General features: G+C 64.4%; 193 protein-coding genes and 5 tRNA genes (1 of these 198 cut by a window edge). 125 read left to right on the top strand and 73 right to left on the bottom strand.

Going from position 1 to position 173355, the window contains the following annotated elements; genetic code table 11:
• From H6935_08210 to xrtA, 20 genes are all read right to left on the bottom strand, one after another.
• On the bottom strand, nt 1–1109 hold a 1109-nt coding region (locus H6935_08210; protein MCP5278331.1), incomplete at its 3' end, for a putative O-glycosylation ligase, exosortase A system-associated.
• A 7-nt stretch (nt 1110–1116) separates the two neighbouring features.
• Nucleotides 1117–1962, bottom strand: coding sequence for a formyl transferase (locus tag H6935_08205; protein MCP5278330.1), 846 nt, complete (start codon nt 1960–1962; stop codon nt 1117–1119).
• Complete coding sequence (locus tag H6935_08200) at nt 1959–2321, bottom strand: DUF86 domain-containing protein (GenBank protein ID MCP5278329.1); 363 nt, start codon at nt 2319–2321, stop codon at nt 1959–1961. The genes H6935_08205 and H6935_08200 overlap by 4 nt, the downstream gene beginning before the upstream one ends.
• Complete coding sequence (locus tag H6935_08195) at nt 2311–2610, bottom strand: nucleotidyltransferase family protein (protein MCP5278328.1); 300 nt, start codon at nt 2608–2610, stop codon at nt 2311–2313. The genes H6935_08200 and H6935_08195 overlap by 11 nt, the downstream gene beginning before the upstream one ends.
• An 8-nt stretch (nt 2611–2618) precedes the next feature.
• Nucleotides 2619–3839, bottom strand: coding sequence for a terpene cyclase/mutase family protein (locus H6935_08190; protein MCP5278327.1), 1221 nt, complete (start codon nt 3837–3839; stop codon nt 2619–2621).
• Nucleotides 3840–3916: 77 nt separating this feature from the next.
• Nucleotides 3917–4240 (bottom strand): type II toxin-antitoxin system HicB family antitoxin, encoded by a 324-nt coding sequence (locus H6935_08185; GenBank protein MCP5278326.1) that lies wholly within the window; start codon nt 4238–4240, stop codon nt 3917–3919.
• Complete coding sequence (locus H6935_08180) at nt 4230–4457, bottom strand: toxin HicA (GenBank protein MCP5278325.1); 228 nt, start codon at nt 4455–4457, stop codon at nt 4230–4232. The genes H6935_08185 and H6935_08180 overlap by 11 nt, the downstream gene beginning before the upstream one ends.
• Before the next feature lie 26 nt (nt 4458–4483).
• Nucleotides 4484–5914 carry a phenylacetate--CoA ligase family protein gene (locus tag H6935_08175; protein ID MCP5278324.1) on the bottom strand — a complete coding sequence of 477 codons (1431 nt, stop codon included), beginning with the start codon at nt 5912–5914 and terminating at the stop codon, nt 4484–4486.
• A 148-nt stretch (nt 5915–6062) separates the two neighbouring features.
• Nucleotides 6063–6470, bottom strand: a complete 408-nt coding sequence (locus H6935_08170; GenBank protein MCP5278323.1) for a DUF86 domain-containing protein — start codon at nt 6468–6470, stop codon at nt 6063–6065.
• A complete protein-coding gene (locus H6935_08165; GenBank protein ID MCP5278322.1) occupies nt 6460–6873 on the bottom strand; it encodes a nucleotidyltransferase domain-containing protein in 414 nt (137 codons plus the stop codon). The genes H6935_08170 and H6935_08165 overlap by 11 nt, the downstream gene beginning before the upstream one ends.
• Complete coding sequence (locus H6935_08160) at nt 6866–8131, bottom strand: glycosyltransferase (GenBank protein ID MCP5278321.1); 1266 nt, start codon at nt 8129–8131, stop codon at nt 6866–6868. Before H6935_08160 ends, H6935_08165 begins: the two co-directional genes overlap by 8 nt.
• A 96-nt stretch (nt 8132–8227) precedes the next feature.
• Complete coding sequence (locus H6935_08155) at nt 8228–8686, bottom strand: nucleotidyltransferase domain-containing protein (GenBank protein ID MCP5278320.1); 459 nt, start codon at nt 8684–8686, stop codon at nt 8228–8230.
• Nucleotides 8673–9110 carry a nucleotidyltransferase substrate binding protein gene (locus tag H6935_08150; protein MCP5278319.1) on the bottom strand — a complete coding sequence of 146 codons (438 nt, stop codon included), beginning with the start codon at nt 9108–9110 and terminating at the stop codon, nt 8673–8675. Before H6935_08150 ends, H6935_08155 begins: the two co-directional genes overlap by 14 nt.
• Nucleotides 9107–10318 (bottom strand): glycosyltransferase, exosortase A system-associated, encoded by a 1212-nt coding sequence (locus H6935_08145; protein ID MCP5278318.1) that lies wholly within the window; start codon nt 10316–10318, stop codon nt 9107–9109. The genes H6935_08150 and H6935_08145 overlap by 4 nt, the downstream gene beginning before the upstream one ends.
• Nucleotides 10319–10340: 22 nt before the next feature.
• On the bottom strand, nt 10341–10547 hold the full coding sequence (locus H6935_08140; protein ID MCP5278317.1) for a DUF4926 domain-containing protein: 207 nt from the start codon (nt 10545–10547) through the stop codon (nt 10341–10343).
• Entirely contained in the window at nt 10534–10881 is a 348-nt protein-coding gene (locus H6935_08135) for a hypothetical protein (protein ID MCP5278316.1), read from the bottom strand. Before H6935_08135 ends, H6935_08140 begins: the two co-directional genes overlap by 14 nt.
• Nucleotides 10882–10893: 12 nt before the next feature.
• The gene (locus H6935_08130; GenBank protein ID MCP5278315.1) at nt 10894–12807 is read right to left on the bottom strand and encodes an amidotransferase 1, exosortase A system-associated; all 1914 of its coding nucleotides are present in this window, start codon (nt 12805–12807) and stop codon (nt 10894–10896) included.
• Between the two features lie 28 nt (nt 12808–12835).
• The gene (gene wecB / locus H6935_08125) at nt 12836–13933 is read right to left on the bottom strand and encodes a UDP-N-acetylglucosamine 2-epimerase (non-hydrolyzing) (protein MCP5278314.1); all 1098 of its coding nucleotides are present in this window, start codon (nt 13931–13933) and stop codon (nt 12836–12838) included.
• On the bottom strand, nt 13930–15078 hold the full coding sequence (locus H6935_08120; protein ID MCP5278313.1) for a TIGR03088 family PEP-CTERM/XrtA system glycosyltransferase: 1149 nt from the start codon (nt 15076–15078) through the stop codon (nt 13930–13932). The genes wecB and H6935_08120 overlap by 4 nt, the downstream gene beginning before the upstream one ends.
• Entirely contained in the window at nt 15075–16580 is a 1506-nt protein-coding gene (gene xrtA, locus H6935_08115; GenBank protein MCP5278312.1) for an exosortase A, read from the bottom strand. The genes H6935_08120 and xrtA overlap by 4 nt, the downstream gene beginning before the upstream one ends.
• A gap of 214 nt (nt 16581–16794) precedes the next feature.
• On the opposite strand from xrtA, the gene aroB reads away from it, so the two are divergent.
• Nucleotides 16795–17883 (top strand): 3-dehydroquinate synthase, encoded by a 1089-nt coding sequence (aroB, locus tag H6935_08110; protein MCP5278311.1) that lies wholly within the window; start codon nt 16795–16797, stop codon nt 17881–17883.
• Nucleotides 17876–19000, top strand: a complete 1125-nt coding sequence (locus H6935_08105) for a deoxyguanosinetriphosphate triphosphohydrolase (GenBank protein MCP5278310.1) — start codon at nt 17876–17878, stop codon at nt 18998–19000. The genes aroB and H6935_08105 overlap by 8 nt, the downstream gene beginning before the upstream one ends.
• Here H6935_08105 and H6935_08100 read toward each other — a convergent pair.
• Entirely contained in the window at nt 18992–22090 is a 3099-nt protein-coding gene (locus tag H6935_08100; protein ID MCP5278309.1) for an efflux RND transporter permease subunit, read from the bottom strand. The genes H6935_08105 and H6935_08100 overlap by 9 nt on opposite strands.
• A 117-nt stretch (nt 22091–22207) precedes the next feature.
• On the opposite strand from H6935_08100, the gene H6935_08095 reads away from it, so the two are divergent.
• Genes H6935_08095 through clsB form a run of 5 tightly spaced genes read left to right on the top strand, consistent with a single transcriptional unit; the run spans nt 22208 to nt 25683 of the window.
• Nucleotides 22208–22684 carry a hypothetical protein gene (locus H6935_08095; GenBank protein MCP5278308.1) on the top strand — a complete coding sequence of 159 codons (477 nt, stop codon included), beginning with the start codon at nt 22208–22210 and terminating at the stop codon, nt 22682–22684.
• 8 nt (nt 22685–22692) lie between these two features.
• Nucleotides 22693–23268 carry an SRPBCC family protein gene (locus tag H6935_08090; GenBank protein ID MCP5278307.1) on the top strand — a complete coding sequence of 192 codons (576 nt, stop codon included), beginning with the start codon at nt 22693–22695 and terminating at the stop codon, nt 23266–23268.
• A 40-nt stretch (nt 23269–23308) separates the two neighbouring features.
• Complete coding sequence (locus tag H6935_08085; protein MCP5278306.1) at nt 23309–23704, top strand: hypothetical protein; 396 nt, start codon at nt 23309–23311, stop codon at nt 23702–23704.
• 19 nt (nt 23705–23723) lie between these two features.
• Nucleotides 23724–24488: an endonuclease/exonuclease/phosphatase family protein gene (locus H6935_08080; protein ID MCP5278305.1), complete on the top strand. Its 765-nt coding sequence runs from the start codon at nt 23724–23726 to the stop codon at nt 24486–24488.
• A gap of 13 nt (nt 24489–24501) precedes the next feature.
• Nucleotides 24502–25683 (top strand): cardiolipin synthase ClsB, encoded by a 1182-nt coding sequence (clsB, locus tag H6935_08075; GenBank protein ID MCP5278304.1) that lies wholly within the window; start codon nt 24502–24504, stop codon nt 25681–25683.
• A 45-nt stretch (nt 25684–25728) separates the two neighbouring features.
• Here the strand turns inward: clsB and H6935_08070 are convergent, their stop codons facing one another.
• The 14 genes from H6935_08070 to H6935_08005 all read right to left on the bottom strand — a co-directional run bounded on the left by H6935_08070 (nt 25729) and on the right by H6935_08005 (nt 35154).
• Entirely contained in the window at nt 25729–25995 is a 267-nt protein-coding gene (locus tag H6935_08070) for a PilZ domain-containing protein (GenBank protein ID MCP5278303.1), read from the bottom strand.
• 80 nt (nt 25996–26075) lie between these two features.
• Nucleotides 26076–26669, bottom strand: coding sequence for a UbiX family flavin prenyltransferase (locus tag H6935_08065; protein ID MCP5278302.1), 594 nt, complete (start codon nt 26667–26669; stop codon nt 26076–26078).
• The gene (locus H6935_08060) at nt 26666–27211 is read right to left on the bottom strand and encodes a Gx transporter family protein (protein ID MCP5278301.1); all 546 of its coding nucleotides are present in this window, start codon (nt 27209–27211) and stop codon (nt 26666–26668) included. The genes H6935_08065 and H6935_08060 overlap by 4 nt, the downstream gene beginning before the upstream one ends.
• On the bottom strand, nt 27192–27605 hold the full coding sequence (locus H6935_08055; protein ID MCP5278300.1) for a NusG domain II-containing protein: 414 nt from the start codon (nt 27603–27605) through the stop codon (nt 27192–27194). Before H6935_08055 ends, H6935_08060 begins: the two co-directional genes overlap by 20 nt.
• Nucleotides 27606–27625: 20 nt before the next feature.
• Nucleotides 27626–28459 (bottom strand): RNase adapter RapZ, encoded by an 834-nt coding sequence (rapZ, locus tag H6935_08050; protein MCP5278299.1) that lies wholly within the window; start codon nt 28457–28459, stop codon nt 27626–27628.
• A complete protein-coding gene (locus tag H6935_08045; GenBank protein ID MCP5278298.1) occupies nt 28456–29400 on the bottom strand; it encodes an HPr kinase/phosphorylase in 945 nt (314 codons plus the stop codon). Before H6935_08045 ends, rapZ begins: the two co-directional genes overlap by 4 nt.
• A 69-nt stretch (nt 29401–29469) precedes the next feature.
• The gene (ptsN, locus tag H6935_08040) at nt 29470–29925 is read right to left on the bottom strand and encodes a PTS IIA-like nitrogen regulatory protein PtsN (GenBank protein ID MCP5278297.1); all 456 of its coding nucleotides are present in this window, start codon (nt 29923–29925) and stop codon (nt 29470–29472) included.
• Between the two features lie 69 nt (nt 29926–29994).
• Nucleotides 29995–30327 (bottom strand): ribosome-associated translation inhibitor RaiA, encoded by a 333-nt coding sequence (gene raiA, locus H6935_08035; GenBank protein ID MCP5278296.1) that lies wholly within the window; start codon nt 30325–30327, stop codon nt 29995–29997.
• A gap of 23 nt (nt 30328–30350) precedes the next feature.
• On the bottom strand, nt 30351–31772 hold the full coding sequence (locus tag H6935_08030) for an RNA polymerase factor sigma-54 (protein ID MCP5278295.1): 1422 nt from the start codon (nt 31770–31772) through the stop codon (nt 30351–30353).
• Nucleotides 31773–31793: 21 nt separating this feature from the next.
• Entirely contained in the window at nt 31794–32528 is a 735-nt protein-coding gene (gene lptB, locus H6935_08025) for an LPS export ABC transporter ATP-binding protein (GenBank protein MCP5278294.1), read from the bottom strand.
• The gene (lptA, locus tag H6935_08020) at nt 32525–33067 is read right to left on the bottom strand and encodes a lipopolysaccharide transport periplasmic protein LptA (protein MCP5278293.1); all 543 of its coding nucleotides are present in this window, start codon (nt 33065–33067) and stop codon (nt 32525–32527) included. The genes lptB and lptA overlap by 4 nt, the downstream gene beginning before the upstream one ends.
• Entirely contained in the window at nt 33042–33617 is a 576-nt protein-coding gene (gene lptC, locus H6935_08015) for an LPS export ABC transporter periplasmic protein LptC (protein ID MCP5278292.1), read from the bottom strand. Before lptC ends, lptA begins: the two co-directional genes overlap by 26 nt.
• Nucleotides 33618–33620: 3 nt before the next feature.
• Complete coding sequence (locus H6935_08010) at nt 33621–34160, bottom strand: HAD-IIIA family hydrolase (GenBank protein ID MCP5278291.1); 540 nt, start codon at nt 34158–34160, stop codon at nt 33621–33623.
• Nucleotides 34161–34167: 7 nt separating this feature from the next.
• Entirely contained in the window at nt 34168–35154 is a 987-nt protein-coding gene (locus H6935_08005; GenBank protein ID MCP5278290.1) for a KpsF/GutQ family sugar-phosphate isomerase, read from the bottom strand.
• Between the two features lie 110 nt (nt 35155–35264).
• Here H6935_08005 and H6935_08000 point away from each other — a divergent pair, with 110 nt between their 5' ends.
• Complete coding sequence (locus H6935_08000; protein MCP5278289.1) at nt 35265–37220, top strand: cation:proton antiporter; 1956 nt, start codon at nt 35265–35267, stop codon at nt 37218–37220.
• 11 nt (nt 37221–37231) lie between these two features.
• On the opposite strand, the gene H6935_07995 is transcribed toward H6935_08000, so the two are convergent.
• The gene (locus H6935_07995) at nt 37232–37369 is read right to left on the bottom strand and encodes a prepilin-type N-terminal cleavage/methylation domain-containing protein (GenBank protein ID MCP5278288.1); all 138 of its coding nucleotides are present in this window, start codon (nt 37367–37369) and stop codon (nt 37232–37234) included.
• Between the two features lie 174 nt (nt 37370–37543).
• Between H6935_07995 and H6935_07990 the strand changes: the two genes are divergently transcribed.
• The gene (locus H6935_07990) at nt 37544–39244 is read left to right on the top strand and encodes a HAMP domain-containing histidine kinase (protein ID MCP5278287.1); all 1701 of its coding nucleotides are present in this window, start codon (nt 37544–37546) and stop codon (nt 39242–39244) included.
• 36 nt (nt 39245–39280) lie between these two features.
• Here the strand turns inward: H6935_07990 and pdxJ are convergent, their stop codons facing one another.
• The 12 genes from pdxJ to rpoE all read right to left on the bottom strand — a co-directional run bounded on the left by pdxJ (nt 39281) and on the right by rpoE (nt 49336).
• Entirely contained in the window at nt 39281–40018 is a 738-nt protein-coding gene (gene pdxJ, locus H6935_07985) for a pyridoxine 5'-phosphate synthase (protein MCP5278286.1), read from the bottom strand.
• The gene (gene recO, locus H6935_07980) at nt 40015–40719 is read right to left on the bottom strand and encodes a DNA repair protein RecO (GenBank protein ID MCP5278285.1); all 705 of its coding nucleotides are present in this window, start codon (nt 40717–40719) and stop codon (nt 40015–40017) included. The genes pdxJ and recO overlap by 4 nt, the downstream gene beginning before the upstream one ends.
• Nucleotides 40712–41728: a GTPase Era gene (gene era / locus H6935_07975; protein ID MCP5278284.1), complete on the bottom strand. Its 1017-nt coding sequence runs from the start codon at nt 41726–41728 to the stop codon at nt 40712–40714. Before era ends, recO begins: the two co-directional genes overlap by 8 nt.
• The gene (gene rnc, locus H6935_07970) at nt 41620–42297 is read right to left on the bottom strand and encodes a ribonuclease III (GenBank protein ID MCP5278283.1); all 678 of its coding nucleotides are present in this window, start codon (nt 42295–42297) and stop codon (nt 41620–41622) included. Before rnc ends, era begins: the two co-directional genes overlap by 109 nt.
• A 4-nt stretch (nt 42298–42301) precedes the next feature.
• Nucleotides 42302–42661 carry a DUF4845 domain-containing protein gene (locus tag H6935_07965; GenBank protein MCP5278282.1) on the bottom strand — a complete coding sequence of 120 codons (360 nt, stop codon included), beginning with the start codon at nt 42659–42661 and terminating at the stop codon, nt 42302–42304.
• A 17-nt stretch (nt 42662–42678) separates the two neighbouring features.
• Nucleotides 42679–43515 carry a signal peptidase I gene (gene lepB / locus H6935_07960; GenBank protein MCP5278281.1) on the bottom strand — a complete coding sequence of 279 codons (837 nt, stop codon included), beginning with the start codon at nt 43513–43515 and terminating at the stop codon, nt 42679–42681.
• Nucleotides 43516–45309, bottom strand: coding sequence for an elongation factor 4 (gene lepA / locus H6935_07955; protein ID MCP5278280.1), 1794 nt, complete (start codon nt 45307–45309; stop codon nt 43516–43518).
• Nucleotides 45310–45425: 116 nt separating this feature from the next.
• A complete protein-coding gene (locus tag H6935_07950) occupies nt 45426–46808 on the bottom strand; it encodes a DegQ family serine endoprotease (GenBank protein MCP5278279.1) in 1383 nt (460 codons plus the stop codon).
• A gap of 35 nt (nt 46809–46843) precedes the next feature.
• A complete protein-coding gene (locus H6935_07945; protein MCP5278278.1) occupies nt 46844–47281 on the bottom strand; it encodes a SoxR reducing system RseC family protein in 438 nt (145 codons plus the stop codon).
• Nucleotides 47278–48228, bottom strand: coding sequence for a MucB/RseB C-terminal domain-containing protein (locus tag H6935_07940; protein MCP5278277.1), 951 nt, complete (start codon nt 48226–48228; stop codon nt 47278–47280). The genes H6935_07945 and H6935_07940 overlap by 4 nt, the downstream gene beginning before the upstream one ends.
• Nucleotides 48225–48734 (bottom strand): sigma-E factor negative regulatory protein, encoded by a 510-nt coding sequence (locus tag H6935_07935; GenBank protein ID MCP5278276.1) that lies wholly within the window; start codon nt 48732–48734, stop codon nt 48225–48227. Before H6935_07935 ends, H6935_07940 begins: the two co-directional genes overlap by 4 nt.
• 2 nt (nt 48735–48736) lie before the next feature.
• Nucleotides 48737–49336: an RNA polymerase sigma factor RpoE gene (gene rpoE / locus H6935_07930; protein ID MCP5278275.1), complete on the bottom strand. Its 600-nt coding sequence runs from the start codon at nt 49334–49336 to the stop codon at nt 48737–48739.
• 168 nt (nt 49337–49504) lie between these two features.
• On the opposite strand from rpoE, the gene nadB reads away from it, so the two are divergent.
• On the top strand, nt 49505–51085 hold the full coding sequence (gene nadB / locus H6935_07925) for an L-aspartate oxidase (protein ID MCP5278274.1): 1581 nt from the start codon (nt 49505–49507) through the stop codon (nt 51083–51085).
• 29 nt (nt 51086–51114) lie between these two features.
• Here nadB and H6935_07920 read toward each other — a convergent pair whose 3' ends face one another.
• A complete protein-coding gene (locus H6935_07920) occupies nt 51115–52608 on the bottom strand; it encodes a leucyl aminopeptidase (protein ID MCP5278273.1) in 1494 nt (497 codons plus the stop codon).
• Nucleotides 52609–52698: 90 nt separating this feature from the next.
• Between H6935_07920 and lptF the strand changes: the two genes are divergently transcribed.
• Both lptF and lptG read left to right on the top strand, forming a co-directional pair.
• Complete coding sequence (lptF, locus tag H6935_07915; protein MCP5278272.1) at nt 52699–53769, top strand: LPS export ABC transporter permease LptF; 1071 nt, start codon at nt 52699–52701, stop codon at nt 53767–53769.
• Nucleotides 53766–54836 carry an LPS export ABC transporter permease LptG gene (lptG, locus tag H6935_07910; protein ID MCP5278271.1) on the top strand — a complete coding sequence of 357 codons (1071 nt, stop codon included), beginning with the start codon at nt 53766–53768 and terminating at the stop codon, nt 54834–54836. The genes lptF and lptG overlap by 4 nt, the downstream gene beginning before the upstream one ends.
• Nucleotides 54837–54844: 8 nt before the next feature.
• On the opposite strand, the gene H6935_07905 is transcribed toward lptG, so the two are convergent.
• Genes H6935_07905 through H6935_07890 form a run of 4 tightly spaced genes read right to left on the bottom strand, consistent with a single transcriptional unit; the run spans nt 54845 to nt 56590 of the window.
• Entirely contained in the window at nt 54845–55258 is a 414-nt protein-coding gene (locus H6935_07905) for an RDD family protein (GenBank protein MCP5278270.1), read from the bottom strand.
• Nucleotides 55255–55617 carry a DUF3106 domain-containing protein gene (locus tag H6935_07900; GenBank protein ID MCP5278269.1) on the bottom strand — a complete coding sequence of 121 codons (363 nt, stop codon included), beginning with the start codon at nt 55615–55617 and terminating at the stop codon, nt 55255–55257. The genes H6935_07905 and H6935_07900 overlap by 4 nt, the downstream gene beginning before the upstream one ends.
• 20 nt (nt 55618–55637) lie before the next feature.
• Nucleotides 55638–56030: a DUF3619 family protein gene (locus H6935_07895; GenBank protein MCP5278268.1), complete on the bottom strand. Its 393-nt coding sequence runs from the start codon at nt 56028–56030 to the stop codon at nt 55638–55640.
• The gene (locus tag H6935_07890; GenBank protein ID MCP5278267.1) at nt 56027–56590 is read right to left on the bottom strand and encodes an RNA polymerase sigma factor; all 564 of its coding nucleotides are present in this window, start codon (nt 56588–56590) and stop codon (nt 56027–56029) included. Before H6935_07890 ends, H6935_07895 begins: the two co-directional genes overlap by 4 nt.
• Nucleotides 56591–56721: 131 nt before the next feature.
• Between H6935_07890 and rplU the strand changes: the two genes are divergently transcribed.
• From rplU to H6935_07870, 4 genes are all read left to right on the top strand, one after another.
• Nucleotides 56722–57033, top strand: a complete 312-nt coding sequence (gene rplU / locus H6935_07885) for a 50S ribosomal protein L21 (GenBank protein MCP5278266.1) — start codon at nt 56722–56724, stop codon at nt 57031–57033.
• A 17-nt stretch (nt 57034–57050) separates the two neighbouring features.
• A complete protein-coding gene (gene rpmA, locus H6935_07880) occupies nt 57051–57314 on the top strand; it encodes a 50S ribosomal protein L27 (GenBank protein ID MCP5278265.1) in 264 nt (87 codons plus the stop codon).
• A gap of 72 nt (nt 57315–57386) precedes the next feature.
• Nucleotides 57387–58511, top strand: a complete 1125-nt coding sequence (gene obgE, locus H6935_07875; GenBank protein MCP5278264.1) for a GTPase ObgE — start codon at nt 57387–57389, stop codon at nt 58509–58511.
• On the top strand, nt 58508–59629 hold the full coding sequence (locus tag H6935_07870; protein ID MCP5278263.1) for a glutamate 5-kinase: 1122 nt from the start codon (nt 58508–58510) through the stop codon (nt 59627–59629). Before obgE ends, H6935_07870 begins: the two co-directional genes overlap by 4 nt.
• Nucleotides 59630–59671: 42 nt before the next feature.
• On the opposite strand, the gene ispH is transcribed toward H6935_07870, so the two are convergent.
• The 6 genes from ispH to murJ form a co-directional block, all read right to left on the bottom strand.
• Nucleotides 59672–60601 (bottom strand): 4-hydroxy-3-methylbut-2-enyl diphosphate reductase, encoded by a 930-nt coding sequence (gene ispH / locus H6935_07865; GenBank protein MCP5278262.1) that lies wholly within the window; start codon nt 60599–60601, stop codon nt 59672–59674.
• Entirely contained in the window at nt 60598–61032 is a 435-nt protein-coding gene (locus H6935_07860; GenBank protein ID MCP5278261.1) for an FKBP-type peptidyl-prolyl cis-trans isomerase, read from the bottom strand. Before H6935_07860 ends, ispH begins: the two co-directional genes overlap by 4 nt.
• 43 nt (nt 61033–61075) lie before the next feature.
• Entirely contained in the window at nt 61076–61573 is a 498-nt protein-coding gene (locus tag H6935_07855; protein MCP5278260.1) for a lipoprotein signal peptidase, read from the bottom strand.
• Nucleotides 61566–64352, bottom strand: a complete 2787-nt coding sequence (gene ileS / locus H6935_07850) for an isoleucine--tRNA ligase (protein ID MCP5278259.1) — start codon at nt 64350–64352, stop codon at nt 61566–61568. Before ileS ends, H6935_07855 begins: the two co-directional genes overlap by 8 nt.
• Before the next feature lie 540 nt (nt 64353–64892).
• Nucleotides 64893–65828, bottom strand: coding sequence for a bifunctional riboflavin kinase/FAD synthetase (locus H6935_07845; protein ID MCP5278258.1), 936 nt, complete (start codon nt 65826–65828; stop codon nt 64893–64895).
• A gap of 57 nt (nt 65829–65885) precedes the next feature.
• Nucleotides 65886–67424 carry a murein biosynthesis integral membrane protein MurJ gene (murJ, locus tag H6935_07840; GenBank protein MCP5278257.1) on the bottom strand — a complete coding sequence of 513 codons (1539 nt, stop codon included), beginning with the start codon at nt 67422–67424 and terminating at the stop codon, nt 65886–65888.
• Between the two features lie 100 nt (nt 67425–67524).
• On the opposite strand from murJ, the gene rpsT reads away from it, so the two are divergent.
• Nucleotides 67525–67788: a 30S ribosomal protein S20 gene (gene rpsT / locus H6935_07835; protein ID MCP5278256.1), complete on the top strand. Its 264-nt coding sequence runs from the start codon at nt 67525–67527 to the stop codon at nt 67786–67788.
• Between the two features lie 71 nt (nt 67789–67859).
• On the opposite strand, the gene H6935_07830 is transcribed toward rpsT, so the two are convergent.
• On the bottom strand, nt 67860–68177 hold the full coding sequence (locus H6935_07830; GenBank protein MCP5278255.1) for a DUF3579 domain-containing protein: 318 nt from the start codon (nt 68175–68177) through the stop codon (nt 67860–67862).
• 90 nt (nt 68178–68267) lie between these two features.
• On the opposite strand from H6935_07830, the gene ppa reads away from it, so the two are divergent.
• On the top strand, nt 68268–68816 hold the full coding sequence (gene ppa, locus H6935_07825) for an inorganic diphosphatase (protein ID MCP5278254.1): 549 nt from the start codon (nt 68268–68270) through the stop codon (nt 68814–68816).
• 16 nt (nt 68817–68832) lie between these two features.
• The gene (locus tag H6935_07820; GenBank protein ID MCP5278253.1) at nt 68833–69390 is read left to right on the top strand and encodes a metallophosphoesterase family protein; all 558 of its coding nucleotides are present in this window, start codon (nt 68833–68835) and stop codon (nt 69388–69390) included.
• Here the strand turns inward: H6935_07820 and H6935_07815 are convergent.
• From H6935_07815 to H6935_07805, 3 genes are read right to left on the bottom strand one after another with little or no spacing between them, the layout of a single operon-like run.
• Nucleotides 69387–70154, bottom strand: a complete 768-nt coding sequence (locus H6935_07815) for a DUF3025 domain-containing protein (GenBank protein ID MCP5278252.1) — start codon at nt 70152–70154, stop codon at nt 69387–69389. The genes H6935_07820 and H6935_07815 overlap by 4 nt on opposite strands.
• 4 nt (nt 70155–70158) lie before the next feature.
• The gene (locus tag H6935_07810; GenBank protein MCP5278251.1) at nt 70159–71025 is read right to left on the bottom strand and encodes a tetratricopeptide repeat protein; all 867 of its coding nucleotides are present in this window, start codon (nt 71023–71025) and stop codon (nt 70159–70161) included.
• Entirely contained in the window at nt 71022–72065 is a 1044-nt protein-coding gene (locus tag H6935_07805; protein ID MCP5278250.1) for a hypothetical protein, read from the bottom strand. The genes H6935_07810 and H6935_07805 overlap by 4 nt, the downstream gene beginning before the upstream one ends.
• A 153-nt stretch (nt 72066–72218) precedes the next feature.
• On the opposite strand from H6935_07805, the gene H6935_07800 reads away from it, so the two are divergent.
• Nucleotides 72219–72509 carry a hypothetical protein gene (locus H6935_07800; protein MCP5278249.1) on the top strand — a complete coding sequence of 97 codons (291 nt, stop codon included), beginning with the start codon at nt 72219–72221 and terminating at the stop codon, nt 72507–72509.
• A 248-nt stretch (nt 72510–72757) separates the two neighbouring features.
• Here H6935_07800 and H6935_07795 read toward each other — a convergent pair whose 3' ends face one another.
• Nucleotides 72758–72988 (bottom strand): HypC/HybG/HupF family hydrogenase formation chaperone, encoded by a 231-nt coding sequence (locus H6935_07795; protein MCP5278248.1) that lies wholly within the window; start codon nt 72986–72988, stop codon nt 72758–72760.
• Between the two features lie 125 nt (nt 72989–73113).
• Here H6935_07795 and H6935_07790 point away from each other — a divergent pair, with 125 nt between their 5' ends.
• From H6935_07790 to H6935_07700, 19 genes are all read left to right on the top strand, one after another.
• Nucleotides 73114–73584, top strand: a complete 471-nt coding sequence (locus H6935_07790) for a HyaD/HybD family hydrogenase maturation endopeptidase (protein ID MCP5278247.1) — start codon at nt 73114–73116, stop codon at nt 73582–73584.
• Nucleotides 73574–73984 carry a hydrogenase expression/formation protein gene (locus tag H6935_07785; protein MCP5278246.1) on the top strand — a complete coding sequence of 137 codons (411 nt, stop codon included), beginning with the start codon at nt 73574–73576 and terminating at the stop codon, nt 73982–73984. Before H6935_07790 ends, H6935_07785 begins: the two co-directional genes overlap by 11 nt.
• Nucleotides 73985–74080: 96 nt before the next feature.
• Nucleotides 74081–75184, top strand: coding sequence for a hydrogenase small subunit (locus H6935_07780; protein MCP5278245.1), 1104 nt, complete (start codon nt 74081–74083; stop codon nt 75182–75184).
• A 2-nt stretch (nt 75185–75186) separates the two neighbouring features.
• Nucleotides 75187–75846, top strand: a complete 660-nt coding sequence (locus H6935_07775; GenBank protein MCP5278244.1) for a hypothetical protein — start codon at nt 75187–75189, stop codon at nt 75844–75846.
• Nucleotides 75843–77132, top strand: coding sequence for a (Fe-S)-binding protein (locus H6935_07770; GenBank protein MCP5278243.1), 1290 nt, complete (start codon nt 75843–75845; stop codon nt 77130–77132). The genes H6935_07775 and H6935_07770 overlap by 4 nt, the downstream gene beginning before the upstream one ends.
• Before the next feature lie 4 nt (nt 77133–77136).
• A complete protein-coding gene (locus tag H6935_07765) occupies nt 77137–77583 on the top strand; it encodes a hypothetical protein (protein ID MCP5278242.1) in 447 nt (148 codons plus the stop codon).
• A 7-nt stretch (nt 77584–77590) separates the two neighbouring features.
• Nucleotides 77591–79384, top strand: coding sequence for a nickel-dependent hydrogenase large subunit (locus tag H6935_07760; GenBank protein MCP5278241.1), 1794 nt, complete (start codon nt 77591–77593; stop codon nt 79382–79384).
• Between the two features lie 33 nt (nt 79385–79417).
• On the top strand, nt 79418–79654 hold the full coding sequence (locus H6935_07755; GenBank protein MCP5278240.1) for a hypothetical protein: 237 nt from the start codon (nt 79418–79420) through the stop codon (nt 79652–79654).
• A 159-nt stretch (nt 79655–79813) separates the two neighbouring features.
• Nucleotides 79814–80131, top strand: a complete 318-nt coding sequence (locus H6935_07750; protein ID MCP5278239.1) for an ATPase — start codon at nt 79814–79816, stop codon at nt 80129–80131.
• Nucleotides 80132–80167: 36 nt separating this feature from the next.
• Nucleotides 80168–81193 (top strand): V-type ATPase subunit, encoded by a 1026-nt coding sequence (locus tag H6935_07745; protein ID MCP5278238.1) that lies wholly within the window; start codon nt 80168–80170, stop codon nt 81191–81193.
• The gene (locus tag H6935_07740; protein MCP5278237.1) at nt 81193–83091 is read left to right on the top strand and encodes an ATPase; all 1899 of its coding nucleotides are present in this window, start codon (nt 81193–81195) and stop codon (nt 83089–83091) included. The genes H6935_07745 and H6935_07740 overlap by 1 nt, the downstream gene beginning before the upstream one ends.
• Before the next feature lie 105 nt (nt 83092–83196).
• Entirely contained in the window at nt 83197–83640 is a 444-nt protein-coding gene (locus H6935_07735) for an ATPase (GenBank protein ID MCP5278236.1), read from the top strand.
• A 74-nt stretch (nt 83641–83714) separates the two neighbouring features.
• Nucleotides 83715–84056 carry a hypothetical protein gene (locus H6935_07730; protein ID MCP5278235.1) on the top strand — a complete coding sequence of 114 codons (342 nt, stop codon included), beginning with the start codon at nt 83715–83717 and terminating at the stop codon, nt 84054–84056.
• 78 nt (nt 84057–84134) lie between these two features.
• Nucleotides 84135–84782, top strand: a complete 648-nt coding sequence (locus tag H6935_07725) for a V-type ATP synthase subunit E (GenBank protein ID MCP5278234.1) — start codon at nt 84135–84137, stop codon at nt 84780–84782.
• A gap of 23 nt (nt 84783–84805) precedes the next feature.
• Nucleotides 84806–86584, top strand: a complete 1779-nt coding sequence (locus tag H6935_07720; GenBank protein ID MCP5278233.1) for a V-type ATP synthase subunit A — start codon at nt 84806–84808, stop codon at nt 86582–86584.
• Between the two features lie 24 nt (nt 86585–86608).
• Nucleotides 86609–88006, top strand: a complete 1398-nt coding sequence (locus tag H6935_07715) for a V-type ATP synthase subunit B (GenBank protein MCP5278232.1) — start codon at nt 86609–86611, stop codon at nt 88004–88006.
• Nucleotides 88007–88118: 112 nt separating this feature from the next.
• Nucleotides 88119–88754, top strand: a complete 636-nt coding sequence (locus H6935_07710) for a V-type ATP synthase subunit D (protein MCP5278231.1) — start codon at nt 88119–88121, stop codon at nt 88752–88754.
• Nucleotides 88755–88862: 108 nt separating this feature from the next.
• A complete protein-coding gene (locus H6935_07705) occupies nt 88863–89357 on the top strand; it encodes a heme-binding protein (GenBank protein ID MCP5278230.1) in 495 nt (164 codons plus the stop codon).
• A 108-nt stretch (nt 89358–89465) separates the two neighbouring features.
• The gene (locus H6935_07700; GenBank protein ID MCP5278229.1) at nt 89466–89912 is read left to right on the top strand and encodes a cytochrome C; all 447 of its coding nucleotides are present in this window, start codon (nt 89466–89468) and stop codon (nt 89910–89912) included.
• A 219-nt stretch (nt 89913–90131) separates the two neighbouring features.
• Here H6935_07700 and H6935_07695 read toward each other — a convergent pair whose 3' ends face one another.
• The gene (locus tag H6935_07695; protein ID MCP5278228.1) at nt 90132–90734 is read right to left on the bottom strand and encodes a methyltransferase domain-containing protein; all 603 of its coding nucleotides are present in this window, start codon (nt 90732–90734) and stop codon (nt 90132–90134) included.
• A 238-nt stretch (nt 90735–90972) separates the two neighbouring features.
• On the opposite strand from H6935_07695, the gene H6935_07690 reads away from it, so the two are divergent.
• Genes H6935_07690 through miaA form a run of 3 tightly spaced genes read left to right on the top strand, consistent with a single transcriptional unit; the run spans nt 90973 to nt 95533 of the window.
• The gene (locus H6935_07690; GenBank protein MCP5278227.1) at nt 90973–91974 is read left to right on the top strand and encodes a cytochrome-c peroxidase; all 1002 of its coding nucleotides are present in this window, start codon (nt 90973–90975) and stop codon (nt 91972–91974) included.
• Entirely contained in the window at nt 91971–94511 is a 2541-nt protein-coding gene (locus H6935_07685; GenBank protein ID MCP5278226.1) for an EAL domain-containing protein, read from the top strand. The genes H6935_07690 and H6935_07685 overlap by 4 nt, the downstream gene beginning before the upstream one ends.
• 53 nt (nt 94512–94564) lie before the next feature.
• Entirely contained in the window at nt 94565–95533 is a 969-nt protein-coding gene (miaA, locus tag H6935_07680; protein MCP5278225.1) for a tRNA (adenosine(37)-N6)-dimethylallyltransferase MiaA, read from the top strand.
• Nucleotides 95534–95633: 100 nt separating this feature from the next.
• Here the strand turns inward: miaA and H6935_07675 are convergent, their stop codons facing one another.
• Nucleotides 95634–96482 carry a patatin-like phospholipase family protein gene (locus H6935_07675; GenBank protein ID MCP5278224.1) on the bottom strand — a complete coding sequence of 283 codons (849 nt, stop codon included), beginning with the start codon at nt 96480–96482 and terminating at the stop codon, nt 95634–95636.
• 105 nt (nt 96483–96587) lie between these two features.
• Here H6935_07675 and H6935_07670 point away from each other — a divergent pair, with 105 nt between their 5' ends.
• The 8 genes from H6935_07670 (at nt 96588) to H6935_07635 (ending at nt 104242) form a co-directional block, all read left to right on the top strand.
• Nucleotides 96588–98933, top strand: coding sequence for an EAL domain-containing protein (locus H6935_07670; protein ID MCP5278223.1), 2346 nt, complete (start codon nt 96588–96590; stop codon nt 98931–98933).
• Nucleotides 98934–99069: 136 nt separating this feature from the next.
• A complete protein-coding gene (locus H6935_07665; GenBank protein MCP5278222.1) occupies nt 99070–99852 on the top strand; it encodes a spermidine synthase in 783 nt (260 codons plus the stop codon).
• A gap of 87 nt (nt 99853–99939) precedes the next feature.
• Nucleotides 99940–100482 carry an RNA pyrophosphohydrolase gene (locus H6935_07660; protein MCP5278221.1) on the top strand — a complete coding sequence of 181 codons (543 nt, stop codon included), beginning with the start codon at nt 99940–99942 and terminating at the stop codon, nt 100480–100482.
• Between the two features lie 28 nt (nt 100483–100510).
• Nucleotides 100511–101104 carry a CBS domain-containing protein gene (locus H6935_07655; protein MCP5278220.1) on the top strand — a complete coding sequence of 198 codons (594 nt, stop codon included), beginning with the start codon at nt 100511–100513 and terminating at the stop codon, nt 101102–101104.
• A 9-nt stretch (nt 101105–101113) separates the two neighbouring features.
• Nucleotides 101114–101479: a hypothetical protein gene (locus tag H6935_07650; GenBank protein MCP5278219.1), complete on the top strand. Its 366-nt coding sequence runs from the start codon at nt 101114–101116 to the stop codon at nt 101477–101479.
• Between the two features lie 4 nt (nt 101480–101483).
• Complete coding sequence (locus H6935_07645) at nt 101484–102218, top strand: hypothetical protein (GenBank protein ID MCP5278218.1); 735 nt, start codon at nt 101484–101486, stop codon at nt 102216–102218.
• Between the two features lie 164 nt (nt 102219–102382).
• Nucleotides 102383–103468 carry an iron-sulfur cluster carrier protein ApbC gene (apbC, locus tag H6935_07640; protein ID MCP5278217.1) on the top strand — a complete coding sequence of 362 codons (1086 nt, stop codon included), beginning with the start codon at nt 102383–102385 and terminating at the stop codon, nt 103466–103468.
• Nucleotides 103469–103606: 138 nt separating this feature from the next.
• Nucleotides 103607–104242, top strand: a complete 636-nt coding sequence (locus H6935_07635; protein ID MCP5278216.1) for a response regulator transcription factor — start codon at nt 103607–103609, stop codon at nt 104240–104242.
• Nucleotides 104243–104244: 2 nt separating this feature from the next.
• On the opposite strand, the gene H6935_07630 is transcribed toward H6935_07635, so the two are convergent.
• Nucleotides 104245–106101: a PAS domain S-box protein gene (locus tag H6935_07630; protein ID MCP5278215.1), complete on the bottom strand. Its 1857-nt coding sequence runs from the start codon at nt 106099–106101 to the stop codon at nt 104245–104247.
• 308 nt (nt 106102–106409) lie between these two features.
• Here H6935_07630 and H6935_07625 point away from each other — a divergent pair, with 308 nt between their 5' ends.
• From H6935_07625 to H6935_07545, 17 genes are all read left to right on the top strand, one after another.
• Nucleotides 106410–107546 (top strand): two-component system response regulator, encoded by a 1137-nt coding sequence (locus H6935_07625; GenBank protein MCP5278214.1) that lies wholly within the window; start codon nt 106410–106412, stop codon nt 107544–107546.
• A complete protein-coding gene (locus tag H6935_07620) occupies nt 107543–111577 on the top strand; it encodes a PAS domain S-box protein (protein ID MCP5278213.1) in 4035 nt (1344 codons plus the stop codon). Before H6935_07625 ends, H6935_07620 begins: the two co-directional genes overlap by 4 nt.
• A gap of 565 nt (nt 111578–112142) precedes the next feature.
• On the top strand, nt 112143–112709 hold the full coding sequence (locus tag H6935_07615; protein ID MCP5278212.1) for a dCTP deaminase: 567 nt from the start codon (nt 112143–112145) through the stop codon (nt 112707–112709).
• Nucleotides 112710–112775: 66 nt separating this feature from the next.
• Nucleotides 112776–115028: an arginine/lysine/ornithine decarboxylase gene (locus H6935_07610; GenBank protein ID MCP5278211.1), complete on the top strand. Its 2253-nt coding sequence runs from the start codon at nt 112776–112778 to the stop codon at nt 115026–115028.
• Nucleotides 115029–115257: 229 nt separating this feature from the next.
• A complete protein-coding gene (gene rpsF / locus H6935_07605) occupies nt 115258–115644 on the top strand; it encodes a 30S ribosomal protein S6 (protein MCP5278210.1) in 387 nt (128 codons plus the stop codon).
• A gap of 35 nt (nt 115645–115679) precedes the next feature.
• Nucleotides 115680–115952, top strand: a complete 273-nt coding sequence (locus H6935_07600) for a primosomal replication protein N (GenBank protein MCP5278209.1) — start codon at nt 115680–115682, stop codon at nt 115950–115952.
• 82 nt (nt 115953–116034) lie between these two features.
• The gene (locus H6935_07595; protein ID MCP5278208.1) at nt 116035–116307 is read left to right on the top strand and encodes a 30S ribosomal protein S18; all 273 of its coding nucleotides are present in this window, start codon (nt 116035–116037) and stop codon (nt 116305–116307) included.
• A gap of 13 nt (nt 116308–116320) precedes the next feature.
• A complete protein-coding gene (locus tag H6935_07590; GenBank protein MCP5278207.1) occupies nt 116321–116770 on the top strand; it encodes a 50S ribosomal protein L9 in 450 nt (149 codons plus the stop codon).
• A gap of 117 nt (nt 116771–116887) precedes the next feature.
• Nucleotides 116888–118276 carry a replicative DNA helicase gene (gene dnaB, locus H6935_07585; GenBank protein MCP5278206.1) on the top strand — a complete coding sequence of 463 codons (1389 nt, stop codon included), beginning with the start codon at nt 116888–116890 and terminating at the stop codon, nt 118274–118276.
• Nucleotides 118277–118351: 75 nt separating this feature from the next.
• Complete coding sequence (gene alr, locus H6935_07580) at nt 118352–119437, top strand: alanine racemase (GenBank protein ID MCP5278205.1); 1086 nt, start codon at nt 118352–118354, stop codon at nt 119435–119437.
• A 54-nt stretch (nt 119438–119491) separates the two neighbouring features.
• On the top strand, nt 119492–120283 hold the full coding sequence (trpC, locus tag H6935_07575) for an indole-3-glycerol phosphate synthase TrpC (GenBank protein MCP5278204.1): 792 nt from the start codon (nt 119492–119494) through the stop codon (nt 120281–120283).
• A gap of 59 nt (nt 120284–120342) precedes the next feature.
• A complete protein-coding gene (locus H6935_07570) occupies nt 120343–120576 on the top strand; it encodes an AbrB/MazE/SpoVT family DNA-binding domain-containing protein (GenBank protein ID MCP5278203.1) in 234 nt (77 codons plus the stop codon).
• A complete protein-coding gene (locus H6935_07565; GenBank protein ID MCP5278202.1) occupies nt 120573–120980 on the top strand; it encodes a type II toxin-antitoxin system VapC family toxin in 408 nt (135 codons plus the stop codon). Before H6935_07570 ends, H6935_07565 begins: the two co-directional genes overlap by 4 nt.
• Nucleotides 120981–121063: 83 nt before the next feature.
• The gene (locus H6935_07560; GenBank protein MCP5278201.1) at nt 121064–121291 is read left to right on the top strand and encodes an AbrB/MazE/SpoVT family DNA-binding domain-containing protein; all 228 of its coding nucleotides are present in this window, start codon (nt 121064–121066) and stop codon (nt 121289–121291) included.
• Complete coding sequence (locus H6935_07555) at nt 121288–121674, top strand: type II toxin-antitoxin system death-on-curing family toxin (protein MCP5278200.1); 387 nt, start codon at nt 121288–121290, stop codon at nt 121672–121674. The genes H6935_07560 and H6935_07555 overlap by 4 nt, the downstream gene beginning before the upstream one ends.
• A gap of 238 nt (nt 121675–121912) precedes the next feature.
• The gene (locus H6935_07550) at nt 121913–122974 is read left to right on the top strand and encodes a porin (protein ID MCP5278199.1); all 1062 of its coding nucleotides are present in this window, start codon (nt 121913–121915) and stop codon (nt 122972–122974) included.
• 498 nt (nt 122975–123472) lie between these two features.
• Nucleotides 123473–123748 (top strand): helix-hairpin-helix domain-containing protein, encoded by a 276-nt coding sequence (locus tag H6935_07545; GenBank protein ID MCP5278198.1) that lies wholly within the window; start codon nt 123473–123475, stop codon nt 123746–123748.
• 253 nt (nt 123749–124001) lie between these two features.
• Here H6935_07545 and rpoH read toward each other — a convergent pair whose 3' ends face one another.
• The 4 genes from rpoH to ftsY all read right to left on the bottom strand — a co-directional run bounded on the left by rpoH (nt 124002) and on the right by ftsY (nt 127572).
• Nucleotides 124002–124853 (bottom strand): RNA polymerase sigma factor RpoH, encoded by an 852-nt coding sequence (rpoH, locus tag H6935_07540; GenBank protein MCP5278197.1) that lies wholly within the window; start codon nt 124851–124853, stop codon nt 124002–124004.
• Between the two features lie 153 nt (nt 124854–125006).
• Entirely contained in the window at nt 125007–125912 is a 906-nt protein-coding gene (locus H6935_07535) for an ABC transporter permease (GenBank protein MCP5278196.1), read from the bottom strand.
• Complete coding sequence (ftsE, locus tag H6935_07530) at nt 125909–126562, bottom strand: cell division ATP-binding protein FtsE (GenBank protein ID MCP5278195.1); 654 nt, start codon at nt 126560–126562, stop codon at nt 125909–125911. Before ftsE ends, H6935_07535 begins: the two co-directional genes overlap by 4 nt.
• Nucleotides 126559–127572 (bottom strand): signal recognition particle-docking protein FtsY, encoded by a 1014-nt coding sequence (ftsY, locus tag H6935_07525; GenBank protein MCP5278194.1) that lies wholly within the window; start codon nt 127570–127572, stop codon nt 126559–126561. Before ftsY ends, ftsE begins: the two co-directional genes overlap by 4 nt.
• Nucleotides 127573–127771: 199 nt before the next feature.
• Here ftsY and H6935_07520 point away from each other — a divergent pair, with 199 nt between their 5' ends.
• From H6935_07520 to H6935_07500, 5 genes are all read left to right on the top strand, one after another.
• Nucleotides 127772–129145, top strand: coding sequence for an insulinase family protein (locus H6935_07520; protein MCP5278193.1), 1374 nt, complete (start codon nt 127772–127774; stop codon nt 129143–129145).
• A complete protein-coding gene (locus tag H6935_07515) occupies nt 129135–130463 on the top strand; it encodes an insulinase family protein (GenBank protein MCP5278192.1) in 1329 nt (442 codons plus the stop codon). Before H6935_07520 ends, H6935_07515 begins: the two co-directional genes overlap by 11 nt.
• Nucleotides 130444–131004 carry a 16S rRNA (guanine(966)-N(2))-methyltransferase RsmD gene (gene rsmD / locus H6935_07510; protein ID MCP5278191.1) on the top strand — a complete coding sequence of 187 codons (561 nt, stop codon included), beginning with the start codon at nt 130444–130446 and terminating at the stop codon, nt 131002–131004. Before H6935_07515 ends, rsmD begins: the two co-directional genes overlap by 20 nt.
• Nucleotides 131001–131483 (top strand): pantetheine-phosphate adenylyltransferase, encoded by a 483-nt coding sequence (gene coaD, locus H6935_07505; protein ID MCP5278190.1) that lies wholly within the window; start codon nt 131001–131003, stop codon nt 131481–131483. Before rsmD ends, coaD begins: the two co-directional genes overlap by 4 nt.
• A gap of 64 nt (nt 131484–131547) precedes the next feature.
• Nucleotides 131548–131796: a YfhL family 4Fe-4S dicluster ferredoxin gene (locus tag H6935_07500; GenBank protein MCP5278189.1), complete on the top strand. Its 249-nt coding sequence runs from the start codon at nt 131548–131550 to the stop codon at nt 131794–131796.
• Between the two features lie 64 nt (nt 131797–131860).
• Here H6935_07500 and H6935_07495 read toward each other — a convergent pair whose 3' ends face one another.
• The gene (locus H6935_07495; GenBank protein ID MCP5278188.1) at nt 131861–133822 is read right to left on the bottom strand and encodes a dynamin family protein; all 1962 of its coding nucleotides are present in this window, start codon (nt 133820–133822) and stop codon (nt 131861–131863) included.
• A 100-nt stretch (nt 133823–133922) separates the two neighbouring features.
• Nucleotides 133923–134750: a bifunctional DNA-formamidopyrimidine glycosylase/DNA-(apurinic or apyrimidinic site) lyase gene (gene mutM, locus H6935_07490; GenBank protein MCP5278187.1), complete on the bottom strand. Its 828-nt coding sequence runs from the start codon at nt 134748–134750 to the stop codon at nt 133923–133925.
• 104 nt (nt 134751–134854) lie between these two features.
• On the opposite strand from mutM, the gene H6935_07485 reads away from it, so the two are divergent.
• The 53 genes from H6935_07485 to rpoA form a co-directional block, all read left to right on the top strand.
• Nucleotides 134855–136564 carry a tetratricopeptide repeat protein gene (locus tag H6935_07485; protein MCP5278186.1) on the top strand — a complete coding sequence of 570 codons (1710 nt, stop codon included), beginning with the start codon at nt 134855–134857 and terminating at the stop codon, nt 136562–136564.
• Nucleotides 136561–137193 (top strand): outer membrane lipoprotein LolB, encoded by a 633-nt coding sequence (lolB, locus tag H6935_07480; protein ID MCP5278185.1) that lies wholly within the window; start codon nt 136561–136563, stop codon nt 137191–137193. Before H6935_07485 ends, lolB begins: the two co-directional genes overlap by 4 nt.
• Complete coding sequence (ispE, locus tag H6935_07475; GenBank protein MCP5278184.1) at nt 137190–138050, top strand: 4-(cytidine 5'-diphospho)-2-C-methyl-D-erythritol kinase; 861 nt, start codon at nt 137190–137192, stop codon at nt 138048–138050. The genes lolB and ispE overlap by 4 nt, the downstream gene beginning before the upstream one ends.
• A gap of 15 nt (nt 138051–138065) precedes the next feature.
• Nucleotides 138066–138140: transfer RNA gene (locus H6935_07470), tRNA-Gln, on the top strand.
• 140 nt (nt 138141–138280) lie between these two features.
• Nucleotides 138281–139231 (top strand): ribose-phosphate pyrophosphokinase, encoded by a 951-nt coding sequence (locus H6935_07465; GenBank protein MCP5278183.1) that lies wholly within the window; start codon nt 138281–138283, stop codon nt 139229–139231.
• A gap of 63 nt (nt 139232–139294) precedes the next feature.
• Complete coding sequence (locus tag H6935_07460) at nt 139295–139915, top strand: 50S ribosomal protein L25/general stress protein Ctc (protein MCP5278182.1); 621 nt, start codon at nt 139295–139297, stop codon at nt 139913–139915.
• Nucleotides 139916–139940: 25 nt separating this feature from the next.
• Nucleotides 139941–140594: an aminoacyl-tRNA hydrolase gene (gene pth, locus H6935_07455; protein ID MCP5278181.1), complete on the top strand. Its 654-nt coding sequence runs from the start codon at nt 139941–139943 to the stop codon at nt 140592–140594.
• 13 nt (nt 140595–140607) lie between these two features.
• Nucleotides 140608–141699 (top strand): redox-regulated ATPase YchF, encoded by a 1092-nt coding sequence (gene ychF / locus H6935_07450; protein MCP5278180.1) that lies wholly within the window; start codon nt 140608–140610, stop codon nt 141697–141699.
• Between the two features lie 42 nt (nt 141700–141741).
• A tRNA-Tyr gene (locus H6935_07445) sits at nt 141742–141826 on the top strand.
• A gap of 38 nt (nt 141827–141864) precedes the next feature.
• Nucleotides 141865–141938 (top strand) — tRNA-Gly (locus H6935_07440).
• Nucleotides 141939–141974: 36 nt separating this feature from the next.
• Nucleotides 141975–142049: transfer RNA gene (locus H6935_07435), tRNA-Thr, on the top strand.
• A 45-nt stretch (nt 142050–142094) separates the two neighbouring features.
• Complete coding sequence (gene tuf / locus H6935_07430) at nt 142095–143285, top strand: elongation factor Tu (protein MCP5278179.1); 1191 nt, start codon at nt 142095–142097, stop codon at nt 143283–143285.
• Nucleotides 143286–143355: 70 nt separating this feature from the next.
• Nucleotides 143356–143431, top strand: a tRNA-Trp gene (locus H6935_07425).
• Nucleotides 143432–143482: 51 nt separating this feature from the next.
• Nucleotides 143483–143830, top strand: coding sequence for a preprotein translocase subunit SecE (secE, locus tag H6935_07420; GenBank protein ID MCP5278178.1), 348 nt, complete (start codon nt 143483–143485; stop codon nt 143828–143830).
• Nucleotides 143830–144363, top strand: a complete 534-nt coding sequence (gene nusG / locus H6935_07415; GenBank protein MCP5278177.1) for a transcription termination/antitermination protein NusG — start codon at nt 143830–143832, stop codon at nt 144361–144363. The genes secE and nusG overlap by 1 nt, the downstream gene beginning before the upstream one ends.
• 114 nt (nt 144364–144477) lie before the next feature.
• The gene (gene rplK, locus H6935_07410; GenBank protein ID MCP5278176.1) at nt 144478–144909 is read left to right on the top strand and encodes a 50S ribosomal protein L11; all 432 of its coding nucleotides are present in this window, start codon (nt 144478–144480) and stop codon (nt 144907–144909) included.
• Nucleotide 144910: 1 nt separating this feature from the next.
• Nucleotides 144911–145612 (top strand): 50S ribosomal protein L1, encoded by a 702-nt coding sequence (gene rplA / locus H6935_07405; protein MCP5278175.1) that lies wholly within the window; start codon nt 144911–144913, stop codon nt 145610–145612.
• Nucleotides 145613–145894: 282 nt separating this feature from the next.
• On the top strand, nt 145895–146398 hold the full coding sequence (gene rplJ, locus H6935_07400; protein ID MCP5278174.1) for a 50S ribosomal protein L10: 504 nt from the start codon (nt 145895–145897) through the stop codon (nt 146396–146398).
• Nucleotides 146399–146455: 57 nt separating this feature from the next.
• Nucleotides 146456–146833, top strand: a complete 378-nt coding sequence (rplL, locus tag H6935_07395) for a 50S ribosomal protein L7/L12 (GenBank protein MCP5278173.1) — start codon at nt 146456–146458, stop codon at nt 146831–146833.
• Between the two features lie 199 nt (nt 146834–147032).
• Nucleotides 147033–151352, top strand: a complete 4320-nt coding sequence (rpoB, locus tag H6935_07390) for a DNA-directed RNA polymerase subunit beta (GenBank protein MCP5278172.1) — start codon at nt 147033–147035, stop codon at nt 151350–151352.
• Nucleotides 151353–151376: 24 nt separating this feature from the next.
• Nucleotides 151377–155573: a DNA-directed RNA polymerase subunit beta' gene (rpoC, locus tag H6935_07385; protein ID MCP5278171.1), complete on the top strand. Its 4197-nt coding sequence runs from the start codon at nt 151377–151379 to the stop codon at nt 155571–155573.
• Between the two features lie 144 nt (nt 155574–155717).
• A complete protein-coding gene (gene rpsL / locus H6935_07380) occupies nt 155718–156098 on the top strand; it encodes a 30S ribosomal protein S12 (GenBank protein ID MCP5278170.1) in 381 nt (126 codons plus the stop codon).
• 29 nt (nt 156099–156127) lie between these two features.
• Nucleotides 156128–156598: a 30S ribosomal protein S7 gene (gene rpsG, locus H6935_07375; GenBank protein ID MCP5278169.1), complete on the top strand. Its 471-nt coding sequence runs from the start codon at nt 156128–156130 to the stop codon at nt 156596–156598.
• A gap of 21 nt (nt 156599–156619) precedes the next feature.
• Entirely contained in the window at nt 156620–158713 is a 2094-nt protein-coding gene (gene fusA / locus H6935_07370; protein MCP5278168.1) for an elongation factor G, read from the top strand.
• Between the two features lie 24 nt (nt 158714–158737).
• Nucleotides 158738–159928 (top strand): elongation factor Tu, encoded by a 1191-nt coding sequence (tuf, locus tag H6935_07365; GenBank protein MCP5278167.1) that lies wholly within the window; start codon nt 158738–158740, stop codon nt 159926–159928.
• Nucleotides 159929–159992: 64 nt separating this feature from the next.
• Nucleotides 159993–160304: a 30S ribosomal protein S10 gene (gene rpsJ, locus H6935_07360; protein MCP5278166.1), complete on the top strand. Its 312-nt coding sequence runs from the start codon at nt 159993–159995 to the stop codon at nt 160302–160304.
• 96 nt (nt 160305–160400) lie between these two features.
• The gene (gene rplC / locus H6935_07355) at nt 160401–161045 is read left to right on the top strand and encodes a 50S ribosomal protein L3 (protein MCP5278165.1); all 645 of its coding nucleotides are present in this window, start codon (nt 160401–160403) and stop codon (nt 161043–161045) included.
• On the top strand, nt 161045–161668 hold the full coding sequence (gene rplD / locus H6935_07350) for a 50S ribosomal protein L4 (protein ID MCP5278164.1): 624 nt from the start codon (nt 161045–161047) through the stop codon (nt 161666–161668). The genes rplC and rplD overlap by 1 nt, the downstream gene beginning before the upstream one ends.
• Nucleotides 161665–161976: a 50S ribosomal protein L23 gene (gene rplW / locus H6935_07345; GenBank protein ID MCP5278163.1), complete on the top strand. Its 312-nt coding sequence runs from the start codon at nt 161665–161667 to the stop codon at nt 161974–161976. Before rplD ends, rplW begins: the two co-directional genes overlap by 4 nt.
• A 3-nt stretch (nt 161977–161979) precedes the next feature.
• Nucleotides 161980–162804, top strand: coding sequence for a 50S ribosomal protein L2 (gene rplB, locus H6935_07340; GenBank protein ID MCP5278162.1), 825 nt, complete (start codon nt 161980–161982; stop codon nt 162802–162804).
• An 11-nt stretch (nt 162805–162815) separates the two neighbouring features.
• A complete protein-coding gene (rpsS, locus tag H6935_07335) occupies nt 162816–163094 on the top strand; it encodes a 30S ribosomal protein S19 (GenBank protein ID MCP5278161.1) in 279 nt (92 codons plus the stop codon).
• An 11-nt stretch (nt 163095–163105) separates the two neighbouring features.
• The gene (gene rplV, locus H6935_07330) at nt 163106–163435 is read left to right on the top strand and encodes a 50S ribosomal protein L22 (protein ID MCP5278160.1); all 330 of its coding nucleotides are present in this window, start codon (nt 163106–163108) and stop codon (nt 163433–163435) included.
• Nucleotides 163436–163445: 10 nt separating this feature from the next.
• Nucleotides 163446–164150, top strand: coding sequence for a 30S ribosomal protein S3 (gene rpsC, locus H6935_07325; protein MCP5278159.1), 705 nt, complete (start codon nt 163446–163448; stop codon nt 164148–164150).
• Between the two features lie 5 nt (nt 164151–164155).
• Nucleotides 164156–164572 carry a 50S ribosomal protein L16 gene (gene rplP, locus H6935_07320; protein MCP5278158.1) on the top strand — a complete coding sequence of 139 codons (417 nt, stop codon included), beginning with the start codon at nt 164156–164158 and terminating at the stop codon, nt 164570–164572.
• Nucleotide 164573: 1 nt separating this feature from the next.
• Nucleotides 164574–164777 carry a 50S ribosomal protein L29 gene (rpmC, locus tag H6935_07315; protein MCP5278157.1) on the top strand — a complete coding sequence of 68 codons (204 nt, stop codon included), beginning with the start codon at nt 164574–164576 and terminating at the stop codon, nt 164775–164777.
• Between the two features lie 11 nt (nt 164778–164788).
• Nucleotides 164789–165061, top strand: coding sequence for a 30S ribosomal protein S17 (rpsQ, locus tag H6935_07310; GenBank protein ID MCP5278156.1), 273 nt, complete (start codon nt 164789–164791; stop codon nt 165059–165061).
• 158 nt (nt 165062–165219) lie between these two features.
• The gene (rplN, locus tag H6935_07305; protein MCP5278155.1) at nt 165220–165588 is read left to right on the top strand and encodes a 50S ribosomal protein L14; all 369 of its coding nucleotides are present in this window, start codon (nt 165220–165222) and stop codon (nt 165586–165588) included.
• Between the two features lie 10 nt (nt 165589–165598).
• On the top strand, nt 165599–165913 hold the full coding sequence (gene rplX / locus H6935_07300) for a 50S ribosomal protein L24 (protein ID MCP5278154.1): 315 nt from the start codon (nt 165599–165601) through the stop codon (nt 165911–165913).
• A 10-nt stretch (nt 165914–165923) separates the two neighbouring features.
• Entirely contained in the window at nt 165924–166463 is a 540-nt protein-coding gene (gene rplE / locus H6935_07295) for a 50S ribosomal protein L5 (protein MCP5278153.1), read from the top strand.
• Between the two features lie 7 nt (nt 166464–166470).
• Nucleotides 166471–166776: a 30S ribosomal protein S14 gene (gene rpsN, locus H6935_07290; protein MCP5278152.1), complete on the top strand. Its 306-nt coding sequence runs from the start codon at nt 166471–166473 to the stop codon at nt 166774–166776.
• A 12-nt stretch (nt 166777–166788) separates the two neighbouring features.
• The gene (gene rpsH, locus H6935_07285; protein MCP5278151.1) at nt 166789–167184 is read left to right on the top strand and encodes a 30S ribosomal protein S8; all 396 of its coding nucleotides are present in this window, start codon (nt 166789–166791) and stop codon (nt 167182–167184) included.
• Between the two features lie 9 nt (nt 167185–167193).
• Nucleotides 167194–167727 carry a 50S ribosomal protein L6 gene (rplF, locus tag H6935_07280; protein MCP5278150.1) on the top strand — a complete coding sequence of 178 codons (534 nt, stop codon included), beginning with the start codon at nt 167194–167196 and terminating at the stop codon, nt 167725–167727.
• 15 nt (nt 167728–167742) lie between these two features.
• Nucleotides 167743–168096, top strand: a complete 354-nt coding sequence (gene rplR, locus H6935_07275; protein ID MCP5278149.1) for a 50S ribosomal protein L18 — start codon at nt 167743–167745, stop codon at nt 168094–168096.
• Nucleotides 168097–168108: 12 nt separating this feature from the next.
• Entirely contained in the window at nt 168109–168621 is a 513-nt protein-coding gene (rpsE, locus tag H6935_07270; protein MCP5278148.1) for a 30S ribosomal protein S5, read from the top strand.
• 3 nt (nt 168622–168624) lie between these two features.
• Nucleotides 168625–168816 carry a 50S ribosomal protein L30 gene (gene rpmD / locus H6935_07265; protein MCP5278147.1) on the top strand — a complete coding sequence of 64 codons (192 nt, stop codon included), beginning with the start codon at nt 168625–168627 and terminating at the stop codon, nt 168814–168816.
• The gene (rplO, locus tag H6935_07260; GenBank protein ID MCP5278146.1) at nt 168816–169256 is read left to right on the top strand and encodes a 50S ribosomal protein L15; all 441 of its coding nucleotides are present in this window, start codon (nt 168816–168818) and stop codon (nt 169254–169256) included. The genes rpmD and rplO overlap by 1 nt, the downstream gene beginning before the upstream one ends.
• Before the next feature lie 43 nt (nt 169257–169299).
• Nucleotides 169300–170598 (top strand): preprotein translocase subunit SecY, encoded by a 1299-nt coding sequence (gene secY / locus H6935_07255; protein MCP5278145.1) that lies wholly within the window; start codon nt 169300–169302, stop codon nt 170596–170598.
• An 8-nt stretch (nt 170599–170606) separates the two neighbouring features.
• Nucleotides 170607–170825, top strand: coding sequence for a translation initiation factor IF-1 (gene infA / locus H6935_07250; GenBank protein MCP5278144.1), 219 nt, complete (start codon nt 170607–170609; stop codon nt 170823–170825).
• Nucleotides 170826–170847: 22 nt separating this feature from the next.
• Nucleotides 170848–170961, top strand: a complete 114-nt coding sequence (gene rpmJ / locus H6935_07245; protein MCP5278143.1) for a 50S ribosomal protein L36 — start codon at nt 170848–170850, stop codon at nt 170959–170961.
• Nucleotides 170962–171027: 66 nt separating this feature from the next.
• Entirely contained in the window at nt 171028–171390 is a 363-nt protein-coding gene (gene rpsM / locus H6935_07240) for a 30S ribosomal protein S13 (GenBank protein MCP5278142.1), read from the top strand.
• Nucleotides 171391–171402: 12 nt separating this feature from the next.
• The gene (rpsK, locus tag H6935_07235) at nt 171403–171795 is read left to right on the top strand and encodes a 30S ribosomal protein S11 (GenBank protein MCP5278141.1); all 393 of its coding nucleotides are present in this window, start codon (nt 171403–171405) and stop codon (nt 171793–171795) included.
• A gap of 11 nt (nt 171796–171806) precedes the next feature.
• Nucleotides 171807–172433: a 30S ribosomal protein S4 gene (gene rpsD, locus H6935_07230; protein MCP5278140.1), complete on the top strand. Its 627-nt coding sequence runs from the start codon at nt 171807–171809 to the stop codon at nt 172431–172433.
• Between the two features lie 28 nt (nt 172434–172461).
• Nucleotides 172462–173355 carry the 5' portion of a DNA-directed RNA polymerase subunit alpha gene (gene rpoA, locus H6935_07225; protein ID MCP5278139.1) on the top strand. The gene runs 108 nt beyond the window's last position, so the window shows 894 of its 1002 coding nt (coding positions 1–894); it begins with the start codon at nt 172462–172464; its stop codon lies beyond the right edge, outside the window.

Here is a 173355-nt window from a genome sequence, read left to right as displayed (position 1 = left end):
AACATGGCTGCCAGGTCCGCCGCCCACTTCTTGTCTGGATCTTTTCTACAGGCGCGGATGATGCCGCTGGCTTTGATCCAGGTCAGCGCGATCAGACTTACGAACATGAAGAAGCCGATGAAGCCATGTTCGCCCATGACTTCGAAGTAGATGCTGTGCACGTCGTGGACCCGGTTGGGGTCCGGGGCGTATTGACGAAAAGTGGGGTAGCGGAACATCTCGAAGCCCCCGCCGGTGATGTTGCTCTTCGCCACGTTGAAGGCTGTATGCCAGGCGTTGATGCGGCCCAGGGCGGATTCGTCTTGCTGATAGGTCTTGATGGTGTTCATGCGGTCCCACCATTCCTGGGGCATGATGTTGACGGCCGCACCGATGCTGGCCCCCAAAAGCAAGGCGGTCATGAACTTGTTGCGGCTCTTCAGCCAGAGCATGGTGCCCATGGCCGCCAGGGCCACCAGGGCCCCCCGGGACTGGGTGCCGAACGCAGCGATGGTGGTGAGGAACATGGCGCCCGCCAAACCCAGCTTGACCCACTGGCGGGGCTCCACCAGGTGCAGATAGCGCATGAGGGGCACGGTCATGATGAGGGCCAGGCCCATTTCGTTATTGCCCTCGAAGAAGGTGCTGGCAGGGCCCTGCACCCGGTAGGTGCCGCCGTGGGCGATGGTGAAGATGCCGCCCTTGATGCCGTAGTAGCCCAAAGACAGGCAGATGACCCAGATGAAAATACGGATGCGGTCTTTGCTGTTGATGAGCATCAGGGTCATGAAGGTGCCTACCTGGATCTTGAGGACCTTGTTCCATTGTTCCCAGGCCAGACCGGAATAGAACGCCATGAACGTGGTGATGGTCATCCACCCCATGAAAGCGGCTAACAGGATGGTCTCCCGTGTCCAGGGGATGCGCTTGGGCTCCTTGCTCATGAACATGGACGCCACCGTCACCAGGAAAGAGGCGTACACAAACGGCATGTTCATGGCGAACCCCCAGCACTGCTTGTGGGGGTTCATGTAGCTCAGCCAGGCCCAGAGGTAGCCGCCGTAGTGGGCCTTTCGCAGGATCAGGAACAACCAGACCAGGACGATGGCGGTGACCAGGATGTCGCGCATACGGCGATCAGCCTACTCGGCCGTTGGTGGCGGTCGCGGCGGGGAACCAGGTCACCCGGGCGTCCAGACGGAGGTTGCGCAGCAGGCCGTCCTTCAGGCGCTGGTCCACCAGTCGTTCATGGCGAAGTCCCCGCTGCTTGACCTGGTAGAGCCTGCCCTTGTGGGGCTGGACCTGGCCGAATCGCTCGCCGGCGGCCGTGCGGGCCAGGAATTCTGCGTAGACGTCGGCGCTGGTCTGCACGCTGCGCCAGAAAAGGCGCAGTTCGTCGTCGTCGGGCTCGATCTTCGGGCTGATGTGGGCGATGAGGCCGCCGGTATCGATGCCCGTGTCGATCCAGTGCAGGGTGCAGCCCACTTTCTCCGGCTCGCCGTTGAACAGGGCCCAGAAGGTGCAGTCGGCACCCCGATACTCGGGGGAGAGGCCCCCATGCAGGTTGGCGATGCCCAGCCGGCCTTCCTTCAGCAGGTCGCCCCGGATGAGGGAGGTGCCGAACACGCACAGCATGTCGGGCTGGAGCTCCCGCGCCAGTTGCACCACGTCCGGGTGGTTGATGTGCGGGAACTCCCGCACCAGTTCCGGGTGGTCCAGATGGGGTGTTTGCTGGCCGAAGAAGAATTTGGCTTCCGGGTTGCCGGTGTAGCGCCGGCGGTCCCTCAGCCAGCGCCAGGCCTTGCGGAAGAAATTGTCCGGCCGCAGGGTCCTGGCCAGTTTCTTCCAGGAGAACTCGGAGCCGTTCTCCTGCACGATGGCGAGCACGTCCGCCGCCTTGCAAAGCGCGTTGGCCACATGGAGGTGACGGGGGCTGCGTCCGCACAGGACCATGACGCGGAGTTTGTTGACGTGGCTGCTCATGTGGATGTTCTTTGAGACTGCACTGACTTTTCGAGCACGCCTTCCAGCAGCGTGATTAGGGGAGGGATATCGCGGGCAATCGTTTGCCAAACGACCTCTGTATCTATGTCGAAATAGGCGTGCACAAGACGGTGACGCATACCAATGATGTCCGCCCAGGGAATCTCAGCGCAATTTTCCTTCGTTTCGGCGGATATTTTCGCGGCCGCCTCGCCAACGATTTCGAGTTCCTTCACCGTGGCAAGCAGAAGCATGCGGTTTTCGTGGAGTTGGCGTTTTTCAATGCCCTTGAAGAAGCCTGTGGCTTCGCGTGCGGCATCCAGCATGTGCATGAGACGGATTAGATCGTCACTGTTCATACTGGATTTCCGCCTTCTCCAGCACGTCCTGCCGGAAATATCTGCTGAGGTCATCGGCCGTTCTCAAATCAACGGTTCTGCCAATGAGTTGGGCGAGTTCCCTTTCAATGCGGGCCAGGCCGAAAAAACTGGGTGTATGTCCCGGTTCAAATTCGACGAGGATGTCCACATCGCTGTCCGTGCGAAAGTCGGCGCGCAGCACAGATCCGAACAAGGCAAGTTTCCTTACGTGGTATTGCCGGCAGATGGCGGCGATCCGTTCTTGCGGGATAGGAATTCTAGAGGCCATGGAGTTTTCTATCCTTGGCCTTCTTCGTTGGATCCGGCATGAGGCACAGGTGGAATTGCGATGTCCTCCAAATCCATCATCAGGGCATCGGCGAAGAACTTGCAGGCCCAGTTGGGGTATTCGAAGCGGGAATAGTCGCCCCAGATGGGGCTGGAGCCGGCGATGCCGCCCCGGATGGTGGCGTCGGCGTCGTCCAGCCGCTGGGTGGACTTCAGATAGGCCAGGCCTGCCCGGGCATGGGTACGGAAGGAGTCATCGCCGGTGACCTGGGCCATGCGGGTCCAGTTGAGGCTCATCTGGGCAATGCCGGTGAGACAGGCGTAGCCGGCGTCCGCCAGCCAGCCGTCCTTGTAGGTGCCCGCCAGCCAGCCGTCCCGGCGCTGGGCCCGGGCCATGCCCTTGCCGGCCTTGAGGGCGGAGTCGATGTAGCGCTGCTCGCCCTCCAGCACGCCGCATTCCAGGAAGCCCCGGATGGCGTAGGCGATGGTGTGGGTGAAAGGGGAACGCTCCGGCACGAAGGCGTTGGTGGCATACCAGCCGGAGGGGGTCTGTTGGGTGAGGGCCCAGTCCAGGTTGCGGCGGGCGCCGTCCACCAGGGCCTGCTCGCCGGACACCAGGCCGGCGGCCATGAGGGCCCAGGTGGCGCGGGTGTTGTAGACGTGGGGTGTGCCGTTGTGCTCGAACTTGCGGAAGCAGCCGTCCGGGTCCTGCTGCTGGATGAACCAGTGGCCGGCGCGCACCATGGCCTCCAGGCAGTCCTGGCGGCCCAGTTGGGTGTAGCCCGCCACCAGGCCGTGCATGATCTGGCCCTGGTTGAAGATCACGGGGTGGGAGCCGGGCTCGCCGAAATGGCCGGGGAAGGCGCCGTCGGGGGCCTGGAGGGAGAGTTCCCAGTCGATCATGCGGCCGGCCCGGTCCACCAGTTCCGGACGGTCGAGGATCCTGGCGGCGGCCAGGAAGGTTTCGATGATGTAGCCGGTGGTTTCCGGGTAGCTGGGCAGCCAGCCGTCCTCGAAGCTCCAGCCGGCGGCCACGCCACCAGCGTCGGGGCGGCCGTCGCGCACGTCCTGGGCGTGGCACAGCCAGTCTATGGCGGCGGCCAGGTGGGCCTTGTGCTCCCGCTGTTCCTGGGTGGCGGGGTTGGTGGCATCCGCCAGGATCAGGCGCAGGTGGCGGGGCCGCCAAGGTTGATAGCGGAAGGGCAGGCCGATGAGTTTGGCGATGTCCATATCTAGCGAGGATATCTCAATGCGGTTTGAACGAAGGTGCCAGGCAAAGTCCGGACGTTGGCGTGACCGAAGCCATTTCAGGCGGCCAGTTTCGCACTGGCCAGGCGATTCAGGCTAACTCCCTGCTCGGCAGCCTGCATGGCCAGGGCCCGATGGATTTCCGGTGGGATGCGGACGCGGAACTCACCACTGTAGCGCCTTTCCGCCAAGGGTACTGGAATGCTCTCTCCGGCGGCTTCCATGTCGGCGACGACATCGGCCACCAGCTTGCGAATTCCCTGGAGTGCAGCCTCTGGCTCGCTCGTCAGCCATGAGAGCGATGGGAACTCGACGCACAACCCGACATGCTCGCCATCCTCGGGCGACCAGGTGACGCGGTAAGTGTAGTGATCAACGTTCATTTTTTATGCCCTCAAGCTTGTCGATTGCCAGAAGAACCTGTCTTACCTGATAGGGCTTCGCCTTGCCCTTGTCGTCCTGGATGTTGATTCGTGGATCACCGATCCAGGGGGTCTTGAAGATGGCGTGGCTTGTGCCCATCTGGCGTGATTTTCCAAAGTATTCCTCGCATACTTTCATGAGCTCGCGGAACCTGACATTGGCGGGTTCGCGGCGCATTTGGTCCAGTATTTTCTTGGACGGCACTATAAACGCGTGGTTCCAATATTGGAACCGTTTGTGTTATCGAGTCTATGCAGGGCCGTGGCGACTTCCAATCTGCCTTCCAAGCGTACGTGGCTGACCACGTAGCGGTGCTTTCCGGAGGCCTCGGGGGGGATGGTATCCAAAAGCCGGACCTGGATGCGAACCTCATTGCCCAGGCGCTGGCGCAGGCCGGATTCTATCGCCTGGGTCATGTCCGCCCGCCAGCGGCCGTTGGGCACTACCTGCACCTCCAGCTCCAGGCGGTTGTGCTGGATGAGTTTGAATTCGCCCACCCCGTCCACGGCCCGCAATACATAGATGCCCGCCAGGGCGTGCATGATGGTGCCGTCGGCCCGCACCAGGAAGTCCGTCTGCCGGCCCATGACCTCGGCGATGACGTGGAGGCCCCGGCCGTCCTTGTCCGGCTCCGGGCTCATGCGCACCATGTCGCCGGTGCGGTAGCGGATGAAGGGCTGGGCCTCGGAGCACAAACCGGTCATGACCGCCTCGCCCATCTCGCCGGGGGCCACCGGGTTGCCCTGGGGATCCAGCACTTCCAGGAGGATGCTTTCGCTCATGAGCAGCATCTGGCCGTGGGGCGTCTCATGGGCGGTGAAGCCGATGTCGCGGCTGCCGAACTCGTTGGCCACCGGCACGCCGAAGACCTCCGTGAGCAGACTGCGCTGGTGCTCGTACAGGGGTTCCCCCGTGGTGCAGACCACCTTGAGTTTCGGCAGGCGCAGGCGCCGGCCCCGTTCCCGGGCGTGGGCCGCCAGCAGGGCCACGGAGCTGGAGTAGCCATAGATGCTACGGGGCTGGAAGGATTCCAGGGCATCCAGGTAGCCGTCCATGCGCTCCGGCGACATGGCGAAGGCGTTGAGTACCAGCTGGTTCAAGAGGCGGTCCCGGACGGTCTTTACCCAGTCCGTCTTGTTCAGTTCCACCGGGGCGCCCCAGATATAGACCTCGGGCTCGCCCACCTCCACGCCCCACCAGCGGCGGGCACGGATGCGGCCGGCGGCGTCGGAGGCCTGGCGGGTGCGACCGAAGAAGAAGATGAGGGGCTGGCCGCTGGAGCCGCCGGTGTTGTACTGGTAGGCGCCCCCGGGCACGTCCTTCCACACCAGCTGTTCCCGGTTGGCCGCGGCCATGGCCTTGTCCATGGTGGGCAGGCGGCGCAGGTCGGCCAGGGAGCCCAGTTTGTCGGGCGACAGGCCCGCCACCTCCAGGCGCTGCCGGTGCCAGGGGCAGTGTTCCCGGGCCACCGCCAGCAGGGCGCGGAGTTTCTCCAGTTGCAATTGCTCCACGCCTTCACGGGAGAGCCACTGGCTTTTTTCCAGCTGGGCCAGGTAGGGGAAGGTGGGGCGGTGGAAGGCCTTTTCCTGGATGGGATAGACCAGGTGGCGGGAGAGGAGGAAGGGAGTTCTCATGATCAGCGCTCCTCCTCGGAGGCTTCCAGCTTCGCATGCGGCCAGTACTGGCTTTGATCCGTTGCGCTGCGTATGCGCAAGGTGTCATGGTGGATCGGGCGTTCCTGCAGGGGGAGGACGGTTCCGTTAACCATGTGGGTGCATAGATTCATGGTTGGGCAAGCAGAAAATCGGCCACGAACGAGTACCTACCATGGCGGACCAGATCCAGGACCTTGGCCATGTCGATGTTCATGTAGTCATGCACGATACGGTTGCGGAGTCCAACAACCGCGTTCCATGCCGGAAGTTGGCTCTGCTGGATGCTCCCGAGGCGTACCAGGACGGCGAATGCATCATAAGCGGAGAGGGGAACAGGCTCATTCCGGACCTTTATCAACTGCTTGGCCTTGCCGATGGCATTTTCAATCAGGACTTGCAGAGCATGCAGGACACCGCTCTGTTCCAGGGGAGATAAGGAAATGCCTTGCTCCAGAAGCTGTTTGGCAGTTTCCAGCAATGCGGACTGCTCGGTAGCGATGCGCGCTGTTTCGGCTTGGTAGAGGTCAAGCCGCATGGCTACGTTCCCAGTAATGGTCTTCAAGTTCGCGCCAAGTCCTGGTCAGGAAGCGAAACCATGCAAGTCCGGCCCCCCCTGCCAGGAGCCGGCCTTCTTCGGCGACGTTGGCACGCATCGCAAGGCTGGCGCGGGCGAGGTCGATCAAATCAATGTGTTCCGGCGGGACTTGCAGGATGTTCGCAATTTCGTGACGCAAGGTTTCCTGGGCCGCGAGTTGCGCGAACCAATCGGGCCGGGGGTTCCATTGGAGCGCGATATCCCAGTCGCTGCCCGCGTGTGCCGTGCCCTTCGCACGGCTACCCACCAATACGGCAAACGCCAGCTCCGGAAAGGTTTCCAGGCGCTGTCTGACTAGTACTTCCAACTCCGGTGGCGTGGAGGGGGTATTCGGGTCAGTCATGGCATGTATCGACTCGTGCTTCAGAGTTCGCAATGGGCGGTTTCTTGCCGGTTCCCTGGTGGGACAGAAGTGTGCTCGTGAAAATGTGGGCAAGTGTTTCCATCCGATTATCCCAACTATTTTCTTCCGCATAAGCGCGGAGCGCGGATGCATCCCACACCTTCGCCAGCGCCCGGCCCATGGCCTGGGTGAGGGCGGCATGGTCGTCGAAAGGCACGATCTCGCCCAGATCCGGTCGGCTCACCACCTCGGCGTTGCCGCCCACGTCGGTGGCCACCACGGGCAGGCCGCAGGCCATGGCCTCCAGGATGACGTTGGCCCAGCCCTCGTTGCGGGTGGAGAGGACGAAGACGTCGGCGGCGGAGAGGGGCCATTTCAGTTCGGCGGGGGGAATGGAGCCCAGAAAGTGCACCCGATCGGCCAGGCCCAGGTTAGCGGCTTGATCCTTCAGCGCCTGGCTCATGTCGCCCTCGGGGCAGGGGCCGCCTACCACCAGGTAGTGCAGGTCCGGGTGGGCCTTCAGCAACGCCGGCAGGCAGGCGATGACGCGGTGGAAGCCCTTGCGCTCCACCAGGCCGCCCACGGTGATGAGCACCTTGGCGTTTTCGGGCAGGTGGTAGCGGGTACGGGCTTCCTGACGAGGTACGGGGGCGAACTTGTCCGCGTCCACGCCGTTGCCCACCACCTGGCCCCGGTCTTCGGAAAGGCCCAGGGAAAGAGCCAGGCGGCGCAGGGAATCGGAGACGGTGATGACCTTGCCGGCGTCCCGGAACACCTCCCGCAGCCTGGGTACCAGGGCGGGGTTGCGGCTCTGGGGCATTTCCGTGCCCCGCAGGGTGACGGTGACGGGCAGGCCCAGCCAGCGGCCAAGCTTGGTGGCGGCGTGGCCGTCCGGGTAGGCGAAGTGGGCGTCGATGAGGTTGTGGCCCCGGGCCTTGAGGCGGCGCAGGGTGGAATAGCTGGCCAGGGCCATGAACAGGCTGTCCAGGCCCCGGAACAGGCCGGGAATGGCCAGGAAGCGGGGGAAGTGCACTTCAAAGCCGGACTGGACTTCCATCCGGGCGGGCATGGGGCGGTAGTGAGGCCGGAACAGGCGAATGAGTCCCTGGCCGGGAAACCAGGGCTTGGGGGAGACCACCACCAGGGGCAACTGCTTGCCCACGCGGAACATGCGTTCGCGGATGAACAGCCCGGCCGTGGGCTGGACCGCGTTGGGGAACAGGCTGGAGAAGACGATGAGGCGGGGTTCGATGGTCAAGGCAGTTCCCTGATGTGGCTCAACCGTGGCTTCATGGCCCTACGGCAAAGGACTCCACCCGGTGGCCTGAGGGCAGGGGTGCCGGCATGAGGGTTGTTATCGGCGGGGGGCATGCTGCTCCTCGTCCTGCCGATCATCCCCGGTTTCGCGGCGACGGGGAATTTCCTCGGCCCGCGGCTCGCTACCGCCAAGTTCATTCAAGCCCTGTGGTGGCTTGTGCCGGACTTGGTTCTTGGTCTTGCTCGGCGCATAGATGACCACATGAGCCCGTTCGATCTCGCCACGGAATGGCGGGGGGATGTTGGCCCAGTCCAACACGTCCACCAGGATGGGCAGATTGCTTTCGCGGATGGCTTCTCGCAGCCCGATCACCTGCCGCGTCTGTGATTGGCTCAGGTCGGCCGGATTGCGCACCACCAGGTCCAGGTCGCTGGACGCATGGGACTGGCCTCTGACCCGGCTACCATAGGCCCACACTTCCGCCCCCGGCACATGTTGCTCGAACAGCGGGACGAGTTGGAGCCGGCAATGCTCGGGCAGATCAAGCTTCGCCATCCGTGCCCCCGAATCGCTTACGTAGCGTGGTTTCCAGATTGCGCGCATCCGCCATGAAGTCCGGCATGAGCGCTAGCGTCTTCTTCGCGAACCCCTCGCCATAATCATGGGCGGTGCTGTTGCGGTTGTCGCGGTAGGCAAACCAGCGCTGGATGGCCTCCGGTGTAAGCAGGCCATGCTTGCCCGCATGGCGCGGGACGTCCTTGTAGAACAGTTCATCCACGGCCTTGGGACTGCCGCCGTAGGCTTTGAGGGCTTTGCGCAACAATTTGCCGGAGGTTTCCAACACGAGTTCGAACCCTTTGACCACGGCGTTGCGGTATACCTCGTAGTCGATGCTTTCCGGTTCCGCCTTGTCCAGCAGCGCCAGGGACGATTCCAGGGTGCGGATGCAGCGCGCCAGATGGTCGGTGTTGAGGTTCATAAATCCCGCCCCAATGCCCTGCCGTAGATGGCCTTGTAGTTGGCGATGCTGTTGTCCCAGTTGCGCACTTCTTCCACGAAGCGCCGGCCGTTGGCGCGGATGGCCGTACCCCGGTCGGGCAGGTTCAGGGCTTCCAGGGCCTTGCGGGCCAGGTCCACCTGGTCCTCGGCGCGGAACAGGAAGCCGGTGGCGCCATCCTCGATGAGTTCCTTGTGGCCGCCCACGTCGGAGGCGATGAGCAGGTGGCCCTGGGCCATGGCCTCCAGGGGCTTCAAGGGGGTGACCAGGTCGGTGAGGCGCATGGCGTGGCGGGGATAGGCCAGCAGGTCCACCAGGTCGTAGTAGCGGCTCACTTCGGCGTGGGGCACCCGGCCCACGAACACCACCTTGTCGGCCAGGCCCATGCTTTGCGCCTGGGCCTTGAGGTTGGCCTCCTGGGGGCCGCCGCCCACCAGCAGCACGCGCACGTCCGGCGCCTGCTCCAGGATATTCGGCAGGGCGGCCAGCAGCAGGTCCAGGCCCTCGTAGGCGTAGAAGGAGCCCAGGAAGCCGATCACCCGACAGCCCTCCAGGCCCAGTTTGGCCTTCAACTCGGGGTCGGGGCCGGCGCTGAGCTGGAAGTGATCGATGTCCACGGCGTTGGGCACCACGCCGATCATGTCGCTGGGGATGCCCCGGGATATCAGGTCGCCCCGCAGGCCCTGGCAGATGGTGACCACCTGGCTGGCGGCACGCACGGCCCGGGTCTCCATGGTCTTGGTTAGACGGTAGCGCAGGCCACCTTCCTTCTGGGTGCCGTGGTCCACGGCGGCGTCTTCCCAGAAGGCGCGGATTTCATAGACAGCGGGAATGCCCAGGGCACGGCCCACGTGGATGGCGGGCCAGGCATTCAGGACGGGGGAATGGGCGTGAATGATGTCCGGTCGCAGTTGCTTGGCCAGGTCCATGAGGCGGATTTCCGTGGCTTCCATCAGGGCCCACTGGTTCACCACCGGCAGCTTGCTGGCCAGGCCATCGGGTTGGGGCGTGCGATAGAACCGCAGGCCATCGGCCTCTTCTTCCAGGCCCTTGGGGTTCAAATGCTTGGGACTGGTGAGGTGGAAGGTTTCCCAGCCCAGGCGGCGCTGGCCCCGCAGGATATTGGCGCTGCGGAAGGTGTAGCCGGAATGCAGGGGCAGGGAGTGGTCGAAGACGTGGAGGATGCGCAGGGTCATGAACGAATTTGTATGGTTATGCGGCCATGGCCGGGGCGTGTCGAAGTGCCATGAGCTTGTCGCCGGGAATCGGCTCAATGGCGTAGGCGATGCCATTCAGATCGGCGAATTCCACGAGATACATGCCTGATCCCAGGGTCTCGACGATGGTGCCGACCTGCCCCTTCGTGAGGCGCTTGGCTGGCATGTCCTCCAGGGTGGCGACCACATCAAGTGTTTTCATCGCATTCTCCAATGACAAAACAGGTGACCAGTCTAGTTTCCTGGTCAGTGCACAACCAAGCGGTGCGGACTTTGGCGCAACGGTTGCCACGATGCAGCAGGATGTCCGAACGGTAAATGGACCCCCACTCGGACTGGGACTGCAATGCCATCCTGGTTTCGGGCAATGCAAGCTTTATGGCCTGAGCCAGCCAGGGCGCGTCCGAGATGGTCAGCCCCAGGGCCGACCTGAACACGCGTGCCTTGTGCCGGCCTTCGGGGTGGTTGAGGTTGAGGACATAACCGGTCAACTTATTCTCGTCGATTCGTATGTTTGCAAACGTGGGAATGGGCATGGAAACGGCTGATCAGGTGGCCGAACCGGACGATTCCTGGTGTCGCAGAAAGGCCTCGAACATGTACAGGGACCACAGGGAGGCGCTGTAGTCCCGTACCCCCTTGGCATGGTCATCGGCCATGCGCTTGAGGAAGGCCATGTCGAACAGGCCCGTGTCGGCCATGCGCTGGGAGGTTAACGCGGTATACAACTTGTCCTTCAGCGGCCCCCGGAACCACTCCGCCAGGGGAATGGAGAAGCCCATCTTGCGCCGGTACATGATGTCGTGGGGCAGGTGGGGTTCCAGGGCCTTCTTGAGCATGTACTTGCCCTCCGTGCCGTGGAGCTTGTAGTCCACCGGCAGGCCGGAGACCCATTCCATGAGCTTGTGGTCCAGGAAGGGCACCCGTACCTCCAGGGCGTGGGCCATGCTGGCCCGGTCTACCTTGGTGAGGATGTCCCCCACCATGTAGGTTTTCATGTCCAGGTACTGCACCTGGGATACGGCATCGCCGTCCCGCACGGGGGAGTGGGCGTGGTGGCGGCGCAATACCTCCACCGCCCGGTAGCCGTTCAGGCGCTTCCTGAAGGCGGCGCTGTAGACCTTGTCGCGCAGATCGTCCCCCATGACCGAAACGCCGTGGAAATAGCCTTCCACCGTGTCCCGGGCCATGGCCTGGAAGGTTGTCTTGGCGCGTAGCACCTTGGGAGCCCAGTCCGCCTTGGGATAGGTGCTGCCCAGGAAGCCGAACAGGGGCTTGCGCATCCCGTAGGGCAGCAGGTGGCGCATGCGCTCCTCGTAGGAGTGCCAGCGGTAGCGGCGGTAGCCGGCGAAGTTCTCGTCGCCGCCGTCACCGGACAGGGCCACGGTGACGTCCTTGCGCGCCAGCTGGCAGACCCGGTAGGTGGGCATGGCGGAGGAGTCGGCGTAGGGCTCGTCGTAGAGCCGGGCCAGTTCATCGACGAGGCTGATGTCGTCGGACTCCACCATATTGATGTGGTGGTCGGTGCGGTAGCGGTCCGCCACCTGCTTGGCGTAGGCGGATTCGTCGTACTTGGGGTCCGGGAAGGCGATGGAGCAGGTCTTTACGGGCTGGCTGGACAGGCCCGCCATCATGGCCACCACGGCGGAGGAATCCACACCGCCGGAGAGGAAGGCCCCCAGGGGTACCTCGGCCACCATGCGGATCTTCACGGCCTCCCGGAAGCGCTCGATGAATTCGGATTCGGCGGCCTCCAGGCTGAGGGCGCCCACCGATTGGAAGGGCACGTCCCAGTATTCCTCGGGGGCCGTCACGGGCTGGCCCCGGCGGATCAGGAGGCGGTGGCCGGGGGGCATCTTCAGGGCCGACTTGTAGATGGTGCGGGGCTCGGGCACGTAGCCGTAGCCGAAGTAGTCCTCCACCGCCTCGTCGTCGATGTCCCGGCGGAAGCCGGGCCAGGCGGTGAGGGTCTTGAGTTCGGAGCCGAACACCAGGAAGCCTTCGTCCGTGACGGCGTAGTGCAGGGGCTTCACCCCCAGGCGGTCCCGGGCCATGAAGAATACCTGCTGGTTCCTGTCCCACAGGGCGAAGGCGAACATGCCCCTGAAGTGGTGCACGCAGTCCACGCCCCACTGCTCCCAGGCGTGGACGATGGTTTCCGTATCCGAGCGGGTCTTGAAGGTATGGCCCAGGGCGGTGAGTTCGGGGATCAGGTCGACGAAGTTGTAGATCTCGCCGTTGAACACCACGGCCACAGTGCCGTCCTCGTTGAACATGGGCTGCTGGCCGGCGGCGATGTCGATGATGGACAGGCGCCGGTGGCCGAAGCCCAGGCCCGGTTCCAGGTACAGGCCGGACTCGTCCGGTCCCCGGTGCCATTGCATGTCGTTGATGCGCTGCATCACGTCCCGGTCGATGGGGCGCTGGCCGCGCAGGTCGAAGATGCCGGTGATGCCGCACATGTCTTTGCGTCGCCTTCCTGGTCCAGTCTCAGTTTCGTTTATCCAGCCAGCCCCGCAGAAAACCGGCGATGCGCACCGCCGCCTGGCCGTCCCAGAATTCCGGGATGCGTCCCCGCTTGCCGCCGGTGGCCAGCACCTCCTCGAACACGGGCCAGATTTTGTCCGGGTCGGGGCCGGTGAGGGTGTTGGTGCCCTCGGTGAGGGTAATGGGCCGCTCGGTGTTGTCCCGCACGGTGATGCAGGGCACCCCCAGGGCGGTGGTTTCCTCCTGGAGGCCGCCGGAATCGGTGATGACCACGGTGGCGTCCCGGGTCAGGCCCAGCATCTCCAGGTAGCCCTGGGGCGGCAGCAGGCGGATGCCGGGGCGATCCAGCAGCGGGGAAAAACCGAACTTCTCCGCCGTGGCCCGGGTGCGGGGATGGATGGGGAATACCACGTCCATGCGTTCCGCCACCCGGTCCAGGGTGTCCAGCAGGCCCTTGAACACGGCGGGGTCGTCCACGTTGGAGGGTCGGTGCAGGGTCACGGAGGCATACCCCCGGGCCGGCTTGCCACCCAGGGTCGTTTCCGCCGGCACGGCCCGTTCCAGGTGGCCCAGCAGGGTGTCGATCATGACGTTGCCGACGAAATGCACCCGCTCGGCGGCGATGCCCTCCTTCTGCAGGTTGGCCAGGGCCTCCCGCTCCGTGGTGAACAGCAGGTCGGAGATCTGGTCGGTGAGCACCCGGTTGATCTCCTCCGGCATGCCCCGGTCGTAGCTGCGCAGGCCTGCCTCCACGTGGATGACCTTGACGCCCTTCTTGGCCGCCACCAGGGCGCAGGCGATGGTGGAGTTCACGTCCCCCACCACCAGCACGGCCTTGGGCTTTTCCAGGTCCAGCACCGGCTCGAAGGCGCGCATGATCTCGGCGGTCTGCACCGCGTGGCTGGCGGAACCCACCTCCAGGTTCACGTCCGGGCGGGGAATGCCCAGTTGCTCGAAGAAGCTGTCGCTCATGGCCGGGTCGTAGTGCTGGCCGGTGTGCACCAGCTTGGCCCGGATGCCTTGGTCCGCGAAGGCCGCCATGATGGGGGCGATTTTCATGAAATTCGGTCGGGCGCCGACGATGCAGAGGATTTCAGTCATGGCTTTTTGCTGAGTAGATTTTCATAAACCGCCTGGTAGGACGCCGCGGCCCGGTACCAGGAGAATGTCTGCTCGACCCGCTGTCGGGCGGCCCGGCCTTCTTCCTTACGCCGGGCCGGATCGGCCACGTAGCCAGCCAGCAGGTTTGCGAGGCCAGTTACGTCTCCGGGGGACCACATGCTGCCGTTTTCCCCTTGCCGCACCAGTTCCGGCGTGCCGCCCACCCGTGTGGCCACGATGGGCAGGCCCGTGGCCATGGCCTCCAGGATGGTATTGGAAATCCCTTCCCCCAGGGAGGGCAGGACGAACACGTCCATGGCCCGCAGCCAGTCCGGCGTGTCGGTGCGATCGCCGGGAAAGCAGGCCTGGCCGCCCAGGCCCGCGGCGTGCAACAGGGCCTGGCACTCGGCCATGGCCGGACCATTCCCCACGATGACCAGGCGCAGGCCGTGCGGGTCGGCGGCGCGCTGGCAAAGCTGGATGAAGGCTTTCGTCAGGGTGGGGTAGTCCTTCACCGCCACCATGCGGCCCAGGCTGCCGATGACGCAGGTGGCGCCGTCGAAAAAGCCGTCCGGGCCCACTTCGGGACGGGACTCGTCGCCCCGGGGATGGAAGCGCTTCTGGTCCACGCCGTTGTATATCTGGGTGATGCGTGGGGCAGGTACGTGCACGGTATTTTTCAGCCAGCCTTCCAGGTCCCGGCTGACCGCGATGTAGCGGTGCACGACCCGGCGGCCGGCGCGGCGCAGCAGGTTGTATTTCCAGTTGCGGCCGTCGATGTCGCTCATGTCCCGGCCGTGCTCGCCGTGGACCCGGCCAGGCACACGGCAGGCCGCGCCCACGAACTGGGCTTCCAGGGCGTTGAGGTTGCGGGTGTGGAGGATGGCGGGGCGGTGCTGGCGAAGCTGGCGGTACAGCCGGGCCATCCAGCTGTAGTCGTGGCCAGGGCGCTTGCCCAGGTCGTGGAAGGCCACCTCCTGGGCGGTGATGCGGTGGCGGAAGTCGCCGTAGCCGGCCAGGCTGATCACCATGTGTCGGAAACGCTCCGGCGGCAGGTGGTTGAACAGATTGACCATGCCGTTTTCCATGCCGCCGGTGCCGAAGTGATAGACCACATGGGCGATGAGGGGACGCGTATCGGTCATGGTCCCCGGTGGTCCAGTACCGGGTTGATGGACGGTTGCAGGTCGGCGACAAAACGGCGCAGGACAGCTTCCGCAGTTTCCGGCCTTTCCTGGTAAGGCGCCGCGATGATGACCACGGCACCGGCATCGTCGGTTCCGCCCAGCGTGCGCAGACCCAGGGCCACCTTGATGCGGGCGGCGCTGGTGGTGGACTCGCCCGCCATGCGGTTCCAGTACCACACCATCATTTTCTGGTTCTGCACCAGGGAATCCACCTTGGCCTGGCGCAGGTCCAGGGACTGGCCACCTATCTCGACGACGCGCCCGGTCTCGGTGGGCTTGCGCCAGATGGGGTGCTTCTGGGGCACCAGCTGGTTGTCGAAGTTGACCAGTTCCGACCCCTGGCGCTGGGCGCCATACCAGCCCAGGAACAGCATCACCCGGTCATCGCCCTGTTGCAGATGCAGGATCCGCTGGTCATCCAGTCCGGCCCAGTTGGGTGTCCATTCCGTGACCGGGGTGGAGGTTTCGGTCCAGTCGGCGGGAGGGGTGACCCGGGCCAGGGGGGAAGGCAGAGGTTCCCGGTTGCTGAGATGGCTTTCATACATGGGGAAGAGGGCCACAACGGCCAGCAGCACCCCGGCGGGCACGATGGCCCGTTTGGGAGAAATGGCGGGCGGGGCATGGTGTTCCTCGTCCAGGGTGTCTTCGCGCCAGATGTTGCCCACGGCAAACATGATGAGCATGACGATGCCGAACCACACCCAGCCATAGATGAAGTGATCCACCCCCAGGGCCATGGTCATGTCGGAGTAGTGGGCGATGAGCACGATGAGAGTGGCCCGCATACCGTTGGCGATGATGGGCACCACGAAGGAGGCGACGGCAAAGGCGAAGCGTTTCCAGGGGGTGCGGTAGGTCAGATAGGCATACAGCAGGCCCAGGGTCACGGAGGAGATGATGTAGCGGATGCCCGAACAGCCTTCCACCACGCTCCAGTCGCCGCTGGGCAGGGAAAAGAAAGTGCCGTCCCGATACACCGGCAGGCCTATCAGTCGCACCATGAATACCGTGAAGTCGGCGGTGAAATCCATCAAAGCGGGCATGAAGTTGTCGCCGTTGGGCACCATCAGCAGCAGGTAGGCCAGGGGGAACAGCATGGCCCGGGAAGTCTTGGTGCCCACCAGCATCCAGGTGGCCACGATGAGCAGGCCCACGAAGGCATACTGCTCCACCACGTTCACGCTCATGAGCCGGGCCGCCAGCCAGAGCCCGGCGGCGCCGATGGCCAGCACCAGCAGGCGCAGGTCCGGTGCCGCCTGGGTGGACATGAGCAGATGGCGTTTGCGCCATACCAGCCAGAGGGCAATGGGCAGGACGATGTAACCGTGGGCATAGGTTTCCGACCGCTCCCAGATGGCCACCATGTTGGCGCCGGTGGGGTGCAGCAGGGCGAAGAGCCCCGTCCAGACCAGGGCGATGAGGGCCAGGGTTTTCCACCAGTCGCGGATGGCCTGATTCATTAGGGTGTTCTCCCGTACACGTATGTTTGCAACGGTTTGGCCGGCGTACAGGTTCGGAAACTGGGTTCGGGCGACATGGCTATCGGCAGTGGGAGTCGCGGCGTCCGAGGCGGAAGCGCCGATATAATCGGTTTCAAAGGGTGTCCGAGTGTACAAGACTGTTTTGGCATCCCGCTTATCGGCAATTTGACAGAGAAATTGAATGCAAACCCCCATGCAGACACTGAGCGTCGACCTGGGCGATCGCTCCTATCCCATCCACATCGGCCCTGGCCTCCTGGACCAGGCCGGCCTGGTGCTGCCCCTCCTGAAACAGAAGCGGGCGGTCATCGTCACCAACACCACCGTGGGGCCCCTGTACCTGGAACGCTTCAGCCAGACCCTGCGCAATGCGGGCGTGCTGGTGGACTCCGTGGTGCTGCCCGACGGCGAGGCCTACAAGAGCTGGGAAACCCTCAACCTCATCTTCGACGCCCTGCTCACCCAGCGGGCGGAGCGCAAGACCACCCTGGTGGCCCTGGGGGGCGGGGTCATCGGCGACCTGACGGGCTTCGCCGCCGCCTGCTACCAGCGGGGCATGCCCTTCATCCAGGTGCCCACCACCCTGCTGGCCCAGGTGGATTCCTCCGTGGGGGGCAAGACGGGCATCAACCACCCCCTGGGCAAGAACATGATCGGCGCCTTCTACCAGCCCCAACTGGTGCTGGCGGACACCGACACCCTCAAGACCCTGCCCGATCGGGAACTGTCCGCCGGCCTGGCGGAGGTCATCAAGTACGGCCTGATCCGGGACGCGGCCTTCTTCGCCTGGCTGGAGGCGAATATGGACCGGCTGGTGTCCCGGGATACCGAGGCCCTCATTTACGCCATCCGCCGCTCCTGCGAACACAAGGCGGAAGTGGTGGCGGCGGACGAGCGGGAATCCGGCCAGCGGGCCCTGCTGAACCTGGGCCACACCTTCGGCCACGCCATCGAGGCGGGCATGGGCTACGGCGTCTGGCTCCACGGTGAAGGCGTGTCCGCCGGCACCATGCTGGCGGCGGACCTGTCCTGGCGCATGGGCCTCATCAACCAGGCCGACGTGGACCGCATGGCCGCCCTGTTCCGGCGGGCCGGCCTGCCCACCGTGGCCCCCGACCTGGGGGAGGCCGCCTATATGGAATACATGGGCGTGGACAAGAAGGTGGAAGGCGGCAAGATCCGCTTCGTGTTGTTCAAGCATCTGGGCGAGGCCTTCGTCAGCGGCGACTATGATCCGGCGGCCCTGAAGGCCACCCTCACCGAGGCCGTGGCCCGTGGCTGATCTGGCCAGCTACGCTGCCCAGACCAGCCAGACCCGGGGACGCCGGCACCCGGAACCCGTTGCCGCCCCCCGCTCGGAATTCCAGCGGGACCGGGACCGCATCGTCCATTCCACCGCCTTCCGCCGCCTGGAATACAAGACCCAGGTGTTCGTGAACCACGAGGGCGACCTGTTCCGCACCCGCCTCACCCACAGCCTGGAAGTGGCCCAGATCGGCCGTACCCTGGCCCGCATGCTGTCCCTGGACGAAGACCTCACCGAGACCATTGCCCTGGCCCACGACCTGGGCCACACCCCCTTTGGCCACGTGGGCCAGGACGTGCTCAACGAGTGCATGCAGGCCCACGGCGGCTTCGAGCACAACCTGCAATCCCTGCGGGTGGTGGACGAACTGGAGCAGAAATACGCCGAGTTCGAGGGTCTTAACCTCACCTTCGAGGCCCGGGAAGGCATCCTCAAGCACTGCCCGAAGAAGAATGCCGAGAAACTCGGGGACGTGGGCGAGCGTTTTCTGATAGGGCAACAGCCCAGCCTGGAGGCCCAGATCACCAACCTGGCGGACGAGATCGCCTACAACAACCACGACGTGGACGATGGCCTGCGCTCCGGCCTGATTTCACTCGAACAACTGGAAGGCGTGACCCTCTTCGCCCGCCACCTGGCCCAGGTCAGGGTGCGCTACCCAGACCTCAATGACCGCCGCCTCATCCACGAGACCGTGCGGCGCATGATTAATACCCTGGTGGTGGACATGGTGGCGCAGACCCGCCGCAATCTGGCGGAGCACAAGCCCGGGAGCATCGACGATGTGCGCGCCTGCCCGCCCCTGGCCGCCTTCAGTCCGGCGGTGCGGGAGGAAAGCCTTGAGCTCAAGCGCTTCCTGTTCCAGAACCTCTATCGCCACTACCGGGTGGAGCGCATGAGCGGCAAGGCCCGGCGGCTGTTGCGTGAACTCTTCGAGGCCTTCACGGCGAACCCCAAGCTGCTGCCCCCCGAGCACCGGGAGCGGGCCGAAGGCAACCTGCATCGTGCAGTGAGCGACTACATCGCCGGCATGACCGACCGCTACGCCATCCGCGAGCACCGGCGCATCTACGATATTGAAGAACTAGCCTAGCGAGGAACTGGCCTGAGGCAGGCCTTCCCGCCTCAACCGCAACCCCATCAGCCACCCATGCATCAACGGCGTGACGAACAGCGTCAAGGGCGTGGCCACGGCCAGGCCCCAGACGATGGCGGAGGCCACGGGGCCCCATAGCAGGGAGTCGCCGCCCCAGCCGAAGGCCAGGGAGACGAGGCCGCCGATGACCGTGAGGGTGGTGATGATGATGGGCAGCAGGCGCCGGCGGGCGGCGTGGAAGGCGGCCCTCAGGGGGTGCATGCCCAGGGCCAGGCGGTCCTCGCCGGCGGAGGCCAGGACGATGGAGGCGTTCACCGCCACGCCGGACAGGGCCACGCCCCCGTAGAGGGTGTACAGGGTGACGGGCTGGCCCGAGATCCAGAGGCCGATGACTACGCCGGCCAGGGCCATGGGGGCCGTGGCCAGGATCACCAGGGGCAGCACCAGGCGACCAAACTGCAGGGCCAGCAGGCCGTACATGAGGACGAAGCCCAGCACCAGGAGGGCCAGCAGGTCGTTGAGGCTGGCCTTCACGTCGTCCAGTTCGCCCCCCTGGGCCAGTTTCACGCCGGGATGGCGTTGCGCCATTTCGTTCCAGACCGCTTCCGCCCGCTCCACCGCCTGGGCGGCGGTGAGGTGGTCCTGATCGAAGCCGGCGATGACCGTGGCGGTGCGCTCGCCATTCACCCGGCGCAACTCGCCGGGGGTGTTTTCCATGTGCATGGTGAACAGTTCGCCGGGGTTGATGCTGCGGCCGTCCGGCAATTTCCAGGGCTGGGACAGCCAGCGCTGCAGGGCCTCGTCCCCCATGGGCTGGCCACGCACCACCACGTCAAGCGTCTCTTCGTCGTCCACCACCTTGCCGGCCGGGATGCCCTCGAAGTGGAGGCGGATGAGGGCGGCGAGCTTGAAGGGATCCAGGTCGACGGGTGCTGCGGCGGTGGCGTCCAGCTTCAGGGTCATGCGGGGCTGGCTGAAGCGGGTGTCGTCGTTGGTGTCGGTGAACCCCGGGGTCCGGGCCAGGGCGGCGGAGAGGTCCTGGGCGGCGGCGGCCAGGCGTTCCAGGGGAGCGTCCGTGAGGCGCAGGGACAGGCTGGAAAGCATGGGCAGGTCGGCGGACAGCACCTGTACCGTCACGTCCGACTTGCCCGCGGCTTTCAGGGCCTGGCGCAGGTCGGCCACGAAGGCGTCAACGCCCCTGGCGCCGGCGGATTCCGGCGCCAGGCTCACGGTGACCTGGCCCAGGTGTTCCCCCAGCACCAGTTCACGGGGGGTGAACTGCAGGCCAGCCATGGACAGGGTGGCGTTGACCTCCCCGGGCCGGGCCATTTTTCTGGCTACCTTCTCCACGTCCTCGGTGGCCTTGAGGGCCTCCTTCAGAGGCGTGGCGGGGGGCGTGTACACGTTCAGGTTGAATATGCGCAGGGGGTCCGAGGCGAACCAGCGGGGCTTGACCCATTCCAGGCCCAGGGCCAGGCCGGCTGCCAGGAACAGCGTGCCGAACATCAGGGCGACGACGGTCACGTGGCGGAAGGCCCAGGCCAGGCCCCGGCCATAGGCCCGGCGCAGGCTGCGGCCCATGCGGGTGCGCCAGCCCTGGCCCTGGGCGCATTCGGTGCCACACCCGCCCCAGGACAGGGCGTGGCGGGGCAGCAGCCACAGGGAGGCCAGCAGACTCATGAGCAGGGTGGCGATCACAGTGAGGGGGGTGACGAACATGAAGCGCCCCATGAGACCGGGCAGGAACAGCAGGGGGGCGAAAGCCAGGCAGGTGGCGAACACGGAGGCAGTGACGGGCTGGGCCACCTCGGCCAGGGCGCCCTTCACCGCGGACATCCGATCCAGCCCGGCGGCCAGGCGCACGCGAATGGCGTCCGCCACCACCACGGCGTCGTCCAGGGGAATGCCCAGCACAATGGCTACCCCCAGCAGCACGGAGACGTTCAGGGTCTGCCCCGACAGGTTGAGGAACAGGAACATGCCCGCCAGGGCGAAGGGCACGCCGATGCTGGTGAGCAGGGCCATGCGCTGGCCCAGGAAGAACCAGGTCACCGCCAGCACCACCGCCATGCCGAACAGGGCATTTTTCTCCATGACCAATATGGATTCCCGGGTGGCCTGGCTCTGGTCGTCCACCAGCTTGAGGAGGTCGTTACCTTCCTGGGTGTTCCTGTTTTGGACGAAGTCCCGGATGGTGTCGGTAAGGGCCAGACTGTTGGCGCCTTCGCTCTTGATGACGGAAAGCAGTACCGCGGGCTTGCCGTTCAGGTGCACCAGTTCGCGGGTAGGGGAGACGCCCAGGCGCACCTTGGCGATGTCCGACAGGGGCACCCGGCGACCGTCCTCCGTGGCGATGGGCAGTTCGGCCAGGAAGTCCGGATTCGGCCCCAGGCCTTCCACGCGGATGGCGTAGCGCCGGCCTGACATGTCCGCCATGCCGGCGGGATAGGTGCGGGTCTGGTCCATGACCGCCCGGGTTAGGGTTTCCGCCGAGATGCGTTCCCGCAACAGGGCCTCCGGGTCGAAGCGCACTTCCAGTTCACGGCCGCGCTGGCCATAGGCCTGGACCCGGGCCACGCCGGGCAGGTTCTCCAACTGGGCGCGTATCGCCTCGGCCCGCTGGCAGATGCGGCCGTCCGCCGCTTCGCCGCTAACAGCCACCATGGCGGTGGGGAAGAAGTTGGAGGAGGTGAGTTCGATGACCTGTGGTGCCCGGGCTTCCTTGGGGAACTCTGCCGAGGCCTGGCGGATCTCTCGGTCCAGGGCTACCAAGCGCTGTTCGAAGCGGCTGTGGGGAATGTCCCGGAAGCGGATCAGCAAGGTGGCCACGTGGTCCCGGGATGTGGCGGCCACCAGGTGTATATCCTGCACCTGGCGGGCTGCGTTCTCCAGAGGACGGGCGATCTCCCGTTCCACGTCCTGGGCCGCGGCGCCGGGCCATACCACCGCCACGGCCACCCAGTTGAGGTTCACTTCCGGGTACTGGGCCCGGGGCATGGTGAAGTAGGACCAGGCGCCCAACAGCAACACGATTGCCAACACCAGGTCGGCTAATCGGTGGGAATGGAACAAGGAAGGCACCTGCATGGGGCTGGGCTGGATATACTTTTAATGATGAACAAAGGTGCGCAAGCAGTATTTCTATTATGTCTTGCTTTGGGGCTGCCGGGTCCGGGCTTGGCCGAGGGGGCTGGCGGCCGGACTGTGCCCCAGCTCAACACGCGCCAGGAGGGCATGATTCTGGTGGTGGAAGGCTCCATGCTGACCAAGGCAGACCGGGCCACGGCCTGGGCGGTGCTGACGGATTACGCCCGCTTCCCGGAGTTCGTGCCGGGCATCACCGGCAACCAGGTGCTGGAGGCCGTCAACGGCGCCAAGACCATCGCCCAGCGGGGCCAGGTACTGGCCGGCCAGGTGCGCATGCCCTATGAAGGGGTCATGCGGGTGACCGAATACCGCCTGGAGGGCATGGACATCCAGTTCCTCTCCGGGCCCTTCAAGGATGTGGGGGGCAGTTGGCGCTTGGGTGCGGAGCGTCCCCTGAAACTGAGTTACAGCATGCGCATGGACTTGAGCAAGACACCCATTCCTCCTCCCCTGGCGCCCACCATCGCCCAGCAGCAGGTGACTACCTGGGTGGAGGCCTTCGGGCGGGAAATCGAAAGGAGGGCTGGAAAGTGAAGCCCTGGATGAACGTAATAAACCATTTCTGTCTGGGCCTGACTCTGGCCCTCATGGCCGCCACGACCCAGGCCGCCTCCGCCAAGGTGACCGCCAGCACGGGCCTGTCCGGTGTCCGGGTGGAAGCCAGCCAGGTATTGCAGGCGGACGCCGACACCGTGTGGGCCACCCTCACGGACTACAACAAGCTGGCCACCTTCATCCCGGACATGGTGTCCAGCCGACTTATCTCCCCCCCGGGAGCGCCCAAGAGGGTGGAGCAGATCGCCGATGCCGGCCTGTTCGCCTTCGTCATGCCGGACCACGTGGTGTTGCTCATGGAGGAAAGCCCCAACCGGTTGATCCGTTTCCGCTCCGTTTCCGGCAAGGTGCTGGCCATGACCGGGGAGTGGCAGATCGTCGGCGACAAGGCGCCGGTCACCCTGTTCTACCGTTCCCGTATCATTCCCATCGCTCCCCTGCCGCCCCTGGTTTCCGAATACTTCGTGGAAGACGAGGTGAAGAAGCGCTTCGAGGCCGTGGGGCGGGAGGCGGAGCGCCGGATGCGGGGCAGCAACACCGGCCTCCGGGGCTGGTTCAAATAGCAATGCACTTCAGGCTGGGGGAAGGCGCGTGATGAGTCGGATGGCTTTTTTGGCAGCGGCACTGACGCTGGCGGGATGCGACCAGCTCAAGGAGCGGGCGGGCATTCCCGACCCGGCCAAGCTGGAGGCGGAGGGCAAGGCCATCGGCAGTGCCTGCCGCCATGCCGGCAGGGGCATCGAGGACTGCTTCCGGCTCAATCCGGATGCCTCCAAGCCCGCCATGTTCACGGGCTGGAAGGACATGAACGAGTACATGCTCAAGAACAACATGGAAGCCATGGAGCCCACCGTGTCCACCTCTGGCCAGTCCCTTGCCAGCAAGAAGCCGAAGAAAAAGATGATCGAGCTTGAGCCCATCGACAAGAGCAAGGTGGAAACCCCCGCCAAGGAGGGCGAGAAGGAACCCGCGTCGAAAAAGGAACCCCAGGCCCATTGACGCGGCGTTCATCCAGCCCATGAAAAACAGCCTGCGCATCGCCAGCTACAATATTCACAAGGGCCTGTCGTTCTTCAACCGGCGCCTGGTGCTCCACGACGTGCGGGCACGGCTTGCGGCCATCAACGCCGACGTGGTGTTCCTGCAGGAGGTCCAGGGCCACCACGCCCATCACGGCGGCCGTTTCAACGCCTGGCCCAGCAACCCCCAGCACGAATTCCTGGCGGGGGACCTGTGGCGGGACGCCGCCTACGGCAAGAACGCGGTCTACGACCATGGCCACCACGGCAACGCCATCCTGTCCCGCTACCCCATCCTGCGCTGGGAGAACGTGGACATTTCCGCTCATCCCTTCGAGAGCCGGGGCCTGCTCCATTGCGAACTGGAGGTGCCCCGCCTGGACCAGCCCCTGCACGCCATCTGCCTGCACCTGGCCTTGAACGAGTCGGGCCGGCGCAAGCAGATCCACCACCTGTCGGAACGCATCCGACGCATGGTGCCCGACGGCGCCCCCCTCATCATCGCCGGAGACTTCAACGACTGGCGCCAGCGGGCCGGCTCCTACCTGGCGACGGAACTGGGGTTGAGGGAGGTGTTCGAGACCGCCCACGGACGCCCGGCCAGAAGTTTTCCCGCCGCTCTGCCCCTGTTCAGCCTGGATCGCATCTACACCCGGGGCTTCGACGTCACCGAGGCCCATGTGCTGCATGGCCAGAACTGGCGCCGCCTGTCTGACCACGCCGCCCTCACCGCCCAGTTGAAGCCCACCCCGGCCGCTGCCTGAGGCAGGCATCGCCATGATTCGCCCGGGCAACCGCCTGAACCTGCTGGAAAACGGCACGGACTATTTCCCCGCCCTGTTGCGGGCCATCGACGGGGCCCGGCACGAAGTGCACCTGGAAAGCTACATCTTCCGTGCCGACGCCACGGGCCTGGCCGTGGCCCGATCCCTTATGCGGGCGGCCCAGCGGGGTGTGGTCGTTCGGGTGCTGCTGGACGGCTTTGGCGCCCGGGATCTGCCCGAGCAGTTGCGCTTCGAAATGCGCAACGCCGGGGTGGAGGTGGTGTTCTTCCGCCCGGAACTTGGGCGCCTGTCCTTTCCCCTGCGCCGCCATCGCCACCGCCTGCGGCGCATGCACCGGAAGCTGGCCCTGGTGGACGCCCGACTGGCCTTCGTGGGAGGCATCAACATTGTTGATGACCTGGACGAGGGCCGCCTGGCCCAGCCCCGGCGGGACTTCGCCGTGGCCGTGGAAGGTCCCCTGGTGGCGGACATCCACGCCAGCGCCTACCGGCTCTGGCGCCGGGTGCTCTGGAGCCGCCTGGGCCTGCGCCGGGGCGAGGACGTGTGGCTGAAGCCCATCGCCGAACCCGTGGGGGAACAACACGCGGAATTCGTCGTGCGGGACAGCCTGGGAGGGCGACGCGCCATCGAGAAATCCTACCTGGGGGCCATCCGCCACGCGCGCCTGGAAATCTTCATCGCCAACGCCTATTTCCTGCCGGGACTGCGATTCCGCCGTGCCCTGGTGGCCGCCGCCCAGCGCGGGGTGCGGGTGGTGCTCATCATGCAGGGCTACACCGACCACCCCCTGTACCGGGCCGCCAGTCGTGCCCTCTACCGGCACTTCCTGGAGAACGGGGTGGAGATCTTCGAGTACAACGCCACCGAACTCCACGCCAAGGCGGCGGTGGTGGACGCTCGCTGGGCTACGGTGGGTTCCAGCAACATCGACCCCCTCAGCCTGCTGCTGGCCAGGGAGGCCAACGTGGTGGTCCACGATCGCCGCTTTGCCATGAAGCTGCAGGCCAGCCTGGAGGACGTGATGCGCAAAGGGGGACATCGCATCCACCGCATGGCCTGGCGGCGCATACCCTGGTATTCCCGCGCGGCATCCTGGCTGGCCTACGGGTTTGTACGGGGCCTCATGGGTCTGGCGGGGTTTGCCCGGGGATGGGACCGGGGACAGCGGCGCTAGTGGGCGTCGGGGGGTGAAAAGGAGACGCCGTGCAGTCCCGGAAGGTCAGGACAACAACTGGACCGCCACGCCGGTTCGGCCCGGCAGCCGTTCGACGCGAACCACCTTGTAGTGGTTTTCCCGCCAGACCGGACGGCCGTGAATGCTGAGTCCCACGCTCAGGTCGATTTCCTCGCCCAGGAGGCGCTCTCCCTCAATCTCGAAGAACAGGCCCTGGGGACTGACATCCCGGGTAATGGCCAAATCTCCATTGTCCAGTCGTAATGGGAGCCTTACTTCCACCCGTGGTTCGGTGCGCCGTTCCAGTGTCATGTGCTCATCTTAATGGGCACCGCGCCAATGGCATAGTTTTATAAGGGTTTTTCTGCCCGGATGATCACGGGACATGGTCATCAGTCACCCCAACGCTGGACCAGTCGATGGGAAACGCCCAGTTGATCCAGTACCCGAGCCACTACGAAATCCACCACCTCCGCCACGCTGGCCGGGCGGTGATAGAACCCGGGATTGGCCGGCAGGATGGTGGCCCCGGCCTCGGCCAGGGCGGTCATGTTGCGCAGGTGGATGAGGGAGAAGGGCGTTTCCCGGGGGACCAGCACGAGGGGCCGGCGTTCCTTCAACATCACGTCCGCGGCCCTTTCCACCAGGTTGTCCGCCAGGCCATGGGCGATGGCCGCCAGGCTGCCCATGGTGCAGGGGCACACCACCATGGCATCCGCCGGGTTGGAGCCCGAAGCGGCGGGGGCGAACCATTCCTTTTCTCCGTAGACGTTCAACTCACCGCCGGAAAACCGGCTGCTGAACAGTTCCGCCAGGGCGGCATTGTCGCCGGCCAAGGCGAGGTCCAGTTCCTGTTTGGCGACAATGCGGGCAGCCTGGGAGACCAGCAGGTCCACGCGGCAGCCGGCCTGAAGCAGGCATTCCAGCAGGCGGACGCCATAGGCCATGCCGGAGGCGCCGGTGAGGGCGAGGGTGATGCGTTTCATGGCGATTCCGAGTTGTCCTGGTTGTATTTGAGCAGATGTGCCGTGGCCAGGCCATTGCCCAGGCCGGTGATGAGGGCGGCGGTGAGGAACAGGGGCATGAGGGACATCAGGCTGCCGCCGGGCATGAGCCACAGGTCCACCACCAGGAGCTGGGTGCCGATGTGGGCGAAAGCCGCCAGCACCGACAGGCCCACGGGGCCGAACCAGCGTCGTGGCAGGCGTACGGCCCAGGCCAAGGCCAACAGGCTCATGGCGCCGCCTGTGAGGGAGAGCACGAAGGCGGGGGTGAGAAACTGGCCCATGGCCAGGGCCCCGGCGACGATGCGCAGGCCCGCCACCCAGGCGGCCATGGGCCAGCCGTAGCGGTACAGCACCAGCAGGGTCACGATGTTGGCCAGGCCCGGCTTGACGCCGGGGATGGGCAGGGGGATGGCGGCCTCGGCCAGGGTGAGGCCTATGGCGGCGGCAGCCAGGGTGGCCACCCGGCGATCCTCGGGTGTGGCCGTGAGTGCCTTGGTCTTTTCAGTAGTTGAGGGAGTCATACCCGGCAGCGGCGTTTTCCACGGCCACCCGGTTGGGCAGGCAAACGGCCGCGCCGCCGGGGGGAATCCAGCCCTGCTTCACGCACAGCTGGCGGGGACTGGGATCGGCGGCCACCCGCACCTTGCCGTCGCGGATTTCCACCCGGGACTCCCCCAGGGGACCGGGCACGGGAATGACGCGGTTCAGACGCAGGCTGGCCTCGGCGAAGACCTGGCCGTCCAGGCGAATGACGACCCGGCCATCCAGGCTCCCTGCCTGGTTCAGCCACAGGCCGGCCACCAGGGCCAGGCCGGCGGCCAGGATGAGCCAGTCACCCGGTTTCACGGCTTTCAGCCAGGCCGGCCAGTGCCCGTGCTCGTCCAGGCTCGGAGGTCGGCTCCTTGACTCTTGCATCTTGAATCTTGCCCCTGCGCTTATCCCAGCTGGCGGTGGCGCACCAGCACCTGCATGTTTTGGCGGAAGTGGGTCGCCAGGGTCTCGGCGAAGTACACGGACCGGTGCTGACCGCCGGTGCAGCCCAGGCCCACGGTGAAGTAATTGCGGTTGTCGCTGATGTAGGCGGGCAGCCACTTGGAGACGTAGGCGCGGATGTCCTCCAGCATCTCCCCCACCTGGGGGGCTGTTTCCAGGAAGGCGATGACGGGACCATCCCGGCCGGTAAGGGGACGCAGGGCCGGGTCGTAATGGGGATTGGGCAGGCAGCGCACGTCGAATATCAGGTCTGCGTCCAGGGGTATGCCGTGCTTGAAGCCAAAGGATTCGAATACCAGGGTGAAGGCGGCGCTTTCCAGGCTGAGCACGCCCCTGATCTGGGCCCGCAGGGTGTTTGCGGACAGGTCGCTGGTGTCGATGAGGTGGGCGTGGTCAGCCAGCGCGGCCAGCATGTCACGCTCCTCGCGGATGCACTCCTCCAGGGAACGCTCGCCGGAGGAGAGGGGGTGACGGCGGCGAGTCTCGGAGAAGCGCCGTACCAGGGTGTCCTCCCGGGCAGTGAGGAACAGGGCGCGGACTTCCATGCGGGCCCGCAGGCGGTCCAGTTCCTGGCCCAGGTCCACCAGGTTGGCGCCGCTGCGGGCGTCGATGCTGACCGCCGTGTCCCGGACGCCATACAGCCGCATGTGTTCCATGGTTTCCGGCAACAGGGGGGCGGGCAAGTTGTCGATGCAGTAGAAGCCCGCGTCCTCCATGGCCTTGAGGGCCACGCTCTTGCCTGAGCCGGACAGACCGCTGATGAGCACCAGTCTCAAGGTTCGTCGCTTTCCGGCGTGGATTCGGCAATGGCGGCCCGCTGGCGGTCGATGAATTCCGCCGAGGGGTTGATGCCCCGCAGCTTGAGGATGTGGTTGCGCACGGCCACCTCCACCAGCACTGCCAGGTTGCGGCCCACGGCCACGGGGATGCGCACTTCCGGCACAGACACCCCCAGGATGTGGCGGTCGCTGGCGCGCATGTCCAGGCGGTCCACCTCGTGCCATTTCTCCGCCAGGGTGAGGTGGATGATGAGCTTGATGTTCTTGCGGTGCTTCACCGCGATTTCGCCGAACAGGCGGCGAATGTTCAGCACCCCCAGCCCCCTGACCTCCATGAAGTCCTGCAACAGGGAAGGGCAGCGTCCCTCCAGGGTGTCGGGGGAAACAGCGAACACCTCCAGCACGTCGTCCGCCACCAGGCGATGGCCCCGGGTGATGAGTTCCAGGGCCAGTTCGCTCTTGCCTATGGCCGGGTCGCCGGTGAGCAGTACTCCCAGGCCGGAGACCTCCAGGAACACGCCATGCAGCACGGTGGAGGGAGCCAGGGCCTGGGTCATCATGTGGGACATGACCCGCATCAGGGCGGGGCTCTGCTCCGGCGAGGTGAACAGGGGCGTGCCGGTGCGGTCCGCGGCCTCGATGAGAGGTTGGGGCACGGACTCGCCATTGGCCACCACCACGGCGGCGATCTCGGTGGAGAACAGGTTGTCCACCGCCATTTGCAGGGCCTCGTGGCCCAGGCGGCGCAGGTAGTCCATTTCCGCGCAGCCCAGCACCTGGACCCGGTTGGGATGGACGAAATTCAGGTGGCCGATGAGGGCCAGGGTGGGTTTCTGGACCGTGTCCGAGGTGAGCTGACGCTGGCCGCCATTCCTGCCCGCCACCCAGTTGAGGCGAAAGCGCTCGCCAGCCTTCTGGAACAGCTCCGCCACGGAGATGTGGTGGGGGGTGACGTGATGAACGGGTTCGGCGGACACGGTAGGGAACGCGCTAGGCAGGACTCCGGGCTAGGGCGTCCACTCTGTCAAGAGGCGATGGAGGGCCGCCGGGTCAGGCGCCGCCCGCAAGCGGGCGCGGAAGCCCTCGTCCGAGAACATGGCCGCAAGTTCTCCCAGGATCTGCAGGTGCACATCGGTGGCTGCGGCGGGGGCCAGCAACACGAATACCAGGTCCACGGGCTGGTTGTCCGGGGCGTCGAACTCGATGGGGGTCCGCAAGCGCGAGAAGGTACAGGCCGTTTCGCCCAGATGCTTGATACGCCCGTGGGGGATGGCGATGCCGTAGCCCAGGGCGGTGGACCCCAGCTTTTCCCGGGAGAACAGGCTTTCGAACACTTCCTGGGCGTCCACGCCGTGACTGGCCTGGATCAATTGGGCAGCATGCTCGAACAGGCGCTTCTTGCTGGTGACGTCCAGGTCCGCCAGGACGTTGTCGGGTTTGAGCAGGGGTGTGATGAGGTTCATGTTTCGATCCACTGGTCGCCGGCCGTGCCGCTTGTGGCGGTACGGCCAGGAAGATGGGGATGCGGAGGCTTACTCCATGGCGGCGTTTTGCCGCTTCAGGCCACCGGATTCCCGGTGCACGTCGCCGCTCTTTTCCTTGTGCTTGAGCACCTGGCGATCCAGCTTGTCCGCCAGGGCATCGATGGCGGCGTACATGTCGTCGTCGATGGATTCCACGTAGATGTCCTTGCCACGCAAGTGCAGGTTCACTTCCGCCTTGTGCTTGAGCTTTTCCACGGCCAGGATCACGGACACGTCGATGACCTGGTCGAAATGGCGGGTGATGCGGCCCATCTTTTCCTCCACGTAGCCGCGGATGGCGGGGGTCACGTCCAGGTGATGGCCGGTGATGGTGAGGTTCATAGGTACTCCTTGTTTTGCGCGCCCTAGTATGACTTGCGCTGGTTTGCAGGGGGGATGTTCATCATTTCGCGATACTTCGCGACGGTGCGGCGGGCCACCACGAAGCCCTGTTTGCCCAGGTGTTCCGCGATGGTGTTGTCCGACAGGGGCTTGGTCTGGTTTTCCGCCTCGATGAATTGCTTGATGAGGGCCTTGATGGCGGTGCTGGAAGTGGCGCCGCCTTCCTCGGTGGCCAGGGAGCTGCCGAAGAAATACTTGAATTCGAACAGGCCCCTGGGGGTCATCATGTACTTCTGGGTGGTGACCCGGGATATGGTGGACTCGTGCAGGTCCACGGTTTCGGCGATCTCCTTCAGGGTCAGGGGCCGCATGGCCACCTCGCCGTGCTCGAAGAACATGCGCTGGCGGTCGACGATGGCCTGGGAGACTTTCAGGATGGTCTCGAAGCGCTGCTGCACGTTCTTGATGAGCCAGCGGGCTTCCTGCAACTGGGCGGACAGACCGCCGCCGCCTTCCCGGTTGGCCCTCAGGATGCCGGCATACATCTCGTTGATGCGCAGCTTGGGCACCGCGTCCGGGTTGAGGCTGGTGATCCACAGGCCCTTGACCTTCTTCACGAATACGTCCGGAACCACATAACGGGCGTCCAGGGGGGTGAAGGAGGCGCCAGGGCGCGGGTTCAGTGAGGTGATGAGCTGGCGCAACTGGATGAACTGGTGGTCCGTGAGGCCCAGAAGTTTCTTGATCTTGCCGTACTCCCGCTCCGCCAGCAGGGCCAGATGCTCCTTCACCAGGGTCTTGGCCAGGCCCAGGTTGGGGCTGGCCGGGTTCATGGCGTTGAGCTGGAGCCACAGGCATTCGCCCAGGTCCCGGGCCCCCACGCCAGCCGGCTCGAAGCTTTGCAGCAGCTTCAGGGCGGCGGTGAGCTCCAGAGGGTCGACCTCCAGTTCCTCGGAGGGGTGCTCGCCCAGCAGCTCGGACAGCTCCTCCAGGCTGCTGGTGAGGTAGCCGTCGTCGTCCAGGGCCTCGATGAGCAGGCTCACCAGTTGCCGGTCCCGCTGCCCCAGGGGCGTGAGGCTCAACTGGTTGTGGAGGTGCTGCTGCAGGCTGTCATGATGGCTGTCGGCCTGCTGGAAATCGTGGTCCTCGTCATCGTCGTTGCTGCCGCCATGGGAAGGGGCCACGGACCGGTCGCCCCAGGCCATCTCCTCATAGACCTCGTCCCGTTCCGTCCTGGCGGCCTCCTCGCCTGCCTCGCCCGGTGCGTGTTCGTTCTCGAAACGGTCCGCACCGTCCATGCGCTCCAGCATGGGATTCTCCTGGAGCATCTGGGATATCTCCTGGCTCAGTTCCAAGGTGGACAGCTGCAACAGACGTATGGACTGCTGCAGTTGGGGCGTGAGGGTGAGCTGCTGGTGCAGCTTGAGTTGTAGGCTTTGCTTCATGGTGAAGCGAACTGTATATCCCTAGAGCTTGAAGTGCTCTCCCAAGTAGACCTTGCGAACGCTTTCATTGTAAATGATCTCATCGGGTGTCCCCGCGGCCAAGACCTGGCCTTCGTTGAGGATGTACGCCCTGTGGCAGATGCCCAGAGTCTCCCGCACATTATGGTCGGTGATGAGCACGCCGATGCCACGCTCGGTGAGAAAACCGACGATCTTCTGGATGTCGATGACCGAAATGGGGTCGATGCCGGCGAAAGGCTCGTCCAGCAGCACGAAGCGGGGGGAGGTGGCCAGGGCCCGGGCGATCTCCGCACGGCGGCGCTCGCCTCCTGACAGGGCCGTGGCGGGGGCATCCCGGAGGTGGGTGATGTGCAGATCTTCCAGCAGGTCGTCCAGGCGGTGCTTGAGTTCGTCGCCACGGAAGCCCTTCAGTTCCAGCATGGCGGCGATGTTGTCGGCCACGGTGAGACGCCGGAAGATGGACGGCTCCTGGGGCAGGTAGGAAAGGCCCAGGCGGGAGCGCTTGTATACCGGCAGCCCCGTGAGCACGGTCTGGCGGCCCTCGTCCTCCAGCAGGATGCGGCCGGCGTCGGCAAGGATCAGGCCCACCACCATGTAGAAGCAGGTGGTCTTGCCGGCGCCGTTGGGACCCAGCAGGCCCACCACCTCGCCGCTCTCCACGCGGAAGGAAGCGTCCGTGACCACCTTGCGCGCCTTGTAGCGCTTGGCCAAACTTTCCGCGATGAGGTAACTCACGGCTTGGCGGGAGCAGTGGTGGCGGTGCCGCTTGCGCGGGGTCGGATGACAGCCCGCACCCGGCCCGAGGCGCCGCTGCTTCCACCCTTGGCCTGGAAGAACTCGCTGGCGCTGTCATAGGTGATCAGTTCGCCGCGAAGTTCGTCTATGCCCCGCTTGAGACGCGCCTGGCCCATGAGCTTGATATTGTCACCCTTGCCGTCGTACTCGATGCGGTCCGCCCAGCCCTCGGCGAACTCGTTGCTGGCCTCCATCTTCTGGCGGAAGTACACGGGCTTGCCCGTGGCCAGGCCCGACACCACGCCATTTTCGTCCTGGCGAACCTCGATGCGGTCGGCGGTGATCATGAGGGTGCCCTGGGTCATCACCACGTGGCCCTCGTAACTGGCCACCTTCTTCACGTCGTCCATGCGAACGCCGTCCGCCTCCACGTTGATGGGCTTTCCGCGGTCCGCCTTTTCCGCGTGCGCGGCTTGACTGAAGGTCATGACGCTCAGTCCAAGCAGCAGGATTTCAACGGTTTTTCTGATGGCTTCCATGTACCCCTCCGGCAAGGGAGATTTGCTTCGCTTTATCGTTCACCAGCAGGTTGCCGGCGGTGATGACCGTGCGCCCCTGGGTCAGGGTGACGGGTTTGTGGGTTTGCATGATGCGGGCATCCGGGGTGATCCAGAGATATTCCGTCGTCAGGATGGTGGGGGCGTCGGCTGCGGGGTCCAGGCGGGTGAGCTTTACATGGCCCAGGAAATGGACATGCTGGCCATTGCCGGAAACCTGCCCCCGGTCCGCGGTGACGTCGGAACGGGTTCTGTCGCTCTCCAGGACACTGAAACGGGGGGACTCCAGCACGGTGGTGTCATCGTCCATGTAGTGGATCAGGCGTTCAGCGCTGAGGCGGTGCAGGGGTTTGCCTTCCACGCTGAAAGCCAGGGCGCTGAAATTTTTCACGATGGTATCCGGTTCGTGGGAAAAGCCGCCGTTGTCCTCCACCACCGGGCGGTGGGTCAGCTGATTCAGCCACATGCCCAGCAGGGCCAACAGGGTGGCCAGGCCGAGGGGCAGCCAATGGACCTGGTGTCCGCCAGTCATGAATCAGCGGTCGTAAAGAGCCAGTTGAGACGCCCAGGTGCCCTGGGCGCGCATGATCAGTTCGCTGACTTCCCGGGCTGCGCCTCGGCCGGCCCCCGCCCGGGTCACCAGGTGGCAGCGCGCCTTGACCTCGTCCGGGGCGTCCGGCACGGTGATGGCCAGTCCGCAGCGGCGCAGCACCGGCAGGTCGACGATGTCGTCCCCCATGTAGGCGATCTGTTCCGCGGCCAGGCCCATCTCCAGAAGCAGGTTTTCGAAGGCGTCCAGCTTGTCATGGGCGCCCTGGAATATCCGGCTGATTCCCAGGTTGCGGGCCCGGTGCAGGACAACCTGGGAGGTGCGGCCGGTGATGATGCCCGCTTCCACTCCGCTGGCCTGAAGCATCTTGATGCCGTGGCCGTCCCGGGAATTGAATGCCTTGTATTCCTGGCCGTCATCGCCGTAGAAAAGGCTGCCGTCGGTGAGCACGCCGTCGATGTCGAACACGATCATGCGCACGGCCCGGGCGCGCTCGTCGACGGAAGAATCGTTGTGTTCGCTCATGTTCATCTCAGACTACCCCCGCGCGCAACAAGTCGTGCATGTTCAGAGCCCCGGTGAGCAGGCCCGAACCGTCCACCACCAGCAGGCCGTTGACCTTGGTTTGTTCCATGACATGGACCGCTTCCACCGCCAGCACGTCCTGGGAGATGGTGAGGGGGCTCCGCTTCATGACATCGGCGATCATGGTGCCGCGAACGTCCACGTCTCGATCCAGCAGGCGGCGCAGGTCGCCGTCGGTGAAGATGCCTTCCAGGCGGTTCTCCCCGTTTACCACGGCAGTCATGCCCAGGCCTTTGCGGGTCATTTCCAGCAGTGCGTCCTTGAGGCTGGCGGAGGCGTTCACAACGGGCAGGTTCTCGCCGGCATGCATGAGGTCCCGGACATGCACCAGCAGGCGGCGACCCAGGGCGCCACCTGGATGGGTGCGGGCGAAGTCTTCCACAGTGAATCCCCGGGCGTAGAGGGTGGCTACCACCAGGGCATCCCCCAGGGCCAGGGCGGCGGTGGTGCTGGCCGTGGGCGCCAGGTTGTGGGGGCAGGCCTCCTGTGCCACGTGGGCGTTCAGGTGGATGTCCGATTCCCGCGCCAGGGTGGAGCTCGGGTTGCCCGTCATGGCGATGAGCCGTGCGCCCCGTCGCTTGATGAGGGGCACGATGCCGGCGATCTCGGGGCTCTCGCCCGAGTTGGACAGGGCGATGACCACGTCCTCGCCAGTGATCATGCCCAGGTCGCCATGGCTGGCTTCGGCGGGATGCATGAAAAAGGCGGGAGTGCCGGTGCTGGCGAGGGAGGCGGCAATCTTGCCGCCGATGTGGCCGGACTTGCCCATGCCGGAAACCACCACGCGCCCCTGGCAAGCCAGCAGTGTTTCCACGGCACGCAGGAAGTCGCCGTCGATGTGCTCGCCCAGCTTCAGCACGGCCGCGGCCTCGATCTCCAGGGTGCGGCGGGCAATGGCGAGGATGTCCTCGGGGGAAGGGGGAGTCGGTGTCATAATGGGCCGAGAGTATATATCCGGAGGCATGGGGAATGAGGGATGGGGAATGAGAAGGCGCCCATCGCGCCGTGTTCATCCCATAGCCCATCCACTATCCTCCAACTCCAATGCCCACCACACTGGAACTGACTCTGATTCTGCTGGCGGCCGGCGTCTTTGCTGTGGCCGGGCTCAAGGCCGCGGGCCTGCCTGCCCTGCTGGGCTACGTGCTCATCGGCATCGGCCTGGGGCCCTTTCTGCCCCAGATGGAGCACGAGTCCCCCGCCGCCCGCCTGGCGGAGTTCGGCGTGGTGTTCCTGATGTTCTCCATCGGCCTGGAATTCTCTCTCTCCCGCCTCAAGACCATGCGCCAGGCCGTTTTTGGCCTGGGGGGACTCCAGGTGAGCATCACCATGTTCATCGTCATGGTGCTGGGCCTGCTGGCGGGCCTGTCCTGGGAGGCGGGCCTGGCCCTGGGGGGGGGGCTGGCCATGTCATCCACCGCCGTGGTGAGCAAGCTGCTTTCGGAACGGGATGAACTGGGCAGCGAGCATGGCCGTCTCATCCTGGGGGTCCTGCTGTTCCAGGACCTGGCCGTGGCTCCCCTCATCATCTTCGTGCCGGCCCTGGCCCAGAGCAGCGGCATGGGAGAGGCCATGCTGCTGGCCACCCTGAAGGCCGTCCTGGCCCTGGCGCTGATCCTGGCCCTGGGGCAGCGCCTCATGCGGCCCTGGTTCCAGTGGGTGGCCCAGGCCAAGTCCAGCGAACTGTTCATGCTCAACGTGCTCCTGGTGACCCTGGGCCTGGCCTACATCACAGACCGGGCCGGACTCTCCCTGGCCCTGGGAGCTTTCCTGGCCGGGGTGCTCATCGCAGAGACGGAATACCGCTACCAGGTGGAGTCGGACATCCGCCCCTTCCGCGACGTGCTCATGGGGCTGTTCTTCGTCTCGGTGGGGCTCATGCTGGACCTGAACGTTGTGGCCAGCCACTGGCACCGAGTGCTGGGCGTGCTGCTGCTGCTGATCCTGGGCAAGGGCGTGGTGATCGCCCTGCTGGCGGGCCTGTTTACCCAGTCCTGGCCCGTGGTGGCCCGGGTGGGACTGTCCCTGGCCCAGGCGGGTGAGTTCGGCTTCGTGCTGCTGAGCCTGGCGGCGGGCAATCTGCTGGTGGACCGGGAGTCCCACCAGATCATCCTGGCGGCCATGGTGCTTTCCATGTTGGCGGCGCCGGGTCTGTACCTGGTCGGCATGCGCCTTGCCCGGCGCCTGGAGGGGGGCGCCTGGATGGAGCAGGCCCGGGGCGTGCACGAGATTGCTGCCCGGGCCTTCGGCATCCAGAAGCACGTCATCCTGTGCGGCTACGGCCGCAGCGGCCAGAGCCTGGCCCGCCTGCTGGCCCTGGAGAATGTTCCCTTCATCGCCCTGGACGATGACCCCCGCCGGGTTCACGCCGCCGCCCAGGCGGGAGAGGCGGTGGTGTTCGGCGACGCCACCCGGGCGGAGGTGTTGATGGCCGCCGGCGTGCATCGGGCACGGGCCGTGGTGGTGAGCTTTTCCCACACGCCTTCGGCCCTGCAGATAATCGCCGCGGCCCATCGCCTGAAGCCGGATGCGCCGGTGATCGTGCGCACGGTGGACGACACGGACCTGGACCTGTTGCGGCAGAAGGGGGCGGCGGAAGTGGTGCCCGAGGTGATGGAGGGGGCCCTCATGCTGGCTTCCCAGACCCTGCTCATGGCGGGGTTGCCCCTGGCCCGGGTTCTGAAACGCATCCGCCAGACCCGGGAGGCCCGGTATGGTGCCCTGCGGGGCTACTTCCGCGGCCTGACGGACGAGGACGACGAGGCGGGGGGAGAGCGCCTGGCCTCCATCATGGTCCGGGACCGGTTCTGGGCCGTGGACCGCCGGGTGGCGGAACTGGAACTGGATACGCTGGGAGCCGACCTGGTGAACCTGCGCCGATATGGCGAGCCCGGTCTGAACGCGGACGGGGATGTGGTCCTGCGGGTGGGGGACGTGCTGGTGCTGCGGGGCGAACCGGAGGCCCTGGCGGCGGCCGAGATCAAGCTGAGCGAGGGATGAATGCCGCTCGGCTACTTGGGTACGCTGGCCGGGGCCGGCGAGAGTGCTTCCTCCGATGCCTGCCATTTGAGCAGGCCCCCCATCAGGAGTGCCAGCACCATGAGAACGATGGCCAGTTCGATGAGGGTGTATCCGTGCGCGCGCTTCATGCCTGAGATGACAGCAAAAATCGCGCCACGGGACTTGCATGGCGAATCAATCCCTTGGCTTGGCTCGTCGTAGGCCATGTGGCGAAGCCTCGACACATCCGTCAATCTCCCCACGGCCTGCCGGGCCCCCGGGGAAACTCAAGTCCACCCCGGGCCTGCCGATAAGACGGTGACATGAAGCTATTGCAGCTATTCACGCCTACCCTTCTGCAGCGCCAAGGCAACCGCATTCTGGCGCTGATGCTGGTGCTATTGCATGCCGCCTTTGTATGGGGCTACCGGGAACCCTGGGGGCCTGCCCTGATCCTGGCCCATTACGGCGCCTTCTTGCTATGGCAGCCCTTTTTCAGCGGCTTTCACCGCCTGCCCAAGGTCCGGGCCGTGGGGGTGCTGGCCGTGGGCGTGGCACTGGCGGCCCTGAATTCCCTCTGGGCCGCCGCTCTCTGGACAGTATTGCTGGCTGGCCTTCTGGCAGGGGTGGCGGTGGGCCTGCGCTCCCCCCAGGAGCGCGCAGGCATCTGGCTGGGTGTGCTGTACCTGCTGTTGCTGCTTTTCCTTTGGCTGCTGCCTCAGGGCTTCATGCTGCCCATGCGCGGTACCATGCACATGCAGCTATGGCGCGACAGCCTGCTGATCCTGCCTCTGCTCATGGCCATGTTTCCTTCGCCGGAGATTCGCCGCCACGTGGGCGTGGTGGACCTGCTCTACACCCTGCTGTTCGAACTTTTCATCGGCGTGCTGGCCCTGGGCAGCTATGCCGCCATGCGCCTCACCGACACCGACTATGGCCAGGGGGTCCTCATCAGCCTAAGCACCCTGGCCATCTCCCTGTTGATCATCGCCTGGCTGTGGCAGCCACGGGGGGAGGATTCTGGCCTGCGCAACCTGTTTTCCCGATACGTGCTGGCCCTGGGCCTGCCCCTGGAGGAATGGCTCAGTGATCTTTCCGACGCCGCGGAAAGGGTGTCCGACCCGGAGCGTTTCCTGCGGGCGGCCATGCTGGGCTTCACCTATCTGCCCTGGTCCACGGGGGTGACCTGGAAAAGTCCCCGCTCCCGGGATGAACTGGGGGACCCCAGCCCCCACGCCGTGGCCTTCGCCCACCAGGGCGTGGAGGTGACCTTCTACACCGACAGCCCCGTGAACCCTGCCTTTTCACTGCACCTGCGCCTGCTTACGGAGATCATCGGCTATTTCTACGCGGCCAAGCGCCGGGAGCAGGAGATGCAGGCCAATGCCTACACCCAGGCGGTGTATGAGACCGGTTCCCGCTTGACCCACGACGTCAAGAACCTGCTCCAGTCCCTGAAGACCCTGTGTTCCGCGGCGGAATACAGCCAGCCGGACCAGGCGGCCTCCCTCCAGACCCTTATGCAGCGCCAGCTGCCCCAGGTGGCCAAGCGCCTGGAAATCACCCTGGACAAGCTCAAGGCGCCGGCCCAGGCAGTGGACAAGAACCAGATACTGGCCCGGGAATGGTGGCGCAACCTGAAGAACCGCTATGCCCAGGAGCGCCTGGTGTTCGACATCGACGACGCGGATTCCGCCCTGTGGTTGCCCCAGGAACTGTTCGAGAGCGTGGCCGACAACCTTATCCAGAATGCCCTGCGCAAACGGATGGGGGAGCCGGACATCCGCATCCGCATCGCCCTGGTGACCCGCACCCTGCCGTCGTTGACAGTGTGCGACACGGGCCACGCCGCCAACGAGGAGGTGGCGAGCAAGCTGTTCCAGGCCCCGGTATCCACCTACGACGGCCTGGGCATAGGCCTTTACCAGGCGGCAAAGCAGGCCCAGGACCAGGGCTACAGCCTGGAGCTTTCCAGCAACCGGGAGGGTTACGTGTGCTTCACCCTCTGGCAGGCGATGCTTTAAGAGAAGGGATGGGGTGGCTCAACTCCCCTTCACCCTTCACCGCGCCTCCACCATCAGGCGCTTCATTTCCCGCACCGACGCCTCCCAGCCACTGAAAATGGCCTGGGCGACGATGGCGTGACCGATGTTGAGTTCCTCCACCCCGGGGATGGCGGCGATGGCCTGGACGTTGTGGTAGGACAGGCCGTGGCCGGCATTTACCGCCAGGCCCAGTTCCAGCCCCTTCTCCACGGCGGCGCGGATGCGCAGGTATTCCCGCCCCGCCGCTTCTCCCTCCGCCTCGGCGTAGGCGCCGGTGTGAATCTCCACCACCGGTGCGCCGGCAGCCTTGGCGGCTTCCAGCTGGTGGACCGCGGCGTCGATGAACAGGGATACGCGGATGCCGGCGTCTCCCAGTATCCGACAGGCCTGGCTCACCTTCTCGAACTGGCCCGCCACGTCCAGGCCTCCCTCGGTGGTGAGTTCCTGGCGCCGTTCGGGCACCAGGCAGGCATCCTGGGGCATCACCTGGCGGGCGATTTCCAGCATCTCGTCGGTGACGGCCATTTCCAGGTTCATCTTGGTGGCCAGCAGGTCCCGCAGGATGTGTACGTCCGCGTCCTGGATATGGCGTCGGTCCTCCCGCAGGTGCAAGGTGATGGAATCCGCCCCGGCGGTCTCCGCCAGCAGGGCGGCCTGGATAGGGCTGGGGTAACGGGTGCCCCGAGCCTGGCGCAGGGTGGCCACATGGTCGATGTTGACGCCGAGACGGATTGGTTCAAAGGCGATGGTCATAGTTTTTGCAGGTCGATGAGGAGTTGCCGGGTGGCGAGGGGTTGCTCGCCCAGGTAATGGGCCAGGAGCCCGCGCATGAGGAGTTTACCTTCCGCCAGGGTGCTGGGACGGCTCAGGTCGCCCAGGGCCAGGTCCAGCAAGGTACGCCCCGCGTAAGTGGCGGCGCCGGGACTGGGAGCCACCACGCCCACACCGTATTCGTAGCCGTAGCGGGCGGAAGCCTGGAGGTCGCCACCATCCGCAGCATGGCCCAGGGGCTGGGCATAACCCAGTTCCGACAGCAGGTCCAGTTCGAAGCGGCGCAGGATGGGTTCCACGTCCCCTTGCCCGTTCAGCGCTTCCAGGGTGGCCGCATAGTGGTCGTACAGGGTTTCGTGGGGGTCCCCCTCGGGCAGCAGTCGCAGCAGCAGTTCGTTCAGGTAGAAACCGCACATGAGGCCGTGGCCCCGCAGGTTCAGGCCGCCCCCCTGCCACTCGGCGCCGTGGAGGGTCCGGAGGGACCCCTTGCCGAACCAGGACAGGTGCAGGGGCTGGAAGGACACCAGGCGGGCCTTCAGGGAAGAACTTTGCCGCCGCGCCCCCCGGGCCACCAGACCCAGGCGGCCATGGTGCCGGGACAGCACGTCCACGATGAGGCTGGTCTCGCGCCAGGGGCGGGTGTGGAGAATGAAGGCCGCCTCGCCGTCGACCCGCTCACTCATAACCGAACTGCTTGATCAGGCGTGCATCGTCGGCCCAGCCCCCCTTAATCTTCACCCAGAGTTCCAGGAATACCTTGCGGTCGAAGAGCTTTTCCATGTCCTGGCGCGCCTCGGAGGCGATACGCTTGATGTGTTCCCCCTTCTGGCCCAGGAGGATGGGGCGGTGGGCCTCCCGGTCCACCCACACCACGGCACCGATGCGGAAGAGAGTGGGGGTCTCCTCAAACTGTTCTATGGTCACTGCCACGGCATAGGGAATCTCGTCGCCGGTGAGGCGGAACACCTTCTCCCGCACGATTTCCGCCGCCAGGAAGCGGGAGGAACGGTCGGTGATGTCGTCCTCGGCGAACCAGGGCTCGCCGTCGGGCAGATAGGGCTTGAGGATGGCGGGTAGGCGGACCGCGTCCCTGGACTGCTCAGCGCTCAGCGGCACGATCTCGGCGAAGGCGAACTGTTTGGACATCTTTTGCAGGAAGGGCAGCAGGTCCGTCTTGTCGGCCACGGCGTCCACCTTGTTCACCACCAGCACCACGGGCTTGTCCCGGGGCAGCAGGGGCAGGATGCGCTCGTCGGCGGGGGTGAACTTCATGGCCTCCACCAGCCAGAGCACCAGGTCTACCTCCGCCAGGGCCTGGGTGACGGAGCGGTTCATGGCCTGGTTCAAGGCGCTCTTGTAGCGGGTCTGGAAGCCGGGGGTGTCGGCGAAGATGTACTGGGCATCCTCCTCGGTGCGCACGCCCAGGATGCGGTGGCGCGTGGTCTGGGGCTTGCTGGAGACGATGCTGACCTTGGCCCCCACCAGAGCGTTGACCAGGGTGGACTTGCCCACGTTGGGGCGACCCACCACGGCGATGACCCCGGTACGAAAGGGGCTTGCGTGCGCCGGACTGTTGGGTGGGGTCACGATTTCTCCAGGATGGCCAGGGCCGCGGCGGCCGCCTGCTGCTCCGCCGCCTTGCGGTTGCCTCCCTGGCCCTGGGTCACCACCCCCAGGGCGTCGATGCGGCATTCCACGTGGAAGGTCTGGGCATGGGCCTGGCCCGAGGTGTCCTTCAGGTCGTAGGTGGGCAGGCCATGGCGCCGGGGCTGGAGCCACTCCTGCAGCCGGGTCTTGGCATCCTTGCCCTGGACGGCGGGGTTGATGGCCGCCAACCGGGAACCGAACAGGCGTTCCACCAACGCCTGGGCCGTATCGAAGCCCGCGTCCAGCAGGGCGGCCCCCAGCAGGGATTCCAGGGCGTCGGCCAGGATGGAGGGGCGTTGGGCGCCGCCGCTGCGCATCTCACCTTCGCCCAGATGGAGGTGCTGGCCCAGGCCCAGTTCCAGGGCGATGGTGTGGAGGGAGTCCTGGTTCACGAGGTTGGCCCGCAGGCGGGACAGGCGTCCCTCCGGCAGGTCGGGGAACTGCTGGTACAGCATCAGGCCCACCACGCAGTTCAACACCCCGTCCCCCAGGAACTCCAGGCGCTCGTTGTTGCTGGCGCCATAGCTACGGTGGGTCAGGGCCTGGAGGAGGAGGTCCCGCCGGGTCCAGGTGTGGCCGAGCTGTTGCTCCAGTTTGGCCGTGCTGGCTGGCATTGAACTACTTGCTTTGCGCTTCCGCCTTGAAATCCATACACAGGTGGATTTCGCGCCAGAAGGGCTCTTTCACGCTGTATTCGGCCACCAGGTGGAAACCGTTTTCCATGGGCTCGATCTCCAGGTCCGCCACCGACACCGTCTTGATGTTGTTGAGGCTCAGTTCCCTTTCGAAGCGGTTGCGAATGGATACTGGCGTTACACGTTCGTCTGTCAGGGGTCTGAGCACGTTCTCCAGTACGTGCTTGAGGCTCCAGTAGTCCATGTAGGCCGGGACGACGCGCGCCGCGGTGTAGACCACGAAAACGAGCAGCAGCAGCAGGAAGATCAAGCCGCCCAGGGACATGCCGAGTTGTTTGCGCATGGGGCCTCCTATGCAGTTCAGTCGATGATGGTGCCGATCCGGGCCGGCTTGGAAAGGGTGCTCACCATGTTCAGGAAATCATCGAAATTCCACCAGATGAAGAACGCACGCCCCACGATGTTCCCGTCAGGCACGAAACCCCAGTAGCGGGAATCATTGGAGGCATCCCGGTTGTCTCCCAGCATGAAATAGTGGCCTTGGGGCACGGTGCATTTGAACCCGGATTCACTGTAGCTGCAATGATCCCGGTAGGGGAAATTGCCCGCTACCTCGTACACGCGCACGGGGGGCTCCCCAGGCAGGGTCATGGCGATATGGTTGTGTTCCCCCAGGCGCTCCCGCCAAGTGTCGCCGCGAATGTAGTTGAGGCCCTGGCCCGTGTACTCGAACTGGCCCTCCCGCACCATGTCCGTGGGCTTGCCGTTGATGGTCAGTCGTTTCTCCCGGTACTCCACCTCGTCTCCGGGCACGCCCACCACCCGCTTGATGTAATCCAGGGAGGGGTCGGCGGGGAAGCGGAACACCATGACGTCGCCCCGGGCGGGCTGGCCCAGTTCGATGACCTTCCTGTTGATCACCGGCAGGCGGATGCCGTACTCGTACTTGTTCACCAGGATGAAGTCCCCCACCAGCAGGGTGGGCAGCATGGAGCCGGAAGGAATCTTGAAGGGCTCCACCAGGAAGGAACGCAGCAAGAACACCACCAGGATCACTGGGAAGAAGCTCTTGGAATAGTCCACCAGGATGGGCAGCTTGCCGTCCGCCGCCCGGTGCCGGGCCAGGAACAGGTGGTCGATGAGCCAGATGCCGCCGGTGACCACCAGGGCCAGGAACAGGATCAGTGCGAAATTCACTTATTTCTCTCCAACTTGCAGGATGGCCAGGAAGGCCTCCTGGGGGATTTCCACGTTGCCCACCTGCTTCATGCGCTTCTTGCCTTCCTTCTGTTTCTCCAGCAGCTTCTTCTTGCGGGTGATGTCACCGCCGTAGCATTTGGCGAGGACGTTCTTGCGCAGGGCCTTCACCGTTTCCCGGGCGATGATGTGGGAGCCAATGGCCGCCTGCACGGCCACGTCGAACATCTGCCGGGGGATCAGTTCCCGCATCTTGGACACCAGTTCCCGGCCCCGGTACTGGGAGGTGGAGCGGTGCACGATGAGGGCCAGGGCATCCACCTTTTCGCCGTTCACCAGCACGTCCAGCTTGATGAGGTCGTCGGCGCGGAATTCCTTGAACTCATAGTCCAGGGAGGCGTAGCCCCGGGAGGTGGATTTCAGCCGGTCGAAGAAGTCCAGCACCACCTCGTTGAGGGGCAGGTCGTACTTCAGCATGACCTGGCGGCCCATGTACTTCATGTCCACCTGGGCGCCCCGCTTCTGGTTGCACAGGGTCATGACGTTGCCCAGGTAGGCCTCGGGCACCAGGATGGTGGCGGTGATGATGGGTTCCCGGATCTCCTCGATCTTGGAGAGATCCGGCAGGCGGGAGGGGTTCTCCACGTCGATCATGGTGCCGTCCTTCATCACCACCTGGTATTCCACGGAGGGGGCGGTGGTGATGAGGTTCTGGTCGAACTCCCGTTCCAGGCGCTCCTGCACGATGTCCATGTGCAGGAGGCCCAGGAAACCGCAGCGGAAGCCGAAACCCAGGGCCTGGGAGGTCTCCGGCTCGAAGCGCAGGGCCGAGTCGTTCAATTGCAGCTTGGTCAAGGCGTCCCGCAGGGAGTCGTATTCGTGGGATTCCACCGGATACAGGCCGGCGAACACCTGGGGCTGGATCTCCTTGAAGCCGGGCAGGGGCTCGGTGGCGGGACGACTGGCCAGGGTCAGGGTGTCCCCCACCTTGGCGTGCTTCAGGTCCTTGATGCCGGCGATGACGAAGCCCACCTGGCCGGCACGCAGTTCCGGGCGCGCCAGGGACTTGGGCGTGAACACGCCCACGTTTTCCACCAGGTAATCCACATTGGCGGCCATCAGTCGGATCTTGTCCTTCTGCTTCAGCACGCCGTCCACCACCCGCACCAGCATCACCACGCCCACGTAGTTGTCGAACCAGGAGTCGATCACCAGGGCCTTCAGGGGCGCGTCCTCGTCGCCGGCGGGGGGCGGCACGTGCCTGACGATGGCCTCCAGCACGTCGTCGATGCCCAGGCCCGTCTTGGCGGAACAGCGCACCGCGTCCTCGGCGGGGATGCCGACGATCTCCTCGATCTCCTCGATGACCCGCTCCGGTTCCGCCGAGGGCAGGTCGATCTTGTTCAGTACCGGGAACACCTCCACACCCAGGTCGATGGCGGTGTAGCAGTTGGCCACGGTCTGGGCCTCCACCCCCTGGGAGGCGTCCACCACCAGCAGGGCGCCCTCGCAGGCGGACAGGGAGCGGGACACCTCGTAGGAGAAGTCCACGTGGCCGGGGGTATCGATGAGGTTGAGCTGGTATTCCTGGCCGTCCTTTGCCTTGTACAGCAGGGCTGCGGTCTGGGCCTTGATGGTGATGCCCCGCTCCCGCTCCAGGTCCATGGAATCCAGGACCTGGGCGTCCATCTCCCGGTCCGCCAGGCCACCGCAACGATGGATCAGGCGATCCGCCAGGGTGGACTTGCCGTGGTCGATGTGGGCGATGATGGAAAAGTTGCGGATGTTGCGCATGAAAAACAAAGAGAGGCACGCGGAACGTGCCTCATTGACGGGAACGGGCGGGATTTTACCCGAAACACCGGTACCTTAGCGGCGACGGCCCCGGTTTCCCGCAAATTTTCAAAGACTTATTTGTCCAGCCGCAGGGAGACGTAATGGGCGCCCTCGCCCCGCTTCACCAGCAGGGCCACCCGTTGGCGTCCCTCCAGCAGGCGGTTCAGGTCGTCGGCGGAGTTCACTTCCTGGTTGTTCACCGCCAGGATCACGTCGCCGGCCTCGATACCCGCCCGTGCGGCCGGGCCGGTGGCATCTTCCACCAGCACGCCGCTGTTGATGTCCAGGGCCTTCTTCTGTTCAGCGCCCAGGGCGGCAACCACCAGGCCAGCCCGGTTGCTCTTCTTGGCAGCGGGTGCCTGGGCGGTCTTCTCCGCCTCGGGCATGGCGCCCACCGTCACGTCCAACTCCCGGGTGCTGCCCTTGCGCCAGACGCTCAATTTGGTCCTGGTGCCGGGCTTGGTGGCGCCCACCATGCGGGGCAGGTCGATGGATTCCCTGATGGCACGGCCATTGAAGGCGAGGATGATGTCGGACACCTGGATGCCGGCCTTGTCGGCGGGGCTGCCGGATTCCACCTCGGCCACCAGGGCGCCCTCGGGTTTCTTAAGGCCGAAGGAGTCGGCCAGGTCGGCGGTGACTTCCTGGATCATGACCCCCAACCGGCCCCGGTCCACCTTGCCGTCGGTCTTGAGTTGCTGGGCGATGTCCATGGCCACGTCGATGGGGATGGCGAAGGACAGGCCCATGTAGCCGCCGGAGCGGGAGATGATCTGGGAGTTCATGCCCACCACCTCGCCGTTCATGTTGAACAGGGGCCCGCCGGAGTTGCCCGGGTTCACCGCCACGTCGGTCTGAATGAAGGGCACGTAGTTCTCCTGGGGCAGGCTGCGGCCCTTGGCGGAGACGATGCCGGCGGTGACGGAGTTCTCGAAGCCGAAGGGGGCGCCGATGGCCAGTACCCATTCGCCCACCCGCAGTTTGCCGGGGGTGCCTATGGTCACCGTGGGCAGCTTGTCGGCGTTGATCTTGATGAGAGCCACGTCGGTACGATCATCCTTGCCCACGACTTTTGCCCGAAACTCCCGCTTGTCATGGAGCTTCACCACCACCTCGTCCACGTCGTCCACGACATGGGTATTGGTGAGGATGTAGCCGTCTGCGGAAATGATGAAACCGGAGCCCTGGCCATGGCGGGGCGGCATCTGCATGGGTCCCCGGTGGGGGTCCCGGGGGTCCATTTCCGGGGGCAGCATGCGGCGGAAGAAATCAAACATCTCACCCGCCTCCGGCATGCGCTGGCCGCGCCGAACCTGTCGGCTGTCCTGGACGGTGGCGATGTTCACCACGGCAGGGGACTGGCGTTCCACCATGTCCGTGAAATCGGGGAGCTGGGCCAGGGCGACTTCCGCCATAAAGCCCAGGGTCAAACCAAACAGGGTTAACCACTTGTTCATGACAAACCTCATCAAGTCAAACAGTCGATTGAAAGTCAGTGACCGTTGGCACAGGCAGTCGTACCGCGCCGCAGGATTACCGGATCGATTTCGTTGCGCGGGCGTCGGCCCTTGAGCCAGAGCCCCGCCAGCAGCAGTCCGGTCAGACCGCCCAGGGCGGCGGCCAGTTCCCCGCCCACCACCAGTTGCCCGAATGCCGCGCCTGCCAGCAGTGAGGCCAGGGGCACCAAGTAGGCCGCCGTGCTGGCCTGGAGCAGTGCACCCTCTGGCAGTCCCACCACCACAGCCTCTCCCGGCTGGGCATGGATGGGGTTGGCTACGTGGAACTCCGGGTTTTCCGGGTGCCAAAGGCGGTTGAAGGCTGAGGAACCGCAGCCTTTGCCGCCACAGGCGCCACAGGAGGAGGGGGCTTCGCTGATGACCCAGGCCGTGGCGCCCTCGATGCGGGTGACCCGAGCCGGGGACTCGATCAACGCTTTTCCTCCAGGCCCATGGCAATGCTTTCCACCGTGGCCCAGGGTGCCTCGCCCAGGATGGTGGCCTGGAGGCCGCCCACCTGGCGCTTGATCATGTTGATCATGCCCTGCTTGCTCTGACCCTTGATGGCTTCCACGGGTAGCCTTGCGGGCTCCAGGAAAAGGGATACGTGGGTCAGGCCGTCACTGAAAACCCAGTGCTCCACCTCGCCGCTATGGTTGGGCAACTGACGCCGCACGGCGGCGATACGGCTGAAGCCCGGTGGCAGGCCGCCGATCTCGATGCTGTCGTTGTCCACAGGCCTGGCAGCTTCCGGGATGTGAGGCATGGAGCGGTTTTCCGCCTTGGGCATGGAGCCCAGCTTGATCTCGGCGAAACTGTATTGCATGAGGGGCTGACCATTGCCGTTGGTCATCACTGCCCGTAGCGGGAAACCGGTGCTGCGATCGATGCACAGGACATAGCCCCAGCGGTAGATGTCCCTGGGAGTGATTTCCACGTTGTTGCAGTCCTTGCCCGCCACCCGGTCCTGGGTGCCTGGGCGTACCGCGTACCAGCTGGCCAGGGGGGCGGCGCTTACGGGCAGCAAATCGGGAAAATGGCGCTTGTTGAGGCGCTTCTCCAGTCGCAACTGGGTACCGTTGACCACCAGGGTCACGGAGGATTGCTGGGAACAGCGGACTTCCCGCTGGCTGCCGTCCATGGTCATGAGCCGGCTTTCCACGCTGGTACCGCTGGGGCGGTTGCTGACCATCAGGGTCTGTGCGCTGCCGCCGTGCCGGAAAACGAATACGCCTTCATAGGCCATGCGGCGAGAGGCGTCGGAAATCCTTTGCAGCAGGTTGGCTGCTTCGTTGGCGGGCAGGGCATCGGTGGCAAGGGCGGAGGTGGAGTGCAGTGACGCGGCCACTGCGGCCAGGGTCAGCCAAGCCCCCCCCTTCATGGGCGGGCCTCCACCAGGGAAACCTGGGTGAAGTTCATTTCCGCCGGGGAAATAACGGCCTGGGCGAAGTCCTGATGGGCAGCCAGGTAGGGCTGTACGTCCATGGGGGGGGGTGTGTCATTGGCAGCCAGGGGGATCGCCGGGCCCCGGTCGGGCAGGCTTTGCCACAGGCCCCAGGTGATGGCGCCGATAGCCGCCGCCGCCAGCCACATGGAGGCGCGGCGGTCCCTGGGCTTGCGCATGGGCGCCAGGATAGTGGGCTCCTGTTCCAGTGCCGCCATGACCCGGGCGGTGAGATGGGGCGACGGCGGCGCGGCATGGAAGCCCCGCAGGGCATCGCCCACCGACATGTAGGACCAGGCCTTGTCCCGGGCAGCCGCATCGGCGTCCAGGTTTCTCAGAACCTGGCGGGCCTCATCGTCGGACAGTTCGCCATCCAGGAAAGCGGAAAGGGTGTCGTCGTGCTCCGCGAGGGGCATGGCTTGGGTCGCGGTTTTCATCATCATGCTTACCACCTTCGGTCTTCGGAAGTGCCCAGGATGGGACGCAGCTTGGCGGCAATGGCTTCCCGAGCCCGGAAGATGCGCGAACGCACCGTACCGATCGGACAGTCCATGGCTTCGGCGATCTCTTCGTAACTCATACCTTCAATCTCTCTGAGGGTAATGGCCTGGCGGAGTTCCTGCGGCAAGGCCTCCACCGCTTCATTAACCGCATAGGCCACCTGTTTCGTAAGAAGTTCCGACTCCGGCGTACTGATGTCCTGGGCCACCAGACGTTCGTCCGGCTCGTCCTCGTCGTTGAGAGCCTGGTCCGATAGTGTCTGCATGCCCCGGCTTTTGGCCGCCAGGTAGTTCTTTGCCGTGTTCACGGCGATGCGGTAGAGCCAGGTATAGAAGGCTGCGTCGCCGCGGAACTGGGGCAGGGCCCGGTAGGCCTTGATGAAGGTCTCCTGGGCGATATCCTCGATTTCGTCCGGGTCCCGCACCATGCGGGACAGCAGACGCATGAGCTTGCGGCGGTATTTCTCCACCAGCAGCCCGTAGGCGCGTTTGTCCCCTTCCCGAACCCGTTCGACCAACTGGAGGTCGATTTCCCGATCGCTCACGCGGCTGTTCTCTCTTTCACGGTGCAATGTTGTTTGGCGCGGGCGTACCCGCACCCCGGCGGTGACGGCTATGCATTCCACGCAGGGACGAGTATAACCGCCCGATACACGGGTTCGCCGCTTACGCTGCCTTCCGGGGCGGCCCCCCATTCCACCTCCGAAACATTTATGCAGCGCTTCGACGTCCTTATCATTGGTTCCGGCCTGGCGGCCGCTACCCTGGCCTTGTCCCTGCCACAAACCATGCGCATCGCCATGGTCACCAAGAAGCAGCCCCGGGACAGCGCCAGCAGTTGGGCCCAGGGGGGCATCGCCACCGTCATGGGGGTGGAGGATTCCTTCGATGACCACGTGCGGGACACCCTGGTGGCCGGTGCCGGGCTTTGCGACGAGGCCGTGGTGCGCCATGTGGTGGCGTCCGGGCCCGAGGCCATCCGCTGGCTCATCGACCAGGGCGTGCCCTTCGATCGCCAGAACGGGGCGTTCCATCTGACCCGGGAGGGGGGGCATACCTACCGCCGGGTGCTGCACGTGGCCGACGCCACCGGTAGGGTGGTGCAGGAGCGGTTGCTGGCCCTGTTGGAGCAGAGGGCAAACATCACCCTCCTGGAACACCACATCGCCGTGGACGTGATCACGGACCGGCACCTGGGTCTGCGGGGACTGGGGCGCCATGTCCATGGCGCCTATGTGCTTGACACCCAGGCAGGCCACGTGGTGACCCTGGGGGCCGGGTTTACCGTGCTGGCCACCGGCGGCGCGGGCAAGGCCTTTCTCTATACCACCAACCCGGACACGGCCACGGGGGACGGCATCGCCATGGCCTGGCGGGCCGGCTGCCAGGTGGCCAACCTGGAATTCGTCCAGTTCCACCCCACCTGCCTGTATCACCCCCACGCCAAGTCCTTCCTCATCACCGAGGCCATGCGGGGAGAAGGGGCGGTGCTGCGCCTGCCGGACGGCACCCGGTTCATGCCCGAGCACGACGAGCGTGCGGAACTGGCGCCCCGGGACGTGGTGGCCCGGGCCATCGACTTCGAGATGAAGAAGCGTGGCCTGGATTGCGTGTTCCTGGACATCACCCACAAACCCGCCAAGTTCATCGTCAGCCATTTCCCCACCATCCACGCCCGCTGCCTGGAACTGGGCCTGGACATCACCCGGGAATGGATTCCCGTGGCGCCGGCGGCCCACTACACCTGTGGTGGCGTGGTGGTGGACCAGGCCGGGCGCACCGACACGAAATTTCTCTACGCCATCGGCGAGACCACCTGTACGGGGCTCCACGGCGCCAACCGCCTGGCCTCCAATTCCCTGCTGGAATGCCTGGTCTATGGCCGGGCCGCCGCGGCGGACATCGCCGCTTCGGACGTGCCGGTGCCCCGGGAACTTCCGCCCTGGGACGAGAGCCGGGTAACGGACGCGGACGAGGAGATCGTCATCGCCCACAACTGGCACGAACTGCGCCGCTTCATGTGGGACTACGTGGGCATCGTGCGCACCAGCAAGCGCCTGGAAAGGGCCAGCCACCGCCTGAAGCTGCTGACCGACGAGATCAACGAGTACTACAGCAATTTCCGCATCAGCAACGACCTTATCGAACTGCGCAACCTGGTGCTCACCGCCGAACTCGTGGTGAGGTGCGCCAAGCTGCGCCACGAAAGCCGGGGCCTGCACGCCTCCCGGGACTACCCGGACCTCCTGCCCGAGGCCCGGGACACCCTGCTGGACCCGGCCTCGACCAGCTGATGCCGACCGCTCCGGGCCGCGTGTAATGCCTAGGCCTGGCCTGCCCGCTTGGCCAGGAAGTGCACCAGCAGGGGCACGGGCCGGCCCGTGGCGCCCTTTTCCTTGCCGCTCTTCCAGGCCGTGCCGGCGATGTCCAGGTGGGCCCAGTGGTATTTCTCAGTGAAGCGGGACAGGAAGCAGGCGGCGGTGATGGTGCCGCCGGGGCGGCCGCCGATGTTGGCCATGTCGGCGAAGTTGCTCTTCAGCTGTTCCTGGTAGTCCTCCCACAGGGGCAGCTGCCAGCAGCGGTCATGGGCGGCGTCGCCGGCCTGGAGCAAGTCGGCCGCCAGGTCGTCCCGGTTGGCCAGCAGACCCGTGGCCACGTGCCCCAGGGCGATGACGCAAGCGCCGGTGAGGGTGGCGATGTCCACCACGGCAGCGGGCTCGTAGCGCTCCGCGTAGGTCAGGGCGTCGCACAGGATCAGTCGGCCCTCCGCGTCGGTATTCAGCACCTCGATGGTCTGGCCGGACATGGAGGTGACCACGTCGCCGGGCTTGTTGGCGCGGCCGTTGGGCAGGTTCTCGCAGGTGGGGATGAGGCCCACCACGTTCAGGGGCAGCTTGAGTTCCGCCACGGCCCGCAGTGTGCCCAGCACCGAGGCGGCGCCGCACATGTCGTATTTCATCTCGTCCATTTCCGCCGCCGGCTTCAGGGAGATGCCGCCGGAGTCGAAGGTGATGCCCTTGCCCACCAGCACCACGGGTTTCTCGCCCTTCTTGCCGCCCTTGTGCTCCAGGACGATGAAACGGGGCGGCTCGTCACTGCCCTTGGCCACGGAGAGGAAGGAGCCCATGCCCAGCTTCTCGATCTGGCCCTGGTCCAGCACCTGGACCTTGAGGCCCGACTCCTTGCCCAGTGCCTTGGCCTGGTTCGCCAGATAGGTGGGGGTGCAGACGTTGCCCGGCAGGTTGCCAAGGTCCTTGGCAAGCTGCATGCCCCGGGCGGTAGCCTGGCCGCGCTGGACCGCGGCAATGGCACCGGTCATCCCCTCCCCTGTTGTCATGGCCAGGGTAAGCTTCCGCAAAGCCTTCTTGTCGCTGCTGGGCTTGCTCTTCATCTGCTCGAACCGGTAGGTGGCCTCTTCCGCCACGAGGACGGCCTGCTCCATGTTCCAGGCCAGGTCCCTGTTCTTCACCGGCACCTCGCCCACATACAAACAGGCCTCGGTCACGCCCAGGTCGGTCAGGGCCTTGACGGAGGCGCGAACGGCGTCCCGGTAGGCCTTCTCCTGGAATTCCTTCTCCTTGCCCAGGCCCACCAGCAGCACCCGCTCCGCCGAGAGGCCTGGCACCTTGTGCAGCACCAGGGTGGTGCCCGTCTTGCCGTCCATGTCGCCGCGCCGGAGAATGTCGGCCAGATAGCCCTTGGCGGCCTGGTCCAGGATCTGGCCCGCCGGGCTGATTTTTTTCTGTTCGAACACGCCCACCGCCACACAGGCGGTGCGTTGTTTTTCCGGGCTGCCGCTTTTGATGCTGAATTCCATCTCTGTCTCCAGTTGTCCCATGGATGTGCCGGTTGGCATATGCGGGGATTATTGGTGGCCCGTCCGGGCTAGTCAAAGCGCCCGAATGCCATGACCCGTTTCGACCATGCCCTGACCCGTGAAATGGCAGCCATGTCGGCGTCTGCCTTCGCGGCCCTGACCTCCATTTTCCTGGTGGTGATCCTGGTGCGGGTGCTGGGCAAGGCCGCCATGGGTGACCTGGAGGTGGGCGCGGTGCTGCCCATGCTGGCCTTCGGTGTGCTGCGCTTCCTGCCCGTGCTCCTTTCCCTGGGACTGTTCATCGGCGTGTTCATGTGCCTGTCCCGCATCTGGCGGGACAGCGAGGCGGTCATCTGGATGGGGGGCGGCGTTGGGCCCTGGGATTGGGCGCGGCCGGTGCTGCTGTTCTCGGTGCCCATGGTGGCACTGATCGCCCTGGTGAGCTTCGTCGGCCTGCCCTGGGCGGCGAAGCAGCAGTCCGCCTACCAGCGCATCCTGGAATCCCGGGACGAGGTCTCTTCAATGGCTCCGGGCATGTTCACGGAGTTCGGCCAGGGCAAGCGGGTCCATTTCGTGGAATCCTTGTCCGCCGACGGTGAACGGGTGGGGAACGTCTTCGTCCAGTCCCAGATGCACGGTCGGACCGGGATCATGGTGGCAAGCCAGGGACATATTGAAACCCAGATCACGGGAGAACGCTTCCTGGTGCTGGAGCAGGGGCGCCGCTATGAGGGGAACCCGGGGGAGGCAGACTTCCGCATGGGCGGATTCGACTCCTACGCGGTGCGACTCCAGCCCCAGGCCCTGGCCGAGGCCGCCGAGAGCCCACGCATGCTCACCATGGGCCAGCTATGGGCCCAACCCAATCCCAGAAACATGGGTGAGCTGGTCTGGCGCGTGGGCTACCCCCTGAGCGCCTTGATGCTGGTGCTGCTCGCGGTGCCCCTCAGCTACGTCAATCCCCGGGCGGGGCGATCAATGAACGTGGTGTTTGCCATCCTTATCTACCTGGCCTACAACAACTTCGTCGGCCTCTCCGAGGGCTGGGTCACCCGGTCGCGCCTGAACCCGGGCGAAGCCCTGTTCCTGGTTCACGGAGGCATGTTGCTGGTGCTGGCGGCCTTCTACTGGCAGCGCTTCCGGGGGCCCTGGGCGCGATGAGCACCCTGTTCCGCTACGTTTCCAGGGAAATCCTGGGCGCTACCTTCCTGGCCCTGCTTGCCCTCCTGGGCCTGTTCTCCTTCTTCGACTTCATCGGCGAACTGGGGGACGCCCATACGACCTCCTACACGCCGCTTCTGGCCCTGGCCTATGTGACCCTGAACACCCCCGTGCGCCTTTATGAACTGGTACCAGTGGCCCTGCTCATCGGCAGCCTGTTCGCCTGGAACCGCCTGGCCCTGGGTTCCGAATTCAGCGTCATGCGCACCGCAGGCCTGTCCATGTACCGCCTGCTTGCCTGGATGGTGATGTTGGGGGTGGCCATCGGCGCCTTGACCCTGGTGCTGGGGGAGTACGTCATGCCCCATGCGGAGCAGGCCGCCAAGCAGCTCAAGGCCCGGGCCACCACCGGCGTGGTGGCCCGGGAGTTCCGCACCGGACTGTGGGCCAAGGACGGCAACACCTTCATCAACGTGCGGGAGATGTCCCCCGACGCGACTTTGCATGGGATACGCCTGTACGTGTTCGACCAGGACTTTCACCTGCGCGCCCTGCGCCAGGCGGAGGGCGCCGTGTGGGAAGGCGGGCGCTGGTCCTTGCGCCAGGTGACTGAAACGGCCATCGGCGAAGACCGCACCACCACGCGCCGAGTGACGGACATGGCCTGGGAATCTGCGGTCACGCCGGACCTGTTGTCCGTGCTCATGGTGTCGCCGGAGCGCATGTCCATCGCCACCCTGAGGGCCTACGTGGCCCACCTGAAGGAAAACCGCCAGGAATACGGGCGCTACGAGATCGCCCTGTGGAACAAGATGATCTACCCCGCGGCGGGCCCCATCATGCTGCTGCTTGCCCTGGCCTTCGCCTACCGCCCCCCGCGCAGCGGCGGGGTAGGGGGGCGTTTGCTGCTCGGTGTGCTGCTGGGCCTGGGCTTCCACCTGGTGAACCGCCTGGTGGCCCAGGTGGCCCAGTTGCTGGACTGGTCCGCACCGATTGCGGCCATGGTGCCGGTGATCCTGATCGGCGCCGCCGCCTACACGGCTGTGTGGTGGCAGGAAAACCGCTGAAGGAAGGGTCAGCGGGCGCTGACCAGCCGGGTGCCCGCCAGGCGGTCCTGGAGAAACTGGTGGTCTGAGCGAAACCATGTCGCCCACCACCCAAGTCCCAAGACAGCCAGGTTGGCCCAGGCCAGCCCATATCGCAGCCAGAGGCGGCCCCAGCCCGGCTGTTCACCTGTCGTCGTTTCCATGCGCAGTCGCCAGGTCTTCATGGCCAGGGTCTGGCCCTTGCGCCAGAACAGGGTGAAATAGCACCCCGCTACCAGGAAGAGATAGGCTTGCAGCAGATGCCGCGCCAAGTCAGGCTCCAGTTTCTGGGTGAGGACCACGAAGGGGAAGGTGGCCACCAGCAGCAAGGCCACCAACAGGAGCCCGTCATAGAGGCCGCACAGCAGCCGCCTGCCCACGGAGGGCGCTTCAACCTCCGTCACTTGGCCGGCGCATCCCCGCCCGGGGGCGAGAACTCCTTGCACAGGGCATCCAGCCAGCGCTGCTTGATCTTGGCTTGATCCTCCGCCGGCAGGGTCTGGATGCGGCTCAGGTTCTGGCGAGCCGCCTGGCGTTGCTCCGGGGTGAGGCGGGACCAGGCCCGAAGGCGTTTCTGCAGCAGCAGCTGTTGCTGGGGAGACAGGGTGGGGTAATGCCGTGCCACGGCCAGCAGCCTTTCCTGTTGCACTCCAGGGAACAGGTTCCAATCGCTGGCCAGGGGCGCCAGGGCAGAGCGCTCGGCGGTGCTAAGGCCGCTCCATGGGTGCTGGCCCGCCAGGGCAAGGTTGATGGCCAGGGCCATGCAAGCCCCTAGCAGCGTGTTCAGGAATCGGTGAGACATACGGCTTCCACATTCTCGCGGGTGACCAGGCTCCAGTCCGCGAAGACCTGGGGCGGCAGTTCCCCGGTCAGCAACTGGATGTCCAGGGCGCTGGTATCCGGGGTGACGGGCTTGGAGGGGACGGGTTGGCGCAAGGCCAACCAGGCAACCATGAGCAGGATGGTGGCCAGCCCCAATACCGCCAGGGCGGGGTGCTGGCGCAGTACCAGCAGGCCTTGGCCGGCATGCTGGGGATGAAGGGATGCCAGGGCCCGGCGACGGCTGTCGTATAGGCGCGACCGGGTCCGGGCATCCAGGTGCCTGGTGCCCTGGTCGAGGGTCTCTATCACCCGTTCGGTCGTCGGGCCTGTGTTATCAAACGCTTGCTCGCTCATGGCGCGATGCCCATTTCCTTCAGCTTTTGGGCCAGGGCGTTGACGGCGCGGAAACTGTGGGTTTTCACACTGCCTTGGCTGCAACCCATGATTTCGGCGGTTTCCGCCACATCCATCCCTTCCCAGTAACGCAACAGAAAGGCTTCCCGTTGACGCGCGGGAAGCTCGCTAATGGCCTGCTCGATCAGGGCCAGGTGCTGGTTTTCCACGGCGGTTTGCTCTGGGGAGGGCGAGGAATAATCCTCGGCACCGGCTGCCAGGCTCTCCAGGGTTTCCGTATTGTCATCGTCCTTTTCCCGCAAGGGCGACACCAGTTTCACCCAGTAGTCACGCACCTTTGCCCGGCGAAAATGGTCGTGGATGGCGTTCTGCAGGATGCGCTGGAACAGCATGGGCAGTTCCTGGACCGTTTTCTCAGAATAACGTTCCACCAGCTTCATCATGGCGTTCTGCACCACGTCCAGGGCGGCGTGGTGGTCGTGGATGGCGTACAGGGCGTGCTTGTAGGCTCGCCGTTCCACTTCCGCCAGGAAATGGTCGATCTCCAGGTTGGTGGCCACGGGTTTCCAAGGGGCTCGAATGCCCCTATATATACCAAAGCTTGCCTGGGGGATGTGCATTGATTGCAAACAGAAAAGGCTTCGCATAGAATGCCACGTTTTCCGAATCGACCCAGTAACTGGAGACAGGCATGTACGCTGTTATCAAGACCGGTGGCAAGCAATACAAGGTATCCGCCGGCGGCAAACTCAAGGTGGAAAGCCTGCCCGTGGACGTCGGCGGTGAAGTGGAAATCAAGGACGTGCTGATGGTGGCAGACGGCGACAGCATCAAGGTGGGTACTCCCCTGCTGGCCGGCGCTTCCGTGAAGGCCACCGTGCTGGCCCATGGCCGTCACGACAAGGTCATGATTTTCAAGATGCGCCGCCGCAAGCATTATCGCAAGACCCAGGGGCACCGTCAGAACTACACGGAAATCCGCATCGACGGTATTTCTGCCTGATCTAGGAGTAGAGAACCATGGCACACAAAAAAGCAGGCGGCAGTTCCCGTAACGGTCGCGACTCAGAATCCAAACGCCTGGGCGTGAAACGCTACGGCGGCCAGTTCGTGCCCGCCGGCAACATCCTGGTGCGTCAGCGCGGCACCCAGTTCCACCCCGGCACCAACGTGGGCGTGGGCAAGGACTACACCCTGTTCGCCAAGGTGGATGGCGTGGTCGTGTTCGCCGTCAAGGGCGAGAAGAAGCGCCGCACCGTCAGCGTGATCCCGGTCTCCGCCTAAGCACGCCGGGTTGCACCAGAGAGCCCTATCTCCGGATAGGGCTTTTTAGTTTCTGGCCCAAGACACAAGCCCATGAAATTCATCGACGAAGTCCGCATTGACGTGGCCGCCGGCAACGGTGGCAACGGCTGCGCTTCCTTCCGGCGGGAGAAATTCATCCCCATGGGGGGGCCGGACGGGGGCGACGGTGGCCGGGGCGGCAGCGTCTGGCTGGTGGCCGACCGCAACATCAACACCCTGGTGGAATACCGCTACACGCGGCACTTCAAGGCCCGCAACGGCGAAGGTGGCCGGGGCTCCGACTGCTACGGCAAGGGCGCCGATGACATCGTCCTGCGAGTGCCCGTGGGTACCGTTGTGCAGGACGACGACACCGGCGAACTCCTGGCGGACCTGGCCCGTGATGGCCAGAAGGCCCGGGTGGCCAAGGGCGGCCAGGGCGGCCTGGGCAATCTCCACTTCAAATCCAGCACCAACCGGGCGCCGCGCCAATGCACCCCGGGTGAGGAAGGCGAAAAGCGCCGCCTGCATCTGGAACTGAAGGTGCTGGCGGACGTGGGCCTTTTGGGTATGCCCAACGCGGGCAAGTCCACCTTCATCCGCTCGGTGTCCGCCGCCAAGCCCAAGGTGGCCGACTATCCCTTCACTACACTGCATCCCAACCTGGGGGTGGTGCGTGTGGACAGCGAGCGCAGCTTCGTGGTGGCCGACATCCCCGGCCTCATCGAAGGCGCCGCCGAGGGCGCCGGTCTGGGCCACCAGTTCCTGCGCCACCTGGCCCGCACCCGACTGCTGCTGCATCTGGTGGACCTGGCCCCCTTCAACCCGGACACCGACCCGGTGCGCGAGGCCCAGGCCATTGTGGAAGAGCTGCGCAAGTACGACGAAGGCCTTTACCTCAAGCCCCGCTGGCTGGTGCTGAACAAGACGGATTTGATCGACGTGGGTGAACGTGCCAAGCGCATCGCCGCCTTCATCCAGGATTACGGCTGGACAGGCCCCGTCTTCGCCATCTCCGCCATCAGCGGCGACGGCTGCCAGCCCCTGGTTTTCGCCATCATGGATCACCTGGACGCCGAGCGCCGCGCGGATGTGGCAGAGCCCCCAGGAAACGTCTTGGCCGCTTCCGCCCCCCGAGGGGGGCAAGAATACTTGGGGCGCTCCGGCGTTTCCTTCAGCGAGGACTCCACGGAATGAACCAGTCCGTCATCGCCGGTGCCGGACGCCTGGTGGTGAAGGTGGGCAGCGCCCTGGTCACCAACGACGGCCGGGGTCTGGACCATGCCCGCCTGGCCCTGTGGTCCGAGCAGATTGCCAAGCTCACCCACTTGGGCAAGGAGATCGTCCTTGTCTCCAGCGGCGCCATCGCCGAGGGCATGCAGCGCCTGGGCTGGCCCAGACGACCCAAGGCCCTGAATGAACTCCAGGCCGCCGCCGCCGTGGGCCAGATGGGACTGGTGGAGGCCTACGAGCGCAGTTTCCGCGAGCACGGCCTCCACACCGCCCAGATACTACTCACCCATGCCGACCTGGCGGACCGGGAGCGCTACCTCAACGCCCGTACCACCCTGCGCCGCCTGCTGGAGCTGAAGGTGGTACCCATCATCAACGAGAATGACACGGTTACCACCGATGAGATCAAGGTGGGAGACAACGATACCCTGGGTGCCCTGGTGGCCAATCTTATCGAGGCGGACGCCCTCATCATCCTCACCGACCAGCGGGGCCTCTACACCGCCGATCCCCGCAAGCATCCGGAGGCGGAATTCGTGCGCGAAGCCATGGCCGGCGACCCCAAGCTGGAGGAAATGGCCGGCGGCGCCGGCTCCAGCGTGGGCACCGGCGGCATGCTCACCAAGGTCCTGGCCGCCAGGCGGGCCGCCCGCAGCGGCGCCCACACGGTCATCGTCAGTGGCCGGGAGCAGGACGTGCTGGCCCGCCTGGCCTCGGGCGAGGCCCTGGGCACCCATCTCATCGCCCGCCAGGAGCCCCTCGCCGCCCGCCGCCAGTGGCTGGCCGATCACCTGCAGGTGGGGGGCAGGCTGGTGCTGGATGACGGGGCGGCCAAGGCCCTGCGGGAAGGGGGCAAGAGCCTGCTGTCCATCGGCGTGGTGGAGGTGAAGGGGAAGTTCCAGCGTGGCGACGTGGTGGGCTGTGTCGATGGCTCGGGGCGGGATCTGGCCCGGGGGCTGGTGAACTACTCTTCCGACGAGGCGCGGCGGATTGCGCGGCATGCTTCCAGTGAGATTGAAGGCATCCTGGGGTATGTGGATGAACCGGAACTGATCCACCGGGATAACCTGGTGCTGCTCTGAGGGTTTTCATTCCCCCTTTCTCAAAGGGGGGAGAAAAAAAACTCAGTCCACCAACGCCCTTGGCAAGGGGAAATTCACTTTCTCCTCAATCCCCTCCAACGGCATGACGGAATCAGCGCCCAGCTCTTTCAAACGGGCCACCACCCCCTCCACCAGAACCTCCGGCGCCGAGGCTCCGGCGGTGATGCCGATCCGCTGCTTGCCTGCCAGCCACGCTGGGTCGATCTGCCCCGCGTTGTCCACCATATGGGCATCCAGACCGATATTCCGTGCCACCTCCCGCAAGCGGGTGGAGTTGGAGGAATTGGGCGAGCCCACCACCAGCACCAGGTCGCATTCGGCGGAGAGCTTCTTCACCGCGTCCTGGCGGTTCTGGGTGGCATAGCAGATGTCGTCCTTCTTGGGACCGCGGATGTGGGGAAAACGGGCCTTGAGGGCGTTGACCACCCGGGCGGCGTCGTCCACGGACAGGGTGGTCTGAGTGACATAGGCCAGATTGTCCGCATCCTGCACCTGGAGGGTGGCCACGTCGGCCTCGTCTTCCACCAGGTACATGCCCGTGTCGGACTGGCCCATGGTGCCTTCCACCTCGGGATGGCCCTTGTGGCCGATCATGACGATTTCCAGGCCCGATTCCCGCATCTTCTTCACTTCCACGTGCACCTTGGTGACCAGGGGGCAGGTGGCGTCGAAGACGGTCAGGCCCCGGGCCTCGGCATCATGCCGCACGGACAGGGGGACGCCGTGGGCGCTGTAGATGAGGGTGGCGCCGGGGGGGACGTCGTTCATGTCCTCGATGAAGATGGCGCCCTTGGCCTTCAGGTCGTCCACCACGAACTTGTTGTGCACGACTTCATGGCGCACGTAGATGGGGGCGCCGAACTTTTTCAGGGCCTGTTCGACGATGGCGATGGCCCGGTCCACGCCGGCGCAGAAGCCCCGGGGGGTGGCGAGAAGAATGGTCTGGTTCATTGGGGCTGTTCGATGCTGATGATCTGGACTTCCAGGGTGACGGGCAGGCCGGCCAGGGGATGGTTGAAATCCACCTGCACGGCATCCTCGCCGACCTCCAGCACCGTGCCCATCATGCTCTGGCCGTTGGGCAGGTCGAACTGGACGCCGTGGCCGGGTTCCAGTTCCATGTCGGCGGGGAAGTCGGCCCGGGCCAGGGTGTGGACGAGTTGATCGTCCCGCTGGCCGAAGGCCTCGCCGGGGTCCAGGTCGAAGGTGAGATGCTGGCCTTCGGTCAGGCCCAGCAGCAGGGTTTCCAGGCGGCCTTCCAGTTCCCCGGAACCCAGGGTGAAGGTTTCTGGGCCTTCCGGGAAGGTGTTCACTACCTCCTCGCCGCTGCATGCAAGGTGGTAATGAAGGGTGACCCGGTCGCCGGGACGCAGGCCGCTCATGTGCGCACCCTCGCGGGTTTCTTCGCGTGACTGTCCGAAACCCTCATCGGGATTTACCTTTCCTGAAACTGTCCCAGATCAGCAGGGCCGCGCCGACGGTGATGGCGGAGTCCGCCACATTGAAGGCGGGCCAGTGCCAGGCGCCCACGTAGAAATCCAGGAAGTCGATGACGTGGCCGTACAGCACCCGGTCGACGAGGTTGCCCACGGCGCCCCCCAGGATCAGAGCCAGGGAGCCGCAGAACAGGGGCTGGCCCCGGGTGCGGCGCAGCAGGTAGACGATGACCACGGCGGCCACGCTGGCCAGCACCACGAAGAAGGCCCGCTGCCAGCCTGCCTGGTCGGCGAACAGGGAGAAGGCGGCGCCGGTGTTGTGCACGTGCACCAGGTTGAAGAAGCCCGTGAGGGGAATCACGTCCTGGTAGGCCACCAGGCTGTCCATGACCATCACCTTGGTGAGCTGGTCCAGCACCAGGGCCAGGCCGGCCAGCCACAGCCAGCGCAGGCCGGTGGGGGAGTTGTCGCCGAAGATCTTACGCATGGTCGCGCTTTTCACCTTCGCCATGGAGGTTGCTGACGCAGCGGCCGCACAGGCCGGGATGGGCCGGATCGGCATTCACGTCGTCGCGCACATGCCAGCAGCGCTCGCACTTGTCGTGGGCCAGGGCCTCTACCTCCACCCGGGTTTCGCCCGTGGCTTTCTCCACCGTGGCGGCGGAGGTGATGAGCACGAAGCGCAGGTCGTCCCCCAGGCCCGCCAGCAGGTCATGGTCCGTGCCGTCGGCCAGGTACTTCACGCCGGCCTGGAGGGAGGATCCCACCTTGCCTTCCGTGCGCACCTCCTCGATGCGCTTCTGGGCCAGCACCCGCAGTTCCCGCAGGCGGTTCCAGCGGGCCAGCAGGTCATCCTCGCCAGGCTGGCGGGGCAGTTCGTGCCACAGGGACAGGAACACGCTTTCCGACTTGCACTGCAAAGCCCAGATCTCCTCGGCGGTGAAGGAGAGGATGGGGGCCATGAGCCGGGTCAGGGTCTGGAGGATGTGCCACAGGGCGCTCTGGGCGGCGCGCCGGGGCTTGCTGTTGGCGCCGGTGGTGTAGAGCCGGTCCTTGAGGATGTCCAGGTAGAAGGCCCCCAGGTCCTCGGAGCAGAAGTGGTGCAGGCGCTGCACGGCGGTGTGGAAACTGTAGACGCGATAGTCGTTGAGGGTGGCATCCTGCATCTGCCGGGTGAGGGCCAGGGCGTAGCGGTCGATCTCCAGCCACTCGCCTTCCGGCAGCATGTCTTTCGCGGCGTCGAAGTCGGCGGTGTTGGCCAGCAGGAAGCGCAGGGTGTTGCGGATGCGGCGGTAGCTCTCGGTGACCCGCTTGAGGATCTCGTCGGAGATGGACAGTTCGCCGGAGTAGTCCGTGCTGGCCACCCACAGGCGCAGGATGTCCACGCCCAGGGTGTCCGCCACCTTTTGCGGCGCCACCACGTTGCCCTTGGACTTGGACATCTTCATGCCCTTGCCGTCCACCACGAAGCCGTGGGTCAGCAGGGCCTCGTAGGGCGCGTGGCCGTCGGTGGCGCAGCCCGTGAGCAGGCTGGACTGGAACCAGCCGCGATGCTGGTCCGAGCCTTCCAGGTACAGGTCGGCGGGGTGCTTGAGGCCCTCGCGCTCCTTCAGCAGGCAGGCGTGGGTGACGCCGGAGTCGAACCACACGTCCAGGGTGTCCTTTACCTTCTCGTACTGGTCCGTTTCGTCGCCCAGCAGTTCCTTGGAGTCCAGGCTGAACCAGGCCTCGATGCCGGCCTGCTCCACCCGCTGGGCCACGGCTTCCACCAGTTCCGTGGTGCGGGGATGGAGTTCCCCCGTGGTCTTGTGGATGAAGAAGGGGATGGGTACCCCCCAGTTGCGCTGGCGGGACACGCACCAGTCCGGGCGGCCCTTCATCATGGCTTCCAGGCGGGCCCGGCCCCAGGCGGGGAAGAACTCGGTGTCTTCAACGGCCTTCATGGCCATGTCGCGCAGGGTTTGACCTTTCCCCCTTCCCCCTTCCCCCTTCACTTCCCTGTCCATGCCGATGAACCACTGGCGCGTGGCGCGGAAGATGATGGGGGTCTTGTGGCGCCAGCAGTGGGGATAGCTGTGCTGGATCTTTTCCTCCGCCAGCAGGTGGCCCCGGCCCTTGAGTTCCTCCATCACGGTCTTGTTGCCGGCCCAGATGGACTGGCCGCCCACCAGGGGGGTGTCGGCGTAGAACTTGCCGTCGCCGCCCACGGGGTTGGCCACCTCCAGGCCGTACTTCAGGCCGGCGATGTAGTCGTCATGGCCGTGGCCGGGGGCGATGTGCACCAGGCCCACGCCGGCTTCCAGGCTGACGAAGTCCGCCAGGATCACGGGCACCTGATGCTCATAAAAAGGATGCTGGAGCTTCAGGCCCTCCAGGGCGGCGCCCTTGATCTGGGCCACGGTTTCCACGGTCTCGAAGCCGTAGCGCTTGATGGCGGCCTCCGCCAGGTCCCGGGCCAGGATGAGCAGGCCCTTGGGGGTGCGGATCACGTCGTAGGCGAAGTCCGCGTGCACCGCCACGGCGCGGTTGGCGGGCAGGGTCCAGGGCGTGGTGGTCCAGATCACGGCATAGGCCGGGATGTCCAGATTGGGGATGCCCAGGCGGGCGGCCAGGTCGGCCACGTCCGCCACGGGGAAGGCCACGTCGATGGCCGGCGAGGTCTTGTCCTCGTATTCCACCTCGGCCTCGGCCAGGGCGGAGCCGCAGTCCACGCACCAGTGCACGGGCTTGGCGCCCAGGTACAGGTGGCCGTTGGCCTGGATGGTGGCCAGCTCGCGGATGATGTCCGCCTCGAAGCGGTAATCCATGGTGAGGTAGGGGTGGTCCCAGTCCCCCAGCACCCCCAGGCGGATGAAGTCCGCCTTCTGGCGCGCCACCTGGCTGGCGGCGTATTCCCGGCACAGCTCGCGGAATTTCGCGGCGGGGATGTCCTTGCCGTGGGCCTTCTCCACCACCAGCTCGATGGGCAGGCCATGGCAGTCCCAGCCCGGCACGTAGGGTGCGTCGAAGCCATCCAGGGTCTTGGACTTGACGATGATGTCCTTGAGGATCTTGTTCACCGCGTGGCCGATGTGGATGTCGCCATTGGCGTAGGGGGGGCCGTCGTGCAGCACGAACAGGGGCCGCCCCTTGGCGTTGGCGCGCAGCTTGTCGTACAGCCGCTTCTCCTGCCAGGCGGCAATCCAGCCCGGCTCCCGCTTGGCCAGGTCGCCCCGCATGGGGAAGGGGGTGTCGGGGAGGTTTAATGTGTCTTTGTAGTCGGGCATTTTGCTTCTTTGCCTTGCTGGGCCTGGTGATGCGGTGATTTGTGAGGATACGGTGATTGGCCGGGGGCGCCCGGCAGCGCATTACTTTCTTTGTTCGTGCAAAGAAAGTAACCAAAGAAAGCACGCCCCGCTTCGTCGCCCTTCGGGTGCCCAATTTTTCCAAGCCCGTTCGGGCGGCTGCGCAACTCGCCCTGCGGGCTCAGACAGTGCTCGCCGACTTCCCCCGAACGGCCTCGGAAAAATTGGCGACTCAGAGGGGATGAAAAGCGGCGGCGCGCGACGGTTTTCACCCCCTCTGACGGCGCCGGGATTTTGGCCCTTGGCTGGGGTTGCCGAAGGCCAGCGAAAGGTGTCTGAGCGAAGCGAGTTCTTTCGCTGCCCCAGCCAAGGGCCAAAATCCCGGGGTTTCGCCGGAAGTGGGGTGGCCTTCTTTTGGGTACTTTTCTTGGCCACTCAAGAAAAGTACCGCGCTGCCGGGCGCCCCCGGCCAACAGCCCAGACCTTACGTTGTGACCGCCAATACATGTCCCAAAGCCAAATTCAGGCATTCAACAACTCCCGTGCCTGCCTGGCATCCAGATCAATCTGGGCAATGAGCGTCTCCAGGTTCGGGAACTTGGCTTCATCCCGTAGCTTGTGCAGGAACTCCACCCGCAGGTGCTCCCGGTAGATGGAGCTGTTGAAGTTGAACAGGTGCACCTCCAGCGTGGGCTTGCCATTGGAGTGCACCGTGGGCCGGGTACCCAGGCTGGCCACGCCGGGCCAGTCCGGCCGAATTTCTCCGTTGATTCGCAGGCCCTGCACGTGCACGGCGAAGATGCCCTTCACCGGCGGCTTGTTGTGCTTGAGCTGGATGTTGGCGGTGGGATAGCCGATCTTGCGGCCCAGCTGGTCGCCGCCCACCACCCGGCCGGAGATGGAATAGGGCCGGCCCAGGAGCTGGGCGGCGGTGGCCATGTCGCCGGACGCCAGGGCGTCCCGCACGGCGGTGCTGGAGGCCCGCTGGTCGGCGGCTTCCACGGTATGCAGGGCCTCGACTTCGAAACCATATTCTTCGCCCAGGCGTCGCAGCAGGGCAAAGTCTCCGGCCCGCCTGGCGCCGAAGCGGAAATCGTCGCCCACCAGCACGTAGCGGGCCTGCAGGCCCTCCACCAGGATGCGCTTGACGAAGTCCTCGGCGGAGAGGGCGGCGAAGGCCTTGTTGAAGCGGCAGATATGTACGTGGGCCACGCCCAGGTTGCGCAGGATTTCCAGTTTCTCCCGCAGGGAGGTGAGGCGGGTAGGGGCGTCCTGGGGGGAGAAGACCTCCCGGGGGTGGGGCTCGAAGGTGAGCACCGTGGGGGCCGCGCCCACGGATGCAGCCCGCGCGGTCAGGCGCGCCAGCATGGCCTGATGGCCCTGGTGGATGCCGTCGAAATTGCCGATGGTGACGGCATTGGGACGGTTGGCCTGGGGCCATCCGTGAGTCATCAACATGGGGTTGAGTATGTGATTGAAAAAATGGAGATTTTAGCGATTTCCAGGGGGTGCCGTCTATGTGACGCCACGCCGGCGGAAGTTGGCGATGCGGAAGCCCAGGGCCCACAGGGTGGCGAAATAGACCGCCATGCCCCCCAGGACCAGCAAGGCCAGGTGGCCAGCCCTTTGCCTGAAGCCGTAGTCCACCCAATGACTGGCCTCACCCATGCCGAACCATAGCCCAACCCCCATGAGCGTAAGGGCCAGGCCCAGTTTGAGCAGGAAGGCGGCCCAGCCGGGCTGTGGCTGGAAGATGCCCTGCTTGCGCAACTGGTAATAGAGGATGCTGGCGTTGATGCAGGCACCAAGACCGATGGCCAGGGCCAGGCCGGCATGCTTCAGGGGCCAGATGAAGACCAGGTTCATGGCCTGGGTCGCCAGCAGGGTGAAGAGGGCGATCTTCACCGGAGTTTTAATGTTTTGGCGGGCGTAGAAGCCGGGGGCCAGTACCTTCACCAGGATGATGCCCACCAGGCCCACGCTGTAGGCCACCAGGGCCTGGCGTGTCATCTCCAGGTCCAGGGTGCCGAACTCGCCGTAGTGGAACAGGGTGGCGATGAGGGGTACGGCAAGCACCCCCAGGCCCACGGCGGCCGGGGCCGCCAGCAGCAGGGTCATGCGCAGGCCCCAGTCCAGCAGTTTGGAGTACTCGCCCGTGTCGTTGTCGGCATGATGCTTGGCCAGGGATGGCAGCAGCAGGGTGCCCAGTGCAACCCCCAGCATCCCGCTGGGGAACTCCATGAGCCGGTCGGCGTAGTACAGCCAGGACACGCTGCCCGTGGCCAGGAAGGAGGCGAACAGGGTGTTGATGAGGAGGCTGATCTGGGCCACGGACACCCCCAGGGCGGCTGGGCCCATGAGTTTGAGGATGCGGCGCACGCCTTCGTCCCGGGGGTTCCAGTCCCAGCCGGGCAGCAGGTTCATGCGTTTCAGGGCGGGCAGTTGCAGGGCCAGTTGCAGCACGCCACCCAGGAAGGCACCCCAGGCCAGGGCCAGCACGGGCGGGTCGAACCAGGGGGCCGCCACCGCCGCCGCCAGGATCAGGGCCACGTTCAGCAGCACCGGCGTGAAGGCCGGCAGCATGAAGCGGCTGAAGGTGTTGAGGACACCGGCGGAAAGGGACACCAGGGAGATGAACAGGATGTAGGGGAAGACGATGCGGGTCAGGTCCACGGTGAGCTGGAACTTGTCCGGCGAGGCGGTGAAGCCGGGGGCGGATATCAGCACCACCAGGGGCGCGGCGATGATCCCCAGTGCGGTGACCGCCAGCAGGACCACCGTTAGCACCGTGGCCACCCGACCGATGAGGATGCGGGTCTCGTCCTCGCCGCGGCGATTCTTGTATTCCGCCAGCACCGGCACGAAGGCCTGGGAGAATGCGCCCTCAGCGAACAGGCGACGCAGCAGGTTGGGCAACTTGAAGGCCACGAAGAAGGCGTCGGTGGCCGCGCCGGCGCCGAACACCCGGGCAATGATGGCGTCCCGCGCGAAGCCCAGCACGCGGGAGAGCAGGGTCATGGAACTGATGGAGGCCAGGGCGCGGAGCAGGTTCATGGGCCGGGATGTTAATTGAAAAGCCGGGCTTGCCTTGATTGCCGGAGGCCGGTATAGTGCCCGCCTTTCGATTAAAGCGTCCGGATTCAAGGAGTTTTTTATGGCTAACAGCGCCCAGGCAAAGAAGCGTGCACGACAGGCAGCGCATCAGCGTGTGCACAACATGGCCCAGCGCTCGGCTTACCGCACTGCGGTGAAGAAGGTGCGCAAGGCTATCCTGACTGGCGACAAGGCCGCCGCTCAGGCTGCCCTAAACGAGAACATGAGCGCCATGGACAGCCTGGCTGACAAGCGCATCGTGCACAAGAACAAGGCTGCCCGCCACAAGAGCCGTCTGTCCGCCGCCATCAAGGCCATGGCCTGATACGGTTCCTCGGCCCGGGGGCCGTGTTGGAATGCGAGAAAACTGCCCGGCAAGTGCCGGGCAGTTTGTTTTCAGTCCCGGGGTTTCTGCCTGCCGTCCACCACTTCCAGGTCGTTGTCCCGGGCGAAGTCCAGCAGGAACTGGAACATGCGGCTGTCCTGATCCTCCAGGGCGCGGTTGACCACCACGCAGCGGACCCCGGCCCGGGTCACGGGCTGCACGTGGGGACAGTAGTTGAGGCGGTTGTCGCTGCCCACCTGGGAAACCAGGCCCGCCAGCCGGTCCGCCCAGTCGCTGGGCCGGAATGTGCGGCCTCGGGTGGTTACGCCGCGGATGACCACCTCGCTGCTGAGTGTGCAGGTGATCTCCGCCGCGATGCTGTTGTCCATGGTGTGTCCCTGTGAAGGGTGATCGGTGTATTCAACGGTGTAGTCGAGCCTGCCTATAATCGGCAAGTTTCCTAAAAACTGGAGCCCTTCATGAATCTGGATCGTGTCACTTCCGGCCGCGACATTCCCAACGATTTCAACGTCATCATCGAGATCCCCGCCCACGGCGAGCCCATCAAGTACGAGGTGGACAAGGACACTGGTGCCATGTTCGTGGACCGCTTCATGTCCACCGCCATGCACTACCCCTGCAACTACGGCTACGTACCCCATACCCTTTCCGACGACGGCGACCCGGTGGACGTGCTGGTCATCACCCCCATCCCCTTGCTGACGGGCGTGGTGGTGCGCTGCCGTCCCGTGGGCATGCTGAAGATGCAGGACGAGGCGGGGGACGATGCCAAGGTCCTGGCCGTGCCCGTGGACAAGCTCACCAACCTGTATCGGGACATCGAGTCTCCCCGGGACCTGCCGGAGATGATGCTGCACCAGATCTCCCACTTCTTCGAGCATTACAAGGACCTGGAAGCCGGCAAGTGGGTGAAGGTCCAGGGCTGGGTGGGGGCCGAGGAGGCCAAGGCCGAGATCATGGCCGGCGTGCAGCGCTACCTCTCCGCTCCCGAGAAGCCCAACTTCTGAGTCGGGGCGTTTGCCCGTGCTGGTCTGCATCCTGTCCGACAGCCACGACAACCGGCGCCTGCTGGAGCATGCAGTGGAGGACGCCAAGGCCCGGGGGGCCCAGGCGGTGCTCCACTGCGGCGACGTGGTGGCGCCCACCACCCTGCGGGTGCTGAAAAAGTTCGAACTCCCCGTCCACGTCATCCATGGCAACAACACCGGGGACCTGTACGCCATGCACCAGCTGGCCCACGAGCCCGACAGTGTGGTGCGCTACCATGGTCAGGACGCGGTGGTGCACCTGGCGGGCCGTACCCTGTTCCTGGTGCACTACCCCCATTACGCCGCCGGCATGGCCCTCACCGGGGACTACGACATCGTCTGTTGCGGCCATGACCACCGGGTCAGCGTGCAGGAAGTGAAAAACACCAGGGGCTCCGTGACCTGGCTGGTGAACCCGGGCACGGTGGGCGGCGTGGGTAAATATCCAAGCTATGTGCTGGCGGACCTGGCCAGCCTGAGCTTTTCGGTGTTCGAGGTGCCCACCGCCCCCGGCGAGGCCTGCAATACCCCGCCGGTGTCCGTGCACACCTAGGTTTTCCGCACAGGCCTGAACACCGTCTCGTCTTCGTAAAAGGCGTCATCCTCGTTGGCCGGCCACCAGCCGGGCACGCCCAGCACCGGCATGGGGAACAGGTCTGCCGGGCGGGAAATGCCACCCTCCAGCCAAAGCCTCGCCAACTTACGGTCCAGCTTTTCCTGGTCCCCATGGGCGGACTGGTCTAGAAACGCGCATTTGGCAGTGATGCCCGGCCAGGGCGTCAGCAGTTTCTCCAGCACGGCGTGGCCCACGATGAGGATCTTTACATGTCGCCAGTCCGCGCGCCGCTCCACGAAGGCTTTTCGCCAGCGCCGAGCGCGCAGGTCTTCTCCAAGGCCTGCGTCCGGGCCGGCCAGCACCAGGCCGCTTTCGTCGAACAGGGTGGCCGCATCGGAGAGGGGGCTGCGGGGGCCGCCCGTCGTCCTCAGGGCCTGGCATTGCACCGCGTTCAGGGCCCGCTTGGCATGGGGCAGGGCCAGCCACGTAAGGGCATTGAGCAGATCGTGCCAGTTCTCCGTGCGGGTGGGCACCGAGCCCGTGGCCAGGATGCCCGCCTCGTAGTCCCGTTGCCCGCAACGCAGCAACTGGGCTTCGAAGCGGATGGGCTGGCGCTGGGCGTTCACCAGACGCCGCTCCGATGCCAGTCCATTGAGGACATCCAGGCTGGGCCAGCCGGGGCCGGTGATGCGTTCGCTCCAGGGCCGAAGATGGGCGAAGGGGGGCGTGTCGGCGAAGTCCGGGCGCCAGGTGTCCGCCATGACCTCAGGCGTTCAACGCCGCCAAGGCAGAACGGTAATGGCGCGTCAGGGGATGGCCCGTGCCCAGCATCCCGAACAGGGCCAGCAGGGCGCGGCGGCCCAGGTCCTCGCGGAAAGCCGGAGCCGTGCGGGCCAGTTCCAGGAGATGTTCCAGAGCTGTCTGCGGGGCTTCGTCGAACAGTGCCCGGGCGGCCAGGGTCAGGCGGGCTTCTTCGTCGCCGGGGTTCGCGGACAGTCGGGCTGCTGCGTCCTCAGGGCCGTTCTGGGCGGCGTCGATGAGTTCCAGGTGGGCCAGCAGGGGGGCGATGCCCGGGGACTGGCGCGCGGCGGGGGGCAGGGCGGTCAGCAACTGCAGGGCCTCCCCGGGACGGCCTGACAGGGTCAGCAGCTTGGCCAGGTCCATGGCCACGGCCAGGTCTTCTGGATGCTCAACGGCGATGCGGGCCAGTTGCTCGATGGCCCCGGCCGTGTCACCCCGCTGGTGGGCTGCCAGGGCGGCCATGCGGGCCGCGTCCTGGTCGCTGGCCAGGTAGCGGCCCAGGGCCTCGTGGAAGGTGCTGTCCGGCTCGGCACCATGAATGGTGTGCACCACCTGGCCATGGAGGAAAAACTTCACCGTGGGCACGCTGGTGACCCCCAGGCTGTGGGCCTGGCGGCTGAGGGCGTCGGTGTTGGCCATCACCAGCAGGAAGCGTCCGTGATATTCCGAGGCCAATCTCACCAGGCGAGGCATGAGGACCATGCAGGGGCCGGCCTTGGCGGTCCAGAAGTGGACAAGTACCAGGCCTTTCATGGAGTTGCCCTGCACCAGGGCCTGGAAGTTGTCTGGCGTGGCGTCGAATACGTAGGGGGAAAGGTTGGCGTCGCTCATGGGTAGCCCCACAGTTTTTTCCAGTCGATGTCAGGCCAGTCCTGTTCCACTTCCAGGAAGCCCCGCAGGGCATAGGTCTGGCGGTCCAGGGGACGTTCCCGGGGGACCTCCATGAGGCGGCCCCGGCTATCCAGGAAACTGGTGGCGTAATGGGCCACGCCGCGATGGCCTCGTCGTGTGATGCAGGCGCTTTCGCCGTTGGCCAGGCGTACCAGGGTGCCGGGCGGATACAGTCCCATGACGCGCAGCAACTGGGCGCTGATCTGGGGGTCCAGATGGGCGCGGTCCCGCCCGAAGAGGTCCTTCATGGCGGCACGGGTGGTTTGGGGCGGCCGATAGTGGCGGCCGGAAATCCTGGCGCAATAGACGTCCGCCACCCGGATCAGTCGTGCCATGGGTGAGATGGCTTCGATGCCCAGGCCCGCCGGGTAGCCGCTGCCGTCAATGTTCTCGTGGTGCTGGGCCACGGCCTGGAGCCAGTCCTCGTCCGTAACGCAGCCGTTTCGCAGGCTGTCCACCGCGCTGCGGGGATGGGCGAGGATGGCGGCCCGGTCACCGGCCTCGGTGAAACGGGGGTAACGGTACAGCCGGTCCTGAACTTCCAGCACCGCCAGGTTCATGGTGAGGGCTGCGCCGGCCAGGCTGAGTTGCTGGGCCTCATCGAAGTCCAGCCGGTCCGAAACCAGCTCGGCCACGGCCAGCACGTGCAGGCTGTGGTGCACGCTGGGCCGGGCTGGGGTGGCCCGGCGCAGGTAGCCGATGCAGGCATCCGGGTCCAGGCGCAGTGTCTTGAGCAGGGCCTTTAGCAATTCGTGCAGTTGCTCTGCCAGCAGCACGCTGTAGGGGGGGGTCAGCAGGGCGTCCGCTTCCCGGGCCAGGGTTTCCAGGCGTTCCAGCAGGTTGATGCCCACAGGCATGGCATACCCCTCACCCGCATGGGTTTCCCGGAACAGGGGTCGCGCGACGAGCTTGCGAAAGTGGGTTTCGCTCGTTACCACCATGCCGGCGCCGGCCACCAGCACGCCTGCTTCCGTGTACACGTCCCAGGGCAGAGGTTCGCCAACGATCGAGGGATGGAGGTGGACAGGACGCAGCACAGGGGCGGAAAAATGGTTCGGGCGGTTTTTGACGGGCTTAAGCGGGCGTATTATTTCACGCATTGCCAATGCAACTGCCCCATTGAAAGGCACCCCATGACCGTGCACGCCCTGAATGACGAGGAAGTCCGCCTGCTGCGTGAGGAGATAGAACTCCTTATGGCTGAACGGCAGACCCTGCTCCAGGTGACGGGCGCCGCTGCCGTGCTGGTGGCCAACCTGGACGAGGAGACCCTGCCCCAGGACCAGGACACCATCGACGCCGCCGAGGTGTTGGCCGAAAGCCTCAATGCCCTGCCGGAAGAAACCCTGAAGGACGCCCTGGAAGCTGTCTCTGCCGAGTTTGATCCCGAGGCCCAGGCCCGGGAAAACCAACCTGTCGCCTGAAGGCCGCGCTTCTTTCCTTCCTGCACCTGCTTGAGCCATGGCCGCCCTGCTGCCCGTCGTCAGCCGGGACCTATGGCTATCCACGGCCAACTGCGGCTGCTGTGCCGTGAGGGCGGCCAAAATTTCAATGGGGAAGCACGTCACTTTCCGGACGAAATTTCAACTGCTTCTCCGCCGAGGACCTGACGTCCTGCCAGCCCCGCTGGCCAGGCCCCCAGGCTGACCAAGCCTGCCAGTTGCAGGCTGGTTCAGGCCTGGAATTCCTTCAGGATCTGGTCGAAAAGTTCCCAGGCCTGTCGCGCTTCGTCCTCGTCCACCCTGCGCACGGCATACCCCACCTGGACCGCCACGAAGTCCCCCAGTCGGGGCAGGTCGTCCTGGAGCATGAACAGGGATACATCCCTGTGCACGCCCTTGGCCTCACATCGCGCATTGAATCCGTCAATGGCGGTGATCCGCATGGGTATGGCAAGGCACATGCTTGAAGGGGAATATGGTCGAAAACCAGGAAAGTATAGGCCTTCCGGACCAGACTGGATGCGGCATAAAAGTCGACCTTATTACTTGGTTGTTATTGTATTAGGAGACGCTTAATCTGATTCTTATGAAAATTCTGGTGCTCGGCATCGGCAATACACTCCTCACTGACGAAGGCGTTGGTGTGCACGTACTTGAACGGCTGGGCACGGATTCCCTGCCCGACGATGTGGAGTTGCTGGATGGGGGCACCCTGTCCTTCACCCTGGCGGGCCCCATCGAGGAGGCTGAAGCCCTGGTTGTGGTGGACGCCGCCAATCTGAAATCTTCTCCCGGTACCCTCAAAGTGTTCAAAGGCGAGGCCATGGATGCCTTCCTAATGGGTAACCGCAAGTCCAGCGTGCATGAAGTGGGACTCACCGACCTGCGGGCCATCGCCATGCTGGCGGGCCACTGGCCGGCTAGGCGCGCCCTGGTGGCCATCCAGCCCCAGGCAGTGGACTGGGGCGAATTCCCCACGGCGGAGGTGGCGGCGGCTATTCCCGCAGCGGCCCAGGCTGTCCGTGACCTGATCGAGGAGTGGCGCGGTGAGCATTGAAAGCATCCCCGTGCGGGTGATGGCCCCGGATTCAGGGCTGTCCGGCAATGCCTGGCCTCTGATGATGGAGATCGCGGAAATGGTGCGCACCCTGGTGGACACGGGCGATACCGCTGCCATCGACCTGTCTGCCCTGCCCCTTACCCCGGCGGACAAGGACTGGCTCAAGGAACGCCTGGGCAGTGGCCAGATCCATGTCACCCTGGATGCGGAAGGCCTTTCCACCCTGGACGAGACCGCCTGTCCCGGCGTGTGGTGGATTACCCATCTGGATGGCCGGGACCGGGTCATGGCGGAGTTCATCGAAGTGACTCTGGTGCCCGACCTGGTGAAGGCGCATCCGGAGGACATAAAAATCGGACTCGAATATCTTGAAGGCGTGATTTCTCAACTAAGCTGAAAACGAGTGTTCCTGCGCTGGCCCCAGCCGGCGCAAAGAAGAAGCAAGAAGTTGAAGTAGTAATTGGTTGCTGGTGCGAAATGGAGATGACTCATCATGCACGGACCCTTGATTGATTCGCTGGCGCGGCAGGGGGTGACCCGCCGCACATTCCTCAAGTACTGCGCCACCCTGGCATCCATGATGGCCCTGCCGCCCTCCGCGGGACGGGCCATGGCGGAGGCCATGGCGGCGGCCTCCGGAGGAGGGCAGCGGCCCTCGGTGATCTGGCTGCCCTTCCAGGAGTGCACGGGCTGCACGGAATCCATCACCCGCTCTCATTCCCCCACCATCGAAGGCATGATCTTCGACATGATTTCCCTGGACTACCAGGAGACTCTCATGGCGGCGGCGGGGCACCAGGCGGAAGAGGCCCTGCACAACGCCATGAAGGCCAACGCGGGCAAGTACCTGCTCATCATCGACGGTTCCGTAGCCACCGGCCTGGACGGCGCTTATTCCTGCATCGCCGGCAAGACCAACCTGGATGCGCTTAAGGAAGCCGCTCCGGGTGCGGCAGCCATCATTGCCCTGGGGTCCTGCGCGGCCTTCGGAGGTTTGCCCAATGCCAAGCCCAATCCCACCGGTGCCGTGGCCGTGACGGACATCATCAAGGACAAGCCCGTGGTCAACATTCCCGGCTGCCCGCCCATTCCCGTGGTCATCACCGGCGTGCTGGCCCATTTCCTCACCTTCGGCAGCCTGCCGGAACTGGACAAGCTGGGACGGCCCAAGGCCTTCTACGGCGAAACCATCCACGACCGCTGCTACCGTCGGCCCTTCTACGACCAGGGCAAGTTCGCCAAGACCTTCGACGATGCCGGTGCCCGCAATGGCTGGTGCCTGTTCGAACTGGGCTGCAAGGGCCCTGTGACCTACAACGCCTGCGCCACGGTGAAGTGGAACGATGGCACTTCCTGGCCCGTGGAATCCGGCCATGGCTGTCTGGGCTGTTCCGAGCCTGACTTCTGGGACGGCGGCGGTTTCTACAAGGCCCTGTCCATGCCAGCGGACCCTCTGAAAATGGCCACGGCGGCCACCGTGGCCGGCGCGGCGGCTGGAGTCGCGGTCAGCTTCGCCAACCGCAGCAAGAAGTCCACAGCCAAGGCGGGTCACGAGACCACCACCCTGGCGGATTTGGAGAAGAGTGAGGAGCAGTGAGCATGAATGAAATGCAATTTCTGACCTGGGTACGGGGTCCCGGCCTGGACATCGCCGTGGGCATTTTTCTCTTGGGCGTGCTGTGGCGGCTGATCGAGATCTACAGCCTGGGGCGCAAGAAGGACCTGGCCGCGCCGCGCCATGTGGCCGGTGCTTCCGGCTGGCACACCATCTTCCGTCGTTCCGTGCCGCCACCCGGCCTGCTGAAGCGCTCCCCCGTAAGCTACATCGGCGGCTACACCTTCCACTTCGGCCTGGCCATCGTGGTGTTCCTGTTCGCGCCCCACATCAAGCTCATCGAAAGCCTGACAGGACTTTCCTGGCCGGGCCTGCCATCCCAGTTCGTGGACTTCGTTGCGGTGGTGACCATGGCCGCCATGGTGGTGGTGCTGGTGGATAGGCTGAACAAGCCGGTGAAGCGCTATCTCTCCACGTTCGAGGACTGGTTCACCTGGGCCGTCACCTTCCTGCCCGTGGTCACCGGCTGGATGGCGGTGCAGCACCTGTTGCTGCCCTACACCACCATGCTGGCCCTGCACATCCTTTCTGTGGAAATCCTGCTGGTGGTGTTGCCCTTCACCAAGCTGTTCCACGCCTTCACGGTGTTTGGCTCCCGTTGGTACAACGGGGCGGTCAATGGTCATAAAGGGGTACCCGTATGAGCGCGTCACTAGACAAGGGCGTGCGCGTCCTGAAAGAAGTCATCGACGCGCCCATCGCCAGCTACTTCAACAGCTGCGTCCATTGCGGCCTCTGCGCCGAAGCCTGCCTTTTCTACACCGAGACAGGCGATCCCAAATACACGCCCATCCACAAGCTGGAGCCCCTGCGCCGTGTGTATGAGCAGGAATACACCCTGCTGGGTCGGCTGGCCAAGCTGGTGGGCCTGTCCAAACCCGTCACCGACGCGGAACTGGCCGAGTGGCAGGAACTGGTTTACAACTCCTGCACCCTCTGCGGTCGTTGCTCCGTGGTCTGCCCCGTGGGCAATGACATCGTCTACATGGTGCGCAAGTTCCGGGAAGGCATGTCCGCCTCCGGCAACGCCCCGGAGGGCATCAAGGGTGCCGCCCAGCGCACCGTCACCATCGGCAGTCCCATGGGCGTGAAGCTGCCCGCGGTGAAGGCCCAGATGAAGCACGTGGAAGAGGACTACGGCATTCCCATTCCGATGGACGCGGAAGGGGCCGAGTACATGGTGATGCTCTCCTCCATGGAGATCATCAACTTCCCCGAATACCTGGGGGCCATCGCCAAGATCATGCAGCAGGCCGGCAAGACCTGGACCCTCTGCTCCACCGCCTTCGAGGCCACCAACGCGGGCATGCAGATCGGCAACTCGGACCTGGCCCGGGTCATCGTCTCCCGCATCGTCGAGGGGGCCGAGCGCCTCAAGGTCAAATGTGTGATCAGCCCCGAGTGCGGACACGCCTACACCGCCCTGCGCTGGGAAGGTGCCAACCTGGTGGGCCGGCCGTTCACGTTCGAGGTCAAGCACATCATCGAGGTGCTGGGCGAGTTCCAGGAACTGGGCCTGCTCAAGACCGAGGGCAAGGAAACCGACCGCCTCACCTTCCACGACCCGTGCCAGCTGGCCCGTCGCGGCGGCGTCATCAAGCGGCAGCGCAGCCTGATGAACCAGGTGGCGGCCAATTTCGTGGAAATGCCCGATGCCGGCTTCATGAACTGGTGTTGCGGCGGCGGCGGCGGTGCCTCCGCCATCGAGGAAGGCGAGGAGTTGCGCCTGGAGGCCTTCAAGAAGAAGAAATCCCAACTGGAGGCCGTCAAGCCGGACCGTCTGGTGACCGCCTGCGCCAACTGCCGCATCGTGCTGGAAGAAGGCCTGGAGCATTACCAGATGGACATCCCGGTGGTTGGCCTGACGGAAATGCTCGCCGAGCACATTCCCGAAGCCAAAACCGAGTCAGCCCCCGCGCAAGGAGCCTGAAGCCATGACCATCCACAATGACTCTGAATTCAAGTCGGCCCTCAGCGGCCTGGATCCGGCCCGCCAACGCCGTGCCGCGGCCCGGTTCGTGGAAAGGGTGTTGGACCTTTCCGGAGATGTGCGCGTGCGCGCTTCCGTGGAGGCTGCCCAACGGGGCGATCTGCAGGAGGCGGAACGGGAAGTCCTGTTCCAGGCGGCCAACACTGCCCGGGTGGAAAGCTTCACCCAATGCGGACGGGAGGCGGATTGGGGCGCCCAGGCCGGCCATTTCGTGGCCAAGGCGGCGGTCAGCTGCGTGAAGGCCATCGTGGCGGGAGAAAGCATTGCCTGGGATGCCGCCATGCACGCCCGCATGGCCCGTACCTTCCAGAGCCTGGCCGATGGCGTGGGTACGGAAACCCGCGAGGCCGAGGCCCAATACGCCATCCTGGATGAAATCCTGAAAGCCTGAGGACACCATGAGTACAGCACAACGCATCGTCGTCGATCCCATCACCCGCATCGAAGGCCATCTGCGCATCGAGGCGGAAACCGATGAGGCGGGCAAGATCACCCGCGCTTCCAGCGCCGGCACCATGGTGCGCGGCATCGAGATCATCCTGCGGGGTCGCGACCCCCGGGACGCCTGGGCCTTTGCCCAGCGCATCTGTGGCGTCTGCACCCTGGTGCACGGCGTGGCCTCGGTGCGCTCCGTGGAAGACGCCATCCACAGGTCATTCCCGGATTACCGTCTCCCGCCCAACGCGGAACTGATCCGCAACCTGATGATCGCCGCCCAGTTCGTGCACGACCACGTCATGCATTTCTACCACCTGCATGCCCTGGACTGGGTAGACGTGGTTTCAGCGCTGAAGGCCGATCCCAAGGCCACCTCCGCTTTGGCACAAAGCATTTCAGGCTGGCCCAAGTCCTCCCCCGGCTACTTCGCCGACGTGCAGAAGCGGGTGAAGACCTTCGTCGAGCAGGGCCAACTGGGTATCTTTGCCAACGCCTACTGGGGACACCCGGCCTACAAGCTGCCCCCCGAGGCCAACCTCATGGCCGTGGCCCATTACCTGGAAGCCCTGGCCTGGCAACGGGACGTGGTGAAGCTGCATGCCATCTTCGGCGGCAAGAACCCCCACCCCAACTTCCTGGTGGGCGGCTCCCCCGCAGCCATCAGCGTGCACGTGGACCATCCCGGCAAGGGCGCCGGCCCCCGCTACCGGGGCGGCCAGGACGCCACCGCCGTCAATCTGGTGGGCCTGCAGACGGTGCAGAACGTCATCAGGCAGATGCGGGACTTCGTGGACAACGTCTACGTGCCGGACACCCTGGCCATCGCCGGCTTCTACAAGGACTGGGGCGGCCGGGGCGAGGGTGTGGGCAACTTCCTGTCCTTCGGCGACCTGCCGGACAAGGACATGTGGACGCCGGATTCCTTCCTCATCCCGCGCGGCGTCATTCTGGACCGGGACATCTCCAAGGTCCACGACATCGACCTGGACGCGGACGACGAGATCCAGGAATTCGTCACCCACGCCTGGTACAAGTACGGCGAGGGCGATGCCAAGGGCCTGCACCCCTGGAAGGGTGAGACCGAGTTCAACTTCACCGGGCCCAAGCCGCCTTACGACTACCTGAACGTGGAAGAGAAGTATTCCTGGCTCAAGTCGCCGCGCTGGAAGGGCAAGCCCGTGGAAGTGGGTCCCCTGGCCCGGGTGCTGGTCATGTACGGCAAGGGCCACAAGCAGACCCAGGACCTGGTCAACTTCACCCTCAAGCACCTGGATGTTCCCGTGCAGGCCCTGTTCTCCACCCTGGGCCGCACCGCCGCCCGCACCCTGGAGAGCAAGATACTGGCGGACGCCATGCAGGGTTGGTACGACCAGCTCATCGCCAACATCAAGGCAGGCGACGTGCGCACCTTTAACGAGCAGTACTGGGACCCCTCCACCTGGGCCAAGTCCATGCACGGCGTGGGCCTTACCGAGGCTCCCCGGGGCGGCCTGTCCCACTGGATCGTCATCGAGGACGGCCGCATCGCCAACTACCAGGCCGTGGTGCCCAGCACCTGGAATGCCGGTCCCCGTGACGCGGCGGGCCAGTCTGGTCCCTACGAGGCGGCCCTGCAGGACAACCACGTCATGCACGACCCCAAGCAACCCATCGAGATCCTGCGCACCATCCACTCCTTTGACCCCTGCATCGCCTGCGCGGTGCATGTGAGCGATCCTGAAGGCGAGGAACTGGTGCAGGTGAAGGTGAAGTAGGAGTAATCGGAGTCCTTTCAGGAGGGCTGCACCATGAAACGCGAACCAAGAGTCTATGGCTGGGGTGGCTGGAAAATGCCCCTCCTGCACCTGTCCGACCCGGAATACTGCGAGGACGGATGCCCCATCTGCACCCGGGCCCGCAAGGGCGTGCCCTGGGCCGTGTCGGTGCAGAGGCTTGAACTGGCCATTACCCTGGGCGGATGTCCCTGGGGACGGGCGCGTCGGCGCAAGTACGGCGTCGCCCCGAACCAGGCCTTGCCCCAGTGAGACTGCCGGACATGGAAAGCAAGCCGCGAGGACGAAGATGAAATCCCAGCACCACCCTTCATGGCAGGACAGGACGCAGAGCACCAAGGTCCTTGCTGCCAGGGCCGGGTGGCTTTCATGTTCACGGATGGTGGCGCAAGAAAGAACCAGGTCTTCATCATGGACGATGCACTAAAGAGGCTGCTGGATGCCGAGGCCCGTGCCCGGGAAATCATCGAGTTGGCCAGCCAGGACCGCCAGCGCTTGCTGGATGAGGCCCTCGCCGCTGCCCGGGATGCGGAGGTTCGCTTCGAGGCGGGACGCTCGGAGTTGCGAGCGCCCTTCCTGAAAGATGCTCGGGGTCGGGCCGACCAGGCGGTGGCCGAGTTGGCCCGAAAATACGAGGAGCGCCAGCGCAATTTGCGTGACCTGGCCTCGCGCCACGAAGAGGAGGCGGTCGAAGCCGCGCTGAACCTGCTGCTCGACCCAGCCCTTTGATGGCTTTGCTTGCCCCACGTTTGCTTGGGTGAAGTTGTGTCAGCCTATCTGAATACGCGTGTCAGTCTCTTCTCCGGGCGCCTCTGGCAACCGGGGGACTATGACGCCGTGTTGCGCACGCCGGATGCGGAGATGGCGGAGGCCCTGGGCACCCGGGGCCTGCCGCAACTGGCAGCCGGCTTCGACAACAAGGACCTGCGCTCCCTGGAGCAGCGCATCATTGCAGAGATGCTGGAAGAAACCCGGGTGCTGATCCGCCCCCTGGCCGGGGAGGCCCGCAACTTCCTCATCTACTGGATCGAGCGCTTCGAGGTCAGCAACCTCAAGACCCTGCTGCGCGGCAAGATGACGGACGAGCGGCCCGCCTCCCTTCTCGGCCGCCTGACCCCCATGGGGGCCTTCGCACGGCTGGATGTCCAGGAACTGGCCCATGTGGAGGACGTGAACGAACTGCTGCGCCGCCTGGAAGCGGGGCATTACGCCGGCATCGTGCGCGCGGCCCGCCTGGCCTTCGAGGACAGCCGCGACCCCTTCGTGCTGGATGCCGTGCTGGACCGGGAGTATTACGAGGGACTGGCCCGACGCGCCCGGTCGCTGGAAAGGGAGACTCCGGCACTGGCCCGGCTCATGGGGCCCCTCATCGACCGCATCAGCCTGGTGTGGTTGTTGCGCTTCCGCTTCAATTACCTGCTGCCCCCCGCCCAGGTGTACTACCTGCTGGTGGCCGCCCACTACCGCCTGTCGGCTGCCCGCCTCAAGGATCTGGCCGCCCGGGAGAGCGTGGACGCAGTGCTGGAGGACCTGCCTGACAGTCTGCGCAGCCTGCTGGCCGGCGTGACCGGCATCCCGGAGGTGTTCGCCCGCATGGAAGGCGCCGCCGCCCAGGAAGCCGCCCGGGTCCTGGGCAGCAACGCTCCCGCCCTGGCCCGGGCCTTTGCCTACCTGATCCTGCGCGAACGCAACCTGCGCGCCGTGCGCGGACTGATGCGGGGCCGCAATCTGGGCCTGGACACGGATGTGATCGCCCAGACCCTGGGCGGCCTTATCCAGGAGACCCACTGATGTATCGCGCCCTGCCCATGTCCCGCATCCAGTTGGTGGTCCTGGCCAGCGAGGCCCAGGACGCTGCCCTGCTGCTGGCCCAATTCGGGCATTTCAGCCCGGTGCCCCTGGACGAGGAGGCCGCCGTCCACTTCCCGGACCAACCCGGCGATGAGTACCGGGAGGTCTATCTGGAGGCTGAAGCCCGCCTGGGCAAGATCAGTGAAATGTGCGGCCACCAAGAGTGCGCACCCCTGCCAACCAATGCCATTGCCCCCAATCTGCGGGAACTGCAGGGCATCAACAACCGCCTGCGGGATCTGTGGCGGCAATGCTCCACCTGCTCGGACAGAGGCCGTCGCATCGAGGAAGACCTGCGCCGCCTGTCGGCGCTGAGGGAGTCTTTCGCACGGCTCAAGGCCCTGGACGTGGACCTTTCCCGCCTGGTGCGACCAGGCGAATTGCTGGACGTGCGCATCGGCCAGGCGCCCAAGGCAAACGTGAAGCGCCTGCGGGAGGCCCTGGCCCTGGCGGGCTACCTGCTCACCGTGTTCGACCAGGACGAGGAGCAGGCCTTTGCCGTGGTGGCCGGGCCCCGCTCCGCTGGAGAACTGGGCGGTGTGCTGTCCCAGGCCGGCTGGCGGGAACTCAACATCCCCCCCGAACTTCAGGCCCATCCCGAGGTGGCTGCCCGCTTCCTGGAGCAGGAGGAACAGCGCCTGACCCTGGCCGAGCGGGCTTATTGCGACCTCAAGGTGGAGAGTCTGGGCAAGCAGGCGGAGTGGCTCTCCCAGGCACGCCTGCTGCTGCGCATGGCCCGCCCCTTGGCGGAGACCGCCCTGGGCGGTTTCCGCGGCAATGGCCAGCTGGCCCAGTTCAGTGGCTGGGTACCCCGGGACCAGGTGCCCCATCTGCGGGCAGCCCTGGGATCCCGCTTCGCCGAGCGGCACCTGCTGCACGCCCGGAGCCCCCAGCCTGGCGAGCGCCGGGACATCCCCTCCTACCTCACCTATCCGGCCTGGCTGAAACCCTTCGTACCTCTTGTGAAGAGCTATGGCATTCCCCGCTACGGCGAATTCGATCCTTCGCTGCTGTTCGCCCTGACCTACCTGCTGCTGTTCGGCGCCATGTTCGGCGACGTGGGCCATGGCGGCGTGATCGCCGTGCTGTCCCTGTTGCTGCTTGGCAAGCTGGGCCGTGCGGCCTGGGTGGGTGTCGCCGCCGGCCTTTCTTCCGTGGGCTTCGGTTTTCTCTATGGCAGCGTGTTCGGCTACGAGGACCTCATGGAGCCGGTATGGCTGTCCCCCCTGCACGATCCCACCCGCATCCTCACCGTGGCGGTCCTGTTCGGCATTGGCTTCATTGTCTTCACGTTGCTGGCCAGCATTTACAACCGCCTGCAGGAAGGGCAAATGGTGGAGGCCCTGTTCGATTCCACTGGTCTGGCTGGCCTGGTGTTCTACCTGGGAGCCGCGGGTGGTCTTGCCGCCAGCGCCGGCATGCCGGCCATGTCGGGCCTGGGGCAAACCGCCTGGCTGTTGGCTTTGTGCGGCATCATCGTGGTGGCCGTCTTCAAGTGGATGGAGACCCGGGCCTCCCTGGGCGAACGGGCCCTGGTCACCGCCATCGAAACCCTGGAAACAGGCATCAACCTGTTCGCCAACACCCTGTCCTTCATGCGGGTGGCGGCCTTCAGCCTGAACCATGTGGCCCTGGCCCTGGCCGTGTTCACCATCGCCAACGGCCTGGAGGCTGTGGGCCATGGCATCACCATCCTTCTGGGTAACGTTGTCATCATCGTCCTGGAGGGCGGCATCGTCGCCATCCAGGCCCTGCGTCTCATGTACTACGAAGGATTTTCCCGTTTCTTCAGCGGCGATGGCACGGAGTTCGCGCCCTTGCGGCTGGCGGACCGTTAGCGCCATGAACAACCCCCGTCCCTCCACCGTGTATTGGGCCCCCCAAGGGTGCTCGAGAAACCTTTGGGCCGGCCCGGCGTGTTTCTTGTTAGAAAGGAGTCGTAAATGAACTGGCTGATCGCCCTGTTGGGTCTTTCCGTGTTGGCCACCATCGGTGCGGGGGTGTGGCTGGAACTGAAGCCACGCAAGCTACCGCCACCCCGTTGGCTCAAGGCCGGCGTGCTGTCAAATTTTCTGATCTTTGGCGCCGGCCTGGCTACCGCTCTTCTCTTGGGCGTGCAGGAAGTCATGGCCGCCGAGTCGGCGGTCGCTGCCGGCGCGATGGAAATTTCCCTGGGCAAGGGCCTTGCCCTGATCGGCATTGGACTGCCCACGGCCCTGGCAGCCATCGGTGCCGGCCTGGCCCTGGGCCCCGTGGGGTCCGCAGCCCTGGCGGTGATCGCCGAGAAGCCGGAAATGTTCGGCCGTACCTTGATCTACATGGGCCTGGCTGAAGGCGTGGCCATCTACGGTCTGGTCATGTCCATCCTGATGCTGGGCAAGATATGAAAATCCGTGAAGGTGGAAGGGAGAAGGGAGAAGGGTTGGGGGGTGTTCACCCTTCGCCCTTGAATGCCAAGGGCATGGACCCTTTACCCTTTACCGCCTCCAGTGCCCGCCTGGTGGTGCTGGGCAGCGCCGGCCTCACCGAGGGCTTCAGCCTTATCGGCGCCGAGGTCTACCCAGACGCGGATGCCGCCAAGGTCGATGAGGTCCTGGGGCAACTGGTCAAGGACGGCTGCGAGGCCCTGGTGCTGCTGGAATCCCGCCTGGCCCACGCCGGCGGGCCTTGGCTCAATCGCCTGCGCAACGAGGGCGGGCGCATCGTGGTGACGGAACTGCCAGCCCTGTCCGCCCCGGGCGATTACGCCCCGGCGGTGGACGACGTGGTGCGGGCGGTGCTGGGGCCGGAAGCTTTGAAATAGAGGCAAGACACAAGATCCAAGAGGCAAGTAAGTCTTTTGCTTGAGTCTTGTAACTTGCACCTTGCATCTGGAGAGAACATGGACGCGGAAGTTCAAGTCACCCAACTGGAGCAGGCCCTGATCAGGCAGGCCGAGACCCTGGCCCGGGAGCAGCGGCACAATGCCGAGGCGGCCAAGGCCCGCATCCTCAGCGAGTCCGCCGAGCGCCTCAAGCTGGCGGAAGACCGGGAAGTCCTGGCGGCCAAGGCCGAGGCGGAACGCCATGTGCGCCGCCACATCCAGGCTGCGGAGACCCGCCTGGCGGCGGAACTGGATCGCCTGCGCTGGGCCCTCACCGAGGCCACAATGGCCAGTGTGAAGCTGGCCTTCCAGGAACTGGCGGACGACGATGACCGCTACCTGGCCGTGCTGGAGGAGTTGCTGGCCGCGGCCGTTGCCGCCCTGCCCGAAGGCGATCTGGTGGCCGAGGCGCGGGGTGCGGACCAGCCCCGCCTGGCGCCCGTCTGGGCGGACATGGCGCAGCGGGTCGCGCCGGGGCGTCGATTTACCCTGGCCACTCACGGCCAGGTGAGCGAGGGCGGCATCCGGGTGCGGCTGGCCGACAACCGGGCCCAGTTGGACCAGACCTTCGAGGCGCGCCAGTCCCGCCTGGCGGAGGACCTGGCCCGGGTGGTCATGGAGCGCCTCTTCGCCAGCACGCTGGACCTCAGCGTGTTGGCGAGGTAAAGGAAACTAGACGGGAAAACGCAATGGGCAAAATCCTTGAAATCAACGGCCCCCTGGTGAAATTGCAGCTGCCGGAAACCGTGATCGGCGAGCAGGTGCGGGTGGGGCGCATGGGCCTGGTGGGCGAGGTGATCGGCCGCGACGGCGACTCCGCCCTGGCCCAACTGTATGAAGACACGGCGGGCCTGCGGCCCGGCGAAGTGGCAGAGGGCCTGGGCTGGCCCCTGTCGGTGGAACTGGGGCCTGGCCTGCTCAACGCCATCTTCGACGGCGTGCAGCGGCCCCTGAACGCGGTCTGGGCCCAGAGCGGCGACCGCATCGCCCGGGGTGTCGCTGTCCCTTCCCTGCCCCGGGACCACCGCTGGCGTTTCGCCCCCAATCCGGACCGCCGGGCGGCCACCGCCGTGGCCGGCGGCGACGTGCTGGGCACGGTGCAGGAGACCGAATCCATCCAGCACCGCATCCTGGTGCCCCCCCTGGTCCATGGCGAGTTGCTGGAACTGGCGCCGGAAGGCGAGTACACCGTGGAAGAAGCCATCGGCCGGGTGAAACTGGCGGACGGTCGCATCGAGAAGCTGCACCTCTTCCACCGCTGGCCCGTGCGCACGCCGCGGCCCTTCAGGCGGCGGGACCACGCGGTGAAGCCACTCATCACCGGGCAGCGCATCCTGGATACGTTCTACCCCTTGCTCAAGGGGGGCAAGGCCGCCATCCCCGGCCCCTTCGGCGCCGGCAAGACCATGTTGCAGCAGCAGATCGCGCGCTGGTGCAACGCCGAGATCGTCATCTACGTGGGCTGCGGCGAGCGGGGCAACGAACTCACGGACGTGCTGGAGTTCATGCCAGAACTGAAGGACCCCCATACCGGACGGCCCCTCATGGAACGCACCCTGCTGGTGGCCAACACATCCAATATGCCGGTGGTGGCCCGGGAGGCCTCCATCTACGTGGGCATCACCATCGCCGAGTATTTCCGCGACCAGGGCTACGACGTGGTCATGGTGGCCGACTCCACCAGCCGCTGGGCCGAGGCCCTGCGTGAAGTCTCCGGTCGCCTGGGCCAGATGCCCGTTGAGGAGGGCTACCCCGCCTACCTGGGCTCCCGCCTCGCCGCCTTCTATGAGCGGGCCGGCCGGGTGGAAAACCTCGCCGGCGGGCATGGCTCCGTGACCCTCATCGGCGCCGTGTCGCCTCCCGGCGGTGACTTCTCCGAGCCCGTCACCAGCCATACCAAGGAAATCATCCAGACCTTCTGGGCCCTGTCCAAGGAACTGGCGGACGCCCGCCACTACCCGGCGGTGGACTGGCTGGAGAGCTTCTCCGGCTACGTGCCCTCCGCCGCCAAGTGGTGGGCGGAGAACGTGGACCCGGGCTGGGAGGCCGCCCGGGGCGAGGCCCTGGACCTGCTGGCCGCCTCCGAGGAACTGCAGCGCATCGTCAACCTGGTGGGCGTGGAGGCCCTGTCCAGCGAACAGCGCTGGACCCTGGAATCCGCCGGCCTGATCAAGGAAGGCCTTTTGCAGCAGTCCGCCACGGACGAGATCGACAGCTTCGCCTCGCCGGAGAAGCAATATGCCCTGCTTTCCGCCCTGCTGGAGATTTACCGCCAGGGGATGAAGCTGGTGAAGCTGGGGGCCCCGGCCCGCCGGCTCATCCAGATGCCCCTGCTGGCCCAGGCCCGGCGCTGGAAGAGCCAGCACAAGTCCGAGGAACTGCCGAAGCTGAAGGAGAAGATCGCCCGCATTCCGGCCGAGTTCGAGCAGATCGCGCTGGATTACGAGCAATCCGGCCATGCCGCGTGATGATGGGAACACCAAGGTAACGCCATGAAAAACATCGAATTCCGTACCGCGACCTCCGCCCAGGGCGGCCTCATCGTCATGGGCGGCGTGCCCGGAGTTTCCGCCGGTTCCCGGGTATCCCTGAAGGACCATGCCGGCAACCTGCGCAACGGCCTGGTGATCCGTTCCGCCGACGATGCCGTGCTGGTGGAGGTGTTCGAGGGCACCGACGAACTGGACCTGGAGCGCACGTGGGTGCGCTTCCTGGACGAGCCCTTCCGCCTGCCGGTTTCCCGGGACATCCTGGGCCGGGTCTTCAACGGCGCCGGCCTGCCCCGGGACGGACGTCCCCCCATAATCTCCGCCGACCGCCGCGACGTGAACGGCGAACCTCTAAACCCCGCCGCCCGGGCCTACCCCAAGGAGTTCATCCAGACCGGCATTTCCGCCATAGACGGCATGAACTCCCTCACCCGGGGACAGAAGCTGCCCATCTTTTCCGGCGGCGGCCTGCCCCACAACCGGGTGGCGGCCCAGATCGTGCGCCAGGCCAAGCTGCTGGGCGAGGAATCCTCCGAGTTCGTGGTGGTGTTCGCCGCCTTCGGCGCCTCCCACGCCGACGCCCGCTTCTTCCAGGAAAGCTTCGAGGAATCCGGCGTGCTGAACAAGGTGGTCATGTTCCTCAACCTGGCCGACGAGCCCGTCATCGAACGCCTGCTCACCCCCCGGGCGGCCCTCACCGCCGCCGAGTACCTGGCCTACGACCTGGACTACCACGCGCTGGTGGTGATGACCGACATGACCGCCTACGCCGAGGCCCTGCGGGAAGTGACCGTGCTGCGGGGCGACGTGCCGGCCCGGAAGGGCTACCCCGGCTACCTTTATTCCGACCTGGCGGAGATCTACGAGCGGGCGGGGAGGATCAAGAACCGGCGCGGCTCCATCACCATGATCCCGGTGCTGTCCATGCCTTCCGACGACATCACCCACCCCATCCCGGACCTGACTGGTTACATCACCGAGGGCCAGATCGTGCTGGGACGGGAACTGTTCAACCAGGGCGTGTACCCGCCCGTCACCGTGCTGCCGTCCCTGTCCCGACTGATGAAGGACGGCATCGGCAAGAACTTCACCCGGGACGACCACCCTCACGTGGCCAGTCAGCTCTTCGCCAGCTACGCCAAGGCCCTGGAAGTACGAGGCCTGGCCGCCATCATCGGCGCCGAGGAACTGTCCGAGGGGGACCGACGCTTCCTCCACTTCGCCGAGGCCTTCGAGCGCCGCTTCATCGGCCAGGGCGAGGACGAGGACCGCAGCGTCTATGAGACCCTCAACCTGGCCTGGGACCTGCTCTCCATGCTGCCGCCGGAGGCCCTGATCCGGGTCAGCGAGGAAGAACTGGCCAAGTACCACAAATGGCAGGCGGTGGTGGAGGCGGCATGAACGCCAGCGGCAAGGTTCAAGGAGCAAGGCACAAGGAAAGGCGAGCCTGCCGGGTTTCCCTTGCCCCTTGCCCCTTGTCCCTTGTTCCTGAGCGAATGTCACAGGAAACATCATGAAAAAGCGATTGTCGGTGCCGCCGACGAAAAGCGCCCTCCTGCAGGTGGGCCGCCAGGTCAAGTTTTTGGAACAGGGCCGGCAGATGCTGGAGAAGAAGCGGGACCTGCTCACCCGGCTGGTGTACGAGCGCCTGGCCCAGTACCGGGAGCTGCGGGGCCAGACCGTGCAGGAACTGGCGGAGGCCTACCGCTGGCTGGGGGTGGTGCAGATGCGCATGGGCGGGCAGATGCTGCGCCAGTCCTCCGTGGGACTGAACCTGGCCGTCCACATCAAGGTGGTGGCCCGCTCCAGCGTGGGGGTGGAATATCCCAGCATCAGCGTGGAACCCCTGTCCCTGCAGCCCGTGGGCCTCATGTGGACCGATGTGAGCTTCGACGAGGCCCGGCGGCGGCTCCAGGCCCTCACCGTTACCCTGGCCCGGCTGGGGGAGGCGGAGAACGCCCTCTGGCGCCTGCTGGCCGCCAGCCGCAAGACCCAGAAACGGGTCAATGCCCTCAAGTACAACATCATCCCCCGCTACCTGGCCACGGTGTCCCACATCAAGGCGGCCCTGGAAGAGGACGAGCGCAACACCCTGTTCCAGATCAAGGTACTGCGGGCACGCCAGGAAGTCGTGGCCAAGGAAAGTTAAACTCCCCGGGAAACCTTGGTCCTGTTTTTCGGACCAAGCCCAGGGCATCAATAGGGCCCTTTTAGTCGCGACCTTGTACCCCACAGGAGAAAGACCGTGAAACGCTCAATGTATCTGGCCGTCCTGGCGGCCACCCTGGCAGTTCCCAGCCTGCCTGCCCTGGCTGACATGCCAGTCATCATCAAGATTCCCCGCCTCACCCTGGAAGCCTCGGAGAAGATTGCCCAGGCCACTGTCGCCGCCTGTCGCAAGGAGGGTATCCAGATCGGCGTCACGGTGGTGGACCGCAGCGGCGACCCCATGGTGTTCATGCGGGATACCCTGGCGCCCAGGGTGACCATCGAGATCAGCAAGCAGAAGGCCTTCACGGCGGTTAACTTCAATGCCCCCCTGTCCGCCATGGAAGACCGCTTCACCAAGCCCTTCGCCGTAGGCAAGGTGGACGGCCTGGTGTTCTCCGCCGGGGGCATCCCCATCGAGGCGGCGGGCAACATCGTCGGCGCCGTTGGCGTTTCCGGTGCCGCCACCGGAGAACAGGACGAGGCCTGCGCCCGGGAGGGCATCAAGGCCGTGCAAATGGATCTGGAGATGGCGGGGCCGTAAACCCCGATCACCGAGCCACCCTTCGCAGGTAGGGGAGGGTGGCTCAAGCCGTTTTATGAAAACCCTGACCCAATGCCCGCTATCACAATTGACTCAGGAGATGGTCATATGCGTGCACCCCTGTTTTTCTTGAGCGTTACCCTGTCCGGATTCGCCTCGGCGGATGAGGTTACCTATCGCAAGGACATCCAGCCGCTGTGGGAACGGAAATGCATCGGTTGCCATGGCGAAGCATCGCCGTATTTGGCGGAGTTTGAAGAAAACAAGGATAAGTACAAGCAGCTGATGCGAGGCCCCCGCATGGATACCTATGCCAACCTGGCGGCCTTCGTCGGCTGGCCGGATACCGGTGCCCTGATGCGGCGCCTGGACGACGGCAGGAACACCAAGAATGGCAAGCCGGGCAACATGTACGAACACCTGGGCAGCGACGAGCCGGAACGGCAGAAGCATCTCGCCCTGTTCAAGGCCTGGGAGGGGGAAGGCGGCTGGTTCCTTGGCAAGTTCAAGGATCTGGACAAGGCCACCCTGGAACGGATGAAGGTTGCCGAGTAGCGTCCCCGAGGAGCGTGACTAGCTGGCCCGGGTATTTCTCCAGGCCGGTCAGTTGAAAAATCCGGGCTAGTAGCCGGTGGGGCCGTGTAATGCCTGGAAGGGTCTGCGAATGACTTGAGCTGGCAAGGCGGGTGTGCAGGGTTTTCATGGGTAATCAGGGAGTTGTGGCCGGAAGCGGTGATTGGCCCTTGGGTTGCCTGGTGGGTTCCCGGGGGGCCCTCAAAGCCGCGTCAGGATGGTGGTGAATTCATAAAGTCCGTTGGGGTGGGGGATTTCCTTGTGGGGTTGGCCTTCCCAGTGCCAGCGGGTTTCCGGGAATAGGGCCCGCATGTCGGGCAGGGCGCAGTGGTAGGGCGGGCCTTCCGCCCGGCCGGTCTGCATGAACAGGGCGAAGAGCTTGCCGCCGGGCTTCAGCCAGGCATGGAGCTGGGCCTCGTACTCTGGCCAATTTGCCGGATCCAGGGCGCACAGGCAGGTCTGTTCGTAGATGGCGTCGAAAACCGGGCCGGCTTTCCAGTGCAGGACGTCGGCCTGGACCAGGGTGGCGGAAACGCCGGCCCCCCGCAGTTCCATCTCAAGCCTTTCCAGGGGCGTCGGGGCGATGTCCAGGGCGGTGACGTCGAAGCCCCGCCGCGCCAGTGCCACGGCCTCGTGGCCATGGCCGCAGCCGGGGATGAGGATGCGGCATGGCCGGAGTTGGCTCTGCTCCAGCCAGCCTTTCAGGGCCGGGCTGGCCTCACCCCGGTCCCAGCCCGTGGTGCCGGCCAGATATTGCTCGTTCCAGTGTCTTGCCTTGTCGTGCGACGTGTTCTGATCGTTCATGGGGAACCCCGGGCTTATTGTGATGGGTCATGCGGCCATTCTGGCTCCTGCATTTCCTACCGGGTTCCCGGTCCGGGGTTTTTCCCGCGTCCTACCCATTGGGGATATTCCTAAAGAAGCAAGGGGTGGCTGCCGATAGAAGCGGCATGGTTGGTCACAAATTCAGATTTAACGACCTGTAGTTTGCATGCATGTCTTGCCTGACCGAGGGCGTCAAAGAATTCCCAAGACCTGGACCATGCGATTTCATTATCTAGTTCCCTTGTCGTTGGCCGCGGGCCTGGCTATCTGGCTGGGCGTGGGTGACAGCGGGGAAACCGTTGCTCCGCCCATGATGGAGTTGGCTGCCACGGACCAGGCAATCACCCCCATTCCCGACCAGTTGGCGCTGGACGCCCGCAAGGTCGCCTTGGGAAGACGACTGTTCCATGACAAGCGGCTGTCCAGGGATGACAGCGTTTCCTGTGCCACCTGCCACCGGCCGGACCGCGCGGGGGCGGACGGGTTGCCTGTGGCCGTGGGAATCCAGGGGCAACGGGGCAAACTCAATACGCCCACGGTCTTCAACAGCGGCTTCAATTTCAGGCAGTTCTGGGACGGCCGGGTGCCCAGCCTGGAGGAACAGGTTCCCGGGCCGGTACACAACCCGGTGGAGATGGCCACCGATTGGAAACACGTCATCGCCAAGCTGAAGCAGGACCCGGCCTATCCGGAGATGTTCCGAGCCATCTGGCCCGACGGCATCACGGAAGTCCATATCCAGGGAGCCATTGCCGAGTTCGAGCGGGGCCTCCTCACGCCGGACGCCCCTTTCGACCACTATCTGCAGGGGAAGGCCCAGGCCTTGAGCAGGGATGCGAGGCAGGGCTGGGACCTGTTCCGCAATCTGGGTTGCATCGCGTGCCACCAGGGCGTGAACGTGGGCGGCAACATGTACGCCAACCTCGGTGTGATGGGCGACTTCTTCGCCGACAGGGGCCGTCCGTTGACGGATGCCGACCTGGGTCGCTTCAAGGTCACAAGCCGGGAAGAAGACCGACACGTGTTCAAGGTGCCGTCCCTGCGCAACGTGGAACGAACGGCCCCTTATTTCCACGACGGCTCGGTTCCCAGCCTGAACAAGGCGGTGGAACTCATGGCCCGCTATCAGCTGGGTATCCACCTGTCGGACACTGACACCCGGGATCTCGTGGCTTTCCTCACCAGCCTGAATGGCCGGCTGCCGGAGACAGGTAAGTGAAGGCCGTCCAGGCCCGCAAGGTGCTGGTGGCGGTGGTGGTCCTTGGCGGGTTACTGGCAGCCGCCCTGGTGCCTGGCGTGATGGGCGAAGTGGCTCGGCACGAGTCCCTGCGGGCCCGCCTGGAAAACCTCCAGGTCGCGGAAAGCCGCTTCAGGGAGTTGGTGATAGCCCTGCGCCACGGCCTGACCAGCAACTACGACGAGGCCAACGGGTGGATGGCCCGCATCGTGACGCAACGGGCCGTATTGGGACGGGAGGCAACCAAGGTGCCAGAACTGGCGCCCACATGGCAACGCTACAGCCAGGCCATCCGCCACCAGGAAACCCGGTGGAACGATTTCAAGCAGCGCAACGCGGTGGTGCGCAACTCGCTGCGCTACTTCCAGAGCGATGCCCTCAAGATCGTGGGCCTGTTGCCCCATAGCGGGGTGGGTGGCGTGGACATGCACCATGAAATGATGCGCCTGAACAATGCCCTGTTCATGCAGGCCCTGGGAGAGGGGCGGGAAGCAGGGGAACAGGCGCGGGATACCCTGGAACGGCAATGGCCGGTGGTCGCCCTCATGCCGAAGGAGGTGCGGGAAGAATTCGAGATGCTGGCCCGCCACGCCCTTGTGATCAGCAAGAACAGTCCCCAACTCCGCGCGGACGTCAAGGGCCTGGTGCACGGGGACGCCAGGCAGGCCTTGGCTGGCCTGGCGGAAATCAACCAGGCCATGCTCATTGCCGGGCAGACCCGGGCGGGGCGCTACAGGGCAGGCCTGCTGGCGGGACTGGTAATCCTGGCGGGGTTGCTGGCCTGGGTCGTCTGGCGCTACCTGGAGACCCTCCGGCAAAGCGCGCGGGAGCACCGCCTGGCGGGTACGGTATTCGCCAGCAGCCAGCAGGGCATCATCGTCACCGACGCGTCCGGCAGCATCGTCCAGGTCAATCCCGCCTATTGCAAGATCACGGGCTACAGCGAAGCAGAGTTGCTGGGGCGAAACCCCCGCATCCTGCAATCAGGTCTTCAGGACCCCTCGTTCTACCGGGAGATGTGGCTCAGCCTGGCGGACACGGGGCGCTGGCAGGGCGAGTTGCAGAATCGGCGCAAGAATGGCGACTTCTACGTGCAATGGATCAACATCGACGCCGTTACCGCCAGCGAGGGCGAGCGGCTTTACGTGGGCATCACCACGGACATCTCCGAACTGATCCAGACCAGGGAACGCCTGGCCAACCTGGCCTACTTCGATACCCTCACCGGATTGCCCAACCGTGCCCTTTTCCATGACCGCCTGCGCCAGGCCATGGTCCATGCCCGCCGGGAGCATGCCTCCCTGGCCCTCATATTCTGCGATCTGGACAATTTCAAGGTGGTGAACGACAGCCTGGGCCACGCCGCCGGCGACGAACTGCTGCAGGAGGTGGCGGAACGCCTGAAATCCTGCGTGCGTGAATCCGATACGGTGGCCCGCCTGGGGGGAGACGAATTCGCCATCATCCTCAGCGATGCCAAGGGGGCGCGGGAGATGGCCCGCATGGCGGAGCAGATCATCAAGGTCCTGTCTGCCCCTTGCCAAATCGCGGGTTCCGAAATCATCAGCGGCGCCAGCCTGGGTATCACTTTCTACCCCAACGACGCGGCCACCGAGGAGGAACTGCTCAAGAACGCCGACGTGGCCATGTACCGGGCCAAGGAACGGGGCCGCAACGACTACCAGTTCTTCACCGGCGAGATGGCGGCTGCCGTGGCGGAAACCCTGCGCATCGAAAACGGGCTACGCCAGGCCTTGGGAGGCGGGGAACTGTTCCTGCACTACCAGCCCCAGATCCGCAATGATGGAAAGGTGGTGGGGGCGGAGGCCCTCATGCGCTGGAACTCGCCCACCCTGGGCCGGGTGCCGCCTTCCCAGTTCATCCCCGTGGCGGAAAAGAGCGGCCTCATCGGGCCCCTGGGGGAATTCGCCCTGCGGGAAGCCTGCCGGCGTTGTGCCCATTGGCGGGCCATCGTCCAGCCGGATTTCCGCATCGCGGTGAACCTCTCGGCAGCCCAGTTCCGCAACGAGGGCCTGGCCGACCGTGTGGAGGCCGCCCTGCACGAGTTCAACCTGCCGGGCTCTGCCCTGGAACTGGAGATTACCGAGTCTGTGCTCATGGAAGACGTGGCCTGGGGCCAGGATGTCCTGAAGCGCCTGAAAACGCTGGGTTGCCGCCTGGCCATCGATGACTTCGGCACGGGGTATTCCTCCCTGGCCTATCTGCGCCGCTTCCAGGTGGACGTGCTGAAGCTGGATAAATCCTTCGTGGCCGGCCTAGGCAGCCACGGGCCGGACGGCACCGACGACACCGCCGTGGCCCAGGCGGTCATCAGCCTGGCCCAGAGCCTGCGCCTGGAGGTGGTGGCGGAGGGGGTGGAGACCCAGGCCCAGCGGCAATGCCTGGTGGACCTGGCGGGAGAAAGCGGTTTCATCGCCCAGGGCTATCTCTTTTCACCTGCCCTGCCGCCCGACCAGTTCGAGGCCCGGCTGGACCAGTTCGCCCTGCCTCTGGCCTGACTCTGAGGGCTGGAGCCGCTTGCGGCGGGCGGCCAAGTTGGGCATAAGGAGGCATGTCCTCCAGACTGCCTCCCGCCATCAGCGTCATGGGCCCTACCGCCAGCGGCAAGACCGACCTGGCCGTGGCCCTGGTGGAACGCTTTGCCGCCACGATGCCCCTGGAGATCATCAGCGTCGATTCCGCCCTGGTGTACCGGGGCATGGACATCGGCACCGCCAAGCCGGATGCCGCCACCCTGGACCGGGCGCCCCACCACCTCATCGACGTCATCGACCCCACCAAGGCCTATTCCGCCGGCCGCTTCAAGGCCGATGCCCTGGAGCTCATGGCGGACATCACCGCCCGGGGCCGGGTGCCCCTGCTGGTGGGGGGCACCATGCTCTACTTCAAGGCCTTGAAGGGGGGGCTGGACGAACTGCCCCGGGCAGACCCGGAACTGAGGGCCGAGTTGGAGCACCGGGCGGCCCGGGAGGGCTGGCCGGCGCTGCATGCCGAACTGGCCCGCCTGGATCCGGGGACTGGAGCCCGGCTCAAGCCCAACGACAGCCAGCGCATCCAGCGGGCCCTGGAGTTGTGCCTGACCACGGGGGAGCCCATGTCCGCGCTCCTGGGCAGGGGAGACGTGAGTGAGCGCTTGCCTTACCGCCTGCTGGAGCTGGCCCTGGTGCCCGGGGAGAGGGCCTGGCTCCACGACCGCATCAACCGGCGCTTCGACCTGATGCTGGAGGCTGGCCTGGTGGATGAATTGCGCGGCCTGAAGCTGCGCCATCCCCTGGAGGTCGGCCTGCCGTCGATGCGCTGCGTGGGCTACCGCCAGGCCTGGGAGTACCTGGAAGGGCAGATCGACGCGGCCCAGCTGGCGGCCAGGGGCAGGGCGGCCACCCGGCAGCTGGCCAAGCGCCAGCTCACCTGGCTGCGGAGCTGGGAGGGCGCGGTGGCGCTGGATTGCCAGGCGGCGGACCTGGCGGAGCAGGCGGCTGCCCTGGTGGCAGCACACCTGGGGGGCAGCACGGCCCCGTAGCCCGGGGGAGGCAAAGCCTAGTCCGGGGGAAATCGGGCGCGGAGCCCTGGATACAGCAGCGGAGAGGGCCGGGCCCCGGACTCGCTTCGGTCCCCCGGGGTTAAGGGGCTATCTGGCGCTTTTCCAGCTTGCGGGGCAGGTACTGGCGGGTGGTGTCGTAGCCCGCCTGGAACAGCTGCCCCTTCTGTTCCGGGCTCATGTTGAATTCCAGGGGCGACAGGCCGTCGGTGCGGATCACCACCGTGTTGTGCCACAGGGTATCGGTGAGGTGTTCCCGGGACAGGGTGGTCATGAAGGTGCGCATGAGCATGAACATGTAGTCCGCCACGGGCAGGATGCGGCGGGTGGGGTGGTTGGCCGTGCCCTTGTCGTCCCGCATGCGAAAACACATCACCGGCGTGCCGTCTCCCGCCCAGTCCCTGAACAGGCTGTCCTCCGCCAGGATGCTGCCGTCCACCAGGATGTGCTCGCCATGGTGGTGGAAGGGAAAAACCAGGGGGATGGAGATGGAGTACATCACCGCCCTGGCCACCTCCAGGTCCGGGTGGCCGGCCTTGTCGAATATGACGGGTTTGCCTGCGCGCACGTCCGTGGCCACCACGTGCAGGTCCACGTCCAGGTCGCGGAAGCGGCGGCCCTCCAGTTCGCCGTCCAGCCAGCGCAGGAAGCGCTTGCCGTTGGAGAGGCCGCCGTGCAGCAGCAGGTTGGCCAGGGACATGCCGCGAAACTGCTTGAAGTCCACGTCCCGGAACAGGTCCTTCATGTGCTCCACGCCATGGCCCACCGCCGCCAGACTGGCCACCACCGCACCCCCCGAAACACCCACCACGTGCCTGTATTCCATGCCCATCTCCTCCAGGGCAGCCAGGACACCCACATGGGCGGGGAGGCGAGTGCCGCCCCCTGCCAGAACGGGCACGATACGGCGTGGCAAGGCGGTGTCCAGCATGGTGTTTCCCGGGGGCGCGATAGGGTTTTCGGTCAATAATACGTGCTCGTCACAACAAGTTGGTATGTATCGACCGGCGGCCCCTCGCCGCAGCCGATACCATTGATGGAGCGATCCCTTTACATGGCCACCTTCAGGCATATCCGCACCCGCATGATGGTGGTGTACCTGTTGTTGCTGATCGTGGTGCTGGGGGCCGTGCTCTTTGCCGTTTACCGGGCCGGCCTGGCCAATGCCCGGACCCAGGTGGAAGCCGAGTTCAACCTGGCCGGCAAGACCTTCGCCCAGCTCATGGCCCGGCGTGCCGCTTTCCTGCAACAGGGGGCCGAGGTGCTGGCAGGCAACGCGGCCTTCAAGGAGGCCCTCCACCAGGCCGACCTGGCCGCCGTGGAATCCACCCTGGCCAGCCAGGCCAGGCGGCTCAAGGCGGACATGGCCATGCTGGTGTCCCTGGATGGCCGCGTCCTGGTCAGCACCGGCGCCAAGGCCAGCTTCGGAGCCCCCTTCCCCTGTCCGCGCATGATCCAGGTGGCGGAAGGGCAGGGTGGGGCATCCGGCTACGTGCGCCTGGAACAGCAGGCCTATCAGGTGGTGCTGGCGCCGGTGCTGGCGCCCAAGCGGGCCGCCTGGCTGGCCCTGGGGTTCCCCGTGAATGACGGCACTGCCCGGGAGTTCCAGGCCCTCACCGGAGTGGCGGTGAACTTCATGAGCGTGGGGGACGAAGGTGCTCGCCTCCTGGCCAGCTCCCTGACGGGGGACATGCGCCAGGAGGCCGGGGCCTGGCTGTCCGAATTCCATGGCGACGACTACAGCATGCGCCGGGTGCGGGTGGGCGGTGGCGAGTACTGGGCCCATTTCGTCAGGCTGGATTCCGCTTCCGCCCTGGATTACGTGGCTGGCCTGACCCTGTCCCTGGACGAGGCCCTGGCGCCCTACGCACGCCTGCGGGGCACCCTGCTGCTGATTTCCGCCCTGGCCCTGGCGGCCTTCGCCTACGGCTCGTCCCTGCTGTCCAGGCGCCTGACCCTGCCCATCCAGGAACTGGTGACCGCCCTGCGCCGGCTGGGCCGGGGACATTACGACACCCGGGTCAACCTTAAGAGCAAGGACGAGCTGGGGGTGCTGGCCGAGGGCTTCAACCGCATGGCCAATGAGATCGCCGCCCGGGAACGGCAGATTGCCTACCTGGCCTACCACGATGCCCTCACGGGCCTGCCCAACCGGGCTCACTTCGTCACCCACGTCAACGACAGGCTGGCCGGCAGGCGACAACCCGGCTTGATGCTGGTGGCGGGTCTGGCGCGCCTGGGGGCCGTCAACATCGGCCTGGGTTTTGCCGTGGCGGACGGGCTGGCCCAAGCCTTGGCCCAGCGCATTCTGGGGCGGGAGGACTGGCAGGCGGCCAGCCTGGGAAGCGACAGGTTCGCGTTCTTCTGCCCCTTGACCGGCGATCTGACCCAGGCCGATTGGCTGGACCGGGTCAGGTCGGTGCTGGATACCCCCGTGGAATGGCGGGGCCAGCTCTACGACCTGGGCCTGCGCCTGGGCAGCGCCTTGAGCCCCCAGGATGGCGGAGACGCGGAAATCCTCCTGCGCCGGGCGGAATTGGCCATGCAGCGGGCCATGGGCAGTGCGGGTTCCCACGTGGCCTGGCAGTCTGAATTCGAAGCGGGCGGGGGGCGGCGCCTGGCCCTGCTCAACGACCTGCGCGCCGGCATCGAGGCGGGCCAGCTGGTGGCCTGCTTCCAGCCCCAGGCCCGGCTGTCCGACGGCCGCGTGGTGGCCTGCGAGTTGCTGCTCCGCTGGCGCCACCCCGTGCACGGGGTAATTTACCCGGATGAGTTCATCGCCGCAGCCGAGCAGTCCACCCTGATCCGTCCCCTCACCCGCTGGGTTATCGATGCCGCCGCGGCCCAGGCGGCCAGCTGGCGCCAGGAAGGGCGTGACATCGCCGTGAGCGTGAACCTGTCCGCCCGCAACCTGGCTGACGGCGAGGTGGTGGAGCAGATCACCGCTGCCCTTGCTCGGCACGGATTGCCGGCTTCGGCCCTGGTGGCGGAGATCACCGAGAGCGCCCTCATGGACGATCCGGACACGGCCGTTGGTGTCGTCGATGCCATCGCCGCCCTGGGTGTGCCCCTGTCCATCGACGACTTCGGCGCGGGCTATTCCAGCCTGGCCCAGCTCTCACGCCTGCCGGTGCATGAGTTGAAGATCGACAAGGCCTTCGTCCTGCGCATGCTGGATGCGGGCCAGGACGCCGCCATCGTCAAGTCCACCATCGACCTGGCCCATACCCTGGGACTCATCGTGGTAGCCGAGGGCGTGGAATCCGCCGAGCAGTGGCAGCGCCTGGCGGCCTATGGCTGTGACGTGGCCCAGGGTTATCACCTGACCCGACCCCTGGAGGCGGGGGATTTCGACGCATGGCTGGCGGAACGGGAGGCATGAGCATCCCCTCCCGGACCTCCCCAGGGGGAGCTCACCCTCCCCTGGGGAGGATGGCGCTCCTGGGTGCAGCCGTTGCCGACGGGGCATTGATGGCCCGCCCTGGACGGATTTCACGGCGTGTCAGGAGGGCAGTGCAGTGAGTTTCTTCGGTCGCCGCCGCAGGCGGGATCCTTCCCACGCCCAGGTCCAGATCAGCGAGAAGCATGGGGTGCGTTTCCTGCACCTGGGCGGTCCGGCGGTCCAGAGCGCCATGCGCATGCGGGACCCCTGGGCCCTGGAACTGGAATACACCCGGGCCATGATGGCTTTCCTGCTGTTCCGGCCCGAGCCCCGGGACATGGCCCTAATCGGCCTGGGGGGTGGCTCCCTGGTCAAGTTCATCCACCGCCACCTGCCGGATACCCGCCTCACGGCCCTGGAGGTGAATGGGGAAGTGGTGGATGCTGCCCGATCCTTCTTCCTCCTGCCGCCGGATGACGAGCGCCTTGCGGTGAGGGTGGAGGACGGCGCCGCCTACGTGCACGGCCACCCGGCTAGCGTGGATGTGCTGCTGGTGGACGGCTACGACGCCAAGCGCATCGTGGAGGCCCTGGCCAGCGAGGACTTCTATCGCGCCTGCCTGGCCATGATGCGTCCGGGCGGAGTGGCGGTATTCAACCTGTGGGGCTCGGACCAGTCCTTCCCCATCTATTTCGATCGCCTGGGCCAGGTGTTCGGCAACCGGCTGCTGCGACTGCCGTCGGAACGCAAGGGCAACATCATCGTCTTCGCCTTTCCCGGTACCCCGCCGGACCTGTCCTTCGCCGTGCTCTCCCGACAGGCCCAGCGGCTGGGCGCCAGCCTGGGGCTGGAAATGGAGGATTTCCTGTCCCGGCTGCGCAACTGGAATGCCGTATCCGACAGCGCTTTCCTGCTGTAACCCCCATACCCATCCCGGGGGCCGTCTTTCCATATAGGGGCGAGGGTGGGAAAATCCCAAGCAGTTGACTATTGAATCGAGGCGGCCATGATCGATCGAGACGGTTACCGGCCGAACGTGGGCATCATCCTGTGCAACACCCGCAACCAGGTGTTCTGGGGCAAGCGGGTACGCCAGGATGCGTGGCAGTTTCCCCAGGGCGGCATCAAGCATGGCGAGTCCCCGGAAGAGGCCATGTACCGGGAGTTGATGGAAGAGGTGGGCCTGGCGCGCCAGCACGTGCGCATACTGGGACGCACCCGCAACTGGTTACGTTACAACGTGCCCGAGACCTGGGTGCGGCGGGAATGGCGCAGCAATTACAGGGGCCAGAAACAGATCTGGTTCCTGTTGCGCCTGGTGGGGCGGGATTGCGACGTGAGCCTGCGGGCTTCGGAGCACCCGGAATTCGATGCCTGGCGCTGGAGCGACTACTGGGAGCCCGCCGAGGCCGTGGTGGAGTTCAAGCGGGAGGTCTATCGTTCGGCCTTGTCGGAACTGGAACGCTACCTGGGGCAGGAGGATCGCCATGGACACCACCGCCACCCCTATCTGTTGGCCATGCGTGCCCAGGGTCCCGGCCAGGGATGATGTTTAACCACCATTTGCACAGCCAAGCATGAACAGAACCTACAACGTGATTTCCTCGGCTCCCCTGCAGAAGGGGGCCACTTTCCACAAGCCCAGGCAGGTGTTGCCGGAGCGGGTCTCCATGGACGACCCCATGGCCAACGTGATGACGGACTTCAAGGTGGTCACCGCCTACACCATCTTTCCCCTGGAGACCATCGAGGCTGCGCGGGAAAAGATGATCCACCGGGGCGTGCGCATGCTGCTGGTGGTGGACGACCTGAACCACATCCTGGGCCTCATCACCTCCACCGACCTCACCGGGGAAAAGCCCATGCAGGTGGTGCAGACCCAGGGCATCCGCCATTCCGACGTCATGGTGAAAGACATCATGACGCCCAGGGAGCGACTTGAGGTGCTGTGCATGGACGACCTGCAATCCGCGTGCGTGGGGGACATCGTCACCACCCTGAAGGCCCATGGCCGCCAGCACGCCCTGGCGGTGGAACGTATGCCTGACCGGGGCCAGATCCTGCGGGGCCTGTTCTCCATTTCCCAGATCAACCGCCAGTTGGGTACCCAGGTGGAGGTGGAGGGCGTGGCCAGCACTTTCGCCGAGCTGGGCGTGGTGCTGGAGCGGTAGCAGGGCGACATGGCCCTGGTTCCTAGGTCTCCCAGCCTGCCCGGTGACGCCGGCCAGTGGGGACGGGGTGAGCCGCTGTGGAAGATAGTGCCCAAGCGCGACGGAGCAGGAAGGGCCTATGCGGACTTCATGATGATGGCCCCAGGTCTCAAGGGGCGTTCCAGCCAGGAGATGGCCGTGGTGGCCCGGGTCATCCACGGGGTTCTGGCCCGTTTTGGCGAGGGCGTGGCCTTCGCCGATTTCAATGTGAATCTCAGGGTGTTATGGGTTTCCCTGCAGTGTCGGCCGGGGTTGATGTTCCGGGTGGTGGGTGCCTTGCGGGTGCACGTGCCGGAGTTGAAACTGGTGGCCCATCACCCAAATCAAGGGGGTTGATAGCATGAATAAATGGATCGCGGGGGCGGTGGGCTTCCTCGCTGGAGGTCAGGTCATGGCCCAGCAATTGCCGTGGCCGGTCAATACCATGCCCTACGTGCCCTACTGGGTGGTGCCGGCCCCCCTGCAGCCCATGCCGCCCCGTTTCCTGTCTCCCCAGCAGGTGCCTTTCCCCATGCCCTTCTGGTTCTGGTATGCCCCTGCCCCGGGTATCGTGACGCTGCCCGAGCTGAAGCACGCGTCCGATCAAATCCCGCCCCAGGTCCGGGATGTCCACAAATCAGAGGTTGCCAAGGAGGCGGCTTCCGGGCCGGCGGCCATGCAACTGGCAGCCCCGGCCCAGGTCACTCCGCCCCAGGTCACTCCGCCCCAGGAATCCCAGGTCCGGCCCGAAATGACAGTGCCAGACATGGCCGCCCGGGAGCCGGAACCCGCTGCGGAGAAACCGGTACCCGCTCCCCAAACGGAGACGCTGCAGGAGGTCCAGTCCGCGCCACAGCCCGAGGAGCAGCCCAGGGCCGAAATCAAGCCGGTTCCGTCCCCCGTGGCCGAGCAGCCCGAGGTGGCCAGGGAGACCAAGGTTTTGCACATGCCGGCCAAGGCACCCGTGCCCGGCCCCAAGGTCCAGGCCAGAAAGGCTCCCTCCACCCGATCCAGCGTCGTCGCCAGCAAGCCCAAGCCCGCCAAGAAGTCGCGCAAGTTATGCTGGAAAGATGGCCGTCTGGACGTCTGTGAGTGACGCTTCATTCCTACCCGTCCGGGTAGGGGGCAAGCCCGTATTATTTGAGTAAAATAGTCAACAATTAGCGGAATGGCTACATACGGGCTTGAAATCGGTGCAGCAGCCTTCATTTTGGCCTGTGAACGCCCCTCCATCCTGATTTTCCATTGTTGAGGTAAACCATGTCTGTGTCTGAACAACAGGTGCAAGCCGCCCTGAAAGAACTCATCGATCCCAATACCCAGAAGGATTTCATGGCCACCAAGTCCGTGAAGAACATCAAGGTGGACGGGGACAAGGTCACCCTGGACGTGGTGCTGCCCTATCCCGCCAAGATGGTTTCCAGCGAGATCAAGGCCATGGTGGAGGACAAAATAAAGGCCGCCACCGGCGCCACCGCCAACGCCAGCGTCACCTGGAAGGTGTTGGCCCACAGCGTGCAGAAGGGCGTGAAGCTGATCCCGGGCGTGAAGAACATCATCGCCGTGGCCTCCGGCAAGGGCGGCGTGGGCAAGTCCACCACCGCCGTGAACCTGGCCCTGGCCCTGGCCGCCGAGGGCGCCAAGGTGGGCATGCTGGATGCCGACATCTATGGCCCCTCCCAGCCCACCATGCTGGGCATCCACGGCCGCCCCGAATCCTCCGACGGCCAGAACCTGGAGCCCATGGTGGGCCATGGCCTGCAAGCCATGTCCATCGGCTTCCTCATCGACGTGGAGACCCCCATGGTGTGGCGTGGTCCCATGGTGACCCAGGCCCTGGAGCAGCTCCTCAACAACACCAAGTGGAGCGACCTGGACTACCTGGTGGTGGACCTGCCCCCGGGCACGGGCGACATCCAGCTGACCCTGGCCCAGCGGGTGCCCGTCACCGGCGCGGTCATCGTCACCACGCCCCAGGACATCGCCCTCATCGATGCGCGCAAGGGCTTGAAGATGTTCGAGAAGGTGGGCGTGCCCATCCTGGGTATCGTGGAAAACATGAGCCTCCACATCTGCTCCAACTGCGGCCACGAGGAGCGCATCTTCGGCGAGGGCGGCGGCGAGCGCATGTGCAAGGACTACGGCGTGGAGTTCCTGGGAGGCCTGCCCCTGGACATCCACATCCGTGAGGACGCGGATACCGGCAAGCCTTCCGTAGTGGCCGATCCCGAAAGCCGCATCGCCCAGATCTACCGCCAGATTGCCCGTCGCGTGGCGGTGAAGGTGGGCGACCTGGCCGTGGACCACAGCTCCAAGTTCCCCAGCATCGTGATTCAAAACAACTGACCGTTCCCGTCACGGGCTTGAAAAGGCGCCTTGCGGCGCCTTTTGTTTGCTCCCGGGAAGGTGGCTGACCCTGTTGAGATAACGGATCGACGGTAATATTCGGGGCACTACAGTTTGCTGAGCGCGATACTGCGGCGCATGACCTACAGCCTGCTCCTGATCGACGACCATCCGGCCTTGCGTACCGGTCTTCGCAGCCTGCTTTCCGGGGAGAGAGATATTTCGGTGATAACCGACCTCGCCAGTGGCGAAGAGGCTTATGCTTGGTATCGCACGAACCGGCCCGACGTGGTGGTGATGGATATTTCCATGGCAGGCTATGGCGGCCTGGAGGCGCTGCGCCACATCGTGCAGTTCGACCCCCAGGCGCGGGTGCTGGTCTACACGGTGCATGACTCCGAGATCATGCTGCACCGCGCCCTTGCCCTGGGTGCCCTGGGCTATGTCACCAAGGGCAGTTCCGTCGAGGCGCTGATTCAGGGCATCCGCGAGGTGGCGCGTGGACGGGGCTACGTCAGTCCGGACATGATCCACGGCATGGTGCGCAAGCAGGCCACGCGGGAGTCGACGCCCCTGGAGGAACTGGGCCATCGGGAATTCCAAATCCTGCTGCTCACCGCCCAGGGCAAGAGCGCGCTGGAATGCGCCCGCATTCTGAGCCTGAGCGAAAAGACCGTACGCAACCATCTCACCCGCATCAAGGCCAAGCTCAAGGTGGCGGACACCGCCGGGCTGACCCGCATGGCCATCCGCATGGGCGTTATCACACCCTGAGTTCAATCCGGAAGCGGCGTGTCCACGGCGATGCGCGTCCCCCGGCCCGGCCAGCTCCGGATATCCAGCGCCCCGCCCACCGCTCGGGCGCGCTCACGCATGGTCAACAGGCCATAGCCCGTCCCCGAACCCGTCGCCGCGATGCCCCGGCCGTCGTCGCGTACCACCAGGCACAAGAGGCGGCCGTCCGGCCCCGCGCGCACGCCGAGAAACATCCGGACATGGCGGGCCCGGGCATGTTGGGCGACATTGGTGAGGGCTTCCTGGGCGATGCGGAAGAGCTGGATGCGGACTTCCTCGGGACATGGCAGGCCAGCGCTGGTCAGCCGGGCGATGACGCGGATGTCCGGATTGCGCTGCGACCAGGTCGCCAGGTGGCCGAGCAGGGCATCGACCAGCCCGGTGCTGTCCAGCATGCGGGGGTGCAGGCCGTCCATCAGGCGGTGGGAGACGTCGTAGATGCGGCCCGCCGCCTCGACGATCGCGGCGGCGTCTTCACGGGTGCGGCCGACCTTCCGCCCGCCGCGGCGCTGGATCGCCCCGGCATGGGCGCGGATGGCGACGATCTCCTGGCTCAACTCGTCGTGCAGTTCCTTGGCCAGGGCGGTGCGCTCCCGCTCCTGGACTCGTAGCAACTCGCGGTTCAGGCGGGCAATCTCCTCCACCAGGGCGTCCTTCCTCGCCTCCATCGCCTTGCGCGCGCTGATGTCGATGTTGACGCCGAACATGCGTACCGGCTTGCCGTATGCATCGTACTCGACTGCCCCGCGGGCCAACACCCAGCACGACTCGCGGCCGGGCGGCAGCACCCGGAACTCCATGGCGAAGGGACGTTGCTCGGCCACCGCCGCGTCCAATTCACGTTCCGTACGCGCCAGGTCCTCGGCATGGACGCGGCGGGAGAAGGCGGCGTAGTCGCCGGGAAAATCCGCTTCCGTGTAGCCATAGAGCCGCAGCATCTCCGGCGACCAGGCGAGTTCCCCATTGGTCATGTCCCATTCCCATGTGCCGACATGGGCGGCCTCCTGGATCAGGCGCATGTGCACATGGGTGCCGTGCAGCGCCTGTTCCATGCGCTTGCGTTCGCCGATGTCACGGCCCACCGACTGGATCTCCCGGATGCGTCCCGTATCGTCGTACAGGGCGCGGTTGACGAACTCAATCCAGTGCAGCCTGCCATCGCCGGCATACACCCGGTTCTCGATGGTCACCACCGGATTGGCCGGCGAGAGTTCCGCCAGCCGGGCCTCGATCAAGGGCAGATCGTCCGCATGAGCCACGGGCTGCCAGCGCCGGCCCAGCAGTTCCCCGGCGGTCTTGCCGAAGAAACGGCAGTACACCTCATTGACAAAGGTGAAAGTGCCATCCGGCAGAAAACGGCTGATCACCTCAGTCTGGTCCTGCAGCACGCTGCGATGCTGTGTCTCGCTCTCCAGCAACGCAAGCTCCGCCAGCTTGCGCTGCGTCACGTCGGCGTGCACAACCACCACGCCGCCCACCGGTGTGCGCATCGGATTCACCATCAGGACGAACCAGCGCTGCCGCCCGGGGGAATGGCAGGTGTACTCCAGGCTGAAATCGGCAAGACGCCCATCCAGCACCGCCTGGATGCCCTCTGCCGCCTCCAGCGCGCCTTCCGAGGATTCACCACGCGCCGCCCGGCAGACCGCCAGGTAGTCCACACCTTCAGCGGAATGGGACATGGACAGATCCGCACCGTTATCCCGCGCGAACTGCCGCCAGGTGGTGTTGACTGCGGCGATCACCCCGGCCCGGTCGAGCACCGCCACATGCACGGGCACGGCGTCGAGCACGGCCTGGGCCAGGGATGTGGCATGTCGGGTTCGGCGGGTTGGCATGGGGCTGGCCTCCGGGGCAACAGTGCCATGGTAGGCGAGCAAGGTCGGGAAAAATACTCTTCATCTCCGGCGTGGCAGACCTCATGTGGATAAGCGCAGCGCAGCCACCGGGAAAGGGAGTTGCCTAGGATCAGCACCCTGGCGCGTCCGGGAAAAATTCCCGGCATCTTCGGGATGCCGGCCCTGCGTTCTGAAAAGTCCAAACCGATATACAGGTAAAGGGCAAGTCCCTTGAACCAGGTCTGGCGTCCGTCTGACCTGAACGAAGTATTTACGCGGGGGCAGCCTCAGCAGGCTGGGGGCAGGACATGAACGACTCATGCGCGGGATCATCTGCTCAGCGCACCACGACGATCCTCATCGTCGACGACAACCCGGAAAACCTGGCGGTGCTGAGTGAACTGCTGCACCCCGAATTCCAGGTGCGCGCCGCCAAGTCGGGCGAGCAGGCCCTGGCCCTGGCTGGTGTCGCGCCGCGACCGGACCTGATCCTGCTGGACGTGATGATGCCCGACATGGATGGCTTCACTGTCCTCGCGCACCTGCGCCGCGACGCGCGCGTGCGCGACATCCCGGTCCTCTTCCTCACCGCCCTGGACCGCCAGGAAGACCAGTTGCGCGGCTTTGATCTGGGCGCGGTGGACTACATCACCAAGCCTATCCTGCCACCCGTGGTGCTGGCGCGGGTACGGGCACAACTGGCGCTGAAGCGGTCGCGCGACCTGCTGCGCGACCAGAACGCCTGGCTGGAAACCGAGGTGGACCGGCGCATGCGGGAAAACGAACTGGTGCAGACCGTGGGCATCCGCGCCCTGGCCCATTTGGCGGAGACCCGCGACCCGGAGACCGGCAACCACATCCTGCGCACCCAGGGCTATGTGCGGCACCTGGCTGGCCTGCTGGCCGCACACCCGCGCTTCCGGGCCGACCTGGACGGGCAGTACATCGAACTGCTGGCCCGCTCCGCCCCCCTGCACGACATCGGCAAGGTGGGCATCCCCGACGCCATCCTGCTGAAACCCGGCCCGCTCACGCCCGAGGAATGGACGGTGATGCGCACCCATGCCCGGCTGGGCGCCGAGGCCATTGAACAGGCCGAGCGGGACGCAGTGACGCCGGTGGCCTTCCTCGGCCTGGCCAAGGAGATCGCCCGCTGGCACCACGAAAAATGGGACGGCACGGGCTATCCGGACGGCCTCGCCGGCGAGGCCATCCCGGTTTCCGCCCGCCTCATGGCCCTGGCCGACGTGTTCGACGCCCTCATTTCGCCGCGCGTCTACAAGTTGCCCATGACCTACCCGGAGGCGCGCGAAATCATCACGGCGGGGAGCGGCCAGCACTTTGATCCCGACGCGGCGGACACCTTCCTGGCCCACTTCGACACCTTCGTCGGCATCGCCGAGGCGTACCGCGATCCACCCGGCCGCCAGGTCACAGGCCCATGAACCCGCGCCCGCTCTCCGTCTATCTGAGCCGCCTGGTCTGGCTGGCCATGGCGCCCCTGTTGGCCCTGGCCGGCTGGCTGTCCTATGACGAAGTCGCCACCCAGAAGGCGAACCGGGCGCGGGAGGCCGGTAATTTCGCGCATAATTTCGCCAGGCATATCGACCAGCACCTGAACGCGCGCATCGATGCCCTGCGCATGCTGGCGGCCTCGCCCCTGGCCGACGACCCGAAAGCCTGGCCGGTGCTCTACCGCGAGGCCCAGGGCTTCCTGGCCGGCTTCGGCAACCATGTCGTGTTTGCCGACGCCCGGCGCAACATGCGGTTCAACACCCGCGTGCCGTTTGGTGCGCCTCTGCCCATGCTGCCGCAACCCGAGGGTCGCGCCGCCGCGCCCCTGGCCCTGGGGAGCGCGCGCCCGGCGGTGGGAGACGTGTTCGTGGGGCCGGTCGCGCGGCAGCCCATCGTGGCCATCGCCGTTCCCGGGGTGCGGGAGGGCCGGGCGCGGCACTTGGTGCTGGCCACCTTCGAAACCACCCACTTCCGCGAGCGGCTCGATCAGGCGGCCCTGCCTTCCGGCTGGTCGTTGGCCCTGCTCGACAGCACCGGCGCCGAGATCGCGCGGCGCGCGCCGCCCGGGTTCGATCCCGCGCGCGACGTGGACGCCGCCGACCGGTATGTGGCGCGGCTTACGGCGGCGCCCTGGTCGGTGGTGCTGGAGGTTCCGCGCGCGGCGAAACGGGCGCCGCTGCTGCATTCCGGCGCCTACCTGCTGGTCGCGCTGCTGCTCGCCACCCTGCTCGGCCGGGCGGCGGGGAGGCTGGCCGGGCGGCGCCTCGGCAAACAGATGGCGGGGCTGGCTTCGCCCTCGGAGAATGCCCCGCCCATTCACGTGACGGAGATCGCCGCCGTGAAACAACGCCTCGACGCGGCCATCCTGGGCCTGCGGGAAAGCGAGGCGCGCTTCCGGCACCTGTTCCATGAGGTGCCCGTGCCCATGGCCTATGTCGATGCGGCGGGCCTGATCGTCGACCGCAACCTGAGCTTCGACCACGTCTTCGGCTACGGTCATGACGAGCTGCGCACCTTGTCCGACTGGTGGCGACTGGCCTATCCCGACTCCGCGTACCGCGCCCAGGTGCAAGCCCTGTGGAATAGTGCCCTGGCGGCCGAGGCGCCCGTGCGGGGAGGCAACATCACGCCGCGCGAGTACCGGGTGGCCTGCCGGGACGGCTCTGAACGCATCATGCGGATATCTGGCATCGCCTTGGTCAGCGGGGTCCTCGCCGCGTTCAGCGACGTCACCGAACACAAGCAGGCCGAGCAGGCACAGGCCGAACTGCTCGAACAGCAAAAGCAGGCGCGCCTGGACGCGCTCCGCCTGATGGAGGAAGCCCAGGCCGCACGTGACCGCGCCGAGGCGGCCCGCGCCGCCCTGGCGGAATCGGAGGCCAATTTCCGCCTCCTGTCGGAAAACGCCATAGACTGCATATTCTGGATCGGCCCGGACGGCCGCTACCTCTATATCTCGCCGGCCTGCGAAAAGTTGACCGGCCATCCGCCGGAGTTCTTCATGGCGGACCCGGAGCGGATGCTGGAGTGCATCCATCCCGAGGATCGCGCGGCCTATCGGGATCACCTGGCCCGCGCCTCGGAAGAAGACAAGACGGAGCTGGAATGCCGGATCATCCACACCGACGGAACCACTCGCTGGATCGCCCATCACTGCAAGCCGATCTTTGCCGCGGACGGGACATTTCTCGGCCGGCGCGGTACCAACCGCGATATTACCGAGCGCCGGATCGCCGAGGATGAATTGCGCAAGCTTTCCCTGGCGGTGGCGCAGAGTCCGGAGAGCATCGTCATCACCGACCCCGACGGCTGTATCGAGTACGTCAACGACGCCTTCGTGCACACCAGCGGCTATCGCCGTGAGGAAATCCTGGGCCGCAACTCGCGCATCCTGCAATCCGGTCTGACGCCGCCGGAGAACTACGCGGCCCTGTGGGACGCGCTGAACCAGGCCCGGTCCTGGCATGGCGAGTTCATCAACCGGCGCAAGAACGGCGAGATTTTTTACGAGATCGCCACCATCTCCCCCATCCGCCAGCCGGACGGGCGCATCAGCCACTTCGTCGCGGTGAAGGAGGACATCACCGAGAAGAAACACATGGGCCAGGAACTGGACCGCCACCGCCACCACCTGGAGGAGCTGGTGGAAGAGCGTACCCGCCAGCTTGACGAGGCGCGTGCCGCCGCCGAGGCCGCAAACCAGGCCAAGAGTGCCTTTCTGGCCAACATGAGTCACGAGATCCGCACGCCCATGAATGCCATCATGGGCCTCTCCCACCTGCTGCGGCGCGACGGCGCCACACCCCACCAGGCGGAGCGGCTGGACAAGATCGACGCCGCCGCCGCGCACCTGCTCTCCATCATCAACGACATCCTCGACCTCTCCAGGATCGAGGCCGGCCGGGTGGAGCTGGAGCAGGCGGATTTCACCCTGTCCTCCCTGCTCGACCATGTCTGTTCCCTGATCGGCGAGGCGGCACGGACCAAGGGCCTGTCCGTCACCCTGGATACCGACTCGGTGCCGGGCTGGCTGCGCGGTGACGTCACTCGCCTGCGCCAGGCCCTGCTCAACTACGCCGGCAACGCGGTCAAGTTCACCGAGTCGGGGGGCATCGTCCTGCGCTCCAGACTGCTGGAAGAGGATGATGCCGGGCTGCTGATCCGCTTCGAGGTGGAGGACAGCGGTATCGGCATCGCGCCGGATGTGCTTGGTCGCCTGTTCCAGGCCTTCACCCAGGCCGACATCTCCACCACACGCCGCTTCGGAGGCACCGGCCTGGGTCTGGCCATCACCCGCCGCCTGGCCGGTATGATGGGCGGCGAGGCCGGAGTGGAGAGCTCACCGGGCCAGGGCAGCCGCTTCTGGTTCACCGCCCGGCTCGGACGCGGCCACGGCGTGCCCCTGGAAGAGACGCGGCCGGACACGAACGAGGTCGACGCCCACCTGCGCGCCCGCGCACCTGGCGCACGCCTGTTGCTGGTGGAGGACAACGCGGTCAATCGCGAGGTGGCCGTCGAATTGCTGAATGGTGTGGACCTGGCCGTGGATGTCGCCGAGGACGGCCAGGAAGCAGTGGAAAAGGCCAAGGCAACGCCCTATGACATCATTCTGATGGACGTCCAGATGCCGGTGATGGACGGTCTGGACGCCACCCGGGCAATCCGTGCCCTGCCCGGATGGGCTGACAAGCCGATCCTGGCGATGACCGCGAACGCCTTCGACGAGGACCGCAATGCCTGCCTCACCGCCGGGATGAACGATTTCGTCGCCAAGCCCGTGAATCCCGATGCGCTCTACGCCACCCTGCTGAAGTGGCTTCCGGACATGCCTCCTCAGGCGCCGGCATCGGGGTGGCGGGCGCCTGAGGAGGCGCCCGCCATGGTGCAGGCCGGCCCGCTGGAGGGCTTGCCAGGCCTGGAAATGGAAAAGGCGCTGCGCCCGGTGCGCGGAAACCGGGACCTCCTGCGCAACCTGCTGCACACCTTTTTCGACGTACACGCACAAGCCATGCCGTCGGTTCGCCAGGCGCTGGACGCGGATGAGCGCGAAACGGCGAGGCGGATCGCCCATGACATGAAGGGTTCGACGAGCTTGCTCGGCTTGACGGGTCTTCATGCGTTGGCGCTGGAGCTGGAAGCGGCCGTTCACGAGGGAAGGGACGAGCAGGCGAAATGCCTGGCCGATGAATTCGCAGCGGCACAGGAGACCCTGTCCCGCGTCTTTGCCACCCTGCCCGAGGAACCGAATACCGCGCCGGCCACGACGGCCAACGCGGACGCGCTCGACCGGCTTGAAATCTTGCTTGCAAGCCACGATGCCGAGGCGGTGCGCTTGGCGCGGGAATATGCGTCGGCCCTGGCACAAGCCCTGGGCGAGTCGGCCGCCACTTTCTCCCGCCAGCTGGCGTCGTTCGACTTCCCGGAGGCCCTCGCCACCCTGCGCGCGGCACGCGGGACTTAGCGCGGCGCATCTACCCCCGCCGCGCCGAAGAAGCCCTCGGGAGGGGCGGGGTACGTGAACTTCGCCCTCTCAATTGAGCTTCGCCCGGCTGACCTCCCTGGATATCCGGAAGTCGCCGCGCAGCAGCTCCGTGAACGCCGCCCAAGTGGAATGTATCAGGCCACGATGCCTGGCCAGGCCGAACAGCGCCCCGAGTCAGCCCAGCCCGCGAAGACGCGCCAGGGCGATCAGCGGGCTGGCATCGGCGACGGCCGCGCGATCCATGCTTCGGGGGTGTCCATGTCGCGGGCGGCTTCGTTTCGGCGCTACCATCGATGGCGGCAATACCCAGGCGGGAGATATGCCGCATGAAGGCCGGCGGGCTCATTTCATCTCATCCTCGCTCCCTAGGTGCCATTCCTCGCCTGCGGCGACGTCAGTGACGTGGGCACTATTGCTGACAGCATTGGTATTTTTCCGGGGAACGCCTTGTGCGGGGCGCGGACCGGCCCTATTGTTCGCGCTGTGTATTTTCTGCCGGCCACTGCCAGCATCGCCGTCCTTTCGAAACCTCCCGAGCACGACAATGAGCATCAAATCCGACAAGTGGATCCGCCGCATGGCGGCGGAACACAGCATGATCGAACCCTTCGAGCCCGGTCAGGTGAAGAGCGTCAACGGCAACAAGATTGTCTCCTACGGCACCTCCAGCTACGGCTACGACGTACGGTGTGCCGACGAATTCAAGCTGTTCACCAACATCAATTCCACCATCGTCGACCCCAAGCACTTCGACCCCAACTCCTTTGTCGAGGTGAAGGACGAGTTCTGCATCATCCCCCCCAACTCCTTTGCCCTGGCGCGTACGGTGGAGTACTTCCGCATCCCCCGGGATGTGCTGGTGGTGTGCCTGGGCAAGAGCACCTATGCCCGCTGCGGCATCATCGTCAACGTCACGCCCCTGGAGCCCGAGTGGGAAGGCCACGTGACCCTGGAGTTCTCCAACACCACCCCCCTGCCGGCCCGCATCTATGCCAACGAGGGTGTGGCCCAGATGCTGTTCTTCGAGAGCGACGAGCCCTGCGAGACCTCCTACCGGGACCGGGGCGGCAAGTACCAGGGCCAGACCGGCGTGACCCTGCCCAAGATTTAACAAACGCGGTCGCGCGGGCTTTCTATAATCCGCGCAATCTTTTTGCCTCCTTATTAGGAACAGGCCATGCGTTTCCATTTTCCGGTCATCATCATCGACGAGGACTTCCGTTCCGAGAATGCCTCCGGCCTGGGCATCCGCGCCCTGGCCAAGGCCCTGGAAGACGAGCGCATGGAGGTCCTGGGGGTGACAAGCTTCGGCGATCTGGCCTCCTTTGCCCAGCAGCAGAGCCGGGCCTCGGCCTTCATATTGTCGGTGGACGACGAGGAATTCGCCGGCGAGGAGGCGGAGTCCACGATTGCCGAGTTGCGCGCCTTCGTGGAAGAGATCCGCTTCCGCAACCGGGACATCCCCATCTTCCTCTATGGCGAGACCCGCACCTCCCGCCACATCCCCAACGACGTGCTGCGGGAACTGCACGGCTTCATCCATATGTACGAGGACACGCCGGAGTTCATCGCCCGCAACATCAAGCGGGAGGTGAATGCCTACCTGGACTCCCTGCCGCCCCCTTTCTTCCGCGCCCTGACCCACTACGCCGCGGACGGCTCCTATTCCTGGCATTGCCCCGGGCATTCCGGAGGCGTGGCCTTCCTGAAAAGCCCGGTGGGGCAGATGTTCCACCAGTTCTTCGGCGAGAACATGTTGCGGGCGGACGTGTGCAACGCCGTGGAGGAACTGGGCCAGTTGCTGGACCACACCGGCCCGGTGGCCGCCTCGGAGCGCAACGCGGCGCGCATCTTCAACTGCGACCACCTGTACTTCGTCACCAACGGCACGTCCACCTCCAACAAGATCGTCTGGCACGCCACCGTGGCTCCCAACGACGTGGTGGTGGTGGACCGCAACTGCCACAAGTCGGTGCTCCACGCCATCATCATGACCGGCGCCCTGCCCGTGTTCCTGATGCCTACCCGCAACCACTACGGCATCATCGGTCCCATCCCCAAGGCGGAGTTCGAGTGGTCCAACATCCAGAAGAAGATCGCCGCCCACCCGTTCATCAAGGACAAGGGCATCAAGCCCCGGGTGTTGACCATCACCCAATCCACCTACGACGGCATCATGTACAACGTGGAGGAGATCAAGCAGGAACTGGACGGCAGGATCGATACGCTGCATTTCGACGAGGCCTGGCTGCCCCACGCAGCCTTCCATGATTTCTACGGCGATTACCATGCCATTGGCGCCGACCGGCCCCGTTGCAGCGAGTCCATGGTGTTCTCCACCCAGTCCACCCATAAATTGCTGGCGGGTCTCTCCCAGGCCTCCCAGATCCTGGTGCAGGACGCCAAGGAGCACAAACTGGACCGGGACGTGTTCAACGAGGCCTTCCTCATGCACACATCCACCTCACCCCAGTACGCCATCATCGCCAGCTGCGACGTGGCGGCGGCCATGATGGAAGAGCCGGCGGGCACCGCACTGGTGGAGGAATCCATTGCCGAGGCCCTGGATTTCCGCCGCGCCATGCGCAAGGTGGGAACGGAACTGGGCCTGGACTGGTGGTTCAAGGTCTGGGGGCCAGCCGACCTGTCGGAGGAGGGGATCGAGGAGCGGGATGCATGGATGCTGAAGGCGGGAGAGGCCTGGCATGGTTTCGGCGACCTGGCCCCGGGCTTCAACCTGCTGGACCCCATCAAGGCCACCATCATCACCCCCGGCCTCAACATGGCGGGGGACTTCGCCGAGGACATTGGCATTCCCGCCGCCGTGGTGACCAAGTACCTGGCGGAGCATGGCGTCATTGTGGAGAAGACCGGCCTGTATTCCTTCTTCATCATGTTCACCATCGGCATCACCAAGGGCCGCTGGAACACCATGGTCACGGAGTTGCAGCAGTTCAAGGACGACTACGATCGCAACCAGCCCCTTTGGCGGGTCATGCCCGAGTTCGTGGCCAAGCATCCCCTTTACGAGCGGGTGGGGCTGAAAGACCTGTGCAGCCAGATCCATGCCATCTACAAGGCCAACGACGTGGCCCGCCTCACCACCGAGATGTATCTCTCCGAGATGGCACCCGCCATGAAGCCCGCCGATGCCTTTGCCAAGATGGCCCACAAGGAGATCGAGCGTGTGGAAATCGACCACCTGGAAGGGCGCATCACCTCCATCCTGCTGACGCCCTATCCGCCGGGAATTCCCCTGCTGATCCCCGGCGAGCGTTTCAACGCCACCATCGTGCGCTATCTCCAGTTCACCCGGGAGTTCAACGAACGGTTCCCCGGCTTCGAGACGGATGTGCACGGCCTGGTGAAGGGTCGGGAAAATGGCAAGGACGGCGGCAAGACCCGTTATTACGTCGATTGCGTTGCATAATGCAGGTGCAAGTTACAAGGTCGGCGCTGCGCGCCTGCAAGATGCAAGGCGCCGAGTTGGATTGCCTTGGAACTGTCTTGCTATCCGCCTGATTATTAAATAGAATTCCGCCCCTCTCCGAGCCCGCCCGGACTGAACCCGGCGGGCTTGGTTTTTTCGCCTTGCCGCACTCCGAACGCACGGGGGCGGCTGAATGGAACGATGGTTCCTCTACCCAAAAGGAGTTTCAATGCGCCATTACGAGATTGTCTTCCTCGTCCATCCGGACCAGAGCGAGCAGGTGCCCGCCATGGTCGAGCGTTACAAGGCCCAGGTCGCCGCACGCAACGGTCACGTGCACCGTCTGGAAGACTGGGGTCGCCTGCAACTGGCCTACACCATCCAGAAGATGCACAAGGCCCACTACGTGCTGATGAACATCGAGTGCGATCAGGAGACCCTGAACGAGCTGGAGCACGGCTTCCGCTTCAACGACGCCATCCTGCGCCACCTGACCCTGGTGCGCGACGGTGCGGTCACCGAGCCCTCCGCCATGATGAAGGGCGAGAAGGCCCGCAACCTGATGGCTGCCCAAGGCGCTGGCTCCGCTGAAGCTGCTGCCGAGCAGGCCGCCTGAACCAGGGTCTGAATCGTTTCGAGCTGACTGCCCGGTTGCTGGACAACGCCGGACTGCGCCACACCCCCGCGGGTATTGCCGCCCTTCGCCTGAAAGTGGCCCATACGGGTCCCCAGGAAGAAGCCCGGCGCCAGCGGACGGTGGAGATGGAGACGGAACTGGTGGCCTTCGGCAATGTGGCCGAGGCCCTGGCAAAGGTGGAAAAGGGCTCAGCCCTGAAACTTGTCGGCTTCCTGGACCGCAAGAGCGTGCAAGGCAATCAGCTCGAACTGCATGTAACTGAATTCGGAATTTTGAAGAGCCCCTAGGAATCCGCTTCGCGGTTTCCGTCCCCCGAGGGGAGCAATAAAACTCGGGGCGGCCCTTCGCTTTATATAGAGGAGTAACAAAATGGCTTTCATCAAACGCAAGCCCCGTCCCAAGAACCCCAACGGCGGTGCCCTGTTCCGCCGCAAGAAATTCTGCCGCTTCACCGTGGAAAAGGTGAAAGAGGTGGACTACAAGGATGTGGAAGTCCTGAAGGACTTCATCAACGAGCAGGGCAAGATCATCCCCGCCCGCATCACCGGCACCAAGGCCCGTTACCAGCGTCAGCTCTCCACCGCCATCGAGCGCGCCCGCTTCCTGGCCCTGCTGCCCTACACCGATCAACACAGCAGCTAATCAGGAGCACGACATGGAAATCATCCTGATGGATAAAGTGGCCAACCTGGGCAACCTGGGCGACGTGGTCAAGGTGAAAGACGGCTACGCCCGCAACTTCCTCATCCCCCAAGGCATGGCCAAGCGTGCCAACAAGGCCAACATCGCCGCCTTCGAGGAGCGCAAGGCCGAACTGGAAAAACAGGCCGCCGAGAAACTGGCCTCTGCCCAGGCCCGTGCCGAGAAGCTGGCCGGCATCACCGTGACCGTGAGCCAGAAGGCCGGTGTGGACGGTCGCCTGTTCGGCTCCGTCACCAATGCGGACATCGCCGAGGCCCTGAATGCCCAGGGCAACGCCGTGGCCAAGGCCGAGGTGCGCCTGCCCGAGGGGCCCTTCAAGGCCGTGGGCGAATACCCCGTCACCCTGGCCCTGCACACGGACGTCACCTGCGACATCACCGTGGCGGTGGTGGGCGAGGGCTGAGCCTTTCTGGGCCCAGCAAAAAAGGCCGCGCAAGCGGCCTTTTTTGCTGGGGTACACCGCTCAGCCCGATGCAGTGCATTGGGCTAAAATGCCGCTTCGTTCTCCCGCCAGCCTTCCATGTCTTCAGTCCTCGACCAGGAACTCACCGCCCTCAAGCTGCCGCCCCATTCCGTGGAGGCGGAGCAGTCCGTGCTGGGCGGGCTTCTGCTGGAGAACAATGCCTGGGAGCGCATTGCCGACCTGATCGTCGAGAAGGATTTCTACCGCGCCGACCACCGCGCCATCTGGCGCCAGATCACCCGCCTGGTGGAGGAGAACAAGCCCGCCGACGTGGTGACGGTGGCGGAGTCCCTGGAGTCCCTGGGAACCCTGGACGAGATCGGCGGCCTGGCCTATCTGGCCGCCCTGGCCCAGAACACGCCTTCCGCCGCCAACATCCGCCGCTACGCGGAGATCGTGCGGGAGCGTTCCGTGCTGCGGAAACTGGCCGAGGTGGGCACCGGCATCGCCGAATCCGCCTTCAGCCCCGCCGGCCGTTCCGCCACCCAGATCCTGGACGAGGCCGAGGCCAGGGTGTTCGAGATCAAGGAAGCGGGGGCCAAGGCCACCCAGGGCTTCCAGCCCATGCAGCCTTTGCTCATGGAGGTGGTGACCCGCATCGACGAACTCTACAACCGGGAGAACCCCAACGAGGTCACCGGCGTGGCCACGGGCTTCTCCGACCTGGACACCAAGACCTCGGGCCTGCAGCCGGGGGATCTGATCATCGTCGCCGGCCGGCCCTCCATGGGCAAGACCGCCTTCAGTCTGAACATCGCCGAGAACGTGGCCCTGGACACCAGTCATTCCGTGGCCGTGTTCAGCATGGAAATGGGCGCCACCCAGCTGGTTATGCGGATGTTGGGTTCCGTGGGACGCCTGGACCAGCACAAGCTGCGTACCGGGCGCATCTCGGAGGACGACTGGCCCCGCCTGACCCATGCCCTGGGCCGGCTTAACGAAACGCCTCTCTATATAGATGAGTCGCCGGGCCTCACGGCCATGGAGGTGCGGGCCCGGGCCCGCCGCCTGGCCCGTCAGTGCAAGGACGACAAGCCCCTGGGCCTCATCGTCATCGACTACCTGCAGCTCATGTCCGGCACCGGCAGCGGCGAGAACCGGGCCACGGAGATTTCCGACATCTCCCGCTCCCTCAAGGGCCTGGCCAAGGAACTGCACGTGCCGGTCATCGCCCTGTCCCAGCTCAACCGCTCCCTGGAACAGCGGCCCAACAAGCGCCCCGTCATGTCTGACCTGAGGGAATCCGGCGCCATCGAGCAGGACGCGGACGTGATCCTGTTCATCTACCGGGACGAGGTCTACAACCCGGACAGCCAGGACAAGGGCACCGCCGAGATCATCATCGGCAAGCAGCGCAACGGCCCCATCGGCATGGTGCGACTCACCTTCCTGGGCGAGTACACCCGATTCGAGAACTATGCGGCGGGGATGAGTGATGGGGAATGAGTGATGAGAGGGTCAGTGTCCCGCCTCCCATCCCCCATCCCCCATCCCCCATTCCTTATCCCCCATCTTCCGGCAATGTCCCGTCCCTTAGTCGCCCGCATCGACACGGCCGCCCTGGCCCATAACCTGGGGGTGGCCCGTGCCGCCGCCCCCAAGGCCAAGGTCATGGCCGTGATCAAGGCCAACGGCTACGGCCACGGCGTGCTGAGGGTGGCAAAGGCCCTCCGGAGCGCGGACGGATTCGCCGTGCTGACCCTGGACGAAGCCGCCCAGTTGCGGGCCGAAGGCTACACCCACCCCATCGTGCTGCTGGAAGGTTTCTTCGGTCCCGACGAGTTGCCGGAGATCTCGCGTCTTCGCCTGCGCCCCGTGATCCACCGGGCCGACCAGGTGGACGTCCTGGCCAAGGCCCGGCTGGAGCACCGGCTGGATGTCCTGCTCAAGGTGGATACGGGCATGCACCGCCTGGGAATGACGCCCAAGCGGGCGGCGGAGGAACTGTTCCGCCTCCAGGTCATGAGCCAGGTGGGGCGCGTCACCCTGATGACCCACTTCGCCTGCGCCGACGATCCCACGGTGGGCGTGGCGGCCCAGCTGGCCGTGTTCGAGGCACTACGCGCATCCGTGAGCAAGGATGGGGAGAGCCCGACCGTGACGCTGGCCAACTCCGCCGCCCTGCTGCGCTACCCGGAAGCCCATGGGGACTGGGTGCGTCCAGGCATCATGCTCTACGGCGCCTCGCCGTTCGAGGACCAGACGGGCGAGTCCCTGGGCCTGTTGCCGGCCATGCATCTGGAAAGCCGGCTCATCGCCGTGCAGGCCGTGCGCAAGGGCGAGGGGGTGGGCTATGGCTTTACCTTCCGGGCCGATCGTGACATGAAGGTGGGTGTGGTCGCCTGCGGTTATGCCGATGGCTATCCCCGCCACGCCCCCACCGGTACCCCCGTGCTGGTCGCCGGCCAGCCTGCCCGCATCCTGGGCCGGGTTTCCATGGACATGCTGTGTGTGGACCTGGGCCCTGTGCCCACCGCCCATGTGGGCAGCCCTGTCGTCCTCTGGGGTGCCGGATTGCCGGTGGACGAGGTGGCCGCGGCCGCCGGTACCATCGCCTACGAATTGCTCACTGCCATCGCCCCCCGGGTGCGCATGGAGGAAAGCTAGCCACTTGTCAGATTGTCATTCCCGCAACTGAGGGAATTCAGAAAGAGAACCGTCATGTCCGACATCCTGGAAAAGATACTCGCCACCAAGCGCACCGAAGTGGCCGCCGCCAAGCAGGCCATGCCGATGGATGCCGTGATGGAGGCAGCAAGGAATGCTCCTCACGCGCGGGACTTCGTGGGCGCCATCCGCAACAAGATCGCTTCAGGCCGCCCGGCCGTCATCGCCGAGATCAAGAAGGCCAGTCCCAGCAAGGGTGTCATCCGCGCCGACTTCCATCCCGCCGAGATTGCCGCCAGCTACGAGCACGGCGGTGCGGCCTGCCTATCCGTGCTCACGGACCGGGACTACTTCCAGGGAATGCCGGAATACCTGGTGGCTGCCCGTAACGCCTGTAGCCTGCCCGTATTGCGCAAGGACTTCATGATCGATCCCTATCAGGTCTATGAGGCCAGGGCCATGGGGGCGGACTGCATCCTGTTGATCGTGGCGGCCCTTTCCCTGGCGCAGATGCAGGAACTGGAAAGCCTGGCCCACGAGCTGGGTATGGCCGTCCTGGTGGAGAGCCATGATGGCGAGGAGCTGAACGCCGCCTTGCAACTCCAGACCCCCCTCATGGGCATCAACAACCGCAACCTGCGCACCTTCGCCACCCACCTGGATACCACCCTGGATCTACTGCCAAGCATTGCCACGGACAGGATCGTGGTGACGGAAAGCGGCATCCTCGCCCCGGCGGATGTGGCCCTTATGCGCCGGCACCGTGTCAATACCTTCCTGGTGGGAGAGGCCTTCATGAAGGCAGCCGACCCTGGACGGGAACTGGCGCGCCTATTTTCTAATTGACCCGGTTGGGGCGCATGGCTAGCCTATGTCAAGACATATGCCAATGAGGGGCCAATGCCATGCAAACCGAACGCCACATCAAACTGTTCCGTAACGGCAGAAACCAGGCCTTGCGCATTCCGCGGGAATTCGAGTTGCCTGGCGTCGAGGCCATCATTCACCGCGAGGGCGAGCGTCTTATCATCGAGCCCGTCAAGCCTCGGCCCCTCCTTGATGTGCTCGCCGGTTTGGCTCCGCTCGATGAAGACTTTCCGCCCATCGAAGAATTGCCCATCGAACCGGTGGACTTATGAGCATGCGTTACCTGCTCGATACCAACATCCTGTCGGACTTGGTCAGGCATCCCCAGGGCGTGGTCGCCAAGCGCATTGCCCAAGTGGGTGAGGAACAGCTCTGCACCAGTCTCATCGTCGCGGCTGAATTGCGCTATGGCGCCGCCAAGCGGGCCTCGACCAGGCTGACCAACCAGTTGGAGGTGATATTGAATGCGCTTGCCGTGCTGCCGCTGGAGTCCCCTGTGGATCAGATTTATGGCGTAGTGCGGGCCAATCTGGAAAGCCGGGGAAAACGGATCGGGCCCAACGACCTGCTCATCGCCGCTCACACCTTGGCATTGGATGCGGTCCTCGTAACAGACAACGTGCTGGAGTTCGAGCGAGTCAAGGGTCTTAAGCTGGATAACTGGCTATTGAGCTGATTCAGCGTGAGGCGTGCAGGAAGCCTTGTGCATCACGCAGCATGGATTAATATAACGTCTGTTATAACAATTGGAGCATTGCCATGCATGTCGCCCTCAAACTCACCCAGATCGGCAATTCCGTTGGCGTTATCCTGCCCAAGGAAGTCCTGACGCGCATGCGGCTGGAGAAGGGGGATACGGTCTTCCTCACGGAGTCGCCCGATGGCTATCGGATTACCGAATACGACCCCGACTTCTCAGAGCAGATGGACTTGGCGGAATCGATCATGAAGCAGCGACGCAACGTGTTGCGTGAGCTGGCCAAGTGACGGACTTTGTCTGGATCAAGGAACAAGTTGTTTGGGCGATCCACGAAGCCCAGCTAGCGGAGCATGGCGGTGCGGCAGGTGTGCGCGAGGCCAGTTTGTTGGCGTCTGCCCTGGCGCGGCCCCTCAACCTGGCAGCCTATGGCAATCCAACCGTTGTGGAATGCGCGGCGGCTTATGGGTTTGGCATTTCCCGCAATCATCCGTTCATTGATGGCAACAAGCGTACGGCATTCGTCTGCATTGAATTGTTTCTTGCACTGAATGGCCTGCGGCTCGTGGCAAGTGACATCGATTGTGTGCAGACCATGCTTGCCGTGGCTGCGGGCGAACTGGACGAAACCACCTTGTCCGCCTGGTTGCAAGCCCATACCCAAGCGCTTTAGCCAACCCAGTGCGGTGACGCGCAACAAGGGTTTGTGGCCTTGTTGCAACCCCGCAACGGGGTATGCGAAAAAATCCTTGCAAAAGGATTCGTAACTTGGTGACACCTATGAAGTTTGTGCAAAATCCGCCTCAACTTCTCGCGCGAGAGGTTTTTCAAAGAGCAGTACCCCCAAGGGTGGAAGCGACAGCGGAGGCCCGACCGGGACGAAGTTTCATTAACCTGATAGGAGTATCAAGATGAAGAAATCCCTGATCGCTCTGGCAGTTGCTGGCACCTTTGCCGCGCCCGCCTTTGCCGCCACTTCCAACGTGGACATCTATGGTGTGATCAAGTCGTCTTACGATTACATCAACACCGATGCTGCCGTCGGTGGCGCCAACCCCGATGATGACCTGACCCGCATCTCCTCCAACTCTTCCCGCATCGGCTTCAAGGGTTCCGAGGATCTGGGCGGCGGCATGAAGGCCGTGTGGCAATGGGAAACCGGTCTGACCACCGATACCAGCGGCGCCGCTACCGGCAACCGCAACACCTTCGTTGGCCTGGCTGGCGGCTTTGGTACCTTCCTGGTGGGTACCCATGACACCCCCTACAAGCTGGCCACCGGCTCCCTGGACGTCTTCGGTGACACCATGGGTGACTACAACACCATCATGGGCAGCACTAACGGCACCAACAACTTCGACCTGCGTGGTTCCAACGTCTGGGCCTACATCTCTCCCACCTTCTCTGGCTTCCATGCCGCTCTCGCCCGCGTGAACGCCAACGAGGCGGGTACCCAGGGCGCTGCTGACGGTGACGCCTGGTCCCTGGCTGGTATCTACAGCAACGGTCCCCTGTTCGGCTCCCTGGCCTGGGAAAAGCATGAGAATGGTGTGGCCGGCGCGGGTGCCACCAGCGACCTGACCGCCTGGAAACTGGGCGTCGGTTACAAGTTTGGCGATGCCAAGGTGGGCGTCGGTTACGAGAGCATGGACGACGATGCCGGCGCTACCGTCAACGATCGCAACGCCTGGTTCATCAACGGCGCTTATGCCATGGGCCCCATCACGCTGAAGGCACAGTATGCCAAGGCTGAAGACGGCGATACCGCCGCCTCCACCGGTGCTGACTACTGGGCCATCGGCGCTGATTACGCCCTGTCCAAGCGCAGCAAAGTGTATGCCCTGTATGCCAGCACCGATAACGACGCTGGCGCAACCTACACCACTGGCGGTGCGGGTGCAGGCGGTACCTTTGCTCCGGCAGCTGGTACTTCTCCTTCCACGATCTCCATCGGTATCGAGCACAGCTTCTAATCTGGCCTAACAGCTAGAACTGAAGCAGAAACGGGCGCGGGAAACCGCGCCCGTTTTGTTTTTTGGGTTTATGCCGATCATTGAATGCAATTCGTTGAATTGTTACGGGGTCGCGCTCCATCCCAAATTCCTTTGGCGCTCAAGTGGGCGTAACGTCTGTAAGTGGCGGAGTCAATGAAGAAATTGATGACCCAGCCCCACCATATCCTTTGGGCAAAACTGATCAATCAGCACGATCAACTTGATCCGGTCTTGAGGTAGGGCCATTGGAGCTAGGCACGATATTCCGACGAGGTGGAGTGAGGCAGTTCCGTCAGCAAGATCGCTGAGCCGCTATGCCGTTCGCATTTTGGCCTTTCCGGTCGACAAAGCGTTCCATGGCTTAATGCGGCCTATGCCGATCGTTGTATGACTTTCGTTGAATTGATCCGGAGTCGCGCTCCATCCTAAATTCCACTGGCGCCCAGGTGGGCGTAACGACTGTCAGTGGAGGAAACCATGAAGAAACTGTTTGCCGCATTGTTGCTGGGCTTGACCATGTCCGTATCCGCCTTGGCTGCGGTGGACCTGAACAAGGCGACCCAGTCCGAACTGGAGTCTGTCAAAGGCATTGGTCCTGCAAAGGCCAAGGCCATCGTGACGCACAGGGAAAAGAATGGTGCGTTCAAGAGCGTGGATGACCTGGCCCAGGTGAAGGGTTTCGGCAAATCCAGCGTGGCGAAGTTGAAGGATCAACTGATGGTCGGGGAGGCCCAGGCTACAAGCAAGAAGTAATCAACTTCGATTTGACAGGGTACGGTCAACCGTACCCTTTTTGTTTTAGAATCCGCGCATGTTGATATGAGGAAGCGTGCGATGGATCTGTTCAGCAAAACCAACCTCCCCATGACCCTGATAGTGGCGCTCATTCTCTGGGCATGGATCAGTTTACTGTCCGTGGTGCTGGGCTCCGTGTTCTGAGCCTTGCATCCGGACCAACAAAAAAGCCCCGGGAAGGGGCTTTTTTGTTGCCGTAGGTCTAACCCCTTCAGTGGGTCATGGCCACCTTGAGCTTCTTCAGGGCCTTGGCTTCGATTTGCCTGACCCGTTCGGCGGAGATACCGTAGACCGCAGCGAGATCATGCAGGGTGGCGGGGTTTTCCTCGTTGAGCCAGCGCGCCTCCACGATGTGGCGGCTGCGGTCGTCCAGGGTTGCCAGGGCCTGGCCCAATCCTGTGGTGGCCAGCCGCTCCCGCTCCGCCTGTTCCAGATGCTGGCTGGGTTCCGCATTGGGGGCAGCCAGGTAGGCGATGGGGGTGAAGGCATCATCATCCTCGTCAACGCCCGGGTCCAGGGCCATGTCCTGACCGTAGAGCCGGGTCTCCATCTCCCTGACATCCGACTGGTTGACGTTCAGGGTCCTGGCCATTTCCTCGACGGCGTCGGCGGACAGGGTGCCCTCTTCCTTCTTCATGCTGCGCAGGTTGAAGAACAGCTTGCGCTGGGCCTTGGTGGTGGCCACTTTCACCATGCGCCAGTTCTTGAGGATGAATTCGTGGATTTCGGCCTTGATCCAGTGGACGGCGAAGGAAACCAGACGCACGCCACGACCAGGGTCGTAACGCTTGACGGCCTTCATCAGGCCCACGTTGCCTTCCTGGATCAGGTCGGCATGGGGCAGGCCATAACCCAGGTAACCCCGGGCGATAGCCACCACCAGGCGCAGATGGGAAAGCACCAGTTGACGGGCTGCCTCCACGTCATTTTGTTTATGGAAGCGCACGGCCAGATCGTGCTCCTGCTCGGCGCTGAGCAGCGGAAAGCGGTTCACGGCCTGAATGTAGTTTTCCAGGCTGCCCAGGGCGGAGGGAACAGGAAAGTTCAGCGCTTGAGCGGTCATGGGGAAAGCTCCTTATAAACAGTCAACGCAATATTAGCACTCGCTGTATGAGAGTGCTAACGGGGTGAAGTTCCTCAAGAGAACATCAAAGGTTCGCCCCGTGTTGATTTGTGCCCCTCGGGGGATGGGCTGGGCGTAGCCCGGCCCTGGGGCTCAGAAGGTATCGACCTTGCGCAGGGTCTGGCCAACGGCGAAGAAAGCGCCCAGCCATCCCAGACTCCCGCTTAGCGACAGCGCAGCCAGGAGTTCCAGGGGGCCAAGGCCGCTCAGCAAATAATCGACGCCGTAGGCGCTGGCCACCTGGCGCACGCTACCCTCGATGAGCTGCAGGCCCAGCATCACCAGGCCCCAGCCGGCCAGGCCGCCCGCCAGGCCCTGGATGCCGCCGAAATACAGGAAGGGGCGTCGTATGAAGCGGTCCGTGGCACCGATGAGGCGGGCCACCTCGATCTCGTCCTGCTGGGCATAGATCTGCAGTCGGATGGTGTTGGCGGTGATGGCGGCCAGGGCCAGGCCCAGCATGGCGGCCAGCATGAACACCATGTCCTGGCCAAGCGCCATGAGGGCCGCCAGGCGCTTGACCCAGTCCGTATCCAGAAGCACCCGCTCGGCCTCCGGCAGGGTCTTGAGGCGTTCGCCCAGGTTCTCCAGGGCTTCTGGCGTTTCCTCCCCGGGCTTGACCACCAGGGTGTGGGGCAGGGGGTTGTCCGGCAGGCCGGCGGTGATGTCCGCCAGGCCGGCGGCCTCCAGCTTGCCGATGCCTTCGGTGCGGCTGATGAAGCGCACGCCCGCCACATCGGCGGCCTTGGACAATTGCGCCGCCAGTTCCCGCCCCTGGGGCTCGCTGATGCTGTATTTCAGGAACAAGGTGACTTCCGCCTGGGGTTTGACGCCGCCGGCGGCACGGTCCAGGTTGCCGAGCAGCACGTAAAGCCCGGTGGGCAGGGCCACGGCCACGCCGATCACCAGCACGGTAAACAGAGTGGCCAGTGGGGTGGCGCGGAATTGGTCCGCCGCCGTCTTCAGGCTGTGGAGATGATGGATCAGCCAGGCCTTCATGGCACCAGCTTCCCGTAGGCAATTTGCACGTTGCGGCCGCCATAGCGTCGGATCAGGTCGTGATCGTGAGTGGAAATCACCAGGGTCACGCCCACTTCGTTGAAGGCCCGGAACATGTCCATGATGTCCCGGGCATAGGCGTCGTCCAGGTTGGCGGTGGGTTCGTCAGCCAGCACCAGGGCCGGGCGGCTGACGATGGCCCGGGCGATGCACAGGCGCTGCTGCTCGCCGCCGGACAGGGTGATGGGCCGGGAGCGCTCCTTCTTGAGCAGGCCCACCTTGTCCAGGGCGGCGCGCACCCTCTTGGCGGCGTCTACGCCGGTGAAACCCTGGATGTGCAGGGGTAGCAGCACGTTGTCGAAGACGCTGCGGTCATACAGCAGCTTGTGGTCCTGGAAGATCAGGCCGATGTTGCGGCGGAAGAAGGGCAGGGCGGCCCGCTTGAGGCGGCCCACGTTCTGGCCCCGCACGATGACATGGCCGCTGGTGGGGCGCTCGATGGCGGCGATGAGCTTGAGCAGTGTGCTCTTGCCCGCGCCGGAGTGACCCGTCAGGAAGACCAGTTCACCCTGCTGGATGGTCAGGGACAGGTCGGTCAGGGCCTCGTGGCCACCGGGATAACGCTTGGTGACGTCGCTGATCTCGATCATGCAAACAGTGCGTCGACGAATTCGTCGACCTTGAAGGGCTGGAGGTCGTCCAGGCCCTCCCCCACGCCGATGAAGCGGACGGGAATGGGTTGGCGGTCACGAAATCGCGCCGCCAGAGCGGCGATGACCCCGCCCTTGGCGGTGCCGTCCAGCTTGGTCATCACCAGTCCGGTGAGGCCAAGGGCATCGTCGAAGGCCTTCACCTGGGCCAGGGCGTTCTGGCCGATGTTGGCGTCCAGTACCAGAAGCGCCTCGTGGGGCGCGCCGGGGTCGGCCTTTTGCAGTACCCGCTTCACCTTCTTGATTTCTTCCATGAGGTGAAGCTGGGTGGGCAGGCGGCCGGCGGTATCCGCCAGAACGATATCGATGCCCTTGGCGCGGGCCGAATGCAATGCATCGAATATCACCGCCGCCGGATCGCCTGATTCGGATTGGATGACTTCCAGGTTGTTGCGCCGCCCCCATTCGCCGAGCTGTTCCCGTGCCGCGGCTCGGAAGGTATCGCCCGCGGCCAGCAGCACGGAAAGGCCCTGGTCCTGGAAGCGCTTTGCCAGCTTGCCGATGGTGGTGGTCTTGCCGGCGCCGTTGATGCCGGCCAGCATGATGACGAAGGGCTTGGCCGTGCCTGTGTCGAGGGGGGATTCCAGGGGGGCCAGGAGGGCGGCGAGTTCCGCCTTGAGGGCGTCCTTGAGTTGGGCCGCATCCGTGAGCTTGTCCCGTTTAACCCTGGACCGCAGCCGTGCCAGGAGAAACTGGGTGGCGTCCACGCCCACGTCGGCGGTGAGCAGCACGGTTTCCAGTTCCTCGAACAGGTTCTCGTCGATCTTGACCCCCGCGCCCAGCAATCCGGCGATCTGCCCGGTGAATGCATTGCGGGTACGGCTGAGTCCCTGCTTGAGCCGTTGGGCCCAGGAGGTTCTCGGGGGGGCGACCGGGGTGGACTCCGGTGTGGCCGGGGCGACGCCGGCATCGTCGCCGGATTTTGCGCCGGATTTGAAGAAACCAAACACGGGAGGGGCTGTCCGAGGGGGTCACAAGCTGCGTTGAGTTCGAGGAAATTCTATCATGCGGGCACTTTTTGAAAGGATGCGGATGTTGACTCAGATCAGGCGTGTCTCCGGCTCGGGGAAATCCGCCAGACTCTCCCCCAAGGGGGGCAAGTCTTTCTTGGGACGGTGCGGGGAACGAATTGACGGGGCGTCCCGCCGGATGCCGGGGCTGATCCGGTGGGCCCTGCTGGGGGCCTTGTTCGCAAGCGTGCCGGCGTGGGCCCAGGTGGCGGAGGAGCGCCTGGACAACGGCATGAGAGTGGTAGTGAAGGTGGACCGCCGTGCGCCGGTGGTGGTGTCCCAGGTCTGGTACCGGGCCGGCAGCGTGGATGAGCGCAACGGCACCACGGGGGTGGCCCACGTACTGGAGCACATGATGTTCAAGGGCACGCCGGAGGTGCCCGCCGGCGAATTTTCCAAGCGCATCGCCGCCGCGGGCGGCCGGGAGAACGCCTTTACCTCCCGGGACCACACGGCCTATTTCCAGACCTTGCGGAAGGATCGCCTGGAACTGGCCCTGAAGCTGGAAGCGGATCGCATGGCCAACCTGGTTCTCTCGCCCCAGGAGTTCGCCAAGGAGATCGAGGTGGTAAAGGAGGAGCGCCGCTTGCGCACCGAGGACAACGCCCAGGCCAGGCTCTACGAGGCGATGATGGCCAACGCCTTCATGGCCCACCCCTATCGCCGGCCGGTGATAGGCTGGATGGACGATCTGAAGCACATGACCGTGGCGGACGCACGGGAGTGGTATGAACGCTGGTATGCCCCCAACAACGCAACCCTGGTGGTGGCCGGCGACGTGGACCCGGCCCAGGTGTTCGCCTGGGCCCGGCAGTATTTCGGCCCCATCGCCAGCCGGTCCCTGCCGCAGCGCAAGCCCCAGGCGGAACCGGGACAGGCGGGGGAGCGCCGGGTGACCGTGAAGGCCCCGGCCAAGTTGCCCGTGGTGGCTCTGGCCTGGCAGGTGCCCCGCCTGGCGGACCCCCACCAGGACTGGGAGCCCTATGCCCTGGAAATACTGTCTGGCGTGCTGGACGGCCATGCCTCGGCCCGCCTGAACCAGGCCCTGGTGCGGGACAAGCGCCTGGCCACGGACGTGGATGCGGGTTACGACCCCATCTCCCGGGGGCCGGCCCTGTTCATGGTGGATGCCACTCCGGCGGAGGGTCAGGGCGTGGCCACCCTGGAGGCGGCCCTGAAGGCGGAAATTACCAAGGTGGCAACGGAAGGGGTCAGCGAGGCGGAACTGTCCCGGGTCAAGGCCCAGGTGCTGGCGGGACAGGTCTACCAGCAGGATTCCCTGTTCTACCAGGCCATGCTCATCGGCGAGTGGACCACGGCGGGCCTGGACTACCGGGACCGGCAGACGCGCTTTGAACGGCTCAAGGCGGTCACCGCCGACCAGGTCAAGGCCGTGGCGGCAAAGTTCTTTGTGGACGACCACCTGACCGTGGCGGTGCTGGACCCCCAGCCCCTGCCCGAAGGGGGCAACGTGACCAAGCGCGGTTTTGCGGGAGGTGGCCATGTACGCTGAACGCTTGATGCGGCTGCTGGTCGGGCTGATGTTGCTTGGGGCCCTGCCGGCCTGGGCCGGCCTCAACATCCAGCACTGGGTGACCTCCCAGGGCGCCAGGGTGTATTTCGTGGAAAACCATGACTTGCCCATGCTGGATGTGAGCGTGGATTTCGACGCCGGCAGCGCCCGGGACAGCCGGGAAAAGTCCGGGCTCGCCAGCCTGACCCGCCATGTCATGACCCTGGGGGCGGGGTCTTACTCGGAAAAGGACATCGCCGAACGCATGGCGGACGTGGGGGCCGGTTTCTCCGGTCGTTTCGACGCGGACCGTGCCGGTTTCCAGTTGCGTACCCTGAGTGGCGAAGCCGAGCGTGACCAGGCCCTGGATGTCATGGCGGCCGTGCTGTCCGCGCCCCGTTTCGAGCCGGACATCGTGGCGCGGGAAAAGGCCCGGGTCATCGCCGCCCTGCAGGAAGCCGCCACCAAGCCCGAGACCATCGGCACCAAGGCCTTCAGCGTCGCCATCTACGGTGACCATCCCTATGCCTTGCCGGAGGGCGGCGAGCCGGAAACGGTGGCAGGCCTGGCAGCAGAAGACATGCGGGCTTTCTACGCAACCCACTACCGCGCCAAGGCCATGGTCCTGGCCATCATGGGTGACGTCAGCCGACCGGACGCTGAACGCCTGGCCGAGCGACTGGCCTCCGGCCTGCCGCCAGGGGATGCGCCGGTGCCGATTCCGTCCGTGTCGGCCCGCGCCACAGGCAGCGAGAGGGTCATTCCCCACCCGGCCACCCAGAGCCATCTGTTCATGGGCATGCCCGGCATGACGCGGGAGGACCCGGATTATTTCCCGCTCTACGTGGGCAACTATGTGCTGGGCGGCGGCGGGTTTGATTCCCGGCTCATGGAAGAGGTGCGCCAGAAGAAAGGGCTGGCCTACAGCGTATACAGCTACTTCGCGCCCATGCGGGAGGCGGGGCCGTTCCAGATCGGCCTGCAGACCCGGCGAGGTACCACGGACGAAGCCGTGCGCACCACCCGGGAGGTGCTGGCCCGCTATCTGCGGGAGGGCCCCGCCGAGGCCGAGCTGGCCCAGGCTAGGAACAACCTGGTGGGAGGCTTTCCCCTGCGCCTGGACAGCAACAAGAAGATTCTGGAGTACCTGGCGGTCATCGGCTTCTACCGACTGCCCCTGGATTGGCTGGATACCTATACTGCCCGGGTGGAGGCCGTGACCCGGGAGGACATCCTGCGTGCCTTCGGCAGCCGGGTGCGCCCCGAGTCCTTGAGCACCGTGGTGGTGGGGGGGCAGCTTGCGTCCGGGAAGGAGTAACCAGGTACGCATCATCGCTGGGCGTTTCCGTCGCCGCCTGCTGCATTTCCCCGATGTCCCGGGCTTGCGGCCCACGCCCGACCGCACGCGGGAGACCCTGTTCAACTGGCTGGGCCAGGACCTGACCGGCCTAAGTTGCCTGGACGCCTTCGCCGGCAGCGGGGCGCTGGGTTTCGAGGCGGCCTCCCGGGGGGCCGGCCGGGTGGTCCTGTGGGAACGGGACGCCAAGGCCCTGGCGGCCCTGCGCGGGAATGCCCTGGAACTGGGAATTCCCGGCGTGGAGGTGATGGCGGCGGATGCCCTGTCCTCATTGCGGGCAACGGGGGAATCCTTCGACGTGATCTTCCTGGATCCCCCTTTCAGCGAAGGGTTGCTGGAACCGGCCCTGGCGGCCGCGGCGACACGCTTGCGTCCGGGCGGTAGAATCTACGCCGAATCGCCCATGCCCTTGCCGGCGGAGCTGTTGCAGGGCTTTGGCCTCACGGCCGTCAGGCAAGGCAAGGCGGGTCTTTCCCATTACTGCTTGCTGGAGCGTATGTGAACAGGGTCATCGTTTACCCGGGGACCTTCGACCCCATTACCTGCGGCCACGAGGACCTGGTCAAGCGGGCCCTGCGCCTGTTCGACGGCGTGATCGTGGCGGTGGCCGAGAACACGCCCAAGCTGCCTTGCTTCTCCCTGGACGAGCGGGTGGAACTGGCGCGCCTGGCCCTGGCCGATCTGGATAACGTGCGCGTGGAACCCTTCAGCGGCCTGCTGGTGGATTTCGTGCGCGGTCATGGGGCCCTCATGGTGCTGCGGGGCCTGCGCGCGGTGTCTGACTTCGAGTACGAATTCCAGCTGGCCGGCATGAACCGCCGCCTGGCGCCGGAAATGGAGTCCGTATTCCTGACGCCGGCGGAACAGCACATGTTCGTGTCCGCAAGCATGGTGCGGGAGATTGCAAGCCTGCGGGGCGATGTGCGACCCTTCGTGCACCCCATGGTGGCCGAACGGCTGGCCGCCCGTTACAAGGCTTGAGGCGGGTCGGAAGGACCCCCGAGGCTTCTGATGCGACAGTGACAGTACTTAAAAGGAAAACGACATGGCTTTGATGATTACCGATGAATGCATCAACTGTGATGTGTGCGAGCCTGAGTGCCCCAACGGGGCCATCACCCAGGGCGAGGACATCTATGTGATCGACCCCAACAAGTGCACGGAGTGCGTGGGCCACTTCGATACCCCCCAGTGCCGGGAAGTATGCCCCGTGGACTGCATTCCCGTGAATCCGAACTACGTTGAAAGCCCGGACCAGTTGATGGAGAAGTACCACAAGCTGACTGGCAAATAAGTTTTCCTGGTGGAAACGACAAAGCGCGGCCACAGCCGCGCTTTGTCGTTTCCGGGCGTCGCGGTCAGGCCGCCAAGGCGGTCTCGTGCCTGGCATCGGCCATGGCCAGGGTGCCCTTGATGCGGCCTGACAACGCTTCCAGTTCCGCCACCTGCCGGGCCACGTCGCCCTGCATCTGTTCCAGTTCGCCTATCCGGTCTTCCAGGGTGTCGGCGGCCTTGTGGATGCGTTTCACGCTCTCGAGCCGGCGGCGCAACTGCATCTGGTGTTCCCTCACCTGGCTTTCCATGGGGGACATGATGGCCTTGAGCCACTGCTCCACGTCCCGATTGAGTATCTCGAAGACCTGCACCACCCGGGTGGCCAGGGTTTCAAAGAAGCGGGAGGTGAGGGTGTACTGCTCCGTGGTGAGGAAGGTGTAGAAGTTGTTGAAGTGCCGCTCATAGGTTTCCTCCAGGCGCTGGAGTTCCTTGCGGTAGCGCAGCACGGAGAAGGGCGGGATGGCCACCAGGTTGATGCCGTGTTCCTGGTTGAGCTTGCGGTACATGGCCTCCATCATGCGGTCGATTTCGTCGATCTGCTGGTGGGCAGCGTCCAGGTGGGCGTCCACGCCGGCGAAGAAGCCGTTCATGGCCTCCCGCATGCCCTTGGTGAAGCGGCTGGCGGTCATGGCCTCCCGGGCCTCCTTGACCTCGTTGCGCAGCACGTCCATGCCGATCTGGGAGAACAGCTTGATGCTCTGCTGGGAATACACGGAACGCAGGGCCTGGAACTGTTGCAGCCCACGTTCGAACAGTTCCTTGTCATTGGCGATCTTGCCCATGATGTGTTCCACCACATCCTGGTTCTTGCCCTGGAGCCCCTTGAGTTCCGTCAGTTGTTCGTCGATGCCCTGCTGGCGTCCGGCCAGCAGGGCATGGCTGTTTTCCAGCAGGTCGGAGATCTCGGCCTCGGTCTGGTCCCGCACGATGGCCTGTTTGGAGGCGATGAGTTCGTCGGACAGGGCCTGTTCCAGGTTTTGAAGCTGGCTACGGGCCAGCAGTGCCTGGTCGCCGTTGATCTTGGCCAGCAGGCCTTTCTGGGCGGACACCGGGTAGATCTGGCCGGGGGCCACGCCCAGCAGTTCGGCGCAGGACTTCACCTGACTGTCGATCTCGGCCTGGATCTGCTCCGGGCTCTTGAGGTCATCCCAGAGCCCGTCGATCTTGTTGAGCGCCACCAGCCGGCCCCGGTTCTTGCCCCGGGCGTGGATGTGGCTGCGCCAGATTTCTATGTCGGACTTGGTGACCCCCGCGTCAGCGGAAAGCACGAACAGCACCGCATGGGCGTTGGGCAGCAGGTTGAAGGTGAGTTCCGGTTCCACGCCGATGGCGTTCAGGCCGGGGGTGTCGTAGACCACCAGGCCCTTTTCCAGGAAGGGGTGGGGGAAGTTGATGATGGCGTGGCGCCAGGCAGGAATGGTGACGGCGCCGTTCTCGTTGACGCCCAGGCTCGAATCCGGGTCATCCGGGTTGTACAGGCCGTAGCCCGTGGCTGCCTCCACGGATACCTGCTTCACCCGGCAGACCTCCTTCATGGCCTGGGACACGCTCTCGGCGGAGGAAGTGTCGATCTGGATGGGGGTCCATTCGTCGGGATAGTTCTTGTATTCAGACACTGTGGCGTTGGACGCCCGGGTCTCTATGGGCAGCAACTCGATCATGGGCGCCTTGGCCGGATCGTAGAGCAGTTCCGTGGGGCACATGGTGGTGCGGCCGGCGGTGGAGGGCAGCAGGCGTTGTTTCAGGTCCGAGAGGAAGATGGCGTTGATGAGTTCGGACTTGCCTCGGGAGAACTCGGCAATGAAGGCGACATGCAGCTTGTCTTCCGCCAGACGGTCGATGAGCTGCTGCAGGCGCAGGTCCCGCTGGGAATCGTTGAGGTCTTCCTTGCCCAGCCACTTGCGGTAGTCGGCGATGCCCCGCGACAGGTCTTCGCGCCACTGGCTATAGGCCTCGAATTCATTGACAAACGAAACGGTACTCATGGGTCTCCTCCGGCAAGTGCCTCGCCCAGCCTGGTTTGGTGCTGGCAAATTAGCATATCGGCACCATCGCCCCCGTCCTTGAGGGGTTTTTAACCCGGGTCTAGGGTTTCTGGCAGGCCGGGCAGTAAAACGTGGACCGTCCACCCTGGGCCACCTGCCGGATGGGGCCGCCACAGGTGCGGCAGGTTTCGCCTGCGCGGCCGTAGACGAAGTAGGTCTGCTGGAAGTATCCGGGCTTGCCGTGGCCGTCCACGAAGTCCCTCAGGCTGCTGCCGCCGGCGCTGATGGCCCGCCTAAGGGTGTCCCGGATGGCTGCGGCCAGGCGCTCGCAACGGGCCCGGGAAAGCCGTCCCGCCGCCATGCCAGGGCGTATGCCGGCGTGGAACAGGGCCTCGTTGGCGTAGATGTTGCCGATGCCCACCACCTTGTGGGCGTCCATGATGAGCGCCTTGATGGAGGTCTTCCGCCCTCCGCAGAGGCCATGCAGGAAGGCCCCGTCGAAGGCGTCGGAAAGGGGTTCCACCCCGAGGGGGGCCAGCAGGGGGTGGGATGCGGGGGCGTCTGTCCAGAGCATGGCGCTGAAGCGGCGCGGGTCCCGCAGGCGCAGGCAGACCCCGCCGGTCAGCAACAGATCCACATGGTCGTGCCTTTCCGGGGGTTCGGAGTCGGGGCGCAGCCGCAGGCTGCCCGACATGCCCAGATGGGTGATCAGCCAGTGTTCCTGTCCCTCCCGGACCAGATGGAAAAGCAGATACTTGCCCCGTCGCTCCAAGCCCTGGACGACGCAGCCGGGCAGAAGTCGGGGGAGTTCCGGCGACACGGGCCAGCGGAGACGCGGCTCCCTCACCCGGGCCCCCAGGAAGCGCTGGCCTACCAGATGGGGTGCCAGGCCGCGCAGCACGGTCTCGACTTCAGGCAATTCAGGCATGTTTTGGGCGGAGGTTTGGATAAGTTGGGGTGGGGTGCAACTTCTCACGGGGGGGAGGGTCTTGCATAATGGACCACACCCTGTTGGGTTTTCGAGATGACGGCATGCATACCAAAGCAATCTTCCTGATCCTATTGGCGGCTTCCCTGTCCGCGTGCGCCCAGACCCAGGTGGTGGCGCAACAGGATAGCGTGTCCGTCGCGCCCGCGCCGAATGATCCGGAAAGGCCTGCGTCCCAGCTGACCCCCCAACTCATGTACCAGTTCCTCCTGGGCGAGATCGCCGGACAACGGGGGGATCTCAAGCTTTCCGCCGAAGCCTACGCGGACCTGGCCCAGCGCACGCGGGATGCACGGGTGGCACGCCGGGCCACGGAGATCGCCCTCTATGCCCGCCAGTCCAAGCTGGCCCTTCGCAATGCCCAGTTGTGGCTGCAGTTGGAACCGGATGCGGTCAAGGCCCAGCAGACGGTGGCTTCCCTGCTGGTGGGGGGAGGGCGCCTGGCCGATGCCAGGCCCTACCTGGAGTCCTGGATCAAGACGGGCAAGCCCGAGCACATCTTCATGCAGTTGCACAACCTGTTCGCCCGGCAGGGCGACAAGCAGGCCGTGGCCGGGCTGGTGGCTGATCTGGCAGCGGCCTACCCGGCCCTGCCGGAGGCACGTTTCGCCGTGGCCCAGGCGGCCTGGCAGGCGGGCCAGGGCCTCAATGCCGTGAACGCCCTGGACGAGGCCCTGCGCCTGCGGCCCGAATGGGAACATGCGGCCCTGTTCAAGGCCCAGATCCTGCAGCAGAAGGATGGGGACGAGGCCGCCATTGCCTTCATGGGGAGCTATCTCAAGGACCATCCCAAGGCCAAGGACGTGCGGCTCGCCTACGCCAAGCAACAGGCCCGGGCGGGGCGCCTGGACGAGTCCCGCCAGGCCTTCAACGTGCTGGTCCAGGACATGCCCAACGACCCGGAGCCCCACTTTGCCCTGGGCCTGGTTTCCATGCAGGGCAACGACCTGGACAACGCCAGGGCCGCCTTCGCCAAGGCCCTGGAACTTGATTACCCCGACAAGGGCGTCGTGTATTACTCCCTGGGGCAGATCGCCGAGGCCAAGGGGGACCACGAAGGGGCCCTGGTGAATTTCAAGGCCGTGAGCGGCCAGCAGCAGTTCGACGCCAACCTGCGGGTGGCCATCGTCCTGGGCAAGGCAGGCCGCCTGCAGGAGGGCCTGGACTGGCTCAAGCAGCTGACCCCCGCCAGCGAGGCTCAGGGGGTCAGGATTGCCCAGGCGGAGGCCGAACTGCTGCGGGATGCCAAGCGCCACGGAGATTCGTTCCAGGTGTTCGACAAGGCCCTGGCCCAGTACCCGGACAACCTGGAACTGCTTTACGACCGGGCCATGGCGGCGGAAAGACTGAACAGGCTGGATGTGCTGGAGGCGGACCTGCGTCGCATGATCCAGCTCAAGCCCGACTACGCCCACGCCTACAACGCCCTGGGCTATACCCTGGCGGACCGCACCGATCGCCTGGCCGAAGCCGTTGGGTTGCTGGAGAAGGCCCTCAACCTGGCCCCGGATGATCCCTTCATCCTGGACAGCATGGGCTGGGCACTGTTCAAGCTCCAGCGTTACGCCGAAGCTGCCGACTATCTGCGCCGGGCCTATTCCGGGCGCAACGACCCTGAGATTGCGGCCCATCTGGGCGAAGTCCTGTGGATGAAGGGGGAGAGGGAAGAGGCAAGGCGCGTCTGGCAGGGGGGGCTCAAGGCCCATCCGGACAATGAAAGTCTGCGCGAAACCCTCTCGCGCCTGGCTCCTTGAAGCGAGGCTGGCGGGGCGGCCTGGGGGCCGCCCGGCGCTTCATTCCTTATCTGGTGTGGGGCTTCCTGTTGGGGGGCTGCGCCCAACTGCCGGGTTTCAAGACGGCCGCCCCGGCCAACAAGCTGAACCTGTCCAAGCCGCCTGAGGCGTTCCGCCTGGAGGGACGGGTGTCCGTAAAGAGCGGCGAGGAGAACTTCTCCGGCGGCATGTTGTGGCGCCATGACCGGCGCGAGGAAAGCCTCTTGCTGCGCACGCCCCTGGGCCAGGGCGTGGCGGAACTGCAAGGCACGCCCGAGGGAGTGTCCCTGAAGGATGCAGAGGGACGCCAATACGTGGCCGACGACGCCGAAACCCTGGTGCGTCAGGTGGTGGGCATGACCCTGCCCATCAAGGGCTTGACCTGGTGGGTGGTGGGGCACCCCCGGCCCGGCGCCCGCTATGTCGCGGAGGCCGACCAGCAAGGCCGTCTGGCCGTCTTGCGACAGGATGACTGGCGCATCGAGTTCAGCCGCTATGGCACCCATGCCGCCCCCCGTCGTGCCCAGGTGGCGTTGCCGGGCAAACTGGTGGCCAGGCGGGGGGGCGAACTGGAGATACGCCTGGTGGTGGACCAGTGGGAACTGCCATGAAGGCGGAAATGGGCGAGGGCTGGTATCCCGCCCCGGCCAAGCTGAACCTGTTCCTGCACGTGGTAGGGCGGCGGGCGGATGGCTACCATCTGCTGCAGACGGTGTTTCGATTTCTGGACGTGGGCGACCGCCTGGAGATTTCCTCCCGCACGGATGGCAGGATCGTATTGCATGCGCCCTTGGCGGGCCTGCCCCCGGAACAGGACCTTTGCTGGCGGGCGGCCCAGGCGCTGCGCCAGCAGGCCGGATGTCGCCTGGGGGCGGATATCCGCCTGGACAAGCGCCTGCCCATGGGAGGCGGCCTGGGTGGCGGCAGTTCCGACGCCGCCACCGTCCTGCTGGTGCTGAACCGCCTTTGGGGACTGGGTCTTTCCCGGACGGCATTGCAGCACCTGGGCCTGGGTCTGGGAGCGGACGTGCCCGTGTTCATCTTTGGCCAGAGCGCCTTCGCGGAGGGGGTGGGGGAGGTGCTAACGCCCTGGGCGCCGGACCCCGCCAGCTATGTGGTGCTGGCGCCGGAGGTGCATGTCTCCACGCCTGCCATCTTTGCCCATCCGGCATTGACACGAAATACGCCCTCCGTCACAATCTCGGCCCTCTCGGAAGGCATGCGGAACCACGATCTGCGTAATGATCTTGAGCCCGTTGCCTGTGCGCTCTACCCCGAGGTGGCCGAGTCGCTGGCTTGGCTGAAGACTAGGGGTGATGCGCGCATGACCGGGTCGGGCGCCTGTGTGTTTGCAGCGTTTCCCGATCGGCCGACGGCTGAAAAGGTGTTCGCCGATCGTCCTGGGCATCTGAAGGGTTTTGTGGCTGACGGCGTCGATCGTCACCCGCTCCATGAGTGGGCCGAATGACGCGGTGAGCCTACTTGGGGAGTCGCCAAGTGGTAAGGCACCGGATTTTGATTCCGGCATTCGTAGGTTCGATCCCTACCTCCCCAGCCAGTAAATGGTGTCTCGCCGGCGCAAGCAGGCGGGGTGACCGACAAGCGTGTGGCGGAGGCCGCACGCTTTTTTGTTTTTTGGTGTTCTGACTCGTTCCGGTCGCGGGGTTGCCTGACCGGGGGCGAATGGCAGGGGTTGCTATGGCATATGACAGCTTGATGGTGTTCACCGGCAATGCGCATCCCAAGCTTGCCGAGGATGTGGCGCGCCACCTCAATATCCATTTGGGGCGGGCCACCGTGGGCCGTTTCTCCGACGGCGAGGTGAACGTCGAGATCCTGGAGAACGTGCGCGGCAAGGACGTGTTCGTGCTCCAGTCCACCTGCCAGCCCACCAACGAGAGCCTGATGGAAATCATGCTCATGGTGGATGCCCTGCGCCGCTCCTCAGCCGGTCGCATCACCGCGGCCATTCCCTATTTCGGCTACGCCCGCCAGGACCGCCGGGTTCGTTCCGCCCGGGTGCCCATCACGGCGCGGGTGGTGGCCGACATGCTGACCGTGGCCGGCGTCAACCGGGTGCTGACCATGGACCTGCACTCGGACCAGATCCAGGGCTTCTTCGACATCCCCGTGGACAACATCTATTCCACGCCCATCCTCATGGGGGATATCTGGAAGCAGAACTACGAGGACCTGATGGTGGTGTCCCCGGACGTGGGGGGCGTGGTACGGGCCCGGGCCGTGGCCAAGCGCCTGGAATGCGACCTTGCCATCATCGACAAGCGTCGTCCAAAACCCAACGTGGCCAAGGTCATGCATATCATCGGCGATGTGGCGGACCGGACCTGCCTGATCATGGATGACATGGTGGATACCGCCAACACCCTGTGCGAGGCGGCCAGTGCCCTCAAGGAGCATGGCGCCAAGCGGGTGTTGGCCTATTGCACCCACGCGGTGCTGTCCGGCTCCGCCGTGGAGCGTGTCCACAATTCCGCCCTGGACGAGTTGGTGGTTACCGACACCATCCCCTTGCGGGATGACGCCAAGTCCAGTCAGCGCATTCGTCAGCTGTCCGTGGCAAACCTGATGGCGGAGACCATCCGGCGCATCAGTGACGAGGATTCCGTGAGTTCGCTGTTCATCGAATAGCGGTCTTGCAAGCCCGGCTGCCTGGTCGCGGGCAGCCGTTTTACAACTGTAAGGAGTAGCAACATGCAAATCGAAATCAACGCCAGGAAGCGTGATGGCCAGGGCACCGGAGCGAGCCGCCGCCTGCGTCACGCCGGCCGGGTCCCCGGCATCGTCTACGGTGGCAACAAGGATGCCCAGTCCGTGGACCTGGACCACAAGGAACTGTACTTCAGCCTGAAGAACGAGGCTTTCCATTCCTCCGTGCTCAGCCTGAACCTGGATGGGGCCAAGGAGACCGTGCTGCTGCGGGACTTTCAGATGCACCCCTACAAGCAGCTGGTGATGCATGTGGATTTCCAGCGCGTGGATGCCACCCACAAGATCCACGTCAAGGTGCCTCTGCACTACCTCAACGCCGACATCGCCCCCGGCGTGAAGCTGGGTGGTGGCGTCGTGAACCACCTGATGACCGAGGTGGAAGTGGTTTGCCTGCCCGGCAGCCTGCCCGAGTTCATCGAAGTGGACCTGGCCAACCTGGAAGCCGGCCACACCGTGCACCTGTCCGAGCTCAAGCTGCCTGCCGGTGTGGAACTCGCCGCCCTGGTGCGGGGCGAGGACCAGGGAGTGGCCAATATCCTGGGCGTGCGCAGCGCCGCCGCCGAGGGCGAAGCTGGCGCCGAGGGCGAAGCCCCGGCCGCCTGACGTCATTCAGGGGATACCCGGGCAGATGCAGGCGGGCAGTCATCCGGCCATCCGTCTGGTCGTCGGCCTTGGGAATCCCGGCAACGAGTACGCTGAGACCCGGCATAACGCCGGGTTTTGGTTTTGTGAGCGGCTGGCGCTTGAACTGGGTGCCAGCTTTTCCAGCGAGAGCCGTTTCCATGGTCGCGTGGCGAACGCCCGCGGCGCCGGAGTCTGGCTGCTGATGCCCCAGACCTTCATGAACCGTTCCGGACAATCCGTTGGGACCTTGGCCCGATTCCACCGCATCACGCCCGCCGAGATCCTGGTGGTGCACGATGAACTGGACATCCCGCCCGGCCAGTTGCGGCTGAAGTTCGGCGGTGGCCTGGGTGGCCACAATGGCCTCAAGGACATCACCGCCCACCTGGGTACCCAGGATTACTGGCGTCTGCGCATCGGCATCGGCCACCCCGGCGACCGCAACGAGGTGGTGAACTATGTGCTCAAGCCACCCCGCCGGGAAGAACGGGCGGAGATCGACTCCAGCCTGGACCGGGCCCTGGCGCTGTGGCCCATCATGCAGCGGGGCGACTGGAACGCCGCCATGCAGCGGGCCAACGCTAAGCCATTGGCCTTGGCCCAGGAAAAATCCCGGGAAAAACCCGCCCAACCCGCAACCAAGCCCCCCGGGGCCTAGTACTGGAAATGACATGAGTCTGAAATGTGGCATCGTCGGCCTGCCCAACGTGGGCAAATCCACCCTCTTCAACGCCCTCACCAAGGCGGGCATCGCCGCCGAGAACTATCCCTTCTGCACCATCGAGCCCAACGTGGGCATCGTCGAGGTGCCGGACCCCCGGCTCAAGCTGCTTTCGGAGATCGTCAAGCCCCAGCGGGTGGTGCCGGCCATCGTCGAGTTCGTGGACATCGCCGGCCTGGTGGCGGGGGCCTCCAAGGGAGAGGGTCTGGGCAACCAGTTCCTGGCCAACATCCGCGAGACGGATGCCATCGTCAACGTGGTGCGCTGCTTCGAGGACGAAAACGTGGTGCACGTGGCAGGCCGGGTGGACCCCATCTCGGATATCGAAGTCATCGGCACGGAACTGGCCCTGGCGGACCTGGCCACGGTGGAGAAGGCCCATGCCCGGGATGTGAAGAAGGCCCGGGCCGGCGACAAGGAGGGCCAGAAACTCGTCGCCCTGTACGACAGGCTGCTGCCCCATCTGAACGAGGCCAAGCCGGTGCGCAGCCTGGGGCTGTCCGACGAAGATAAAGTGTTGCTGGCGCCCCTCTGTCTGATGACCGTGAAACCGGCCATGTACGTGGCCAACGTTGCGGAAGACGGCTTCGAGAACAATCCCCACCTGGATCGCCTCCATGCCCTGGCCGATGCCGAGGGTGCGCCCGTGGTGGCTCTGTGTGCCGCCATCGAGGCGGAGATTGCCACATTGGAGGATGCCGACAAGACGGATTTCCTGGAGGCCATGGGGCTCCATGAGCCGGGCCTCAATCGCTTGATCCGCGCCGCCTACGATCTGCTGGGTCTGCAGACCTATTTCACCGCCGGGGTGAAGGAGGTGCGGGCCTGGACCATCCACAAGGGCGACTCCGCCCCCCAGGCCGCCGGCGTGATCCACACGGACTTCGAACGGGGTTTCATTCGCGCGCAAACCATTGCTTTTGAAGACTTTGTCGCCTTCAAGGGGGAACAGGGCGCCAAGGAGGCCGGCAAGATGCGCTCCGAAGGCAAGGAATACGTGGTCCGGGACGGCGACATCATGAATTTCTTGTTCAATGTGTAATTGACAAGTAGTCGCTTCCCTACCATAATGCCGCGCTTTCGCGGTGGGGTTCCCGAGCGGTCAAAGGGATCAGACTGTAAATCTGACGGCACTGCCTTCGAAGGTTCGAATCCTTCCCCCACCACCAGGTTTGGTACCGCACCGCGCCGGTCATAGCGAGGTAAAGCGGGTGTAGTTCAATGGTAGAACCTCAGCCTTCCAAGCTGATGACGCGGGTTCGATTCCCGCTACCCGCTCCAGATTGGAATGCTGTCGCAGCAGGTATTTAGAGTTTTGCCCATGTGGCTCAGTGGTAGAGCACTCCCTTGGTAAGGGAGAGGTCGGCAGTTCGATCCTGCCCATGGGCACCAGGTTTATGAGTGTTTGTTGATCCGTTAATTGCTGGGGGATAGACGATGGCCAAGGAAAAATTCGAGCGTACGAAGCCGCACGTGAACGTTGGGACGATTGGACACGTTGACCACGGCAAGACGACGCTGACAGCAGCGATCACGACGATTCTGTCGAAGAAGTTTGGTGGGGCGGCGAAGAACTACGCGGACATTGACTCGGCGCCGGAAGAGAAGGCCCGGGGCATCACCATCAACACGGCGCACGTGGAATACGAGACGGCGACCCGTCACTACGCCCACGTGGACTGTCCCGGCCACGCCGACTACGTGAAGAACATGATCACGGGTGCCGCCCAGATGGACGGCGCCATTCTGGTGGTGTCCGCGGCTGACGGCCCCATGCCCCAGACCCGGGAACACATCCTGCTGGCCCGTCAGGTGGGCGTGCCCTACATCATCGTGTACATGAACAAGGCCGACATGGTGGACGACGCCGAGCTCCTGGAGCTGGTGGAAATGGAAGTGCGCGAGCTGCTCAGCAAATACGACTTCCCTGGTGACGACACCCCCATCGTCATCGGCTCCGCCCTCAAGGCCCTGGAAGGCGACCAGTCCGACATTGGCGAGGCCAGCATCTTCAAGCTGGCCGACGCCCTGGACAGCTACATCCCCATGCCCGAGCGCGCCATCGACAAGCCCTTCCTGATGCCTGTGGAAGACGTGTTCTCCATCTCCGGCCGCGGCACCGTGGTGACCGGTCGTGTCGAGCGTGGCATCATCAAGGTCGGTGAGGAAATCGAGATCGTCGGAATCCGCCCCACCCAGAAGACCACCTGCACCGGCGTGGAAATGTTCCGCAAGCTGCTGGACCAGGGCCAGGCTGGCGACAACATCGGCGCCCTGCTGCGTGGCACCAAGCGTGAAGACGTCGAGCGCGGCCAGGTGCTGGCCAAACCTGGCTCCATCACCCCCCACACCAAGTTCAGCGCCGAGATCTACGTGCTCTCCAAGGACGAAGGCGGCCGCCACACCCCCTTCTTCAACGGCTACCGTCCCCAGTTCTACTTCCGGACCACGGACGTGACCGGCGCGATCGAACTGCCTGCCGGTACCGAGATGGTGATGCCTGGCGACAACATCAGCATCACTGCCGCGCTGATCGCCCCCATCGCCATGGAAGAAGGTCTGCGCTTCGCCATCCGTGAAGGCGGTCGCACCGTCGGCGCCGGCGTCGTGGCGAAGATCATCGAGTAACGCAAGCGTGCAGTCTGCGACGAAAGGCGGGCCCACCGCCTTTTGTCGTCAGTAGTCGAAAGTAAAGTACAGGCCAGTAGCTCAATTGGCAGAGCGTCGGTCTCCAAAACCGAAGGTTGGGGGTTCGAGACCCTCCTGGCCTGCCAGATAAGTAGTACATAACGGGACGCCGGGTAATGCCGGACGATTAACCCTAGATGGTAGATAACATCAAATTGCTGGCGGCGGCCCTGTTGGTCGCGGCGGGCATCGCGGGCTTCTATCTGTTGTCCGAAATGCCCACCGTGGTTCGGGTTGTGTCCGTCCTGGCGGGTCTGGCGACGGCGGCAGGCGTTGCCTGGTTCACCGCCCCGGGACGCCAGTTCTTCGCCTTCAGCCAGGAATCCGTCACCGAGGCGCGCAAGGTGGTTTGGCCCACCCGCAAGGAAACCATGCAGATGACCGGCGTCGTGGCTGTCTTCGTCATCGTCATGGCGCTATTCCTGTGGATGGTGGACGGCAGTCTGCTGTGGCTGGTGAAGCTGATCATGGGTAGGGGTGAGTGATGACGATGCAGTGGTATGTGGTGCACGCCTATTCCGGCTTTGAGAAAAGTGTGATGCGTGCTCTGAATGAGCGCATCGAGCGGGCTGGCATGCAGGAAAGCTTCGGCCAGATCCTGGTGCCCGTGGAGGAAGTGGTGGAAATGAAGGGCGGTCAGAAAAAGACCACCGAACGCAAATTCTTTCCTGGCTACGTGCTGGTGCAGATGGACATGAACGACGATTCCTGGCACCTGGTGAAGAGCACGCCCAAGGTGACCGGCTTCGTGGGAGGCACCGCCAACAAGCCTGCCCCCATCAGCGAGCGGGAAGTCCAGGCCATCCTGCAACAGATGCAGGAAGGCGTGGAGAAGCCCAAGCCCAAGGTGACCTTTGAAGCGGGTGAGCTGGTGCGCGTCATCGACGGCCCGTTCAACGAGTTCAATGGCACCGTGGAAGAAGTGAACTACGAAAAGAGCAAGCTGCGCGTCTCCGTGACCATCTTCGGTCGCGCCACGCCGGTGGAGCTGGATTTCTCCCAGGTCGAGAAGGCCTGAGGGAAGTAGCGGGGATTTGGCCCGCCGGGGCCTAAAACCGGCAGAGGAGCGTCAGTAGCCGTCCGGTTCGGATGACAAAAGCGCGATTGGACTCACTAAACAGGAGTGTGACATATGGCCAAGAAAATCATTGGCTACATCAAGCTGCAAGTGCCGGCCGGCAAGGCCAACCCGTCGCCGCCCATCGGCCCCGCCCTGGGTCAGCGCGGTCTGAACATCATGGAGTTCTGCAAGGCCTTCAATGCCCAGACCCAGAGTCTGGAGCCGGGCCTGCCGATCCCCGTGGTCATCACGGCCTTCGCGGACAAGAGCTTCACCTTCATCATGAAGACCCCGCCGGCCACCATTCTGATCAAGAAGGCCACCGGGGTGCAGAAGGGTTCTTCCAAGCCCCATACCGACAAGGTGGGCACCATCAACCGCGCCCAGCTGGAAGAAATCGCCAAGACCAAGATGCCCGACCTGACCGCTGCCGACATGGACGCGGCCGTGCGCACCATCGCCGGCACCGCTCGCAGCATGGGCATCAACGTGGAGGGTGTGTGACATGGCCAAGATTTCCAAACGCCTCAAGGACCTGCGTGCCAAAGTCGAGCGCACCAAGAACTACGCCATCGACGAAGCTCTGGCCCTGGTGAAGGGTGCGGCTACCGCCAAGTTCGACGAATCCATCGACGCCTCCATCAACTTGGGCGTGGATCCCCGTAAATCCGACCAGGTGGTGCGCGGTTCCGTGGTGCTGCCCCGGGGTATCGGCAAGACCGTGCGCGTGGCCGTATTCGCCCAGGGTGCCAATGCCGAGGCCGCCAAGGCTGCCGGTGCAGACATTGTCGGTTTCGACGATCTGGCCGCCGACGTGAAGGCAGGCAAGATGGACTTCGATGTGGTCATCGCCACCCCCGACGCCATGCGTGTGGTGGGTCAGCTGGGCCAGATCCTGGGTCCCCGTGGCCTGATGCCCAACCCCAAGGTGGGCACCGTGACCCCCAACGTCACCGAGGCGGTGAAGAACGCAAAGGCCGGCCAGGTCCAGTACCGTACCGACAAGGCGGGCATCATCCACGCCACCATCGGTCGCGCTTCCTTCGAGCCCGAGGCCCTGAGGGAAAACCTGGCTGCCCTGATCGAGGCCCTGAACAAGGCCAAGCCCGCCAGTTCCAAGGGCGTGTACATGAAGAAAGTGTCCATCTCCAGCACCATGGGGATCGGTGTGCGCGTGGACCAGGCCAGCCTGGTGGCCCAGCAGTAATACGTAATAACTGGATCCCGGCTTGTGCCGGGACAGAGCTTTGGGCCGCTGCCGGCCTTAGGGTTGGCAGCGGATCGTCAAAGACCGCAGGTGCCGGAGGCTGTGGCAGTTAGGCAGCCCGGGCTTAATGGCAACGATGTTGTGCCTGCGCAGACGGTGCACCCCGAACAGGATTGATGGTCGTTTGAGCTGGTATGGGCAAATGGCAAGACTCCTGGTTCAGGTCGCCGTGGGTGCGGTGAGCAGTTTTCACCGCGTGTTGACTTGAAAGGAGGAAAGACCTTGAGTCTGAATCTGGATGACAAGAAAGCCGTCGTGGCCGAGGTGGCGGCGCAAGTAGCCAACGCCGAGACCATCGTCGTGGCCGAGTACCGCGGTGTCGCGGTGAGCGATCTCACCGTGCTGCGCAAGAAGGCCCGCGAGTCCGGTGTTTACCTGCGCGTGCTGAAGAACACCCTGGTGCGTCGCGCCGTGGCGGATACCCCGTTCTCCGGCCTGGCTGAGCATATGGTTGGCCCGCTGATTTACAGCATCTCGGCTGATCCTGTGGCTGCTGCAAAGGTCCTGAACGATTTCGCCAAGACCAACGACAAGCTGATCCTGAAGGCTGGCTCCTATGCCGGCAAGGTGATGAACGAAGCCGGTGTGAAAGAGCTGGCCTCCATCCCGAGCCGCGAGGAACTTCTCGCCAAACTGCTGGGCGTCATGCAGGCCCCGGTCTCCAGCTTTGCTGGCGCCCTGGCCGCACTGGCCAAGCAGCGCGAGGAAGCAGGCGCCGCCGCTTGATCCCACGAACACGCTTTCGTACACACTCTCACGACTATCAATTTTGGAGTTTTGAACATGGCAATTAGCAAAGAAGACATCCTGGAAGCCGTCGGTGCCATGACGGTAATGGAACTGAATGACCTGGTTAAGGCGTTCGAAGAGAAGTTCGGCGTTTCCGCCGCTTCCTTCGCGGTTGCTGGCGGCGGCGGCGGTGCTGCCGCCGCGCCTGCCGCCGAGGAGAAAACCGAGTTCGACGTGGTCCTGACCGCCGCCGGCGCCAACAAGGTGGGCGTCATCAAGGTGGTGCGCGCCATCACCGGCCTGGGCCTGAAGGAAGCCAAGGACCTGGTGGACGGTGCTCCCAAGCCTGTCAAGGAAGGATGCCCCAAGGCCGAGGCCGACGACATCCTGAAGCAACTGACCGAAGCGGGCGCTACCGCCGAGATCAAGTAAGGCATGCATGAACGGGGTTCAGGGGGCCTGGGCTCCCTGCCCACCCGGGGGCTGGCGGTGTCACATCGCCGGCCTTTTGGCGTTTCAGGCATCAGCTATCAGGTATGCGGTACCAGCAGGCGTCGACTGTTCAGTCGCACACCTGAATTGGAACGGAATTTCTGATACCTGATCCCTGTCTACTGGAGACGGAACTGTCATGAGCTATACATTCGCCGAGAAAAAGCGCCTTCGCAAGAGCTTCGCCAAACGCGTCAGCGTTCTGCCGGTGCCCTACCTGCTGACCACACAGATTGAGTCCTTCCGGGAGTTCATCCAGGAAGGGGTGCCAATGGAGGCCCGTTCCGATATCGGCCTGCAGGCGGCGTTCAAATCCATCTTCCCCATCGTCAGCCACAGCGGCAACGCCCGCCTGGAATACGTGAGCTACCAGCTGGGCACCCCGGTGTTCGACATCGTCGAATGCCAGCAGCGGGGCCTGACCTATGCCGCCAGCCTGCGGGCCCGGGTGCGCCTGGTGATTCTGGACCGGGAAAGCGTCAAGGAAAAGATCAAGGAGGTGAAGGAGCAGGAGGTCTACATGGGCGAGATTCCGCTCATGACTCCCAACGGTTCCTTCGTCATAAACGGCACCGAGCGGGTCATCGTCTCCCAGTTGCACCGTTCTCCCGGCGTGTTCTTCGAGCATGACAAGGGCAAGACCCATTCATCCGGCAAGCTCCTGTTCTCCGCCCGCATCATTCCCTACCGCGGATCCTGGCTGGACTTCGAGTTCGACCCCAAGGACTTCGTGTATTTCCGCGTCGACCGTCGCCGCAAGATGCCCGTCACCATCCTGTTGAAGGCCCTGGGCTTCAGCCTGGAACAGATCCTCGACATGTTCTACGAGACCGACGCCTTCCACGTGGGCAAGAAAGGCATGGAATTCGAGCTCAAGCCCGAGCGCCTGCGGGGCGAGACCGCACGCTTCGACATCCTGGGCAAGGATGGCAAGGTCATCGTTGCCAAGGACAAGCGTGTCACCGTCAAGCACATCCGTGATCTGGAGGCCGCCGGCGTCAAGAAGCTGGGAGTGGACAACGAGTTCGTGCTGGGCCGTGTGCTGGCCAGGAACGTCATCGACACGGAATCCGGCGAGCTCATCGCCCGGGCCAACGAGGAGATCACCGAGGGCCTGCTGGAGAAAATGCTGGAAACCGGCGTCACCGATTTCCAGACCCTGTTCATCAACGAGCTGGGCCATGGCCCCTTCATCTCCCAGACCCTGAACGCCGACGAGACGGTGGACCAGTGGACAGCCCGGGTGGCCATCTACCGCATGATGCGCCCCGGCGAGCCCCCCACCGAGGACGCAGTGGAGGCCCTGTTCAACCGCCTGTTCTTCAGCGGCGATGCCTATGACCTGTCCAAGGTGGGTCGCATGAAGTTCAACCGCCGCATCAATGCGCCGGCCAAGAACAGCTGGGAAATCGTCTTCCCGCCCCACCACCGGGAAAACAAGCTGGCCGCTGCCCTGCAGGACATGTATGAAGTCTGCCCCGAGGCCAGCCTGTCCAAGGTGAGCCTGGAGGACATCGCCAACCTGGAGGAGGCCGAGGCCCAGCTGGCCGAGATGAACAAGCAGCTCAAGGCTGCCGGCTTCGATCCCAAGATCCTGAATCCCCGGGTCCAGGAACGCTTCACCCTGTCTCCCAGGGACATCGTCGAAGTCATCAAGATCCTGGTGGAACTGCGCAATGGCCGTGGCGAGGTGGACGACATCGACCACCTGGGCAACCGTCGCGTGCGCTCCGTGGGCGAACTGGCCGAGAACCAGTTCCGCGCCGGCCTGGTGCGCGTGGAGCGGGCCGTGAAGGAACGCCTGTCCCAGGCCGAGTCCGACAACCTGATGCCCCATGACCTGATCAACGCCAAGCCCATCTCGGCGGCGGTCAAGGAATTCTTCGGCTCCAGCCAGTTGTCGCAGTTCATGGACCAGACCAATCCCCTGTCCGAGATCACCCACAAGCGGCGTATCTCCGCCCTGGGCCCAGGCGGTCTGACCCGGGAACGGGCCGGCTTCGAGGTGCGCGACGTGCACCCTACCCATTACGGCCGGGTCTGCCCCATCGAGACGCCGGAAGGTCCGAACATCGGCCTGATCAACTCCCTGGCGCTGTACGCCCAGACCAACGAATACGGCTTCATCGAGACCCCCTACCGCAAGGTGACGGACGGCAAGGTGACCAGCGAGATCGAGTACCTGTCCGCCATCGAAGAGGCCCAGTACGTGATCGCCCAGGCCAACGCGGAACTGAGTGACAAGGGTGCCTTCACCGGCGACCTGGTGTCCTGCCGGCACCGCAACGAATTCACCCTGGCCACGTCGGACCGCATCCAGTACATGGACATCGCCCCGTCCCAGGTGGTGTCCGTGGCCGCGTCCCTGATTCCCTTCCTGGAGCATGACGACGCCAACCGTGCCTTGATGGGTTCCAACATGCAGCGCCAGGCCGTGCCCTGCCTGCGCCCGGACAAGCCTCTGGTGGGCACCGGCATCGAGCGTACCGCCGCCGTGGACTCCGGAACCGTGGTCACCGCCCACCGCGGCGGCGTGGTGGACTATGTGGACGCCAGCCGCGTGGTGGTGCGCGTCAACGATGACGAATCCGTGCCGGGCAAGGTGGGCGTGGACATCTACACCCTCACCAAGTACCAGCGTTCGAACCAGAACACCAACATCAACCAGCGCCCCCTGGTGCGCCTGGGCGACAAGATCGAGCGCGGTGACGTGATCGCCGACGGCGCCTCCACGGACAAGGGCGAACTGGCCCTGGGCCAGAACATGCTGGTGGCCTTCATGCCCTGGAACGGCTACAACTTCGAGGATTCCATCCTCATCTCCGAGCGGGTGGTGGCGGAAGATCGCTACACCTCCATCCACATCGAGGAGCTCTCGGTGGTGGCTCGGGATACCAAGCTGGGGCCGGAAGAAATCACCCGGGACATCTCCAGCCTGGCCCAGGCCCAGTTGGGCCGCCTGGACGAGGCGGGTATTACCCACGTGGGTGCCGAGGTCCAGGCCGGCGACGTGCTGGTGGGCAAGGTCACGCCCAAGGGCGAGACCCAGCTCACCCCGGAAGAGAAGCTGCTGCGGGCCATCTTCGGCGAGAAGGCCTCCGACGTGAAGGACACCTCCCTGCGCGTGCCCACGGGCATGAGCGGCACCGTCATCGACGTGCAGGTGTTCACCCGGGAAGGCATCGAGCGGGATACCCGTGCCAACTCCATCATCGAATCCCAGATCCGCGCCTACAAGAAGGACCTGGCCGACCAGATGCGCATCGTGGAGGAAGATGCCTTCGCCCGCATGCGCCGCATGCTGGTGGGCAAGCCTGCCAAGGGCGGCCCCAAGAAGCTGGGCAAGACGGACATCACCGTCGAGTACCTGGACGGCGTGAACCCCCATGACTGGTTCGACATCCGCGTCGCCGACGAGGACCTGGCCCGCCAGATGGAAGGCATCAAGGATGCCCTGGACAAGCAGCGGGAGGAGTTCGACCGCATGCTGGAGATCAAGCAGAAGAAGCTCACCCAGGGCGACGAACTGCCTCCCGGCGTGATCAAGATGGTCAAGGTGTATCTGGCCGTGAAACGCCGCCTGCAGCCCGGCGACAAGATGGCCGGACGCCACGGCAACAAGGGCGTGGTCTCCAAGATCGTGCCCGTGGAGGACATGCCCTTCATGGCCGACGGCACGCCGGTGGACATCGTGCTGAACCCCCTGGGCGTACCTTCCCGGATGAACGTGGGCCAGATTCTGGAAGTGCACCTGGGGTGGGCCGCCAAGGGCCTGGGCGAGCGCATCAACGAGATGCTGGTCGCCGAGTCCAAGGCCAGCGAGATACGCGGCTTCCTGGAAAAGGTCTACAACAGCAACGGCAAGAAGGAAGACATCAAGGGCCTTACCGATGGCGAGGTGGTGGAAATGGCGGTCAACCTGACCAAGGGCGTGCCCTTCGCCACCCCTGTGTTCGATGGCGCCCACGAGAGCGAGATCAAGGCCATGCTGGACCTGGCCTATCCCTCCGAGGATGTGCGCACGGCAAAGAACGGCTTCACCCCGGCCAAGACCCAGGTGCAACTGTATGACGGCCGCTCCGGCGAAGCCTTCGACCGTACCACCACCGTGGGCATCATGCACGTGCTGAAGCTGCACCACCTGGTGGACGACAAGATGCATGCCCGTTCCACCGGACCGTACTCCCTGGTCACCCAGCAGCCCCTGGGCGGCAAGGCCCAGTTCGGCGGCCAGCGTTTCGGCGAGATGGAGGTGTGGGCCCTGGAGGCCTACGGCGCCTCCTACACTCTCCAGGAGATGCTCACCGTCAAGTCCGACGACGTCTCCGGCCGGACCAAGGTGTACGAAAACATCGTCAAGGGCGAGCACAAGATCGACGCCGGCATGCCGGAATCCTTCAATGTATTGGTGAAGGAAATCCGTTCTCTGGCCATCGATATCGACCTCGAGCGTTATTAATCGGGTTTTAGGAGCATACCGACCATGAAAGCCCTACTCGATCTGTTCAAACAGGTTACCCAGGACGAAGAATTCGACGCCATCAAGATCGGCCTCGCCTCGCCAGAGAAGATCCGCGCCTGGTCCTACGGCGAGGTGAAGAAGCCGGAGACCATCAACTACCGCACCTTCAAGCCGGAACGGGATGGCCTGTTCTGCGCCAAGATTTTCGGTCCCATCAAGGATTACGAGTGCCTGTGCGGCAAGTACAAGCGCCTCAAGCATCGCGGCGTGATCTGCGAGAAGTGCGGCGTGGAAGTCACCCAGGCCAAGGTGCGCCGGGAACGCATGGGCCACATCGAGCTGGCCTCTCCCGTGGCCCATATCTGGTTCCTCAAGTCCCTGCCCAGCCGCCTTGGCATGGTGCTGGACATGACCCTGCGGGATATCGAGCGGGTCCTGTACTTCGAGGCCTACGTCGTTACAGAACCCGGCATGACCACGCTCAACCGTGGCCAGATCATGACCGAGGACGATTACCTGGCCAAGCTTGAGGAATACGGCGACGAGTTCAAGGCCGGCATGGGCGCCGAGGGCGTCCGTGACCTGCTGAAGGGAATCGACCTGCCCGGCGAGGTGGAGAAACTCCGCAGCGAGCTGTCCAAGACATCCTCCGAGACCAAGATCAAGAAGTACGCCAAGCGCCTGAAGGTACTGGAAGCCTTCATGAAGTCCGGCATCCACCCCGAGTGGATGATCCTGGAAGTGCTGCCGGTGCTGCCGCCGGAACTGCGTCCCCTGGTGCCCCTGGACGGTGGCCGCTTCGCCACCTCCGACCTGAACGACCTGTACCGTCGGGTCATCAACCGTAACAACCGCTTGAAGCGCCTGCTGGAGCTCAAGGCGCCGGACATCATCGTGCGCAACGAGAAGCGCATGCTGCAGGAGTCCGTGGACTCCCTGCTGGACAACGGCCGCCGCGGCAAGGCCATGACTGGCGCCAACAAGCGCCCCCTCAAGTCGCTGGCCGACATGATCAAGGGCAAGGGCGGTCGCTTCCGCCAGAACCTGCTGGGCAAGCGCGTCGACTACTCCGGCCGTTCCGTCATCGTCGTGGGCCCCACCCTCAAGCTGCACCAGTGCGGCCTGCCCAAGCTGATGGCCCTGGAACTGTTCAAGCCCTTCATCTTCAACCGCCTGGAAGTCATGGGCCTGGCCACCACCATCAAGGCCGCCAAGCGCATGGTGGAGGACGAGGAGCCGGTGGTGTGGGACATCCTGGAAGAGGTGATCCGCGAGCATCCGGTGATGCTGAACCGGGCCCCCACCCTGCACCGCCTGGGCATCCAGGCCTTCGAGCCCGTGCTCATCGAGGGCAAGGCCATCCAGCTGCACCCCCTGGTTTGTACCGCCTTCAACGCCGACTTCGACGGCGACCAGATGGCCGTGCACGTGCCCCTGTCCCTGGAAGCCCAGATGGAAGCCCGCACCCTGATGCTGGCCTCCAACAACGTGCTCTCCCCCGCTAACGGCGACCCCATCATCGTGCCGTCCCAGGACATCGTGCTGGGCCTGTACTACATGACCCGGGAGCGCATCAACGCCAAGGGCGAGGGCATGCGCTTCGCCGAGGTGGATGAGCTGCGCAGTGCATGGCAGTCCGGCCTGGTGGACCTGAACGCAAAGGTCACCGTGCGCATCAAGGAACGGGTGTATGACGAGGCCGGCAAGGTCCAGGAACGGACCCTTCGGGTGGACACCGTGGCAGGTCGTGCCATGCTGTCCGAAATCCTGCCCCCTGGCCTGGACTTCAGCCATGTCAACAAGGTGCTGAAGAAGAAGGAGATTTCCAAGCTCATCAACGCCGCCTTCCGCAAGTGCGGCCTGAAGGACACCGTGGTGTTCGCCGACAAGCTGATGTACACCGGCTTCTCCATGGCGGCCAAGGGCGGCATTTCCATCTGTCTGCAGGACATGCTGATGCCGCCCCAGAAGCACGACATCATCGCCAAGGCCGAGCACGAGGTGAAGGAGATCGAGACCCAGTACACCTCCGGCCTGGTGACCCAGGGCGAGCGCTACAACAAGGTGGTGGACATCTGGGGCAAGGTGGGCGACGACGTGGCCCGGGCCATGATGGAACAGCTCTCCCACGAGACCGTGACCAACGCCAAGGGCGAGCAGGTCAAGCAGGAGTCCTTCAACTCCATCTACATGATGGCCGACTCCGGCGCCCGGGGCTCCGCCGCCCAGATCCGCCAGCTGGCGGGCATGCGTGGCCTGATGGCCAAGCCGGACGGATCCATCATCGAGACCCCCATCACGGCCAACTTCCGCGAAGGCCTGAACGTGCTACAGTACTTCATCTCCACCCACGGCGCCCGGAAAGGTTTGGCCGACACGGCCCTGAAAACGGCCAACTCGGGCTACCTGACCCGCCGTCTGGTGGACGTGACCCAGGACCTGGTGATCACCGAGGACGATTGCGGCACCGAAAATGGCATGGTCATGAAAGCCCTGGTGGAAGGCGGCGACGTGGTGGAACCCCTGCGCGACCGTATCCTGGGCCGCGTGGCCGCCGCCGACGTGATCCACCCGGACACCCAGGAGACTGTCCTCGATGCCGGTACCCTGCTGGACGAGGAGGCCGTGGACCTGATCGACAGCCTGGGCGTGGACGAGGTGAAAGTGCGCACCCCCCTGACCTGCGATACCCGCTGGGGCCTGTGCGCCAAGTGTTACGGCCGCGACCTGGGCAGGGGCAACCTGGTGAACTCCGGCGAGGCCGTGGGCGTCATCGCCGCCCAGTCCATCGGCGAACCGGGTACCCAGCTGACCATGCGGACCTTCCACATCGGTGGTGCCGCCTCCCGGGCCGCTGCCGCCACCCAGGTGGAGGGCAAGTCCGCCGGTACCGTGCGCTTCTCCTCCAACATCCGCTATGTCACCAACGTGAAGAACGAGCAGGTGGCGATCTCCCGCAACGGTGAAGTCATCATCGTGGACGACAACAACCGGGAGCGGGAACGCCACAAGGTGCCCTACGGCGCCACCCTGGTGGTCAAGGATGGCGACCAGATCAAGGCAGGCACCGCCCTGGCTACCTGGGATCCCCATACCCGGCCCATCATCACCGAGTACGCAGGCAAGGTGAAGTTCGAAAATGTGGAAGATGGTGTCACCGTCGCCAAGCAGATCGACGACGTGACAGGCCTGTCCACCCTCATCGTCATCGACGGCAAGCGTCGGGGCGCGGCCCAGTCCAAGGGCGTGCGACCCCAGGTACGCCTGATCGGCGCCGACGGCCAGGACGTGCAGGCCGCCGGTACCGACCACGCGGTGAGCATCACCTTCCAGGTGGGTTCCCTGATCACCGTGAAGGACGGCCAGGAGGTGAACGTGGGCGACGTGCTGGCGCGAATCCCCCAGGAAACCTCCAAGACGCGGGACATCACCGGTGGTCTGCCCCGGGTGGCCGAGTTGTTCGAGGCGCGTTCGCCGAAGGATGCCGGCGTGCTGGCCGAACTTACCGGCACCATATCCTTTGGCAAGGACACCAAGGGCAAGCAGCGCCTGGTCATTACCGACATGGACGGCGTGCCCCACGAATACCTGATTCCCAAGGACAAGCACGTCACCGTGCACGATGGTCAAGTGGTGCAGAAGGGCGAGATGATCGTGGACGGTCCCCAGGATCCCCACGACATCCTCAAATTGCAGGGCATCGAAGCCCTGGCCCGCTATGTCATCGACGAAGTCCAGGACGTTTACCGTCTCCAGGGTGTGAAGATCAACGACAAGCACATCGAGGTGGTGGTCCGCCAGATGCTGCGGCGCGTCAACGTCAGCGACCCGGGTGACACCGGTTTCATCCCGGGCGAGCAGGTGGAGCGTTCCGAGGTGCTGCAAGCCAATGACCAGATGGTGTCGGAAGGCAAGATGCCCGCTGTCTACGACAATATCCTGCTGGGTATTACCAAGGCCTCCCTGTCCACGGACTCCTTCATCTCCGCCGCCTCCTTCCAGGAAACCACCCGGGTACTGACCGAGGCCGCCATCATGGCCAAGCGGGACGATCTGCGGGGCCTGAAGGAAAACGTTATCGTCGGGCGCCTCATCCCCGCTGGTACGGGTCTGGCCTATCACCGCAACCGCAAGGGGCAGGCCGGCATGGAAATGCCAGTACAGGAGGGGGAGGAGATCGTGATCGTGACCGAGGTCGCCCAGGAAGGTGGTGAATAAGCCCGTTAAGCGCGTTAAATTGGCTTGACAGGCTTGGTGGTGACCACTACCATCCAAAGTCTTTTTCCAGGCGACCCGCGGTGTGCGCTGTCTTGGCGTGCACCGCGGGTCGATACATTCAGCGTTTTGTTGGGATTGCGTTAGATGCCGACCATCAACCAATTGGTAAGGAAGCCCCGTCAGGCTCCGATCGAGAAGAGCAAAGTGCCCGCCATGGAGTCATGCCCCCAGAAGCGGGGGGTTTGCACCCGTGTGTACACCACCACCCCCAAGAAGCCGAACTCGGCTCTGCGTAAAGTCGCGAAAGTGCGTCTTTCCAATGGCTTCGAGATCATCGGCTACATCGGTGGCGAAGGCCACAACCTGCAGGAGCACTCCGTGGTGCTGGTGCGCGGTGGTCGTGTGAAGGACTTGCCCGGTGTGCGCTACCACATCGTGCGCGGCAGCCTGGATACCGCCGGTGTCAAGGACCGTAAGCAGTCCCGTTCCAAATACGGCGCCAAGCGTGCCAAGACCGGCAAGTAAGCCGGCAAGCAACAGACAAGGAGTTAGACATGCCCCGTCGTCGCGAAGTACCCAAGCGTATCGTCCTGCCGGATCCCAAGTTTGGTAGCACCGAAGTGGCCAAGTTCATGAACGTGATCATGAACAGCGGCAAGAAGGCGGTGGCCGAGCGGATCGTCTATGGTGCCTTCGAGCAGATCAACAAGAAGAGCGGCAAGGACCCGGTGGAGGTGTTCAGCCAGGCCATGTCCAATGTGCGTCCCGTGGTTGAGGTAAAGTCCCGTCGTGTCGGTGGTGCCAACTATCAGGTGCCCGTGGAAGTTCGTCCCGCCCGTCGCGCAGCCTTGGCCATGCGCTGGATCAAGGAAGCTGCCCGCAAGCGCGGCGAGAAATCCATGGGGCAACGCCTGGCGGGCGAGTTGCTTGACGCGGCGGAGGGCCGAGGGTCGGCCATGAAGAAGCGTGAGGAAGTTCACCGCATGGCCGAGGCCAACAAGGCCTTCTCTCACTTCCGCTTCTGATAATCACAAGGATTCACGACCGTGGCACGCAAGACCCCCATCGAGCGCTATCGCAACATTGGTATTTCCGCCCATATCGACGCGGGCAAGACCACCACGACAGAGCGCGTCCTGTTCTACACCGGTGTCAACCATAAGATCGGCGAAGTGCACGATGGTGCGGCCACCATGGACTGGATGGAGCAGGAGCAGGAGCGCGGCATCACCATCACTTCCGCCGCCACCACCTGCTTCTGGAAGGGTATGGATCTCTCCCTCCCCGAGCACCGTGTAAACATCATCGACACCCCTGGCCACGTGGACTTCACCATCGAGGTGGAACGCTCCATGCGCGTGCTGGACGGTGCCTGCATGGTGTATTGCGCCGTTGGTGGTGTGCAGCCCCAGTCCGAGACGGTGTGGCGGCAGGCCAACAAATACGGCGTGCCTCGTCTGGCCTTCGTGAACAAGATGGATCGCCAGGGCGCCAACTTCTTCCGGGTTTACGAGCAGATGAAGTTGCGCCTGAAGGCCAACCCCATACCTCTGCAGGTGCCCATTGGCGCCGAGGACAAGTTCGAGGGCGTGGTGGACCTGGTGAAGATGAAGGCCGTCGTTTGGGATGACGCCTCCCAGGGCATGAAATTCGAGTATGCGGAGATCCCGGCCGAACTGGTGGCTACCTGCAATGAGTGGCGCGAAAAGTTGGTGGAAACCGCTGCCGAGGCCAACGAAGACCTGATGAACAAGTACCTGGAAGAGGGTGACCTCTCCGAAGTCGAGATCAAGCAGGCCCTGCGAACCCGCACCATCGCCGGCGAGATCGTCCCCATGCTGTGCGGCTCCGCTTTCAAGAACAAGGGCGTGCAGGCCATGCTGGACGCGGTCATCGACTACATGCCTTCGCCTGTGGATATTCCCCCTGTCAAGGGTGAAAGGGAGGATGGTTCCCAGGACGAGCGTCCCGCTAGCGACGAAGCCCCCTTCTCGGCCCTGGCCTTCAAGATCATGACCGATCCCTACGTGGGCCAGCTCACCTTCTTCCGGGTCTATTCCGGCGTGGTGAATTCCGGCGACAGCATTTACAACTCCGTCAAGGGCAAGAAAGAACGTCTGGGGCGCATCCTGCAGATGCACGCCAACAACCGGGAAGAGATCAAGGAAGTGCGCGCTGGCGACATCGCGGCCGCCGTGGGCCTGAAAGACGCCACCACTGGCGATACCTTGTCGGCCCTGGACAAACCCATCATCCTCGAACGCATGGTGTTCCCCGAGCCCGTGATCCACGTGGCCGTGGAGCCCAAGACCAAGGCCGACCAGGAAAAAATGGGTCTGGCCCTGAACCGCCTGGCCCAGGAAGATCCCTCCTTCCGCGTGCGAACCGACGAGGAGTCTGGTCAGACCATCATCTCCGGCATGGGTGAATTGCACCTGGAGATTCTGGTTGACCGCATGAAGCGGGAATTCAACGTGGAAGCCAACGTTGGGGCGCCCCAGGTTGCATACCGCGAGGCCATCCGCAAGGCCGTGGAGCAGGAAGGCAAGTTCGTCAAGCAGTCCGGTGGCAAGGGACAGTACGGCCACGTCTGGCTCAAGCTGGAACCCAACGAAGCCGGCAAGGGTTACGAGTTCGTGGACGCCATCAAGGGCGGTACCGTGCCCCGTGAATATATTCCCGCAGTGGACAAGGGCCTGAAAGAAGCTCTTAACAACGGTGTCATGGCCGGCTTCCCGGTGGTGGACGTGAAGGTTACCCTGTTCGATGGTTCCTACCACGAGGTGGACTCGTCCGAGCAGGCCTTCAAGATGGCCGCCATCATGGGCTTCAAGGACGGCATGCGCAAAGCCAGCCCGGCCCTGCTGGAGCCGATGATGGCCGTCGAAGTGGAAACGCCCGAGGACTACATGGGCGATGTGATGGGTGACCTGAACCGCCGTCGCGGCATCATCCAGGGTATGGATGACCTGCCCACGGGCAAGTCCATCAGGGCCGAGGTACCCCTGGCGGAGATGTTCGGTTATTCCACCGATTTGCGCTCCATGTCCCAGGGTCGAGCCACCTATACCATGGAATTCAAGCATTACTCCGAGGCGCCCAAGAACGTCGCGGAAGCCGTGATCAACAGTAAGAAATAATTGAGTTAAACGAGGACTACGCACATGGCCAAGGAAAAATTCGAGCGTACGAAGCCGCACGTGAACGTTGGGACGATTGGACACGTTGACCACGGCAAGACGACGCTGACAGCAGCGATCACGACGATTCTGTCGAAGAAGTTTGGTGGGGCGGCGAAGAACTACGCGGACATTGACTCGGCGCCGGAAGAGAAGGCCCGGGGCATCACCATCAACACGGCGCACGTGGAATACGAGACGGCGACCCGTCACTACGCCCACGTGGACTGTCCCGGCCACGCCGACTACGTGAAGAACATGATCACGGGTGCCGCCCAGATGGACGGCGCCATTCTGGTGGTGTCCGCGGCTGACGGCCCCATGCCCCAGACCCGGGAACACATCCTGCTGGCCCGTCAGGTGGGCGTGCCCTACATCATCGTGTACATGAACAAGGCCGACATGGTGGACGACGCCGAGCTCCTGGAGCTGGTGGAAATGGAAGTGCGCGAGCTGCTCAGCAAATACGACTTCCCTGGTGACGACACCCCCATCGTCATCGGCTCCGCCCTCAAGGCCCTGGAAGGCGACCAGTCCGACATTGGCGAGGCCAGCATCTTCAAGCTGGCCGACGCCCTGGACAGCTACATCCCCATGCCCGAGCGCGCCATCGACAAGCCCTTCCTGATGCCTGTGGAAGACGTGTTCTCCATCTCCGGCCGCGGCACCGTGGTGACCGGTCGTGTCGAGCGTGGCATCATCAAGGTCGGTGAGGAAATCGAGATCGTCGGAATCCGCCCCACCCAGAAGACCACCTGCACCGGCGTGGAAATGTTCCGCAAGCTGCTGGACCAGGGCCAGGCTGGCGACAACATCGGCGCCCTGCTGCGTGGCACCAAGCGTGAAGACGTCGAGCGCGGCCAGGTGCTGGCCAAACCTGGCTCCATCACCCCCCACACCAAGTTCAGCGCCGAGATCTACGTGCTCTCCAAGGACGAAGGCGGCCGCCACACCCCCTTCTTCAACGGCTACCGTCCCCAGTTCTACTTCCGGACCACGGACGTGACCGGCGCGATCGAACTGCCTGCCGGTACCGAGATGGTGATGCCTGGCGACAACATCAGCATCACTGCCGCGCTGATCGCCCCCATCGCCATGGAAGAAGGTCTGCGCTTCGCCATCCGTGAAGGCGGTCGCACCGTCGGCGCCGGCGTCGTGGCGAAGATCATCGAGTAATAACAGTCGCAATATGCGAAAAGGGCGGGTATAATCCCGCCCTTTTCCAGTTTTGGAAATAAACATGCAAAACCAAAAGATTCGGATTCGCCTGAAGGCCTACGATTACAAGCTGATTGATCAGTCTGCCATGGAGATCGTGGATACCGCCAAGCGCACCGGCGCCGTGGTCAAGGGGCCCGTGCCCCTGCCCACCGCCATCGAGCGTTTCGATATCCTGCGTTCCCCCCATGTCAACAAGGCATCCCGGGATCAGTTGGAGATTCGCACCCACAAGCGGCTGATGGACATCATCGACCCCACGGACAAGACCGTGGATGCGCTGATGAAACTGGATCTGCCCGCCGGTGTGGATGTGGAAATCAAGTTGCAGTAAGCGGTACTGGTTACAAAGGCGAGGGGACGGCCATCGGTCCCCGGTGTGAAACGAGCCGGCCAATTGCAGTCGGCACCTTTTAGAAGGGAACTAGAAATGAGTCTAGGCCTTGTCGGTCGCAAGATCGGCATGACCCGCATTTTCACCGACGACGGCGTGTCCGTACCGGTGACCGTGCTGGATGTGTCGAACAATCGCGTCAGCCAAGTGAAGACGGCCTCAACGGATGGCTATACTGCCCTCCAGGTCGCCTATGGCATGCGCAAACCCAGCCGTTTGACCAAGGCGGTTACCGGTCACCTTTCCAAGGGTGGCGTGGATGCTGCAGCTGGCATGACGGAATTCCGAGTCAGTGATGATGTGGCTGCCCAGTATCAACCCGGTGCCGCTGTCAGCGTGGAAATCTTCCAGGCCGGCCAGGCCGTGGACGTGTCCGGCGTGACCCAGGGCAAGGGCTTTACCGGCACCATCAAGCGGCACAACTTCAGCTCCCAGCGTGCCTCCCACGGCAACTCCCGTTCCCACAATGTGCCCGGCTCCATCGGCCAGGCCCAGGACCCCGGCCGGATTTTCCCCGGCAAGCGCATGTCCGGCCATATGGGTGCCGTGAACCGCACCGTGCAGAACCTGGAAGTTGTTCGGGTGGATGCCGAGCGTGGCCTGCTGCTGGTGAAGGGCGCCGTGCCCGGTTCCAGGGGTGGTGACGTGATCATCCGGCCCGCCGTGAAAGGAGCTGCGTGATGGATCTCAAGCTCGTCAATGCAAAGGGGCAGGACGCGGGTGTGGTGGCTGCCGCCGACACCCTGTTCGCCCGTGAATACAACGAAGCCCTGGTGCATCAGGTTGTGACCGCCTATCTGGCCAATGCCCGTACCGGCGATCGCGCACAGTTGACCCGTGCAGAAGTCAGGCATAGCACCAAGAAGCCCTTCAAACAGAAGGGTACGGGCCGGGCCCGTGCCGGTATGACCTCGTCTCCCATCTGGAGAGGGGGCGGTCGTGCCTTCCCCAACAAGCCTGATGAAAACTTCTCTCACAAGGTCAACCGGAAAATGTTCCGGGCCGGCGTGGCCACCATCCTGTCTCGTCTGGCTGCGGATGGTCGTCTGACCGTTGTGGACGATCTGGGTGTGGATACCCCCAAGACCAAGGTGCTGGCAGGCAAGCTCAAGGACATGGGCATCACCGACCGCGTGCTGATCATCTCTCCCGTGGTGGATGACAACCTGTGGCTGTCGGCTCGCAACCTGCACAACGTACTGGTGCTGGAGCCCCACCAGGCAGATCCCGTCAGTTTGGTTCGCTATGACCGCGTTCTGATGACGCGTGACGCAGTCAAGTCTTTCGAGGAGATGTACGCATGAACGCCGTGCCGATGAAAGAGGAGCGTCTGCTCCGGGTCATCCTCGCCCCGGTCATCTCCGAAAAGGCCACCATGCTGGCCGACAAGCGTGAGCAGGTGATCTTCCGCGTGGCTTCCGATGCCACCAAGCCCGAAATCAAGGCGGCCGTGGAACTGCTGTTCAAGGTGCAGGTGAAGGATGTGAAAGTGGCCAACGTCAAGGGCAAGATCAAGCGATTCGGTCGCTTCTTTGGTCGTCGCTCCGACTGGAAGAAGGCCTATGTGTGCCTGAAACCTGGTCAGGAACTCAACTTCGCCGCAGGAGAATAAGCCATGCTGGTCAAAGTCAAACCTACCTCCGCCGGCCGTCGTGCCGTCGTCAAGGTGGTCACGCCCGGTCTGCACAAGGGCAAGCCTCTGGCTACCCTGGTTGAGAAGCAGAACCGCAAGGCGGGCCGCAACAATAACGGTCACATCACCACTCGTCACAAGGGCGGTGGCCACAAGCAGCACTATCGCGTCGTGGACTTCAAGCGCAACAAGGACGGCATCGCCGCCAAGATCGAGCGCATCGAGTATGACCCGAACCGCAGCGCCCACATCGCACTGCTTTGCTATACGGATGGCGAGCGCCGCTACATCATCGCCCCCCGGGGTGCCGAGGTGGGGCAGCAGCTCATGAGTGGTGCCGAGGCGCCCATCAAGCCCGGCAACTGCCTGCCTCTGCGCAACATCCCCGTGGGCTCCACCATCCACTGCGTGGAGATGATGCCCGGCAAGGGAGCCCAGATCGCCCGTTCCGCCGGCGCTTCGGTGCAACTGCTGGCCAGGGAAGGCAGCTACGCCCAGTTGCGTTTGCGTTCAGGTGAAATTCGCAAGGTGCACATTGATTGCCGTGCCACTCTGGGTGAAGTGGGCAACGAAGAGCACAGCCTGCGTTCAATCGGCAAGGCTGGCGCCAACCGCTGGCGCGGCATCCGTCCGACCGTGCGCGGTACTGCGATGAACCCCATCGATCACCCCCATGGTGGTGGCGAGGGCCGTACCGGCGAGGGCCGCGTGCCTGTCACGCCGTGGGGTGTGCCCACCAAGGGCTACCGCACCCGTAACAACAAGCGTACCGACAGCATGATCGTGCGTCGCCGTCATAAAGCGTAAGAGGTATAGCAATGGCTCGTTCCGTTAAAAAAGGCCCCTTCGTTGACGGGCATCTCATGAAGAAAGTCCTGACGGCTTCAGCCGTCGGCGACAAGAAGCCGATCAAGACCTGGTCGCGCCGCTCCACGATCCTGCCGGATTTCCTCGGGCTGACCCTTGCCGTGCATAACGGCAAGCAGCACATCCCGGTGTTTGTTACCGAAAACATGGTTGGCCACAAGCTCGGCGAATTTTCCCTGACCCGTACGTTCAAGGGTCATGCCGCCGACAAGAAGGCCAAGAAGAAGTAAGGAGAGCAGCGATGCAAGTATCTGCAATTTTGCGTGGCACGCGGCTTTCCTCACAGAAGGCCCGGCTGGTGGCTGATCTGGTACGCGGCAAGCCCGTGGATCAGGCACTTAACATTTTGACCTTCTCTCCCCAGAAGGCCGCCTTCACCATCAAGAAGGTGCTGGAGTCCGCCATCGCCAACGCCGAGCATAACGAAGGCGCCGACATTGACGAACTCAAGGTCAAGACCATCTACGTCGACCAGGGTCCGGTGCTGAAGCGCTTCACCGCACGCGCCAAGGGCCGCGGCAACCGCATTAGCAAACCCACCTGTCACATCACCGTGACGGTCGGCGACTGAAGGAAGACATATGGGACAGAAGATTCATCCGACCGGATTCCGGCTAGCCATCAACAAGGGCTGGACTTCCAAATGGTTCGCCAACAGCAAGACCTATGCGACTACGCTGAACGAAGACATCAAGGTGCGCGACTTCCTCAAGAAGAAGCTTGCCCATGCCTCCATCAGCAAAATCATAATTGAGCGTCCGGCCAAGAACGCGCGCATCACCTTGTTCTCTTCACGCCCCGGTGTGGTCATCGGCAAGAAGGGTGAGGACATCGAGAAGCTGCGCACCCAGCTCAATGCCATGATGTCCGTGCCCGTCACGCTGAACATCGAGGAAGTGCGCAAGCCCGAAATCGAGGCTGCTCTGATCGCCCAGTCCATCGCCACTCAGCTGGAAAAGCGGATCATGTTCCGCCGCGCCATGAAGCGGGCCATGCAGAACGCCATGCGCTTCGGTGCCCAGGGCATCAAGATCATGTCCGCCGGCCGCCTGAACGGCGCCGAGATCGCCCGTACCGAGTGGTACCGCGAAGGCCGTGTGCCTCTGCACACCCTGCGTGCCGACATCGATTACGGCGTGGCCGAGGCCCGTACCACCTACGGCATCATCGGTATCAAGGTCTGGGTTTACAAGGGCGAGAACATCGGCGGAGCCGACAAGCCCGTCGCCGCGCCCGAGCAGCCTGAGCGCAAGCCTCGCCGCTCCCCGCGCGCCGCTAAGGAGTAATAGTCATGCTGCAACCTTCACGCAGAAAATACCGCAAGGAACAGAAGGGCCGTAACACCGGCCTGGCAACGCGCGGCGCCAAGGTGAGCTTCGGCGAGTTCGGCCTCAAGGCCATCGGCCGTGGCCGCATCACCGCCCGCCAGATCGAAGCCGCCCGTCGTGCCATGACCCGTCACATCAAACGGGGTGGACGTATCTGGATCCGCATCTTCCCGGACAAGCCCATCTCCCAGAAGCCCGCCGAAGTGCGTATGGGTAACGGCAAGGGCAACCCGGAGTACTGGGTTGCCGAGATTCAGCCCGGCAAGGTGCTGTACGAGATGGAGGGCGTGGATGAGGTTACTGCACGCGAGGCGTTCCGCCTGGCCGCAGCCAAGTTGCCCATACCCACCACGTTTGTGACCCGTCACTTTGGGGCCTGAAATGAAAGCCAGTGAACTTCGTACCAAGGGCGTGGCCGAGCTCAAGGATGAGCTCAAGGCCCTGTTGCGCGCCCAGTTCAGCCTGCGCATGCAGCTGTCCACCCAACAGACCAACAAGACCCACGAACTGCGCAAGGTGCGCCGCGACATCGCTCGCGTGCAGACCGTCATGCAGCAGGTCAAGGCCAATCAGGCCAGTAACTGACGAGTGCCATCATGACTGAACAGCAAAGCGCAAAAGTAATTCGTGCCCTGACCGGCACTGTAGTGAGCGACAAGATGAACAAGACGGTCACCGTCCTGGTGGAGCGCAAGGTCAAGCACCCCATCTACGGAAAGATCATCCGTCTGTCCAAGAAGTACCATGCCCACGATGAGAACAACGAATTCCACTCCGGCGACATTGTCGTGATCGAGGAATGCCGTCCCATCTCCAAGAGCAAGGCCTGGAAGGTATCCAAGCTGGTTGAAAAGGCCCGCTTGGTCTAAAAAAGCTTGTGTAGTAGAAGGCCGCGGTGTATAGTCGCTGTCTTTTCGTTGCACGGGGTTTTAGCCACGTGTGACTTTTCCGGCCACCCAGGTGGTGGTGTTAAACCCGAACGGGATCCAAAACTGCTCACGCAGAGTGGGCAAGTTGGAGAGAAAACATGATCCAGATGCAATCCATGTTGGATGTTGCCGACAACACCGGCGCGCGCAGCGTTATGTGCATCAAGGTGTTGGGTGGTTCCAAGCGTCGCTATGCCGGCGTGGGCGACATCATCAAAGTCAGTATCAAGGATGCTGCCCCCCGGGGTCGCGTCAAGAAGGGCGATGTGTACAACGCTGTGGTGGTGCGTACCGCCAAGGGAGTGCGCCGCCCCGATGGTTCCCTGATCAAATTCGACAAGAACGCGGCCGTGCTGCTCAACAACAAGCTTGAGCCCATCGGTACTCGTATCTTTGGCCCTGTTACCCGCGAACTGCGCACGGAGAAGTTCATGAAGATCGTGTCGCTGGCGCCGGAAGTGCTGTAAGGAGCAGATCATGCGAAAAATCCGCAAGGGCGATGAGGTGATTGTGCTGACCGGCAAGGACAAGGGCAAGCGCGGCACCGTGTTGCGCATCTTGGAAGACAACCTAGTGGTGGAAGGTGTCAATCGCGTGCGCAAGGCCGTGAAACCCAACCCCATGCGTGGCACCCAGGGTGGTTTCCAGGACAAGGACATGCCTATCGATATCTCCAACGTGGCCCTGTTCAATGCGGCTGCGGGCAAGGGGGATCGTGTGGGAATCAGAACGCTGGAGGACGGGCGCAAGGTGCGCTTCTTCAAGTCCAACGGCGAAGTTGTGGACGCGTAAGGGGCTAGCCATGGCGCGCATGTATGATTTTTACAAGGATACGGTGGTCAAGCAATTGACTGACCAGTTCGGCTACAAGTCTCCCATGGAGGTGCCTCGCATCTCCAAGATCACCCTGAACATGGGCGTGGGCGAGGCTGTAGGTGACAAAAAAGTAATGGAACACGCCGTGGGTGACATGACAAAGATTGCCGGTCAGAAGCCTGTGGTGACCAAGTCCCGCAAGTCCATCGCCGGTTTCAAGATCCGCGACAACTACCCCGTGGGCTGCATGGTGACCCTGCGTCGCGAGCGCATGTATGAATTCCTTGATCGCCTGGTCAGCGTGGCCATCCCCCGTATCCGAGACTTCCGCGGTGTGGGGGGCAAAGGCTTCGATGGTCGTGGCAACTACAACATGGGCGTCAAGGAACAGATCATCTTCCCGGAAATCGAGTACGAGAAGATCGATGCCCTGCGCGGGATGAACATCACCGTGACCACGACCGCCAAGACCGACGAAGAGGCCAAGGCCCTTCTGGCGGCTTTCAAGTTTCCTTTTAAGAATTGAGGTTGCAATGGCCAAGCTCGCATTGATCAACCGTGAAGAGAAGCGTCGCAAGACGGTGAAGAAGTACGCCGCCAAGCGTGCCGAACTGAAGGCTGTCTTCAAGGACGTGAACCGTAGCGAGGAAGAGCGCATGGAGGCGCTGCAGAAACTGCAGTCCCTCCCTCGCAACGCCAGCGAAAGCCGTCTGCGCAACCGCTGCCAACTCACGGGTCGTCCCCGTGGTGTGTTCCGCAAATTCGGCCTGTGCCGCAACAAGATCCGCGAGATCGCCATGCGTGGCGAGATTCCGGGCGTTGTCAAAGCCAGCTGGTAAGGGAGAACAGATATGAGCATGAGTGATCCCATCGCCGATATGCTGACCCGGATCCGCAACGGGCAGATGACTGAAAAAAACAGCGTACGCATGCCTTCTTCCAAATTGAAGACGGCTATCGCCCAGGTGCTGAAGGACGAGGGCTACATCGAGGGTTTTATGGTGCGTGAAAACTCCGGTCTGCCTGAGATGGAAGTGGCGCTGAAGTACTACGCCGGACGTCCCGTTATCGAAAAGATCGAGCGCGTGTCCAGGCCTGGTCTGCGTATCTATAAAGGTCGCGATGACCTGCCCCGTGTAATGAACGGGCTGGGTGTCGCCATTGTATCCACGTCCCAGGGCGTGATGACCGATCGCAAGGCCCGTAACCTGGGCGTTGGCGGCGAAGTCCTGTGTGTGGTCGCGTGAGGTTGAGACATGTCCCGCGTTGCTAAGAACCCCATTCCCGTGCCTGCTGGCGTTGAAGTCAGCGTGGCCGTCGGCAAGATTTCCGTCAAAGGCCCCATGGGCAGCCTTACCCAGGTCTTGACCTCCAATATCAACGTCGAACATGCCGATGGCAAGCTCACGATCAGCGCCAAGGACGCATCCCGGGAGGCTCATGCCATGTCTGGCACTGCCCGTGCGTTGCTGGCCAACATGGTCCAGGGCGTTTCCAAGGGTTTCGAGAAGAAGCTGAACCTGGTGGGCGTGGGTTACCGTGCCCAGGCCCAGGGTAACAAGCTGAACCTCTCCCTGGGTTTCTCCCATCCTGTTGAGCATGTCATGCCGGAAGGCGTCAAGGTGGAGACCCCCACCCAGACCGAGATTCTAATCAAGGGCGTTGACAAGCAGCTGGTGGGTCAAGTGGCCGCCGACGTGCGTGCGTACCGCAAACCCGAGCCCTACAAGGGTAAGGGCGTCCGATATGCGAATGAAGTCGTGGTCCTGAAAGAGACCAAGAAGAAATAACCTGGAGCGATGGCAATGGACAAGAAAATCCGGCGTATCCGCAGAGCGCGCAAAACCCGCGCAAAGATTGCGGAGCTTGGTGCGATTCGGCTCAGCGTGCATCGCAGCAATTCCCACATCTATGCCCAGATCATCGATGCAACGGGCGGCAAGGTCGTTGCCTCCGCCTCCAGCATGGAAAAGGGCCTGCGGGACCAAATCAAGAATGGCGGCAACGTGGAAGCCGCGAAGCTGGTGGGCCAGCGCATCGCCGAGAAGGCGAAGCAGGCTGGCGTGGAACAGGTCTCCTTCGACCGTTCCGGCTTTGCTTTCCATGGCCGTGTGAAGGCACTGGCTGACGCGGCGCGTGAAGCCGGTCTGCAGTTCTAAGCGAGGATTATCATGGCGAGACCTGAACAGCAGCAGGAAGACAAGGGCGACGGCCTGAAGGAGAAAATGATCTCCGTGAACCGCGTCACCAAGGTGGTGAAGGGCGGTCGCATCCTGGGCTTCGCGGCTTTGACCGTGGTGGGCGACAACGATGGCGGCATCGGCATGGGCAAGGGCAAGTCCCGAGAAGTGCCCGTGGCCGTCACCAAGGCCATGGAGGAAGCCCGGCGCAAGATGATCAAGGTGCCTCTGAAGAACGGCACGTTCCACCACTCCGTGGTGGGCAAGCATGGTTCTTCCGTGGTGCTGATTCAGCCTGCCTCCGAAGGTACCGGCATCATCGCCGGAGGTGCCATGCGTGCCATCTTCGAGGTGATGGGTGTTCATAACGTGCTGGCCAAGTGCCTGGGTTCCACCAACCCCTACAACGTCGTGCGTGCCACCCTGAACGGCCTGTCGCAAATGATGACTCCCGCCGAAGTTGCTGCCAAGCGCGGCAAGACCGTGGCGGAAATCCTGGAGTAAGCCATGAGCGATGCAAAAGGCAAGGTCAAGGTGACCCTGGTGAAAAGTGTAATCGGTACCCTGGAAAGCCACCGCGCCTGCGTGCGTGGTCTTGGGCTGAAACGCATGCACCAAACCCGAGTCCTGGATGACTCCCCCGCCGTGCGCGGCATGATCAACAAGGTCAACTATCTGGTTAAGGCCGAGGTGGTGTGATGAAACTGAATTCCATCAAGCCCGCTGAGGGCGCAACCCATTCCTCCAAGCGTCCTGGCCGTGGTATTGGTTCCGGCCTTGGCAAGACTGGTGGCCGTGGTCATAAGGGTCAGAAGTCCCGTGCCGGCGGTTTCCACAAGGTAGGCTTTGAAGGTGGCCAGATGCCTATGGCCCGCCGTCTTCCTAAGCGTGGCTTCGTTTCCCTCGATCGCGACTTCAAGGTCGAGGTACGCCTTTCCGACCTGGCTGCATTGCCTGTGGACAACGTCGATCTGCTGGTGCTTAAGCAGGCGGGCGTGGTACCCCAATTGGCCCGTTCCGCCAAGATCATCCTGTCCGGTTCCATCGACAAGGCGATCAAGGTGTCTGGCCTGGGTGTCACCAAGGGTGCCAAGGCCGCCATCGAGGCTGCTGGCGGCAGCATCGAAGCTGCTGCCTGACGCTTAGGAGAAGAGCTTGTCCGGCACGGCCAACCTGCTTCAGATGTCCGGGAAAATGGGCGACCTCAAGCGTCGCCTTTGGTTCCTTCTGGGCGCCCTTGTGGTGTTCCGGATCGGTTCATTTATTCCTGTGCCGGGCATTGATCCCGTGGTCCTTGAAGATCTCTTCAAGAGCCAGCAGGGCGGCATCCTGGGCATGTTCAACATGTTCTCGGGCGGTGCACTGTCGCGCTTCTCCGTGTTTGCCCTGGGCATCATGCCCTACATCTCTGCTTCCATCATCATGCAGTTGATGACGGTAGTGTCACCCCAGTTGGAGGCGCTGAAGAAGGAGGGTGAAGCAGGTCGTCGCAAGATCACCCAGTACACGCGCTATGGCACGGTGATCTTGGCTGCATTCCAGGCCATTGGCATTTCCATTGCCCTGGAGAGCCAGGCAGGTCTGGTGCTTGACCCAGGGTTCATGTTCCGCATCACCACCGTCATCACCCTTGTTGCGGGCACCATGTTCCTGATGTGGCTGGGTGAGCAGATCACGGAGCGTGGCCTGGGCAACGGCATATCCATCATCATCTTTGCCGGTATCGCCGCGGGACTTCCCAGCGCCATCGGCGGCACGCTAGAGTTGACCCGCACCGGCGCCTTCTCCATACCCCTGGTGCTGCTGCTTTTCATTGGCGTCATTCTCATCACTGCCCTAGTGGTGTTCGTGGAACGGGGGCAGCGCAAGATTCTGGTCAATTACGCCAAGCGCCAGGTAGGCAACAAGGTATACGGTGGTCAGAGTTCCCACCTGCCACTGAAACTTAACATGGCAGGCGTCATTCCGCCCATCTTTGCCAGCTCCATCATCCTGTTTCCCGCCACCATGGCCGGCTGGTTCGGTAGCAACCAGTCCATGAACTGGCTGAAGGACATCGCTGCCGCGCTGTCTCCTGGTCAGCCCGTATATGTGATGCTGTATGCCCTGGCCATCATCTTTTTCTGCTTCTTCTACACGGCCCTGGTCTTTAATCCACGTGAGACCGCTGACAACCTGAAGAAGAGCGGTGCGTTCGTGCCCGGTTACCGTCCGGGCGAGCAAACCGCGCGTTACATTGACAAGGTGCTTACCCGGTTGACGCTGGTGGGAGCGGCCTATATCACCTTTGTTTGCCTGATACCTGAATTCCTGATCGTCAACTGGAATGTGCCCTTCTACTTCGGCGGCACCTCATTGTTGATCATCGTGGTTGTGGCCATGGATTTCATGGCCCAGGTACAGGCATACATCATGACCCATCAGTATGAGTCCCTGCTCAAGAAGGCCAACTTCAAGGGTGGGAATTTCATCACCCGTTGAGGCTGGACATGGCAAAAGACGATGTCATCCAGATGCAGGGTGAAGTGGTGGAAAACCTTCCCAACGCCACGTTTCGCGTGAAGTTGGAAAACGGCCATGTAGTGCTGGGACACATTTCCGGCAAGATGCGCATGCATTACATACGCATCCTGCCCGGAGACAAGGTCACCGTCGAACTTACGCCGTACGATTTGTCCCGCGCGCGCATCGTCTACCGCGCCAAATGATTTTTAGATAAAGGAGCCGAACATGCGTGTTCAAGCCTCTGTAAAGAAGATTTGCCGCAAGTGCAAGATCGTGCGCCGCAATGGTGTAGTGCGCGTGATCTGCTCCGAAGCACGTCACAAACAACGTCAAGGCTGATTCTGCTTGCCAGATGGCGAGTGGTATCAATATAATTTACAGTTTTCGATTGCTGGGGGTTAGTTCATGGCCCGGATTGCTGGGGTAAACATCCCGAACCATAAGCATGTCGAGATCGCGTTGACCGCGGTCTACGGCATTGGTCGCGCCCGTGCGCGCGTCATCTGCCAAGAGGCCGGCGTAAGCCCGACCGTCAAGGTGAAGGATCTGTCCGACTCCGACGTGGATAAACTGCGCGACGGAGTAGGCAAGTTCACGGTGGAGGGCGACCTCCGCCGCGAAACCACCATGAACATCAAGCGCTTGATGGACATTGGTTGCTACCGTGGCACCCGCCATCGTCGTGGCCTGCCCGTACGGGGTCAGCGTACCCGCACAAACGCACGTACCCGCAAGGGCCCCCGCAAGCAGCAGCAAATCAAGAAGTAACAGGACTAGGACATGGCTAAGGCAACCGCCGCGCGCGTGCGCAAGAAGGTTAAGAAGAATGTGGCTGATGGCGTAGCTCACATCCACGCCTCCTTCAACAACACCATCGTGACCATCACCGACCGTCAGGGCAACGCCCTGGCCTGGGCTACCGCAGGTGGCGCAGGCTTCAAGGGTTCTCGCAAGAGCACTCCCTTCGCTGCCCAGGTGGCCGCTGAAAATGCCGGCAAGATGGCACTGGAATACGGCGTGAAGAACCTGGAAGTGCGTATCAAGGGACCTGGACCAGGCCGTGATTCCACCGTGCGTGCCCTGAATGCGCTGGGCTACAAAATCACCAGCATTTCTGACGTGACGCCCGTGCCCCATAACGGCTGCCGTCCGCCCAAGAAGCGTCGTATCTAAGGAGAGCAAACGTGGCCCGCAACCTAGACCCCAAATGCCGCCAGTGCCGCCGCGAAGGTGAAAAGCTCTTCCTGAAGGGCGAGAAATGCATGAGCGACAAGTGCGCCATCGAGCGGCGTAACCAGGCCCCCGGCCAGCACGGCGCCAAGCAGACCCGGCTGTCCGACTACGGCACCCAGCTGCGCGAGAAGCAGAAGATCCGCCGCATCTACGGCGTGCTGGAGCGCCAATTCCGCCTGACCTACTTCGAGGCCGACCGTCGCAAGGGTGTGACCGGCGAAAACCTGCTGCAGATACTGGAGTCCCGTCTTGACAGCGTGGCCTACCGCATGGGCTTCAGCGCTTCCCGCAACGAGGCCCGGCAGGTGGTTCGCCACAACGGCATACTGGTGAATGGCCGGCGCGTGAACATTCCGTCCTACCAGGTGAAACCCGGTGATGTGGTTGAAGTGGCCGCCCAGGCCAAGACCCATCTGCGCGTGAAGGCAGCCGCAGAGGCCGCCGAAGGCCGCGGCTTCCCCGAGTGGGTGGAAGTGGATGCCAAGGCCCTGAAGGGTACCTTCAAGGCCCTGCCCCAGCGGACCGAGCTGCCCTCCACCATCAACGAGCACTTGGTCATCGAACTGTATTCCAAGTAATTGCCCGCCTCACTGAAGGAAGCAAACTATGTCTAACACCGGCGAACTGCTGAAACCCCGCATTGTTGAGGTCAACAGCATTTCCCCCCGTCAGGCCCGGATCACCCTGGAGCCTTTCGAGCGTGGCTACGGCCATACGCTCGGCAATGCCCTGCGCCGCATCCTGCTTTCCTCCATGAAAGGGTATGCCCCCACGGAAGTGCGCATTTCCGGCGTGGTGCATGAGTACTCCGCCATGGAGGGAGTGCAGGAAGACGTGGTGGACATTCTCCTTAACCTGAAGGGCCTGGCTGTGAAACTGAACAGCCGCGACGATGCGCTGATCACCGTGAACAAGGCCGGAGAAGGTCCTGTCACTGCGGCTGACATACTGGCTGGGCATGACGTGGAAATCCTGAATCCCGATCATGTGATCGCCAACCTGACCAAGGGCGGCAAACTGGAGATGGAAATCAAGGTGGAGAGCGGCCGTGGCTACGTACCCGCCAACACCCGTGTTCAGACGGACGAGAGCCGACCCGTGGGTGTGATCATGGTCGATGCCCTGTATAGCCCTGTGAAGAAGGTGAGTTTCAGTGTCGAGAGTGCCCGCGTGGAACAGCGCACCGACATGGACAAGCTGATCCTTGACATCGAGACCAACGGCGTGATCGAACCCGCCGAGGCCGTGAGAACCGCTGCCAGGGTACTCATCGAGCAGTTGTCCTCCTTCGCGGACCTGCGTGGCGTGGCCACTACAGGTGATCAGCCCGTCGCCATGCGTGGTGGCGTGTCCGCGCCCCAGGTGGATCCCATCCTGCTTCGTCCCGTGGACGAATTGGAACTCACGGTACGTTCCGCCAATTGCCTCAAGGCCGAGAACATCTACTACATTGGCGATCTGATCCAGCGTACGGAAACCGAATTGCTGAAAACTCCCAAC

The organism is Thiobacillus sp., from assembly GCA_024235835.1.
GTDB lineage: Bacteria > Pseudomonadota > Gammaproteobacteria > Burkholderiales > Thiobacillaceae > PFJX01.
This window is presented reverse-complemented; position numbering and strand designations above follow the sequence as displayed.

Bases quoted from the DNA above. Each gene is read 5' to 3' on its own strand.
- H6935_07895 (MCP5278268.1), bottom strand. From the start codon at position 56,030: ATGAGCGAGCAAGCGTTTGATAACACAGGCCCGACGACCGAACGGGTG.
- H6935_08085 (MCP5278306.1), top strand. From the start codon at position 23,309: ATGGCTTTTTTGGCAGCGGCACTGACGCTGGCGGGATGCGACCAGCTC.
- ftsE (MCP5278195.1), bottom strand. From the start codon at position 126,562: ATGATCGAGATCAGCGACGTCACCAAGCGTTATCCCGGTGGCCACGAG.
- H6935_07705 (MCP5278230.1), top strand. From the start codon at position 88,863: ATGTATCTGGCCGTCCTGGCGGCCACCCTGGCAGTTCCCAGCCTGCCT.
- rplU (MCP5278266.1), top strand. From the start codon at position 56,722: ATGTACGCTGTTATCAAGACCGGTGGCAAGCAATACAAGGTATCCGCC.
- H6935_08165 (MCP5278322.1), bottom strand. From the start codon at position 6,873: ATGACTGACCCGAATACCCCCTCCACGCCACCGGAGTTGGAAGTACTA.
- rpsE (MCP5278148.1), top strand. From the start codon at position 168,109: ATGGCGAGACCTGAACAGCAGCAGGAAGACAAGGGCGACGGCCTGAAG.
- rpsK (MCP5278141.1), top strand. From the start codon at position 171,403: ATGGCTAAGGCAACCGCCGCGCGCGTGCGCAAGAAGGTTAAGAAGAAT.
- H6935_08175 (MCP5278324.1), bottom strand. From the start codon at position 5,914: ATGAGAACTCCCTTCCTCCTCTCCCGCCACCTGGTCTATCCCATCCAG.
- H6935_07520 (MCP5278193.1), top strand. From the start codon at position 127,772: ATGCCGGGGCTGATCCGGTGGGCCCTGCTGGGGGCCTTGTTCGCAAGC.
- H6935_07485 (MCP5278186.1), top strand. From the start codon at position 134,855: ATGCATACCAAAGCAATCTTCCTGATCCTATTGGCGGCTTCCCTGTCC.
- rplX (MCP5278154.1), top strand. From the start codon at position 165,599: ATGCGAAAAATCCGCAAGGGCGATGAGGTGATTGTGCTGACCGGCAAG.
- rpsN (MCP5278152.1), top strand. From the start codon at position 166,471: ATGGCCAAGCTCGCATTGATCAACCGTGAAGAGAAGCGTCGCAAGACG.
- H6935_07795 (MCP5278248.1), bottom strand. From the start codon at position 72,988: ATGTGCCTTGCCATACCCATGCGGATCACCGCCATTGACGGATTCAAT.
- H6935_07675 (MCP5278224.1), bottom strand. From the start codon at position 96,482: ATGCTGGACACCGCCTTGCCACGCCGTATCGTGCCCGTTCTGGCAGGG.
- H6935_07770 (MCP5278243.1), top strand. From the start codon at position 75,843: ATGAGCGCGTCACTAGACAAGGGCGTGCGCGTCCTGAAAGAAGTCATC.
- dnaB (MCP5278206.1), top strand. From the start codon at position 116,888: ATGTCTTCAGTCCTCGACCAGGAACTCACCGCCCTCAAGCTGCCGCCC.
- rpmC (MCP5278157.1), top strand. From the start codon at position 164,574: ATGAAAGCCAGTGAACTTCGTACCAAGGGCGTGGCCGAGCTCAAGGAT.
- H6935_07560 (MCP5278201.1), top strand. From the start codon at position 121,064: ATGCATGTCGCCCTCAAACTCACCCAGATCGGCAATTCCGTTGGCGTT.
- secY (MCP5278145.1), top strand. From the start codon at position 169,300: ATGTCCGGGAAAATGGGCGACCTCAAGCGTCGCCTTTGGTTCCTTCTG.
- H6935_08135 (MCP5278316.1), bottom strand. From the start codon at position 10,881: ATGCCCATTCCCACGTTTGCAAACATACGAATCGACGAGAATAAGTTG.
- H6935_07645 (MCP5278218.1), top strand. From the start codon at position 101,484: ATGAATAAATGGATCGCGGGGGCGGTGGGCTTCCTCGCTGGAGGTCAG.
- H6935_08030 (MCP5278295.1), bottom strand. From the start codon at position 31,772: ATGAAGCAAAGCCTACAACTCAAGCTGCACCAGCAGCTCACCCTCACG.
- H6935_07620 (MCP5278213.1), top strand. From the start codon at position 107,543: ATGAACCCGCGCCCGCTCTCCGTCTATCTGAGCCGCCTGGTCTGGCTG.
- wecB (MCP5278314.1), bottom strand. From the start codon at position 13,933: ATGACTGAAATCCTCTGCATCGTCGGCGCCCGACCGAATTTCATGAAA.
- rpsH (MCP5278151.1), top strand. From the start codon at position 166,789: ATGAGCATGAGTGATCCCATCGCCGATATGCTGACCCGGATCCGCAAC.
- rplP (MCP5278158.1), top strand. From the start codon at position 164,156: ATGCTGCAACCTTCACGCAGAAAATACCGCAAGGAACAGAAGGGCCGT.
- H6935_07700 (MCP5278229.1), top strand. From the start codon at position 89,466: ATGCGTGCACCCCTGTTTTTCTTGAGCGTTACCCTGTCCGGATTCGCC.
- pth (MCP5278181.1), top strand. From the start codon at position 139,941: ATGCAGGCGGGCAGTCATCCGGCCATCCGTCTGGTCGTCGGCCTTGGG.
- H6935_07780 (MCP5278245.1), top strand. From the start codon at position 74,081: ATGCACGGACCCTTGATTGATTCGCTGGCGCGGCAGGGGGTGACCCGC.
- H6935_08065 (MCP5278302.1), bottom strand. From the start codon at position 26,669: ATGAAACGCATCACCCTCGCCCTCACCGGCGCCTCCGGCATGGCCTAT.
- H6935_08005 (MCP5278290.1), bottom strand. From the start codon at position 35,154: ATGACACCGACTCCCCCTTCCCCCGAGGACATCCTCGCCATTGCCCGC.
- ileS (MCP5278259.1), bottom strand. From the start codon at position 64,352: ATGCCCGACTACAAAGACACATTAAACCTCCCCGACACCCCCTTCCCC.
- rplA (MCP5278175.1), top strand. From the start codon at position 144,911: ATGGCCAAGATTTCCAAACGCCTCAAGGACCTGCGTGCCAAAGTCGAG.
- recO (MCP5278285.1), bottom strand. From the start codon at position 40,719: ATGAGTGAGCGGGTCGACGGCGAGGCGGCCTTCATTCTCCACACCCGC.
- H6935_07750 (MCP5278239.1), top strand. From the start codon at position 79,814: ATGGACGATGCACTAAAGAGGCTGCTGGATGCCGAGGCCCGTGCCCGG.
- rplD (MCP5278164.1), top strand. From the start codon at position 161,045: ATGGATCTCAAGCTCGTCAATGCAAAGGGGCAGGACGCGGGTGTGGTG.
- rpsF (MCP5278210.1), top strand. From the start codon at position 115,258: ATGCGCCATTACGAGATTGTCTTCCTCGTCCATCCGGACCAGAGCGAG.
- rpsG (MCP5278169.1), top strand. From the start codon at position 156,128: ATGCCCCGTCGTCGCGAAGTACCCAAGCGTATCGTCCTGCCGGATCCC.
- H6935_08070 (MCP5278303.1), bottom strand. From the start codon at position 25,995: ATGACACTGGAACGGCGCACCGAACCACGGGTGGAAGTAAGGCTCCCA.
- lptA (MCP5278293.1), bottom strand. From the start codon at position 33,067: ATGGAAGCCATCAGAAAAACCGTTGAAATCCTGCTGCTTGGACTGAGC.
- ppa (MCP5278254.1), top strand. From the start codon at position 68,268: ATGAATCTGGATCGTGTCACTTCCGGCCGCGACATTCCCAACGATTTC.
- H6935_08200 (MCP5278329.1), bottom strand. From the start codon at position 2,321: ATGAACAGTGACGATCTAATCCGTCTCATGCACATGCTGGATGCCGCA.
- trpC (MCP5278204.1), top strand. From the start codon at position 119,492: ATGTCCGACATCCTGGAAAAGATACTCGCCACCAAGCGCACCGAAGTG.
- nadB (MCP5278274.1), top strand. From the start codon at position 49,505: ATGCAGCGCTTCGACGTCCTTATCATTGGTTCCGGCCTGGCGGCCGCT.
- tuf (MCP5278179.1), top strand. From the start codon at position 142,095: ATGGCCAAGGAAAAATTCGAGCGTACGAAGCCGCACGTGAACGTTGGG.
- H6935_08140 (MCP5278317.1), bottom strand. From the start codon at position 10,547: ATGAAAACACTTGATGTGGTCGCCACCCTGGAGGACATGCCAGCCAAG.
- H6935_07565 (MCP5278202.1), top strand. From the start codon at position 120,573: ATGAGCATGCGTTACCTGCTCGATACCAACATCCTGTCGGACTTGGTC.
- rplN (MCP5278155.1), top strand. From the start codon at position 165,220: ATGATCCAGATGCAATCCATGTTGGATGTTGCCGACAACACCGGCGCG.
- rpoB (MCP5278172.1), top strand. From the start codon at position 147,033: ATGAGCTATACATTCGCCGAGAAAAAGCGCCTTCGCAAGAGCTTCGCC.
- H6935_07545 (MCP5278198.1), top strand. From the start codon at position 123,473: ATGAAGAAACTGTTTGCCGCATTGTTGCTGGGCTTGACCATGTCCGTA.
- H6935_07595 (MCP5278208.1), top strand. From the start codon at position 116,035: ATGGCTTTCATCAAACGCAAGCCCCGTCCCAAGAACCCCAACGGCGGT.
- H6935_07935 (MCP5278276.1), bottom strand. From the start codon at position 48,734: ATGATGATGAAAACCGCGACCCAAGCCATGCCCCTCGCGGAGCACGAC.
- ispE (MCP5278184.1), top strand. From the start codon at position 137,190: ATGAAGGCGGAAATGGGCGAGGGCTGGTATCCCGCCCCGGCCAAGCTG.
- lptF (MCP5278272.1), top strand. From the start codon at position 52,699: ATGACCCGTTTCGACCATGCCCTGACCCGTGAAATGGCAGCCATGTCG.
- H6935_07990 (MCP5278287.1), top strand. From the start codon at position 37,544: ATGAAGCTATTGCAGCTATTCACGCCTACCCTTCTGCAGCGCCAAGGC.
- ptsN (MCP5278297.1), bottom strand. From the start codon at position 29,925: ATGAACCTCATCACACCCCTGCTCAAACCCGACAACGTCCTGGCGGAC.
- rplE (MCP5278153.1), top strand. From the start codon at position 165,924: ATGGCGCGCATGTATGATTTTTACAAGGATACGGTGGTCAAGCAATTG.
- H6935_08190 (MCP5278327.1), bottom strand. From the start codon at position 3,839: ATGGACATCGCCAAACTCATCGGCCTGCCCTTCCGCTATCAACCTTGG.
- H6935_08120 (MCP5278313.1), bottom strand. From the start codon at position 15,078: ATGACCGATACGCGTCCCCTCATCGCCCATGTGGTCTATCACTTCGGC.
- clsB (MCP5278304.1), top strand. From the start codon at position 24,502: ATGATTCGCCCGGGCAACCGCCTGAACCTGCTGGAAAACGGCACGGAC.
- H6935_07995 (MCP5278288.1), bottom strand. From the start codon at position 37,369: ATGAAGCGCGCGCACGGATACACCCTCATCGAACTGGCCATCGTTCTC.
- ychF (MCP5278180.1), top strand. From the start codon at position 140,608: ATGAGTCTGAAATGTGGCATCGTCGGCCTGCCCAACGTGGGCAAATCC.
- H6935_08000 (MCP5278289.1), top strand. From the start codon at position 35,265: ATGCCCACCACACTGGAACTGACTCTGATTCTGCTGGCGGCCGGCGTC.
- H6935_07710 (MCP5278231.1), top strand. From the start codon at position 88,119: ATGAAAAAGCGATTGTCGGTGCCGCCGACGAAAAGCGCCCTCCTGCAG.
- H6935_07495 (MCP5278188.1), bottom strand. From the start codon at position 133,822: ATGAGTACCGTTTCGTTTGTCAATGAATTCGAGGCCTATAGCCAGTGG.
- H6935_08055 (MCP5278300.1), bottom strand. From the start codon at position 27,605: ATGCAAGAGTCAAGGAGCCGACCTCCGAGCCTGGACGAGCACGGGCAC.
- rplV (MCP5278160.1), top strand. From the start codon at position 163,106: ATGCAAGTATCTGCAATTTTGCGTGGCACGCGGCTTTCCTCACAGAAG.
- H6935_07800 (MCP5278249.1), top strand. From the start codon at position 72,219: ATGACCGTGCACGCCCTGAATGACGAGGAAGTCCGCCTGCTGCGTGAG.
- H6935_07610 (MCP5278211.1), top strand. From the start codon at position 112,776: ATGCGTTTCCATTTTCCGGTCATCATCATCGACGAGGACTTCCGTTCC.
- H6935_07655 (MCP5278220.1), top strand. From the start codon at position 100,511: ATGAACAGAACCTACAACGTGATTTCCTCGGCTCCCCTGCAGAAGGGG.
- era (MCP5278284.1), bottom strand. From the start codon at position 41,728: ATGCCGCATCGACGCCCTGGGGGTGGTGACCCAGGGCCAGGGAGGCAA.
- H6935_07630 (MCP5278215.1), bottom strand. From the start codon at position 106,101: ATGCCAACCCGCCGAACCCGACATGCCACATCCCTGGCCCAGGCCGTG.
- secE (MCP5278178.1), top strand. From the start codon at position 143,483: ATGGTAGATAACATCAAATTGCTGGCGGCGGCCCTGTTGGTCGCGGCG.
- pdxJ (MCP5278286.1), bottom strand. From the start codon at position 40,018: ATGACCATCGCCTTTGAACCAATCCGTCTCGGCGTCAACATCGACCAT.
- lptC (MCP5278292.1), bottom strand. From the start codon at position 33,617: ATGACTGGCGGACACCAGGTCCATTGGCTGCCCCTCGGCCTGGCCACC.
- H6935_07715 (MCP5278232.1), top strand. From the start codon at position 86,609: ATGAAAAACATCGAATTCCGTACCGCGACCTCCGCCCAGGGCGGCCTC.
- H6935_07740 (MCP5278237.1), top strand. From the start codon at position 81,193: ATGTATCGCGCCCTGCCCATGTCCCGCATCCAGTTGGTGGTCCTGGCC.
- H6935_08090 (MCP5278307.1), top strand. From the start codon at position 22,693: ATGAACGTAATAAACCATTTCTGTCTGGGCCTGACTCTGGCCCTCATG.
- rplR (MCP5278149.1), top strand. From the start codon at position 167,743: ATGGACAAGAAAATCCGGCGTATCCGCAGAGCGCGCAAAACCCGCGCA.
- miaA (MCP5278225.1), top strand. From the start codon at position 94,565: ATGTCCTCCAGACTGCCTCCCGCCATCAGCGTCATGGGCCCTACCGCC.
- H6935_07635 (MCP5278216.1), top strand. From the start codon at position 103,607: ATGACCTACAGCCTGCTCCTGATCGACGACCATCCGGCCTTGCGTACC.
- H6935_07760 (MCP5278241.1), top strand. From the start codon at position 77,591: ATGAGTACAGCACAACGCATCGTCGTCGATCCCATCACCCGCATCGAA.
- H6935_07515 (MCP5278192.1), top strand. From the start codon at position 129,135: ATGTACGCTGAACGCTTGATGCGGCTGCTGGTCGGGCTGATGTTGCTT.
- H6935_07775 (MCP5278244.1), top strand. From the start codon at position 75,187: ATGAATGAAATGCAATTTCTGACCTGGGTACGGGGTCCCGGCCTGGAC.
- H6935_07730 (MCP5278235.1), top strand. From the start codon at position 83,715: ATGGACCCTTTACCCTTTACCGCCTCCAGTGCCCGCCTGGTGGTGCTG.
- rplF (MCP5278150.1), top strand. From the start codon at position 167,194: ATGTCCCGCGTTGCTAAGAACCCCATTCCCGTGCCTGCTGGCGTTGAA.
- H6935_07870 (MCP5278263.1), top strand. From the start codon at position 58,508: ATGAACCAGTCCGTCATCGCCGGTGCCGGACGCCTGGTGGTGAAGGTG.
- H6935_07460 (MCP5278182.1), top strand. From the start codon at position 139,295: ATGCAAATCGAAATCAACGCCAGGAAGCGTGATGGCCAGGGCACCGGA.
- H6935_08205 (MCP5278330.1), bottom strand. From the start codon at position 1,962: ATGAGCAGCCACGTCAACAAACTCCGCGTCATGGTCCTGTGCGGACGC.
- H6935_08130 (MCP5278315.1), bottom strand. From the start codon at position 12,807: ATGTGCGGCATCACCGGCATCTTCGACCTGCGCGGCCAGCGCCCCATC.
- H6935_07465 (MCP5278183.1), top strand. From the start codon at position 138,281: ATGGCATATGACAGCTTGATGGTGTTCACCGGCAATGCGCATCCCAAG.
- lptG (MCP5278271.1), top strand. From the start codon at position 53,766: ATGAGCACCCTGTTCCGCTACGTTTCCAGGGAAATCCTGGGCGCTACC.
- rplK (MCP5278176.1), top strand. From the start codon at position 144,478: ATGGCCAAGAAAATCATTGGCTACATCAAGCTGCAAGTGCCGGCCGGC.
- rpmD (MCP5278147.1), top strand. From the start codon at position 168,625: ATGAGCGATGCAAAAGGCAAGGTCAAGGTGACCCTGGTGAAAAGTGTA.
- H6935_07900 (MCP5278269.1), bottom strand. From the start codon at position 55,617: ATGGCCCTGGCCATCAACCTTGCCCTGGCGGGCCAGCACCCATGGAGC.
- H6935_07690 (MCP5278227.1), top strand. From the start codon at position 90,973: ATGCGATTTCATTATCTAGTTCCCTTGTCGTTGGCCGCGGGCCTGGCT.
- H6935_07855 (MCP5278260.1), bottom strand. From the start codon at position 61,573: ATGCGTAAGATCTTCGGCGACAACTCCCCCACCGGCCTGCGCTGGCTG.
- H6935_07765 (MCP5278242.1), top strand. From the start codon at position 77,137: ATGACCATCCACAATGACTCTGAATTCAAGTCGGCCCTCAGCGGCCTG.
- rpmA (MCP5278265.1), top strand. From the start codon at position 57,051: ATGGCACACAAAAAAGCAGGCGGCAGTTCCCGTAACGGTCGCGACTCA.
- H6935_08150 (MCP5278319.1), bottom strand. From the start codon at position 9,110: ATGAACCTCAACACCGACCATCTGGCGCGCTGCATCCGCACCCTGGAA.
- H6935_08180 (MCP5278325.1), bottom strand. From the start codon at position 4,457: ATGCGCCGCGAACCCGCCAATGTCAGGTTCCGCGAGCTCATGAAAGTA.
- H6935_07815 (MCP5278252.1), bottom strand. From the start codon at position 70,154: ATGGCGGACACCTGGCGCCCGGACTTCGCCGACACGCCCCCCTTCGCC.
- H6935_07725 (MCP5278234.1), top strand. From the start codon at position 84,135: ATGGACGCGGAAGTTCAAGTCACCCAACTGGAGCAGGCCCTGATCAGG.
- obgE (MCP5278264.1), top strand. From the start codon at position 57,387: ATGAAATTCATCGACGAAGTCCGCATTGACGTGGCCGCCGGCAACGGT.
- H6935_07720 (MCP5278233.1), top strand. From the start codon at position 84,806: ATGGGCAAAATCCTTGAAATCAACGGCCCCCTGGTGAAATTGCAGCTG.
- lepA (MCP5278280.1), bottom strand. From the start codon at position 45,309: ATGCGCAACATCCGCAACTTTTCCATCATCGCCCACATCGACCACGGC.
- H6935_07570 (MCP5278203.1), top strand. From the start codon at position 120,343: ATGCAAACCGAACGCCACATCAAACTGTTCCGTAACGGCAGAAACCAG.
- murJ (MCP5278257.1), bottom strand. From the start codon at position 67,424: ATGAACCTGCTCCGCGCCCTGGCCTCCATCAGTTCCATGACCCTGCTC.
- H6935_07650 (MCP5278219.1), top strand. From the start codon at position 101,114: ATGGCCCTGGTTCCTAGGTCTCCCAGCCTGCCCGGTGACGCCGGCCAG.
- H6935_08080 (MCP5278305.1), top strand. From the start codon at position 23,724: ATGAAAAACAGCCTGCGCATCGCCAGCTACAATATTCACAAGGGCCTG.
- rplW (MCP5278163.1), top strand. From the start codon at position 161,665: ATGAACGCCGTGCCGATGAAAGAGGAGCGTCTGCTCCGGGTCATCCTC.
- H6935_07845 (MCP5278258.1), bottom strand. From the start codon at position 65,828: ATGTTGATGACTCACGGATGGCCCCAGGCCAACCGTCCCAATGCCGTC.
- H6935_07535 (MCP5278196.1), bottom strand. From the start codon at position 125,912: ATGAAGGCCTGGCTGATCCATCATCTCCACAGCCTGAAGACGGCGGCG.
- H6935_07550 (MCP5278199.1), top strand. From the start codon at position 121,913: ATGAAGAAATCCCTGATCGCTCTGGCAGTTGCTGGCACCTTTGCCGCG.
- rpsQ (MCP5278156.1), top strand. From the start codon at position 164,789: ATGACTGAACAGCAAAGCGCAAAAGTAATTCGTGCCCTGACCGGCACT.
- rpsJ (MCP5278166.1), top strand. From the start codon at position 159,993: ATGCAAAACCAAAAGATTCGGATTCGCCTGAAGGCCTACGATTACAAG.
- H6935_07695 (MCP5278228.1), bottom strand. From the start codon at position 90,734: ATGAACGATCAGAACACGTCGCACGACAAGGCAAGACACTGGAACGAG.
- rplL (MCP5278173.1), top strand. From the start codon at position 146,456: ATGGCAATTAGCAAAGAAGACATCCTGGAAGCCGTCGGTGCCATGACG.
- H6935_08170 (MCP5278323.1), bottom strand. From the start codon at position 6,470: ATGCGGCTTGACCTCTACCAAGCCGAAACAGCGCGCATCGCTACCGAG.
- H6935_07755 (MCP5278240.1), top strand. From the start codon at position 79,418: ATGAAACGCGAACCAAGAGTCTATGGCTGGGGTGGCTGGAAAATGCCC.
- mutM (MCP5278187.1), bottom strand. From the start codon at position 134,750: ATGCCTGAATTGCCTGAAGTCGAGACCGTGCTGCGCGGCCTGGCACCC.
- xrtA (MCP5278312.1), bottom strand. From the start codon at position 16,580: ATGAATCAGGCCATCCGCGACTGGTGGAAAACCCTGGCCCTCATCGCC.
- alr (MCP5278205.1), top strand. From the start codon at position 118,352: ATGTCCCGTCCCTTAGTCGCCCGCATCGACACGGCCGCCCTGGCCCAT.
- H6935_07950 (MCP5278279.1), bottom strand. From the start codon at position 46,808: ATGAACAAGTGGTTAACCCTGTTTGGTTTGACCCTGGGCTTTATGGCG.
- rplO (MCP5278146.1), top strand. From the start codon at position 168,816: ATGAAACTGAATTCCATCAAGCCCGCTGAGGGCGCAACCCATTCCTCC.
- rpoH (MCP5278197.1), bottom strand. From the start codon at position 124,853: ATGACCGCTCAAGCGCTGAACTTTCCTGTTCCCTCCGCCCTGGGCAGC.
- H6935_07920 (MCP5278273.1), bottom strand. From the start codon at position 52,608: ATGGAATTCAGCATCAAAAGCGGCAGCCCGGAAAAACAACGCACCGCC.
- H6935_07790 (MCP5278247.1), top strand. From the start codon at position 73,114: ATGAAAATTCTGGTGCTCGGCATCGGCAATACACTCCTCACTGACGAA.
- H6935_07860 (MCP5278261.1), bottom strand. From the start codon at position 61,032: ATGAGCGGCCTGCGTCCCGGCGACCGGGTCACCCTTCATTACCACCTT.
- rplB (MCP5278162.1), top strand. From the start codon at position 161,980: ATGCTGGTCAAAGTCAAACCTACCTCCGCCGGCCGTCGTGCCGTCGTC.
- H6935_07810 (MCP5278251.1), bottom strand. From the start codon at position 71,025: ATGAGCGACGCCAACCTTTCCCCCTACGTATTCGACGCCACGCCAGAC.
- ispH (MCP5278262.1), bottom strand. From the start codon at position 60,601: ATGAACCAGACCATTCTTCTCGCCACCCCCCGGGGCTTCTGCGCCGGC.
- H6935_07660 (MCP5278221.1), top strand. From the start codon at position 99,940: ATGATCGATCGAGACGGTTACCGGCCGAACGTGGGCATCATCCTGTGC.
- H6935_07625 (MCP5278214.1), top strand. From the start codon at position 106,410: ATGAACGACTCATGCGCGGGATCATCTGCTCAGCGCACCACGACGATC.
- tuf (MCP5278167.1), top strand. From the start codon at position 158,738: ATGGCCAAGGAAAAATTCGAGCGTACGAAGCCGCACGTGAACGTTGGG.
- H6935_07615 (MCP5278212.1), top strand. From the start codon at position 112,143: ATGAGCATCAAATCCGACAAGTGGATCCGCCGCATGGCGGCGGAACAC.
- rpsM (MCP5278142.1), top strand. From the start codon at position 171,028: ATGGCCCGGATTGCTGGGGTAAACATCCCGAACCATAAGCATGTCGAG.
- aroB (MCP5278311.1), top strand. From the start codon at position 16,795: ATGCAGACACTGAGCGTCGACCTGGGCGATCGCTCCTATCCCATCCAC.
- H6935_07940 (MCP5278277.1), bottom strand. From the start codon at position 48,228: ATGAAGGGGGGGGCTTGGCTGACCCTGGCCGCAGTGGCCGCGTCACTG.
- rpsC (MCP5278159.1), top strand. From the start codon at position 163,446: ATGGGACAGAAGATTCATCCGACCGGATTCCGGCTAGCCATCAACAAG.
- rplC (MCP5278165.1), top strand. From the start codon at position 160,401: ATGAGTCTAGGCCTTGTCGGTCGCAAGATCGGCATGACCCGCATTTTC.
- apbC (MCP5278217.1), top strand. From the start codon at position 102,383: ATGTCTGTGTCTGAACAACAGGTGCAAGCCGCCCTGAAAGAACTCATC.
- H6935_07830 (MCP5278255.1), bottom strand. From the start codon at position 68,177: ATGGACAACAGCATCGCGGCGGAGATCACCTGCACACTCAGCAGCGAG.
- rpsL (MCP5278170.1), top strand. From the start codon at position 155,718: ATGCCGACCATCAACCAATTGGTAAGGAAGCCCCGTCAGGCTCCGATC.
- H6935_08155 (MCP5278320.1), bottom strand. From the start codon at position 8,686: ATGGCGAAGCTTGATCTGCCCGAGCATTGCCGGCTCCAACTCGTCCCG.
- H6935_08060 (MCP5278301.1), bottom strand. From the start codon at position 27,211: ATGACTCCCTCAACTACTGAAAAGACCAAGGCACTCACGGCCACACCC.
- H6935_08100 (MCP5278309.1), bottom strand. From the start codon at position 22,090: ATGCAGGTGCCTTCCTTGTTCCATTCCCACCGATTAGCCGACCTGGTG.
- rpsS (MCP5278161.1), top strand. From the start codon at position 162,816: ATGGCTCGTTCCGTTAAAAAAGGCCCCTTCGTTGACGGGCATCTCATG.
- H6935_08185 (MCP5278326.1), bottom strand. From the start codon at position 4,240: ATGAACGTTGATCACTACACTTACCGCGTCACCTGGTCGCCCGAGGAT.
- infA (MCP5278144.1), top strand. From the start codon at position 170,607: ATGGCAAAAGACGATGTCATCCAGATGCAGGGTGAAGTGGTGGAAAAC.
- H6935_07590 (MCP5278207.1), top strand. From the start codon at position 116,321: ATGGAAATCATCCTGATGGATAAAGTGGCCAACCTGGGCAACCTGGGC.
- rpmJ (MCP5278143.1), top strand. From the start codon at position 170,848: ATGCGTGTTCAAGCCTCTGTAAAGAAGATTTGCCGCAAGTGCAAGATC.
- H6935_07500 (MCP5278189.1), top strand. From the start codon at position 131,548: ATGGCTTTGATGATTACCGATGAATGCATCAACTGTGATGTGTGCGAG.
- rpsT (MCP5278256.1), top strand. From the start codon at position 67,525: ATGGCTAACAGCGCCCAGGCAAAGAAGCGTGCACGACAGGCAGCGCAT.
- H6935_07735 (MCP5278236.1), top strand. From the start codon at position 83,197: ATGAACTGGCTGATCGCCCTGTTGGGTCTTTCCGTGTTGGCCACCATC.
- H6935_08010 (MCP5278291.1), bottom strand. From the start codon at position 34,160: ATGAGCGAACACAACGATTCTTCCGTCGACGAGCGCGCCCGGGCCGTG.
- H6935_07965 (MCP5278282.1), bottom strand. From the start codon at position 42,661: ATGCGCAAACAACTCGGCATGTCCCTGGGCGGCTTGATCTTCCTGCTG.
- rpoC (MCP5278171.1), top strand. From the start codon at position 151,377: ATGAAAGCCCTACTCGATCTGTTCAAACAGGTTACCCAGGACGAAGAA.
- rnc (MCP5278283.1), bottom strand. From the start codon at position 42,297: ATGCCAGCCAGCACGGCCAAACTGGAGCAACAGCTCGGCCACACCTGG.
- nusG (MCP5278177.1), top strand. From the start codon at position 143,830: ATGACGATGCAGTGGTATGTGGTGCACGCCTATTCCGGCTTTGAGAAA.
- raiA (MCP5278296.1), bottom strand. From the start codon at position 30,327: ATGAACCTCACCATCACCGGCCATCACCTGGACGTGACCCCCGCCATC.
- H6935_08195 (MCP5278328.1), bottom strand. From the start codon at position 2,610: ATGGCCTCTAGAATTCCTATCCCGCAAGAACGGATCGCCGCCATCTGC.
- H6935_07670 (MCP5278223.1), top strand. From the start codon at position 96,588: ATGGAGCGATCCCTTTACATGGCCACCTTCAGGCATATCCGCACCCGC.